We start from the raw sequence: 217,642 nt of genomic DNA, 5'->3' as shown, positions 1-217,642 counted from the left end.
CATGTGTTAAGCACGCCGCCAGCGTTCGTCCTGAGCCAGGATCAAACTCTCCGTGAATGTTTACCCGTAATCGGGTGACACCACGAGAGCGGAACGACCGGTCGGAATAAGACCAGTCGTCCACAGCGTCCTCGCTGTGTAATTGCCTTCCGCAAGCGGAAGGACTTTCAAAGGAACCTCATCCACCAAGGTGGACGGGGTATCAACATATTTGGCGTTGACTTTTGGCACGCTGTTGAGTTCTCAAGGAACGGACGCTTCCTTTGGTCCCTTTTCATCGGGCCCTCCGGGCGTTCCCTTCGGTCTTGCGTTTCCGACTCTATCAGACTCTTTCGTGTCCGATTCCCAGTCGAAGTGGGATTGGGTTTGCCTTCCAGATATCCGCTTTCGCGTTTCTCTTTCCGGCGGTTCCGACTTTATCAGATCTCTCCGGGTCGGAATTCCGCCTGCCTTTCGGTGAGGGTCACCCGGCACACAGGTGCTGCGGGTTCCCGTCAGGCGGAGCCGTAAACGTACTGGAGCGGGGCGCCCCGATGCAAATCGGGGGCCCCGCTCCGGTGACGATGCGTCAAACCTCAACGACGACAGGCAGGATCATCGGCCGCCGGCGGTAGTTGTCGGACACCCACTTGCCCACCGTGCGGCGGACGAGTTGTTGCAGCTGGTGGGGCTCGACGACGCCGTCCTGGGCCGACTTGTTCAGCGCCTCGTCGATCTTCGGCATCACACCGGTGAACGCCGAGTCGTCGATGCCGGAGCCGCGGGCGTGGATGTTCGGGCCGCCCAGGATCTTGCCGGTGCTGCTGTCCACGACCAGGAAGACCGAGATGATGCCCTCGTCCCCGAGGATGCGGCGGTCCTTGAGGTGGACCTCGGTGACGTCGCCGACCGAGAGGCCGTCCACATAGACGTAACCCGCCTGGACCTTGCCGACGATCTTGGCGACTCCGTCGACCAGGTCGACCACCACGCCGTCCTCGGCGATGACCACCCGGTCCTTCGGTACGCCGGTGAGGGCGCCCAGCTCTGCGTTGGCGCGCAGGTGGCGCCATTCGCCGTGGACCGGCATCAGGTTCTTCGGCTTGCAGATGTTGTAGAAGTACAGGAGCTCGCCGGCCGAGGCGTGGCCGGAGACGTGCACCTTGGCGTTGCCCTTGTGGACGACGTTCGCTCCCCATCGGGTCAGGCCGTTGATCACGCGGTAGACCGCGTTCTCGTTGCCCGGAATGAGGGACGAGGCGAGGATCACCGTGTCGCCCGGGACGATCCGGATCTGGTGGTCGCGGTTGGCCATACGGGACAGCGCGGCCATCGGCTCGCCCTGCGAGCCCGTACAGACCAGGACGACCTCGTGGTCGGGCAGGTCGTCGAGGGTCTTGACGTCCACGACCAGGCCGGCCGGGACCCTGAGGTAGCCCAGGTCTCGGGCGATGCCCATGTTGCGGACCATCGAGCGGCCGACGAAGGCGACCCGCCTGCCGTACTCGTGCGCCGCGTCCAGGATCTGCTGGATGCGGTGGACGTGGCTGGCGAAGCTGGCCACGATGATGCGCTTCTGGGCGTTGGCGAACACCGTGCGCAGGACGTTGGAGATGTCCCGCTCGGGCGGGACGAAGCCCGGGACCTCGGCGTTCGTCGAGTCGGAGAGCAGGATGTCGATGCCCTCCTCGCCCAGCTTGGCGAAGGTCGGCAGGTCCGTGAGGCGCCGGTCCAGCGGGAGCTGGTCCATCTTGAAGTCGCCGGTGTGGACCGCCATGCCGGCCGGTGTGCGGATCGCGACCGCCAGGGCGTCCGGGATCGAGTGGTTCACCGCGACGAATTCGCAGTCGAACGGGCCGATGCGCTCGCGGTGGCCCTCCGCCACCTCCAGGGTGTACGGGCGGATCCGGTGCTCCTGCAGCTTCGCCTCGATCAGGGCGAGCGTCAGCTTGGAGCCGATCAGCGGGATGTCCGGCTTCTCGCGGAGGAGGAAGGGGACACCACCGATGTGGTCCTCGTGGCCGTGCGTGAGCACGATGCCTTCGATGTCGCCGAGACGGTCCCTGATGGACGAGAAGTCCGGCAGGATCAGGTCGATTCCGGGCTGCTCCTCCTCCGGGAAGAGGACGCCGCAGTCGACGATGAGCAGCCGGCCGCCGTACTCGAAGACGGTCATGTTGCGGCCGATTTCGCCGAGACCACCGAGCGGGGTGATGCGGAGGCCGCCCTTGGGCAGCTTCGGCGGGGGGCCGAGTTCAGGATGCGGATGGCTCAAAAGACTCTCCTCACCACGCACGCCACGTACCCCTTCAGGCACGTGGCGCGCGTGACATTCGTGCACTTGCTGTTGTCTGTGTGGCGTACGTATTCAGTTGTGAAGTCTGTGGTTACAGCTCTACCCCACCGGCGGCCAGATCGACCTTGAGCTGCGCGGTCTCCTCGGCGGTGAGTTCCACCATCGGCAGCCGCAGCGGGCCGGCGGGGAGTCCCTGGAGGCCCAGCGCCGCCTTGGTCGTGATCACGCCCTGGGTGCGGAACATGCCGGTGAAGACGGGGAGCAGCTTCTGGTGGATCTCGATGGCCTTCTGGACGTCGCCGCTGAGATGCGCCTCCAGGAGGGCGCGCAGGTCGGGGGTGACGACATGGCCGACCACGGAGACGAAGCCGACCGCGCCGACCGAGAGCAGCGGAAGGTTGAGCATGTCGTCGCCGGAGTACCAGGCCAGGCCGCTGCGGGCGATGGCCCAGCTGGCGCGTCCCAGGTCGCCCTTGGCGTCCTTGTTGGCGACGATCCGCGGGTGCTCGGCGAGCCGGACGATGGTCTCGGTGTTGATCGGGACGCCGCTGCGGCCGGGGATGTCGTACAGCATGACCGGCAGTGCGGTGGCGTCTGCGATCGCCGTGAAGTGCCGGAGCAGGCCCTCCTGTGGCGGCTTGTTGTAGTACGGGGTCACGGCGAGGAGGCCGTGGGCGCCGGTCCGTTCGGCGGTACGGGCGAGTTCGACGCTGTGGCGGGTGTCGTTGGTGCCGATGCCGGCGACGACGTGCGCCCGGTCCCCGACGGCCTCCAGTACGGCTCGTACGAGGTCGTTTTTCTCCGCGTCGCTGGTGGTCGGGGACTCGCCGGTGGTGCCGTTGATGATCAGGCCGTCGTTGCCTGCGTCCACCAGATGGGCGGCGAGCCGCTGAGCGCCGTCGAGGTCGAGTGCGCCGTCCGCCGTGAAGGGCGTGACCATGGCGGTGAGGACCCGCCCGAAGGGGGTCTGCGGAGTGGAGATCGGAGCCATGGGTAACACGCTACTCGCTGCTCAGCGGGTGGTGTCCCCTCGGGGGACCCGAAGCGGTGGAACCCGGCACTGCCTGCTCGGGGGTTCAAGCAGTGCCGGGTCCGTTTGATCAGCCTAGATGAACTTCTCGAAACCTCGCAATACGGACACTTCGCCCTACTGGTCCGTACATCTGTGCCCTACGGGGCGACTCGGCCGTTGTTGTTGAACGCCGCGTAGGTGAGGGGCATGAGCTTGGCCCAGTGCTCTTCCATCTTCTCGCCGACCATCTCGATCTCCCGCTGCGGGAAGGACGGGACGGCCGCCTGGTCGTGCTGCGTACGCAGGCCGAGGAAGTGCATCAGCGAGCGGGCGTTGCACGTCGCGTACATCGACGAGAAGAGGCCGACGGGCAGGACGGCACGGGCCACCTCACGGGCCACGCCCGCGGCCAGCATCTCCTGGTACGCCTCGTACGCCTGCCGGTACGAGTCCTCCATCACCCGGGTGGTGAGCTGCTGCTGCTCCGGAGTGCCGTCGACGAAGACGTACTTGCCGGGGCGGCCCTCCTGGACCAGCTTGCGGTCCTCGCCCGGAACGTAGAAGACGGGCTGCAGTTCCCGGTAGCGACCGGACTCCTCGTTGTACGACCATCCGACGCGGTGGCGCATGAACTCGCGGAAGACGAAGATCGGGGCGCTGATGAAGAACGTCATCGAGTTGTGCTCGAAGGGGCTGCCGTGACGGTCCCGCATCAGGAAGTTGATGAGCCCTTTCGAGCGCTCCGGGTCCTTGGCCAGCTCCTCGAGAGACTGCTCGCCGGCCGTGGAGACGCGCGCGGCCCACAGCACGTCGGAGTCGCCGGCGGTGTGCTTCACCAGCTCGACGGTGACGTCACTGCGGAAGCTGGGCTTCGGGTCTGAGGCGGGGGTCTCGCTCACCGGCGGGGTCCTTCCAGTTGCATCGCTCGGGCGGCGCCCACTTTAGACCCATCGGTCCGGGCCCTCCGACGGGCACTGACTCGTCCGGCCCCCCTGGGGTGGCCGGTGTTCTGCGGGCTGGGTAGCCTCACCGGGCACAGCCCCGTCGAGCGTGCTTGTGAGGATCTGTCGTGCCCCTGCCCTTCCTGACGGCCGACCGCGCGTTCGGCGCGGACGTCGAGAGCCCGGACGACGCCGCGCTGCCGTTCGACGGCGACGACCACGACCACTGGCGGCGTCCCTACCGGCCCGGTCCCTGGCGGGTCGCGGGGGCGGCGCTGCTGCTTCTCCTGGCCTCGTTCATGCTGCTGGCCACGATGATCATCGCGTTCGCGGGGGCGCTGACCGGCGCCGCCGTGTGTCTGGCGGCTGCGGCCGGTGTCATCGGCTGCGCGGTGCGGCTGCTGCGCATCGGGGTGTGGGTGAGTCGCCACGGGCTGCGCCAGGTGGGCTTCTTCGCGACGACGACCGTGCCCTGGCATCAGGTCACGGGCGTACGGACGGTCCAGCAGCCGGTGCGGTGGCTCGGCCTGCCGCGCACCGTGCAGGGTCAGGCCCTTGTCGTCGTCCAGCACGGCGGTGAGCAGCTGCCCGCGCTGCTCACCGACCACAACGCGGACTTCCTCTCGCGCGCCGAGGCCTTCGACCGGGCGGCGGACACCGTGGAGGCGTGGGGCGCCGAGTACGGCCTCTGAGTCCCGCCGCCGCACCCGTCAGGCCCGTACCGGCCTGCCCTCGTGCAGCGCGATCGCGCGCTGCATCGCCTTACGGGCCCGTGGGGTGTCCCGCGCGTCGTGGTAGGCGATCGCGAGCCGGAACCAGGAGCGCCAGTCGTCGGGGGTGTCCTCCGTCTCCGCACGGCGCCGCGCGAACACGGCGTCGGCGGAGTCGCGGTCGATACGGCCGCCCGGGGTACGGACCAGCTCGTCCACCGGAAGTCCGCCTTCGGCCTCCAGCTCCCGCGCCAGGCGGTCCGCCTTGCGGGCGAACTGTGTGGTGTGCCAGAGGAACCAGCAGCCGATCAGCGGCAGGACCAGCACCGAAACACCGAAGGCGATGGTGAGGGCGGTGCCCTGCTGGATGAGCACGACGCCTCGGCTGCCGGCCAGGACGAAGTAGACGACCAGGACGGCAGCGAGGCCGAAGTACGTGATCTTCGCGCGCATCGGTGTCAACCGAGGTCGAGGAAGTGTTCGAGGCCGAAGGTGAGGCCGGGAGTGGTCACCACGCGGCGCGCGCCGAGCAGGATCCCCGGCATGAAGCTGCTGTGGTGCAGGGAGTCGTGGCGGATGGTGAGGGTCTCGCCCTCGCCGCCGAGCAGGACCTCCTGGTGGGCGAGCAGGCCGCGCAGCCGGACGGCGTGCACGGGGACGCCGTCGACGTCGGCGCCGCGGGCTCCGTCCAGGGCGGTGACCGTGGCGTCCGGCTGGGGGGCGCAGCCGGCCTCCGCGCGCGCCGCGGCGATGAGCTGCGCGGTGCGGGTGGCGGTGCCGGACGGGGCGTCGGCCTTGTTGGGGTGGTGCAGCTCGACGACCTCGACGGATTCGAAGTAGCGGGCCGCCTGCTGGGCGAACTTCATGGTGAGGACCGCGCCGATGGAGAAGTTGGGCGCGATGAGGACGCCGGTCTGCGGGGACGCGTCGAGCGAGGTGCGCAGGTGGGCCAGACGCTCGTCGGTCCAGCCGGTGGTGCCGACGACGGCGTGGATGCCGTGGCGTACGCAGAAGTCGAGGTTGCCCATCACCGAGGCCGGGGTGGTCAGCTCGACCACGACCTGGGCGCCGGCGTCGGCCAGCGTCTCCAGCTTGTCCCCGCGGCCGAGGGCTGCGACGAGCTCCATGTCCTCGGCGGCCTCGACGGCGCGTACCGCCTCGGACCCGATCCGGCCCTGCGCACCGAGGACCGCCACGCGCAGCTTGCTACTCATGCTCGTACTTCCTTCGTTCCAGTCGTCGTGGTGGCACGGCCGTCAGGCCGCGTCAGACCACCGCTTCGTGCAGGCGGTCCGCCTGCTTGTCCTTGAGCGGGCCGATGACCGACAGGGAGGGCCGTTGTCCCAGTACATCCTGGGCCACCGCGGTGACCTCGTCCGGGGTCACGGCAGCTATGCGGGAGAGCATGTCGTCGACCGACATCTGCTCTCCCCAGCACAGCTCGCTCTTGCCGATGCGGTTCATCAGCGCGCCGGTGTCCTCCAGGCCGAGGACCGTGGAGCCGGAGAGCTGGCCGACGGCGCGGGCCATCTCCTCGTCGGAGAGCCCGTCGGAGGCGACCCGGTCGAGCTCGTCCCGGCAGATCTTCAGGACGTCGTGGACCTGGCTGGGGCGGCAGCCGGCGTAGACGCCGAAGAGCCCGCAGTCGGCAAAGCCCGAGGTGTACGAGTAGACGCTGTACGCGAGCCCGCGCTTCTCCCGTACCTCCTGGAAGAGGCGGGAGCTCATACCACCGCCGAGGGCCGTGTTGAGCACGCCGAGCGCCCATCGGCGGTCGTCGGTGCGGGCCAGGCCGGGCATGCCGAGGACGACGTGGGCCTGCTCGGTCTTGCGGTTCAGCAGGTCGATCCGGCCGGCGGTGCGGATGGCGCGGGTGCCCTCACGCGGGGTGCGGGGCGCGGCGTCCGTACGGGCGAGGGCGCCGGCCTTCTCGAACGCGGCGCGGACCTGGCGTACCACCGTGGCGTGGTCGACGTTGCCGGCGGCCGCGACGACGAGGTGGGTCGGGTCGTAGTGCTTCTTGTAGAAGCGGCGGATGCGGTCCGCGCTCAGCGCGTTGACCGTGTCGACCGTGCCGAGGACCGGGCGGCCGAGGGGGGTGTCGCCGAGCATGGTCTGCGCGAACAGGTCGTGCACGCAGTCACCCGGGTCGTCCTCGGTCATGGCGATCTCTTCGAGGATGACGCCGCGCTCGGCGTCGACGTCCTCTTCGAGGATCAGCGAGCCGGTCAGCATGTCGCAGACCACGTCGATGGCGAGCGGCAGGTCGGTGTCCAGTACACGTGCGTAGTAGCACGTGTACTCCTTCGCGGTGAAGGCGTTCATCTCGCCGCCGACCGCGTCTATGGCGGCGGAGATGTCGAGGGCGCTGCGCTTCTTCGTGCCCTTGAAGAGCAGGTGCTCGAGGTAGTGCGTGGCGCCGTTGAGGGACGGCGTCTCGTCGCGCGAGCCGACGTGCGCCCAGATGCCGAAGGTCGCGGAGCGCACCGAGGGCAGGGTCTCGGTGACGATGCGCAGGCCGCCCGGGAGCGTCGTACGGCGGACCGTCCCGACGCCGTCGCGGCCCTTGAGGAGGGTTTGGGTACGGGCGACGGCCCGCACCTCCGAGGAGGTGCGGGCCGTCGTACGGGGACTACGCGTCACTTGGCGGAGTCGTCCTTCTGCTCGTCGTTCTCTTCACCCTCGACCACGGGGATGAGCGAGAGCTTGCCGCGCTGGTCGATCTCGGCGATCTCGACCTGCACCTTGGAGCCGACCGCGAGCACGTCCTCGACGTTCTCCACGCGCTTGCCACCGGCGAGCTTGCGGATCTGCGAGATGTGCAGCAGGCCGTCCTTGCCCGGGAGCAGGGACACGAACGCACCGAAGGTGGTGGTCTTGACGACCGTACCCAGGTAGCGCTCGCCGACCTCCGGCATGGTCGGGTTGGCGATGCCGTTGATCGTGGCGCGGGCGGCCTCGGCCTGCGAGCCCTGGGCGGCACCGATGTAGATGGTGCCGTCGTCCTCGATCGTGATGTCGGCGCCGGTGTCCTCCTGGATCTGGTTGATCATCTTGCCCTTGGGGCCGATGACCTCACCGATCTTGTCCACCGGGATCTTGACGGTGATGATCCGCGGGGCGTTGGGGGACATCTCGTCCGGGACGTCGATGGCCTCGTTCATCACATCGAGGATGTGGAGGCGGGCGTCGCGGGCCTGCTTCAGCGCGGCGGCCAGGACCGAGGCGGGGATGCCGTCGAGCTTGGTGTCGAGCTGGAGCGCGGTGACGAAGGTCTTGGTGCCGGCGACCTTGAAGTCCATGTCACCGAAGGCGTCCTCCGCACCGAGGATGTCGGTGAGGGCGACGTAGTGGGTCTTGCCGTCGATCTCCTCGGAGATCAGGCCCATGGCGATACCGGCGACGGGGGCCTTGAGCGGCACACCGGCGTTCAGCAGCGACATGGTGGAGGCGCAGACCGAGCCCATGGACGTGGAGCCGTTGGAGCCCAGCGCCTCGGAGACCTGGCGGATGGCGTACGGGAACTCCTCGCGCGTCGGCAGCACCGGCACGATGGCGCGCTCGGCGAGCGCGCCGTGGCCGATCTCGCGGCGCTTCGGCGAACCGACGCGGCCGGTCTCACCGACGGAGTAGGGCGGGAAGTTGTAGTTGTGCATGTAGCGCTTGCGGGTCACCGGGGAGAGGGTGTCCAGCTGCTGCTCCATGCGGAGCATGTTGAGGGTGGTGACGCCCAGGATCTGGGTCTCGCCACGCTCGAACAGCGCCGAGCCGTGCACGCGCGGGATCGCCTCGACCTCGGCGGCGAGCGTACGGATGTCCGTGACGCCACGGCCGTCGATGCGGACCTTGTCCTTGATGACTCGCTCACGGACCAGGGACTTGGTCAGCGAGCGGTACGCGGCGGAGATCTCCTTCTCGCGGCCCTCGAACTGCGGGAGCAGCTTCTCGGCGGCGAGCTCCTTGACGCGGTCCAGCTCGGCCTCGCGCTCCTGCTTGCCGGCGATGGTGAGCGCCTGCGAGAGCTCGGCCTTGACCGCGGCGGTGAGCGCCTCCAGGACGTCGTCCTGGTAGTCGAGGAAGACCGGGAACTCGCCGATCGGCTTGGCGGCCTTGGCGGCGAGGTCCGACTGGGCCTTGCAGAGCGCCTTGATGAAGGGCTTCGCGGCCTCGAGACCGGCGGCGACGATCTCCTCGGTGGGAGCCTCGGCGCCGTCCTTGACGAGCTGGATGGTCTTCTCGGTGGCCTCGGCCTCGACCATCATGATCGCGACGTCGCCGTCCTCCAGGACGCGACCGGCGACCACCATGTCGAAGACCGCGTTTTCGAGCTCGGTGTGCGTCGGGAAGCCGACCCACTGGCCCTTGATCAGGGCGACACGGGTGCCGCCGACCGGGCCGGAGAAGGGCAGGCCGGCCAGCTGCGTGGAGCAGGAGGCGGCGTTGATCGCGACCACGTCGTAGAGGTGGTCGGGGTTGAGCGCCATGATCGTCTCGACGATCTGGATCTCGTTGCGCAGGCCCTTCTTGAAGGACGGGCGCAGCGGGCGGTCGATCAGGCGGCAGGTGAGAATCGCGTCCTCGGAGGGCCGGCCCTCGCGACGGAAGAAGGAGCCGGGGATCTTGCCGGCGGCGTACTGCCGCTCCTCGACGTCCACCGTCAGGGGGAAGAAGTCGAGCTGGTCCTTGGGCTTCTTGGACGCGGTGGTGGCGGACAGCACCATGGTGTCGTCGTCCAGATAGGCGACGGCGGAGCCGGCAGCCTGGCGGGCCAGACGGCCCGTCTCGAAGCGGATCGTGCGGGTGCCGAAGGAACCGTTGTCGATAACGGCCTCGGCGTAGTGGGTCTCGTTCTCCACTAGCGTTTTCTCCTCGTCTTCGTCCCTGCCCGTGTGGCGGGGACGTCGCGGAGAAGCGCTCCTTGCGTGCGGGCCGGTCTTCGATCGAAGCACCCGGGAGAGGTCTTCCGGGGGCCACTACCGAGGACCGGCGGCGATGGAGGGCGCTCCTCCTCTTCGGTTGTGCGTATGTGACCAGACTACTGAGAGTCCGGTACGTCCCGCACGTACAGCAAAGGGAGCGGCCCCCTAGAAGTGGGAACCGCTCCCTTCACGGCGTCTTACTTGGCGCCCGCCGCGCCGCGGCGGATGCCGAGGCGCTCGACCAGCGCACGGAAGCGCTGGATGTCCTTCTTGGCCAGGTACTGCAGCAGACGGCGGCGCTGGCCGACCAGGATCAGCAGACCACGGCGGGAGTGGTGGTCGTGCTTGTGGGTCTTGAGGTGCTCGGTCAGGTCCGAGATGCGGCGGGAGAGCATCGCGACCTGGACCTCGGGGGAGCCGGTGTCGCCCTCCTTGGTGCCGAACTCGGTGATGATCTGCTTCTTCGTAGCGGCGTCGAGCGACACGCGTACTCCTCATGGTCTTCGTATGGCCACCGAGTGCCCCAGGTCGAATTCTCTGGGGATCTTCCGTTACTCGGGAGGCGGGGTCCGCTGGGCGCAGTTTCCAGATTCCTCGAAAAGGCTCCGGGAACGCGTACACAAACGGCCGTCACACAGCGTACCAGCCCGGCGGACCGCCCTGGACCGCGGGCCTGACCGGTCAGCCGCTGGTGAGCGAGCGGGCCGCGTTGAAGACGTCGAGGACAGCAAGGCAGAGCGGGACCAGGGAGAGCAGTACGGCACCCTCGGCGAGGTCGAGGAGCCGACCCCAGAAGGGCGAGAGGCCCTTCCGGGGAATGATCAGCCCGATCGCGGTGAGCAGCGCGGCTCCGGCGGCGACGGCCGCGGACAGCCAGATCGTACGGATGTCCAGGGCGCCGCGGTCGCCGAAGCGGACGAGCTCGAAGAGCAGGTCGGCCGGCGGGTTGAGGGACAGGCCGAGCACCAGCAGGCCGATCGCGGAGATGCCGGCCACCAGGACGCAGGTGACCTGCGAGGTGTAGCGGAAGAGACGGGCGCGCAGCAGCATGGCGAGGCCCGTGGCGAGAGCGAGGACCTGGCCCCAGATGTTGTCGGAGAAGCCGAGGACGGCCGCGCTGCCGACGACGACGGCCGCGCTGCCGCCGACCAGGCCGAGCAGCATCTCGTGGCCGCGGCGGGCCTGCGCCGCGATCCGGTCGGCGTCGACGGGCTGGGCCTCGGGGGTCTCGTTCGGGTCGGCGTCGAAGTCGTCACCGGCGGCGCTGCGCGGGGAGGCGTAGCCGATGGGCAGCCGGGCGAAGCGTGCGGAGAGGCCAGGGAGGAAGGCGACCAGGCCGATGGCGACGGGGGCGCAGACGGCGGCGGTCGCGGTGGCGGAGGCTTCGGTGAGGATGGCGACGAAGGTCGCGAGGACGCCGGCGGTCGCCAGGAAGGTCGCGGCGACGAACGGGGCATCGCCGCTGGGGGTGAGCGCGACGAGGGCCACCGAGGCGAGCAGGACGCAGACGCAGCCGAGCAGGAACTGCAGCCGTCCGGGGCCGTGGCCGGCGTCCGGGCCGATGATTCCGGAGCCCGCGATGAGCAGGTGGGGCAGAGCGCCGAGGCCGAGTGCGACGGCGGCGGACCGGTCGCCGTACACCCGGGCCCGTACGCCGGCGAAGGCGGTCAACAGGACACCGGCGGCCCCGGCGATGATGCCGGGCAGGCCGTGCATGTCGTGGCGGACCGGGTCGGCGAACCAGAGCACGAAGCCCATGAGGACGAGCAGCAGCACTCCGCCGACCAGGCCGGCGCCGCGCAGCAGGTCGTCGCTCCACAGGTGGCGGTCGCGGACGACGGCGGAGGCGACGGCGTCGGAGACGTCGTCGAAGACGGCGGGCGGCAGTGACTCGGCGAACGGGCGCAAGCTCAGCACCTCGCCGTCCAGGACCTGTTGGGCGGCGAGCGTGCGCGCTCCGTCGAGCACCGTGCCGTCCCGGCGCACCAGGTGGTATCCGGTGGGGGTGCCCGCGGCCTGGGTCTGGCCGGTCAGCCGCAGGATCTCGGGGTAGACGTCGGCGACGGCGATGTCCTCCGGGAGTGCGACGTCGATACGGCTGTCGGGCGCTACGACAGTGACCCTGCAGAAGCCGGTCGCTGCGGTCGTACTCACCTGATGGACCCCCTGATTCGCGGTTGCGCACGATGCGCGCGCCACCCTACCGGGAGGTGTGACGGGGGTCTGCAAGTAGGATCACCGTCGCGCGGAGGGAAGTCCGCCAGCAAAGCCGTCACGGGGGCGCCGGTGCAGCCGAGCCGTCCGCATTCGAGGGATTGATGCTCCGGTGAGCCAGATCGTCGTCAAACGCCCGCCGCGGTCCCTGCCGCCCGAAGTGCCTTCGGAAGAGCTGCAGCTCCAGGCTCCTCCCGAACTGCCGCGCGGTCAGCAGGAGGGCATGCTGATGCAGATCCTGCCGGTGCTCGGCATGGGTTCGTCGGTGGTCTTCTTCTTCTCGCCGCAGGCACCTCCGTTCATGCGCATCATGGGTGTGGTGATGCTGGTCTCGACCGTCGCGATGGTGGTCGCCCAGATCGTCAGATTCCGTCGGGGTACGCAGGGGCAAATGGCCGATGTCCGCCGCGACTACCTGAAATATCTGTCGCAGACGCGGCGTCAGGTACGCAGGACCGCGCGGGCGCAGCGCGACGCGCAGCTCTATCTGCACCCCTCCCCCGAACAGCTGTGGTCGGTCGTCGCCGAGGGAAGCCGGGTGTGGGAACGCCGGGTCGGCGACAAGGACTTCGGACAGGCCCGGCTCGGGCTCGGTGCCCAGCAGCTGGCGACCCCGCTGATCGCACCGGACACCGCTCCCGTCGACGAGCTGGAGCCGCTGAGCGCGGGCGCGATGCAGCAGTTCCTCGCGGTGCACGGTTCGCTGGACGGGCTGCCGGTGGCCGTCTCGATGCGCGCCTTCTACCACGTGACGGTGTCCGGTGAGCCGGAGTCCGCGCAGTCGGCGGCGCGGGCGCTGGTGGCCCAACTCGTCACGCTGCACTCCCCCGAGGACCTGATGGTCGCGGTGGTCGCGGCGCCGGGCGCGGTCGCGCGCTGGGACTGGACGAAGTGGCTGCCGCACACGCAGCTGCCGGGGCAGGTGGACGGCGCCGGGTCGAAGCGGCTGTTCGGCGACGACCTGGGCGAGTTGCAGCAGCTGCTGGGCAGCCGGCTGGACGGCCGGCCCCGGTTCAGCCGGGACGCGCAGGCGGTGCTGGACCAGCCGCATCTGATCGTGGTGCTGGACGGCGGAATGGTGCCGCCGGACTCGGCGTTCGCCGCGCCCGAGGGCCTGCAGGGCGTCACGATCGTCGAGGTGGTCTCCGGCGAGCTCGACGAGCCGCGCGGCGGTCTGTCCGTGGTGGTACGGCCGGGCCGGCTGTGGCTGGAGTCGGGCGCCGGGGTCGCGTACGAGGGCGTACCGGACGGGCTGTCGCTGCCGGCGGCCGAGGCGCTCGCCCGGCAGCTCGCGCCGCTGCGCACGGGCGGGGGCGACGACGACGAACCGCTGCTCGCCAACCTGGACTTCACCGATCTGCTGAACCTGGGCGACGCGGGTTCGGTCGACGTCTCCCGCACCTGGCGGCCGCGGTCGACGGGTGAGCGGCTGCGCGTGCCGATCGGTGTCGGTGAGGACGGCCAGCCGGTGATGCTGGACCTCAAGGAGGCCGCGCAGGAGGGCATGGGTCCGCACGGGCTGTGTGTCGGCGCGACCGGTTCCGGCAAGTCGGAGCTGCTGCGCACGCTGGTCCTGGGCCTCGCGGTGACCCATACGTCGGAGACGCTGAACTTCGTCCTCGCGGACTTCAAGGGCGGCGCGACGTTCACCGGCATGTCGCAGATGCCGCACGTCGCTGCGGTCATCACCAACCTGGCCGACGACCTCACGCTCGTGGACCGCATGGGCGACTCGATCCGCGGCGAGCTGCAGCGCCGCCAGGAGCTGCTGCGCTCGGCGGGCAACTACGCGAACATCCACGACTACGAGAAGGCGCGCGCCGCGGGCGCCCCGCTGGAGCCGCTGGCCTCACTGGTCCTGGTGATCGACGAGTTCAGCGAGCTGCTCACCGCGAAGCCCGACTTCATCGACATGTTCATCCAGATCGGGCGTATCGGCCGGTCGCTGGGTGTGCATCTGCTGCTCGCCTCGCAGCGCCTGGAGGAGGGCAAGCTGCGCGGCCTGGACACGTATCTCTCGTACCGGATCGGTCTGCGTACCTTCTCGGCCGCCGAGTCGCGTACGGCGATCGGGGTGCCGGACGCGTACCACCTGCCGTCGGTGCCGGGCTCCGGCTACCTGAAGTTCGGTACGGAGGAGATGACCCGCTTCAAGGCGGCGTACGTCTCCGGTACCTACCGGACGGGCGGCCCGGACCTCTCGGTCGGGCAGTTCCCGGTCGAGCGGCGGCCCGCGGTGTTCACGGCCACGCCGGTTCCGGTGGTGTACGCGGCGCCCGACCCGGCGCACCTCGTGGCCGCGAACCGGGCGGAGGACGACGCGCTCGCGGACACCGTGCTGGACGTGATCGTGCGGCGGCTGGAGGGGCAGGGCGTGCCGGCCCACCAGGTGTGGCTGCCGCCGCTGGACGAGGCGCCGACGCTGGACCAGCTGCTGCCGGCGCTGGTGCCGACCGCGGAGCGGGGGCTGCACGCGGACGGCTACACGCGTCCGGGCGGCCTGGTCGTACCGCTCGGCCTGATCGACAAGCCGTTCGAGCAGCGGCGCGAGGTGCTGTACCGGGACTTCTCGGGCGCGGCCGGCCACATGATGGTCATCGGCGGCCCGCAGTCCGGCAAGTCGACCCTGCTGCGGACGCTGATCTCGTCCTTCGCACTGACCCACACGCCGCACGAAGTGCAGTTCTACGGGCTGGACTTCGGCGGTGGCGGTCTGACGGCGGTGGCCGATCTCCCGCACGTCGGCGGGGTCGCCTCCCGCCTGGACCCCGAGCGGGTCCGCCGTACGGTCGCGGAGGTCGCGGGCGTACTCAACCGGCGCGAGGAGTTCTTCCGCGCGAACGGCATCGACTCCATCGCGACCTACCGGCGGCGCCGGGCTGCCGGCGAGCTTCCGGGCGAGGCCTGGGGGGACGTCTTCCTGGTCATCGACGGCTGGGGCGCGTTCAAGAACGACTACGACATCCTCGAAGGCGTCGTGTCGGACATCGCGAGCCGCGGTCTGGGGTACGGCATCCACGTGGTGCTCTCGGCCTCGCGCTACATGGAGGTCCGGGCCGCGCTGAAGGACCAGATGCTCGGCCGCCTCGAACTGCGCCTCGGTGACGTGATGGACTCCGAGTTCGACCGCCGGGTCGCGGCGAACGTACCGGCCGGTGTGCCGGGCCGCGGCCAGGTACCGGAGAAGCTGCACTTCATGGGTGCGCTGCCGCGTGTCGACTCGGTCAGCCGGGCGGAGGACCTGTCGGAGGGCACGGCGCAGTTCGTCCAGGCGGTCAGGGGCAGTTGGACGGGGCCCTCGGCGCCGACGGTGCGGCTGCTGCCGCGCAAGCTGCCGGCCGAGCAGCTGCCGAAGGGCTTCGAGTTCCCGCAGCACGGGATCGCGATCGGTATCGACGAGACGAATCTGGAGCCGGTCTTCGTCGACTTCGAGACCGACCCGTTCTTCCTGGTCTTCGGCGAGAGCGAGTCCGGCAAGACCTCGCTGCTGCGGCTGATTGCCAAGCAGATCACCGAGCGGTACACGCCGGACCAGGCACGGATCGTGGTCGGCGACTACCGGCGCACGATGCTGGAGGCGGTACCGCCGGAGCACCTGCTGGAGTACGCGCCGATGGCCTCGGCGATGCAGATGCACATGGACGCCATCAACACGGTGATGGGCAAGCGGGCGCCGAAGCCGGACATCACCCCGCAGCAGCTGCGGGACCGCAGCTGGTGGACCGGCCCGCAGCTCTTCGTGATCGTCGACGACTACGAGTTGGTGGCCACCAACTCCGGCAACCCGCTGGCGGTGCTGGTGGACAACCTGCCGTTCGCGCGGGACGTGGGCATCCGCTTCATCGTCGCGCGGAGCTCGGCCGGCGCGTCGCGCTCGATGTACGAGGCGTTCATGCAGCGGGTCAAGGAGCTGGGCGCGCAGGGCGTGGTCCTCTCCGGCGACCGCAACGAGGGCGACATCCTGGGCAGCGTACGAGCCCGCCCGATGCCGCCGGGCCGGGGCACGTTCGTCTCCCGCAAGCGCGGAACACCCCTGGTGCAGCTGGGCTGGCTGCCGGACCGGTGAACACGAGCCGTGGTCCTGCGGAGCCGGGGCGCGCTCTGACAAGCTGGCACCGGACATCTGAGAAAGGATCTTCAACCGATGGCTGATGCAAGCGAGAAGGACGAGCTGTACGCACTGGACATCTCGGGGGTCGAGTGGGTCAGCGCACCCGATGCTTCCGCGGACGAGGAGCGGGTGGAGATCGCCTATCTTCCGGGGGGCGCGGTGGCGATGCGGTCGTCCGTGGACCCGGAGACGGTCCTGCGGTACACGGAGGCCGAGTGGCACGCGTTCGTGCTCGGGGCGCGGGACGGCGAGTTCGACCTCAAGTAGGGGCGTGCCGACGGGGTACGCACGAAGGGTGGTTGCCCGTCCCGCGGGCAACCACCCTTCGCCGTGTCCGGCCGGGCCGGACTTCAGAGCATGCGGAACCGGGCCGCGTTGCCCTTGTCGGTGTCCTGGTAGCCGACGACCGACTGGTCGAGGAGCTGGGCGATCTGCAGGAGCTTGGCGTTCATCCCGGACATCTCGGTGGTCAGGTCCCGCTGGATCTCGATGTAGGCCAGCTTGGCCTCACCTTCCCAGTTCTCGGCGGTGGCCTTGACCCTGGCCATCAGGTCGTCGAGCCACTGGCTGAGCTGCTGGCCCGTCAGACGGACGTCCGAGGCGGCCTGGGTCACGGTGTCGTAGTTGACCGCGGTGGTCATGTTCTCTCCTTCTTCGTGGGGTTCAGGGGTGAGCCGGGCCGCTCAGGCCATGCCGAGGATCTTGCTCTCGCCGGCCCGGGTGTCGTCCAGTCGGCGCAGCTCGGCGATGCGCTGCTGCTCTTCCTCCGTGAACCCCTTGGAGCTCATCCGCATGGTCTCCTCGAGCTCGATGAGGCGGACCTGAATCTTGCGCGCGTGGTCGTTCACACCGCGCTGCAGGATGTCGTACTCCCTGCCCGCCGCGCCCTTCCAGCCGGCCTGAATGCGGTCGACCACCGAGTTGAGGGCGCGGATGCGGTCATCGAGCTTCTGCTGGAGGCTGTCGATCTCCCCGGCAAGGCCATCGTGGTCGGAGGTGGTTACGTTGAGGTTTGGAGTCGCCATCTTTCCTCCTGTGGTCGGTAGCGACCGGAACGGCCGGGCTCGCTACTGAAGTTGTCGAGGACTTGCCGGCGCAGAGCCTGTCCCCCGTGTTGCGGATCACTCACGTGATACTACGAGTCACTCTAGCCACTCGGAGTGACGGTTCCAACTGCAAAGCCCCGCACGAGACTTGCCTCACGAACGACCCCGGCGAGGGCGCGGTGAAGGCCGTGATCAGCGTGCTCCGAAGGCGATTGCGATGGGGATCTTGTGAAGATTCCCGCCGAAGTCGTCGGGGCCGAACACCTCGGGGGAGCCGAAGTAGAGCCTGCCGTGCTCGTACACGATCTCCATCGCGTGCGGGCGGCCCATGACCGGCTGCAGCTCCTCGAGCGCCGGGGCGGTCAGCAGGACCTGCTGCTTACCCGTCGCGGGGTCGATACTCACGACTTCCGCGGGAACCTCCCCCAACCCCTCCCGGTAGGCGAGCAGCTTCTTTCCGCTCATACGCAGGGGCTGCATGACCCGGTACGCCTTCGACGGGAATCTGGCCCTGGCCTTTCCCGTGCGGAGGTCGAACGCCACGATCTCGTTGCTCGCCGTGTCGGGCCCGTCGGTGAACTCGTTCTCTCTGCTGGGCAGAAACAGTGTGTCGCCGCTCACCACGGGCGTCTTGCAGGACTCCACCAGGCTGCGGCACTTCGTCTCGTACAGCCCGTCCTGCAGCGGAACCATGGCACGCATGGTGCCGCGTTCGTCGATCGAGATGAGATCCGTCTCCGTCGTGGCATCACTGCCACCCGCGGCGACGGCGATGACGACCGGGTCGGTGGAGACGACGAACACCGCCCCGACGCCCGCTGCCGCCTTGTAGGTCCACTTCGGCTCTCCGGTGAGCGGATCGACGCGCTGAACCCGCAACAGGGGATTCGCCGAATCTCCGCAGGCGACCACGGAGACAAGACCCCGGCCGCCGGCGAATCCGCGATCCCGGCATTCCGAGGCGGGATTGGACTTCCACAGAAGCTTTCCCGTATCGACGCTGAACCCCGCGGAACCGTTGATCCAGCCGGCGGCGACGACGCCGTGGCTGATGGCGACTCCCGCCGTGAAATAGGCGACGTCGTCGGCACCCGGGATGGCCTTCTGCCAGACCTTCTTTCCGCTGTCGACATCGAACACGGCCAACTGGTTACAGGGCTGGAGCTGCTTGTTCTGCCGCTGCCCCGGCTCGAACACGACCGCGGTCAGACCGTCGTCCGTGACATGGCGCGCGGCGGCACACACGACACCGGGGAGCGGGATTCTCCAGACCTGCTTGCCGCTGTCGGCCCGGTGGCCCACCACCTCCCGGTCCAGCGTCTTGGCGAACGTCCGCTCGGTCGCCCACGTTCCCGGCGACTGGGACACCTCACCTTTGCCCAGGCGCGGCGAGCCGATCTTGTACAGAAGTGCGCCCCGGGTATGGGCCGGCTGCTGCTCGACGGTCTCCCGCACTCCGCCCGTACCCGCTCCGGCCACGGGTTCGGCCTTGCCCGGCCGCGGGCCGCCGGCTTCCCCGTCCGGGCCCCACAGCAGCCAACCGCCGCCGCCCAGAGCCGCGATCAGGAGGACCGCGAGGCATGCGGCGAGGACGGTCCGGCGCCTGCCGCCGCGCTGCGGCGCCCGGGGCGGTGCCGGCATCGGGGTCTGCTCCGGCGGAGGCTGCTCCGCCGGGGGCTGCGGCTGGAATGCCGGGGGCGGGGGGCCGAAACTCAACTCGGGGCCTTTCAGTCGGTGGTGCGACGCCGGCGCCGGGTGTCGCGGATCACGGTGGCCGTGCCCGCGATCACCGCGACCAGGACGGCGGCGATGCCCAGCGCGTACGTCGCGTACCGCTCGTCGCGCTCATGGGCGGTCTCGGTCATGGCCAGATGGGCGGGCTCGGGGGCCGGCGGTCTGGCGGGGCCCGGGTCCGGGGTCGGGGACTCTCTGGGCGCCTCGTCCTCGGTCAGGGCGCGCACCGGGTCCACGACCCCCCAGCCGACGAAGTTGTCGTGGCCGTTGATGGAACGCTCCGCCGTCTGCTCGATCTGAGCGATGATCTGACGCGGAGTCCAGTCCGGGTGCTTGGCCTTGATGAGGGCCGCGACCCCGGAGACGTACGGGGCGGAGAAGCTGGTTCCGTTGTCGACGCACTGGCCGTTGCCGGGCACGGTCGAGACCATGTCGACACCGGGCGCGGCGACCCCGACGAAGGCGCCGGACTGGGAGAACTCCGCGCGCTCGTTGTTGCGGTCCGAGGACGCCACGGCCAGGACGCCGTCGAAAGCCGCCGGATAGGTGTTCTTCTGCTTGCCGTCGAGACCGCCGTTGCCGGCCGAGGCGACGACCAGGACGTCCTGCTCGATGGCCTTCCGCACCGCCAGCGCGAGCCTTGAGGTGGCGGCCAGCGGCTTGGTCGTGTCCTGCGAGATGTTGATGACGTCGGCGTTCTTGGCCAGCGCGTGCTCGATGGCCTCGGCCATCGTCTTGTCGTTGCCGCTGTTCTTCTCGTCGTTCTGCCGGATCGGGATGATCGTGGCCTCGGGGGCCAGGCCGACAAAGCCGGTGCCCGCGCGCGGGCGGGCCGCGATGATGCCCGCGACCTTGGTGCCGTGGCCGACCTCGTCGCCCGTGCCGTCGCCGCCCTTGGTGAGGAAGTCGCGGCCCGCCGAGGCGTCGACCGCGCCCCTCAGCTGGACGTTGACGTCGTCGACTCCGGTGTCGATGACCGCGACACGGACGCCCTTGCCCTTGGTGTCCTGCCAGAGTTCGTCGAGCAGTACGCGTTGCAGCGCCCAGGGGCGGCCCTCGATCTGCTTCTTCATCGGGAAGGTGCACTCCCCGCCGCCGTCGAGGCGGGGGCGCGCGGCGGTGTCCTGCGCGCTCGCCGCCGGCGCGGCCGCGAGCCCCGCCCCCGCCAGCGCGAGGCCTGTGGCGAGCAGGGCGGTCTTCTGGTTCAGCACGTGGGTCCTCTCCCCTGTGACACGGTGCGCTCTCCGGCGCGCTTACGAGCCCTGGGGCTGGCGGGCGCTGTTGGTGTCGAGGCGGGGACCCTTGGACAGGAACTCCGACCAGGTGATGGGGACGAGGGCGGGGAGCACCTTCTCGTATCCGAGCCGGATCTGCGCCTGGCTGGGCTCGGGGCGCCCGTCCTGCTGCTTCTCCTGGTCGCCCGCGCCGATGTCCGACGTGCCGGCGTCGCTGTCGCCGTTCGCCTGCACGGCGTACCTGAGTCCCGTGTCCGTCACCAGGAAGAGGGAGCCGTCGGGGCGGGTCTGGTTCCCCTGGACCTGCGTGTACAGCAGCCCGGTGCCGGGGGTCACATAGGTGCTGGTGCCGGTGGCGGTGATCTCGGCCGGGTACGTGGTACCGGCCCAGGTGCTCAGGGTCGTACGGCCCTTGTCGTCGACGTTGCGCAGCACGCTGCAGACCGTGTCCCGGCCTCCGCCGCCGCCCGCCGAGTTGACCTGTACGGCCCTGTGCTCGGGCCAGCTGAAGCCGCTCGCGAAGGTCTCGCCGTCGGGCCGGAAGTCCTGGAGGTCGACGTCGCGCGCCTTGCCCTCCATGTCCAGCTCCTTGGTGGCGGGAGAGGTGATGATCAGCCGCGCCGTGAACTCCGAGACCGGCTGGACCTTGCCGGGCAGCACGACGTAGTGCTGCGGCCCGGAACCGGTCTCGGTCCGCAGGACCATGCCGACCCTGTTCTCGTCCGCCGAGAGCTGGCCCTGGATACCGGCGTCCGACCCGACCGGGCCCGGGAGTTCGGGGAAGGCGACCGGGCTCCCGGTGTGCAGGGTGGCGAGCCAGTCGTCGGTGACGGACTGCGGCTCCCGGTCGCCGACGAGCGCGAGGGTCAGGGTCTCCCGCTCGGCCGGCGCACCGCCGATGGCGTACTTGGTGCCGGACGCGTCCACCAGGTAGCGCGCCCTGTCCTGCCCCTGGACGTAGAGGACCTGACCGCCCCGCAGCCGCTGGGTGCCGTCGACCCGGTCCGCCTCACGGTCGGCGAAGACGAAGGTGGCCTTCTGCACGGTCTTGCCCCGCCCGCCCGGCTGCTGGCAGACCGCCCAGCGCTTGGCCTTGCCGGCGTCCTTCTCCCCCGGCAGCCGGTCGGGGGCGTACGGGATGCCGAGGATCGGCCCGCGCGGTGGCTTGCCGGCGTCCAGGATGTCGTCGCTGACCTGGATGACCGCGAACTGCCTGGGATTGAGCAGCAGTCGGGCGGAGGCGAGGTTCAGTACGGGGTGGAGCAGGGTCTTCCTGTTCTTGCCCTTGCCCGTGCTGAGAACGACATAGCGGGTGGTCGAGTTCTTGCCGACGATCACTTTGGCGCCGGGTGCGGCCCAGTCCTTGGGCGCCTTGGGCTTGAACATGCCCCAGGCGCCGAAGCCGGCCACCACGAGCGTGGCGACGATCACGCCGGGGACGACGGCACGCAGTGCGCGCGGCGCTCCCTCTTCCGTGCCCGAGGGTGAGGGCTGTAGGAACGCGGCCACCGTGCGCTTCTTCGCAAAGGTGTACGCGTTGAGCTCATCCCGCCGTGATGCCATCAGTGTCTGTTTCTCCCCGCGCGGCCCCAATGGTGAGCACAGTCCCCGGGCCTTGGTGTCCGGACCGGCCCCTACTATGCCTGCTGACGGTCGGCGCGCGCGGGGCGGGTAGGGTGATCCCGCCGCCAAAGCCCTTGTCGTACGGGTTGATCGGGATGAATTCGGGCCTTGTGAACTATTGGGGCCTCTTGACTACGGGGGGTGCCTTCAGGGATGGCTACCGCGACGCGGACACGGACGCGGCCCACCGCACCGGCGACACCCCAGGGCCCCGCCGCGCCGCATCTGAAGGCGCGCCCCGGCCACTTCGGATCGTTCCGATTGCAACAGCTCGTCTTGATCGAGGCTGCCGCCGCGCTGCTTCTGGTGGCCTGGGTGCTCGATCCGTTGCTGTTGGTCCCGGCCGGTGTGCCGGCGGCCGTCCTCGTACTGCTGGCCGTCGTGCGGCGACACCAGCGCTCCCTGCCCGAATGGATCTCCACCGCCCTGGCGTTGCGCGCACGCCGCCGCCGGGCCGCCGGTTCGGGCGGGTCCGTCGTTCCCGCCGGTACGGAGCCGGGGCTCGCGCCGGTGGTGGAGTGCGACCCGGCGCTGCGTACGTACACCTTCAGCGACCGTGAGCGCAGGCCCGTCGGGATGATCGGCGACGGGACGTTCCTCACCGCCGTCGTGCAGGTGGAGACCGACGCGACCGCCCTGCGGCCGGACCGTGGCGCCCGGCCGTTGCCGGTCGGCCTGGTGCGGGACGTGCTGGAAGTCGACGGGATCGTGCTGGAGTCCGCCCAGATCGTCCAGCACACCCAGCCCGCGCCCGCGCCGCATCTGCCCGAGCAGTCGGTGGCCGCGCGCAACTACGCGCCGTTGCAGGCCCGGACGGGCTCGCCGGCGGTCCGGCTCACCTGGATCGCGCTCAAGCTCGACCCCGAGCTGTGCCCGGAGGCGGTGGCGGCGCGCGGCGGCGGTCTCGGCGGGGCGCAGCGCTGTGTGGTGCGTACGGCCGACCAGTTGGCGAGCCGGCTGACGGGCGCCGGGTTCCGGGCGACCGTACTGACCGAGCAGGAGCTGACCGCCGCGATCGCGACGTCCTCGTGCGCCAACCCGATGGCGATCACGCAGGCGGGCCGCACCGAGACGCAGGCCCGGCGGACCGAGGAGACCTCGCGTACGTGGCGGTGCGACGACCGCAGACATACGACGTACTGGGTGGCCCGCTGGCCGCAGTTGGGCAGCGGCGGTGCGCCGATGCCGCAGCTCGTCGCGCTGCTGACCTCGATTCCCGCGCTGGCCACGACCTTCAGCCTCACGCTGGGACGGGGTGACCGCCAGGAGGTGACGGTCACCGGGCATGTACGGATCACCGGCCGCAGCGACGAGGAGCTGGTGACCGCCCGCCACGAACTGGAGCGCACCGCGCGGGGCGTGAAGACGGGGCTGGTGCGGCTCGACCGCGAGCAGCTGCCCGCTGTGCTCGCCACACTGCCGCTCGGGGGTGCCCGCTGATGTCCGTACCGACACCGATCACGCCGGCGGGGAAGCCGCGCCTGGGGTTCGGGCTGATCGGCCCGCGCCGCGACCGGCACGCGGTCTCCGTCGACCAGCTGTCCGCCCTGGCGTTGCCCGTCGGCGACGACGGGGTGGTCATCGGCGTCGACGCGGAGGGCCGGCCGGGGGTGCTGGGCATCAACCGGCCGACGCCGTACGACATCACGCTGATCGGCGGGCTGTGGACCGCACAGGTGCTGGCGCTGCGCGCGGCGGCCACCGGTGCGCGGGTCGCCGTCGAGACGGGCCGCGCGCAGGCGTGGACCGGCCTCGCGCAGGCGGCGGGCGGCGGCCAGCCGTGCATCACGCTCCACGAGGTGGGCCGGGTGCCGCCCCAGGGCGCCTCGGCCGGCAGCCCGGTGCTCGTGGTGCGGGACTGCGGTATGCGGCCGCCGCGGGGGCGGGTGGTGGCCGGGCCCTGGCAGTCCGTCCTGACCTTGCTGCCGTATCTGAGCCCGGTGGCACCGCGGTTGCTGGAGCAGGCCGGTCTGGTCGGCATCCAGCGCGTCTCGCCCGACGAGGCCGCGCAGATCGGCCGCATCATGAGCCTGCCGCGGGTGGAGACCGACGCGCTGTCGACGCTGGCCGACGGGGTCACGCTGTGGTGCACGGCCCGTGACCGGCAGTTCGTGATGACGGAGGCGACCGATGCCGAGACCGGATTGTTGGGCGCCGCGCGCAGGATGGACTGAACAGCCCGCTTTCCGTAGGGAAATGTCGGAGAGTTGACCGTTTTGCCGCCCGATTCGCGCTGTTTGAGGGCGCCTTGAGAGCGCGTCGACGGTATGGAGTGACGCACGGGACAGCCGGTCTGGGTCCGCCGGGCCTGCCGGAGCGGTGCGGATGATGATTAGGCTGGGTCCGGGCGCCGCGTCAGAACCCGCGGGCGGGCAGCGGCGTCCCGAGGGGGAGAGCCGGGCGGATCGGACGCAGGATCGGTCGCCCCCACCCACGACGGCACAAGGGTGCTCGACCACACCAGGAGGCAAAGTGAACGGCGATCGGAACGAGATCCGTGGGGGTTGGAACACCCCCGCCGACGATCAGTCCGACGCGGATCCCGCCGAGATGACGGGTGAGTTCACCATCGACTACACCCCGCCGGCCTGGTACACGCAGAACGCCTCGGGCGGCGGGCAGGACGGTACGGGCGCGCACACGCCGCCCCCGCCGGCCGGCCGGCCGGTGGCGATCCCCGGCCTCCCGCCGGCGGGAGGCTTCCAGCCCGCCCCCGACCGGGCGCCCGAGGGCGACCTGGAGAGCGGCGCGACGATGCGGTTCTCGCCGGCGGCGCTGCGGCGGGAGGTAACCGAAGGCACGCAGCCGGCCCCGGCCGCGGAAGCGAGCCAGCCCTCGCCGACCGAGGCCGGGCCCGCTCCGACCGCTGAGCCTGCGTCTGCGCCTGCCCCTGCGGCCTTCCTCTTGCCGGAAGCCGCGCCCGCCTCGCAGGCCGAACAGGGAACAGCTCCGGCGGGCGGACCCGCACCGCTCCCGGCCGCGGAAGCGAGCCAGCCCTCGCCGGCCGAGGCCGGTCCGGCCCAGACCGCTGACAACGCGCCGGTGGACGCGCCCGGCGCGGCCTCGCCGGCCGAGCAGGGGTCAGCTCCGGTGGGCGGACCCACGCCACTCCCGGCCGCGGAAGCGAGCCAGACCTCGTCGGCCGAGGCCGGGACGGCTCCGACCGCTGAGAACGCGCCGGTGGACGCGCCCGGCGCGGCCTCACCGTCCGAGGCGGGGCCGGCTCCGACCGGGCACACTGCCTCCGCAGGAGCGGGCGCCCCTGCGTCCTTCCTCTTGCCGGAAGCCGCGCCTGACTCGCGGGCCGAGCAGGGGTCAGCTCAGCTGGGCGGACCCGCGCCGCTCCCGGCCGCGGAAGCGGGCCAGCCCTCGCCGACCGAGGCCGGAACGGCGCCGACCGCTGAGAACCCGCCGGTGGACGCGCCCGGCTCGGCCTCGCCGACCGAGTCGGCGGCTCCGTCCGCTGGGTCTGCCTCCGGGCCGGTGTCGGAGCACGGAGCCGCACCGGTGGCGGAGCGTGCTGCGGAGTCGGACACCGAGGCCGCCGATGGCGGCGACGAGGGCGTGCGCGTGGCCGCTGTCGCGCCGGATGCGGCGGACGACGGTGGCCGGGACGAGGACGAGGTACGGACGGCGGCAGAGCTCGGCGAATCCGCCGACGAGCCGTCCGACGCCGTCCCCGCCGACGAACCGCAGGACGCCATCCCGAGCGACGCCCGGCCCGCCACGGCACAGCCGTGGTCGCCGCCGGTCCAGCAGGGCGAACTCCCGCCGCTGCCGCCCGCCTTCCAGCCGGCAGGCAATCCGCAGCCCGCGGCACCCACGGACGCGCCGCAGTGGCCGGCGCCTGCGGCCGGGCAGCAGCCCCCGGCGGCACCCGCTGCCCAAGCACACGGCGGCTACGGGTTCCCGCCCGCTCCTCAGGACGGGTACGGATTCCCCCGGCCCGCCGCAGCCCCGGCGCCGCAGGACGGCAACACCTTCACCCCACAGGGCCAACCACAGCCCGCCCCGCCGCACCAGAGTCCAGCACCCACCCCCGCGCCCCAGGCCGGCTACGGCTTCCCACAGACCGGGCCCAACAACCCCGCCCCGCAGGACCAGGTGCCCTCCCCCGGCCCGCAGACCGGCCCCAACGCCCCGGCTCCGCAGGACGGGTACGGATTCCCCCAGCCCGCCGCGGCCCCGGCGCCGCAGGACGGCAACACCTTCACCCCACAGGGCCAACCGCAGCCCACCGCCCCGCCGCACCAGAGTCCAGCACCCACCCCCGCCCCGCAGGCCCAGCAGAGCCAGGCACCCATCCCCGCGCCGCGCGGCAGCTACGGCTTCCCGCCCGCCGGCGCCAACGCCCCGGCTCCGCAGGACCAGGTGCCCTCCCCCGGCCCGCAGGGCGGGTACGGGTTCCCGCAGGCCGGGGGCGGGGGCAACCCGTCCCAGCCGCAGGCCAACCCGCCCGCGCCCCAAGCGCAAGCGCAAGCGCACGGCGGTCCCGCGAGCCAGCCGCTGCCCGGCGCCGCGTCCGCGCCCCCGCCGGCCGCGCCCTGGCCCCAGCACCCCGGCCAGCAGGCGCCGGCGGCGCCGCCCGCCGGGCCCGCCGATCCGCGTTCCGGTGCCGCATGGCCGACTCCCGTCGCCCATGACCAGCGGCAGCGTTCCGTGCCGGGCGCCCCGCTCGGGTACACCGCCGCCGTGGAGCTGTCCTCGGACCGGCTGCTGCGCAACAAGCAGAAGCCCAAGAGCAGCCGGAACCCCTCCGGCGCCGCCGCCCGCTTCAAGCTCGGCGGCAAGAAGGAGGAGGCCGAGCGGCAGCGCAAGCTGGAGCTGATCCGTACGCCCGTGCTGTCCTGCTACCGGATCGCGGTCATCAGCCTCAAGGGCGGCGTCGGCAAGACCACGACGACCACCGCCCTCGGCGCGACCCTGGCCACCGAGCGGCAGGACAAGATCCTCGCCATCGACGCCAACCCGGACGCCGGTACCCTCGGCCGCCGCGTGCGCCGCGAGACCGGGGCCACCATCCGTGACCTGGTCCAGGCGATCCCGTACCTCAACAGCTACATGGACATCCGCCGGTTCACCTCGCAGGCGCCCTCCGGTCTGGAAATCATCGCCAACGACGTGGACCCGGCCGTCTCCACGACCTTCAACGACGAGGACTACCGGCGCGCGATCGACGTCCTGGGCAAGCAGTACCCGATCATCCTCACCGACTCCGGCACCGGTCTGCTCTACAGCGCCATGCGCGGCGTGCTGGACCTCGCCGACCAGCTGATCATCATTTCAACGCCCTCGGTGGACGGCGCGAGCAGCGCGAGCACCACCCTCGACTGGCTCTCCGCGCACGGCTACGCCGACCTCGTCTCGCGCTCTCTCACGGTCATCTCCGGTGTCCGCGAGACCGGCAAGATGATCAAGGTCGACGACATCGTGCAGCACTTCGAGACCCGCTGCCGCGGTGTGGTCGTCATCCCCTTCGACGAACACCTGTCGGCCGGCGCCGAGGTGGACCTCGACATGATGCGGCCGAAGACGCGGGAGGCGTACTTCAACCTCTCCGCGCTGGTCGCCGAGGACTTCGTTCGCGCCCAGCAGCAGCAGGGGCTGTGGACGGCCAACGGCAACCCGCCGCCGCACCTCGCCCCGCCGATGCCCGGCGCCGGCGGCCCGCAGGGCTACCCGGCCCCGCCGCAGCAGCAGCCGTACCCGCCCCAGCAGCAGCCCCAGCAGCCGTACGGCGGTCAGCAGCCCCCCGCCCAGCCGTACCCGCCGCAGCAGCAACCCCAGCCGCAGCCCGGCTGGCCGCAGCAGCCGCCCCAGCAGTAGCGGCGGCAGCCGGGGCCACCAGCCACCGGAGCCCAGCAGCAACGAGGGCTCGCACCGTACACACGGTGCGAGCCCTCAACTGCTGTCCGGCGGAAGCTACTTTGCGTCGTACGCCTCGATCAGCTCCCGCGAGCGCTTCACGTCGTCCGCGATCGCCTCCAGCAGCGACTCGATCGAGTCGAACTTCTCCTGGCCCCGCACATAGGCGAGGAAGTCCACGGCGACATGCAGCCCGTACAGGTCGAGACCGACCCGGTCGATCGCGTACGCCTCCACGGTCCGCTCCGTGCCGTCGAACTGCGGGTTCGTACCGACCGAGATCGCCGCCGGCATCCGCTCGCCCGCCGCCGTCAGCCAGCCCGCGTACACGCCGTCCGCCGGAATCGCGGTGTGCGGCAGCGTCTCGACATTGGCCGTGGGGTAGCCCAGTTCGCGGCCGCGCTGCGCGCCGCGCACCACGACGCCCTCGACGCGGTGCGGACGGCCCAGGATCTCGGCCGCGCCCGTGACATCGCCCTCGCCGACCAGCCGCCGCGTCAGCGTGGAGGAGAACGGCTCGCCGCCACCCGCCTCGCCGCGCACGTACAGGTCGACGACCTCGACCTCGTAGTCGTACGTCGCCCCGAGCTCGGACAGGAACGCCACATTGCCCGCGGCCCGGTGCCCGAAACGGAAGTTGGGGCCCTCGATGACCGCCCGCGCGTGCAGCTTGTCGACGAGGACCTTCGCGATGAAGTCGGCCGGCGACAGCTGCGAGAACTCGGCGGTGAAGGGGAGGATCAGCAACGCGTCCACCCCCAGCTCGGCCATCAGCTCCGCGCGCCGGTGGTGCGGTGCCAGCAGCGGCGGGTGGCTGCCGGGGCGTACGACCTCGCTCGGGTGCGGGTCGAACGTGACCACGACCGACGGCAGGCCGAGCTCGTGGGCACGGGCGACCGCCCGCCCGATGATCAGCTGGTGACCTCGGTGTACGCCGTCGTAGGAGCCGATGGTGACGACGCTGCGTCCCCAGTCCTGGGGGATGTCCTCCAAGCCACGCCAGCGCTGCACTGTGACCGCTCCTCGCCCGAACCCGTGTGGTGATTGCCCATTACGCAGGTCTAAGACTGCCATGCTCGCGGACGCCGGCCCGCATCGGGCCAGGGGTCCCGGAGACGAACGCGCCCCCTTGTGCACCCTTGGTTCACTCCGAGCGCCTGCCCGAAGGGGTGAATGCAGGGGGTGGAATGGACAGACATCCGGCGAGGGGGATCGTGGGGGGGGGGGGGGGGGGGGGGGGGGGGGGGGGAGAAAAACCAACAAAACGCAAAAACAAAAAAGACCAGTAAAACGCGGAAGGACACCAAACAAAAAAAAAAAGGGGGGGGGGAGGGGGGGGGGGGGGGGGAACACCCCTTGGGTGGGGGGGGTTGGGGGGGGGGGGTACGGAGAACCCCCCCGCCCCCCCGCTCCACGGAAGTCGCACCGGCCCGACGCGCTCAGGCCGGCGCGACGCACTCAGGCGAAGACCGCGAGGCTCTTCGCCTTGCCGCCCTTGTTCTCGACCAGGGCGAGCAGCCGCCCCTCGGCGCCGAAGACGGCGACGGGCCCGGCCGCGTACTCGTCGGGCATCTCCAGGCGCACGCCGTTCATCAGCAGCCTGGCCCGCTTCTCGTCCACGTCCCAGCGCGGGAAGGCGGCAGCGGCGGCCTCGGCGATCGGCATGACGGTCAGCTCCTGCTGGAGCTGGTCGAGCGTCCTGGCCCGGTCGATCTTGTACGGACCGACCCGGGTGCGCCGCAGCGCGGTCAGGTGCCCGCCGGTGCCCAGGTCCGCGCCGAGGTCGCGGGCGAGGGCGCGGATGTACGTACCGGAGGAGCAGACGACCGAGACGACGAGGTCGACGACGGGCGTCCCGTCCTCCGCGACCGCCTCACGCATGTCGTACACCTGGAACGAGGACACGGTCACCGGGCGGGCCGGGATCTCGAACTCCTCGCCCTCACGGGCGCGCTTGTAGGAACGCACGCCGTTGATCTTGATGGCGCTGACCTTTGACGGGACCTGCATGATGGTGCCGGTCAGCTTGGCGATGCCGGCGTCGACGGCGTCCCGGGTGACTCCGGAGGCGTCGGTGGAGCCGGTGATCTCGCCCTCGGCGTCGTCCGTGACGGTGGTCTGGCCGAGCCGGACCGTACCGAGGTACTCCTTCTCGGTCAGCGCGAGGTGACCGAGCAGCTTGGTGGCCTTCTCGACACCGAGGACGAGCACGCCCGTCGCCATCGGGTCGAGGGTGCCCGCGTGGCCGACGCGCCGGGTCCTGGCGATCCCGCGCATCTTGGCGACGACGTCGTGCGAAGTGAAACCGGACGGCTTGTCGACAATGACAAGGCCGTCCGGAGTCCGGTTCTGCTGGTTCTGCTGGCTCATTCCGCGGCTTCGTCCTCGCCCGGCTTGCGGTAGGGGTCGGCCTCGCCGGCGTACGCGGCGCCCGAGGACGCCTCACGCACCGCGGCGTCCGAGGCCCGCGCCTTGTCCAGCAGGTCCTCGATGGTCCGCGCGTTCTCCGGCAGCGCGTCCGCCACGAAGGCCAGGGTCGGCGTGAACTTCGTCCCCGCCGCCGCGCCGACCGCCGACCGGAGAATGCCCTTGGCGCTCTCCAGCCCCGCCGCCGCGCTCGCCCGCTCCTCGTCGTCACCGTAGACCGTGTAGAAGACCGTGGCCTCCCGCAGGTCGCCGGTGACCCGGGTGTCCGTGATCGTCACGTGCGTACCGAGCCGCGGATCCTTGATGCCGCGCTGCAGCTTCTCCGCGACCACCTCCCGGATGAGGTCCGCCAGCTTCTTCGCCCGCGCATTGTCGGCCACTGGTCCGTCTCCTTCTTTCCTTGCACATTCAGTCTTCGTCGCCGTGCAGCCGCCGTCGCACCGACAGCAGCTCCACTTCGGGCCGGGCGGCGACCATGCGCTCGCACCGGTCCAGTACTTCCGTCAGATGCCCCGTGTCCCCCGACACCACCGCCAGGCCGATCCTGGCCCTGCGGTGGAGGTCCTGGTCGCCGACCTCGGCCACGCTCACCGCGTACTTGCGCTGGAGCTCGGCGACGATCGGCCGGACGACGGAGCGTTTCTCCTTCAACGACCGTACGTCGCCGAGGAGCAGATCGAAGGACAGTGTCCCCACATACATGCAGATCCGGATGTCCCGCCGGTACGGGTTCGAGGGCCCTGCTCAGCCGTGGCAGGGACACCAGAACCGTACACGCAACGGCCGGGGCCGCTCGACGGAAATATGATCCGCCGACCGGCCCCGACTGACGCTGTACAGGTCTCGCTGCGCGGACTAGCCGCGCGGCTTCTCCCGCATCTCGTACGTCGCGATGACGTCGTCGACCTTGATGTCGTTGAAGTTGCCGAGGTTGATACCGCCCTCGAACCCTTCGCGGATCTCGGTGACGTCGTCCTTGAAGCGACGCAGACCCTGGATGTTGAGGTCCTCCGCGACAACCTTGCCGTCGCGGATGAGACGCGCCTTGGTGTTGCGCTTGACCTCGCCGGAGCGGATGAGAACACCCGCGATGTTGCCCAGCTTGGACGAGCGGAAGACCTCGCGGATCTCCGCCGTACCGAGCTCGACCTCTTCGTACTCCGGCTTGAGCATGCCCTTGAGGGCCGCCTCGATCTCCTCGATGGCCTGGTAGATCACCGAGTAGTACCGGACGTCGACACCCTCGCGCTCCGCCATCTGCGCGGCACGGCCGGCCGCACGGACGTTGAAGCCGATGACGATGGCGTCGGAGCCCATCGCCAGGTCGATGTCGGACTCGGTGACCGCACCCACACCGCGGTGCAGGACCCGGATCTCCACCTCTTCGCCGACGTCGAGCTGGAGCAGCGAGGACTCGAGAGCCTCCACCGAACCGGACGCGTCGCCCTTGATGATGATGTTGAGATCCTGGACCAGACCGGCCTTGAGCACCTTGTCGAGGTCCTCGAGGGACACCCGGCGGGTGCGCTTGGCGAAGGCGGCGTTGCGCTCACGCGCGGCGCGCTTCTCGGCGATCTGGCGGGCCGTACGGTCCTCGTCGACGACCAGGAAGTTGTCGCCGGCGCCGGGGACATTGGTGAGACCCAGGACCAGGACGGGGGTCGACGGACCCGCTTCCTCGAGGTGGTTGCCGTTGTCGTCGAGCATCGCCCGGACACGGCCGTACGCGTCACCGGCGACCATCGTGTCACCGACGCGGAGCGTTCCGCGCTGGACGAGCACGGTGGCGACGGCGCCGCGGCCGCGGTCGAGGTGGGCCTCGATCGCAATACCCTGCGCGTCCATCTCCGCGTTGGCGCGGAGGTCGAGCGAGGCGTCCGCGGTGAGGACCACGGCCTCCAGCAGGCTGTCGATGTGCAGACCCTGCTTGGCAGAGATGTCGACGAACATGGTGTCGCCGCCGTACTCCTCGGCCACCAGACCGAACTCGGTCAGCTGGCCGCGCACCTTCGTCGGGTCCGCGCCCTCGACGTCGATCTTGTTGACCGCGACGACGATCGGGACACCCGCGGCCTTGGCGTGGTTGAGCGCCTCGACCGTCTGCGGCATGACACCGTCGTTGGCCGCGACCACCAGGATCGCGATGTCGGTGGACTTGGCACCACGGGCACGCATGGCGGTGAACGCCTCGTGACCCGGGGTGTCGATGAAGGTGATCCTGCGGTCTTCACCGTTGACCTCGGTGCCGACCTGGTACGCACCGATGTGCTGCGTGATGCCGCCCGCCTCGCCCGCGATGACGTTCGTCTTGCGGATGGCGTCCAGCAGCCGGGTCTTACCGTGGTCGACGTGACCCATGACGGTCACGACCGGCGGACGGGAGACGAGCATCTCCTCGCCGCCCTCGTCCTCGCCGAACTCGATGTCGAAGGACTCGAGCAGCTCGCGGTCCTCCTCCTCCGGGCTGACGACCTCGACGACGTAGTTCATCTCGTCGGCCAGCAGCTGGAGGGTCTCGTCGGAGACGGACTGCGTGGCAGTGACCATCTCGCCGAGGTTCATCATCACGGCGACGAGCGACGCCGGGTTGGCGTTGATCTTCTCCGCGAAGTCGGTGAGGGACGCACCGCGCGACAGGCGGACGGTCTGTCCGTTGCCGCGAGGCAGCATCACGCCGCCGACGGACGGGGCCTGCATGGCCTCGTACTCCTGGCGCCTCTGCCGCTTCGACTTACGGCCACGACGGGCCGGACCGCCGGGACGGCCGAACGCACCCTGCGTGCCACCACGGCCACCGGGGCCGCCGGGACGGCCACCGAAACCGGGACGACCGCCGAAGCCGCCGCCACCACCGGGGGCGCCGCCACCGGGACGACCGCCGAAGCCGCCGCCACCACCAGGACGACCGCCGCCACCGGGACCGGCCGGACGGCCGGCGAAGCCGCCGCCCGCGGGACGGCCGGCGCCACCGGGACGGCCTGCGCCGCCGCCGGGACCACGGCCACCGCCGCCGGGACCGCCACCAGGACGGGGACCGGCAGCCGGGCGCTGCGGCATCATGCCCGGGTTCGGGCGGTTACCGGGGGCACCACCGGGGCCGCCGGGGCCCGGACGGGCACCCTGCGGACGGGGCATGCCACCGGGGGTGGGACGGGCGCCGCCCTGACCCTGGGGGCGCGGAGCGCCACCGGGACCACCCTGCGGACGCGGGCCGCCGGGACGGTCCTGACCGCCGCCGGGGCGGGGGGCACCGCCGGGACGGGGCGCCTGGGGGCGCGCCATGCCGGTGGAGCCACCCGAGGTGAACGGGTTGTTGCCGGGACGGGGACCCGCGGGACGGGCACCGCCCGGACGCGGGGCCTGAGCGCCACCGGGTCGTGCCGGACGCTCGCCACCGGGACGCGGGGCACCCGCGGGGCGGGCACCGCCCTGGCCGGGAGCGGACGGACGCGACGCGGCGGGACGCGGGGCGTCCTGACGCGGGCCGGGGGCGGCAGCGCCACCGGAACGCGGCGCGGCGGGAGCCGCCGGCGGCGCGGTGAACTCGGGGGCAGCCGGAGCCGGAGCCGCCGGAGCGGGCTTCGGGGCCGGAGCCTTGGGACCGGGACGCGGGCCGGGGGCGGCCGGAGTCACCGGGGTGCTGCTCGCGGGGGCCTCGGCGGCGGCCGGCTTGGGGGCCGGGGCGCCGGGCTTCGGGGCAGCAGGACGGGCCGCCGCGGCCGGGGAGGGCGCGGACGGCTTGGCAGGCGTCGCCTTACGAGGCGCGCCGGGCTTGGCAGCGGTCTTGCCGGCGTTGCCGCCGGGCCCCTGCAAAGCGTCAGTCAACTTGCGTACTACCGGCGCCTCGATCGTCGAGGATGCCGAACGGACGAATTCACCGAGTTCTTGGAGCTTGGCCATGACGACCTTGCTCTCCACCCCGAACTCCTTGGCGAGCTCGTATACCCGGACCTTAGCCACTTCGCTCCTTTTAGGTCCGGGTTACGCCGGACCGTCGCTACTTCATGGGCGTACTCATCGCGTACTCATCGAGTGCTCATCGCAATCTCGACCTACTTCCAACTCGCGAGGTACCTGACCGCACGGGGTTCCGTGCCGTACTTCTTCTTACGGTGTCGCCTTCTCTGCGACTGTCTGCTCGACTGCTCGGCGTACGTCCGCGGTATCGAGCGCCTCCCGGACCCTGAAGGCCCGGGTGAACGCCCGGCGGCGGACCGCCAGGTCGAGACAGACCAGGGCGGGGTGCAGATACGCACCCCGGCCGGGCAGCGTACCGCGAGGATCCAGGACGCATTCGCCCTCGACCGCCACGATGCGCAGCAGATCGCTCTTGGCCGCTCGCTCCCGGCATCCCACGCAGGTTCGCTCAGGGCATGCGCGGGCATGCGTCCGGCCAGACACGCTTAAGTCTACCTCCCCGCACCGACCTCACCCCTTGGGGGCAAAAATCGAACGGATGTTGTCGAAATCCCTTCGGAACCCCAGCGGGATCCCGGCCGGATTTATTCCCCGACCGGGCTCCGTGCCCGGTCGGGGCCCGTCAGTCCCGGTCCGGCGCCCGGTCGGCGGGCTGGTCCGCCGCCTGCTCGGTGTCCGGGCGGATGTCGATCCGCCAGCCGGTCAGCCGGGCGGCGAGGCGGGCGTTCTGCCCCTCCTTGCCGATGGCGAGCGACAGCTGGTAGTCGGGGACCGTCACCCGCGCGGAACGCGAGGCCATGTCCACGATCTCGACCTTGCTGACCCGGGCCGGGGACAGCGCGTGCGCGACCATCTCCGCCGGGTCGTCCGACCAGTCCACGATGTCGATCTTCTCGCCGTGCAGCTCGGCCATGACCGCGCGCACCCGGCCGCCCATCGGGCCGATGCAGGCGCCCTTCGGGTTGAGCCCCGACCGCGTGGAACGCACCGCGATCTTCGTACGGTGGCCGGCCTCGCGGGCGATCGCCTCGATGACCACGGAACCGTCCGCGATCTCCGGGACCTCCATCGCGAAGAGCTTCTTCACCAGGTTGGGGTGCGTCCGCGAGAGCGTGACGGACGGACCGCGGACCCCCTTGGCCACCCGGACGACATACGTACGCAGCCGCAGGCCGTGCTTGTACTCCTCGCCCGGAACCTGCTCCTGCACCGGAAGCATGGCTTCCATCTTGCCGATGTCGACCAGGACGTTCTTCGGGTCCTTGCCCTGCTGGACGACCCCGGTGACGACGTCGCCCTCACGGCCGGCGAACTCACCGAAAGTGATCTCGTCCTCCGCGTCACGCAGACGCTGGAGGATGACCTGCTTCGCGGTGGTCGCGGCGATCCGGCCGAAGCCGGTCGGGGTGTCGTCGAACTCCTGGGCCTCCTGGCCCTCTTCGAGGTCGGCCGGGTCCTCCTTCGCCCACACGACCACGTGGCCGTTGGTGCGGTCCAGCTCGACGCGGGCGCGGCGGTGGCTTCCCTCGGTGCGGTGGTACGCGATGAGGAGGGCCGACTCGATCGCCTCGACCAGCAGGTCGAAGGAAATCTCCTTCTCCCGGACCAGACCCCGCAGGGCACTCATGTCGATGTCCACGGCTACGCCTCCTCTTCCTTCTTGTCCTTGCGGCTGAACTCGATCTCGACACGCGCCTTGACGATCTCGGCGAAGGTGACGCGGCGGGCGGTGGGCTTGCGCCCCTTCACGCCCGGAACCTCAAGGTCGAGCCCCTCGTCGTCCACCTGGAGGATGCGTGCGACCAGCTCGCCGCCCTCGTGCAGGGTCAGCCTGGCCAGCCGGCCGGTGGCCCGTACGTAGTGGCGGTGCTCGGTCAGCGGGCGGTCCGCGCCCGGCGAGCTGACTTCGAGGACGTACTCGTCCTCGCCCATGGCGTCCGTCTCGTCCAGCTTCTCGGAGACGGCCCGGCTCAGCTCCGCACAGGCGTCCAGCTCCACGCCCTCGTCGGAATCCACGATGATCCGCAGCATCCGCCGCTTGCCCGCCCGCGACAGCTCGATGTCCTCGAGGTCCAGCTCCTTGGCGGCGACAAGCGGTTCCAGCAGTTCGCGCAGCCTCTCGCTTGGGGGGGTCGTACTCATCCGGGTGACTCCTCGGCCGCGTGTGCTGTTGTGGGATCGTCGCGTGTCAGGTCAAAGGGTATCCGGTCCCGGAGGGTGTTGCCGTCCGCCCTGTTCCCGGCGGCCACAGGTACGGTGATCAAGGGCTCACGGCCCCTGATCACCCCCCGCACACCCCCACGCACCTCACGAGGACGTCCACCGTGCCGTTCACCCTGCGCAGAAGCAGACGGAGCCTGCTGGCCGGTGCCGCCGGCGCGGCGGGCGCCGCGCTGCTCGCCGGCTGTTCCGACCGTGCCCCCAGCGACGACGGCGGCGCGTCCGAGCGCGCGCGGCTCTCCGCCGAACAACGACTGCGAGAGCGCGCCGCGCGGGACAGCACGCAGTTGCTCGCGCAGTACGACGCCACGGCCGCGGCGCACCCGGCCCTGGCGGCCCGGCTGGCCCCCCTGCGGGCGCAAGTGGCGGCCCACGCGGGGTCGTTCGGCGCGACACGGAAGGGGGCACAGCCCCCGACGGCCACGCCTGGCCCGGCAGCGGCGGGCCCAAGCACCGGCCCGCAGGTCACGAGTCCGGCCGCGCCGGCACCCGGCGCACCCGCGCCCCCCGCCGAGCCGGGGCAGGCGCTCGCCGCGCTCGCCGCGGCCGAGCGGCGGATCGCCGACGCGCGGGCCGCCGCGCTGCTCGGGGCGCCCGGCGAGCTCGCCCGGCTACTGGCCTCCGTCGCCGCCGCGGGAGCCGTACACGCCTACCTGCTCACGACAGGAGAGCCGAAGTGAGTGCAGAGCGAGAGGCCCTGGACGCCGTACAGGCCGCGCTGGCCGCCGAGCACGCAGCCGTCTACGGCTACGGGGTCGTCGGCGCCCGGGCAGCCGAAGCGCGCCGGCCCGAGGCCCGGGCGGCGTACGACGCGCACCGCGCCCGGCGCGACGCCCTGGCGCGCACCGCCCGCGACCTGGGCGGCAAGCCCGCGCCCTCGGCCGCCGCGTACGCCCTCCCGTTCGCGGTGGCCGACGCGGCCGCCGCCGTGCGGCTGGCCGCCGAGATCGAGGACCGGGTCGCCGGGGTCTACTCCGACCTCGTACGGGCCACCGATGGCCCGCTGCGCCGCCAGGCCGCCGACGCCCTGCGCGAGGCCGCGGTCCGGGCCGTGCGCTGGCGCGGCACTGGCGTAGCCTTCCCAGGGCTCGCCGAACGAGCGGAAGCACCAGAAACCACCTGAAGCAGCATGAAAGGGACCACGCACGCATGGCTTTCGAACCGCCGGAGCGGCTTGTACGGGCGCTCGGCGAGACGCTCGGGGACCCCGCCGGTGACTGGCTGGAGCACCTGCCCGGCCTCACCCAGGAGGCGTTGTCCCGGCGCGAGTTGAAGGCCCGGCGGGTGGCGCTTCCGGGCGGCCGGAGCAGCCTCGTCGTCCTGGTGCAGTACGCCGACGGCACCCCCGCGACGCTGAAGCTCGCCCCGCCCGCCGCCCGGCCGGATCTGGAGCTGGCAGCCCTCGCGCACTGGGGCGGATTCGGCGCCGTACGGGCACTGGACACCCGGGCCGACGACGGCGCGCTCCTGCTGGAGCGGCTGCAGCCCGACGTCTCGCTGCGGTCGCTGCCCGAGGCGAAGGCCCTGCTGGAGGCGGCGGGAACGATTCGGCGGCTCTGGGTCGAGCCGCCCCCCGCGCACCGGTTCGAGACGGTCGCCGAGCGCACGGCCCGCCAGGCCGCCGCCCTGAAGGACGCCCCCGCCGAGGCCCAGCCCCTCGCCTCCCAGGCGCTGGCCGCCCGCGAGGAACTCACCGCCCTGCCGCCGGAAGAACTACTGCTGCACGGCAACTTCCGGCAGGGCAAGGTGCTGGCCGGTGAACGCGCGCCCTGGCTGACGGTCGGCCCCGAGCCCCTGGTCGGCGAACGCGCGTACGACCTCGCACGGCTGGTCCGCGACCGCCTGGAGGACCTGGTCGCCACAGCGGGCGGCGCCTCGGCCGCCCGCCGCCGGATCAACAAGCTCGCCGACGCGCTGGACGTGGACCGCGAGCGGCTGCGCGGCTGGACGCTGTTCCGCGCGGTCGAGTCGGGCGTACGAGCGGGTGGCGCGGGCCGGCACCAGGACGCGGAGCTGCTGCTGGAGTTCGCGGGCTGGCTGTAGGTCCTGTCCGGAGGGTCGATCCGGCGCAAATACGGGCATACCGTAGGCGTAACACCCGGCTCGGACACCAGGGGGCCGTGATGATCGAAGATCTGTTGGCGGCAGGAGTGGCGGCGGGCTCGGCCGTCGTGCTGTACGCGGCCGCGGCGGCCAGGGTCGTCAAGCAGTACGAACGGGGCGTGGTGCTCCGCTTCGGCCGGCTGCGCAGCGGCATCCGGCAGCCGGGATTCACCATGATCGTGCCGTTTGTGGACCGGCTGCACAAAGTCAACATGCAGATCGTGACGATGCCCGTGCCCGCGCAGGACGGCATCACCCGCGACAACGTCACCGTCCGGGTCGACGCGGTGATCTACTTCAAGGTCGTCGACGCGGCCAACGCGCTCATCAGGGTCGAGGACTACCGCTTCGCCGTCTCCCAGATGGCCCAGACCTCGCTCCGCTCGATCATCGGCAAGAGCGACCTGGACGACCTCCTGTCCAACCGGGAGAAGCTCAACCAGGGCCTGGAGCTCATGATCGACAGCCCGGCCGTCGAGTGGGGCGTGACCATCGACCGCGTCGAGATCAAGGACGTCTCGCTCCCGGAGACCATGAAGCGCTCCATGGCCCGGCAGGCCGAGGCGGACCGGGAGCGCCGGGCGCGCGTCATCAACGCCGACGCCGAACTCCAGGCGTCCAAGAAGCTCGCGGAGGCGGCCGGGGTCATGGCGGAGCAGCCCGCCGCGCTGCAACTGCGGCTGCTCCAGACGGTGGTGGCCGTGGCCGCGGAGAAGAACTCCACCCTCGTACTGCCGTTCCCGGTCGAGCTGCTGCGCTTCCTGGAGCGGGCGGCGGCGCAGCAGCCCGGGGAAGCGAAGGTGCCGCCGGTCGAGCCGGCGAAAACGAAGCCGGCGCTGGACGGCCACCAGCCCCCGGGCGCGGAGGCTGCGCCCGAGCCGGACGCGTGGCGCCTCCCGGGCACGGATGCCGTCTGACCCGGGGCCGGGTGCGTTGTGGTGCCGGGGGCCGGGGCCTCCGGGAGCGGCGTCCGGGACTGTACGATTTACGGCGCGTTCAGCGGGGGTGAATCCGGTGCCCAGGGCCGCGCGCCACAAATCGCACTTCTACGTCCCGGACACCGCTCCCTCCGACCCCGACCCCCTCCCGCCGTCACCCCGCCGCCCACCGCCGCTGGTGGCTCCACGGGAGGGGGCGGGACGCGCAGGGGTGCTGTTCTGGACGTAGAAGTGCGATTTGTGGCGCGGACCCCCGCCCAACTTCTCGCCGCTGCCGAGGCGCCGTAAATCGTACAGTCCAGAACGGCACCCCGGAGCGGCCCGCCCCCGGCACACCGCCCCCGGGCGCGAGAAGGCAACCGGTACCCCGCGACAGCCAGGGCGCCCCGCACCCCGGAGCGGCCCGCCCCCGGCACCCCCGCCCCCGGGCGCGCAAAGGCACCGGCAAGCCGCAACCGCCAGAAAACCCCGCTACGCGGTGACGCGAGCAATCGCCTCCGCCACTGTCAGCTCCTCGCGCTCCCCCGTGCGGCGGTCCTTCAGCTCCACCACACCCTCGGCAGAGCGCCGCCCCGCGACCAGGATCTTCGGCACACCGATCAGCTCCGCATCGGTGAACTTCACGCCCGGCGAGACCCCGGCCCGGTCGTCGACCAGGACGCGCGCACCCGCGGCAGCCAGCTTCCCGGACACCTCCAGCGCCAGCTCGGTCTGCAGCGCCTTGCCCGCCGCCACCACATGCACATCCGCCGGGGCGACCTCCGCGGGCCAGCACAGGCCCTGCTCGTCCGCCGTCTGCTCGGCGAGGGCCGCCACCGCGCGGGAGACACCGATGCCGTACGAACCCATCGTCACCCGGACCGGCTTGCCCTGCTGGCCCAGCACGTCGAGCTCGAACGTGTCGGCGTACTTGCGGCCCAGCTGGAAGATGTGACCGATCTCGATCGCCCGGTCCAGCCTGAGGCCCGCGCCGCAGGACGGGCACGGGTCGCCCGCCTCCACGACGACCACGTCGAGGTAGTCGTCGACGTCGAAGTCCCGGCCGCAGACGACGTTCCTGGCGTGGGTGTCCGCCTTGTTGGCACCCGTGACCCAGGCCGTGCCCGGGGCGACGCGCGGGTCGGCGATGTAGCGCACCTTGGCCAGGCCCTGCGGGCCGACGTACCCGCGTACCAGGTCGGGCCGGCCCACGAAGTCCTCGGCGGTGACCAGCTCGACCACCGCGGGCGCGAGGTGCTCGCCCAGCTTGCCGAGGTCCACCTCGCGGTCACCGGGCACACCGACGGCCGTGATCTCGCCGTCGACCTTGACCAGCAGGTTCTTCAGGGTCGCCGAGGCCGGCACGCCCAGGAACTCGGCGAGCGACTCGATGGTCGGGGTGTCGGGGGTGTCCAGCTCCTCGACCGGGCCGTGCGCGGCGGCGTCCTGCGGCTCGGTCCTGAAGGTGACCGCCTCCGTGTTGGCCGCGTACTCGCAGCTCGGGCAGTCCACGAAGGTGTCCTCACCGGCCGCGGCCGGAGCCAGGAACTCCTCCGATGCCGAGCCGCCCATCGCGCCCGAGACCGCGGAGACGATGCGGTAGTCGAGGCCCAGGCGGGCGAAGATCTTCGTGTACGCCTCGCGGTGCAGCGCGTACGACTGCGCCAGACCCTCGTCCGTCGTGTCGAACGAGTAGGAGTCCTTCATCTGGAACTCACGGCCGCGGAGCACACCCGAGCGAGGACGCGCCTCGTCGCGGTACTTCGTCTGGATCTGGTACAGCATCACCGGCAGGTCCTTGTAGGACGTGCACTGATCCTTGACGACCTGCGTGAAGATCTCCTCGTGGGTCGGGCCCAGGAGGTAGTCGCCGCCCTTGCGGTCCTTGAGGCGGAAGAGCAGGTCGCCGTACTCCTCCCAGCGGCCACTCGCCTCGTACGGCTCCTTCGGCAGCAGCGCGGGGAGCAGCACCTCCTGGGCGCCGATCTCGTCCATCTCCTCGCGCACCACGCGCGAGATGTTGTCGAGCACCTTCTTGCCGAGCGGCAGCCAGGTCCAGATGCCCGCGGAATTGCGGCGCACATAGCCCGCGCGCACCAGCAGCTTGTGACTGAGCGTCTCGGCGTCCGCCGGGTCGTCGCGCAGTGTCTTGACCATCAGACGGGACATGCGCTGGACCTGGGCCATGGTGATACTCCTGCGTGCTGTCGGGTGATGCCAGGAGGTTAACCGGGGCCGACCGGCGGGCGGAAATCGGTTAGGTCGCAGGACCTACCGGCGGCGCAGCGGCAGCGGCGCTCCCATCACCGCGTACGGCTGCGGGGCACTCGGGAAGTGGACCTGCCGCGCGAGGTCGGTGTAGCCCAGCGCGCGGTAGAGGCCGCGGGCCGGGCTCTCGATGTCGATCGCGGACAGGATCGAGCGCGGCAGCTCGGCGGTGTCGGTGATGTCGGTGATCAGCTCCCGGCCGATGCCGCGGCCCTGGAAATCCGGATGCACATGCAGCTCGGTGATGACGAACGCGTCGTCCAGCCAGTCGTCCAGCCCCGCGTTGCGCAGATACGGCTCGACGACCGTGGACCACCAGTGCGTACGGTCGTTCGGCATCCCGTACACGAAACCCACCAGCCGCCCGTCGGCGGTCGTCGCGCCCCGTGCGCGGGCTCCCCGGCTGGTCAGATGCCGCAGCACGATGTGCCGGCGCACCCCCATCTCGTCCGCACTGAGACCGAAGGCGAGCGCCTGCACGGCCAGCGCCTCGTCCACACGCGTGGCGAGGTCGAGCGGAGCGACCACAACATCGTCGGGGATCCGGGCTTCCCCGGGAGAATCCAGCATGCCCGGGAGACTACCCCTCAGAACAGCACGCTCATGAAGGCCCCGACCTCACGAAAACCGACGCGGCGATAGGCCGCCCTCGCCACCGTGTTGAAGTCGTTCACGTACAGGCTGACCACGGGCGCCACATCCGCCAGCGCATAGCGCAGCACGGCGGCCATGCCCGTCTCCGACAGGCCCCGGCCCCGGAACTCCGGGTCCACCCAGACGCCCTGGATCTGACAGGCCTGCGTGGTGGCCGCCCCGATCTCGGCCTTGAAAAGGACCCTGCCGTCCTCGATACGGGCGAACGACCGCCCCGCGCCGACCAGTTCGGCCACCCGCGCCTGGTAGAGCAGACCGCCGTCGCCCGCGAGCGGCGAGACACCCACCTCCTCGGTGAACATCGCCACGCACGCCGGCATGATCACGTCCATCTCGTCCTTGCGGATCCGGCGGACGAGCGGATCCGGCACCACCTGGCTCGCCGGCTGCTCGGTGATCATCAGCGGCTGGTTGGGCCGCACGTCACGGGCCGGGCCCCAGGTCGGTTCGAGAAGCCTCCACAGCGCCTCGGTCGCCTCGACGGGGCCGACTATCGACGAGCAGCGGCGGCCGCTCCTGCGCGCCCGGTCGGCGAACGCCCGTACCGCTTCGGGGGTCGCGCAGATCGGCACCAGATTGGCCCCGGCATAGCAGAGCGAGCGCAGCTCCCCGTCCGCGTACCAGCCCCACATCTCGCCGCCGAGCCGCCACGGGTCGAGACCGGCGACCTGGACCCGGGAAGCGACGAACGCGTTGGCGACCGGCTCGCGGTCCAGTACCCCGAGCGCGGCGTCGAGATCACCCGGCTCGAGGACCCGGGTAGTGGTCTGCATCAACACGTTGCGGGGGCCTCACCATGCGGTTCTGCTGATCTCCGCACTGTACCCGGCGTCGCTTCGGACCGCCGCCCCCGGTCAGGAGCCCGTGCGGAAGACAGCGGACGGCCCCGCCCCCGCGCAGCTGCGGGAACGGGGCCGGCGAGCGTGGGCGGGGATCAGCTGACCGAGACCTCAGGCTCCCCTGACATGATCCCGTCCTTCTCCATCTGCTCGGCGATCTTCATCGCCTCTTCGATGAGCGTCTCGACGATCTTCGACTCGGGGACGGTCTTGATGACCTCGCCCTTCACGAAGATCTGGCCCTTGCCGTTGCCGGAGGCGACGCCGAGGTCGGCCTCGCGGGCCTCGCCGGGACCGTTGACGACGCAGCCCATGACGGCGACGCGCAGCGGTACCTCCATGCCCTCCAGGCCGGCGGAGACCTGGTCGGCGAGCTTGTAGACATCGACCTGGGCGCGGCCGCAGGACGGACAGGAAACGATCTCCAGCCGGCGCTGGCGCAGGTTCAGCGACTCCAGGATCTGGATGCCGACCTTGACCTCCTCCGCGGGCGGAGCGGACAGCGAGACGCGGATGGTGTCGCCGATGCCCTCGCTCAGCAGCGCGCCGAAGGCGACGGCCGACTTGATGGTGCCCTGGAAGGCGGGACCGGCCTCGGTCACGCCGAGGTGCAGCGGGTAGTCGCACTGGGCGGCGAGCTGCCGGTAGGCGTTGACCATCACGACCGGGTCGTTGTGCTTGACCGAGATCTTGATGTCGCGGAAGCCGTGCTCCTCGAAGAGCGAGGCCTCCCACAGCGCCGACTCCACCAGCGCCTCGGGCGTCGCCTTGCCGTACTTCTGCAGCAGCCGCGCGTCCAGCGAGCCCGCGTTGACGCCGATCCGGATCGGGGTGCCGGTCGCGGAGGCCGCCTTGGCGATCTCCTTGACCTTGTCGTCGAACTGCTTGATGTTGCCCGGGTTCACCCGGACCGCCGCGCAGCCCGCGTCGATCGCCGCGAAGACGTACTTCGGCTGGAAGTGGATGTCCGCGATCACCGGGATCTGGGACTTCCGGGCGATGGTGGCGAGCGCGTCCGCATCGTCCTGGGTCGGGCAGGCGACCCGTACGATCTGGCAGCCCGACGCCGTCAGCTCGGCGATCTGCTGGAGCGTGGCGCCGATGTCGGAGGTCCTGGTGGTGGTCATCGACTGCACCGACACGGGCGCGTCCCCGCCGACGGCCACGGTGCCGACCTGGATCTTACGGCTGACCCTTCGGTCGGCGAGCTTCGTCGGAACGGACGGCATTCCGAGAGAAATTGCAGTCATATCGCTGTGCAACTCCAACTATGGATCAAGGTCCCGGATCGGCGGGCTCCAGCCTCCGAGGTTACGGCACGGCGCACAGGCGCTGTGCACCCCGCCTTGAAAGTCCACCCACGTGTGGGCGGCCGGGCACGAAGGTGCCCGACCGAGGTGCAGGGCGGGCTGTCAGGAGATCCGCACGGGGTTGACGACATCAGCGATGAGGACCAGGAGGGTGAAGCAGACGAAGATTCCCGCCACCACATAGGCCACCGGCATCAGCTTCGCCACGTCGAACGGGCCCGGGTCCGGGCGTTTGAAGAGGCGGGCCAGGTTGCGGCGTACGGACTCCCACAGGGCTCCCGCGATGTGGCCGCCGTCCAGCGGGAGCAACGGGAGCATGTTGAAGAGGAACAGCGAGAGGTTGAAGCCCGCGACCAGGAACAGGAACATCGCGACCTGGTTCTCCGGCGGGATGTCCAGGTTGACGATGTCGCCGCTGACCCGGGCCGCGCCCACCACGCCCATCGGGGAGTCCTGCTTGCGCTCGCCGTCGCCGAAGGCCGCGTCCCACAGGTCGGGGACCTTGGACGGGAGCGCTATCAGTGACTCGACGCCGGTCTGCATCATGTCGCCCATGCGGTCCACGGACTGGCCGAAGGACTGCTCGACGATGCCGCTGGCCGGGCTGAAGCCGAGGAAGCCGGCGACGACGTACTCGCCGTCGACGTAGCCGCCCTCGCCGTCGGTCTTGCTGACCTGGTTCGGGATGAGGGTGGCCTTGAGCTCCAGCTGCTGCCCGCCGCGTTCGACGGTGATGGTGGCGGGGCCGACGGTGTCGCGGATGTGCTGCTGCAGCGTGCCCCAGTCCTGGGTGCGGTCTCCGTTGAACGCGACGATCTTGTCGCCCGCCTTGAGGCCGGCCGCCTTGGCGGGGGCGGGCTGGTCGGTCGGCTTGCAGGTGTCGCGGTTCTGGCTCTGCTGGATGACGCAGTCGGAGACCTTGCCGACGGTGGTGGTCTGGGTGTTGATGCCGAAGGTCATCATCACGCCGAGGAAGATGGCCACCGCGAGGACCAGGTTCATGAACGGGCCCGCGAACATGACGATCACGCGCTTCCACGGCTTGCGCGTGTAGAAGAGCCGGGTCTCGTCCCCGGGCCTCAGCTCTTCGAACGCGGCCGAGCGTGCGTCCTCGATCATCGAGCGCCAGGGCGAGGTCGAGCGGGCGGAGATCTTGCCGTCGTCGCCGGGCGGGAACATCCCGATCATGCGGATGTAGCCGCCCATCGGGATCGCCTTGATCCCGTACTCCGTCTCACCCTTGTGCCGCGACCAGAGGGTCGGCCCGAAGCCCACCATGTACTGCGGCACGCGGATGCCGAAGAGCTTGGCCGTCGACAGGTGTCCCAGCTCGTGCCATGCGATGGAGAAGAGCAGGCCGATGGCGAAGACGACTATGCCCAGCACCGTCATCAGAATCGTCATGCGCGAGCCTCCGCTGTTGCCTTCGCTGCCAGTTCACGGGCCCTGGCCCGTGCCCAGGTCTCTGCTTCCAGGACGTCCGCGACGGTGAGTGAAGTTCCCGTCCGGGGAGTGCCGTGGTCCGCGACCACTGCGGCGACCGTATCCACGATTCCGTTGAACGGCAGCCGCCCGGCGAGAAAAGCGTCCACGCATTCCTCGTTCGCCGCATTGAACACCGCGGGAGCGGTGCCACCCAGGCTACCCACGTGCCGGGCGAGTCCCACGGACGGGAAGGCTGCCTGGTCGAGCGGGAAGAACTCCCAGGTCGACGCCTTCGACCAGTCGAAGGCGGGGGCCGCGTCGGGGACCCTTTCCGGCCAGCCGAGGCCGATGGCGATCGGGCCGCGCATGTCGGGCGGGGTGGCCTGCGCGAGTGTCGAGCCGTCGGTGAACTCCACCATCGAGTGGACATACGACTGGGGGTGGACGACGACTTCGATTCGCTCGAACGGGATGTCGTAGAGGAGGTGCGCCTCGATGACCTCCAGCCCCTTGTTGACCAGGGTCGCCGAGTTGACCGTGATCACGGGGCCCATCGCCCAGGTGGGGTGCGCGAGGGCGTCGTCGGGGGTGACGTGTGCCAGTTCGGCCTTCGTACGGCCGCGGAAGGGGCCGCCGGAGGCGGTGACGACGAGCTTGCGTACGTCGGCGCGGGTGCCGGCGGCGAGGGCCTGGAAGAGCGCGGCGTGCTCGGAGTCGACGGGGATGATCTGGCCGGGCTTGGCGAGGGCCTTGACCAGCGGGCCGCCGACGATGAGCGACTCCTTGTTGGCGAGGGCGAGGGTGCGGCCGGCTTCGAGGGCGGCGAGGGTGGGGGCGAGGCCGATGGAGCCGGTGATGCCGTTCAGTACGGTGTGGCAGTCGCTCGCGGCGAGTGCGGTGGCGGCGTCCGGGCCGGCCAGGATCTCGGGTACGGGTTCGCTTCCGTACTGGGCCTTCAGCGCCTCCCGCAGCGCCGGGACGACGTCCTCGCGGGCGACCGCGACCGTGCGTACGCGCAGCTGCCGGGCCTGCTCGGCGAGCAGTCCGACCCGGCCGCCGGCGGCCGAGAGCCCGGTGACCCGGAAGCGGGCGGGGTTGCGCAGCACCAGGTCGATGGCCTGGGTGCCGATGGACCCGGTGGAGCCGAGGACGACGATGTCCCGGCGGCCTTCGGCGGCGTCGAAGGTGAGGTGCGGGTCGGCGAGGGGGGCTGGACTGTCGCTCATGCCCTCCATTGTGGCCGCACCTGTTCAAGGGGTGGACAGGGCGCCCCCTTCGGTGCGGCGGCGGGAGGGTGCGGCGAGGAGGTCGGGGAGGGTGCCGGGGAAGTGCGGCAGGGTGCGCGCCACCGCCCACCAGGCGTCGGGGTCGTCGCCGAGGGCGGCGCGGGTGAGGGTGGTGGCACGGGCGTGGGCGGCTGCGACGGCTTCGGCCGCGGGCAGTTCGAAGCGGTCGAGGTGATCGAACAGATACGTGGGGTCGAGCGCGTGGCGGGCAGGGGCGCCGTGCTGCACCAGGTCCTCTCCGGTGATCAGTCCGCTTGCCAGTGAGTCTCCGAGCCAGCGGATCTGCCGCCAGTAGCTGTTTCGGTGGGTATCGAGCGCGGAGAGCATCTTGAGTGCAGCGGCCCTGGCGCGCCGGTCCGGGGACGGGCGGACCTCCGGCTGGGCGTCCGGGCGGGCTGGAAAGACGTCGAGTATCGCGGCTTCCAGCCCTGCGACGCAGCCGCCGCGCGCGGTCGCGGGGGCTCCCGCGACCAGCTCGGGAAGGGTGCCGTCGAAGTCGTGGGCACGCCGGGCGAGTGCGGCCAAGTCCTCGGTGCGGTCGCGCAGAACGGGGTGCAGCAGGCGCCGGATCTCGGACCGTACGGCGGCGCGCTCGGCCACGTTCCAGCGGAAGCCCTTGCCCACCTCGACCGTGGGGAGCAGCAGGGTGCGGTGGGCGGGGGCGGTGTGCCGGACGAGCTCGGCGGGGGTGACCGTGCCGACGCGGAGGGCACGTTGGGCAGGGCGGTACCACCAGCGGCCGTACGTCCGCGTGCCCCGGGTGTCGAGGAGCGCGAGCACCACCTCGCGCGGGCAGTCGCCGCTGAGGACCAGCGCCTCGGCGGCGCCGGGCGGCAAGGGCTCGCGACGGTGTTCCTGGACCAGCAATTCGAGGTCGAGGGTGTGCGGCCGGTCCAGGATGTGCAGCGCGGCCCGCACCCGCTGATGGCCTCGGAGCAGGCCGATCAGCTCCCGCGGTCCGAGCGGCTGCTCGTGTGCGGCGGGGGCGAGCTCTCTGCGCATGGCGCCGGTCGTCCGGCGGTGCTTGAACACCTCTCGGTCGACCTCGTACTCCCCGCGGTCCATCAGCCGCCGCAGTACGGCGCGGTCCGTGGCGGGGTTGCTCGCGAGGGCGGTCCGGTCGGCGGGGGTCCCGTCGGCCAGTACGTACTCCACGACGTGCGGCAGCGGTGCCGACCGGCGCAGCAGTTCGTGGCGCTGGTGGTCGTCGAGGCGCGTGAGCAGGGTGGGGATGACGGGGCCCGGCGTATACCGCAGGAGCAGCGGGAGGGTGTTTTTCACGCCGTACCCGGGGTGCGACCGCTTCGCGTTCGCGCCGCTCTTCGCACGCGCGGGACCCAGTCGAGCAGACCGTGGGCCGCCGCCAGGACGGACATGCCCAGCGCGGCCAGCAGTCCGGCGAGCGGGAGTCCAGGCGGTCCCGGTTTCGGGCGACCGGAGAGGCGGATCCAGAGGCCGCCCGCGACGAGAGCGAGGGGGACCATGAACAACTGGCCGGCCAGCATGCCGATGAGCGCGGACAGTCGCAGATGCTCGGAGTTGTCGCCGCGCGGTTCGAAGAGCCAGGCGACGGGCGCGCCGGTCAGGAGGCCGATGGCGAGCAGGCGGCCGAAGATGATCACAGCCGCCTCACCCGAGCCGCTTGAGGCAGTACGACGTCGCCCCGTCCGCGCTGTACTCCAGGCGCATCAGGTAGTCGGTGGGGCCGCAATCCGTGTACTCGGTGACTTCGTAGCGCTCCCCCGACGCGTCGCAGCCGACGGGTTCGAGGTCCTGGTCGGGCCAGTCGGCGTCGTTGCGTACGCAGTCGCCCACCGTGAACCGTGCCGGCGCCGACGCGGCGCCCACCACGCCGAGCGTCAGCAGCGTGGTCACCGTGGCGGCGACCAGCGCCAGCGGGATGAGGAACAGCAGCCCCTGGGGGCGCAGCGGTACCGGCTTGCCGGGGTCGAGTGGCGGGCGCCAACCGCCTTGCGGCGGGGGGAGTTTACGGAAGGACGCGCGGGCGAAGAGGTTGGCCAGCAGGGTGAACGGGGTGATGACGGCGGACAGCGCGCCCCACCAGCCCTGGATCAGGGTGTCGGCGGTCATCCTGCGGTAGGTGGCGATGCCGCACGTCCGGCAGAACGGTCCTTCCGCCTTGAGGAAGCGCATGATGACGAGGAATCCCTGGTGCCCGCGCACGGACGCCGCGGACACCGGCAGCGCGCCGCAGATCCGGCAGACCGGGGCGGGGTGCGGGACTGCTCCCCAGGGCGAAGCCGGGTGCGGGCCGGGCGGGCCGTACGGCTGCGGCTGCGGCTGTACGTACGGGTGCGGCGGGCCGTACGGCTGCGCGGGCGGCTGGGCGGCGTAGGGGTACGGGTGCGGGTGCTGGCCCGGCGGCGGTGCGGCAGACATGGTGACTCCCCCTCGATGCGTGGCGGATGCACCCTAACTGCCGCCGGGGGAGCGCACGAAGCCCGTGGCCGCCGCCCCCGGGCGGGGACGGCGGCCACGGGCTCGGCACGGTTCAGCGGATGGGGCGGTGGACGTTGTCCCGCTTGGAGGGGCCGGGGGTCGCGTCCGCGATCCAGGGGCCGTCTCCCGACGGGTCGAGGACACCCTCCTCCAGCCAGGTGTACGTACCGGACAGGACGCCGTCGACGACCTTGCGGTCGAGGTCGTCGGTGTTGGTCCACAGGCGGGCGAAGAGTTCGTCGACACGGATCCGGGACTGGCGGCAGAAGGCGTCCGCGAGTTGGTAGGCCTCGCGGCCGTGGTCCCCGGTGCTGCGCAGGAGTTCGGCCCGTACGCAGGCCGCGCTCATCGCGAAGAGTTCCGCGCCGATGTCGACGATCCGGCCCAGGAAGCCCTGTTTGGTCTCCATCCGGCCCTGCCAGCGCGACATGGCGTAGAAGGTGGAGCGGGCCAGCTTGCGGGCGCCGCGCTCGACGAACCGGAGGTGGGTGGACAGGTCGGGGTGCTCGGTGGGGTGGAACTCGGCGTAGGTACGCGGGAGTTGGCCCGGCCCGGCGACCAGCTTCGGCAGCCACTTGGCGTAGAAGCCGGCCGCGTTCGCGCCCGCCTTCGCCTTGTCGGAGAGGGACTTGTCGGGGTCGATGAGGTCGCCGGCCACCGAGAGGTGGGCGTCCACGGCCTCGCGGGCGATGAGGAGGTGCATGATCTCCGTCGAGCCCTCGAAGATGCGGTTGATGCGCAGGTCGCGCAGGATCTGCTCGGCGGGGACGGCCCGTTCGCCGCGGGCCGCGAGCGATTCGGCGGTCTCGAAGCCGCGGCCGCCGCGGATCTGGACCAGTTCGTCGGCCATCAGGCAGCCCATCTCGCTGCCGTAGAGCTTGGCGAGGGCGGCCTCGATACGGATGTCGTTGCGGTCCTCGTCGGCCATCTGGGAGCACAGGTCAACGACCGCTTCCAGCGCGAACGTCGTCGCGGCGATGAAGGCGATCTTGGATCCGACGGCTTCGTGCTTGGCGACCGGCCTGCCCCACTGCTCGCGGGCGGACGACCATTCGCGGGCGATCTTCAGACACCACTTGCCCGAGCCGACGCACATCGCGGGCAGCGAGAGGCGGCCGGTGTTGAGCGTGGTCAGCGCGATCTTGAGGCCGGCGCCCTCGGGTCCGATGCGGTTGGCGGCGGGGACCCGGACCTGGTGGAAGCGGGTGACGCCGTTCTCCAGGCCGCGCAGGCCCATGAACGCGTTGCGGTTCTCGACGGTGATGCCAGGTGAGGCGGCCTCGACGACAAAGGCCGTGATGCCGCCCTTGTGGCCGTCGGACCTGGGGACGCGGGCCATGACCACCAGCAGGTCGGCGACGACGCCGTTCGTCGTCCACAGCTTCACGCCGTCGAGGATGTAGTCGTCCCCGTCCGGGACGGCACTGGTGGCGAGGCGCGCCGGGTCGGAGCCGACGTCCGGCTCGGTGAGCAGGAAGGCGCTGATGTCGGTCCGGGCGCAGCGCGGCAGGAACTGGTCCTTCTGCTCCTGGGTGCCGAACATCTTGAGCGGCTGCGGTACGCCGATGGACTGATGGGCCGAGAGGAGCGCGCCCAGGGCGGGGCTGACCGAGCCGACGAGGGCGAGGGCCTTGTTGTAGTACACCTGGGTGAGGCCGAGCCCGCCGTACTTGATGTCGATCTTCATGCCGAGCGCGCCGAGTTCCTTGATCCCGTTGATGGTCTCGTCGGGGATCCGGGCCTCGCGCTCGATCCTGGCGCCGTCGATCTTCGTCTCGCAGAAGTCGCGGAGCTTGGCGAGGAACTCCTCGCCGCGCCGCGCGTCCTCGCCGGCCGGCATCGGGTGGGGGTGGATGAGGTCCAGGCGGAAGCGGCCCAGGAAGAGTTCCTTGGCGAAGCTGGGTTTGCGCCAGTCCTGCTCGCGGGCGGCCTCGGCCACCTGCCGGGCTTCACGCTCGGTCACCTTGGGGCCGGAGGTTCCGGTGTGCCCGGCGGCTCCGCGTGCCGGGGGGGTCCCGGTGGTTCCCGGGGTCCCGGGCCTGGGGTCTTCCGGGGTTCCGGAGGTCTCGGATGTCTCGGATGGTGCGGACATGAGGGGCTCACCTCGCCGCTGAGTCGATGTCAGGAGCCGGCGCCGGAGATGGCTACCGGGCAGTGCTACCTGTGAGTCTCTACCCGATTCGCACAACTCGCACCAGACGTCGCGCGGGTACGGCGAACGGCCGGAGCCCCCGCACAGTGGGCTCCGGCCGTGTTCTTGGGCCGTACGGGTCCGTGGTGGCGGATCCGCCGTACGGATGTGCCGTACAGGTCAGAGGTCGAGTCCGGTGAGGACCAGCACCCTCTCGTACGTGTAGTCGTCCATCGCGAAGCGCACGCCCTCGCGGCCCACGCCGGACAGCTTGGCGCCGCCGTACGGCATCTGGTCCGCGCGGTACGAGGGGACGTCGCCGACGATCACGCCGCCGACCTCGAGCGCGCGGTGCGCGCGGAAGGCGGTCTGCACGTCGTGCGTGAACACGCCTGCCTGCAGGCCGTACTTGGAGTCGTTGACCGCGGCGAACGCCTCGGCCTCGCCGTTGACCTTCTTCAGCGTCAGGACCGGTCCGAAGACCTCCTCGCAGGAGATCGTGGCGTCGGCCGGGACGTCGGCCAGCACGGTGGGCGCGTAGGACGCGCCGTCGCGCTTGCCGCCGGTCAGCAGCTGGGCGCCGGCGTTCACGGCCTCGTCGACCCAGGACTCGACGCGCTTGGCGGCGTCCTCGCTGACCAGCGGGCCGACGTCGGTGGTGGCGTCGGACGGGTCACCGGTGACCTGGGCCTCGACGGCCGCGACGACCTTCGGGACGAGACGGTCGTAGACGGAGGCGTCGGCGATCACTCGCTGGACGGAGATGCAGGACTGGCCGCCCTGGTAGTTCGAGAAGGTGGCGATACGGGTCGCCGCCCAGTCGAGGTCGGCCTCGGAGGCGAAGTCGGCCAGGACGACGGCCGCGCCGTTGCCGCCGAGCTCCAGGGTGCAGTGCTTGCGCGGCACCGAGTCCATGATCGCGTAGCCGACCTTCTCGGAACCGGTGAACGAGATGACCGGCAGCCGCTCGTCCTTGACCAGGGCCGGCATCCGGTCGTTGGCGACGGGGAGCACGGACCAGGAGCCGGCCGGGAGGTCGGTCTCGGCGAGCAGGTCGCCGAGGATGAGACCGGAGAGGGGCGTGGCCGGGGCCGGCTTGAGGATGATCGGCGCGCCGACGGCGATGGCCGGGGCGACCTTGTGGGCGCACAGGTTCAGCGGGAAGTTGAACGGCGCGATGCCGAGGACGGGGCCCTTGGGGAAGCGGCGGGTCAGCGCGAGGCGGCCGACGCCGCCGGCGTCGGTGTCGAGGCGCTGGGCCTCGCCGCCGTTGAAGCGGCGGGCCTCTTCCGCGGCGAAGCGGAACACGGACACCGCGCGGCCGACCTCGCCGCGCGCCCACTTGATCGGCTTGCCGTTCTCGGCGGAGATCAGCTGGGCGATCTCCTCGGTGCGCTCGGTGAGCCGGCGCGACACGTGGTCCAGGGCGGCGGCGCGGACGTGGGCCGGGGTGGCGGCGAACTCGGCCGTGACGGCGTGCGCGGCGGCGACGGCCTCCTCGACCTGTGCCTCGGTCGGGACGCTGACCTTGCCGACGACTCGGCCGTCCCAGGGGGAGGTGACGTCGAAGCTGTCCTCGCCGGTGGCCTGGCGGCCGGCGAGCCAGAACGCGTGGGTGGAAGTCACTGTGATTCCCGGCCCTTCCGAAGATTGGGTGTGCCGTGTGGGTCCTGTCGCCACCACGGTAGGGGCGGACGCGCGGATTGGCGTTTGTCCGGGGTGGAGTGGTCTGCGCGGTGCGTCTGCCGGTTTGTCGGTGGCGGGCGCGGGGCGGTGCGCGGCGGCCGGGCGCGGGGTTGCCCCGGGGTCGGGGCGGTGCGCGGGTGCCGGGCGCGGGGTGGCCCGGGATCCGGGGCCGTGGTGACCGCCGGGCGCCGCGGCCTCCGGGAGGGGCGTCCGGGACTGCATGATTTACGGCGCGTTCGGCGGGGTCGCCAACCGTGCCCGGCGCCCTGCGCCACAAATCACGCTCTTACGTCCCGAACACCCCTCCCTCCAACCCCGTCACCCTCCCGCCGTCCGCGCAGGTGTTCCGGCCGGAGGGGCCGAACGCCCGTCCGCGCCGCGCAGCGGGCGCTTCCGGGGGGCCCGGGGGCTTGCCCCCGGTTTCGGGAAGGGGCGGGGAGGGGAAGCTTTCCCGCGCCGCGGAGCGGGCGCGTTTCGGGGGGGAGGGGGCGCTCGCCCACGGTTTCGAATCCGCGCCGCCCCGCAGGCGCGTTGCAGGGGCCCGGGGGCTTGGCCCCGGTTTCGGGGAAAGCTGTCCCGCGCCGCGGGGCGGGTTAGGCGGGGGTCGTGGCCTTCAGGGCCAGCCAGAGTTCCATCCGGACGTCCGGGTCGTCCAGGGAGCGGCCCAGGATCTCCTCCACCCGGCGCATCCGGTAGCGCAGCGTATGGCGATGGACGCCCAGGTCCGCCGCCGCCGCGTCCCACTGCCCGTGGCGCGAGAGCCACGCGCGGAGGGAGGCCACCAGGTCGCCGCGGCCGGTCGCGTCGTGCTCGTGCAGGGCCCTGAGCATCCCGTCGGCGAACGCCCGCACCGCGTCGTCGGCGAGCAGCGGCAGGACCGAGCCGGCCGCCACCTCCTCGTGCTCGACCAGCGTGCGGCCCCGGCGGCGGGCCACGGCCAGGGCCTGGTCCGCCTGCTTGTACGCGGCTGCCGCGGCGATCGGGCCGGCCGGGGCGGAGAGGCCGACCACGAGTTCGTCGGGTTCGGCCGGCTCGTGCGGCCGCGAGGCCGCCCCGCGGCGGGCCTCCACCGCGTCGGCGTGCTCGGCGCACGCCGTGACCGCCGCGCCGCCGTCGGCCGCCAGCACGATGAGCCGTGCGCCCTCAGGGACGAGCAGGAGGGATTCGCCGGCCCGGGCCGCAGCGGCCTCCAGCGCGTCGGCCAGCGTCGCCAGCGCGCCGGGGGCGGGTTCGGCCGGGGGTTCGTCGCCGGTGGCCACCGCTTCGGCGATGATCAGCCGGAAGGGGGCGTCGAGCAGCGCGCCGTACAGGTCGCCGGCGACGGCCCGCGCGTGGTCCGGTTCGCCGGCCAGCAGCATCTTCAGGACCGCCGCGCCGAGGCGGGTCTCCGCGTCCTGGAGCGAGCGGGAGCGTTCGGTGCCCAGGGTGAGTAGGGCGACCGCCGAGTGCACGGCGTAGCGCTCGGCGGTGCCGAGCGGGGCGCCCGTGCCGACGGCCAGTGCGCCGCGCGCCCGCCGTCCCGTGCCGAGCGACTGGAGCTCGACGCGGTCCTCGGAGCCGCCGACGACGGCGCTCGCGGGGGCGGGCCGCTCCCGGAGGCGTTCGACATCGGCGGTGAGCCGGGCGGCCCGGCGCGCGGCCCAGTCCGGTGCGGCCGCGACGACGGCGCCGGAGGCGTCGTACAGCGCGGCCCAGCCGTGGACGTGCGCGGCGAGCCGGGCGAGGAGTTCGGCGGGGCCGTCGGTGGAGAGCGCCGCCCGGGTGAGTTCGCGCTGGGCCTCGAAGCCGGCGGTGACGGCCCGGTACTGGTCGGCGGCGTTGGCGGCCGAGACGGCCTTGCTGATCGCGAGGAAGGGCGTGCGCTGCGGCACTTCGAGCAGCGGGAGGTCCGCCTCCCGGGCCGCGTCCACGAGTGCCTGCGGGATGTCCTCGTAGTACACCCCCACCGCGAAGCCGAGTCCGACGACGCCGGCGCCGACCAGCCGCCGTACATAGCGGTGCATCGCTTCCGGATTCTCGGCGTCCAGTTTCATCGCCGTGATCAGGAGCAGCTCGCCGCCCTCCATGTACGGGACGGGGTCGGCCAGTTCGCTGACATGGGCCCAGCGCACGGGCGTCTCCAGCCGGTCCTCACCCGCGCGCACGGTGAGTTTGAGCGCGGAGTGGTGGACGAGGGAGGCAAGCGTGGGGGGCATGGGGCCTTCGGCGATCTGCGGAGGATTTGGCCGTCCCGTATGAACGGTTACTGTCGATTCTGCCAGGGCGTATGGGTTCCGTGCACCAGGACCCAGGGGGTGTCCGGTCGATCAGGCCGGATCAGCGAGCGGCGTCTGGTGCACTGCACTCGCTTCGCTCGCTCCGTCTCGGCTCTTTGATTCATCCTCCGGATGCCGAGCGCAGCTGCAAGGCGGCCGGATTCGGCCATAGCGGAGCTATGGGTGGATTCGGCCAACGCGGCAGATGTGCGTGCCTGGGGGCACCTCCCAGCGGTAGCTGGGGGAGACGGGAGCCCGGCCTGATCGCCCGGACACCCCCTACCCGCGCAGGTCCACCAGCAGGGGCGCGGCGTGTTCTCCTCGTACCGTCGTCAGCGACAGCACCGCGTGTCCCACGGGTACGGCGTGGGCGAGGTCGGAGGCCGACCACCGCTCGCGCTCGACCCTGCGTACGGTGATCGCGTCCGTCGTCACGGCCTTTCCGGTGACCAGTTTCCGGAAGGCGTGGACGGCCCGGGTGAGCGGCTGGTCGGCGAAGACCGTGCGGCTGGTGACGTCCCGGGTCTCCACCCATTCCGTGCCCCACGCCTCGGCGAACCGCTTCCCGTCCCAGGTCGTCACCCCGGAGAACGCCATCCGGCAGCCGACCGCGCCCAGCACCTGGGCGCGCAGCCGTTCCGGAACGTCGTCCAGGGTACGGAGCGTGAGGACCGCTCCCGCGTTGGCCGAGCGGAGCCGCTGGATGCCGCGGACGGTCTCGGCGGTGAGGGTGTGCGAGGCGTCGTCGAGGACGAGGCAGGCGAACAGGGAGCGGTCGGCCCGCGCCGCCGCGCTCGCGGTGAACTGCGCGAGGACCAGCCGGGCCAGCATCCGCGACGCCTCGGCGTGCCCGCGCTCGGGCAGGTCGATCCGGACCCGGAGCGGGTGCTCCAGGGAGCGCAGCGAGAACGGCCGGCCGTCGGCTCCGGTGTCGAAGAACCCCGCGAAGGCGGGCCGGTCGAGGAGGGCGACCCGGTCGGCGAGCAGCACACCGGGGTCGCCGGGCGCCCCGGACTGGCGGGCGCGCGCGTCCAGCTCGCGCTGGAGGGAGGAGTGGCCGCCGGCGTCGAGCGCTTCGCGGAGGGCGGCGAGCGCGGCCGGCACGCCGTCGAGGAGTTCGCGCAGCTCCGGTACGGACGGGAAGCGGCCGTGCGCCGCGCGGTACGGGCCGAGCAGCTGGGCGAGGGCCGTCGCCGCGCGGCGGCTGTCGGTCTCCGGGAGGTCGCCGATGAAGGCTTCGGCGAGCACGGCCGCCGCCTCGTCCGGGTCGGTCGTGCCGCCGTACAGGTCGAGGTCGTACGCGGACGCGGGGTCGCCGAGCTTGACGACCACGTCGTACGCCTCGTCGGGCCCGAGCTGCGCGCCGACCGCGCCCACCGCGATGACGGCCGCCTGCCCGGCGATCGCCTGGAGGGCGAGGGACTCCACCACCGGCCGGACGAGGTGGCCGGTCTTCCCCGACCCGGGCGGGCCGACGGCCAGCAGCGAGGTGCCGAGGAGGGCCGGGTCGAGGGCGACGGCGGTGCCGCGCCGGGAGTAGGGGTTGCGTTCACCCCGGTCGGCCGCGCCGATCCGTACCTGGCGCACCAGGAGGTCATGGCGGGCGGCGCGGACGGGCAGGTCACGGGCCCCCGAGGGGTGGGTGCACGCGGCCGCGCCCTGCCGCAGCACGGCGCCGGTGAAGGCGTCGAGGCGGGACGGGTCGGCCTGGACGGACTGCCAGGCGCGGCGGAGTCGCACATGGTCGACGTCATTCATCCGGCCGGTCCGCACCTCGTCCGCGAGCCGGTCGGCCGCGGCGGCCTGGCCCGAGCCGCGCAGGTCGGGCCATTCGGCGGGGTCGGCGGCCGGGTGTGCGGCCGCGGTGGCCTGCGGCTCGGGGGCCGGGCGGCCACGGCGGAAGAGCGGCAGCACGAAGCGGCGGCCGAGCTCGGCCCAGCGGCCGACCCGGCCGAAGATCACCGCCAGCAGGCCGGCGAAGAGGACGTAGTAGAGGTTGGTCACGACCGCGTAGGCGACCGGCGGCTCGGTGACGTCGAGGTACCAGTCGTCGGGGATCACCCAGAACAGCGGGTCCATCCAGAAGCTGATGTAGCCGTTCCAGCACAGGGACCAGATCAGCAGGGCGGTGAGGAACGAGATCAGCGCGCCCGTGAGCAGCTGGCGGTCCGGGATCCGGTCCGGCTCCTCGGCCACGCGCGGCACGTACCCGTACCGCCAGACGCCCGGCTCGGCCTCCGGGCGCGGGGTGCGCAGCCACTCCGCCAGGGCCGGTCCGGTGGCCGGGGGCAGCGGAGGCATGGGCGGCGGTCCGGCCGGGCGCGGCACCTGACCGGCCCGGGTGCCGCGTGCGTCGTACGTGCCCTCGGTGTCCATGTGTGCTGCCCCTCGTCCCCTGACCAGCGGTATGCGTACGCAGGGAGTCAATCTAGTGGTCGGCCCTGGGCAGTTCACCGATCCGCGCCGCCGCCGCGCCCGCGCGCGCCCGGGAGGAGAGGAGTGCGGCTATGGCCGTCGCGGACAACGGCACGACGCCATTTCGCCCGTACGGAACATGCCGGACCCCCCGCGCCGCGCCTAGCCTGCGGAAGAAAAGCGTCCCGATTCGCCCCCAGCACTCCCCCAGGAGCCCCTCATGACCGCAATTCCGCAGGAGCGCCGCGTCGTCACCGCCATTCCCGGCCCGAAGTCGCAGGAGCTTCAGGCCCGACGTACGGCCACGGTGGCCGGTGGAGTGGGGTCCGTGCTGCCCGTGTTCACCGCGCGCGCCGGCGGCGGGATCATCGAGGACGTCGACGGCAACCGCCTCATCGACTTCGGCTCCGGTATCGCCGTGACCTCCGTGGGTGCGAGCGCCGAGGCCGTCGTGCGCCGCGCGTCCGCCCAGCTGGCCGACTTCACCCACACCTGTTTCATGGTCACGCCGTACGAGGGGTACGTCGAGGTCTGTGAGGCGCTCGCCGAGCTGACGCCGGGCGACCACGCGAAGAAGTCGGCCCTGTTCAACTCGGGCGCCGAGGCCGTCGAGAACGCCGTCAAGATCGCCCGCGCGTACACCAAGCGCCAGGCGGTCGTCGTGTTCGACCACGGCTACCACGGCCGGACGAACCTCACGATGGCGCTGACCGCCAAGAACATGCCGTACAAGCACGGCTTCGGCCCGTTCGCCCCCGAGGTCTACCGCGTCCCGGTCGCGTACGGCTACCGCTGGCCCACCGGCCCGGAGAACTGCGGCCCCGAGGCCGCCGCCCAGGCCATCGACCAGATCAGCAAGCAGGTCGGCGCGGAGAACGTCGCCGCGATCATCATCGAGCCGGTGCTGGGTGAGGGCGGCTTCATCGAGCCGGCCAAGGGCTTCCTGCCGGCGATCGTGAAGTTCGCCAACGACAACGGCATCGTCTTCGTCGCCGACGAGATCCAGTCCGGCTTCTGCCGCACCGGCCAGTGGTTCGCCTGCGAGGACGAGGGCATCGTCCCGGACCTGATCACCACCGCCAAGGGCATCGCGGGCGGTCTGCCGCTCGCCGCCGTGACCGGCCGCGCCGAGATCATGGACGCCCCGCACGCGGGCGGCCTGGGCGGCACGTACGGCGGTAACCCGGTGGCCTGCGCCGGCGCGCTCGGCTCCATCGAGACCATGCGCGAGCAGGACCTCAACGGCAAGGCCAAGCGCATCGAGGAGGTCATGAAGGGCCGCCTGACCGCGATGGCCGAGAAGTTCGACATCATCGGTGACATCCGTGGCCGCGGCGCGATGATCGCCATCGAGCTCGTGCAGGACCGGGCGACCAAGGAGCCGAACCCGGCTGCGGCCGCCGCGCTGGCGAAGGCCTGCCACGCCGAGGGGCTGCTCGTACTGACCTGCGGTACGTACGGCAACGTGCTGCGCTTCCTGCCGCCGCTCGTCATCGGCGAGGACCTGCTGAACGAGGGTCTGGACATCATCGAGACGGCGTTCGCCGGAGTGTGACCACGCGGTAACGGTCAGGCTCTGTGAAGAAGCTGTGGGGGGCCGATGGCGGGACGCCGATCCTGCTGTCGGTCCCCCTTTTCCTGCCGTACGGTTTCTGCAGATGAGAGAAACACCCCGCCCACAGGAGACTGTGGGCGATGCCGGGCCGGGGCTTCCCCAGCTTCGACCTGGCTGTGCCTTCGCGCACACAAACGGAGCCTCAGGCTTCGGATCTCCTCACCGATCGGATGGCCGCCCGCCCCAAACCCCCCGGGGCGCGCGGCACACCGGTCCAGACGGCCGCCCCGGAACCACCCCCCCTGTTCCGGGGCGGCCGACTTCTCCTCTCCTCCTTCTCGGCGCCCTCTGCTGCGCTCTCTTCGCCCTGGTCACCTGGCAGGTCGCGGCCGGCGGTCCGCTGCGCGCCGCCGACGAGCGGCTCGGCCGGGCCCTTTTCCTGCGCGGTCCGGCCCGGCCGGCCGAGTTCTTCGCCGACCTCGGCAACGTGGCCGTCGCCGGTCCGGTGCTGGCCGCGGCGATCGGGTACGTCTTCTGGCGCGGCCGGCAGCGGCGGCCGGCGCTCGTCGGCGTCCTCGCCCTGGCGGCCGTACCCGCGCTCGTCCTCCCGCTGAAGGCCTGGATCGCCCGCCCGGGACCGCTCGTGCCGGGCACCGGCTGGTATCCGTCCGGCCATACGGCGACCGCGACGGTGGCGTACGGCGCGGCCGCGCTGCTGCTCGCCCCGTACCTACGCCGAGGCCTCGTACGTCGCAGCCTGCTGCCCGCCGCGATCGTGCTCAGTACGGCGACGGGCCTCGGACTGGTGCTGCGCGGCTACCACTGGCCGCTGGACGTGGTCGGCAGCTGGTGCCTGAGCGTGCTGCTGCTGGTGGCGGTGTCCCTCGGCTGCCGCCGGATCCACCGCATTCACCCGCCGGGCAGGCTCTAGCTGTCGAAGCCGAGGCCGAGGCGGTCCATCGCCTTCAGCCACGTATTGCGCCGGCCGCCGTTGTCGTCGGCGCGTGCCAGCGACCACTTGGTCATCGCGATGCCGGTCCAGGCCAGTGGCTCGGGCGGGAACGGCATCGGCTTGCTGCGGACCATCTCCAGCTCGGTGCGTTCGGTGCGCTCGCCCGCGAGCAGGTCCAGCATCACGTCCGCGCCGAACCGGGTCGCCCCGACGCCCAGCCCGGTGTAACCGGCCGCGTAGGCGACCTTGGCGCCGTGGGCCGTGCCGAAGAAGGCCGAGAAGCGCGAGCAGGTGTCGATGGCGCCGCCCCATGCGTGGCTGAACTTCAGGCCCTCCAGCTGCGGGAAGCAGCGGAAGAAGTGTCCGGCGAGCTTGAGGTAGGTCTCCGGACGGTGGTCGAGGTCGGCGCTGAGCCGGCCGCCGTAGGGGTAGATCGCGTCGTAGCCGCCCCACAGGATGCGGTGGTCGGGGGTGATCCGGAAGTAGTGGAACTGGTTGGCGCTGTCGCCGAGCCCCTGGCGGTTCTTCCAGCCGACGGAGGCGAGCTGCTCCTCGCTGAGCGGTTCGGTCATCAGCGCGTAGTCGTAGACCGGGACGGTGTACGGGCGGACGCGCTTGACCAGCGACGGGAAGATGTTCGTGCCCAGGGCGACACGCCGCGCGAACACCCGGCCGTACGGGGTACGTACGGCCATCCCGGCGCCGGAGGCGGCCAGCTCCAGGCCGCGGGTGTGCTCGTAGACCCGTACGCCGAGGCCGAGGCACGCCGCCTTCAGACCCCAGGCGAGCCTGGCCGGGTGCAGCATGGCCACGCCGTCCCGGTCGTACAGGCCGCCGAGGAAGGTGGGCGAGTCGACCTCGGCCCGTACCGCGTCCCGGTCGAGGAACTCCAGACCGCCGAAACCGAGTTCCCCGGCCTCGCGCTGCATGTCCAGCAGTTCCTCGACCTGGTGCGGCTCGGTGGCGACGTCGATCTCGCCAGTGCGTTCGAAGTCGCAGTCGATGCCGTAGCGGGCCACCGCCGCCCCGATGGCGTCGAGGTTGCGGGCGCCGAGCTCCTCCAGCTTCGCCAACTCGCCGGGCCAGCGGGCCAGGCCGTTGGCGAAGCCGTGGGTGAGAGAGGCGGCGCAGAAGCCGCCGTTGCGGCCCGAGGCGGCCCAGCCCACCTCGTGGCCCTCGATCAGTACGACATCGCGCTGCGGGTCACGCTCCTTGGCGAGGAGCGCGGTCCACAGTCCGCTGTATCCGCCTCCGATGACGAGCAGATCGCAGTGCTCGTCGCCGGTGAGGGCGGGCTGCGGGGCGGGCTTGCCCGGGTCGTCCAGCCAGTAGGAGACGGGCCGGGCGTCGGACAGGGATGCGGCGGGGGTCATGGCAGCTGGGGCCATGGTTTCCACTCCTTCGGCAAATCGCTAGGGTGCGCTCTTCTTGCGCCGGCTGCTGATGAGCTGGCCGGCGACCACGATCAGTACGGCGACGAGGAACATGGCCGTACCAATGACGTTGATCTGGACGGGCGTCCCGCGCTGCGCCGATCCCCACACGAACATGGGGAAGGTGACGGTGTTGCCCGAGTTGAAGTTGGTGATGATGAAGTCGTCGAACGAGAGCGCGAACGCGAGCAGCGCACCGGCGGCGATGCCGGGGGCGGCGATCGGCAGCGTGACGCGTACGAACGTCTGCACCGGACCGGCGTAGAGATCACGCGCGGCCTCTTCGAGGCGGGGGTCCATCGACATCACACGCGCCTTGACCGCCACCACGACGAAGCTGAGGCAGAACATGGTGTGCGCGATGAGGATGGTCCAGAAGCCCAGCTCGGCGCCCATGTTGAGGAAGAGCGTGAGCAGTGAGGCGGCCATGACCACTTCGGGCATCGCCATCGGCAGGAAGATCAGCGAGTTGATCGCGCCGCGCGCCCGGAAGCGGTAGCGGACCAGCGCGAAGGCGATCATCGCGCCGAGGACGGTCGCTCCGAGGGTCGCCCAGAAGGCGATTTGGAGGGACAGCGTGAGCGAGCCGCACAGATCGGCGACGCCGCACGGGTCCCGCCAGGCGTCGGTGGAGAACTCCTGCCAGGAGTAGTTGAAGCGCCCGGCCGGCTTGTTGAAGGAGAACACCATGACGACGATGTTCGGCAGGATCAGGTACGCGAGCGTGAGCAGGCCGGCGATGACGACGAGGTTGCGCCGTATCCAGTCGGTGGAGTGTCGCAGCATCAGACGAGATCCTCCGTCCCGGCCCGGCGGATGTAGACAGTGACCATGATCAGCACGACCGCCATGAGAATGAAGGACAGCGCGGCCGCGGTCGGGTAGTCGAGCACCCGGAGGAACTGCGACTGGATGACGTTGCCGACCATCTTGGTGTCGGTGGAGCCGAGGAGTTCGGCGTTGACGTAGTCGCCGCTGGCCGGGATGAAGGTCAGCAGCGTGCCGGAGACGACGCCCGGCATCGACAGCGGGAACGTCACCTTGCGGAACGTGGTGGCCGGCTTCGCGTAGAGGTCGCCGGCCGCCTCGTGGAGCCGCGGGTCGATCCGCTCCAGCGAGGTGTACAGCGGCAGGATCATGAACGGCAGGAAGTTGTACGTGAGACCGCAGACCACCGCGAACGGCGTGGCCAGCAGCCGGTTGCCCTCGGTCATGCCCAGCCAGCTGGTGACGTCCAGGAAGCCGACGCTGCCCAGCACCTCGACCACCGGTCCGCCGTCCGCGAGGATCGTCTTCCAGGCGAGCGTGCGGATCAGGAAGCTGGTGAAGAACGGCGCGATGACCAGGACCAGCAGCAGATTCCGCCAGCGGCCCGCCTTGAAGGCGATCAGGTACGCCAGCGGATAGCCGAGCAGCAGACACAGGATCGTGGCCGTGCCGGCGTACAGCACCGAGCGCAGGAACTGCGGGTAGTACTCGGTCAGGGCGTCCCAGTAGGTCTGGAAGTGCCAGGTGACCTGGAAGCCTTCCTCCAGGGAGCCGGTCTGTACGGAGGTCGAGGCCTGGTAGACCATCGGCAGCGCGAAGAAGACGACGAGCCACAGCATGCCGGGCAGCAGCAGCCAGTAAGGGACGAGCTTGCGGCGGACGGACGGCTTGTGCAGGACCGGCTCGGTGGCGGGCGGCCTGGCCGCGGGTGGTGCTTCGGTGACGGTCATGCGCTCTCCTCGACCGTCTCCACACCGGCGTCGATGTCCTGGTCGGCGTCGAGCCCGAAGGTGTGCGCCGGGTTCCAGTGCAGGACGACCTCGGCGCCCGGGGTGAAGCGCGCGTCCCGCTCGATGTTCTGTACGTACACCTCCAGGTCCGGGCAGACCGGGCTGTCGACGACGTACTGCGTGGAGACGCCGATGAAGCTGGAGTCGGCGATCCGGCCGGCGACGCGGTTGCGGCCGTCGGCGATGCTGTCGGCGTCGTCCGCGTGGGCCAGGGATATCTTCTCGGGGCGCACTCCGACCAGCAGCTTTCCGCCGGTGCGGGGCTGGGTGGAACACCGGTCGGCGGGCAGCCGCAGCTTGGCGTCGGCGGCCGTGACCACGATGTCGCTGCCGGTGGTCTCGGCGACCTCGGCCTCGATGAGGTTGGAGGTGCCGAGGAAGTTGGCGACGAAGGTGGTCTGCGGGTTCTCGTACAGGTCGGCGGGCGCGCCCAACTGCTCCACCCGGCCGCCGTTCATCACCGCGACCGTGTCGGCCATGGTCATGGCCTCCTCCTGGTCGTGGGTGACATGGACGAAGGTGATGCCGACCTCGGTCTGGATCCGCTTGAGCTCCAGCTGCATCTGGCGGCGCAGCTTGAGGTCGAGGGCGCCGAGGGGCTCGTCGAGGAGGAGTACCTGCGGGTGGTTGATCAGTGCGCGGGCGACGGCAACGCGCTGCTGCTGGCCGCCGGAAAGCTGGTGCGGCTTGCGCTGCGCGAAGTCGCCGAGCTGGACGAGGTCCAGCATGTCGCCGACCTGCTTCTTCACCGACTTGACCCCGCGGCGGCGCAGGCCGAACGCGATGTTCTCGTAGATGTTGAGGTGGGGGAAGAGCGCGTAGCTCTGGAAGACGGTGTTGACCGGGCGCTTGTACGGCGCGAGGCCGGTGACGTCCTTGTCGCCGAGGAAGACGGTGCCGGTGGTCGGGTCCTCCAGCCCGGCGATCATCCGCAGCGTGGTGGTCTTGCCGCAGCCGGACGCGCCGAGCAGGGCGAAGAACGAGCCCTGCGGGACGGTCAGATCGAGCGGCTGTACGGCGGTGAAGGAGCCGTAGGTCTTGCTGATCCCGGTGAGGCGGACGTCGCCGCCCTCGGTCTTCGAAGCAGTCATGGGTCGCGGTCCCAGTGGTGTCGGGGGGAAGGGGAGGTCAGGCGCCGATGAGCTTGGCGAACTTCTCTTCGTACGCCGTCTCTTCCTCGTTGCTCAGCGAGCGGAACTCGCGTGACTTGGCGGCCATGGCCTTGTCCGGGAGGATCAGTGTGTTCGAGGCGAGTGCCGGATCGATCTTCGCGAGTTCGGTGGCGACGCCCTCCACCGGGCACACGTAGTTGATGTACGCGGCGAGCTGCGCGGCGACCGGAAGCTCGTAGTAGTAGTCGATGAGCCGCTCGGCGTTCTTCTTGTGCCGCGCCTTGGCCGGGACCAGGAGGTTGTCGCTGCCGGTGAGGTAACCGGCGGCCGGGATCGCGAACTTGATGGCCGGGTTGTCGACCTGGAGCTGGATGACGTCACCGGCCCAGGCGAGACAGGCGGCCAGGTCGCCCTTGGAGAGGTCGGACGTGTAGTCGTTGCCCGTGAAGCGCCGGATCTGCTTCTTGTCGACGCCCTTCTGGAGCCGGCCGATGGCGGCGTCGTAGTCGGCGTCGGTGAAATTCCCCGGGTCCTTGCCCATGTCGAGAAGGGTCATGCCGACCGAGTCGCGCATCTCGGTGAGGAAGCCGACACGGCCCTTGAGGGCCGGGTCGTCCAGCAGCTGAGTGACGGAGTCGACCTTGCGGCCGCCGGTCGCCTCGGAGTTGTAGGCGATGACCGTGGATATACCGGTCCAGGGGTACGAGTAGGCGCGGCCGGGGTCCCAGTCGGGGCTGCGGAACTGGGCGGACAGATTGGCGTACGCGTGCGGCAGGTTCGACGCATCGAGCTTCTGCGCCCAGCCGAGCCGGATCATCCGGGCGGCCAGCCAGTCGGTGACGTTGATCAGGTCGCGGCCGGTGTCCTGGCCGGCCGCGAGCTGGGGCCGGATCTTGCCGAAGAACTCGACGTTGTCGTTGATGTCCTCGGTGTACTTGACCTTGATCCCGGTGCGCTTGGTGAACGCCACCAGGGTGGGACGGCTCTTCTCGTCCTCGCTGATGTCCATGTACTCGGTCCAGTTGGAGAAGTTGACCTGCTTCTCCTTGTCCGAGTGGTCGTCGGAGACCCCTGCTTCGCCCTCCCGCTTGGCGGGCGGGATTCCGCAGCCGCTCAACAGGGCGGCCCCGCCGGCCGCGAGCGCTCCGACGCCCGACGCGCGCAGCAGCGAACGCCGGGAAAGGGCTCCCCGGCCGTTCGTCAGGCTGCGCCGCATGGCCGCCAGTTGGGCTGCGGAGAGGCGGTCGGGCTCGTACTGCTCCATGCGCTGTTCCCTCTCGGTGGGTGGGACCGCTCGGGCGGTGATGGCTATCGGTCCCCGAAGATCGTGCGGTGCCAGTCCTTCCTGATCACCGCCGTGTTGTCGTACATCACGTGCTTGACCTGCGTGTACTCCTCGAAGGAGTACGCCGACATGTCCTTGCCGAACCCGCTGGCCTTGTAGCCGCCGTGCGGCATCTCGCTGAGGATCGGGATGTGGTCGTTGACCCAGACGCAGCCCGCCTTGATCTCGCGGGTGGCGCGGCCGGCGCGGTAGACGTCGCGGCTCCAGGCGGAGGCGGCGAGGCCGTACGGGGTGTCGTTGGCGAGGCGGATGCCCTCGTCGTCGGAGTCGAAGGGCAGGACCACCAGGACCGGGCCGAAGATCTCGGACTGGACGACCTCGCTGTCCTGGGCCGCGCCCGCGATGAGGGTGGGGCGGTAGTACGCGCCGTCCTTCAGGTCCCCTCCCGGCGCTTCGCCGCCGGTGACGACGGTGGCGTACCCACGGGCCCGGTCGACGAAGCCGGCGACCCGGTCGCGCTGCGCGTGCGAGACGAGCGGGCCGAGGTCGGTGGCGGGGTCGAAGGGGTCGCCGAGGCGGACGGTCGCCATGAGGTCGGCGACCCCGCTGACGAAGGCGTCGTACAGCGGGCGCTGGACGTAGGCGCGGGTGGCGGCGGTGCAGTCCTGGCCGCTGTTGATCAGCGAGCCGGCGACCGCGCCGTGCACGGCGGCCTCCAGGTCGGCGTCGTCGAACACCACGAAGGGTGCCTTGCCGCCGAGTTCGAGGTGGACCCGCTTGACGGTGGAGGTGGCGATCTCGGCGACCCGCTTGCCGACCGGCGTCGAGCCGGTGAAGGAGGTCATGGCCACGTCCGGGTGGCCGACCAGGTGCTCGCCCGCGTCGCGGCCCGCGCCGGTGACGATGTTGACGACGCCGTCGGGGATACCGGCCTGCTGGGCCGCCTGCGCGAACATCAGCGAGGTCAGGGGCGTCAGCTCGGCGGGCTTGAGGACGACGGTGTTGCCCGCGGCGATGGCCGGAAGGACCTTCCACGCGGCCATCTGGAGCGGGTAGTTCCAGGGGGCGATGGAGCCGACGACGCCGATCGGCTCGCGGCGGACGTACGAGGTGTGGTCACCGCTGTACTCGCCCGCCGACTGGCCCTGGAGGTGCCGCGCGGCGCCCGCGAAGAAGGCGGTGTTGTCGACCGTGCCGGGCACGTCGAACTCCGTGGTCAGCTTGATCGGCTTGCCGCACTGGAGCGATTCGGTGTACGCGAAGTCCTCGGCCTGCTCGGCCAGGACGCCCGCGAAGCGGTGCAGCGCGTCGGACCGCTCACCCGGGGTGCTGCCCGCCCAGCCCGGGAAGGCCGCGCGGGCGGCGGCCACGGCCGCGTCCACCTCGGCGGTGCCGGCCAGTTCGTACGTCAGGACGTCCTCGCCCGTCGCCGGGTCGACGACGGTGTGCTCGTGCCCGGAGGTGCCGGCCCGGAGCTGACCGCCGATGTACTGCGCGCCGTCTGCGAAACGGTCCTTTACCTGGAAGCGGTTGTCCATCACGCTCTCCGTAGCTTCAGCTCGAATTGAGTGCCGATACTGACAGAGGGGTATCGGCCCAACAAGTGATTCCGTTGTTGCCTTTTGGTTACGCGACGGATTCGGTCGACCATGTGTCGACCGAACCCGCGAATCCCGTACGAAGTGTCAGTGGCGGCTGCCATGCTCGCGTGTATGACGAAGATCGACGACCTGATCGAGCAGGTCAGCGGGGGTTCACGGATCAAGTATCTGCACTTCTGGGGGCACGCGCCGAGGCGGGACGGGGCGATCGGCGCGAGCTGTCTGAGCCAGTGGTGGCCGTCGCCGTTCACGGTCGACGGCGTGGAGTACGCAACCGCGGAGCACTGGATGATGGCGGCCAAGGCGCGGCTCTTCGGGGACGCGGAGGCGGAGCGCGAGGCGGTGGCCGCGGGCGGTCCGGCCCAGGCGAAGAAGGCCGGGCGGCTGGTGCGCGGGTTCGACGAGAAGATATGGCGGCGCGAGCGGTACGCGATCGTGGTCGCCGGCAGTCTGCACAAGTTCGGAGCGCACGCGGACCTGCGGGAATTCCTGCTGGGCACCGGTGAGCGGGTGCTCGTCGAGGCCAGCCCGCTGGACCGGATCTGGGGCATCGGGCTGGCCGGGGACGACGAGCGTGCGCAGGATCCGGCTCGGTGGCGCGGGCTCAACCTGCTGGGTTTCGCGCTGATGGACGCGCGGGAGCGGCTGCGGGGTGGGGAGGGGGCAGGGGCCGGGCCTGCCTGAGGGCCGCTCGGGGCGGGGGCTGGGGCTACATGGTTGCCGGCGGCCAGGGGGTAGTCGGCCAGGGGGTGCGGTCGGCGGCGTTGTCGACGACCAGCGAGGTGGAGAAGGGGTCCTCCTCGTAGCTGTCCGAGTCCTCGTCGGTGAACGACCCGCCGGAGATCATCAGCGCGAACATGCCCGCGCCCAGGATGATGCCGACGACACCGAGGATGATCCCGGCCAGCGCCTGCCCGGCGTTGGTCGCCTGGCCCCGGCCGGCCCGGGTCCGGCCGATGACCCCGAAGACGACCGCCAGCACGCCGAAGACGACCGCGACGATCGAACTGCAGAAGATGCAGACCGAGATGATGCCGAGCACCAGCGCGGTGACGCCCATGCCGTTCTGCGGCTGCGGCATCATGCCCCAGCCGCCGTGGCCGTATCCGTATCCGGGGTAGCCCTGGTAGCCCGTGCCCGGGTAGTCGGGATAGCCCGGGTAGCCCTGGGGTCCCGGGGTGCCCCCGTACGGAGCGCCCGGACCGCCGGCGGCGGGGTGGCCGGGGTAGCCGTACGGTCCCGGGACGGCCTGCCCCGGCCCGTTCGGCCCCATCGGCGGCGGAGGAACAGCGCCCTGGCCGGTGCCGGTGCCGCCGGCCGGGCCGGCCGCGGGCATCGCGGTGACCGTCGGCTGGTCGTGCACCGGGGGTATCGGCGGCTGCGCACCCGCCGGCGGCTTGTCGAGCGGCACCTTCCGCTCCGGGGGCGCCCAGGGATCCAGCGGCTCGGGTTCCCCCGACGGCGGCCGGGTGTTGTCTGACATGTGCCTCCCCCATCTACGTTCCGTCATGCTAAGGCCTGGCACCGCACCCGACACCGGCCTGCCTACGATGATCCCCGACGACCGCACCGCTGGACCCGGAGGACCCCATGCCCGACCTGCACCCCTTCATCGCGGGACTGCCCAAGGCGGAGCTGCACGTGCACCACGTCGGGTCCGCGTCCCCGCGTATCGTTGCCGAGCTGGCCGCCCGGCACCCGGACTCGAAGGTCCCCACCGACCCGGAGGCGCTGGCGGACTACTTCACCTTCACCGACTTCGCGCACTTCATCGAGGTCTACCTCTCCGTGGTGGACCTCATCCGCACCCCCGAGGACGTCCGGCTGCTGACCTTCGAGGTCGCCCGTGACATGGCCCGGCAGAACATCCGCTATGCCGAGCTGACCATCACGCCGTACAGCTCGACCCGTCGCGGCATCGACGAGCAGGCCTTCATGGACGCCATCGAGGACGCCCGCAAGGCCGCCGAGGCCGAGCTAGGCGTCATCCTGCGCTGGTGCTTCGACATCCCGGGTGAGGCGGGTCTGGAAGCGGCCGAGGAGACGGCCCGGCTCGCGGTGGACCTGCGCCCGGACGGGCTGGTGTCGTTCGGGCTCGGCGGTCCCGAGATCGGCGTACCGCGCCCGCAGTTCAAGCCGTACTTCGACCGCGCGATCGCCGCCGGACTGCACAGCGTCCCGCACGCCGGCGAGACCACGGGGCCGCAGACCATCTGGGACGCCCTGATCGACCTGCGCGCCGAGCGGATCGGCCACGGCACCAGCGCGACGCAGGACCCGAAGCTGCTCGCGCACCTCGCCGAGCAGCGCATCGCGCTGGAGGTCTGCCCGACCTCGAATCTCGCGACCCGCGCGGTCACCGACATCGACGAGCACCCGGTCAAGGAGATGGTCCAGGCGGGCGTACTGGTCACCATCAACAGCGACGACCCGCCGATGTTCGGCTCCGACCTGAACAACGAGTACGCGGTCGCTGCCCGGCTGCTCGGCCTGGACGAGCGGGGACTGGCCCGACTGGCGAAGAACGCGGTCGAGGCCTCGTTCCTGGACCCCGCGGGCAAGGCGAAGCTGGCCGAGGAGATCGACACGTACACGGCCGCCTGGCTCGCGCGGTAGGGCGGCGGCGCATGCGCACCGTCATGGCGGTGGCCCACCGCGGCGACCCGTACCGCGTCCGGGAGAATACCCTGCCCTCGCTCAGTTCGGCGCTGGAGCGGGGCGCGGACGCGGTCGAGATCGACGTACGGGTGACCCGGGACGGCGTGCCGGTGCTGGTGCACGACGCCTCGCTCAAGCGCCTGTGGGGCCACGACCGGCTGCTCGCACACCTGCACGCACACGAGGTGCACGAGCTGTCGCTCGGCGAGATGCCGACGCTGCGGGAGGCGCTGGCCGCCACCACGACGGCCCGGGTCATGATCGACCTTCCGGGCGCCGACGAGGCCGCGGTCCGCACGGTGGTCGGGGTGGTGCGCGAGTGCGGGGCGCGGGACCGCGCGTACTACTGCGCGGGCGCGGCCACCATGCTCAAGGTCCGTGCCGCCGATCCGGGCGCGGAGATCGCCCTGACCTGGACGTCGCTGTGCCCGCCCCGGCCCGTCCTCGTCGACGCGGTCGCGCCGCGCTGGCTCAACTACCGCTTCGGCCTGGTGAGCCGGGAGCTGACGGACCGCGTCCACGCGGACGGCGTGCTGGTCTCCGCCTGGACCGCCGACACCAGGCGCACCATGCGCCGGCTCGTGGACCTGGGCGTCGACTCGATCACGACCAACCGCATCGACGCCCTGCGCGCCGTCCTCACGGGGTGACGCGAACGGGCTGACGCGCACGGGGCGGGCCGTGGACCAGGTGTCCACGGCCCGCCCCGCGGGCTGCATCAGTCGGCCGAGCCGTGTCAGCCGCCGAGCGAGGTCATCACGTGCTTGATGCGCGTGTAGTCCTCGAAGCCGTACGCCGAGAGGTCCTTGCCGTAGCCGGACTTCTTGTAGCCGCCGTGCGGCATCTCCGCGACCAGCGGGATGTGGGTGTTGATCCACACGCAGCCGAAGTCGAGGTTCTTCGACATGCGCATCGCGCGCCCGTGGTCCTTGGTCCACACCGAGGAGGCGAGGGCGTACTCGACGTCGTTCGCCCACTCCAGAGCCTGCGCCTCGTCCGTGAAGGACTGGACGGTGATGACCGGGCCGAAGACCTCGTTCTGGATGATCTCGTCGTCCTGCTTGAGGCCGGAGACGACGGTCGGGGCGTAGAAGTAGCCCTTCTCGCCGACCCGGTGGCCGCCCGACTCCACCTTGGCGTGCGCCGGCAGCCGCTCGATGAACCCGCTGACCTGCTTCAGCTGGTTGGCGTTGTTGAGCGGGCCGAACAGCACGTCCTCGTCATCCGGCTGTCCAGTCTTGGTGTCGGCGGCGGCCTTGGCCAGCGCCGCCACGAACTCGTCGTGGATGGACGCCTGGACGAGGACGCGCGTCGCGGCCGTACAGTCCTGGCCGGCGTTGAAGAAGCCCGCCACCGAGATGTCCTCGACGGCCTTGGCGATGTCGGTGTCCTCGAAGACGACGACCGGCGCCTTGCCGCCCAGCTCCAGGTGGACGCGCTTGACGTCCTTCGCCGCGCTCTCGGCGACCTGCATGCCGGCCCGTACGGAGCCGGTGATGGAGGCCATCGCGGGCACCTCGTGCTCGACCATCGCGCGGCCAGTCTCCCGGTCGCCGCACAGGACGTTGAAGACGCCCTTGGGCAGGATCGAGTCGATGATCTCGGCGATCAGGACGGTCGACGCCGGGGTGGTGTCGGACGGCTTGATCACCACGGTGTTGCCCGCGGCAAGCGCCGGGGCGAACTTCCAGACGGCCATCATCATCGGGTAGTTCCACGGCGCGACCTGCGCGCAGACACCGACCGGCTCGCGCCTGATGATGGACGTCATGCCCTCCATGTACTCGCCGGCCGAGCGGCCTTCGAGCATCCGGGCCGCACCCGCGAAGAAGCGGATCTGGTCCACCATGGGCGGGACCTCTTCGCTCGCGGTGAGGCCGAGCGGCTTGCCGGTGTTCTCCGATTCGGCGGCGACGAGCTCGTCCGCGCGCGCCTCGAAGGCGTCCGCGATCTTGAGCAGGGCCTTCTGCCGGTCGGCGGGCGTGGAGTCGCGCCAGGCCGGGAAGGCGGCCGCGGCCGCCTCCATGGCGGCGTCGACGTCTGCCTGCCCGGAGAGCGGCGACGTGGCGTACACCTCGCCGGTGGCCGGGTTGACCACGTCGATGGTCCGGCCGTCGGCGGCGTCCCGGAACTCCCCGTTGATGTAGTTGCGCAGACGGCGCAGCTCGGTGGTCACTGCCACCCCTCCTGTCAGATGTCCGATGGCTGAGACATCCCACCCTAATCGCTTCGGCGACGCTTTCGACATACCCAACGCCGACGAACTACGGATTCAGTGAGATCTGAACCCCACAACAACGAATTTCATCGGTTCGGGCTTGCGGAACAGACGAGTCCTCGTGCACAGTGAGGTCGTGGTCAGTCGAAGCGCAGATTCCAGGCACAGGTCCGGCTCCCCGTCGATCGATGCTGTCTCCCTGGCGATCATCGAGCAACTGCAGGAGGACGGACGCCGTCCTTACGCCGCGATCGGAAAGGCCGTCGGCCTCTCGGAGGCGGCGGTGCGCCAGCGCGTACAGAAGCTGCTCGACCAGGGCGTCATGCAGATCGTCGCCGTCACCGACCCGCTCACCGTGGGTTTCCGGCGGCAGGCGATGGTCGGCATCAACGTCGAGGGCGATCTGGACTCCGTGGCGGACGCGCTGACGGCCATGGCCGAATGTGAGTACGTGGTGATGACCGCGGGCTCCTTCGACCTCATGGTGGAGATCGTCTGCGAGGACGACGACCACCTGCTCGAAGTGATCAACAAACGGATCCGCTCGCTCCCCGGCGTGCGCTCCACCGAGAGCTTCGTCTACCTGAAGCTGAAGAAGCAGACCTATATGTGGGGAACCCGATAGCCGTGAGCAAGGACCTCTCCAAGACCGCGTACGACCACCTGTGGATGCACTTCACCCGCATGTCGTCATACGAGAACGCACCCGTGCCCACCATCGTGCGTGGCGAGGGCACCTACATCTACGACGACAAGGGCAAGCGCTACCTCGACGGCCTCTCCGGCCTGTTCGTGGTCAACGCCGGCCACGGCCGCCACGAGCTGGCCGAGACCGCCTACAAGCAGGCTCAGGAACTCGCCTTCTTCCCGGTGTGGTCGTACGCCCACCCGAAGGCCGTCGAACTGGCCGAGCGGCTCGCGCAGCACGCCCCGGGCGACCTGAACAAGGTCTTCTTCACCACCGGTGGTGGTGAAGCGGTGGAGACCGCCTGGAAGCTGGCCAAGCAGTACTTCAAGCTCCAGGGCAAGCCCACCAAGTACAAGGTCATCTCGCGCGCCGTCGCCTACCACGGCACCCCGCAGGGCGCCCTGTCGATCACCGGCCTGCCCGCCCTCAAGGCACCCTTCGAGCCGCTGGTCCCCGGCGCGCACAAGGTGCCGAACACCAACATCTACCGCGCGCCGATCCACGGCGACGACCCGGAGGCCTTCGGCCGCTGGGCCGCCGACCAGATCGAGCAGCAGATCCTCTTCGAGGGCCCCGAGACGGTCGCGGCCGTCTTCCTCGAGCCGGTGCAGAACGCCGGCGGCTGCTTCCCGCCGCCGCCCGGGTACTTCCAGCGGGTCCGTGAGATCTGCGACCAGTACGACGTGCTGCTCGTCTCGGACGAGGTCATCTGTGCCTTCGGCCGTCTCGGCACGATGTTCGCCTGCGACAAGTTCGGTTACGTACCGGACATGATCACCTGCGCCAAGGGCATGACCTCGGGCTACTCCCCGATCGGCGCGTGCATCATCTCCGACCGCCTCGCCGAGCCGTTCTACAAGGGCGACAACACCTTCCTGCACGGCTACACCTTCGGCGGCCACCCGGTGTCCGCGGCGGTGGGCCTGGCCAACCTCGACATCTTCGAGAAGGAAGGCCTCAACCAGCACGTCCTCGACAACGAAGGCGCGTTCCTCTCCACGCTGCAGAAGCTGCACGACCTGCCGATCGTCGGCGACGTCCGAGGCAACGGCTTCTTCTACGGCATCGAGCTGGTGAAGGACAAGGCCACCAAGGAGACCTTCACCGACGAGGAGACCGAGCGCGTGCTCTACGGCTTCCTCTCGAAGGCGTTGTACGACGCCGGTCTGTACTGCCGCGCCGACGACCGCGGTGACCCGGTCGTCCAGCTGGCCCCGCCGCTGATCTCCAACCAGGAGACCTTCGACGAGATCGAGGGCATCCTGCGCGGCGTCCTCACGGAGGCCTGGGCGAAGCTCTAGTTCTTCCGGGGTCCCATGCTCCAGTCCTCCCGGGGTCCCACGGAGGCCCCAGGAGGCCTGGCAAGACCCTGACCGGTCCTGTACCGGCCAGGACTCCGGCGGCAACCCTCACCGCCGTCGGACCACACGGCCCGGATGCGCCCGTTCGAGTGAGAACGAGCGCGTCCGGGCCGTGTGCTGTCCGGCCTCCGGAGGTTCGGATCCTTACGGTGCCTTCACGGCCCAGTGACCGACCGGCTTCGGCATCGTTCCCCCGTACGGGGGAACCGGGCGAACAGCCCGATCCGAAGTCTCATCCGAACCGAGGTGTACGCCATGGTGGCCCCGCCGGACAACGATGTGCTCTGGGCGCGCTCCCTGCACTGCTCCCACAGCGGCTCGCCCGCGCTGACCGGCGTCTCGCTCGGTGTCCGCGAGGGCGAGATCCTCGCGGTCCACGGCCCGCGCGGCTGCGGCAAGACCACCCTCCTGCGGTGCCTTTCCGGGCAGCTCGTGCCCCAGCAGGGCGAGGTGTGGTTCAACAGCACGCCCGTCCACACCATGGGCCCGGCGCTGCGGGAGCGGCTGCGCCGCGAGCGCTTCGGCTGGATCGGCCCCGAGCCCCGGCTCGTACCGGAACTCACCGTCTGGGAGAACGCGGCCCTCCCGCTGCTCCTGCGCGGCGCCACGCCGCGGACCGCCAGGACCGCGGCCACGGAATGGCTGGAACGCCTCGACATCGGGGCCATCGCCCGCAAACGCCCGCACGCCGTCCCGCAGGCCCAGCGACAGCGGGTCGCCGTCGTCCGCGCCCTGGTCACCATGCCGGCGGTGCTGTTCGCCGACGAGCCCACCGCGCCGCTGCACCGCGCCGACGCCGCGCAGGTGCTGCGCACCCTGACCACCGCGGCCCGCTCGCACGGCATCACCGTGCTCCTCGCCACGCACGACGCGGAGGTGGCGGCGCTCGCCGACCGGGCGGTGTCCCTGCTCGACGGCCGCCGCCTGGGCACCGGCCTGTCCGCCGAGCCGGAGGGCCGTACCGCGTGCTCGCTCTCCGCCTAGCCCGCGGCTCGCACCCGCTGGTCCAGCTCCGCCGGCTGATGGTGGCCGCCGCGTCGGCGGGGGTCGGATTCCTGCTGCTGTGCACCCTGGGCACCGCGATGGCCCAGCCGGCGGGCTCGCTGCTGCGACTGCTGTGGTGCGCGGTGCCGCTGGCCGCGACGGTGCACCTCGCCGTCGCCGTGGCCCGTACGGACCCCACTACCCGCCCCCGGGCCGGGCTCTCCGCGATCGGCCTCGGCCCGGCCCGCCTCAGCGCGGTGGCCGCGGCCTCGGCCGCCGTCTCCTGCACGCTCGGCAGCATGGTGGCGCTGCTCGTCTTCCTCCATCTGCGCGGCGACCTCAGCGGCCTCCCCTTCGACGGCGCGGCGGCCGAACTCCTGGCGGCGCACCACCCGCTGCCGCTGGCCGCGGCCCTCACCCTGCTGAGCCTGGCGCCGCTGTGCGCGGCGACGGCCAGTGCGCTCGCGCTCCGGCCGCGTCGCGTACGACCGACGGAACCGGAGGACCCCGAGGCCGGCCCCGCGCAGCCGGACGGCCTGCCCTGGGGCGTCGCACTGGTCGCGGCGGGGCTGGCGGTGGAGGCGTACGCAAGCCAGGGCGCCGGGCTCGACGGCGGCCCGGCGTGGGTCCTGGCCGGCTGGGCGCTCACGGCGGTCGGCCTGGCGCTGGCCGGCCCCGGCCTCACGTACCTCTGCGGCCGGCTGCTGCAGTCGGCCCGGCCGGGCGCGCTGCGGCTGCTGGCGGGCCGCGCCCTCCAGCAGGAGGCCGGCCGCATCGGCCGGCCGCTGGGGGTGCTGTGCGCGGTGGTGTCCGGCGTGATCGCGCTGACCACCCTGCACACCGCGGGCGCCGGCCCGGCCCTCTTCGGCCCGCTCACGGGCCTGGGCGCGGCCCTGGTCCTGGGCTGCGCCACGGCGACCCTGCTGACGTCGGCCCTGGAGGCGAGGCACGCGCGCGCGGAGACGACGGAGACGCTGCTGCGCCTGGGCACCCCGCCGAAACTCCTCCGCGGAGCGGCCACCCTCCGAGCGGCGGCCGTGCTGGCGCTGTTCACCCCGGTGACCTGGACGATCGCCCACCTGGCGGCCCTCCCCCTGACCCCCTGATCGCCTCGTACCGCCCCGCTCAAGCGCCAACCGCCAGCCGGCCCCCACGCAGCGTCCCCGCCCCCGGCACCCAACCCCCGGCCGCGGTACGGGGCCCACTACGCGCCGCTGGAGCGGGCGCTCCAGCCCCCAACCCCCGGCAGTCCGCACCGCGAAGCGCACGCGGCCACGGCGCCCAACCCCGGCCACGACACAAGCGGGCCCCACCACGCGCCGCTGAAGCGGGCGCGGCTCAGCGCCCAACCCCCGGCAGTTCGCGCCGCGAAGCGGGCGCGGCCACGGCGCCCAGCCCCCGGCCGCGATACAAGCGGGGCCCACCACGCGCCGCTCAGGGGGCGCGGCTCCAGCGCCTGAGCCCCGGCGGTCCGCGCCGCGAAGCGGGCGCGGCCCCGCGACAAGCCCCGCCCACTCTGTGCAGCGACCGCGGGGCGCGGCGCACACCGGGGCCCAATTCGCGCCGCGAAGCGGGCGCGCAGCGGGCGCCGCAGGCGCTCCGCTTCCGGGGGCCGGGGGCGGGCCCCCGGTTTCGGGAAGGGGCGGGGCTGGGGAACGCCCCCCGCGACCCGCCCGCCGGGCCGGGCGCCGTGCGCGGCTATCGTTGCCGCGTGGCCACCGAAGACTTCGAGATCGAGACCCTGGCCGAGTTCGACCAGGTCGCCGCCCGCGGCTCACTCGGCGGATACCGCGTCCAGTCCGTCGACCTGACCGGGCGCACCTTCGCCCTGCTCGCCGCCGACACCGCGAGCGCCGTCTTCCTCGGCTGCACCATGGAGCCCGACGCCGCCGCCAAGGTGCGCGCGGACGGGGCGCTGGTCTTCCCGCCCGTCCCGGACCTGCCGTTCAACCCGTACCGGGGCCTGCTCTACACCGCGGACGAGCTGTTCACCGGTCTCGCGACCGGCTACGAGGGCACGCCCGACGCCCACACGTACGCCTGGTTCCAGCGTGCCAAGTCCGACGGCGACGTCTTCTCCTCGATGCTCCGGGCCATCCACGACGACGCGATATCCGACGCGCTCGACGAACGGCTCGCCGGCACCCGCGTGGTGGGCGTGATGGGCGGGCACGCCATGGCCCGCGGCACCGACGAGTACGCCGGCGCCGCCCGCCTCGCCCGCGAGCTGGCCCGCGGCGGCCTGACGATCGCCACCGGCGGCGGCCCGGGCGCGATGGAGGCCGCCAACCTCGGCGCGTACACCGCGCCGTTCGAGGACGACGTCCTGACCGAGGCGCTGGAGCTGCTCGCCAAGGCGCCGTCCTTCGTCCCGTCCGTCACCGACTGGGCGCAGGCCGCCTTCGAGGTCCGCGCCCGCCGGCCGGGCGGCGGCGACTCCATCGGCATCCCCACCTGGTTCTACGGGCACGAGCCGCCGAACGCCTTCGCCGGTCACATCGCCAAGTACTTCGCGAACGCCACCCGCGAGGACGGCCTGCTCGCCCGCTGCAACGCCGGTGTGATTTTCCTCCCGGGCGCGGCCGGCACGCTCCAGGAGATCTTCGACAACGCCACGCCGAACTACTACGAGTCGCGCGGCGAGCCGACCCCGATGGTGCTGGTGAACCGCGCGCACTGGACCGAGCGGCTGCCCGCCTGGCCGCTGCTGCGGTCCCTGTCCCAGGGGCGGTCCATGGAGTCGCGGATCGCACTGGTCGACAGCGTCACGGAGGTCCCGGCCGCGCTCGCCGCCCTGTCCGGCTGAGCACTGTCCGGTTGAGCACTGTCGCACTGTCCGGTTGAGCACTGTCCGGCCGTAGAAGCAACGTCCGTGCCGAAACGCACGTCTGGCAGTCGGAGCGGTCCCCCCACCCGCCCGACCGACCACACGTGAACGGAGCTCCCGGTGCTCATCGGCCTTCTGACCGCTGTCGCGGCCTCGATCTGTTACGGCACGGGCTCCGTGCTGCAAGCCGTGGGTTCCCGGAAGTCCGCCCGCCGCGAGGCGGCGGCCGGCGGCCTCACGCAGCACGGCGGACCCAGCCTCTCCTCCACCGCCAAGGCGGCGATGACCTGGGAGTTCATCGTCGGCACGATTCTGGACTTCATCGGGTTCGGCCTCGGCGCACTGGCGGCCCGGCTGCTGCCCCTCTTCCTCTCCCAGACCGTCATCAGCGCCAACCTGGTGATCACGGCGGTGCTGAGCGTCAAACTGCTCGGCATCTCCCTGACCCGCAGGGAGTGGACGTCGATCGGTGTCGTCTGCTCCGCGCTGGTGCTGCTGGCCACCGCCGCCGGCCCGGAGGGCAGCGGCCACACCCCGCTCGCCACCCACTGGTGGCTGCTGGCGGTGTCGGTGCTGCTGATGGTGGGCGGCACGGTGGCCGTACGGCTCCTCGGCGGGCGCGCCGCGATCCTGGCCGGCCTCCTGTCCGGCCTGGGCTTCGGCGCGCTGGGCGTCGGGGTCCGCGTACTGAACGGCATCGATCCGTTCGACCCCGGCGCTCTGCTCGCCGACCCCGCCCTCTACGCGATCCTGGTGGCCGGCATCGGCGGCATGTACCTGCACACGGTCGCCCTGCAGATCGGCTCGGTGAACGGCGCCACCGCGGCACTGGTGGTCGGCGAGACCGTCCTGCCGGGCATGGTCGGCGTCTGGTGGCTGGGCGACGCCTCCCGCCCGGGATTCGCCTGGCTGGCGGTCACCGGGTTCGTCCTGGCCGTGGCGGGCGCGGTCGCGGTGGCCTGGTTCGGCGCGCCGGAGGGCGGCGACACCGTAACGGACACAGCGCCTGATCCCACCGAACCCCGCCCCGAGCCGCAGGAGTTGCTCACCCGCTGAGGCCGTCCCGCAGGACGACCACGTCCCCGGCGTCGAAGGCGACCCCCACCACCGCGCCCACCTCGGGCGCGTCCCGCAGCGAGCACTCCGCCTCGATGACGGGCGCGCCCTCCGGCCGCAGGAGTACGGCGACATGGCTGCCCCGGAAGGTCCGCGCCTCCACCTCGCAGCGCAGGCCGTCCGCCGCCGGGACCAGCCGGACCCCCGCCGGGCGGACCAGCAGCCGGCAGTCGCCCTCGGGCGATCCGTCCGGCACCGGGACCTTGCCCCAGGGGGTGTCGGCGGCCGCCCCGCTCACGGTCGCGCCGACGATGTTGTCGAAACCGAGGAAGCGGGCCACGAACTCGGTCGCGGGCCGCTGCCACACCTCCAGCGGCGCGCCCGCCTGGGCGATGCGGCCGTCCTGCATGACGACGACCCGGTCGGCGAGCGCGAAGGCCTCGCCCTGGTCGTGGGTGACGGCCAGCACGGTCGTACCCAACCGGCCGAAGAGCTGCCGCAGTTCGACGACGAGGCGTTCACGCAGGCCACGGTCGAGCTGCCCGAGCGGCTCGTCGAGCATCAGCAGCTTCGGCTGCGGCGCGAGGGCGCGCGCCAGCGCGACGCGCTGCTGCTCACCGCCGGACAGCGAGGCCACGGCCCGCCGCTGGGCGCCGGGCAGGCCGACGAGGTCGAGCAACTCGTCCACCCGGCGCGCCTGTCCGGCCCGGTTCTCGCCGTGCATGCGCAGCCCGAAGGCCACGTTGGAGCCGACGTCCCGCTGCGGGAACAGCTGATGGTCCTGGAACATCATCCCGACGCCCCGGCGGTGCACCGGCACCGACGTCTGGTCGGCGCCGGCCAGCAGCACCCGCCCGGACGCGTCCTGAAGCCCGGCGACGACCCGCAGCAGGGTGGACTTGCCGCTGCCGCTCGGCCCGAGCACGCACACGATCTCGTGCTCCGCGACCTCCAGGTCGACCGCGTCGAGCACCGCCCGCTCGCCGAACCGTACGGTCACCGAGTCCAGCCGCAGCAGCGCGCCGGCATCAGCCATCAGAACTCCCCCGAGCCTTGGGTGCGGATACGTTCCAGCGCCAGCAGCGCCGCGGCGCAGACCAGCATCAGAATCGTGCTGAGGGCCATCGCCTGCCCGTAGTTGAGCTCACCCGCCCGCCCCAGCAGCCGCGCCACCGCGACCGGCAGCGTCGGGTTGTCGGGCCGGGCGATGAAGACGGTCGCCCCGAACTCCCCCAGGGACACGGCGAAGGCGAACCCGGCGGCGATCAGCACCGCCCGGCGTACCAGCGGCAGATCGACCTCCCGCCAGACCCGGAGCGGGGAGGCCCCGAGGACCGCCGCCGCCTCGCGCAGCCGCTCGTCCACCGCGCGCAGTACGGGCAGCATCGTCCGTACGACGAAGGGCACACCGACCAGCGCCTGGGCCAGCGGCACCAGGATCCACGAGGTACGCAGGTCCAGCGGCGGCTCGTCGAGGGTGATCAGGAAGCCGAAGCCGACCGTCACCGCGGAGACGCCGAGCGGCAGCATCAGCAGCGCGTCGAAGCCGCGCACGAACCGCCCCGCGCGCCGGGTCAGCGCGGCGGCGGCGAGCCCCCCGACGACCAGGGCGATGACGGTGGCCACCAGGGCGTACCGCAGTGAGTTCCCGACCGCCGCCAGCGGGGGCACCAGGAAGGTGCCGCCGTCCGCCGACCGCAGGGCCCGGTAGAAGGCGAAGCCGTACCCGTCCGGCCCGGCGAGCGAGCGCTCGACCAGCACGCCGAGCGGCAGCAGGATCAGCAGCAGCACGGTGGCGAGGACGCCGCCGAGCAGCGCCCACTGGGCCGCGCCGCGCGGCCGGCGCGCGGTCTGCGCCGGGTCCACCAGCTTCAGCGCGCTCTCCCGCCGGCGGACGGTCCACGCGTGTACGGCGAGGATCGCGCCGACCGCGGCGAACTGCACCAGTGTCAGTACGGCGGCGGTGGACAGGTCGAGCAGCTGCGCGGTCTGCCGGTAGATCTCCACCTCCACGGTGGAGAACGCCGGGCCGCCCAGGATCTGGACGACACCGAAGGAGGTGAAGGTGAAGAGGAAGACCATGAGCGCGGCGGCGGCCACGGCGGGGCCGAGCGCGGGCAGCGTGACCCTGCGCCAGGCGGCGAACCGGCCGGCGCCGAGCACCCGGGCGGCCTCTTCCTGGCGCGGGTCGAGCTGCGACCAGAGCCCGCCGACCGTGCGGACCACCACGGCGTAGTTGAAGAAGACGTGCGCCAGCAGAATCGCCCACACCGTGGTGTCGAGCCGTACGCCCCACGTCGCGTCGAGCAGCCCGCCGCGCCCCAGCAGGGCGAGGAAGGCGGTCCCGACCACGACCGTCGGCAGGACGAACGGCACGGTGACCACCGCACGCAGCAGCTGTCTGCCGGGGAAGTCGAACCGTGCGAAGACGTACGCGCCGGGCAGCGCGATCAGCAGGGTCAGCGCGGTCGACGCGAGCGCCTGCCAGGCGGTGAACCACAGCACCTGGACGATGTCCGGCTCGCTCAGCACCTCGACGGTCCGCCCGAACCGCCAGACGCCGTCGGCCTTGAGGCCGCGGGCCACGATGGCGGTCACGGGGTAGGCGAAGAAGACCGCGAAGAACGCGACGGGCACGGCCATCAGGCCGAGCCGCGCCGCGCCCCCGCGACCGCGCCGGGCCTTCGCGGGCCCGGCCGGCTGCGTCTTCGTTACTTCAGGACGAGCGAGGACCATGACTTGACCCACTGCTCACGGTTCTCGGCGATCTTCTCCGGAGCGACGGTCTCGGGCTTGTCGATCACCACGCCGTGCTGGGTGAACAGCTCGGGCAGCTGCACGTCCTCGACCACGGGGTTCACGAACATGTTCAGCGGCATGTCCTCCTGGAACGTCTTGCTCAGCAGGAAGTCCAGCAGCGCCTTGCCGCCCGCCTCGTTCTTCGCGCCGTCCAGCAGGCCGGCGAACTCCGTCTGCCGGAAGCAGGTGCCGGTGGAGACGCCGGTCGGGGCTTCCTTCGGCTGCGGCTCGGAGTAGAGGACCTCGACCGGCGGGCTGGAGGCGTAGGAGACGACGAGCGGGCGGTCGCCCTTGGCCTTCTTGCCGCCGGCGGAGCCGGAGAAGCGCTCGTTGTACGCCTGCTCCCAGCCGTCGACGACCTCGACGCCGTTGGCCTTCAGCTTCTTCCAGTAGTCCTGCCAGCCCTCGTCCCCGTACTCGGCGGTGGTGGCGAGCAGGAATCCGAGGCCGGGCGAGGAGGTCGCGGCGTTCTCGGTGACGAGGAGGTTCTTGTACGCGGGCTTGATCAGGTCGTCGAAGGTCTGCGGGGGGCTGAGCTTCTTGTCGGCGAAGTACTTCTTGTCGTAGTTGACGCAGATGTCGCCGGTGTCGACGGGGGTGACGCGGTGCTTGTCCCGGTCGAGCTGGAGCTCGGGAGCGACCCGGTCCAGGCCCTTGGCCTCGTACGGGGTGAAGATGCCGTTGTCGAGGGCGCGCGAGAGCAGAGTGTTGTCGACGCCGAAGAAGACGTCGCCGCGCGGGGAGCCCTTGGTCAGGATCTCCTGGTTGAGGGCGGCGCCCGCGTCGCCGCTCTTCAGCACCTTGACCGTGTAGCCCGTCTGCTGGGTGAACTCCTTCATCACGTTCTTGGAAGCGAGGAAGGAGTCGTGGGTGACCAGGGTGACGGTCTTGGACTGCGAACCGCCGTCCGTGCCGGAGTCCTTCGACTCCCCGCAGGCGGCAAGCGTCGAGACGCCGACAGCGGCGGCTACGGCGGTGACCGCCAGCTTCTTGGTGGTGCTCACTGAGATTCCTCCTGGAGTGACCAGGAAGAGACGCGGCCCCGCTCACGAAGTGAGCAGGGCGCAACAGCTTGAGTGATGACCGAACTTCCTACCCAGAATGACCTGGGCAAGGTTCAGAGGGTCTGCGACCGCTGTGCCGTCTCCCGGCACGTTGTCGCACTCTCAGCGCTGTGGCGCTCCCCTGTCGGAATATGCGAATGTCCGAGCCCAGACTACCGCTCCGCCGCCGCGAGCTGTCCGCACGCTCCGTCGATCTCCTGGCCACGGGTGTCCCGTACGGTCACGGGCACCCCGTGGGCCGCGATGGCCTCGACGAACGCCTTCTCGTCCTCGGGACGGGACGCGGTCCACTTCGACCCGGGCGTCGGGTTCAGCGGGATGAGGTTCACATGGACCCGCTTGCCCTTGAGCAGCCGGCCGAGCAGGTCGCCCCGCCACGCCTGGTCGTTGATGTCGCGGATCAGGGCGTACTCGATGGAGATACGGCGCCCGGACTTCTCCGCGTACTCCCACGCGGCGTCGAGCACCTCTCGTACCTTCCACCGCGTGTTCACCGGCACCAGGGTGTCGCGCAGTTCGTCGTCCGGGGCGTGCAGCGAGACGGCGAGACGGCACTTGAAGCCCTCGTCGGCGAAGCGCAGCATCGCCGGCACCAGGCCCACGGTCGAGACGGTGATGCCGCGCTGCGACAGGCCCAGGCCGTCCGGCTCCGGGTCGGTCAGCCGGCGGACGGCACCCACGACCCGCTTGTAGTTGGCGAGCGGCTCGCCCATGCCCATGAAGACGATGTTGGACAGGCGCGCCGGGCCTCCCGGAACCTCGCCGTCACGCAGGGCGCGCATCCCGTCCACGATCTGGTGCACGATCTCGGCGGTGGACAGGTTGCGGTCCAGGCCCGCCTGTCCCGTGGCGCAGAACGGGCAGTTCATGCCGCAGCCGGCCTGCGAGGAGATGCACATCGTGACGCGGTCCGGGTAGCGCATCAGGACCGACTCGACGAGCGTGCCGTCGTGCAGCTTCCAGAGGGTCTTGCGGGTGGTGTCGTTGTCACAGCTGATGTGCCGCACCACGTTCATCAGGTCCGGCAGCAGCTCGCTCTGGAGCCTGCCCCGCGCGGCGGCGGGGATGTCGGTCCACTCGGCCGGGTCGTGCGCGTACCGCGCGAAGTAGTGCTGCGACAGCTGCTTGGCACGGAACGGCTTCTCGCCGATCGCGGCCACGGCTTCGCGGCGCTCGGCGGGCGTGAGGTCGGCGAGGTGCCGCGGGGGCTTCTTGGCCCCGCGCGGCGCGACGAAAGTCAGTTCTCCAGGTACAGGCATGGTTCACCCAGTGTCGCAGATGGGCGCGGCCCCGGATTCCAGTGACGGCGGTCACGCGCACCGCCGCGGGCGCCCCCCGTCGCGCCTCCCGGCCCCCGGGTCACGGAGAACGTGGGTCAGCCGGCCCCCACGAACGCCACCAGCAGCAGCCAGACCACCGGAGCCGTCGGCAGCAGCGAGTCCAGCCGGTCCATGATGCCGCCGTGGCCCGGCAGCAGGGTGCCCATGTCCTTGATGCCCAGGTCACGCTTGATCATCGACTCGCCCAGGTCGCCGAGGGTCGCGCTGACCGCGACGGCGAGGCCGAGCACCAGCCCCTGCCACCAGGTGCCGCCGTCGATCGAGAACTCCATGCACAGCGCGCCGGCCCCCATGGCGAAGGCCATCCCGCCGAAGAGCCCCTCACGGGTCTTGCCGGGGCTGATTCGCGGCGCCAGCTTGTGCCGGCCGAAGCGCCAGCCCACCGCGTACGCCCCGGTGTCGCTGGCCACCGTCAGCAGCAGGAAGGTGAACACCCGCCACGAGCCGTCCTCGGCGGTCAGCATCAGTGCGACGAAGGTGGCCAGGAACGGCACGTAGAACGCCGCGAAGACACCGGCCGTGACGTCCTTGAGGTAACCCTCGGGAGGTTCGGTCATCCGCCAGACCAGCACGGCGAGCGCCGTGAGCGCCATGGCGACCCAGGCTCCCTCCGCGCCGCGCACATAGCCGGCCACGACCATCGCCGCGCCGCCGACGGCCAGCGGCACGAGCGGGGCCTTGATGCCCCTCTTCTCGTCCAGCCGGGACGTCAGCTCCCACAGGCCGACGACCACCGCGGCCGCTATCACGCCCACGAAGACGGCCTTCACGATGAAGAGCGACGCGATGATCACCGCGGCGAGGCCGAGGCCCACCCCTATGGCGGCACGCAGGTCACGGCCCGCGCGCTTCCTCGGGGGTGGCTGCGGGGCCGGCGTCGGGCTGGGCATGGGCTCCTGCGGCATCTCTTCACCGAACAGGGGACCGCCCAGCTGGGCGGACCCCCGGTCGCGTACGTCGTGGTGGGCGGATTGTCTGCCTGCGTCGTTCCCCCCTGTGCCGGGCACGACTATGCCGGGCACGACGGGCATGGGCCGAGTCTGCTGGACCTCATGCGCATCGTATGCGGGACCCGCCGGGGCGGGCCCCTGGTCGGACGGCAGCCCCCCGCCGACGTAACCGGCGCTCGGCGGGGCCCCCCAGGAAGAGTCGTTCATCAGACCTCGAGCAGCTCGGCTTCCTTGTGCTTGAGCAGCTCGTCCACCTGCGCGACGTACTTCGCGGTGGTGTCGTCGAGCTCCTTCTCCGCACGGCGCACCTCGTCCTCGCCGGACTCCTTGTCCTTGACGAGCTTGTCGAGGGCTTCCTTCGCCTTGCGGCGGACGGAGCGGATCGAGATCTTCGCGTCCTCGGCCTTGTTCTTCGCGACCTTGATGTAGTCGCGGCGGCGCTCCTCGGTCAGCTCCGGGAAGTTGACCCGGATGATGCGCCCGTCGTTGCTCGGGTTGACGCCGAGGTCGGAGTCGCGGATCGCCTGCTCGATGTTGCGCAGCGCGCTCGCGTCGAAGGGGGTCACCACGGCCATGCGCGGCTCGGGGACCGCGAACGAGGCCAGCTGGTTGATCGGCGTCAGCGCACCGTAGTAGTCCGCCACGATCTTGTTGAACATCGCCGGGTGCGCACGCCCGGTGCGGATCGCGGCGAAGTCCTCCTTGGCGACCACGACGGCCTTCTCCATTTTCTCCTCGGCCTCGAGGAGGATTTCTTCGATCACCACTAGCTCCTGCATGTCTTGTGTGGGTGGGGAGGGTCTGGGATCAGGCCCGGGTGCCCTGGTCGCTCACGAGAGTGCCGATCTTCTCACCCTTGACGGCGCGCGCGATATTGCCCTCGGCGAGCAGCTCGAACACGAGGATCGGCAGCTTGTTGTCGCGGCAGAGGGTGATGGCGGTGGCGTCGGCGACCTTGAGGTCGCGGGCCAGCACCTCGCCGTACTCCAGCGCGTCGAACTTCACCGCGTCGGGGTTGGCCTTGGGGTCGGAGTCGTAGACCCCGTCCACGCCGTTCTTCCCCATGAGGAGCGCCTCGGCGTCGATCTCCAGGGCGCGCTGGGCGGCGGTGGTGTCGGTGGAGAAGTACGGCATGCCCATACCGGCGCCGAAGATGACGACGCGGCCCTTCTCCAGGTGCCGCACGGCGCGCAGCGGGATGTACGGCTCCGCGACCTGGCCCATGGTGATGGCGGTCTGTACGCGGGAGTCGATGCCCTCCTTCTCCAGGAAGTCCTGGAGGGCGAGGCAGTTCATGACCGTACCGAGCATGCCCATGTAGTCGGAGCGGGCCCGGTCCATGCCGCGCTGCTGGAGCTCGGCGCCGCGGAAGAAGTTGCCGCCGCCGATGACGATCGCGATCTCCGCGCCGTCCCGGACGACAGCGGCGATCTCGCGGGCCATGGCGTGGACGACGTCGGGGTCGACGCCCAGACCACCGCCGCCGGAGAAGGCCTCACCCGACAGCTTCAGCATGAAGCGGCGGGCCTTCGTGTGGTCGCTCTTGTGGTCGGAAGCCTTGTGGTGGTCCGCGCCCTGATTCATGGAGATCTCCTCGTGCACATACGAAGAAGGCCATTGCCGGTGGGTCCTTGCGTTCCCTCTGCGGCAATGGCCTCCTCGTCAGATCTGCGGTCGCCCTGCGCATGCGCGGCGACTGCTTCAGACCCTATCGGGGTCCTCGGTCGATCGCGTACGGACTCAGATGCCGACCTTGATGCGCGTGAAGCGCTTCAGGGAGACACCGGCCTCGTCCAGGACCTTCTGGACCGACTTCTTGTTGTCCTTGGCGAACGCCTGCTCCACCAGGACGACGTCCTTGAAGAAGCCGTTGACCCGGCCTTCGACGATCTTCGGCAGGGCGGCCTCGGGCTTGCCCTCTTCGCGCGAGGTGGCCTCGGCGACGCGACGCTCGTTCTCGACCGTCTCGGCCGGGACCTCGTCACGGGTGAGGAACTTCGGCGAGAACGCGGCGATGTGCTGCGCGACGTCCTTGGCGACCTCGGCGTTCTCCTTGTCCAGCTCGACCATGACGCCGATCTGCGGCGGCAGGTCGGGGTTGGTGCGGTGCATGTACGTGGCGACGTAGCCGCCGGAGAACTGCGCGAAGCGGTCCAGGACGATCTTCTCGCCGAGGTTGGCGTTGGCCTCGTCGACGTAGGCCTGGACGGTCTTGCCGGCCTCGATCTCGGAGGCGAGCAGCGCCTCGATGTCGGCCGGGGAGGTCGCGGCGACGTGCGCGGCGAGCTTGTTGGCGACGGCCTGGAACTTCTCGCCCTTGGCGACGAAGTCGGTCTCGCACTTCAGCTCGACCAGAACGCCAGAGGTCTTGTCGTCGGAGATGACGGAGACGACCGCGCCGTTCTCGGCAGAGCGGCCCTCGCGCTTGGCGACGCCCTTCTGACCCTTGACGCGGAGCAGCTCGACGGCCTTGTCGACGTTGCCCTCGGCCTCGTCCAGCGCCTTCTTGCAGTCCATCATGCCGGCGCCGGTGAGCTCACGGAGCTTCTTGACGTCAGCGGCGGTGTAGTTCGCCATGATCTGTGAATCTCTCTCAGAAGTCGTAGATCTACGGGTGGACGGCGGGGGCGGCGCTCATGGCACCGTCCCCGCCGTCGTCAGCCGTGCTGAGGTCGTCCGGGAAGCACACCCCCGGACGGCTCGCGCTGGGTCAGGCCTGCTCGGCGTCCGCGGCCGGGGCCTCGGCGGCGGGGGCCTCGGCGGGCTTGTCGGCAGCGGCCTCGGCCGGAGCCTCGGCGGCCTTGTCCGACGCGTCGTCGGCCTTCTCGTCGGCCTTCTCCTCGGCCTTCTCGTCAGCCTTCTTGTCGCCCTCGAGGAGGTCGCGCTCCCACTCGGCGAGCGGCTCGCCGGCGGCCTTCTCGCCCGGCTTCGAGTCGCCGGTGGCGACGCCGGAGCGGGCGATGAGGCCCTCGGCGACGGCGTCAGCGATCACGCGGGTGAGCAGGGTGACGGAGCGGATCGCGTCGTCGTTGCCCGGGATCTTGTAGTCGACCTCGTCGGGGTCGCAGTTGGTGTCGAGGATCGCGACGACCGGGATGTGGAGCTTGCGCGCCTCACCGACGGCGATGTGCTCCTTCTTGGTGTCGACGATCCAGACGGCGCTGGGCACCTTCTGCATCTCGCGGATACCACCGAGGGTCTTCTCCAGCTTGGCCTTCTCGCGCGAGAGCACGAGAAGCTCCTTCTTGGTCAGACCCGAGGCCGCGACGTCCTCGAAGTCAATCGCCTCGAGCTCCTTCAGACGCTGAAGGCGCTTGTAGACGGTGGAGAAGTTGGTGAGCATGCCACCCAGCCAGCGCTGGTTGACGTACGGCATGCCGACGCGCGTCGCCTGCTCGGCGATGGCCTCCTGGGCCTGCTTCTTGGTGCCGACGAACATGATGGAGCCGCCGTGCGCGACGGTCTCCTTGACGAACTCGTAGGCGCGGTCGATGTACGACAGCGACTGGAGCAGGTCGATGATGTAGATGCCGTTGCGCTCGGTGAAGATGAAGCGCTTCATCTTCGGGTTCCAACGGCGGGTCTGGTGACCGAAGTGGACGCCGCTTTCCAGCAGCTCCCGCATCGTGACGACGGCCATGGCCGTACTCCTTGAGGTGCTCGGTTGTCGCGCCCGCCGGACGGCGGTCGCGCCTGACGCCCCGACGCGCCGTGCCGCAAGGGACCGAGGAGCGCGGCCACCGGCTGTGAGGGCCAGGTGGCGGGGCGTGCGAAGTCGACCCGGTGACCCGGATCGCCACAAGAAGTGTACGGGACCCGGACGGTGCCGGGTGACGAGGCTGTCCACAACGAGTGAGTTGCCCACAGATACGGACCAAGATCCACACGGATCCGGGTCGCCGCCCAGTCTGGACGGCATGCGCATCCTGTCGATCGTGACGCTGTTGCTGCTCGGCCTCCTGCCGGCGACCGCGCCGGCCGCCGCGCCGGCCCCGCCGGTGCCGCGGGTCCCCCCGGTGCCGCTGGTGGTCGTACGCGGCTGGGACCCGCCCCCATCACCGTACGCGGCGGGCCACCGCGGGGTGGACCTGGCGGCCGCGCCGGGCACGGAGGTACGGGCCGTGGCGGCGGGCCGCGTCTCCTTCTCCGGCGTCGTGGCGGGCCGCGGCGTGGTGTCCATCGCCCTGACCGGTACGGGCGACCCGCCGCTGCGCACGACGTACGAACCGGTACGCCCCCTGGTTGCCCGGGGCGAGGAGGTGACGCCCGGCCAGGTGGTGGCGGTCCTGACCGCCGGCCCGTGGCACTGCCCCCAGGCCTGCCTCCACTGGGGCCTGCGCCGCGAGACGGAGTACCTCAACCCCCTGTCACTCCTCCACCAGGGCCACTCCCGCCTCCTCCCGATCTTCGACATCCCAGCCCCCGGCGCGTGACGTCCGGAGGCCGGAGGCCCCGGGAGGCGAGACGCGGACCGGGCGCACGTAGGGGGCCGCCCGGCCGACAGCGGGGCGGGAGGACCGACCCGCGCACCAGCCAGCGTGCCGAAGCGCCGGGCGCCGCGCAGAGAGCAGCGGACGGAAGCACCAAGCGCCGGCAGGGCAGCGGGCCGAAGGGCCGGGCGCAGCGCAGCCGGCCAAAGGACCCGGCCCCGCTCGGCGGGCCGAACGACGTGCAGGGGCCCGACGCCGCGCAGCGGACCGGACAACGGATAGGCGGCCGGACGCCGTGTGAGGGGCGGACGACGCCCAGCAAGCAGCGGACGGAAGGACCAAGCGCCAGCAGCAGGCAGCGGGCCGAAGGGCGGGCGGGCAGCGCAGCCGGCCGAAGGACCCGGCGCCGCGCAGCGGGCCGAAGCGCCGGGCGGCGCGCAGCGGGCGGCCGGCGCTGTGAGGCCGGCGGCGCGCAGCGGGTGGCTGGGCTGGGGGCTGGGGGCCTGCCCCCAGTTTCGGGAAGGGGCGGGTAGGGGAACGGGTCAGCCGCGGACGCCCCGGAGGGCCATCCGCACCGCCGCGTCGGTGATCTGCCCCGGATCCTCCGCCGCGCCGAGCTCGATCCGGCGGACCGCCGCGTCCACGACGCCCTGGAGCAGCATCGCCGCAAGCCGCGGCTGCTCATGCCCGAGCGCGCGCAACGCCTCGCCGATCATCGCGACCAGCCCCCCGTGCGCGGCACGGATCTTCTCCCGCGCGCCGGCGTCCAGCTCGCTCGCCGAGATCGCGACGACCGCCCGGTGCCGGCGGTCACCGACGAGCGCCAACTGCCGCCGCACATACGCCTCGATCTTGCCCTCGGGCGACTCCGCCGCCTCCATCGCGGCCTCGACCTCGGCCGCCCAGACGGGAAAGTCGACCGCGCACAGCTCCTCGACCACGGCCGCACGCGAGCGGAAGTACTCGTAGACCGAGGACCGGGCCAGCCCGGTGCGCTCGGCGAGGGCGGGGAACGTCAGCGCGTCCGTTCCGCCCTCGGACAGCAGGGAACGCGCGGCGTCCAGCAGGGCGCCGCGCTGCATCGTCCTGTGCTCGGCCACGGAGGCCGCTCGAATCCTGGGCACGCGTCCACTTTACGGAAGCACCGCCCCCACGACGACGCGGCAGGGACGATTCAGCGTCCGACATCCGCCAGCTTCGCCCGCAGCTGCAGCACCGACTTGGTGTGGATCTGGCTGACCCGGCTCTCCGTGACGCCGAGCACGTTGCCGATCTCGGCGAGGGTGAGGCCCTCGTAGTAGTAGAGCGTGACCACGGTCTTCTCCCGCTCGGGCAGCGTATTGATGGCCCGAGCGAGCAGCCGCCGCAGCTCGCGGTCCTCCGCGACCTCGACCGGATCGTCGGCCGCGGTGTCCTCGAGTGTGTCCATGATGCTGAGCCGGTCGCCGCCCTCTCCGCCGACGTGCAGCAGCTCTTCCAGGGCCACGACGTTCGCCAGCGACAACTGGCTGAAAACCGCGTGCAGTTCTTCGAGCCCGATTCCCATCTCGTCGGCGACTTCGCTCTCGCTGGGCGTGCGCCGCAGCTGCGCCTCCAGCGTGGCGTACGCCCGCTCGACCGCCCGCGCCTTCTGCCGGACCGAGCGCGGGATCCAGTCCAGGGCCCGGAGTTCGTCGATCATCGCGCCCCGGATCCGGGTGATCGCGTACGTCTCGAACTTGATGGACCGTTCGATGTCGAACTTCTCAATGGCGTCGATGAGCCCGAAGACGCCGGAGGACACGAAGTCCGCCTGCTCGACGTTGGCCGGCAGCCCGACACTCACGCGGCCCGCCACGTATTTCACCAACGGCGAGTAGTGCAGGATCAGCTGCTCGCGCAGCCGCTCGTCGCCCGTGGTCTTGTACGACCGCCACAACTCGTCGAGCGACGAGGGTGCGGGAGGCCGCACGCTGCCGCGGGCAGCGGGGGGCACTGCGGCGCGGTCAGACCCGGAGGTGTGCTGGGGCATGCGTTGCCTTGAGCCGTTCTGCTGTGATCCGAGTGGGGACTTGTGGCTGGGGCGGAATCCTCGTGAGCGTAGCGTGACTGGAAGGTCGCAGTGCGCGAAGGGTATGGGATCGTACCGGCAGGACGCGGCGCGCGGGCCGCACCCGCGCAGCGCGGCCGTGGCCATGTGCGCAGGCCCGCGAGGTGGCACCGAAAGGACCGGACATCTCATCGGGATCACCCTTTCACCGGATCGCCCCAGGTCAAGAACCGCCTCGCCGCTCGATCGGGGCGTGTATCGCCAGAGGCGTCAACTGCCAGTTGTCGCCGTGTCGTTCGACGAACCCCAGCGAGTGAAGTTCGTACAGCTTGCCGATGGTCTCGTCGGTGGTCGTTCCGGCGCCCAGGGCGGCTTCCCGCGCCCCGACGGGCCGCCCGCGTGGTAGCGCTTCGAGGACCCGGGCGGCGACGGGATCCAGCAGGTCCCGGGGCAGCACGGGTCCCCGGCGGGCCGGGGCGAGCTCGCCGATGTCGCCGACCAGTTCGATCACCTCGGCGGCATCGGTGACCAGGACGCCCTCTCCGCGCAGGAGTTCGTGCACACCGGCGGAGAGTCCGCTGGTGGCTGGCCCCGGCACGCCCATGGTGAAGCGGCCCAGCTGCTGCGCGCTGCGCGCGGTGACCAGCGAGCCGCTGCGGTACTCGGCCTCGACGACGACCGTGCCCCGGGTCAGCGCGGCGATCACGCGGTTGCGGAGGATGAACCGGCTCGGCGTCGGGTGCGCGCCCGGCGGCAACTCGCCGATGACCAGACCCTGTTCCGCGATCCGGCCGATCAACTCGGCGTGCCCGCGCGGATAGCCGACGTCCACCCCGCACGCCAGTACGGCGACCGTGGCCCCGTCCGCCGCCAGCACGCCCCGGTGCGCCGCGCCGTCCACCCCGAAGGCCGCCCCCGAGACCACCACCCAGCCCCGCTCGGCGAGCCCGGTGCCGAGCACCGCCGCCATGTGCGCCCCGTACGGCGTGCAGGCCCGCGCGCCCACGACGGCCACGGACCGCAGCGCCCAGGTCCGCAGGCCGGCCCGCCCCCGCACCCAGAGTCCGACCGGCCGGGCGTCGCCGAGGTCGTCGAGCTGCCCCGGCCACTCCAGGTCGCCCGGGCAGATGAAGCGGCCGCCGACGGCCTCCACGCTCAGCAGGTCCCGCTCGGGAACGGCCGCCGCCGCCCGTATCCGGTAGCCGCCGAGCCGCTGCTCCCCCACTCCCCCGAGCGGTCCCTCGGCTCTCTCGTGGGAGGTGAGCCTGCGCATCAGCTCCACCGGGCCGAGCTCCCGCAGCCAGCGCCCGCCGTGCTCGTCCCCCGGCTCCAGGACCCGGGTGAGCGCCGCCCGCGCCAGCCGCTCCGCATCAGCCACCCGGTCCCGGGTCATGCGTCTCCTCCCACCGGCAGCGGCACCCCGCGTGCGATCCCGGTGCGCAGTTCCAGCGCGGCGCCGACGTCGTACGCGTCGGGACGGGCCTTCCCGGCGAGGTCCGCCACGGTCCAGGCGACCCGCAGCACCCGGTCCAGGCCGCGCGCCGTGAGGAGTCCGCGCTCGAGGTCCCGCTCGGCCGCCATCAGCGCTCCGGGAGCGGTCTGCCAGCGGGTGCGCAGCTCGTGGCCCGGTACTTCGCTGTTCGTGGTCCACGGGGTGTCCGCCAGCCGTGCGGCCGCTCGCGCTCGGGCCTCCCGCACCCGGGCGGCGACCTCGGCCGTGGACTCGCCGCGCCCGCCCCGGCCCATCAGGTCCGAGCGGTTGACCGGCTCGACCTCGACCCGCAGGTCCACCCTGTCGAGCAGCGGGCCGGACAGCCGTGCCTGGTAGCGGCGGATCACGGAGGCGGGGCATTCGCATCCCGAGCCGTGCAGCGTGTGGCGGCCACAGGGGCACGGATTCGCCGCGAGGACCATGAGAAAGCGGGCGGGCAGCCGCACGACTCCGGCACTGCGGGCGACGACGACATGGCCCGACTCGAGCGGCTGGCGCAGCGCGTCCAGGGCCCGGCCGCTGAATTCCGGCGCCTCGTCGAGGAAGAGGATTCCCCGGTGTGCCAGCGAGACCGCTCCCGGCCGGGGCAGCCCGTTCCCTCCGCCGACGAGCGACTGCATGGTGGCGGAGTGGTGCGGGGCGCAGTAGGGCGGGGTACTGACCAGGGGCTCGCCGGGCGGCAGCATGCCCGCCACCGAATGGACGGCCGTCACCTCCAGGGACTCCTGCTTGGTGAGGGGCGGCAGGATGGCCGGCAGCCGCTCGGCAAGCATCGTCTTGCCGGCCCCTGGCGGACCCGACAGGAACAGGTGGTGCCCCCCGGCGGCGGCGACTTCCAGTGCCTGGCGGGCCGCCCGCTGCCCGGCGACGTCCGCGAGGTCCGGCCGGTGCCCGTCGCCTTCCTGCCGCGGCCCGGCCAGTCCCGTACCGACCCCGGCTCCGGGCACCATCAGCCCGGCGAGCATGGAGTCGGGCCGGCCCTCCTCCGGGGCGGCCGTCTCGTCCGGAACCGTGGAGCCGGTCAGTACGGCGATGAGCTGCCGCAGGCTCCGGACGCCCAGCACCGAGACCCCGGGCACCAGGGAGGCCTCCGCCGCGGTCTTCTCCGGCACGACCACGTGGCGGTACCCGGCGTCGGCCGCGGCGAGCACGGCGGGCAGGATGCCGCGCACCGGCCGGACCCGGCCGTCCAGGCCCAGCTCCCCGATCATGACGAGATCGGCGATCTCCTTCGGGTCGATCTTCTCCGCCGCCCCGAGGACCGCGCAGGCCACAGCAAGATCGAAACCCGACCCGCCCTTGGGTACGGAGGCCGGGCTCAGCCCCACGGTGAGCTTCTTCTGCGGCCACTCGGCGCCCGAGTTCACCACGGCCGCCCTGACCCGGTCCCGGCTCTCGACCAGGCTCTTGTCCGGCAGCCCCACCAGCGTGAAGGCGGCGACGCCCGGTTCCAGATCGGCCTGGACCTCCACCACCACGCCCTCGACGCCCACCAGCGCCACCGAGCACGCACGGGCGAACCCCATCAGGCCACCCCCCGGGCGTGTTCGACCACCGGCGCGCCGCGCCGCGGCAGCAGTACCCCCACGAGGTCGATCCGCACCCCGCCCGGCGGCGGGCCGCCGTGGTCCTGCAGCCAGCGCTCGGCCAGCCGTCTCAGCCGCGCCGCCTTCACCGGTGTGACGGCCGCCATCGGATGCTCGAACGGGCCGGCCCTGCGGGTCTTGACCTCGCAGACGACCAGCGCGTCGCCGTCCCGGGCCACGATGTCGATCTCTCCGGCCCGGCACCGCCAGTTGCGCTGGAGCACGGTCATCCCGGCCTCAGCCAGCAGCCGGGCTGCCAGGTCCTCGCCGTACCGTCCGAGCGCGCGCTGTGCGCTCTGTGCTCGCTGTGCGTCCATGTCGGCACCACCTCCGGCACCGACTCTGACGCACCCGCCGCCCACTAGTGGATCTTGGTGGACAACTCACCGGTTGTGGATAACTCACCCACTCGGAAGTTCGAGATCGCTCTTGTTGAGCTCCTCGATATTCACGTCCTTGAACGTGAGCACACGCACCTGCTTGACGAACCTGGCCGGCCGGTACATGTCCCAGACCCATGCGTCGGCCATCGAGACCTCGAAGAACACCTCACCCTGGACCGAGTGCACCTGCATCTCGTAGTCGTTCGTGAGGTAGAAACGCCGTTCGGTCTCGATCACGTATTTGAACAGCCCGACGACATCGCGGTACTCCCGGTAGAGCTTCAGCTCCATCTCGGTCTCGTACTTCTCGAGGTCCTCGGCGCTCATGGCATGTTCCCCTTCAGCCGTGCGTCCCCCTATTGTGCGCCAGCCCCGTGCGCCCCTAAACGATTTCAGGGGCCAGGACCACCGGCTCACCCGGAGGACCCTCGTCGAGCAGCGTGCGGAGCAGCTCGGCGAGTCTGGTCGGGTACACCGTCTCATGTGCGGCGGACAGTTCTTCGGAGGTCCACCACCTGAGGCCCTTGAGGCTGCGGCGCTCCAGCTCGGTGTGCCCGGCCGCCTCGAAAACCGTCGCGGTCAGCGTCTGCGAGGTCCGGGCCAGGAAGTACCACTCGTCCTGGTGCCAGCGCCGCCCGTCGAACGGAAAGGAGCAGATCCGGCGCCAGAGCACGGGCCCGAGGTCGACCTCGGTGATCCCGGTCTCCTCCGCCAGCTCGCGCAGCGCGGCCTCCGCACGGCTCTCGCCGGCCTCCAGCCCGCCCCCCGGGGTGAACCACCAGGTGTCCGACGGGTCGCCCGGCTCGTACCCGTGCAGGAGCAGAATGCGGTCCTCCGGGTCCAGCAGGACGACCCGCGCGACCTTCCTCGGCCCGGCCGGCTGCTCAGCGGGCACCGGCCCGCTCCCGCCGCCGGCGCCCCGCTCGCTTCGCCAGCGGCCCGTACGCCGCCCCGCCGAGGATCAGCACCGCGCCGGCCACGACCGAGGCCGTCACCAGCCGTACCGGCCCGGGCTGCGAGACTCCGCCGGGCAGCTCCGCGAAGGCCTGCGGGCGGTCGATCGTCTTGCCGAGCGGCCAGGCCGTGGCGTCGACCCGCGCACTGACCGCGCTGCGCGGTACGGATCCCTCCCCCGCCTCCTCCAGGTGCACCCGGGAGTCCAGCGAACCGCTGCGCTCGTCGCCCAGGAGGAACAGCTTGCCCTCGGGGACCTTGGCTTCGAAGGCGGTCGTCGAGGCCCGGACCTGGCCGCGCAGATACGGTTCCTCAAGCGCCTTGCCGTTGAGCGTCAGCTTGCCGTCGCTACCGCAGCACGCGACGGTGTCGCCGCCGATCCCGACGACCCGCTTCACCATCGGCATGTCACTCCACACCGAGTCGGTGAAGACCACGACGTCGCCGCGCCTGACCTCACTGCCGTCTATCCGCTCCGCGAGCACCCGGTCCCCGGCGTTCACGGTCGGCGTCATGGAATCGGTGGGCACGGTGTACGGCTGGTACACGATCGCTCCCCAGACGAACCCGCCGAGGAAGAGCACACAGCCGACGGCCACGGCCAGCCCCGACAGCACACTGCCGAGACGGCCCCGGCCGCCGCCCGTACGTCCTGTTCCGCTCATCCCAGCGCCCTCACATCCGGAGTCGACACTCGCTGATCCGAGTGGGAACCCTACCCGGCGGTACGCGCGCCGGTCAGCCTCCGCCGGCGCCACATCACCAGGGGCACCGCTCCGGCCACGCCCAGTGCGCCCGCCGGCGCCATCGAGGCGGCGGCGGCCAGCCCCGGCTGGTCGAAGGTGTCCGGGACCGGCAGCGTCGCCCAGCGGTTGACCGGCCAGGCCACCACGACGGCCCGTCCCACGACCTTGTCGACCGGGACGAAGCCCTCGTTGGCGTCCTCGGTGTGGTAGCGGGAGTCCAGCGAGTTCTGCCGGTGGTCACCCATCACCCAGATCTTGCCCTCGGGCACCTTGAGCGGTCCGAAGGGGCTGTCGTCGCAGGGGGTGTCGCCGGGGTAGATGTACGGCTCGTTCAGCGCCTTCCCGTTGACCTTGACCGGACCGCCCTTCTTGCACTCGACGGTGTCGCCGCCGATCGCGATGGTCCGCTTGATCAGGTCCTTCTCCTCGGCCGACGGCATCAGGCCGATGAAGCTCAGAAACTTCTGCACCACGTTCGGTTCCGGGGTGGGCTCGCCGTCCAGCCAGCCGCCCGGGTCGTGGAACACCACGACCTCGCCCCGCTCGGGCTCTCCGCCGAACCACGGCGTCAGCTTGTCGACCAGCACCCGGTCACCCCGCTGCAGCGTGTTCTGCATCGAGTCGGAGGGGATCGAGAAGGCCTGCACCAGGAAGGTCTTGATCAGCAGCGCCAGCAGCAGGGCGATACCGATGAGAAGGGGCAGCTCCTTCCAGAAGGAACGCTGCTTCTTCGCGTCACCGTCACGCCCGCCGGTCCCGGCCGGATCCCCGTCCGAACCGGCCGCCGCGCTCGCGGAGGAATCGCCGGGCTGATCGGGCTGATCGGGCTGATCGGGCCGTCCCTCGGGTTCGTCGCGTCCGGATCGTGCGCCGACCGCCAAATCCCCCACATCCACTCCTCAATCCGTGCCACCGCCCGCATCGGAGACGATGCAGGCCCACCACTCCCATAACGAGCGGGAGTTCCGCAGGGCTCGGGAGCCGGATCATCGAGTTCAGATCCTGAGAAGACACACTATTCGACGGGCCAGGCGCCGCCGTCACGCCGCTGCGCCCATCGGGCACCGACGCGTACGTCTGACGCTCCTCCAGCTGCCGCCAGTGACCGACCGGCCAGGCGATGACGACCGCTCTCCCGACCACCTCCTGCTCCGAGACCGTCCCCTGAAACGCCTCGTCGAGGTGGAACCGGGAGTCGGCCGAGTTGGCGCGATGGTCCCCCATGACAAAGAGCCGCCCGGGCGGCACCCGCACATCGAACCTGATCTCGGAGGGACGGTTTCCGGGGTTCACGTACGGCTCGGTGAGGGGCACGCCGTTGACGGTGACCCGACCGTCCTTGTCGCAGCACTTGACCTCGTCGCCCCCGACCGCGACGACCCGCTTGATCAGGTCCTGCTCGTCCTCCGACGGCAGCAGACCGATGAAGGTGAGGACCTGCTTGATCTGCTTGAGGCCCACCGGGTCGTCCTTCGGCTTCGTCTGCTCCTCCTCCAGCCAGCGGCCGGGGTCCTTGAAGACGACGACGTCCCCGCGCTGCGGTTTGGAGCCGAACCAGGGCGTCAGCTTGTCCACCAGGACCCGGTCGCCGATCCGGATGGTCTGCTCCATCGAGCCCGACGGGATCACGAACGCCTGCAGGAGGAACGTCTTGAGGACCAGTGCGATCATCAACGCCACGGTTATCAGGATCGGGATCTCTTTCACGGCCGACCTGCGCCGCCGCCGCTTGACCCGGCGTGCGAGCTTGCGCCGCTCGGCCCGTCCCGGCAGGACCGGTCCCGTCGTCGGCCGGTCGCCCGTCGGCAGCCGGGTGTCCGCGCTGTGGTGCGCGCGAGGCCGTCCGCGGTTACCCATGGGCTCCGCCCAGTGGTCGTACCCCGTCGAAGGCCGCAGGTCTGTCGAGCGACGCCCACCGGCTGAACGGCCAGCCGATGCAGTCAGCCCGCCCGATCACCTTGTCGACCGGAACCACGCCGCCGCCCGGCTCCCCGAGATGGTCCCGCGAGTCACGCGACTGGGCGCGGTGGTCGCCCATGACCCAGAGGGTCTCCAGGGGCACCACGATGTCGAACGGCACCCGGGACGGGACATCGCCCGGGAACAGGTATGCCTCGTCGACCGCCACTCCGTTCACGTGGACCCTCCCCTGCCTGTCGCAGCAGACCACCCGGTCGCCGCCCACGCCGACCACGCGCTTGACGAAGTCCGCGTCGGCCGGCTCTCCCTGGACGAAGGACCCTGCGCCGTCGAAGACCACGACATCGCCGCGCCGCGGCTCCGCACCGAAACGGTACGCCAGCTTGTTGACGAGTACCCGGTCCCCGACCTGAAGGGCGGGTTCCATCGAACGGCTGGGGATCAGGAAGGGCTGTACGACAAAGGTACTGATGAGCAGCAGGAGAGCCGTGCCCACAACTCCGCCCGCCAGCGCCCTGCGCCAGGACAGACGCGCGAAGCGCGACCCCTCCGCCGTCCCCTCGGGGCGGGCGGAGTGGTCGCGCTTCGTGAGTTCAGCTTCGGTGTCCATCGGGCCCAGAGCCTATCCGGCCCGTCCTGTGGACCCGGGCGCAAGCTCAGTTGTCGCGCTTCTCCTTGATCTTCGCGGCCTTGCCGCGCAGGTCACGGAGGAAGTACAGCTTGGCGCGGCGGACGTCACCGCGGGTGACGAGCTCGATCTTCTCGAAGATCGGGCTGTGCACCGGGAAGGTGCGCTCGACGCCGACGCTGAAGGAGACCTTGCGGACCGTGAAGGTCTCGCTGATGCCGGAGCCCTGGCGGCGGATGACGACGCCCTTGAACTGCTGGATACGGGAGCGGTTGCCCTCGATCACGCGGACGTGGACGTTGACGGTGTCACCGGCGCGGAAGGCCGGGAGGTCGCTGCGCAGCGAGGCGGCGTTGACGTCGTCGAGCAGGTGAGACATGTTCTTCGTCTGCTTTCTTCGCACGATGCCACAGGTCATCGGGCGGGAGTTCGTGTGAGATTCGGGTGCCGCTCCGCCGGGCGGGCGTCTTTCCCCCTGTGGCAGGGGCGCACGCCGGACGTACAGCAGCGGCCTATTCTTCCACGGCCTCCGGCCTGCGCCAAAATCGGCCGTCGGGGCTCGGCCGCCAGCCGAGGATGCTGAGCATCTCCCGGTCCTTCTTGTCGAAGGCGGACGCGTCGCACCGCTCGATCAGGTCCGGCCGGTTGAGGGTCGTACGGCGGAACGCCTCGTCCCGCCGCCAGCGCGCGATCTTCCCGTGGTGGCCGCTGAGCAGGACCTCGGGGATCGTACGGCCGCGCCACTGCGGGGGCTTGGTGTAGACGGGCCCCTCCAGCAGGTTGGCCATCTCGCCGGGCGCGAAGGAGTCGTCGCGGTGCGATTCGGCGTTGCCGAGGACACCGGGCAGCAGCCGGGCGACGGCCTCGGTGATCACCAGGACCGCGGCCTCTCCGCCGGCCAGCACGTAGTCGCCGATGGACACCTCGTACACCGGTGCCCGGGTCGCGTACTCGTCGATGACGCGCCGGTCGATGCCCTCGTACCGGGCGGGCGTGAAGACCAGCCAGGGCCGCTCCGACAGTTCGACCGCGAGTTCCTGGGTGAACGGGCGACCGCTGGGGGTGGGCACCACGAGGACCGGGCTGTGCGCCCCCGCCTCGTAGCCCGAGGCCAGGACGTCGTCGAGCGCCTCGCCCCACGGTTCGGTCTTCATGACCATGCCGGGGCCGCCGCCATAAGGGGTGTCGTCGACCGTGTTGTGCCGGTCGTACGTCCATTCCCGCAGGTCGTGCACGTGTACGTCGAGCCGGCCGCGGGCGCGCGCCTTGCCGACGAGCGAGACGTTCAGGGGCTCCAGGTACTCGGGGAAGATCGTGACGACATCGAGCCGCATCAGTCTTCGTCCCCGGACGAGTCGATCACCGCACGGTCGTCGATCAGCCCGGGCGGCGGGTCGATGACCGCCCGCTGGGCCTCCAGGTCGATCTCGGTCACGATCTCCTCCACGAAGGGGATCATCACCTCGCTGCCGTCCGCCCGCTCCACGATGAACAGGTCCTGGGACGGCAGATGCGCGATCTCGGTGATCCGGCCGACCTCGGTGCCGTCGGCGAGGACGACGTCCAGGTCCATGAGCTGGTGGTCGTAGTACTCGTCGGGGTCCTCCGGCATGTCCTGCGGGTCCACGTCTGCGATCAGCAGCGTGTTCCGGAGGGCCTCGGCGCCCGTACGGTCCTTGACGCCCTCGAAGCGCAGCAGCAGCCGGCCGCTGTGCACCCGGCCGGTCTCGATGGTCAGCGGCCCGACGGAGGCGGGTTCGGTGGCGAGCACGGCGCCCGGCCCGAGCCGCAGCTCCGGCTCGTCCGTACGTACCTCGACGGTGACCTCGCCCTTGATCCCGTGGGCACGGCCGATCCGCCCGACTACCAACTGCACTCTGGACCCCTCTTTGCGGCTGAACCGCCGCCGCTCTCGCGGAGTTGGTTGATCTCCGTCGTGGTTACTCAATTGATGGTTGCGGACGACTGATGGTCCGGGACGACAAAGGCCGGGGCGGACCCAAGGGCCCTCCCCGGCCCGTGCCGGTGTTCAACTTGTTCAGCGGACCTGGTCCACGTCGACGAGGTCGACGCGGATGCCACGGCCGCCGATGGCGCCCACGACGGTACGCAGAGCGCGTGCGGTGCGGCCGTTGCGGCCGATCACCTTGCCGAGGTCATCGGGGTGGACCCGGACCTCGAGCACACGCCCGCGGCGCAGGGTGCGCGAGGCGACCTGCACATCGTCCGGGTTGTCGACGATGCCCTTCACGAGGTGCTCGAGAGCCTCCTCGAGCATGCTCAGGCCTCGGTCGACTCGGTGGACTCGCCGGCCTCAGCCGCCTCGTCCGCCTTCTTGTCGGCCTTCTTCGCCTTCGGGGTGATGGCCTCACCCTTCGGCTCGCCGCCCTCGAGGCCCTTGGCGAACTCGTCGAACGCAGCGCGCTTGTCGGCCTTGGGCTCGGCGACCAGCAGCGGCGCCGGGGCCGGCAGGCCCTTGTGCTTCTGCCAGTCACCGGTGAGCTTGAGGATCGCGAGAACCGGCTCGGTCGGCTGCGCGCCGACGCCCAGCCAGTACTGCGCGCGCTCCGAGTCGACCTCGATGCGCGACGGGTTCTGCACCGGGTGGTACAGGCCGATCTCCTCGATGGCCCGGCCGTCACGGCGGGTACGGGAGTCGGCGACGACGATGCGGTAGTGAGGCGAACGGATCTTGCCCAGACGCTTCAGCTTGATCTTGACTGCCACGGAAGTGGTGTCTCCTGGTCTTGACGTGGTTGGGCACAACAAGATGCCACGTGGGGTTGCGGTACTCGGGTGCCCGATGGACGCGTCAGCCGGAGGCGAGAGGGTTCCTGTGCGGCTGTCGAGTACAGCTAGTCATTGTGCCACACACCTGCGGCGCGCCCCTACGCCGCGTCCCTGCCCCGCGCCGCTACCTCGCGGCCGCCACGGCGCCCACGGCTTCCGGGATGCGGAACGGCTTGCCGCAGCCGCCGCAGACAATCGGCGCCTGGGCGAGTACGGACGGGACGACCCGCACATTGCGCCCGCAGTCGCAGACCGCCTTCACCCGGACGCCGCCTCCGGACGAGCCGTGCCGGGCGGCTGGTCCGCGGAAGCTGCGCTTGGTGTCGGCGGCCGTCGCCGCGGTGTGCGCCTTGAGGGCCCGCTGCAGCCGTTCCATCGTCGGCCGGTAGCGCTTCTTGGCCTCGGGATTGAGCGTGACCAGCGAGAAGCCGCTACTGGGGTGCGGCTCCTCGGAGTGGTCGAGCCCCATCTCCTCGGCGATCGCCAGGAATCTGCGGTTGTGGTAGCGGCCGGCGCGCGAGGTGTCGCGGACCCCCCGGGCGGCGGCGATGCCATGGACTGCCTCGTGAAGCAGTCGTTCGAAGGAGAGCTCGGCGCCGCAGGCGGACGAGGACTCTCCGATCAGGGACTCGGGCGCGGCAAGGTCCGGCAGCTCGGGGTGGTACCGCTGAATATCGGCCCACGCCCCTGCCAGCTCTGCGGCGAGAACAGGTGGTGTCGTGCTCACGTCGTGACAACGAGCCGGGGGGCCCCGGTGTTCCGATTCCGGGCATCCCAAATAATTTGCACGTACCCGTCAGTTGCCGCTAGTGCGTCGTGACGAGGGCGGGTGCGCCGATCTGCGGAGAAGTCGCGCAGCTCGCACCAAGCCGGTGCGTACCGGCGCATACGCCCCGGCGCGTAGCGGAAGTGCGCACGCCGGGGCGGCAGTTGCTCCCGGTACGGCCGGGGCACGGCCACCTGGCCAGTAGCCGTCAGTAGGCGCGCGCCACAATGGCGACAGTACCCGGCGCGTCATCGGCCTCCGGCACCGACCCGTCCTCCGCGACGAGGCACCGTACGGACACGGCCTGCTCGGCGAGCTCGGCCTCGCCCTCCGGGCCGAGATCGGCCCACGGGATACGGGCCCAGCCGCCGGCGACCGCGGCCTCCGCGGCCTCCCCGATGGTGCGTACGTCGCTGGTGCGGGACTCGCGGCGCTCGCGCGACTCGCGGAGCAGCTGCGCCTGGTCCTCCTCCAGCATCTTGGGCAGCAGGTCGGCGAGCACGTCGAGCTGTACGGGCGTCTTTCCTCCCGGGATGCGGCGGGCCAGCATCGCGGTGCCCGCCTCCAGGTCGCGCGGGCCGACCTCGATCCGTACCGGAACGCCCTTGAGCTCCCAGTCCACCGCGCGCCGGCCGAAGGGGGTGTCGGTGCGGTCGTCGACCTGGACGCGCAGACCCGCGGCCTTCAGCCGGTCGCCGATCTCGCGCACCTTGGCGACCGCCTCGTCGCCCTTGATGGCCATCACGACGACCTGGACGGACGCGAGGCGCGGCGGGACGCGCAGCCCGTTGTCGTCGCCGTGAGACATGATCAGACCGCCGACCATACGGGTCGACGTGCCCCACGAGGTCTGCCAGGCCAGCTCCTGCTTTCCGTCCCTGGACAGGTACGTGGTGTTGAAGGCCTTGGAGAAGTTGGTGCCGAGTTCGTGGCTCGTACCCATCTGCAGCGCCTTGCCGTCGCCCATCATGCCTTCGAGGGTGAGGGTGTTGATGGCGCCGGCGAAACGCTCCCTGACGGTCTTGCGGCCGAGGACGACGTCGATGCCGAGGACGTTCACCATGAAGTCGGCGTAGACGTTGCGGTGGATGTGCGCCGCGTAGTCGCGGGCGTCCTCGTAGGTGGCGTGCGCGGTGTGGCCCTCCTGCCAGAGGAATTCGGTCGTTCGGAGGAAGACGCGCGGGCGCATCTCCCAACGGACCACGTTCGCCCACTGGTTGATGAGGAGCGGCAGGTCCCGGTAGGACTGCACCCACTTCGAGAAGTACTCGTTGATGATCGTCTCGGAAGTGGGCCGGACGACGACCGGCTCCTCCAGCTCCTTGCCGCCGCCGTGCGTGACGACGGCCAGTTCGGGCGCGAAGCCCTCGACGTGCTCGGCTTCCCTGGTCAGGTACGACTGCGGGATGAAGAGCGGGAAGTACGCGTTCTGGGCGCCGGCGTCCTTGATGCGGGCGTCCATCTCCTGCTGCATCCGCTCCCAGAGCCCGTAGCCGTACGGGCGGATGACCATCGTGCCGCGGACCGGGCCGTTGTCGGCCAGCTCGGCCTTGTTGATCAAGTCCTGGTACCAGCGGGGGAAGTCGTCCGCCCGGGGCGTGAGAACGGGAGCCTTTGCCATGGCGCGAATGGTACGGCTCCGGCGCCCGCGGGCGTGAATCGCTCCGCTCCACTGGACGCGGGCGCGAATGCGGAGTTCCCTGGCATACGGGGGGAGATTCGAGCGCACACATACAACGGGGGCCTGTCCATTTTCGGGGCACAGCTGACCTCTCGGCGGATTGGGGCGCTTTCTATGACACCTACGCTCGTCCGGCACCACCCGGTCGCGGCGGCGGCTTCCGGCAGGGAGTCGGCTGCGCGGGCCCGTGACTGGGCCGAGATCCAGGAGCGGATGCTGGTGCCGCTCTACGAAGCGGTGTACGAACGGCTGGAGGTCGGCCGTGACACCCGGCTGCTCGGCCTCGACTGCGGCTCCGGGCTCGCTCTGCTGATGGCCGCCTCCCGTGGCGTTCGGGTGACGGGCGTCGACGCGGACGGCGAACGCCTCGCGCTGGCGCGCGAGCGGCTTGCGCCGGAGCGCACCGGGGGCGCACCCGAGGAGTCCGCGCGCCTGGTGCAGGGGGGACCCGCCGACGCGGCGGATCCCGGCAGTGCCACGTACAACCTCGTGACCGCTTTTCAGCCGATCGGCTGCGCGGCCGGCGACACCGAAGGACTGATACCCGCGCTGGAGACCGCGGCCGGGCTGGCGGAGCGCGGCAGCACGGTGGTACTGGCCGGCTGGGGCCCGCCGGAACGCTGCGCCACCTCGGCGGTCCTGCGGGTGGCGACCCGGCTCTCCGACCGGGTGCGCACGCCCGGCGGGTGGCGGCCGGCGCTCCGGGACGACCTGGAGGACGTGGCCCAGCAGGCCGGACTGAAACCGGACGGCTCGGGCCGGGTGGCGTGCCCGTTCGGGTACGCGGACCTGGTGAGCGCGATACGGGGGCTGCTGTCGACCGGCCTGTTCGAGGCGGCCCGGCGGGCCACCGACCAGGCGCAGGTGGAGAAGGAGCTGACCGAGGCGCTGCATCCGCATGTGCGGCGCGACGGCACGGTGTGGATGCCGAATGTCTTCCGCTATCTGATCGCGCGTACGCGCTGATCCCGCGTACGCGCCGGGCAAGCGAAGGAGCCCACACCCCCGCGGGGGTGTGGGCTCCTTCGCGTTCGCGTTTGCGTGACCAGGGTCGCGGGTCTCAGCCCATGAACTTCTTGAACTCGTCGGGCAGTTCGAAGTCCTGAGCCTGCTGCCCGGCCGGGAGGCCGAACGCGCCGCCCGACTGCGCCGCCTCCTCGCGGCGCGCGGCCGCGGCCTGCTCCTCGGCCTTGCGCTTCATCGGGTTGCCGCTCTTGCGCTTGCCCTTGGCCTGCTTCTGCTGCTTCTTCTGCCGGCCGGGGCCGCCACCCATGCCCGGCATCCCGGGCATACCCGGCATTCCGCCGCCCTGAGCCATGCGCGACATCATCTTGCGTGCCTCGAAGAACCGCTCCACGAGGTTCTTCACCGCGCTGACGTCGACACCCGAGCCCTTGGCGATGCGGGCCCGGCGCGAGCCGTTGATGATCGTCGGCTCGTGGCGCTCGGCCGGTGTCATCGACTTGATGATCGCCGCGGTGCGGTCCACGTCCCGCTCGTCGAGGTTGTTGATCTGGTCCTTCATCTGCCCCATGCCGGGCAGCATCCCGAGCAGCTTCGAGATCGACCCCATCTTCCTGACCTGCTCCATCTGAGCCAGGAAGTCGTCGAGCGTGAACTCCTTGGGGCCCTTCGCCAGCTTGGCCGCCATCTTCTCGGCCTCGGCCTGGCTGAAGGTCTGCTCGGCCTTCTCGATCAGGCTGAGCATGTCGCCCATGCCGAGGATGCGGGACGCCATGCGGTCCGGGTGGAACGCGTCGAACTCGTCCAGCTTCTCGCCGTTGGAGGCGAACATGATCTGGCGGCCGGTGACGTGCGCGATCGAGAGGGCGGCGCCGCCACGCGCGTCGCCGTCCAGCTTGGCCAGCACCACGCCGTCGAAGCCGACGCCGTCGCGGAACGCCTCGGCCGTGTTGACCGCGTCCTGGCCGATCATCGCGTCGACGACGAAGAGCACTTCGTCGGGGCTGACGGCGTCGCGGATGTCCGCGGCCTGCTGCATCATCTCGACGTCGATGCCGAGGCGGCCGGCGGTGTCGACGACGACGACGTCGTACTGCTTGGAGCGGGCGTACTCGATGGAGTCCTTGGCGACCTGGACCGGGTCGCCGACACCGTTGCCGGGCTGCGGGGCGTACACGGCGACGCCGGCGCGCTCCGCGACCACGCTCAGCTGGTTGACGGCGTTGGGGCGCTGGAGGTCACACGCGACGAGCAGCGGGGCGTGGCCCTGGCTCTTCAGCCAGAGGCCGAGCTTTCCGGCAAGCGTCGTCTTACCGGCACCCTGCAGGCCCGCGAGCATGATCACGGTCGGAGCGGTCTTGGCGAACCGGAGCCGACGGGTCTCGCCACCGAGGATGCCGACGAGCTCCTCGTTGACGATCTTGATGACCTGCTGGGCGGGGTTCAGCGCCTGCGAGACCTCGGCACCGGCCGCCCGCTCCTTCACCTGCTTGATGAAGGCCCGGACCACGGGAAGCGCGACGTCCGCCTCGAGCAGGGCGATACGGATTTCCCGTGCCGTGGCGTCGATGTCCGCCTCGGACAGGCGGCCCTTGCCCCGGAGGCTCTTGAAAGTCGCTGCGAGGCGGTCGGAGAGAGTGTCGAACACGGCGGTCGCGAATCCTCGGGTCGGGGGGCAGTCTGACGAACGTCCCCCAGGGTATCTGCCCGTTCTGCGAACCGGAGTCCCTCCCGGTTTCCGGACGGCATCACGGGGGCGCCGGGGCGAGGTTTTCCCCTGACCCGCCCCTTCCCGAAACCGGGGGCAAGCCCCCGGCCCCCGGCTGCGCCCGCTCCGCGGCGCGGGTGCGCTCCGGGGCGTCGGGTGCCTCGGAGCGCACCGGACGGCCATCCGCCCCCCTGCGCGGCGCGGGGCGCCTGCGCCCGCGGGCTCCGCAGGCCGGGGCGGGCACAGCACGCCGGATGCCCCGCCGCGCCGGCAGGGCTCTCGGCGTGCTGCGCCCCCATAGCCAGGCGCCGCGGCACTGGCGGAGACTGCGCCCCCGTCGCAAGGGGCCGGAGGCCGTCAGGCGCGCAGGGCCTGTTCCACCGTGGCCGCTACTTCCGTTGCGGCCGGCTCCGGGAGGGGGGCGCCCTCCGGGTCCGTGACATAGAACGCATCCACCGCGTTCGCGCCCAGCGTGCTGACGTGCGCGCTGCGGACGCGTACCTGCGACGACTCCAGTGCCCGGCCGATCCGGTGCAGCAGTCCCGGCGCGTCCTGGGCCCGTACCTCGATCACCGTCGCCAGCTTCGACGCCGTCGGCGCGACCGTCACCCGGGGTGGCGGCGCCGCCACTCCGCGCCGCCGCGGGTAGGCCGCCTCGCGCTCCGCCAGCCGTGCGGGGATGTCCAGCGAGCCGTCCAGCGCCCGGACCAGGTCCGCCCGCAGGCGGGCCGGCTGCGGCAGCGAGCCGAACTCGGCGGCCACCCGCCAGGTCAGCAGCAGCACCCCACGCGTGCCCCCGCTGGCTCCCAGCTCCCCCGGCAGTTCGACGGACCGCAGGTCCGCCGCGCGTACGGTCAGCCGGTGCAGCGCGAGGACGCCCGCCGCGGCCGGCAGGACCCCCGGCTGGTCCGGTACGGCGATGAGCAGCTCCACGCCGACCGGTTCCGGTTCACCGCCCTGCGGGGCCTCCGACTGGGCGTGCAGCGCCAGGACGGCCTCCCCGGTGCGGTGCGCCTCGATCGCGAGGCGTTCCTGCTCCGCGCTCGGGGCCACCTCGTCGGGCTCGGGCGGCTCGTCACCGGCCAGCACCGCCGCGACCCGGGCGACCAGGTCGGCGACGAGCGACCCCCGCCAGGTGCTCCACGCCGCCGGCCCGGTGGCCAGCGCGTCAGCCTCGGTGAGGGCGTGCAGCAGTTCCAGCGTCCCGACCGACCCCACGGCCGAGGCCACCGCGCGTACCGTCGCCGGATCGTCGAGATCCCGCCGGGTGGCGGTCTCGACGAGCAGCAGGTGGTGCCGTACCAGCGCGGCGAGCACCGCCACGTCGTGCTGGTCGAAGCCGATCCGGGTGGCCACGTCGCGGGCGATGACCTCCCCGGCGACGGAGTGGTCCCCGGGCCATCCCTTGCCGATGTCGTGCAGCAGCGCCGCGACCAGCAGCAAGTCGGGGCGGCCGACCCGCCGGGTCAGCGAGGAGGCCCGTACCGCCGTCTCCACCAGGTGCCGGTCCACGGTCCAGGTGTGTACGGGATTGCGCTGCGGCCGGCACCGGACCCGCTCCCAGTCCGGCAGCAGCCGGGTGATCAGGCCCTCAGCCTCCAGCGCCTCCCACACGGCGACGGTCGGCTCACCCGCGCCCAGCAGGGTGACGAGCTGCTCGCGCGCCTCGGCCGGCCAGGGCACGGGCATCGGCCGTACGGTGGCGGCCGCGCTGAGCCGCCGGACCGCGTGCAGCGACATCGGCAGCCCGGACTGCGCGGCGGCCGCGGCGGCGCGCAGCGGCAGTACGGGGTCGCGTTCGGGCCGGGCGGCGAGGGCCAGTACGACCTCGCCGTCCTGCTCGACGACCCCCTCGGCGAGCGGTGCACGCTCCGCGGGAGCCTTCGGCCCGCCGCCGAGCAGGCTGCGCAGCCGGGGCCGGGCCGACCGGGCGCGCAGCACCCGTGTCACCTCGCGCCAGGTGACGTCACTGGCGTACGAGACGGTGCGCGCCGCCTCGTACACCTGGCGCAGCAGCGCGTCGCCGTCGAGCAGGCCGAGCGCGGCCGCGACCTGTTCCTGCTCCTGGAGGGCGAGCCGGTCGGTGGCCCGGCCGGTGGCGAGGTGCAGCGCGTCCCGGGTGTCCAGCAGCTGCCGGCGCGCCTCCGCCAGCCCCTCGCGCGGGGCGTCGGCGAGCCAGGACGCGGCGACGGCGCGCAGCGCGGTGGCGTCCCGCAGCCCGCCGCGGGCCTCCTTCAGGTCGGGCTCCAGCAGGAACTGCAGCTCGCCCTGGCGCTCGGCCCGGTCGAGGCACAGCTCGTGCAGCTGGGGCAGCCGCTTCGGTGCCTGGTTGCGCCAGTCGGCGAGTACGGCCGTCCGCAGCCCGGCGCTGAGCGCGTGGTCACCGGCGACCGGCCGGGCGTCCAGAAGCCCCAGCTGGACCTTCAGGTCCTCGCCGGCGGTCTTGCGCGCCTCCGCGGGCGTCCGTACGGAATGGTCGAGGTCGAGTCCCAGGTCCCAGACCGGGTACCAGATCCGGTCCGCCAGTGACGCGAGCGCGCCCGCGTCGGCACTGCCGTCGTGCAGCAGGAGCAGATCGAGGTCGCTGCGCGGGGACAGTTCGCCCCGCCCGTACCCGCCGACGGCGACCAGTGCCGCGCCGCGTACCCCCGTCTCCCGCACTGCGCCCGTGAACAGCGCGGACAGCCAGTCGTCGGTCAGCCCGGCCAGCCCGGAACGGCGCGGCGGCCCGGACCGCGACTCCTCCTGGAGGAGTCGCAGCCGGGCCGCCGCATAACCGCTGGGGGCCGAGTCTGCTTCGCTCTTGGTCTCTTCGAGGCTCGTCACCCAGTAGCTCCCGTTCCCCGTTCCGTCCTCGGACGTCCTCAGAGCGCGTCCGGGCCGCGCTCGCCGGTCCGGACCCGGACCGCCGTCTCGACCGGCACGCTCCACACCTTGCCGTCACCGATCTTGCCGGTACGGGCCGCCTTGACGACGACCTCGATGAGCTGTTCGGCGTCGTCGTCCTCGACCAGCACCTCGATGCGGATCTTCGGTACGAGGTCGACGGTGTACTCCGCACCCCGGTAGACCTCGGTGTGGCCGCGCTGCCGTCCGTAGCCGCTGGCCTCCGTGACCGTGAGCCCGTGGACGCCGAAGGCCTGCAGGGCCTCCTTGATCTCGTCCAGCCGGTGCGGCTTCACGACTGCGGTGATGAGCTTCATGCGTCCACCTTCTTGTTCTGCGGCACGGCAGCCGCGTCCTGGACCTGGGCGGTGGCGGCCGTGCTCCGCGAGGACGAGCCGCCGCCGGCTCCGCTGAAGTCGTACGCGGTCTCGGCGTGCTCGACCTGGTCGATGCCGGAGACCTCGTCGTCCTCGGTGACCCGCATCCCGATCGTCTTGTCGATCAGGAGGGCGAGGACCGCGGATGCGACCAGAGAGTAGGCGAGGACCGCGAAGACACCGATGGCCTGCTTGCCGAGCTGCTCGAGCCCGCCGCCGTAGAAGAGGCCCGCGACGTCGGACTGCACACCGCCGGTGGCGAAGAAGCCGACCAGGAGCGAGCCGGCGATGCCGCCGACGAGGTGGACGCCGACGACGTCGAGGGAGTCGTCGTATCCGAACTTGTACTTCAGGCCCACGGCCATGGCGCACAGGACACCGGCGATGGCGCCGACGGCGATCGCGCCGAGCGGGCTGACCGCGCCGCCGGACGGGGTGATCGCGACGAGTCCCGCGACCGCGCCGGACGCGGCGCCGAGCGTGGTGAAGGAGCCGTGGCGCAGCTTCTCGTAGGCGAGCCAGGCGAGCATCGCGGCGGCGGTGGCGACCTGCGTGTTGACGAACATCACGGCGCCGACGCCGTCGTCGTTGCCCAGCCAGGAGCCGGCGTTGAAGCCGAACCAGCCGAACCACAGCAGCGCGGCACCGAGCATCACCAGCGGGAGGCTGTGCGGGCGCATCGGGTCCTTCTTGAAGCCGATGCGCTTGCCGATGACGAGGATCACGCCGAGGGCGGCGGCACCGGCGTTGATGTGGACCGCCGTACCACCGGCGAAGTCGATGACGCCCATCTCGAAGAGCCAGCCGCCGCTGCCCCACACCCAGTGGGCGACGGGGAAGTACACGACCGTCGCCCAGAGCGCGACGAACAGCGCCCAGGCGGTGAACTTCACGCGGTCGGCGAGGGCGCCGCTGATGAGGGCGGGGGTGATGATGGCGAACATCAGCTGGAACACGGCGAACACGTAGATGGGGATGGTGTAGCCGTCCCACAGCTGGGTGATGCCGATGCCGCTGAGTCCGACGAAGTCGGAGGACCAGCCGATGAGGCCGGCCGAGTCGGTGCCGAAGGCGAGGCTGAATCCGTACAGCACCCACAGGATCGTGACGATCCCGAGGCTGATGAAGCTCATCATCAGCATGTTGAGGCTGCTCTTGACGCGGACCATGCCTCCGTAGAAGAAGGCCAGGCCCGGCGTCATCAGCATGACCAGGGCGGAGCAGATGAGCATGAACCCGGTGTTGGCGGCAGACAGCTCGGGGGCGTCTGCGGCAAGCGTCGTGATGCCTGGGGGCATCGGCGTCTCCTCGTCGTCGGTACGGCCGCGTGCGGGCGGAGCGTTTCGACCTGCGGCTGAAGGGGGGCGGGCCGGTTATGCGCCATGAGGTTGCAGCAGCGCGGTTTCCGTCGATGCCGCACGATGTTTCGCGCCAGTGACGAAGAGGTCCTGCGTGTTACGCGTGAATGAACTGCCCGGAGGAGCGACACCCTGGTCGTTATCGTGCCGCAACCTGGGCGACAGCCGACCGCGGCGGTGCCCGGTTGACCTGGCGTGGGGGTGCCGAGTCGGGCTTTACGGGGCTACCGCCGCGGCCGGGGCTGGAGTGGGCCTCAGACCGCTTCTGCCGCTTCGGGCAGCTGGGCGGCGATCTGGTCGGTGAGCCGGACGACCTCGGCCACGTGCCCGTAGTCGCGGGCCGCCGTGTCCACGGTCTTGCGCAGCCTGGTGTTGACCCGCTCGGAGCGGACCCGCTTGGCCACCTTCAGGGCCCGTTCCGCCAGGACCGTGCACTGTTCGGGTTCCCGCTGCATCAGGTGCACGGTCGCCATGCCGATCAGGTTGAGCGCGTACGAGCGCTGGTGCACCTCGTCCTTGCCGAACAGCTCGACGGCGCGCTCCATCACGGGCTCGGCGAGCGAGGCGTAGGTGGGGCTGCGGCCGGCCACATAGGCCAGGTCGCGGTAGGAGTGGGCGTTCTCGCCGTTGAGTTCGGCCTCGGAGAAGAAGCGGATCCAGTCCGGCTCGGGCTCGCCGCCCAGGGCGGAGTCGGCGAAGGTGTCCTCGGCCATCCGGACGGCCCGCTTGCACCGGCTGGGCTGGCCCATGTTGGCGTACGCCCGGGCCTCCATCGCATACAGCATCGCCTGGGTGCGCGGGGTGGCGCAGTCGCGGCTGCCGTACTGCGCGAGGTGGATGAGCTCCAGCGCGTCCTCGGGACGTCCGAGATGGATCATCTGGCGGCTCATGTTGGAGAGGATGTACGAGCCCAGCGGCTTGTCCTGCGCCTCCTTCGCGGCGTGCAGGGCGAGGACGAAGTACTTCTGGGCGGTGGGCTGGAGGCCGACGTCGTAGCTCATCCAGCCCGCCAGTTCGGCGAGTTCGGCGGCGACCTTGAACAGCCGCTTGGCGGTGTCCGCGGGCTGCGGCTCCTGGAGCAGGTCGGTCACCTCGTGCAGCTGGCCGACGACGGCCTTGCGGCGCAGGCCGCCGCCGCACTGCGCGTCCCACTGACGGAACATCACCGTGGTGGACTCCAGCAGGTCCAGCTCCGGCGTGGACAGCCGGGACGGCCGGCGGGAGGCCGCGAGCGTCTCCGGCCGGCCGAGGTCGGTGGCGGGGACGGGCACGAGCCAGCGCTGCATCGGCTCGATGAGGGCGGGGCCGGCGGAGAGGGCGAGCGACGTCCCGAGGAAGCCGCGCCGGGCGAGCATGAGGTCGCTGCGGGAGAACTCGCTGAGCAGCTGGACGGTCTGCGGGCCCGCCCAGGGCAGGTCGACGCCGGACACCGAGGGTGACTGGTGTGCGGTCCGCAGGCCGAGGTCCTCGATGGCGACGACGCTGCCGAAGCGCTCGGAGAACAGCTCGGAGAGGATGCGCGGAATCGGCTCGCGGGGCTGTTCGCCGTCGAGCCAGCGGCGTACGCGCGAGGTGTCCGTGCTGATGTGGTGCGCGCCCATCTGCCGGGCGCGGCGGTTCACTTGGCGGGCGAGTTCACCCTTCGACCAGCCGCTGCGTACGAACCACCCGGTGAGCTGCTCGTTGGCGCGCTTCTCAGCGTTCGAACCACTTCCGCCGTTGCCGCTCACTGGAACGCCCCCATCCTGCTGTGCCTCTTTGTGCGAACCCGTATCAGAATGCCGCGAGTTGTGGCCGCCTGTCCCGGAGACGTACCCACTCGAACAGGAAACCGAGTTGCCTCCGGCATACCCACATGCGCACACCACTCGAGGTTTGTGCACTGAAAGTAATCCTACGATCACCCCTTCGGCCATGGCGATTCCAGAAACGCCACCATTCGCCACCCCTTCGAATGAACTCGCCTGCCGCTGGGCGCGATTCACTTGACACACGACGATCAGGAGTTGGCGGAACGGTGTACGCCAGGGCGCGCGCCTCGGACCGCACTCCCCTTCGTACCGCAGTGCGCCGCCGCCGCGATCGGGCAGCGGGGGGCTACGGTGCGTCACGGGAAGGCTCCGGGTCGTAACCACCGGCGCGTTCGACCCGTTGGAGGGGACATGGGCTTCACGATCGGCAGCAGCCGGGGGATTCGCGAAATCCGGTCCGGCTCGCGCCGCCGCGGCCGCACCACGGAGTGCACAGCGGTGGCCGAGTACACCGGGCTGTGGGGCTGGGACGCGGTCCCGGGCGCGCGGGCGGCCGACGGCGTCTGCTCCTGCGGCGACCGGCGGTGCGGTTCGCCCGGCGCCCACCCGCTGACGTTCGCCGGTGAGGTGCACGCGGGGGCGACCCTCGACGAGGTCTCCAAGGCGTGGGGCGAGTTCCCCGGCGCGTCGGTCCTGTTGCCCGCCGGCCGCTCCTTCGACGTACTGGACGTGGCGGAGCCGGCCGGGCGCCGGGCGCTCGTCCGGCTGGAGCGGATGGGCCTGCCGCTCGGCCCGGTCACGGTGACCCCGGACGGCCGCGCGCAGTTCTTCGTCGCGCCCGGGGCCGCCGAGGAGCTCCCCCGGCTGCTGTACCGCATGGGCTGGGACGACGCGGATCTCGACCTGCGCGCGCTGGGCCGCGGCGCCCACATCACCGCCCCGCCGTCCGACCACGGCGGCCTGGGCCCGGTCGGCTGGCTGCGCCCGCCGGCTCTGGAGACGGCCGGCCGGCCCCCCGAGGCCCGTCTGCTGCTCGGCACGCTGGCGTACATCTGCCACCGTTCGGCGCTCTGATCCCCGTCCATCCCCGTCGATCCGTCCGGGGACGGATACGCCAAGGGCCCCGCCGCATCGCGCATGCGGCGGGGCCCTTCTGCGTACGGAGGGACGTACGCCCGTACGGCGCTAGTCGCCGACCAGCGCGTCCACGAACGCCTCCGGCTCGAACGGAGCCAGGTCGTCCGCGCCCTCGCCCAGACCCACCAGCTTCACCGGCACGCCCAGCTCGCGCTGCACCGCGACCACGATGCCGCCCTTGGCCGTGCCGTCCAGCTTGGTCAGCACGATGCCGGTGATGTCCACGACCTCGGCGAAGACCCGCGCCTGCACCAGGCCGTTCTGCCCGGTCGTGGCGTCCAGCACGAGCAGCACCTCGTCCAGCGGGCCGTGCTTCTCCACGACGCGCTTGACCTTGCCCAGCTCGTCCATCAGTCCGGTCTTGGTGTGCAGCCGGCCGGCGGTGTCGATGAGGACGACGTCCGCGCCCTCGGCGATGCCTTCCTTGACCGCGTCGTACGCGACCGAGGCGGGGTCGCCGCCCTCGGGGCCGCGTACCGTACGCGCGCCGACGCGCTCGCCCCAGGTCTGGAGCTGGTCGGCCGCCGCCGCCCGGAACGTGTCCGCCGCGCCGAGCACCACACTGCGGCCGTCGGCGACCAGGACGCGGGCGAGCTTGCCCGTGGTGGTGGTCTTGCCGGTGCCGTTGACGCCGACAACCATGACCACGCCGGGGGTCTCCAGACCGCTCTCGGTCTTCACCGCGCGGTCGGCCTCGGTGCCGATGAGCTGCAGCAGCTCCTCGCGCAGCAGGGCCCGCAGGTCCTCCGGCGTACGGGTGCCGAGCACCTTCACCCGCTCGCGCAGCCGCTCGACCAGCTCCTGGGTGGGCGCGACGCCGACATCGGCGGTGAGCAGCGTGTCCTCGATCTCCTCCCAGGTGTCCTCGTCGAGGTGCTCGCGGGAGAGCAGCGTGAGCAGGCCCTTGCCGAGCGAGTTCTGCGAGCGGGAGAGCCGGGCGCGCAGCCGTACGAGACGGCCTGCGGTGGGCTCGGGAATCTCGATCGCGGGCGCGGGCGGCGCGGCGACGACCGGGTCCTCGACGGCGGCCGGTTCCGCCACGGCCGTCGAGGCGTCGGGGAGGTCGACCTCCTCGATCGTCCGGCGTGGCTCTTCGACCGTCGGTGCGGCGTCCTCGCCGACCTGAGGTTCGGCGGGCGGGGCAGTGATGGTCGGCGTGCTCGACGGCGCCGAGGGCGGCAGCTGCTTCTTCTTGCGGCTGCCGACCACGAGCCCGCTGACCACGCCGACCGCGACCAGGGCGATGACTACAGCAAGGATGAGGATGTCCATAACGCACCCAGTATCGACCACGGTCGTGCCGGACCATGCGACCTGGAGCTTCCTCCAGGAATGAATGCCGCACTTTGTATCTTTTGGGGTGAACGTAGGATGCTGTGGTTTCCCCCCACCCCTCCCCCCACGGAGTGTGTATGTCTGCCGAGTCCGACGGCGCGATAGAGACCCGCGGCCTGGAGCCCGTTCCCGAGGACGAGCGCACGGGCCGCGTCCGTGAACTCTTTCCCACCTGGGTGGCGGCCAACATCAGCGTGCTGCTGCTCACCATGGGCGCCGGTCTGGTGGTGTTCAACGGGCTCAACATCTGGCAGATCCTGGTCGTGGCGCTGGCCGCGCCCGTCGTCTCGTACGGGCTCGTCGGCCTGATCTCGATCGCGGGCAAGCGCGGCGGCTCGCCGGGCATGGCCCTCTCCCGGGCGGTCTTCGGCCAGCGCGGCAACCTGTTCCCCGGCTCGCTGATCTGGGTCGCGCGCTGGGGCTGGGAGACGATCAACGCCGTCACCGGGGCGTACGCGCTGCTGACCGTGCTGGACCTGCTGTTCGGTATCAAGAGCAACACCGTGCTGATCGTGGTGACCCTGCTGCTCTTCGTCGGCTGCACGTTCCTCGTCTCGGGGCTCGGCATCAACGCGCTGCGCGTATGCAGCAAGTGGTCGACGTACCTCTTCGGCGGCTTCAGCGTGCTGGTGCTGGGCTATCTGGTCGCGAACACCGACTGGTCGGCGGTCTTCGACAAGCCGGCGGGCTCGACCGCGATGATGATCGCCGGTATCGGGACGATCGCCGCGGGCGGCATCAGCTGGGTGCCCTCCGGCCCCGACTTCACGCGCTATCTGCCGCGTACGGCGTCGTCGAAGGGCATGATCGGCGCCACCGTCGGCGGCGCGGGCGTCGTCGTCCTGCCCATGGTGCTGATGGGCGCGGTCATGGCCGTCGGGACGCCCGACCTGGCCTCGGCGTCCGACCCCGTCTCGTTCATCGGCGAGCTGCTCCCGGCCTGGATCTCCGTCCCGTACCTGCTGATCGCCCTGATCGGCATGCTGCTGATCAACTCGATGTCGATGTACTCGGCCGGCTTCACCGCGCAGACACTGGGCATCAGCGTCCCGCGCGCCTGGGCGGTCAGCGTGAACGCGGTGATCAGTCTGGTCTTCGGCTTCCTGCTGATGGTGGTCGCGACCAGCTTCTTCGGCTCGTTCATCTCCTTCCTGACGCTGCTCGCGGTGGCTTTCTCGGCGTGGATCGGCGTCTTCGGCGTGGACATGCTGCGCCGCCATACGTACGACGGCGAGGCGCTGATGGACACGACCCGCACCAGCGCGTACTGGTACCGGGGCGGATTCGCCTGGCAGGCGATGGCCGCGTGGGGCACCGCGCTGGTCGTGGGCCTGCTCTTCACCAAGGTCGACTGGTTCGCCGGCCCGCTGTCCGCCAGCTGGATCGGTGCGAACGGTCTGGGCTGGGCGGTCACCGTACTGGTCGCGGCGCTGCTGTACGCGGTGCTGCCGCGGACGACGGCCGTGGAGCCCGCGCCGGTGGTCGCACCCGAGCGCGAGCGTGCCGGGGCCCTGTCCATCTGACGTCACGTCAGCTAACGTCCCTCTTCGCGCGCCCACGCCCGGCGAAGGGGGACGTTCCGTATGGCCATCACCGTCGTCCGGTTCAATCTGGTCGATCCCGACGCGACCCCGGAATCGCTGTCGGCCCGCTACCGGGCCGCCGTGGAGATGGCCGCGTACGCCGACGACCGCGGCATCGCCACCCTCCAGACGGAGGAGCACCACGGCGCGGCCAACGGCTGGCTGCCGTCGCCGTTCGTCTTCGCGGGCGCGGTCTTCGGCGCCACCCGCCGGATCACCGTCACGGTCTCCGCGATCATCGGCCCGCTGTACGACCCGCTGCGGCTGGCGGAGGACATCGCCGTACTCGACCTGCTCAGCGGTGGCCGGCTGATCACGGTCGCGGGCATCGGCTACCGGCCCGAGGAGTACGAACAGCACGGCGTCGAGTGGGGCCGGCGCGGCCGACTCCAGGACGAGGTGCTGGACACGCTGCTGTGTGCGTGGACCGGCGAGCCGTTCCCGTACCGCGGCCGTACGGTCCGGGTCACCCCACGCCCGTACACCCGGCCGCATCCGCTGCTGCTGGTCGGCGGCAGTTCACAGGCCGCGGCCCGGCGCGCGGCCCGGCTCGGTCTGCCGTTCTTCCCCAGCGCGCACCTGCCCGAGCTGGCGGCGTACTACCACGCGCGCCTCGCGGAGTACGGCACCGAGGGCTGGACCATGATGCCCGCGGCCGAGACCCCGCTGCTGCACATCGCCGAGGACCCCGACCGGGCCTGGGCCGTATACGGACGGCACTTCCTGCACGAGGCCCGGACCTACTCCTCCTGGCAGTCGAAGGACATCCGCTCGGCGGTCCGCTCGGCCGCCACCACGGTGGAGGAACTGCGCGCGGAGGGCGTCTACCGGATCCTGACACCGGACGAGTGCGTCGCGTACGCCGAGGCGCGCGGCGAGACGGGCAGCCTGGTGCTGCATCCGCTGTGCGGCGGTATGCCGCTGGACGAGGGCTGGCGCAGCCTGCATCTGCTGGGCGAACGGGTACTGCCCCGGCTGGGCAGCCGCGAGGGCTGAGCCGGGGCAGTCTCCGTGCGCGAGGAGCCGGGCAGCGGGGATTAGCCCATCTCCTCCAACGCCTTGCCCTTGGTCTCCTTGACGTACTTGAGCACGAAGGGGATCGAGAGCACGGCGAAGACCGTGTAGATGATGTACGTGCCCGAGAGGTTCCAGTCGGACAGGCTCGGGAAGCTGGCGGTGATGACCCAGTTGGCGATCCACTGCGCGGCGGCGGCGACACCGAGCGCGGCGGCGCGGATCCGGTTGGGGAACATCTCACCGAGGAAGACCCAGACCACGACACCCCACGACAGTGCGAAGAAGAGCACGAACACGTGGGCCGCGATCAGCGCGACGATGCCCTGGGTGTGGGGGAGCTTGCCGCCGACGAGGTCCGCGGAGAAGGCCCAGGCCTCCAGCGCGAGGGCGATCGCCATACCGGCCGAGCCGATGAGCGCGAGCGGCTTGCGGCCGATGCGGTCGACGAGGAGCATCGCGATCACGGTGCCGATGATGTTGATGATCGACGTCGTGAACGACCAGAAGAAGGAGTCACTGGGGTCGATGCCGACCGACTGCCAGAGCGTGGCCGAGTAGTAGAAGGCGACGTTGATGCCGACGAGCTGCTGGAAGACGGAGAGCCCGATACCGACCCAGACGATCGGCAGGAAGTAGAAGCGTCCGCCGAGCAGGTCCTTGAAGACGGACTTGTGCTCGCGGTGCATGGCGAGCTCGATCTCGGCGACGCGGGCGTCGAGGTCGACGCCCTTGCCCTCGACGTCGGCCAGGATCTCCTTGGCCCGCTCGGTCTTGCCCACGGAGATCAGGAAGCGGGGGGACTCGGGGATGACGAAGGACAGTAGCCCGTAGAGCACGGCCGGGATGACCATCACACCGAGCATGACCTGCCAGGCCTCGATGCCGAGGAGCTTGTTGCGGTCGTCGCCGCCGGCCCAGTTGAGGATGCCCCAGTTGACCAGCTGGGAGACCGCGATACCGATGACGATGGCGGCCTGCTGGAAGGAGCCGAGCCGGCCGCGGTACGCGGGCGGGGCGACCTCGGCGATGTAGGCGGGGCCGATCACGGAGGCCATGCCGATCGCCATGCCGCCGAGCACGCGCCAGAACGCGAGGTCCCAGAGGGCGAACGGCAGTGCGGAGCCGACGGCGCTGATCGCGAAGAGCGCGGCGGCGATCTGCATCACGCGGATGCGGCCGATCCGGTCGGCGATGCGGCCGGCCGTCGCGGCGCCGACGGCGCAGCCGATCAGGGCGATCGCGATGACCTGGCCGAGCGTGCCCGCGCCGATGTCGTACTTCTCGCCGATGCCGCCCACCGCGCCGTTGATGACGGCGCTGTCGTAGCCGAACAGGAAGCCGCCCATGGCAGCCGCGGCGGTGATGAAGACGACGTGGCCCAGGTGCTCCGGATGGGCGGACGAGCCTCCGGGATTCGGCGCGTGAGCGGTGCTGGTCAACATGGTCTCCTCGTGCCCGGCGCGGGAACAGGGCAGGTGGGGGGCGAGCCCTTCCAGTGGCGCACGAGTTACCGCCAGCCACCACTTGAAGGTAAAAACAACGTTGCAGAGACTATGCGTTCAGTTTTCGAAGTCAATACCTGCGGCGATGCCAATGTGAGGTGACGGAGAGTCGAAAGTCCTTCAAGACTTGAAGATTCTGTGCCGACGGGGACGCGGAACGGGTCAGCGGAGCCGCTGGCTGATGACCTTGGACACGCCGTCGCCCTGCATGGACACGCCGTACAGCGCGTCGGCGACCTCCATCGTCCGCTTCTGGTGCGTGATCACGATCAGCTGGGAACTCTCCTGGAGTTCCTCCATGATCCGGATCAGCCGCTGGAGGTTGGTGTCGTCCAGCGCGGCCTCGACCTCGTCCATCACGTAGAACGGGCTGGGCCGGGCCTTGAAGATGGACACCAGCAGCGCCACGGCGGTCAGCGACCGCTCGCCGCCGGACAGCAGCGAGAGCCGCTTGACCTTCTTGCCCGGCGGGCGGGCCTCCACGTCGACGCCCGTGGCCAGCATGTTGTCGGGATCGGTCAGGATGAGCCGGCCCTCACCGCCCGGGAAGAGCCGGGAGAAGACGCCCTCGAACTCGCGCGCGGTGTCCCGGTACGCCTCGGTGAAGACCTGTTCGACGCGCTCGTCGACCTCCTTGACCACCTGGAGGAGGTCGGCCCGTGTCTTCTTCAGGTCTTCGAGCTGCTCGGTGAGGAACTTGTGCCGTTCCTCCAGCGCCGCGAACTCCTCCAGCGCCAGCGGGTTCACCTTGCCGAGCTGCTGGTACGCGCGCTCGGCTGCCTTCAGCCGCTTCTCCTGCTGCGCGCGGACGAACCGTACCGGCTGGTTCCGCGGATGATCCGGGTCGTCGGGGAGCTCCTCCCCCTCGGCGGGCGGGGAGGGCGGGACCGGCTGGTCGGGCCCGTACTCGGCCACCAGGCCGGCCGGCTCGACCCCGAGTTCCTCCAGCGCCCTGGTCTCCAGCTGCTCGATTCGCAGCCGCTTCTCGGCGCCCAGCACCTCACCGCGGTGCACGGAGTCCGTGAGTTTGTCGAGCTCGCCCTTGAGTTCGCGCCCCTGGTTGCGCTCGGCGGCGAGGTCCTGTTCGCGGGCGGCCTTGGCGCTCTCCGCTGCGGTCCGCTCGTCCCCGGCGCGTACGAGCGACACCTCCACGTGCGCGAGGAGCTGCCGGGCACCGGACGCGACCGCCGACGCCACCTCGGCCTCGTGCCGCAGCCGGGCGCGCCGCTGTTCCGCTCGCGCCCGCGCCTCGCGCTCGGCGCGCGCCCCGCGGTCGAGCGCGTCGGCCCGCCCCGCGAGCCCCTTCACGCGCTCCTCGTGCGTACGGACCTGGAGCCGGGCCTCCATCTCGGTCTGCCGGGCGTTGGCGCCGTCGGCGGCCAGCCGGTCCCGCGCGGAGGTGTCGGGCTCCTCCTCCACGGGCATCTCCTCGGCGACCAGCAGCCGCTCGGCCAGCTCCTCCGCCTCCGCGGTCGCCCGCTCCAGCGCCTCCTGGGCCTTGGCCGCCGCCGCGGTGCTCCGCTCGGCCTCGCCGGCGGCGCCGCGGGCCTGCCCGGCGAGCCGCCCGAGCTGCTGGGCGACCCCGGACTTCGCCCGCTCGGCGGTCCGCCGGCGTTCGCCCAAGTCGTCCACGAGCGCGGCGCATTCGGCCCGGCGCTCGGCGGCCCGGTGCTGGTTCTCGGCGAGCTCGTCGCACCGTACGGCCAGCTCGGCCAGCTCGGCGGCCGCCTCGTCGACGGACGCCTGGACCTCGAGCAGGCTCGGCGCCCCGGCCGACCCGCCCTGCGCGAAGTGCGCCCCGAGGACATCGCCCTCGGCGGTGACGGCGATGAGCCCGGGCTGCGCGGCGACGAGATCTTCGGCGTCCTCCAGTGTCCCGACGACGACGACGTCCCGCAGCAGCCACCGCAGGGCCCCCATGAGCGCGCCAGGAGCACGCACAAGCTCGGCGGCGAACGGCGGTCCGGAGCCACCCGCGGATACGAACCCGCGGGACACCGCGGTGGCGCCCATGGGGGCGCCACCACCGGCGCCTGGAGCGGTCGACTGACTGTCGGCGCCGACGGCAGCCGGCGAGGAGCCACGGCCGGAGGTCGCACCCGCGCCCCAGCCCTGGGCACGCAGGCCTTCGCCGCCGGGGACGGCCGGATCGGAGCCGCCGTCGGGCGCCGCGCCGAGGCCCTGGGCAACCAACCCGCCGTCGCGGGCCGGAGCGAAGCCGTCAGCAGGGGCGGCGCCGAAGGCCGCGGCCGGCTCGGGCACGGCGGCGCCGGCCGGGGCCGGGCCTGGGCCGGGCATGGTCGTGGCCTGGGCGGGTAGGCCGGCTTCGGCGGAGACCGTGTCCGGCGTGGACTGGGTCTGGGGAGACGCCAGCAGTATCGCTGCCCGGCCCGCGTCCTGTTTGCGGAGGAGGCGGATCGCATCCGCCGCTGTCGACGGGCCCGACACGGCGATCGCGTCCGCCGCCGCGCCCAGCGCCGCGGCCACCGGGACCTCGTAGCCCGGGGTGACGGTGAGCAGTTCGGCGGCCGGGCCGAGCAGGCCGGTGAGCCGGTCCCGCGCGTCGAGCAGCGCGCCCGTGCCGTCCTTGCGGCGCAGTCCCAGGGCCAGCGCGTCGTGGCGCGCGGAGGTGGCGGCCCGCCGCCGCTCGGCGGCGGTGGCCGCCTCGCGCGCGGCGGCCAGGTCCGCCTCCGCCCCGGCCAGCGCCGACTTGGCTGCGTCGTACTGCTCCGCCAGCGCCGAGTCGTCCGCGTCCAGCCCGTCGACCTCGGCCTTGAGCTGCTCGTACTCCTCCTGCGCGGCGACCGCGCGCTCCCGCGCCGCGTCCCGCGCCTCGGCCAGCCGGTCGATCTCGGCCTGGGCCGAACCGGCCCGGCTCCGGGCTGCGTTGACCTGACCGTGCAGCCGCGCCAGCCCCTCGCGCCGGTCGGCGATGGCCCGGGCCACGTCCTTGAGCCGGCGCTCCTCCATCGTCAGCTCGCGCTCCAGCTCGGAGCGGTGTGCGACGGTGTCCTCCAGGGCCCGCTGCGCCGCCTCGAGAGCGGCCTCCAGTTCCGCCTCTTGCTCGCGGATCCGCGCGGCCTCGCGCTCCATGTCCTCGGGGTCGCGGCCGCGCCGCTCCTCCGGCGGGGCCGCGGTGGCGCTCTTGACCCGGGCGTCGGCGAGGCTGATCGTGCCGCGCACCCGTTCGGCGAGCTGCGACAGCTCGTACCAGGTCTGCTGGGCCCGTTGCAGCCGCGGCGCCAGCCGCCGCACCTCGTCCTCCAGCGCGGCCTCCCGCTGGAGCGCCGTCCGCAGCTCGGCCTCGGCGGCCTCCTTGCGCGCCTTGAGCGCGGCCTCGTCGGCGACCTCGGCGTTCAGCGCCTCGCGCAGTGTCACCAGGTCGTCGGCGAGCAGCCGCAGCCGCGCGTCACGCAGATCGGCCTGGATGACGGCCGCGCGCCGCGCGACCGCGGCCTGCCGTCCCAGCGGCTTGAGCTGCCGCCGCAGCTCGTCGGTCAGGTCCTGTACGCGCGCCAGGTTGGCCTGCATCGCGTCGAGCTTCCGCAGCGCCTTCTCCTTGCGCTTGCGGTGCTTGAGTACGCCCGCCGCCTCCTCGATGAACGCCCGGCGCCCCATCGGATCGGCGTGCAGTACGGAGTCGAGCTGGCCCTGCCCGACGATGACGTGCATCTCGCGGCCGATACCGGAGTCGGAGAGCAGCTCCTGGATGTCCAGCAGCCGGCAGGTGTCGCCATTGATCTGGTATTCGCTGCCGCCGTTGCGGAACATGATCCGCGTAATGGTGACCTCGGCGTACTCGATGGGGAGCGCGCCGTCGGAATTGTCGATGGTGAGGGACACCTCGGCACGGCCGAGCGGAGGCCGCCCGGTGGTGCCGGCGAAGATCACGTCCTCCATCTTTCCGCCGCGCAGGGACTTCGCCCCCTGTTCACCCATGACCCAGGACAGCGCGTCCACCACATTGGACTTGCCGGAGCCATTGGGGCCGACGACGCAGGTGATGCCGGGCTCGAAACGCAGCGTCGTCGCGGAGGCGAAGGATTTGAACCCGCGGAGGGTCAGGGCCTTGAGGTGCACGCCGCCGGACTCTACCTTTCACGTTCGGTTTCACCCATGAAGGTGCAGGGCACATTCGACGGTAAAGAAAGCAGCACACCGAGCCGGCGCCCGGAAGCATCGCGCAGACGGAAGCAGCGCGCAGACAGCGCCGGAAAGACAGAAGGGACGCCGAAGCGTCCCTTGCACATCTTGCGTGTTGTAGGTGTCAGCGGCTGAATGGGCAAGCCCGACCGGCCTGGCGGTTGGGGGTCAGGTGAGCGCAGGCTCCGCCTGGGGTACGTCGATGTCGATGCTGTGCAGCAGCGAGTCTCCGTGCTGAGCGGCGGCGTTCAGCGCGTCATTCTCCGACTGGATCCGTACGAGCTCGGACTCCAGGTCCTGGACGCGCTGCTGAAGCCGTCGCATCTCGGCGAGGAGTCGCGGGTCGGAACCGCCGACGTAACCGAGAAGCGCCTTTGCCATGATGGATGGTCCTCCACAATGAGTGACCGACCGAAGCGGTGTGGGTCGTGAGGGAATCGCACCCGCGGTGCTCGGCAGTACTTGTCGTCGCTGCGGTTCTACTGCCAAACAGCTAAGGTGCGCGGGGCTTCCAGCGTCTCACCAAAAAGTTTGACGGTCAACACGATCACACCCCGTATCGACAGGCAGCCCTGCGGCCTGGGGCCGCGAGAACTGCGGCGCCGGCTCTCCGAGGGGCCCTGGGGGCGTGGAGATCATCCTTACTCCCGCAGCCTTCCACGAGAAGCCGTTCTTTGGCAACCACCTGCTGATTTCCATCGGAATCCGCTGGTCCGGGGGCGGCTCCGCCGACGCCGGCCGGGGCGGATTCGTCAGCGGATCACGAAGCCGTCGTAGCCGCCGCGCGGGACGTCCCAGATCTCCGTCACTCCGTCGACCTTGCCGGGTGTGTCGGGCGAGCGGAGCCATTCGAGCAAACGGTGGCAATTCTCACGTCTGCCCTCCGCCACGACCTGCACCCGTCCGTCGTCAAGATTGACGGCGAACCCGCTCAGCCCGCCGATCTCCAAAGCGTTTGCCCTGGTGAACCAGCGGAAGCCCACTCCTTGTACACGGCCGCGTACCCAGGCGGTGAGCCGCACATCTTCGTTCATGCGAGCACGCTAACCGGACGATTGCTTTCGGAGCACTTCCCACACGAGCCTCATGGCGTAAGGTCCCGGCTCAATGAGTCTCACTCGATTGGGTGAGTCAGGTTGATACCGGTTGATACCGATCGCTAGGAAGGCACAGCGCATGGGACGCCATCGACGCTCAGCCGCCGGGCCCGCCGCGGACGACCACGCGGCAGCCACGGCCGGCCGGCACCGGGGTGCCGCACGCCGCAAGAAGGCCACACCCGTGCGCACCGGACTGCTCGGCGCCTCCGCGGCGATGGCGCTCGGCGCCGTGGCCGTCGCCTCCGGACTGGTGCCGGTGGGTGACAACTACACCCTCGGCGGCAGCAGCGACTCCGGCCGCGTACGCGCCGGAAGCCCGAGCGACCTCGCCTCCCAGCAGGGCGGCGTCCGGGACCTCCCCTCCGAGCGCCCCTCGGCCGCCGCCGAGCCCAGCCGGACCCCCTCGGCCTCGGCGACGCCGAAGCCGACCCCGAGCAAGGCCTCGCCGAAGCCGAAGCCGACCCCGAGCAAGGCCTCCCCCGCACCGGCGAAGACGAAGCCGCAGGCCGACAAGCCCGCCGAGAAGCCCGCGGCGAAGCAGACGCCGACACCGGAGCGCACGACTCCGAAGGCCCCGTCCCCCTCCCGCAAGCCGGTCGCGCCGCCGGTCCGGGTGCCGGGCGAGAGCGCGGCGGAGGCGGCGGTCCTCACCCTGGTCAACCAGGAGCGCGCCCAGGCGGGCTGCCGTCCGCTGAAGGCCGACCCGGAGCTGGCCGGCCTGGCCGGCGACTTCAGCGAGGACATGGCCGAGCGCGGCTTCTTCGACCACACGGACCCGGACGGTGCGACCCCCTGGGACCGCGCCGCGAAGGCCGGCGTCACCGGCCTGGGCGCCGAGAACATCGCCCGCGGCCAGGCCGACGCCAAGGCCGTGATGGACGGCTGGATGAACAGCCCGGGCCACCGGGCGAACATTCTCAACTGCGACTACAAGACCCTGGGTGTCGGCGCCCACTTCGCGCCGGGCGGCCCCTGGTGGACGCAGGACTTCGGCTTCTGAACCGGCCGCGGGCCGCGGGTCGGCCCGGTCGGCCCGGTCAGCCCGCTACCGACGCGCGGCCCGCGGTGAAGATCCGGGCCGTCTCGGTGACGCGGCGGCCGAGGTGTTCCGCCGTCGCGATGTCCGCCTTGTGTACGCCCTCCGGGCCCTCGTCCGCGTTGGTCTGAGCCGCCGCGCCGGAGAAGAAGCCGAGGCGGTTCAAGTCGTGCTCGGAGCCGTCGGTGGTGTTCCAGCCCGGCTTCAGGCCGAGGTTCACCCAGTGCATGCCGTGCTGGGCGGCGAGCGTCTGGAAGAACTGCAGCGTGTGCAGCTTGTCGCCGCTCTTGGAGCCGGAGTTGGAGAAGCCGGCGGCCAGCTTGTCCTTCCAGGCGTCGGTGAACCAGCGCTTTGAGGTGTCCTCGGCGAAGCGGTGGAAGGCCCCGGAGGCCGTACCCATGTAGGTGGGCGAGCCGAAGATGATCGCGTCGGAGGCGTCGAGCAGCTCCCACTGGGCTTCGTCGATCTCGTCGACCTTGATCAGGTGGACGGTGGCACCGGCGTCGAGCGCCCCGGCGCGGACAGCCTCGGCGACGACGGCGGTGTGGCCGTAGCCGGAGTGGTAGGCGATCGAGACAACGGGCGTGGTCGTCATGGTGGGGCTCCTCGGAAGCGGTGCGCCGTAAGCGGGTGCCTCGGCGTCGGTGCATCCAGCGAAACACTAACTTTCAGAAAGCGCAATCTCAGGGTTAGCGCTGTGCCCAGGTATGGTGGCCTCATGGACCCCACCGACGGCGTCGCCTTCGACGTGTTCTCCAAGCTCTGTCCCTCCCGGGGGACGCTGGAGCACGTCACCGGGCGCTGGGGCAGCCTCACGCTGACCGCGCTGTACGACGGCACGCACCGCTTCAACGAACTGCGGCGCCGCGTCGACGGGGTGAGCGAGAAGATGCTGTCGCAGACCCTGCAGGCGCTGGAGCGCGACGGACTGGTGCACCGCGACGCCCGGCCGACCAACCCGCCGCACGTGGACTACGCACTCACCCCGCTGGGCCGCGAGGTGGCCGAACGGCTGCTCGGCCTCATCCACTTCGTCGAGGAACGGATGCCGGCCGTCCTGGAGGCACGCGAGAGTTACGACGAGGCGCGCGGGGGCCGCTGACAGCGCGGGCAGAAATAACTGGAGCGGTTCATCCACGGACGGCGGCGCATCGGAGTACCGCAGCGGCGGCACGGCTCGTCCTCGCGTCCATAGGCGTCGAGTGAACGGTCGAAGTACCCCGATTCGCCGTTCACGTTGACGTACAGGCTGTCGAAACTGGTCCCGCCGACCGCGAGGGCCGCGTTCATCACGTCCCGCACATGCCCGAGGAGTTCGGCGCTCCGGGGCCGGGTGAGGGACGCGGTCGGGCGTTCGTAGTGCAGCCTGGCGCGCCAGAGCGCCTCGTCCGCGTAGATGTTGCCGACCCCGCTGATCAGCGACTGGTCGAGCAGGGCACGCTTGATCGTCGTACGGCGCAGCCGCAGCGCGGTGTGGTACGCCGCCTCGTCGAACTCGGGGTCCAGCGGATCCCGCGCGATGTGCGCGATGACGTCCGGAAGCCCGTCAGGGGTGTTCTCGTGCAGGGACAGCCCGCCGAAGGTGCGCTGGTCCACGAAGCGCAGCTCGGTTCCCAGGGCGTCGGCGAAACGGAACCGGATCCGGAGGTGCTTCTCGTCGGCGGCGTCCTGCGGCTGGACCAGGAGCTGTCCGCTCATGCCGAGGTGGCCGAGTACGGAGAAGTCCCGGTCCTCCAGCGGCAGCCAGAGGTACTTGCCGCGGCGGCGCGCGACCCCGAACCGGTGGCCCTGGAGGCTGGCCGCGAAGTCCTCGGCACCCGCCGGATGCCGGCGTACGGCACGCGGGTGCAGCACCTGCACCTCGGCGACGGTACGCCCGGCGACCCAGCGTTCGAGGCCCCGTCGCACGACTTCGACCTCGGGCAGCTCGGGCACGTGCGGTCTCCTCCGGAGGGATGGCTATGGGGGTTATGAGCCGGTGAAAACCGAGCGGTCAGGCCCTGGCCGCGTCCGGAGCGGGGGACGCGATGTCCTCCTCCTCCGGGGTGGCCTCGGCGGCGATCTCCTCGGCCTTGGCCTCGGCGGCCAGCCGCTCGTCCGCTGCCGCGCGGATGGCGCGCCACGCGGACTCTGCCGCCTGCTGTTCCGCTTCCTTCTTGCTGCGGCCGGTGCCGGTGCCGTACGAGACACCACCGACGCGGGCGGCAGCAGTGAAGGTCTTCTCGTGGTCCGGGCCCGTCTCGGTGACCAGGTACTCGGGAACCCCGAGGCCCTCGCTCGCGGTGAGTTCCTGGAGGCTGGTCTTCCAGTCCAGTCCCGCACCGAGGTTCGAGGACTTCTCGATCAGCGGATCGAAGAGCCGGTGCACCAGCTCCGAGGCCGCGTCGAGGCCCTGGTCGAGATAGACCGCGCCGATCACCGCTTCAAGGGTGTCGGCGAGGATGGATGCCTTGTCCCGGCCGCCCGTGCCCTCTTCGCCCCGGCCGAGCCGGATGAAGGAGCCGAGTTCGAGGCCACGGCCGACCTCCGCCAGTGCACGCGAGTTGACCACCGCGGCCCGCAACTTGGCCAGCTGGCCTTCGGGCAGGTCGGGGTGGGTCCGGTACAGCGTGTCCGTGACCACCAGGCCGAGCACGGAGTCCCCGAGGAACTCCAGCCGCTCGTTGGTGGGCAGACCGCCGTTCTCGTACGCGTACGAACGGTGGGTCAGCGCACGCACCAGAAGGGCGGACTCGAGCTGATACCCGAGCCGCCCTTCCAGAAGCGTGTGGGACGAGGCTGCGTTGTTCGTGTCTGTCTGCTGCTTGTCGGCCAGTTCAGACATAGCGCCTCTCACCTGCCGCTCAGACCTCGAGGACCTGGCGCTTGTTGTAGGTGCCGCAGCTGGGGCACGCGATGTGCTGCTGCTTCGGCTCCTGGCAACGCTCACACGAAACCAGGGTGGGGACCGCAGCCTTCCACTGCGACCGGCGGTGGCGCGTGTTGCTGCGCGACATCTTCCGCTTCGGAACAGCCACGGCTACTTCTCCTGCTTCTCGGCGGCGCTCTGCACGTCAGATGCTGTGCCGCTCATGTTGTCCTTCTCGCCGTCCTGGATGGTCCCGGCGAGTCCCTGCAGTGCCGCCCAACGGATGTCGACGGCGTCGTGGTGGTGGTCCGGGTTGTCGTTCAGCCCGACTCCGCATTCGGAGCACAGACCGAGACAGTCCTCCCGGCACACCGGCTGCAGCGGCAGTGCGAGCACCACCGCGTCACGCAGCACAGGTTCGAGGTCGAACAAGCCGTCCTCGAGGAAGAGCCTGTCCTCGTCGTCCTCGGCGTCGACGTTGTCCTTGTCGGGGTGCGCTTTGGGGCGGCCCCGGTCGTCGGCGTCAGGGTACGAGAACATCTCCTGGAAGTCCGCTTCGAGCTCCTGCTCCAGCGGCTCCAGACACCTTACGCACTCCCCCTGGGCCGTCGCACGGGCGGTGCCTGTGACAAGCACCCCTTCCATGACCGACTCCAGGCGGAGGTCGAGCTCCACCGGCGCGCCTTCCGGCACTCCGATGACCCCGTCGAGACCGAAGTCCTTCGGGGCGGCGACCTCGCGGGACAGCCGCTGAAGAGCACCAGGACGCCGGCCCAGCTCGTGCGTGTCGAACACGAGGGGGTTGCGGTGGTCGAGGCGGGTGTTCAGGGTCGTTCCTGCTTTCGGATCGCTGTGGGGGTGGCCGCCGCGCGGTCCGATCACCAGACGGGCAGCCGAGATCGCGGACGTACTCGCGACCGAAGAGCCAGGATACTGGACGCGTCGCCCAGGGCCCAATCCGGGCGGTCGGCCCCTGGTCTAGCGCCCCTGCTCGTACTCGCGCAGCTGGTCGAGGTTGATCATGCTCGTGTCGAAGAGGCTGGTCTCGTCGAGCGACGCGGCCTGCTGCGGGGCCTGCGGGGCCTGCTGCGGCTGTTGCGCGTACCCGTGGTCGTACGCCTGCTGCTGATAGGCGGCATACGGATCGTGCTCGGACTGCTGGGGCTGCTGGTACCCGTAGGGGTCCTGCTGCGCGTACGCCGGCTGCTGCTGGTAGCCGTACGGGTCCTGCTGGGGCTGCTGGGGCTGATGCGGCTGCTGGTACCCGTACGCGTCCTGCTGCCGGGCGTATGCCGGCTGCTGCTGGACGGGGATCGCGGGCTGCGGCTCCGCCAGGTCCGCGAGGAAGTCCGCGTCGCTGCCGTGCTGCTGCGGGCCCGCGCCGTCCTGCGCGGCCATGTGCGCGCCGAGATCGTCGCTGGCCACCCGGCCGAGCAGTTTCAGCCGGCCGCGGCCGACCGCGGCGAGGGTCTTGGAGAGCACGGCCTCGAACGCGCCCAGCTTGGCGTCGACGTACTCGTCGGCCCGCTGCCGCAGCGTCTCGGGGTCCTGGCTGCGCTCGGGCGCCTCCGCGTAGTCCGGGTCCGCGTACCCGTCCTGGTCCAGGCCCGGCGCCCGGCCGAGGAGCTTCTCGCGGCCGCGGTCCACCGAGCCGATCGTCTTGGTGAGGACGACCTCGAAGTTCGCCAGCTTGCTGTCGACGTAGTCGTCGGCCTCGGCGCGGATCTCCTCGGCCTCCCGGCGGGCCTCGGACAGGATGCGGTCGGCCTCCTCCTGGGACTGCCGGGCTACCTCGGTGTCCGAGATCAGCGAACCGCGCTGGGCGTGGGCCGACTCGATGATCCGCTCGGCCTCCTGGCGGGCCTGCTCGACCAGCTGCTCCCGGCCGCCGATCAGTTCCTGGGCCTGGGCGAGGGAGCCGGGCAGGGCCTGGCGGACCTCTTCCAGCATGGCGAGCAGCTCGGCACGGTTGACCACGCACGACGCCGACATGGGCATGGACCGGGCACTGCCCACCGCCTCGACGATCTCGTCGAGCTTCTTCTGCACGTCCACCTGTGCTCGCCACTCTCTACCTGGATCGGAGACGGACGGGACGACTGTACGGCCAGTCGGCGCCAGTCCGACACCGGGTGACGGGCAGTCAGTACGTCACTTCCGGCCGAGCCGCTCCACCAGGGCCTCGTGCACCACCGGGGGCAGCAGGTGGGCGACGTCGCCGCCCCACGCGGCGACCTCCTTGACCAGGCTGGAGGAGAGGAAGCTGTAGGTCGGGTTGGTCGGGACGAACAGGGTCTCGACACCCGAGAGCCCGATGTTCATCTGGGCCATCTGCAGCTCGTAGTCGAAGTCGCTGACGGCCCGCAGGCCCTTGACGATGGCGGGGATGTCGCGCTGCTTGCAGAAGTCGACGAGAAGGCCGTGGAAGGCCTCCACCTCGACGTTGCCGTAGTCGGCGGTGACCTGGCGGATCAGCTCGATCCGCTCCTCGATGGTGAAGAGGCCCTGCTTCGACTGGTTGATCATCACGGCCACGTGTACGACGTCGTACAGCTTGGAGGCGCGGGAAATGATGTCGAGGTGTCCATTGGTGATGGGGTCGAACGACCCCGGACAGACGGCGCGGCGCAACTGAACTCCCTCGCTCTCCGGTCCGGTCATGGTGAGTCTTCGCACGTTGAGGCGGCGCGACCGTACCAAAACGTGCCCTCGCCGTAACGACGGGACCGCAACGGCTCGAAGCCCTCGGGCCAACGGAATTCGCCGCCTCTGGTGCTGCGCTCCACGGTGACGAGCGCATCGCCCGTGAGCCAGCCCTGCGAGCGGAGTGTGAGCAGTATCTCGCCAAGATCGTCGTCCGTGACGACGTACGGCGGATCGAGGAAAACCACGTCGTACGGGGCACTGGGCGCCGGACCCGACACAATCTGCTCCGCTTTGCCCGCCCTGACCTCGGCGCCGGGCAGGCCGACCGCGCGGACGTTGTCCCGGATGGTGCGCGCCGCCCGGCCGTCCGCCTCGACAAGCAGGGCGTGCTCGGCGCCCCGGGACAGCGCCTCCAGGCCGACGGCGCCCGATCCACCGTACAGATCGAGCACCCGTGCGCCGGCCAGCGAGCCGAGCAGGGACTCCCAGGTGGAGAACAGCCCCTCGCGCGCCCGGTCGGAGGTGGGGCGGGTGCCGTTGCCCGGCGGAACGGCGAGGCGGCGTCCACCGGCCGCGCCGGCGATCACGCGGGTCATCTGAGTCTGAAGTCCTTCGGGACGGGGGCGGTCATTGCCTGCTTGATTGCTTAAACGATAGGCCGTCGGCCTGCGCGCGACTCCCCGGCCGTCTCAGCCCTTCTCCAGGTACTGCTCGCGTTCGGTGTCCAGCAGGGCGTCCAAGGCGGTGCGCAGTTCCGGGAGCTTCTCCAGTCCGGGGTCGGCGGAGACGATCGCGACCGCTTCCTGACGGGCCTCGGCGATGATCTCCTCGTCCTCGATGACCGCGAGCATCCGCAGCGAGGACCGCACGCCCGACTGGGCCTGGCCCAGCACATCGCCCTCGCGGCGCTGTTCCAGGTCGATCCGGGACAGCTCGAAGCCGTCGAGCGTGGCGGCCACCGCGTTCAGCCGGGCCCTGGCCGGGCTCGCCTCCGGCATCTCGCTCACCAGCAGGCACAGGCCGGGGGCCGAGCCGCGGCCCACCCGGCCGCGCAGCTGGTGCAGCTGGGACACCCCGAAGCGGTCGGCGTCCATGATCACCATGACGGTGGCGTTGGGGACGTTCACCCCGACCTCGATGACGGTCGTGGCGACCAGGACATGCACCTCGCCGGCCGCGAAGCGGCGCATCACGTCGTCCTTGTCGTCGGGCTGCATCCGGCCGTGCAGGATCTCCACCCGCAGCCCCTTCAGGGGGCCCGAGGCGATCTGCTCGGCGATCTCCAGCACCGCGAGCGGCGGGCGCTTCTCGGCCTCGTCCTCCGGCGACGGGTCCTTCTTCCGGGGCTCGTCCTCGCCGTCCCCGATGCGCGGGCACACCACGTACGCCTGGTGGCCCTTCTCCACCTCCTCGCGCACCCGTTCCCAGGTGCGCGCGAGGAAGTGCGGCTTGTCCCTGGCCGGTACGACATGGCTGGCGATCGGCGAGCGGCCGGCCGGCAGCTGGTCCAGTACCGACGTCTCCAGGTCGCCGAAGACTGTCATCGCGACCGTGCGCGGGATGGGCGTCGCCGTCATGACCAGCAGGTGGGGCGGCTGCTTGCCCTTCGAGCGCAGGGCGTCGCGCTGTTCCACGCCGAAGCGGTGCTGCTCGTCGACCACGACCAGGCCGAGGTCGTGGAACTGGACCTTGTCCTCGATGAGGGCGTGGGTGCCGATGACGATCCCGGCTTCACCGGTGACCAGGTCGAGCAGGGCCCGGCGGCGCGCGGCTGCCCCCATCGATCCGGTGAGCAGTACCACCTTGGTGCCCTCCTCGGACCCGCCGAGCATTCCGCCCTCGGCCAGCTCCCCCATCATCTCGGTCACCGAGCGGTGGTGCTGCTGGGCGAGCACCTCGGTGGGCGCGAGCATCGCCGCCTGGCCGCCGGCGTCCACGACCGCGAGCATCGCGCGCAGCGCGACGAGGGTCTTGCCCGAGCCGACCTCGCCCTGGAGGAGGCGGTGCATGGGGTGCTCGGTGGCGAGGTCCGTGAAGATCTCGGCGGTGACCTGCCGCTGGCCCTCGGTGAGGGTGAACGGCAGCTTGGCGTCGAAGGCGTCGAGCAGCCCGCCCCGGACCGGTTTCCTTGCGACCGCGGGCAGTTGGGTGTCCGCGTACCGGCGCCGGGCCAGCGCGACCTGGAGGACGAACGCCTCGTCCCACTTGAGGCGGTCCCGCGCACCGGCGATGTCGGCCTTCGTCCGCGGCCGGTGGATCGCCTGCAACGCGTCGGGCAGCGTGGCCAGGCCGCGGCCGTCGCGCAGCGAGGGCGGCAGCGGGTCGACGGCCTCCCGGGCGCGGGGCAGCACCGCGTCCACGGCCTTGGAGATCTTCCACGACTCCAGCTGCTTGCAGGCCGGGTAGATCGGGATCAGCTGGTTGGCGAAGGCGTCCACCGCGTCCTCGGCGCTCGCGGTTCCCAGCGGCTCGTACGCGGGGTGGGCGAGCTGCAGCTTGCGGTTGAACATGGACACCTTGCCGGCGAACATGGCGCGGCTGCCGGGCAGCAGTTCCTTGTGGGGCTTGTGGATCCCCTTGCCGAAGAAGACCAGTTGCAGCCGGCCGCTGCCGTCGGTGATGGTCACTTCGAGCCGCTGCCCGCGGCCCTGGTTGAACTTCAGTACGCGGGCGTCCGCGACCTGCGCGACGACGGTGACGTGCTCGTCCAGAGGCAGCTCGGAGAGCGGCGTGAGCTCGCCCCGCTCGGCGTACCGCCGCGGGTAGTGGTGCAGGAGGTCGCCGACCGTGTGCAGGTCGAGGTGCTCGGCCATCACCTTGGCGGTGGCGGGGCCGAGCGTCTTCTTCAGAGGTTCGTCGAGCGCGGACACGCGATCCATTGCACACCATGCCACTGACACACGGAGCGGATGCCGTGCGGACCCGGCGCGGTCATTCCACGCCGATCAGCAGCGGGGCCGCGTGGCAGCCGCCCGGGTAGACCACCGTGTCCACCGCGAGGTGGCCGTCCCGTACGTACGCCTCCAGGTGGTCCGCGAAGGCTTCCGGTACGTCCGCGCCGACGACCAGGGTGACCAGTTCGCCGCCGGCCGCCAGCATGCGGTCCAGCACCGTTTCGGCCGTGGCGGTCAGGTCGGAGCCGATCACCGCCACGTCGCCGTCGATCAGGCCGAGCACGTCCCCGGCCTGGCAGACGCCCGCCATGGTCCACGACTGCCGTTCGGCGACGGCCAGTTCGGCGTAGCGGGTGGCGCCCGCGGCGGCCGTCATCGCCACCACGTCCTCGTCGAAGCGGCGGTCCGGTTCGTGGACGGCGAGGGCCGCGAGGCCCTGCACCGCGGAGCGCGTGGGGATGAGGGCGACACGTACCCCTTCGGTGCGGGCCTGCTCCGCGGCCGCCGCGGCGGTGTGGCGCAGTTCGGCGTCGTTCGGCAGGAGCACGACCTCGCGGGCGTGCGCGCGGCGGATCGCGTCGACCAGTTCGCCGCTGGCCGGCGGCTCCCCGGGGCGCGCGAGTACCGTCGTCGCGCCGGCCTCGGCGCACAGCCCGGCCAGGCCCTGGCCGGGGACGACCGAGACGACCGCACGCTGCACCTGCTCGGGCGGCGCGGGCTGGCGGTCGCCGAAGTGGGTGATCCGGATGCGGTACGGCCGGCCGGCCTCGACGCCGGCCTCCACGGCGGCGCCCGCGTCATCGACATGGACGTGTACGTTCCACAGCCCGTCGCCGCCGACGACGACGAGAGAGTCGCCCAGGGCGTCCAGCCGGGTGCGCAGCCGCGCGACGGCCGCGTCGTCCGCCTCAAGCAGGTAGATCACCTCGAACGCGGGCCCGTCGCCGAGGTGCTCCGGAGCGCCGTCGGGGGCGCAGTCGAGCGCCACCGGGTGCGCGTGCGGCGCGCGTTCCGCCGGAGCCTCCCCGCAGAGGACCTCGACCAGCGCCGCGAGCACGGCGAGCAGTCCGCGGCCGCCCGCGTCGACGACGCCCGCGCGCCCGAGCACCGCCAGCTGCCCGGGGGTCGCGTCCAGCGCGACGCACGCCCCGTCGTAGGCCGCGCGCGCCACCGCGGCGCAGTCCCCCGAGGCCCGCTCCGCCGCGTCGGCGGCGGCGGTGGCCACGGTGAGCACCGTGCCCTCGACGGGGTGGGCCACCGCGTCGTAGGCCGACTCGGCGGCCCGGCGCAGGGCGGGGGCGAGCCCGGCGTCCGTCAGTACCTCGGCCATGCCGCGCAGCAGCTGGGCCAGGATCGTGCCGGAGTTGCCCCGGGCGCCGATGAGCGCGCCGTGCGCCATCGCGCGTACGGCGTCGTTCAGTGAGGGGACCGAGCCGTCCGCGACGGCCTCGTGGGCGGCGAACACCGCCTCCACCGCCTGGGTCGCGGACTCGACGGTCATGTACAGGTTGGTGCCGGTGTCCCCGTCCGCGACCGGGTAGACGTTGATCGCGTCGATCTCCTCGCGGGCCCGGCCCAGTGCCGTCAACGCCCGTGAACTCCAGCTGCGCACCGCGTCGGCGTCGAGGGTGGGCGGCGTGTGCGGCACCTGGCGTCCTCCTATGGGCGGCGGGGATTGCACCGCAGGGTAACGACGGGGCGGGGGACCGTCCGGGGCGGGGGGCGTGGCAGCCATGGTAGTTTCGTTGAACGGGAGCAGGCGTTGTATGCTGCTCCGGTTGCCCGACGAGAGTCGGGCCATTCCCCCCGGCAAGCCACCGATCTTCAGATCCCGGCGCGCCGGGAATTCACTGTAAGTGCATCTGAAGTCTTTGGAGTGACCCGTGGCTGCCAACTGCGACGTTTGCGGCAAGGGGCCGAGCTTCGGCAACAACATTTCGCACTCGCACCGCCGTACGTCCCGTCGCTGGAACCCCAACATCCAGCGCGTGCGTGCCGTGGTCGGTCGGACGCCGAAGCGGCTCAACGTCTGCACCTCGTGCATCAAGGCCGGCAAGGTCTCGCGCTGACGGTCTCGTCGTAGCGCAGCCCTTCTGGTTGCCTGGAAAGCCGGTCCACCTCGGTGGACCGGCTTTTTGCCGTGCCTGGACCGGCATGACGCCGTACTCAGACGGCTCGGCGCAGGCGCCAGGCGTGGTCCACCGGACCGATGCCGCCGCCCAGCGGGAATCCCGCCGCGATGGCGCCCGTGACGTACTCCTTGGCCGCCGTGACCGCCTCCGGCACCCCCAGCCCCTTCGCCAGGCCCGACGCGACCGCGCTCGCCAGCGTGCAGCCGGTGCCGTGCGTGTGCCGGTTGTCGTGCCGGGGTGCGCGCAGCCAGTGCTCCTCGCTGCCGTCGGTGAGCAGGTCCACGGCGTCGCCGCTGAGATGGCCGCCCTTGATCAGCGCCCACCGCGGCCCGAAGTCCAGTACTGCGTCGGCGGCCCGGCGCATGTCTGCCTCCGACCCGACCCGCACGCCGGTCAACTGGGCGACCTCGTCCAGGTTGGGGGTGGCCACGGTGGCGTTCGGCAGGAGCTTGGTCCGTACGGAATCGAGCGCGGACGCCGCCAGCAGCGGATCGCCGTGCTTGGAGACGCCCACCGGGTCCACGACGACCGGGGCGTCGGTGCCCGCCAGCAGCCCGGCCACCGTCTCGACCAGCATGGCGGAGGACAGCATTCCGGTCTTGACCGCCTGTACGCCGATGTCGTCGACGACGGCGCGGTACTGGGCCTCGACCGCCTCGGCCGGCAGCTCCCACGCGCCCCGGACGCCGAGGGAGTTCTGCGCGGTCACCGCGGTGAGCACACTCATGCCGTGCACGCCGAGCGCCAGCATGGTCTTGAGGTCGGCCTGGATGCCCGCACCGCCGCCGGAGTCGGAGCCGGCGACGGTGAGGACACGGGGAGGCACGCGCGGAGGTATCGGCATGCCCCCGAATCTACTTGCCGTCCTCGATGTCCCCGAAGTGGTCCCAGCCGCCCTTGCTGGTCCAGGGAGCGCCGTCGACCGTCACCTGGGGCAGCGCCGAGGGGTTGAGGACCTCGCCGATCACCTTCCAGCGAGCCGGCAGCTTCACGTCGGGCGGGAACGTCGCCACGATCGCGTGGTCCTCTCCCCCGGTGAGCACCCACTGCAACGGGTCGACGCCGACGGCCTGGCCGATGTCGTTCATCTGCGTGGGGATGTCGATGGCGCCCGAGCGCAGGTCGATCCGGACCTTGCTGGCCTCGGCGATGTGCCCGAGGTCGGCCACGAGTCCGTCGCTGACGTCGGTCATGGCGGTGGCGCCGAGCCCGGCGGCGGCGGGGCCCGCGTGGTACGGCGGTTCCGGGCGCCGGTGGGCCTCGACGAACGCCCGCGGGGAGCGGAAGCCGCGCGAGAGCACCGCGTATCCGGCGGCCGACCAGCCCAGCCAGCCGGTCACGGCGACCACGTCGCCCGGCTGGGCCCCGGCACGGGTGACCGGTTCGTGATTGCGCAGGTCGCCAAGGGCGGTGATGGAGACGGTGATCGTCTCGCCGCGTACGACATCGCCGCCGACCACGGCCGCCCCGGCGACCTGGCACTCGTCCCGGATGCCGTCCATCAGCTCGGTGGGCCAGGTCACGGGGAGTTCCGCAGGCACGACGAGGCCGAGGAGCAGTGCGGTCGGCACCGCGCCCATGGCGGCGATGTCGGCCAGGTTCTGGGCGGCGGCCTTGCGGCCGACGTCGTACGCGGTGGACCAGTCGCGGCGGAAGTGCCGTCCTTCGAGCAGGATGTCCGTGCTCGCCACGACCCTGCGGTCCGGTGCGGCCACGACCGCGGCGTCGTCGCCGGGCCCCAGTCGTACCGCCGGGGTGGTCGTGAGCCGGGAGGTGAGCTCTCTGATGAGCCCGAACTCCCCCAGCTCCCCCACAGTTCCCTTCACCGAGTCCTACCTCTCATCGCTGTGCCGGACGCCCCCGGCATCCCTGCTTGTCCGGCCGGGGGTCCGGGGGTTGCCCCCGGGAAGACGCAGCATCGGTGTGCCTCTTCTGCCCCAGTGCGCTTGCGGTCGCGAGCCGTCACTGCTGTAGGTACCGTCAACGTGTACGTCAACTTGTGTTCTCCGGACGCCGCACTGCGTGCGTCCCTCGCCCCGCAGGTCTCCCCGCTGCCCTCGGCGACGCGATACGGTGGCGTCTCTTCTCCCCACATGATCCTCGTGGCCGCCCTGGAGGTTCCGTGGTACAGGCGTACATCCTTATTCAGACCGAGGTGGGCAAGGCGTCGACCGTCGCCGAGACCATCGGCAAGATCCCGGGGGTGATTCAGGCCGAGGACGTGACCGGTCCCTACGACGTCATCGTGCGCGCCCAGGCCGAGACCGTCGACGCGCTCGGTCGCATGGTGGTCGCCAAGGTCCAGCAAGTGGACGGCATCACCCGCACCCTGACCTGCCCGGTCGTACATCTCTAGCCCCCGTCTACTCTGGGCCGGTGACACCTTCACGCCACCGTCTCCCGCGCCGCCCCCACCGCTGTCTGCCCGCTGCCGTCGTGCTGTTGGCCGTCGCGGGCTGCTCCTCCACGGACGGCAGCGCGGTCCCGGCGGTTCCCAGCCCGGACGCGGAAGCCGCCAAGATCTGCCGTGCGCTGGACAAGGAGCTGCCGGAGACCGTCGCCGGTCTCGAGCGGAACGATCCCGGGCCCGGCTCCGAACTGACCGCCGCATGGGGAGACGGGGCGATCGTACTGCGCTGTGGGGTCCCCCGCCCCGAGAGGATGAGCGACCCCGGGGCGAAGGGGGTCGAGGCGAACGGCGTCAACTGGCTGCTGGAGGAGCGCCGGGGCGACGGGCCCCGGTTCACCACCACGTACCGCAAGGCGTATGTGGAGGTCTCGATGTCCGTGAAGTACGCCCATGACGCCACCCCGCTCACGGCCTTCGCGGGCCCCGTCGAGAAGACGGTGCCCGCGAGCCTCTGACGCCTCCGTGTACTCAGGCGCTGACCGGCCGTCTAGCGCAGGCCCGTCGGCCGGCGCATCGCCGCCTGGATCAGCCGGTCCACCAGCTCCGGGTAGCTCACGCCGGTCTCCTCCCACATCCGCGGGTACATGGAGATCGGGGTGAAGCCCGGCATGGTGTTGATCTCGTTGATCACGAACTCGCCGTTGTCCTGCAGGAAGAAGTCCGCGCGGACCAGGCCCTCGCACGAGGCGGCCTCGAACGCCGCGATCGCGAGCCGCTGCACCTCGGCGGTGGCCTCGTCGCCGATCGGCGCGGGCACGAGGCCGGACGCCGAGTCGATGTACTTGGCCTCGAAGTCGTAGAAGTCGTGGCTCGTGACCGGCGGGATCTCGGCCGGCACGCTGGCGCGCGGACCGTCCTCGAACTCCAGCACGCCGCACTCGATCTCACGCCCGCGCAGCAGCGACTCGACGAGGACCTTGGGGTCGTGGCGCTGTGCCTCCTCGATCGCCTCGTCGAGGCCGGACAGGTCGTCGACCTTGGTGATGCCCATCGAGGACCCGCCGCGCGCGGGCTTGATGAACAGCGGCCAGCCGTGCTCGCCCGCGAAGTCCACGATCTTCTTCCGGGCCGCGGCGGGGTCGTTCTGCCACTCGCGGGGGCGGATCACCTCGTACGGGCCGACCGGCAGCCCGAAGGAGATGAACACCCGCTTCATGTACTCCTTGTCCTGGCCGACGGCCGAGGCGAGCACACCGGAGCCGACGTACGGGACGCCGGAGAGTTCCAGCAGCCCCTGCAGGGTGCCGTCCTCCCCGTACGGGCCGTGCAGCATCGGGAAGACCACGTCGACCTCGCCCAGCGCCTTGGGCACGGAGCCCGGCTCGGCGTAGACGACCTCGCGGTTGGCCGGGTCGACGGGGAGCACCACGCCCCCCTCGGCGGATTCCGCGAGCTCCTCGACGTTCGGCAGCCGGCGGTCGGCGATGGCCATCCGCTCGGGCTCGTCGGCGGTCAGCGCCCAGCGGCCGTCCGTGGTGATGCCGATGGGCAGCACCTCGTACTTCGTCCGGTCGATGGCGCGCAGGACCGCGCCGGCCGTGACGACCGAGATGGCGTGTTCGGAGCTACGACCGCCGAACACGACGGCGACGCGTGGCTTGCGCGACTGCTCAGGGGTCTGGGGGGAGTTCTCGCTGCTCATATCGCGATGAGACTACCCGGTGGTCGCGGACAAGTCAGCGGCGCTCGGGCTTGGCGCTGCGTGCCATCATTTCCTTCAGCGCGACGATCGGCGGCTTGCCGTTGTGGACGATGTCCACGACCGTGTCCGTGATGGGCATGTCGACACCGTGGCGGCGGGCCAGATCGGCCACCGACTCACAGGATTTGACGCCCTCCGCGGTCTGTCTGGTGACCGCGATGGTCTCCGCGAGCGTCATGCCGCGGCCCAGGTTGGTGCCGAAAGTGTGGTTGCGCGAGAGCGGCGAGGAGCAGGTGGCGACCAGGTCGCCGAGACCCGCGAGGCCCGAGAAGGTGAGCGGGTCCGCGCCCATCGCCAGTCCGAGGCGGGTCGTTTCGGCCAGGCCGCGGGTGATGAGCGAGCCCTTGGCGTTGTCGCCCAGACCCATGCCGTCCGCGATGCCGACCGCCAGCCCGATGACGTTCTTGACCGCGCCGCCGAGCTCACAGCCGACGACGTCGGTGTTGGTGTACGGGCGGAAGTACGGGGTGTGGCAGACGGCCTGGAGCCGGTTGGCCACGGCCTCGTCGCGGCAAGCGACGACGGCCGCGGCGGGCATGCGGGCGGCGATCTCCTTGGCGAGGTTGGGTCCGGTGACGACGGCGATCCGGTCGGCCGGCGCCTTGGCGACCTCCTCGATCACCTCGCTCATCCGCTTGGCGGTGCCGAGTTCGATGCCCTTCATGAGGGAGACGAGCACGGTGTCGGCGGGCAGCAGCGGCGCCCAGTCGGCGAGGTTCGCGCGCAGCGTCTGCGAGGGCACGGCGAGGACGGTGAACTCGGCGCCCCGGGCGGCCTCGGCCGCGTCGGTGGTGGCCCGCAGGGTCGGGGGCAGCTCGATGCCGGGCAGATAGTCGGGGTTCGTACGGCCCTGGTTGATGGCGTCGGCGAGCTCGGGGCGGCGGCCCCAGAGGGTCACCTCGCAGCCCGCGTCCGCCAGGACCATGCCGAACGCAGTGCCCCAGGAGCCCGTTCCGTAGACGGCTGCCTTGACCGGGTGGCTCATGGGTTCGCGCCCTCTCCCGCGGCCTTGCGCCGCTGTTCTGCCCGTGCCCTGCGATGGTCGTGCGGCTCGGCGGGTGCGGGCACCCCGCGGAGCTCCACCAGCAGATCCGTGATCGCGGCCATGATGGCCTCGGTCGCTTCCCGCAGGACGTCCGGGGTGGGTTCGAGCCCGTAGAACCGGTCCAGGTCGACCGGCGGGCCGGCGAGCACCTGGAGCGTCTTGCGCGGGAAGAGCCGCAGCTTGTTCTCCCTGGCGTACGGCGGCATCGCCAGGTTGGCGCCCCACTGCGCGACCGGGATGACGGGTGCCTTGGTCATCAGCGCGACGCGTGCCGCACCGGTCTTGCCCGCCATCGGCCACATGTCGGGGTCGCGGGTGAGGGTGCCCTCGGGATAGAAGGCGACGCACTCACCGCGCTCGATGGCGTCCACGGCGGCGCGGAACGCGTCCAGGGCGTTGGTGGTCTCCCGGTACACGGGGATCTGGCCGGTGCCGTGCAGGATCCTGCCGACGAACGGCGCGTCGAAGAGCGCCGCCTTGGCCAGCAGCCGGGGAACGCGTCCGCTGTTGTACTGGAAGTGCCCGTAGGAGAGCGGGTCCAGATATGAGTTGTGATTGACCGCGGTGATGAATCCGCCGTCGGCCGGAATGTGTTCCATTCCCCGCCAGTCCCGCTTGAACAGAACCACCAGAGGTGGTTTGGCGATGACCGCCGCCAGGCGGTACCAGAAGCCGATTCTGCGGCGGGACACGCGGACACCTTCCTCTATGACCTGGTGGCGTCTTGAAGCACCCGGTCGGCCGGACAAGTGTCGCCCCAGGTCCGTGGTCTGTCGAGAACACGGTACGCCCCGGTGTACGGCCCCCGGCCCCCGGTTGCCATGACAGCAGGCGACAATGGGGCCGAGACACAGGGCCCGTGCCCACCCGTGCCCGAGGGAGGGACACGTCACGAACACCGGCTGGAGTCTGGTCGTACCACTGAAGCCCCTCGTCCTGGCCAAGAGCAGACTCGCCCCGGCCACGGGTGACGGCCTGCGGCCGGGGCTCGCCCTCGCCTTCGCGCAGGACACCGTGGCCGCGGCCCTGGCGTGCCCCGCGGTACGGGATGTGGTGGTCGTCACGGACGATGCCCTGGCGGCCGCGGAACTGGCCGCGCTGGGCGCCCGTACAGAGCCGGACGCACCGGCGGCCGGGCTCAACGCCGCACTGGCGCACGGGGCGCGTTCGGTGCGGGCGGCGCGGGCCGGTGCCCCGGTCGCCGCGCTGAACGCCGATCTGCCGGCGCTGCGGCCCGCCGAATTGCGACGGGTGCTCGATGCGGCCGCGGTATTTCCCCGTGCATTTCTGGCGGATGCGGCGGGAATCGGAACAACTCTGCTTTCCGCGGCACCGCACGTGGAATTGTCACCGTCGTTCGGCGGCCCGTCCCGGGCGCGGCATTCGGCCTCGGGAGCGGCGGAAATCCTGCTCGCCGACGTGGATTCCGTACGGCAGGACGTCGATACGCCGGCCGATCTGCGGGCGGCTGTGGCCCTGGGTGTGGGACCCCGTACGTCGGCCCGTTCGGCCGAGTTCATGGCGGGCCCGGGCCTGGCCTAGGCTTCGGGCATGCAGGCGACCGCGTACACGTACGATCCCGAGACCCGCAGCGGCAGTGTGCTGCTCGACGACGGCACCCCGGTGCCGTTCGACGCCCCGGCCTTCGACGCCGGCGGTCTGCGGCTGCTGCGGCCCGGCCAGCGGGTACGGATCGAGACGGACGGCGAGGGCGAGTCGCGCCGGATCACGCTGGTGACGCTGCAGACCTTCTGAGCCACGCAAAAACACCGCGGGCCGGGCTCCCTGAGGGGAGTCCGGCCCGGCGCGTGGGTAACCTCTGTCGGCTTTTACCTGGCAGTGGTCTTCTTGGCGGTGGTCTTGCGCGCCGTCGTCTTCTTGGCGGGCGCCTTCTTCGCGGTGGCCTTCTTGGCCGGCGCGGTCTTCTTGGCGGTGGCCTTCTTGGCGGCCGTCTTCGCCGGGGCCGCCTTCTTGGCCGCCGCGGTCTTCGTGGCCGCGGTCGTCTTCTTGGCGGTGGTCTTCTTGGCCGCGGTCTTCGCCGCGGTCGTCTTCTTCGCGGTGGTCTTCTTCGCCGTCGCCTTCTTCGCCGCGGCCTTCTTGGCCGCGGCCTTGGCGGTCGTACGCGTGGGAGCTCCTCCCGAAAGGCTGCCCTTGGGGGCCTTCTTGACGGAGACCTCGCCGCCCCTGGGCAGCTTCTTCGAGCCGCTCACCAGGTCCTTGAAACCCTGTCCCGCGCGGAATCGGGGGACGGAGGTCTTCTTGACCCGCACGCGCTCACCCGTCTGCGGGTTGCGCGCGTAGCGGGCCGGACGGTCGACCTTCTCGAACGAACCGAAGCCGGTGACCGAAACCCGGTCGCCACCGACCACGGCGCGGACGATCGCGTCGAGTACCGCGTCGACAGCGTCTGCGGCCTGCTGACGGCCGCCGACCTTGTCGGCAATCGCTTCTACGAGCTGCGCCTTGTTCACGTCTTCCCCTTCGGAGACATTGCCAGAACGAATGTGTTCAAGCTTTTTCGCACGTTAGGCAGATATATACCGCAAATCAAACACGAAACGGGCTAATCACCCTAGTGCCGCAACGAAGTAGGCCGTTGCGGAGTTACTTCGCATCAGTCGTCTTCGGGGAATCGACCCTCGTCGAGGTCCTTCATCAACCTGTCCAGACGCCTTGCCGCATCCGCGAGATCGTGCTTGGCCACGGCCGTCACGACCAGCAGCTTCCGGCTCAGCGCCACCCTTACGCCCTCCGGGACTTGCAGTCCGCGCACTCTTGCGTGTGCTTCTTTCAACCGGTCCGCGACGATCTCGTAGAGCTCGAGTTGACTGTCGCGTTCCATACACAGATTGTGCCATCTGGGGCGAGTTGTCGCCCCACAGGGCCTCAACGACAACTGCGCCCCCTGCCGTGGAGGCAGGGGGCGCAGTGGTGCGGCGGCGGATGGATACGTGCTGCTCAGGCCTGAATCGTGCGCGGCTTGAAGGCCGGCCGGGAGGCCTCGTACGCCGCGATGTCCGCTTCGTTCTGAAGGGTGAGGGAGATGTCGTCCAGCCCCTCCAGCAGCCGCCACCGGGCGTTCTCGTCGAGCTCGAACTCGGCGGTGATGGAGTCGGCTCGGACCTCGCGGGCCACCAGGTCCACGGTGATCTCGGCCGTCGGGTCCGCCTCGGTCAGCTGCCACAGCCGCTCGACGGTCTCCTGCGGCAGAACCACGGTCAGCAGGCCGTTCTTCAGCGAGTTGCCGCGGAAGATGTCGGCGAAGCGCGAGGAGATGACGGTCTTGAAGCCGTAGTTCTGCAGGGCCCAGACCGCGTGCTCACGCGAGGAGCCGGTGCCGAAGTCGGGGCCAGCGACCAGGACCGTGGCGCCCTTGCGCTCGGGGCGGTTGAGGACGAAGTCGTCGCTCTTGCGCCAGGCCTCGAAGAGCCCGTCCTCGAAACCGTCGCGGGTGACCTTCTTCAGCCAGTGGGCCGGGATGATCTGGTCGGTGTCGACATTGCTGCGGCGCAGCGGGACGGCCCGCCCGGTGTGCGTGGTGAAAGCTTCCATGGTTATCGCGCTCCAGCAGGCGTACGGGCGTCGGCGTCGGACAGGTCGGCGGGCGAGGCCAGATGGCCCAGCACCGCGGTGGCGGCGGCGACCTGCGGCGAGACCAGGTGGGTACGGCCGCCCTTGCCCTGCCTGCCCTCGAAGTTGCGGTTGGAGGTGGACGCGGAACGCTCTCCGGGAGCCAGTTGGTCGGGGTTCATGCCCAGGCACATGGAGCAGCCCGCGTGCCGCCATTCGGCGCCGGCCTCGGTGAAGACCTTGTTCAGGCCCTCCTCGACGGCCTGCAGGGCGACCCGTACCGAACCGGGAACGACCAACATCCGTACGCCTCTCGCGACCTTGCGGCCGTCCAGGATGGCGGCGGCGGCGCGCAGGTCCTCGATCCGGCCGTTGGTGCACGAGCCTACGAAGACGGTGTCCACGTTGATGTCGCGCAGCGCCTGCCCGGCGGTCAACCCCATGTACTCCAGGGCCTTTTCGGCCGCCAGCCGCTCCGAAGCGTCCTCGTAGGAGGCCGGGTCGGGGACGTTGGCCGACAGCGGCGCGCCCTGGCCGGGGTTGGTACCCCAGGTGACGAACGGTGACAGTTCGGAGGCGTTGATGAAGACCTCGGCGTCGAAGACGGCGTCGTCGTCGGTGCGCAGCGTCTGCCAGTACGCGACGGCGTCGTCCCAGTCCGCGCCCTGCGGGGCGTGGTCGCGGCCCTGCAGGTAGTCAAAGGTGGTCCGGTCCGGGGCGATCATGCCCGCCCGGGCGCCGGCCTCGATCGACATGTTGCAGATGGTCATCCGGGCTTCCATCGACAGCTTCTCGATGGCCGAGCCGCGGTACTCCAGGATGTAGCCCTGGCCGCCGCCGGTACCGATCTTCGCGATGATCGCCAGGATCAAGTCCTTGGCGGTGACGCCGTCGGGCAGCTCGCCCTCGACCGTGATCGCCATGGTCTTCGGGCGGGCCAGCGGCAGCGTCTGGGTGGCCAGGACGTGCTCGACCTGGCTGGTGCCGATACCGAACGCCAGGGCGCCGAAGGCGCCGTGCGTGGAGGTGTGGCTGTCGCCGCAGACCACGGTGGTGCCGGGCTGGGTCAGGCCCAGCTGCGGTCCCACCACGTGGACGACGCCCTGCTCGACATCGCCCAGCGGGTGCAGCCGTACGCCGAACTCGGCGCAGTTCTTGCGCAGCGTCTCCAGCTGGGCGCGGGAGACCGGGTCCGCGATCGGCTTGTCGATGTCGAGGGTGGGGGTGTTGTGGTCCTCGGTGGCGATGGTGAGGTCGAGGCGCCGCACGGGACGGGCGTTCTGCCGCAGGCCGTCGAAGGCCTGGGGGCTGGTCACCTCGTGCAGCAGGTGCAGATCGATGAAGAGGAGGTCGGGCTCGCCTTCGGCGCGCCGGACGACATGGTCGTCCCAGACCTTCTCCGCGAGTGTCCTACCCATCGCTTTCCCTCCGGCCGGCATCTTGTGCCGGCGCAACTAGAGATGTGGTGCGCCGGCGCCCGTACCCCACAAGCCGGACGTCGGCCGCGAACCCGTTGGTCTGCGGGCCCGCCACTCCAGACTGACGGGTTCCGGAGAAAATTGAACTTGCGTTTCACACTGTGAGACGTGAATATCGTTGCATGGACAACTCTAGCGGCGTCGGCGTTCTCGACAAGGCAGCTCTGGTATTGAGCGCTCTGGAGTCCGGTCCGGCCACCCTCGCCGGGCTGGTCGCGGCGACAGGGCTCGCACGACCCACGGCACATCGCCTTGCCGTGGCACTGGAACACCACCGGATGGTGGCGAGGGACATGCAGGGCCGGTTCATCCTCGGCCCGCGGCTGGCGGAGCTCGCCGCGGCGGCGGGCGAGGACCGGCTGCTGGCCACGGCAGGACCGGTACTCACGCATCTGCGGGACGTCACGGGCGAGAGCGCGCAGCTCTATCGCCGGCAGGGCGACATGCGGATCTGTGTGGCGGCGGCGGAACGGCTGTCCGGACTCCGGGACACGGTCCCGGTCGGCTCCACGCTGCCCATGAAGGCCGGTTCGGCGGCCCAGATCCTGATGGCCTGGGAGGAGCCCGAGCGGCTGCACCGCGGCCTGCAGGGGGCGCGCTTCACGGCGACGGCCCTGTCGGGCGTACGGCGCCGGGGCTGGGCCCAGTCGATCGGTGAGCGCGAGCCGGGCGTGGCCTCGGTCTCCGCGCCCGTACGCGGCCCCTCGAACCGCGTGGTGGCCGCAGTGTCGGTCTCGGGGCCGATCGAGCGGCTGACCCGCCACCCGGGCCGGATGCACGCCCAGGCGGTCATCGACGCTGCCGCACGCCTCTCGGAGGCACTGCGCCGCTCGGGCTGACCCCGCCGCGCCCCGGCCGCCGCTTCGACGCCGCAGCGGCCGGCCGGGGATGCCGGACAGGCCCTAACCCCTGGCGGCGAGCCGGTCGGCCGCGCGGTCGCCGCGCCTGCCCACCGGCACCACGGCCGTGGCCTTGCCGAGGCCGAACTCCGGCATGTTGACGTAGACGCTCTCGTACGCCCCGGCCGGGACGACGTACGTCTCGTGCCAGAACCCCACCGCGTTCCCGCCGCCGCGCATCCGGCGGTTGAAGGCCGCCCAGGCCGGGCGGTGCTCCTTGTCCGGAGCCGAGGCGTACGCCAGCAGCTTGTCCTTGGAGTCCCAGTACTGGACGACGTACAGCAGCCGCGGCCCGCCCAGCAGGAGCTGGAAGCCGGTCAGCCCGCTGCCCTTTTCGCCCGACAGTTCCCGGAGCATCCGCGGCATGGCCGTGAGCACCGGCCACCAGCTGCGCGGTGAGCGGAACCTGTTGATGCGCATCCCGATGAGGAAGACAGTCACCTCGCCCTCGGCGTCCGCGGTCATCCGTCCTTGAATCGGCTTGTTGCTCATGGCGGTCCCCCTGACCTCATTATTGGATAGCGCCGCTATCCATGATTGGATAGTGGCACTCTCCAAGAAGGGACGCAAGTGATGCGACTGGCGGAGCTGAGTGAACGCAGCGGGGTCTCCACCGCCACGATCAAGTACTACCTGCGCGAGCGGCTGCTCCGGCCGGGCCACCGCGTCAGCACCACGCAGGCGGAGTACGACGAGGGGCATCTGCGCCGGCTGCGGCTGGTCCGGGCGCTGATCCAGGTGGGCGGGATGCCGGTGGCCACGGCACGCGAGGTGATCGCGGCCGTCGAGGACGACTCCCTCGACCACCACATGCGGCTCGGAGCGGCCGTCTGGGCGCTGCCGCACGCCCCGGAGCCGGCCGGGACGGACGCCGTGGACGATGCGGCGCGACGGACGGCCGACGTCCTGCTGGAGCGGATCGGCTGGACGTACGGCCGCGAAGTGGGCGACCGCTCGCCCGCGTACCGGATGCTGGCCGACGCGATCGCCGGGCTCTCCAGAGCCGGGCACCCGTGCGATCCGGAGCAGCTGCTGCCGTACGCCCGCGCGGCGGCCCAACTCGCGGTCACGGACCTGGACATGGTCGAGGCGTACGAGACGCCGGAGGAGCAGGTGGAGGCGGCGGTGGCGCTGACCGTGCTGTACGAGCCGGTACTGCTCAGCCTGCGCCGGCTGGCGGAGGCCGAGGAGTCCAACAACCGGTTCGGTGACGGCGGTTGAAAGCGAGAAGGCCCTCCGCGATGCGGAGGGCCTTCTCGGTGTGTACCCCCGACCGGATTCGAACCGGCGCTACCGCCTTGAGAGGGCGGCGTGCTAGGCCGCTACACAACGGGGGCCTGCTTGGTGCACTCGAACGGATCGACTGCGCTGGGCTACCAGGACTCGAACCTAGACTAAATGAACCAGAATCACTCGTGCTGCCAATTACACCATAGCCCATGGTGGTTTAGACCAGTACCCCCGACCGGATTCGAACCGGCGCTACCGCCTTGAGAGGGCGGCGTGCTAGGCCGCTACACAACGGGGGCCCTAGCGATCCTGCATCGTGGTCAATGGGTGCGACCCTGGTGATCACGCGGGAAGGATCTGTACCCCCGACCGGATTCGAACCGGCGCTACTGCCTTGAGAGGGCAGCGTGCTAGGCCGCTACACAACGGGGGCGTGTACAGAAAATGTCCTGCGATGTTCTGCGCTGGGCTACCAGGACTCGAACCTAGACTAACTGAACCAGAATCAGTCGTGCTGCCAATTACACCATAGCCCACCAAAACTCAACCCCCTGAGGGGGTTTTGTTTGGTTTGCGCCTTCCGGCCAGGCCTCTCGGCCCGCTCGGGCGGCGCAGGAAGAACATTACCCGATGGGAGACGGCGCTCCAAAACGAGTAGAACCGCGCAGGAGCGCGGGAAGCTGCTCCAGGCCCGTGATCCGGTGCACCCCGGCGGGAACCTCGTCCGAGGTGCGGAAACGGTCCAGCCAGACGCCGGTCAGACCCGCGTCACGGGCCCCGCAGGCGTCGATGTCGATCTTGTCGCCGACGTAGGCGATGTCACAGGGCGGCAGGTCCAGCGCCCGGCAGGCGGCGAGAAAGGCCCCGGCGGCCGGCTTGCCGACCCCGAGGTCCTCGGCACAGAGCAGCACCTCGAAGCGGTCACGCAGCCCCAGGGTGCGCAGCTTGTGGTCCTGGTTCGCGGTGCTGGAGTTCGACAGCACGCCGTGCCGGTAGCCGGGCGTGAGCGTGTCGAGCACGGGCAGCACGTCGGGGAAGACCTTCCAGGCGGCCCGGTAGTGGGTGACGTAACGGTCGAACCAGGCGTCGGCCTCGTCGTCGCCGAGGGCCGCCAGGCCGAGGAAGTCCCGCACCCGGTCGCGCCGCTGCTCCTGAAACCCGACCCCGCCGGCGGCGAAGCGCGCCCAGTGCACCGCAGTGAGCTCCCGCCAGACGGCGAGGGCCTGGTCGACGGACTCGAATCCGTCGGCCAGGCCCTCGGCCATGAGATGGCGCTGCATACCGGTTGTGTCGGCGGTGGTGTAGTCGAAGAGCGTGTCATCGATGTCCCAGAGGACCGCGCGGATCGGCATACCCCCAGCCTAGGGTCTGTCCGGAAGATCTTGGTTGAGAGCCGCCAGGAGGCGTGGGACCAGGGGATTTGAGTCGTTCTTGCGCCAGGCGACGGCGACTCGTGTGCGAGCGGTGTTGGGCTCGATCTTGCGGAAGGCAACGCCTTTGAGGCGGATGCGGCGGATGCTCTCCGGGGCCAGTGACACGCCCAGGCCGGTTTCCACCAGGGCGCAGACGGTCTGCCATTCCACGGCGTGCTGAGCCACCTGGGGCGTGAAGCCTGCCGCGATGCACAGGCTGGTGATCTGGTCGTGTAGCTGTGGGCCGACGGTGCGGGGAAGGAGCAAGAAGGGGGAGTCCGCCAGCTGCTCGACGCGGACGGTTCGTTGGGCCGCGAGAGGGTGTGCGGACGGCAGTACTGCCACGAAGGGCTCGGTCAGAACGGTCTCGAAGCCGAGCTCCGCATCGTCGGTAGGTGGCTCGCGCAGCAGGCCGCTGTCGATGGTCCTGTCGTGCAGGGCGGCCAGTTGCGGCGCGGTGGTCATTTCCTGGATGTCCAGCTCCACGGCGGGAAACCGTTCCCGGAAGGTTCGCAGCAGGCCGGGTAGGACGGTCAGGGCGAGGGAGGCAGCGAAGCCGATCCGCAGGCGGCCGGTCTTGCCGCTGCCGACTTCTCGGGCTGCGGCCAGGCCGTCCGCGAGGCCGGTGAGGGCATGCCGGGCGGCGGGGAGGAGTTCCCGGCCTGCGGGGGTGAGGGTGATGCGCCCTGGTTCGCGACTGAACAGCGCGTGGCCGACCTTGTCCTCCAGGCGGCGGATCTGCTGACTCAGTGGCGGCTGGGCGATGCCCAGGCGTGTGGCGGCGTGGCCGAAGTGGAGTTCCTCGGCGAGCACGACGAAGGTGTGCAGCTGCCGGAGGGGAAGTTCAGGGCGCTCCATACGCTTAGAGATATCACCCCATGCCTGAAGCTGTATTAGACGTATCAGTGCTGGTCACTTAGCGTTCGGCGCATGACAGAGCGACGTTCAATCCTCAGCGGCTCGACGTTCGAGGAGCAGATCGGCTATGCCCGCGCCGTGGTCGACGGCGACTGGGTCCATGTGTCCGGGACGACCGGGTTCGACTACGCCACCATGACGATCTCCGAGGACGTGGTGGAGCAGGCCGAGCAGTGCCTGCGCAACATCGAGGCTGCGCTGGCCGAGGCCAAGTGCACCTTCGCCGATGTGGTGCGGGTGCGTTATCTGCTGCCCGACCGGGCCGACTTCGAGCCTTGCTGGCCGGTACTGCGTCGCGCCTTCGGTCAGGTCCGACCGGCCGCCACGATGCTCATGTGCGGCCTCGCCGATCCCCGCATGAAGATCGAGATCGAGGTGTACGCACGGCGGGCCACCACGTAACCGCCCGCGCAATCGGATCTGGGGGAACGGGGGCGTCGTGCCCGAGGGCGGGCGGGGCGATCTGACACTTGCCGAGTGGTCGCGGCTGAAACCACTGCTGCCCGGCGGCGGACGGCCGGGCGGTGACGCGATCATCGCACAGTGATCAACGGCATCCTCTTCCGCCTACGCACAGGCGCCCCATGGCGCGCCCTGGCCGTATCCCCCCTGAGGGGCGGAAGCCTGCCGCCTTCCGCCCCTCAGGACGTACCGGAAACGCCTACGCGGTCAGCTTCTCCAGGGCCGCGTCGATGCGGGACAGGGTGCGGTCGCGGCCCAGGACCTCCAGGGACTCGAAGAGCGGCAGGCCCACCGTGCGGCCGGTGACCGCGACGCGGACCGGGGCCTGGGCCTTGCCGAGCTTCAGGCCGTGCTCCTCGCCGGCCGCGAGGACCGCGTTCTTCAGGGCCTCGGCGTTCCAGTCCGCGTCCGCCAGCTTCGCGCGGGCCGTCGTGAGGAGGGGCGCGGGCTCGCCCTTCATCGCCTTGGCCCAGGAGGCCTCGTCCTCGGCCGGCTGGTCGAGGAAGAGGAAGTCCACGTTGGCCGTGATGTCGGAGAGGACCGTCAGGCGGGTCTGCGCGTGCGGGGCGATTTCCTCGAAGGCCGCCCGGTCGAAGGCCTCCGGCCGCCACGGCGCGTGCGGGGCCTTCAGCCACGGGCCGCAGGCCTCGATGAAGTCCTTGACGTCCAGCTCACGCAGGTGCGTCGCGTTGATGTGCTCGCACTTCTTGAGGTCGAAGCGCGCGGGGTTCGCGTTGACGCCGGTGATGTCGAAGGCGGCGACCATCTCCTCCATGGAGAAGATGTCGCGGTCCTCGGAGAGGGACCAGCCCAGCAGCGACAGGTAGTTGAGCAGGCCCTCGGGGAGGAAGCCGCGCTCCCGGTAGAGGTTCAGCGACGACTCCGGGTCGCGCTTGGACAGCTTCTTGTTGCCCTCGCCCATGACGTACGGCAGGTGGCCGAACCGGGGCACGCTCTTGGCGATGTCCAGCTCCATCAGCGCCTGGTAGAGCGCGATCTGCCGGGGGGTGGAGGACAGCAGGTCCTCGCCGCGCAGTACGTGCGTGATCTCCATCAGCGCGTCGTCGACCGGGTTGACGAGCGTGTACAGCGGGGCGCCGTTGGCGCGGACGATGCCGAAGTCCGGCACGTTGTCCTGGGTGAAGGTGAGCTCACCGCGGACCAGGTCGGTGAAGGTGATCGCCCCGTCGGGCATCCGGAACCGGACGATGGCCGGGCGGCCCTCGGCCTTGTACCGCGCGATGCGCTCGGCGCTGAGGTTGCGGCACGTGCCGTCGTACCCGGAGGGCTTGCCGGCGGCGCGGGCGGCGTCGCGGCGGGCCTCGAGCTCGACGGCGGTGCAGAAGCACTCGTACGCGTGGCCGGAGTCCTGGAGCTTCTTCGCGATGTCCGCGTAGATGTCCATGCGCTGCGACTGGCGGTACGGGGCGTGCGGGCCGCCGACCTCGGGGCCCTCGTCCCAGTCGAGGCCGAGCCAGCGCAGCGAGTCGAGCAGCTGGGTGTACGACTCCTCGGAGTCGCGCGCCGCGTCGGTGTCCTCGATACGGAAGACCAGGGTGCCGCCGTGGTGGCGGGCGAACGCCCAGTTGAACAGGGCGGTACGGACCAGGCCCACATGGGGGTTGCCGGTCGGTGAGGGACAGAAACGTACGCGGACGGGAGCGTTAGCCACGCTTGATCACCTTGTTGGTGAGAGTGCCGATGCCTTCGATGGTGACGGCGACCTCGTCGCCGACGTTGAGCGGGCCCACCCCTGCCGGGGTGCCCGTGAGGACGACGTCGCCGGGGAGCAGCGTCATGGCCTCGGTGATGTGGACGATCAGGTCCTCGACGGAGCGGACCATCTCGCTGGTGCGGCCGAGCTGGCGCTGTTCGCCGTTGACCGTGCACTGGATGGCGAGGTCGCCCGGGTCGAGGTCGGTCTCCACCCAGGGGCCGAGCGGGCAGGCGCTGTCGAAGCCCTTGGCCCTGGCCCACTGCTTCTCGCGCTTCTGGACGTCCCGCGCGGTGACGTCGTTGGCGCAGGTGTAGCCGAGGATGACGTCCTTGACGCGCTCGCGCGGCACCTCGCGGCACATGCGGCCGATGACGACGGCCAGCTCGGCCTCGTGCTGGAGGTCCGCGGTGAACGACGGGTACGCGATGGGGTCGCCGGGGCCGACCACCGAGGTGGACGGCTTGAAGAAGGCGACCGGGACATCGGGGACCTCGTTGCCGAGTTCGGCCGCGTGCTCGGCGTAGTTGCGGCCGATGGCCACCACCTTGCTGGGCAGCACCGGCGGCAGCAGCCGGACCCGCTCCTGGGACTGGGAGGCCAGCGGGACCTTCGTACCGGAGAGCTCGAAGTCCGCGAACGGGATGCCCTTGATGATGTTCAGGACGAGATCATCAGGGCCTTGGCCCTCGACCGCGCCGAAGGCCACATTGCCGTCGATGGAGAACCTGGCGATGCGCACGGGATGCTGTCGCCCCTCACTTGCTTGCTGACTGGAGACTGACACTCCAGGCTAGCGCGGGGGCGGTCACCGACCGTGCGCCATGCGTGCCGGGTCGGGCCGCCGGGTCAGGCGGTGGGCGCGTCCATCAGGATGGTGCGGCGGGGGTTCGCGGTCACGGCGGGGAGGTCGACGGCGTGCTCCGGCTGCTCGACCGCGGCCTGCAGCTCGGCGGCGTCCTCGAGGTGCGCCAGCGTCGTGCGCCGGGGGTTGGCTATGTTGCGGAACATCGTCGTCGTCTTCATGTGCCGTTCGAACCCTGTCAGTTGCGGGCGTCCCCGGGACGCCGGTTGTCGGATGAGCTGTCTCTGTAAAGCGTCAGGCTAAACATCCGATTCCCCGTCCACGTGGCCAACTGAGCCCGATCGGCATGTGAGTTTGCTCACGAGCGGACCGGCATTACGGGCATAACGGTCGGTCAACTCAACCCATCAAAACGGACATTGCGCCACTGAAGGCCGCATTCCGCTCCTGATCATCGCGACTGGGACACCCCACCCCCGTAAGCGATTGGTAGGCAGAAGTCCGAAATCTACGGAGTCACTGTCTACGTCTCGTAGCGCACTCATTACATGGTGTCACCCGTGTCACGGGCTGGTACTCGGACCTTGTTGGAGATCCTGCACTGTGCTGGAATTCCTCGGACCGCCGCGGGTCTCAGCCGGCGCGCAGGGGGCGCAACGCAGCGCCAGAGCGGCGGGAAGAAGGGGAGACGCGCCGGTCACCGACGACCACCATGGGGCCGTAGTGCCCCACGACTCGACACCGTCCCGCCGTGACGCGGAGGGACGCCTGGTCCAGAGGTTGCGACGCTAGTGCAGGGACGTTTCAAGAGGGATGCAAGCGCTGCGGCGGAGCAGGAGCCGCGCGGCGGGACCGACCGCGGCTCCTCCCCCCAGCACGCCCAGAACCAGGGGCCCGCGCCCGTCAGGGACGGCAGCGCGGGACCGCGCCCGGGTACCCAGGGCGGTGAACCGCCGGCCGCGCCCAAGGCGAAGGCCAGGGCGAAGACGCCGACCGGACCGGGCTCACGAATAGCCCTGCAGAACTGGCGCATCAGCACCCGCCTGGTCTCGCTGCTGGCGCTCCCGGTCATCGCGGCGACCTCGCTCGGTGGGCTCCGTATCAAGGAGTCGATGAACGACATCGACCAGCTGGAGCACATGCAGCTGCTCACCAACATGACCAAGCAGGCGACCGCGCTCGCCGCCGCGCTCCAGGAGGAGCGCGACAAGACCGCGGGCCCGCTGAGCGCGGCGCCCAACGCGCCGAACGGCACGGTCGACGGCGTCCGGGAGAAGACGGACAAGGCCGTCGTGGCCTTCAGCGGCGCGACCGCCGAGGTCAAGAACACCGAGAACGACGAGACGCTCGAAAGCATCCGCGGCAACGTCGTCCAGATCGCCCGCCAGCTCAGCGAACTCGAGACGATCCGCCAGGACGCCTACAGCGAGAGCTCCCAGCCGACGATCGCCGAGTACAGCCAGCTGATCACCTCGCTGCTCAGCCTGTCCCAGGACATGGCGCAGGCGACCAGCAACCCGGAGATGATCCAGCGCACGCGCGCCCTGGCGGCGTTCTCCTCCGCCAAGGAGTACGCGTCGATCCAGCGCGCGGTCATCGCGGCGGCGCTCCCGCGCAAGGGTGTCACCAAGCTCAAGGAGACCGACCGGCTCTACGGCCTGGACAACTTCCAGAACGAGGACCGGGCCACGCAGATCTTCGAAGTCGCCTACCAGGGCAAGGCCGATGAACTGACGGCCCCGCTGAACGACGGCAACACCGAGATCGCGGCCGCCAACAAGTACGCCAAGCGCGTCCTGAGCAATCCCGGCCAGATCGAGAAGGAGCAGTCGTACACGTCCTGGCTGGACTGGTACGACGCCGACGACAACAAGATCCAGGCCATGAAGACCATCGAGCTCACGCTGCTCGAGGACATGGAGCAGAAGGCCCGCGAGCTGCGGAACGAGTCCGAGCGCGAAGCCTTCATCAACGGTGCGCTGATCCTGCTCGTCCTCGGTGTGTCGCTCGTCGGCGCCTTCGTCGTGGCCCGCTCCATGATCCGGTCGCTGCGCCGGCTCCAGGACACCGCCACCAGCGTCGCGCAGGAACGCCTGCCCGAGCTGGTCCGGCAGCTCTCCGAGTCCGACCCGCAGGACGTCGACACCTCCGTCGAGTCCGTCGGTGTGCACTCCCGGGACGAGATCGGCCAGGTGGCCGCGGCCTTCGACGACGTGCACCGCGAGGCGGTCCGCCTCGCCGCCGAGCAGGCGCTGCTGCGAGGCAACGTCAACGCGATGTTCACCAACCTCTCGCGCCGCAGCCAGGGTCTGATCCAACGTCAGCTCTCGCTCATCTCCGAGCTGGAGTCGCGCGAGGCCGACCCGGACCAGCTGTCCTCGCTCTTCAAGCTCGACCACCTCGCGACCCGTATGCGCCGTAACGGCGAGAACCTCCTCGTCCTCGCGGGCGAGGAGCCGGGCCGCCGGTGGACCCGGCCCGTCCCGCTGGTCGACGTGCTCCGCGCCGCGGCCTCCGAGGTGGAGCAGTACGAGCGCATCGAGCTGGCGGCGGTCCCGGCGACCGAGGTCGCCGGCCGTGTCGTCAACGACCTCGTACACCTCCTCGCCGAGCTGCTCGAGAACGCGACCTCGTTCTCCTCACCGCAGACCAAGGTCAAGGTCACCGGTCACGCGCTGCCCGACGGCCGTGTGCTCATCGAGATCCACGACACGGGTATCGGCCTCTCCCCCGAGGACCTCGCCGCGATCAACGAGCGGCTCGCCTCCCCGCCCACCGTGGACGTCTCGGTCTCGCGCCGCATGGGTCTGTTCGTGGTCGGCCGGCTGTCCCTGCGACACGGCATCCGGATCCAGCTGCGCCCCTCCGACTCCGGTGGTACGACCGCTCTGGTCATGCTCCCCGTGGACGTCGCCCAGGGCGGCAAGAAGGCCCCGTCCAAGCAGGGCGGCCCGGGCGGCCAGCCGCCGCAGGGCGTCGGCGCGGCGCCCGCCGCGGGCGGACTCCTCGGTGCCGCTGCCGGCGCGGCCCCGCGTGGCCAGGTCGGTTCCGGTTCGCGGGCCGCGCTGCCGGGCCGGGACGGTACGCCGCGCCCGAACCAGGGCGCCGGACAGGGAACGGGCCAGGGCGCGAGCGCCTTCGGCGCCGGCAGCCCGATGGGCAGCCGCGGCAACGCGGGCAGCGGCAGCGCCCAGGGCCGCCCCGGCGCGGGCCGGCACCAGGGTCAGCAGCAGGGCCAGAGCCAGCACCAGGGTCAGAACCAGGGCCAGGGTCAGGGCCAGCAGCAGGGCCAGGGCGCCTTCCAGCAGCTCGGCTTCGAGCGCCCCAAGCCGGGCGGCCGGACGCCGGCCGGTGGCGACCAGCCGCAGAAGAGCCAGCCACAGCTGCCGCCGCGCAGCACCCCCCGGGCCGAACTGCCCGGCGGGAGCCCGCAGCAGGCCCAGCGCCCGGCGACCACCAGCTGGGGCGAGCAGAAGCCGGACACCCCGCGCGGCCACGACGACCGGCAGGGCCCCGGCGCCACCGCCGAGTTCGGCCGGCCGGACTACAACGCCGCACCGCCGCAGGGCGGCAGCAGCACGGGCCAGTACGAGCGCCCCGATGTGCGCGGTCCGGTGCCCCCGGTGAACGCGGGAGCCACGGGGCAGTTCGCCCGTCCGGACGCCCTCGGTCCCCAGGACCCGGCGGCCACCGCCCAGTTCGAGCGGCCCGACCTCCCGGCGCCGCGGCCGGCCGGAGCGTACGGGCAGCAGAACGACGGGCGCGGCGGCGGGAACAGCGGTCGGCAGGGCGGCCACCAGGCCGGTCCGGACCACCTGCGCCCGGCCAACGGCCACATCCCGCCCGCGGCTCCGCGCCGGCCCGCCGGCCGGCTGCCGCAGGCTCCCCAGCCGGAGGCACTGCCGCCGGCCGGTCCCGGGGACGGCCGTACACCGCTGTTCGACACGCTCGAGTCCAACTGGTTCCGCGGCCCGGAGGGCGAGCAGCCCGGCGCGCCGCAGGCACCTGCCGCACCCCAGCAGTCGCAGCAGCCTCCGGCCCAGCAGCCGGCGCCCGCTCCGCGACAGCCGGAGCGCGGCGACAACGCGAGTGGCGCCGGCTGGCGCACCTCGCCGAACGACGAACTCGTACGGCAGGCTGAGCGGGTCAGGCAGCCCGCGGCCGGCGGTGTCACCACCTCCGGTCTGCCGCGCCGGGTCCCGCGTGCGAACCTTGTAGCGGGCACGGCTCAGCAGCAGTCCGGCCAGACAGGTCCGCAGGTTTCGCGTGCGCCCGATGACGTGCGCGGCCGGCTGACCAATCTCCGTCGGGGCATCCAGCAGGGTCGGCAGGCCGGTAGCGGCCCGGCGACCGGCAGTTACCACATCGGCCCCACTCACCAGCAGGAGCGTTAGTTGAGTTCGATGAGCCAGGCGGCACAGAACCTGAACTGGTTGATCACCAACTTTGTGGACAACACCCCCGGGGTGTCCCACACGGTCGTGGTCTCCGCCGACGGACTTCTTCTGGCGATGTCCGAAGGATTTCCCCGTGACCGCGCCGATCAGCTCGCGGCGGTGGCTTCCGGCCTCACCTCACTGACGGCCGGCGCCTCCCGCATCTTCGAGGGCGGCGCGGTGGCCCAGACCGTGGTCGAGATGGAGCGCGGTTTCCTCTTCCTGATGTCCGTCTCGGACGGGTCGTCGCTGGCCGTGCTCGCCCACCCCGAGTGCGACATCGGCCTCGTCGGCTACGAGATGGCTCTCCTGGTCGACCGCGCCGGCACCGTCCTCACCCCGGACCTGCGCGCGGAACTCCAGGGGAGCCTGCTCCACTAGGCCGTCCACGGAGAACTTGCGCAGCCACACGCACACGGTTTTTGTCCGAGAAGACCACCGTCCGGCCGTTCACGTCCCCCCACCGGCCCCATCAGACGGCACGCTGACCACCTGCTGTCCCGCCCGGAGGATTCATGACCCCGCCCACCGCCTCTCACGATTCGTACGGCGCGCATCACGCGTCATACGACAGTGAAGGCGACCAGCCGCTGGTTCGTCCGTACGCGATGACCGGCGGCCGGACCCGGCCGCGCTACCAGCTCGCCATCGAGGCGCTGGTCAGCACCACGGCCGACCCGGTGCACCTCGCGGGGCTGCTCCCCGAGCACCAGCGGATATGCCATCTGTGCCGCGAAGTGAAGTCGGTGGCCGAGATCTCGGCGCTGCTGTCGATGCCGTTGGGAGTGGCCCGGATTCTGGTCGCCGACCTGGCGGAGGCCGGGATGGTGGCCATTCACCAGCCGGGCAACGGAGAGGCCGGCGGCACGCCGGATGTCACGCTGCTGGAAAGGGTGCTCAGTGGACTTCGCAAGCTCTAGCGGCGGAGCGGCCCGCTCCACCACCTCCGCGAAGATCGTGGTGGCAGGGGGCTTCGGCGTGGGCAAAACCACGTTCGTCGGCGCCGTCTCGGAGATCAACCCGCTGCGCACCGAAGCCGTCATGACCAGCGCCTCCGCCGGCATCGACGACCTCACCCACACCGGAGACAAGACCACCACCACCGTGGCCATGGACTTCGGCCGCATCACCCTCGACCAGGACCTCATCCTCTACCTCTTCGGCACCCCCGGACAGGACCGCTTCTGGTTCATGTGGGACGACCTCGTCCGCGGCGCCATCGGCGCCGTCGTCCTCGTCGACACCCGCCGCCTCGCCGACTGCTTCCCCGCCGTCGACTACTTCGAAAACAGCGGCCTCCCCTTCGTCATCGCCCTCAACGGCTTCGAGGGACACCAGCCGTACACCCCCGACGAGGTACGCGAAGCACTCCAGATCGGCCCCGACGCCCCCATCATCACCACCGACGCACGCCACCGCGCCGACGCCAAGAGCGCCCTCATCACGCTCGTCGAACACGCACTCATGGCACGCCTCAAGTGATCAGGGCAATACGGAAGTTGCCGTAGCCGCCAGGGGGGCGGACTGTGTCGTTTGACACTATCCGCCCCTCCGTTCATAACGTTTCGACAGAGAATTCATGGCCCTCGGCCACCCCGCGCGGTCGACTGGTACCGCTGCGCTCACATCTGCCCCGCCTTTTGCCGGGGCTCGTTCTTTATGACCGTTTTATCTAGGGCGTATGCCAGGCGGAATGGCCGATTCCCACTGTTTGGAACGCGGCGGTTGCACGTGCTGAAATCGGCGAACTCCCTAGTAGGTAGTACGGCCCAGAAGATAGACGGCACAGCGTAGGTGCCGACGCCGAGAGGTTGTTGGTCGAGTGAGGCGAAGCAACACGAGCTCCGCACAGCAGCAGGCGCGGGGTAACTTCACCCCCCCGCCGCGCACGGCGGCGTCGCCTGTGGACGAGCCTGTCGCGCCGTCCGCGGGCAGTGGCAGCACCAGCCGGTTCTCCCCGCGTAACTGGCGTGTGCCGACCCGGCTGAACGCGATCCTCCTCATACCCGTCCTCGTCGGACTGGTCATGGGCGGCTTCCAGGTCAAGGGCGCCATCGACACCTGGAACGAGGCCAAGGACGCGGAGAAGATCGCACTCATCGTGCGCTCCGCCTCCGAGTACAGCCAGGCGCTGCTGAACGAGCGTGACCTCACCGCTCCGGATCTGCTGCAGGGCAAGAAGGACAGCGACGTCGTGCGCCAGGCGTACGACGCGACCGACGCCGCCGCCGAGAAGTTCGACGAGGCGGTCAGGGACCTTCCCGACAAGGAGGGCCTCGACCGTCGGCTGAGCCTGTTCCGGGCGGAGGAGCCCAAGCTCGCGGCGCTGCGCCAGAGCGCGTACTCCGTGCAGGTCGAGACGGCCAAGAAGGACGTCGCCAACAAGCAGGGCGGCCCGGTCGCGACCGAAGAGGGCTATGTGCTGGTCCAGCACTACCTCATGCAGTTCACCAACGAGCTCGGTCTCGGCACCGGCAACATCACCAGCTACGGCCGCATGGTCTACGCCGTCGAGCTCGCCAAGGCCGCCCTGTCGCTGGAGCGGTCCATCGGTACGCACCTGCTGATCCGGCCGAGCGAGAAGGAATCCGTCCGGGCCGGCCAGAACATCGCCTTCTCCTCGTACGACTACCTCGAGGAAATCGCCATCGGCGAGTACGTCGCCGCCGGCACCGAAGAGGACACCGACAAGCTGAAGTCGGTCATGAAGGCCAAGGCCGAGGCCGGCGCCAAGAAGCTGGCCGCCGCCGCGGCACAGGCCCAGGCCGCCGGACAGGACTTCAAGGTTCCGCAGCCCGCGGCCAACGGCTCGGTCTTCGACGGGCTCGTGGAGCAGATCGCCACCGGCGACAGCCCAGAGGACCTCGCCAAGCGCGGTGTCACGCCCGAGATCTGGATGGCCGCCGCCACCGCCAAGTTCGACGGCTACACCGAGATCGAGAAGGAACTCGTCGACAAGGCGGTCGTGGAAGCCGGCCAGATCTCCGACGACGCCAAGAACGACGCCATCGTCAACGGCGCCATCGTGGTGATCGCGCTCCTGACCGCCTTCATCCTGGCCGGGATGATGGCCCGCCAGATGAGCCGTTCCATGCGCCAGCTGCGCACCGCCGCCTTCGGTATCGCCGAGCAGCGGCTGCCGATGCTGGTCGACCAGCTCTCGCGTACCGAGCCCGGCCGGGTCGACACCCGGGTCCAGCCCATCCCGATCGACTCCCAGGACGAGATCGGCGAGGTCGCCCGCGCCTTCGACCAGGTGCACCGCGAGGCCGTCCGGCTCGCCGCCGAGCAGGCGCTGCTGCGAGGGAACGTCAACGCGATCTTCACCAACCTCTCGCGCCGCAACCAGTCCCTCATCGAGGGCCAGCTGACGCTGATCACCGACCTCGAGAACAACGAGGCCGACCCGGACCAGCTGGAGAACCTCTTCCGCCTGGACCACCTGGCGACCCGTATGCGCCGCAACGGCGAGAACCTCCTCGTCCTCGCCGGCGAGGAGCCGGGCCGCCGCTGGAACCAGCCGGTCCCGCTCGTCGACGTGCTCCGCGCCGCCTCCTCCGAGGTGGAGTCGTACGAGCGCATCGAGCTCAGCGGTGTCCCGGAGACGGAGATCCACGGCCAGGCCGTGACCGACCTCGTCCACCTGCTGGCCGAGCTGCTGGAGAACGCCACCACGTTCTCCTCGCCGCAGACCAAGGTGCGCGTCACCGCGACCCGGCTGCCCGACGGCCGCGTGATGATCGAGATCCACGACAAGGGAATCGGCCTCACCGCCGAGGACTTCGCGGACATCAACCACAAGCTGGCCAACCCGCCGACCGTGGACGCCGCGATCTCGCAGCGCATGGGCCTGTTCGTGGTCGGCCGGCTGGCCGACCGGCACGGTGTACGGGTCCAGCTCCGCCCGTCGGGCGAGCAGGCCGGCACCACGTCGCTCGTCATGCTTCCCGACGCCATCACCCACGGTGGCGGTGGCGAGGCGTTGCCGGAGGACGACTTCCAGGTCTCCCAGATCATCCCGGAGCAGCAGGCGTACGCGGCCGCCCCGGTGCAGTCCGCCCCGATGCGCACCGCCGCGGAGCTCGGCTTCGACGACTCGCGCTACGACGTCCCCGAGGACGCGCGCGACCTCGACCCGGTCAACCGCTCGCTGATGCGCGAGGAGCGTCGTGCGGCACTGGAGACCCAGTCCGGCGACGATCGCTCGGCGTTCGGCGAGGAGAGCGGGCAGCCGGTCTACGACGACCAGCAGCAGTACGGCCAGGACGACCGGTACGACCAGCAGTACAGCCAGGACGACCAGTACGGCCAGGGTGACCGCTACGACCAGGGTGAGCAGTACGGCCAGAACGGCTACCCGGCCCAGAACGGCTACCCGGAACCGGCCTATACGGAAGCCGGATACCCGGAGCCGGAGGCTCCTGCCCAGCAGTACGACGGCTCGTACGACTCCCAGGCCCACCAGGGTGAGTGGACGGACCGGACGGCCTACCCGGCCGCCTACGAGCCCACGTACGGAACGCAATCGGAATCTGCGCCGGGCGCTCCCGCGAACGCCCCGGAGCGCGTAGGCTTCGACCGTCCGGGTCCCTCTCCCAGCAACGGTCACGAGCTGACCAACGCCGGCCTCCCGCGCCGCGGCAGTCAGCAGCAGTGGCAGCAGCCCGCGCAGCCCGAGACGGACCAGCAGCTCTTCACCCCGCAGCCGAAGCAGCAGTCCCAGCCGCCTCAGCCGCAGGTGAACGGGAGCGGCAACGGCGACGGCGACGACTGGCGCTCCCGGAACGACGAGCGCTGGCAGCGGGCCGAGAAGCTCCGGGAGCCGAAGGCCGGCGGGGTCACCCCGTCCGGTCTCCCCCGGCGGGTGCCCAAGGCCAACCTGGTCGAGGGTACGGCGGAACAGACCCCGCAGGGCGGCCCACAGGTCTCCCGCGCCCCCGAGGACGTACGGGGCAGGTTGAGCAACCTGCGGCGTGGTGTCCAGCAGGGACGCAACGCGGGATCAGAGCAGACCAGTAACAGCTATGACCAGGAGCGTTAGTGTGAGCCCGATGAGCCAGGCGGCGCAGAACCTGAACTGGTTGATCACCAACTTCGTGGACAACACCCCCGGGGTGTCCCACACCGTGGTGGTCTCCGCCGACGGACTCCTTCTGGCGATGTCCGAAGGGTTTCCCCGCGACCGCGCCGATCAGCTGGCGGCCGTGGCCTCCGGCCTGACCTCGCTGACGGCCGGTGCCTCCCGGATCTTCGAGGGCGGCGCCGTCAACCAGACCGTGGTGGAGATGGAGCGGGGCTTCCTCTTCATCATGTCGGTGTCCGACGGTTCGTCGCTGGCCGTGCTCGCCCACCCCGAGTGCGACATCGGCCTGGTCGGCTACGAGATGGCCCTTCTGGTCGACCGCGCGGGCTCGGTGCTCACCCCCGACCTGCGTGCCGAACTGCAAGGAAGTCTTCTCAACTAGCAGACAGGCAGTGCGTTTCACGCCACCGCGCCATAAGGTGCGGTGGCGCGGCACCACAGGGAACGTGGCGACCGGTAGTCGGAGGAGGAGAGCGTGACAACACCACCAGGAGGACATCCTTACGGCGGCGCACAGCAGCCGCAGGGTGGGCAGGACCCGAACCGCTTCAACTTCCCCTCCGCGCCGAGCAGACACGGTTCCCAGGAGCAGCAGCCGTACCAGCCGTACAACCAGCCACAGGGTCAGCGGATGCAGCCCATGCAGCAGCCCCGGCGGGCGCCGGAGCCGTCCGGGGGCAGGGCCGCGCACAACCCGCTGGTTCGTCCGTACGCGATGACCGGTGGCCGGACCCGGCCGCGCTACCAGCTCGCCATCGAGGCGCTGGTCAGCACCACGGCCGATCCCGCCCGGCTGCAAGGGCAGTTGCCCGAGCACCAGCGGATCTGCCACCTGTGCCGTGAGATCAAGTCCGTGGCCGAGATCTCGGCACTTCTCTCCATTCCCCTCGGCGTCGCCCGAATCCTCGTCGCCGACCTGGCGGAGGCCGGGCTTGTCGCCATTCACCAGCCCGGCGGCGACGAGTCCGCCGGCGGCCAGCCAGACGTGACACTGCTCGAAAGGGTGCTCAGTGGACTTCGCAAGCTCTAGCGGCGGAGCGGCCCGCTCCACTACCTCCGCGAAGATCGTGGTGGCAGGGGGCTTCGGCGTGGGCAAAACCACGTTCGTCGGCGCCGTCTCGGAGATCAACCCGCTGCGCACCGAAGCCGTCATGACCAGCGCCTCCGCCGGCATCGACGACCTCACCCACACCGGAGACAAGACCACCACCACCGTGGCCATGGACTTCGGCCGCATCACCCTCGACCAGGACCTCATCCTCTACCTCTTCGGCACCCCCGGACAGGACCGCTTCTGGTTCATGTGGGACGACCTCGTCCGCGGCGCCATCGGCGCCGTCGTCCTCGTCGACACCCGCCGCCTCGCCGACTGCTTCCCCGCCGTCGACTACTTCGAAAACAGCGGCCTCCCCTTCGTCATCGCCCTCAACGGCTTCGACGGTCACCAGCCGTACACGCCGGAAGAGGTCCGCGAAGCCCTCCAGATCGGCCCCGACGCCCCCATCATCACCACCGACGCACGCCACCGCGCCGACGCCAAGAGCGCCCTCATCACGCTCGTCGAACACGCACTCATGGCACGCCTGCGTTAGGGTCTGTCGCGCACGTTCCCGGGAAAGCCCCGTAACTCCTGCCGGAGTGCGGGGCTTTCCCATGGCCGTGGCAACCGGCCGTGCGCAACGCCGAAGGGCCCCGCGCTCCTTGCGGAGTGCGGGGCCCTTACGCGTGCGGTCGGGGTGTCAGCCCTGCCAGCTGTGCGGGGCCCGGAAGCCCGGGGTGCGCTCCAGGCGGCGCCAGCCGGCCGTGGAGCGGCGGTGGGCCTTACCCGTCGCCGGTCCGGACGTGGCGGCCGCGCGGGCGAGCAGGACCGCCGTGATGGCGGCCAGCTCCTCCGGGTCGGCGTGCCCCTTCTCGACGCGCAGGAGGGTATCGGCGGGAGTACTCATGGGTTCGGGTCTCCGTCTTCTGGCAGTCTTCGCAGGATTACTGCGGGGGGTTGCCGTGCTTGCGCGACGGCAGGTCTGCGTGCTTGGTGCGGAGCATGGCGAGGGAGCTGATGAGCACCTCGCGGGTCTCGGCGGGGTCGATGACGTCGTCGACCAGGCCGCGCTCCGCGGCGTAGTAGGGGTGCATGAGCTCGGCCTTGTACTCCTTGACCATGCGGGCCCGCATGGACTCGGGGTCCTCGGCGTCGGCGATCTGCTTGCGGAAGATGACGTTGGCGGCACCTTCGGCGCCCATCACCGCGATCTCGTTGGTCGGCCAGGCATAGGTGAGGTCCGCACCGATGGACTGGGAGTCCATGACGATGTAGGCACCGCCGTACGCCTTGCGCAGGATCAGCGAGATCCTCGGCACGGTCGCGTTGCAGTACGCGTACAGCAGCTTGGCGCCGTGCCGGATGATTCCACCGTGCTCCTGGTCGACGCCGGGCAGGAAGCCGGGTACGTCCAGAAGAGTGATGATCGGGATATTGAAGGCGTCGCACATCTGGACGAAGCGCGCGGCCTTCTCCGAGGCCTCGATGTCCAGCACACCCGCGAGGGACTGCGGCTGGTTGGCGACGATGCCGACGACCTGGCCGTCCATCCGGGCCAGGGCGCAGATGATGTTCCGGGCCCAGCGCTCGTGGACCTCCAGGTAGTCGCCGTCGTCGACGAGCTCCTCGATGACCTTGTGCATGTCGTACGGGCGGTTGCCGTCGGCGGGCACCAGGTCCAGCAGGGCGTCGCCGCGCCGGTCGGCCGGGTCCTCGCTGGGGTGGACCGGCGGGTTCTCCCGGTTGTTGGACGGCAGCATCGAGATCAGGTACCGCACCTCGGCGATGCAGGTCTCCTCGTCGTCGTACGCGAAGTGCGCGACGCCCGAGGTCTCGGCGTGCACGTCCGCGCCGCCGAGGCCGTTCTGGGTGATCTCCTCGCCGGTCACCGCGCGGACCACGTCCGGGCCGGTGATGAACATCTGCGAGGTCTCGCGGACCATGAACACGAAGTCCGTGAGCGCCGGGGAGTACGCCGCGCCACCCGCGCACGGGCCGAGCATCACGCTGATCTGCGGGATGACACCGGAGGCACGGGTGTTGCGCTGGAAGATGCCGCCGTAGCCGGCGAGCGCCGAGACGCCCTCCTGGATACGGGCACCCGCGCCGTCGTTCAGCGACACCAGCGGGGCACCGGCCGAGATGGCCATGTCCATGATCTTGTGGATCTTGGTGGCGTGGGCCTCGCCCAGCGCGCCGCCGAAGATCCGGAAGTCGTGCGCGTACACGAAGACCGTGCGGCCCTCGACCGTGCCCCAGCCGGTGATGACACCGTCGGTGTACGGCTTCTTGGCCTCCAGGCCGAACCCGGTCGCCCGGTGCCGGCGCAGCTGCTCGACCTCCTTGAACGAATCCGGGTCGAGCAGCAGCGCGATGCGCTCCCGGGCGGTCAGCTTGCCCTTGGCATGCTGGGCCTCGGTCGCGCGCTCGCTGGGCCCGCGCCGCGCCTCCTCGCGAAGGGAGTGCAGTTCGGCCACGCGCCCACGGGCGTCGGTCGGCCCGGCCACGGGCTCGTCACTCACGGGCTCGTGGCCCGTGATCTCGTCGCCCGCGATCTCATCACCCAGGGTCTCGTCCAAAACGGTCATGTACCGACCCTACGAAGTCAGCCAAGAAAAACCTGCCGTCGACTCCGTACAGTCTCGGGACCGTTCTCCTGTCACCCCTGGACAGAACCATTCCGCGGTGCAGCCCAAGTGCCAGCTCAGGGCGGTCGCGCTTTGTTGATGTCCAACAAGCACGTCAGCTGAGAGCCACCTCACACCGATGGCTCACACCGGCCGTGCCCGGGGTCACCCGAAGCCGCAGTGAACGGCCGGTTGCGAGCACTTCGACCCCCGGATCCCGGCGGGTGACGAGTCGCACCGGGTGTTCCCAGATGATCTCCAGCGGCTGTCCGGTGCGCACAGGTTCGCTGACACAGATCGTTGCCGTACGGCGTCCCGCTCGGACAATCACGCTCGACTGGGCCGTTGAGGTGAACCGGCCCACCGTACCCGGCCGCCAGAAGTTGACGCCGGTGAACCCCAGCGAGCGGATCGCCACGCTCTGCGCGGCGGCGGAGTTCGCCTCGACCGACAGCCACCCCCGGTCGGCGGCGCGCGCCGTGACGGTCCGCCGGGAGGCGCCGGGCATCAGCAGATACGTGTACGAGGCGCCGGTCGGGTCGGTGCCGTGGTCGAGCCAGAGCGTCTGGTAGCGGCGGGTCTGCCGCTCGGTGGTCCCGCCGCTGTTGATGTCCGACCAGGCGCCGGACCGGTCCTCCCGGAGGGTGCGCAGCTCGGTGCCGCCGGGGAAGACCCAGCCGCCGTGGCCGGCCAGGTGCGCCCAGTGCGGGCGGGAGCGGTCGTCGACGGTGAGCGTGTGCGTGCCTTCCGCGCCGAGGTTGCGGTTGTCGACGACCGTCTCGACCGGGACACCGTCGGTGGCGGTGATGCCTGCACCGAGGCAGACGACGGTGTCCGCGACGCAGAACCACGACTTACGGGCTTCGAGGGTGGAGCCGAGGCCCTTCAGGTGCTGGCCGACGGCCGCGAACTCGCCGTCGGTGGCGCCGCCGACCCACGTGACGGCGGGCTTGGGCAGCCCCCATTCGCCGCCCGCCCGGTCGGCCAGGCGCCGCGTGGACACGGTCGTGCCGGGCAGCCGGTACCAGTCGACGGTCGGCCAGAACCAGTCGGTGTATTGATCGGCCCGACCCCCCTGCCCAGGGCCCCACCAGTAGAGCATTCCGGCCCCGGTGTGCCAGCCGCGCGGATTCTCGCCGTTGCCGCACTCGTAGTACGAGATGCGCTCCGAGGCCATGGAGATGTTGGCGGCCCAGCCGGGCCGACGGTGCACGGCCCGGTCCATCGACGCGAACAGCCTGTGGCCCACCGGCTCCGGCGCGGCGGGCACCGGTGCCGCGGCGATCGCGTGCAGCCGGGAGAGGTCCGCGACGCCGAACTGACGGGCGGTGAGGATCGGCGTGGTGGTGTCCCGCTCGATCCAGCCCTTGATCATGCCGTGCCAGCGCTCGCGCTCGGCGGCACTCGCGCCGCCCGCGAGGACGGCGACGGCCGCGATAAGCCCCTGGCCGTGGAAGTGGTCGCTGCGCATCACCTTGCGGTCGTCCGCCTTGAGGTAACCCCGGCTGATCGCCCGGCCGTTGACGCTGTCCATCATCAGTCCGTCGTGGATCAGCGGCGCGTACGCGCGCTCGACGCTGTCCAGGATGATCTGGCGGTTCGGGTCGGTGACCGCCCAGGTGGAGCCGGCGAGCAGGGTGAAGAGCCGGCCGAGGCCGTCCAGCATGACCTGCCCGTACGTACCGGAATAGGCGACCCAGGTGTGCTGGACGAAGGATCCGTCGGCGTACAGCCCGTCGCCCTTGGTGACGTACGGGAAGACCGGCGACAGCGCGTCGCGGGCCAGCGCGATCTTGGCCGGGGCGCGGCCGAGGACGCCGCGCAGCGCGACGGAACGGCAGAGGTCGACGCGGTTGGCGCCGGTGGAGGTGCCGGTGTAGCTGCCGAGCGCCGAGTCCGGGATGAAGTGGTCGACGGCGGCGAACGCGGCCTGGCGCTGTGCGTCGGTGAGGTGCCCGTACAGCGCGGCGACGATGTCGAGCAGCAGCCGGGGGCTGCCGATCTGCCACTCCCACCAGTTGCCGTACCGGGTGGTCGAGGGGTGGTAGATCCGCGCGGAGAGGTGGTCGAGGCCCTTGACCGTGTCGGCCAGCAGGCCGGCGTCCCCGGTGAGGCCGGTGCCCGGCTGCACGTACGCCTGGGCCATGGTCCACAGGCGGCTGTAGCTCTGGGTGATGCCGGCGGGCGGGTTGAAGGGGTGGTCCGGCCAGAGGGAGGTGTCCGCGGGCGCCATGGAAGCCCGGAAGCCGGCGGCGAGCCGGCCGGTCTCGGTCAGGCGGGAGGCGTACGGCTCGGTGGCCGGGTCGTAGCCGGTGCCGAGAGAGAGGGCGAGCCAGCGCTGCCGGAGCGTGTCGAACTCGTCGTCCGCGGCGGCGGCCCGGGCGGGGGCGGGGACGGTGAGCAGGGCCGCTCCGGCTCCGGTCGCGGCGAGGAAGGTGCGGCGGGACGGTTCAGACATGTGCATGCCATCTCCCCAGTCGAGTAAGCGCTTTCTACCATGAGTTCGGGGACCGCAGAAGACTCCGCGCACCGGCCCCCAGGTGAACGGGCCGGTGCGCGGAGTCCATTCAACGCCGTCGGTCAGCCTCCGCAGTGGAAGCGCGCGCTGCCCCAGTCGGCGTGGTCGTTGCCGTTGCCGTCACCGCCGTCGCCCGCCACCAGGTCGACGTACTTCGCGCCGGTGACGTCGGCGGTCAGCGTCCACGCCGGGTCCGCGGCCTTCAGCACCGGGGACGTGACCTTCTCCGTACCGTCGGCGAGGACGCTGAACCGCACGCTGCCCCGCGTGGCCTGGACGTCGTCGATGCCGACCTCGGCGGTGAACGAGGTGCACCTGCCGCCCAGGTAGTAGCGGACGGTGGCCGGGGCGTGGGTGCCCAGGCCCTTGGCGTACGCCACTCCGCCGATCTTCATCGGCCTGCCGTCGCCCTGCCCCTGCTCGCCGTTGGACTGGTCGCGCTCGACCGGCCCCCAGCCGTTCGCGGCCGAGGTCCAGTCGAGGTCACTGGCCCAGCTGTCGGTGGCGGGCGGCGGCGGCAGCGTACGGACGGAGGCGGCGGCCTCCAGCTTCCGCGAGGCGCCGCCGGCCGTGTACGCGGCCTGCGCACTCAGGCTGTACGTCCGGTAGTCGGCGTCCACCGGCGGGGTGACCTGCCAGCTGCCGGTGACCTTGGCACCCGGCGCGACCGAGTCGAACGTCACCGCGCCCGTCGGCTCCGCCTGCCAGCCCTCGGGCAGCCCGAGGGTGAGGTTCACCCCGGTCGCCGGAGCCGCCTCGTAGTTGGTGAAGGTGGCCCTGACCGGGTTGGCCCGGCCGGGTTCCAGGGTCGCGGCCGCCGGCTCGACGGTGAGGGTGCCGCACGCGGCCCGCTCGGGCGCCGGGCCCAGATCGGTGACGGTGAAGCCGTCGAGGACGAAGTCGGCGCCGTCGGGGCCGCCGTTCTTCTTGCGCAGCCCGGTCCAGGTGTCGCCGCAGCCGGCGGTGACGGTCTCGCTGAAGCGGGTCGTGCCGTGCTGCTTCCCGATCGGCGTACGACGGGTCTCCACCGAAGCGGGCGTGCCGTCGGCGGCGATCCGGTCGTAGCCGGTCACCCACTCGTAGGCGCCGGCGTGGCTCGACTGGTAGTCGAACTCGACCTTGTACGCGTGCCCGTCGGCCATCGGGACGGTCCAGGGGGCCGTGCGGTAGACGAGCCCGGTGTTCTCCTCGTGCGCCTTGAGGGACTCGGCGCCGCCGAGGACGTCGTCGACGAGCTTCCCGTTCCAGCCCGCCTGCGTGTACGGGGCGTTCTTCTGCGCTATGTGCGTCCGGGGGTCGGTGGAGCCGCCCGCGTCGCCCTTGAGGAACGGGCCCCAGCCCTGGTCGACGGCTTCGAAGTCCTCGTGCACGAGCGTGCCCGCCCTGGCCGCGGGCGCGTTGGCCACCACGCGTACGTCGTCGAGCCGGACGGTCGCCGGGCTGCCCTGCGCGGCCTCGATCCGGAGGGACGCTCTCCCGCTCGCGGGCGCGGTGAAGTTCACCTTGGCGCGCTGGAAGTACGTACCGTGCCAGTCGGCGGCGGCGACGTGGTTCTTCGCGGTGGACCGTTCGACCACGACCTCGCGGCCGCCGACGGAGAGCGTCGTACGGCGCTCCTTGCCCGGCTCGACCTCCACCCACACGGAGGCGGTGTAGCGCTCGCCCGCCCGGAGTCCGCCGATCCGCTGCTCGACGGCGGCGGTGCCGGCCCCGGAGAGGGCGGCGCTGCGGCGGCCCCGGCTGTCGATGTCGTTCTCGACCGTGCCGGTCTTGCGCCAGGCGGCGAGGCCGTCGTCGTTGAAGCCGGGGTCCTCGACCGCGGTGCCCTCGCCCCAGGCGGGGCCGGCCTGCTTCGGGGCGCGGTCCGGGTAGAGGACGTACGCCTGGCCCGCGGCCGCCGTGAGAGTGACGTGGCCGTCGGCGGGGCTGACGGTGCCGGTCTTCACCCGGCCGTTGTCGGTGAGCTGGTAGACCGTGTAGGGCGTGTCACCGGGTACGGCCCAACTGGTCGTCCCGCCCGCCTTGTTGTAGTGGTACAGCTTCTTGCCGCCGTCCCAGGGCAGCAGATAGGCGGTGCCGTCGAGCACCTTGCGGCCGTGGTCGTAGAAGGTCCGCTTTCCGTCCTCGACCGTGCCGCGCAGTCCGCCGGTGAAGGTGATGTCGTTGCCGTCCCAGCGGGTGATCCGCTCCTGCTGGAGGAACTTGGCGGGCAGGTTCTTCTGCCAGATGTTGGCGGTGAAGGCGTTCCAGTCGGTCTCGCCCGTCCAGCCCTCGAACTCCTCGATGGCGGTCTGGCCGAGGACCGGGTGGTTGTTCCAGACGTCCTTCTCGCCGTTGCGGATGAACCGGATGATCTGCGAGTTGAGGCCCTTGTTGGTGACGCCGCCGTAGTTCAGGTCGTTGGCCCAGTGGGACCAGAGCGAGGCCCGCTCGAACTTGTCGGACCATTCGGTACCGACGGTCCAGCCCTGTTTCTGTACGGCCTGGAGGGTCTTGTCGGCGATCCAGCCGTGCGAGTAGTAGACGTCGATGTAGAGGAAGGAGAGGTTGCGGTCGGTCTCGTCGCGCAACTGCTGGAAGCGTTTGGCGAGGTCGCCGCTGTTGATGTCCCGGCGCTGGTCGATGTAGTAGCTCTGGTTCAGCCAGTTCCAGCCGGGGGCGTTCTTGTCGACGAGGGTCTCGCTGAAGTTCCTCGCCTCGGGGTACGACTCGGTGGCGTTGACGTGCACGCCGAAGGTCGCGCCCCACTTCTTGCCGCTCTTCAGCAGCTTGTTGAGGTCGGTGAGGCCGCCGGCGCGCTTGTTGTAATTGCCGCCGTAGTCGGGGTGCGCGGAGTCGTGGCCCTCGGAGCCGTACCCCTTGAGGACCGCGAGCTGCCCGAGGCCGTCCGTCGCGAGCGAGACCCGCTTGACGTCGTCGAGGGTGCGCAGGAAGGGGTGGGAGGCCTGGCTGGCGAAGTTGAACGGGATGTGGGTGACCACCCGGTCCGCGGTCCCGTCCGCGCCCGGCGCCCTGGTCCCGATCGTACGGAAGGCCAGCGCGCCGTCCTGCCAGTCGACCTTCTGGTCGGCGTTGGCGTCGGGAGTCACGACGACCTTGGCCCAGGGCAGGCCCGCGCCGCTCTCCGGCCGCGGCGCGCCGGTCCCCCGGTACGTCCACTGTCCGGACCAGACCCCGACGCGCACCGAGCCGTCGGCGGCCTTGCGGGCCTGGTGCCACAGGCGGGCGTCGTCGCCGTTGGTGGGGCCGCTGGGCTTGTCGTACGTGGAGTTGGACTCGACGGCGGCGGCGAGGACGCCGGTGTTGACGATGGCGTACGTGGCGCCGACGGGCGACGCGTCCGCGGGGGTCGCGGCGGTCACCTTGCCGAGGACGTCCGCGGTCCGGGTCGAGTCGACGTCCAGTCTGGTGAACGCGGTCGCGGCGCCCGGGTCCGTACTGCCGACGGACACCAGGTCGTGTCCGGGGATGTCGATGGTTCCCACCCGGAAGGCATCGGTGTCCCGGACGGCGGTGACCTTGAAGGTGGTCGTGCGGCCCGTCACGGAGAGCGTCGCGTCCAGCTCGACGCCGCCGAGCTCGGGGAAGGCGAGGGTGTAGCGGGCGCTCGACCCGCCGATGGCCGGTTCGCCCTTCACCTGGACGCCGTACGCCTTTCCGTTCAGCACGACGGCGGTGACCGGCGCGGTGCTGCCGGCGAGCCGCGACCCGCTCGCCCGGTCGGTGTATGTGAGGACGCGCGGGAAGTCCTTGGCGACGGTGACGGCGAGCTGCGGGGAGCCGATGACGGCGGAGGCGGCGTCGGCGGGGGCGGCGACGCCGGCCCGGGGCTGGGCGGCGACCGGCGACGCCGGTACCGCCAGGGCGAATACGGCTGAGGAGGCGGCGACGAGAGCGCACGCTGCTCGGCTGCTCATTCCCGGGGGACGCCCCCCGGACCCCCGGCCGGAAAAGAGTGATAGCGACATGGGGCCTGAGTAAGCCTGCCTGTCGTGGCACCGTCAACGAAGTGGAGCGCTCCGGGCAGCGGCAGTCCAACAACCGCTGCCCGGAAGTCCAAGTGGCCGGACAGGACCCGGCGTCAGAGCCGGACCGTCCAGGTGAGCGTCGAGCCCAGCGTCTTCGCGATGCGGGGGTCGCGGACCGAGGGGGTCCGGTCGGTGACGGTGACGGACAGCCGGTGCTTCTTGAGGTCGAGCAGTCGCAGCCCCAGTTCGGGGACGGCGACCTCGGTCCGGCCCGCGAGGCGCTTGATCTCCTGGCCGTCCAGCGACCAGCGGACCGTGGGCTGCCTCGTGTCCGCTCCCGCGAGCCGGGGCACGGCGACGTTCGCGGTGTGGCGCGCGCGCAGGGTGCGGTCGGTGGGGGTGACGGCGGACGCGATGGCGGCGTGGCGGTAGAAGCCGGCGATCATCGCCTCGACACCGGGAAGGTTGAAGGGCTTGCCGAGGACGCGCATCAGCGAGTTGTCGGTCGGCCGGTGGAGGCCCCTCACGAAGTAGCCGCCGCCCTCGTACGCGCCCACCGTGCCGCCGTCGGGCGACTCCTCGCCGAGCCAGCGGTGCCATTTGGCGCGCTCGGCGGCCATCCGGCCGGCGGTCAGCGTGGAGATGTTGACGTCGGCCGGTTCGGGGCCCGTGTACTGCTCGTAGCCCGGGTAGCCGGGATAGAAGTACTCGTCGGCGAGCTTGCCCAGCGAGTGGCCGGTCTCGTGGATGGCGACCTGTCCGGACCGCTCGTTGCCGGCGGACGCGGTGGCGATGCCTTCGTAACCGAGGGTCTGGCTGGGCTCGTTGTAGCCCGCGCCGCCGTACTTGGTGCTGTTGGCGAGGACGATCACGAGGTCCGCCTCGGGGGCCCTGGCCACGTACGAGTCGACCTTGGGCTGGTCGACGCAGAGCAGCCGCTCGATGTCGTCGCACCAGAAGTACGAGCCGAGGGCGGTGTCCCGCACGGTGGCCCGGTCGGGGTCGCCGGAGACGCCGGAGTCGCGGGAGACGGCGTCGACCGTCCAGACGTTGAAGAGGCCCTGGTACGTCGTGTACGGCTCGACGGCCGCGATCTCGGCCCACTTCTCCTTGGCGTCGGTGTGGAACCGCGCCAGCTCGGCGGCGGTGTAGCCGTCACCGACGACGACCACGTCCAGCCGGTCGGCGGTGGAGCCGTTGTCGATCACCTTGGTGACCTCGCCGTCGGCCGCCGCCTCGTCGGCGGAGAGCCGGGGCGCGGGCCGGTCCCGGCCCTCGGCCGGGACGCGGGTGTGGCCGGATCCGGCGGTTCCGCCGTACTCCGGCCCCGGTATCTCGACCTCGGCTGTCTCGGCCCCGGCGGTTCTCGGCCCGGCCGGCGGAACAGGGCCGGCAGCCGCGGTGCCCGGTCCGGCGGCCAGCGTGGCGGTGACGGCCGCCGCGACACCGGCCGCGGCCATGGCTCTGCGCAGGGTTGAGCGCACGGGATCCTCCCCTGGACGGAAGTGCGGAAGTTAAGTGCGTGGATAAGCGTGATGAACGAGTTGCTTAAATTAGGGGCGTGCACGGGACGTGCGCAATGGCCATTCGGCCCTGAATACTGGGGAGTTGAGTGACCAGGGGGTTTCCATGGACGAACCGGCCGAGATCGGCCGCCGGGTTCAGCGGCTGCGTACCGAACGCGGCCTCACCCAGCGGCAGTTGGCGGAGCCCTCGTACACCTCCGCCTATGTCTCGACGCTGGAGTCCGGCAAGGTGCGGCCCTCCGAGACCGCGCTGCGCTTCCTGGCCGAGCGCCTCGGCACGTCGTACGAGGAACTGGCCACCGGACGCCCCGCCCACCTGGCCACCGAACTACGGCTCGCCCTCACCGACGCCCAGCAGATGCTGGCCACCGGCGCCGCCGACGACGCGGCGGTCCGCTACCGCCGGCTGCTCACCGACGCCGAACATCTCGACCTCGCCGCCGAGCGGGCCGAGGCGCTGCTCGGGCTGGGCGACTGCGCCCTGGAGAGCGGTGAACTCGCCGACGCGCAGCGCCACTTCGCGTCGGCCGAGCGCCTGCTGTCCGGCGAACCGCTCCCCCGCCGGGCCCGCGCGATCCGCGGCCGCGCCATCGCGCACCTGCTCGCCGGGGAGCTGCGGTACGCCTGCTACCTGCTCGAATCCACCATCGACGAGCTCGGCGCGAGCGGGCTGGCCGACCCGGAGGCGCTGGTCCTGCTGTACGCCGCCGTCATCGGCCCGTACATCGACATGGGCGCCCACGCCCGCGCGGCGCACGCCGCCGAGCTTGCCCTCGCCCTCGCGCCGCGGGTCAGTGACCCCGCGCTGGTCGCGGGCATGCACCGGCAGGTGGCCCGTACCTTCCTCGCGGAGGGGCGGACGGCCGACGCCGACGCGTCCCTGGCCAAGGCCCAGGTGATCTACCGGCAGCTGCGCCTGAACACCGACCTGGCGCACTGCCACTGGATGCGCGGGTACGTCCAGGCGCAGAACGGCGAACTCGACTCCGCCGAGCACGAGTTGCGCACCGCCCGGGACATGCTGGCGGCCAAGCACGCCGCGCTCTACACCGCCCAGGTGGAGGTCGAGCTCGCGGACGTCCTGCGACGGCTCGGCCGGTACGACGAGGCGGCCGGGCTCCTCTCGGCGCTGCTGGAACTCGGCGACCGGCACGGGGCCGTGCACGCGGGCGGCGCGCACCGGCTGCTCGGCCTGATCGCGGAGGAGAAGGGCGAGACCGAGTCCGCCGAGGAGCACTACGTGCTGGCCCTCGGCCTGCTGGAACGCAGCGGGGCGTCGGGCGACCTGGCCGACCTGTGCCGGCTGCTGGGCGATCTGCTGCGGCGTACGGGCCGGATCGAGGCGGCGCTCGACGCGTACCGCACGGGACTGGGCCACCGCGCGGCCCCCGGCACGACGACCCTCGGCCCGGCGCCGGCCACCCCGCCGTTCTGAGCCCCCGCTCTGACCCCGTTCCGGAAGATACTTGAAATCCGAACTACATCGGTCTACTGTCAATCTAGTTGAAGGTTAAACAACCTTTGCCCGACATCGCCCCGAGGAGGAGCCATGGCTCTGTTCAACCGCAAGACCAGCACCGCCGCACCGGCCACGACGGCCACCCTCGACGTGGACCCGGCGCTGGCCGCTCTGACCGGCGACTACGCGATCGATCCGGCCCACTCCAGCATCGGCTTCACCGTGCGTCACGCGATGGTCACGAACGTGCGCGGCAGCTTCGGCGACTTCCAGGGCACGCTGAACCTGGACGGCTCCGACCCGTCCCGCTCGGCGGCCTCCATCGAGGTCGGAATCGCCAGCATCGACACGGGCATCGCGGACCGCGACGGCCACCTGCGCAGCGGCGACTTCTTCGACGCCGAGCAGTTCCCGGTGATGGCGTTCCGGTCCGACGCGGCCGAGCAGCTGGGCGGCGACCGCTACCGGATCAGTGGCGACCTCACCATCAAGGACGTGACGCGTCCCCTCTCCATCGACCTGGAGTTCAACGGCTCGGCGACGGACGTCTACGGCAACGAGCGCGTCGGCTTCGAGGGCAGCACCGAGATCCTGCGCTCGGACTGGGGCCTGACGTGGAACGCGGCCCTGGAGACGGGTGGCGTGATGGTCAGCGACAAGGTCAAGCTGACGTTCGACATCTCGGCCATCAAGGCGACCGCGCCGCAGGCGTGACGCACGGCCGGGCCCGGGGGGCGGCAGCGCGACCGCCCATCCGGGACGGGTGTCCGGACGGGCGGTCGGCAGATCGGCGGACGGACGCGCGGTCAGAGTCCGCCGGCGTAGAGGAGGCTGTTCGGCGAACCCCGGTCGACGCCGGTCATCACGTCCTTGGTGGCCAGGCTCCCCAGCCAGTCCGCGACCGCCATCGGGCCGGCCGCCGGGTGGGCCGCCTTGTACAGCAGGGCGGTCCCCGCCACATGCGGGGCGGCCATGGACGTGCCGTCGTGCGCCACGCTGCCCCCACCGAGCTTGGCCGAGACGACGGCGGTGCCGGGCGCGAAGAGCGTCAGGCAGCCGCCGTAGTTCGAGAAGCCGCTCGGCCGGTCCTGATCGTCGCTCGCACCGACCGTGACCGCGCGCAGCGCCGACGCCGGTGACACGTCGCAGGCGTTCACCGATTCGTTGCCCGCCGCGACGACGGGCAGGACGCCCCGGTCCGCAACCGCGTTGGCGGCGTTGTTCATGGCCTCGGAGCGCGGGCCGCCGAGAGAAGCGTTGAGCACGGAGGGCTGCACGGCGTGGGTGGCCACCCAGTCGAATCCGGCGATGACCCCCGACCACGTGCCCTCGCCCAGGCAGTCCAGGACGCGGACGCTCACCAGCCTGGCCTCGCGCGCCACCCCGTAGATCGCACCGCCGACCGTGCCCGCGACATGCGTGCCGTGGCCCTGGCAGTCCTGCCCGCGCCGCCCGTCCCCGACCACGTCGTAGCCGGGCACGGCACGCCCGCCGAACTCGGCGTGGGCGTAGTCGATGCCGGTGTCGATGATGTACGCGGTGGCGCCCCGGCCGGTGCTGTTCACGTTGAACTGGCTGTCGAGCGGCAGGGCGCGCTGGTCGATCCGGTCCAGGCCCCAGGTGGCGGCCGGTGCGAGGCCGCGGCCAACGCCGGACTCCAGCGAGGTGACCTTGGCGTCCTCCTCGACGGCCACCACTCCCGGGGTGTATCTCATCGCCTGCAGCTGGGCGGGGCTGAGCGCGGCGGCGAAGCCGCGCACCACCGACGTGTAGGTGAACTGCGACTTCACCCCGAGCCGGCCCAGCATCTCGTCCGGGTCGGCGGTCGCGCTGACGCTCACGATGTAGCGGCCGGGCAGGGCGTTGGCCGAGCGGTACAGCGGCGCGGGCTCAAAGGAACGGGTCGGCGGGGGGACGGGAGCGGACTGGGCGGAAGCGGACAGCGGACCGGCCGTCAGCAGGGCAGCGGCGACGGCCGTCGCGAGGGCGAAGATCCTCATCGGGTTGGGCATGCGCAGGAGACAAACACACCGCGAGATGACCTACGGTGACAACGCGCCCACTTTCAGCAGCGAGCCGCACCCCACTCCCCCATTCGCCCCGGACCGGCCACCCTCAGGCCGCCGACCCTGGAACCCTAGAAGCCGCCGCCCCCGTCGAACCCGCCACCGCCACCGAAGCCGCCGCCGCCGAAGTCCGACGAGTTGAAGTCGCCGCCGGAGTAGTCGCCGCCCTCGTAGCCGCCGTGGTCGGCCGCGTACGCCGGGCTCGCCATCATCGACCCCAGCATCGTGCCCACCAGCAGACCCGGCAGGATGCCGCCGCCGAAATAGCCGCCGGCCCAGGGGCCGTACACCGGGCCCGCCTCCCAGTACGGGCGGCGGCCGTCAGCCGTCTCGACCGTCCGGGTCATCGGGTCGTGGCCCTCCCGCAGCCGGACCGCGTCCGCCGCACAGACCGGGACCGTCCGGGCCGTACCACCGTCCGGGGCCCACGTCGCGTCCTCCGCCGACGGGCCGTGCCGCGGGTCGAAGAAGCAGGGGGCCCGGCGCTCGGGGAGGGGAGCGTTCTCGCGGCGGGCCGCGAGGACGGCCAGCGAGAAGCGGCCGTCCTCCAGCGCTTCGGTCACGCCCCGTACGTCGTCGGGGCGCTGGGCCGACGCCATCAGGGACTTCGCCTTCTCGTACGAGTCGAGGGAGTGCTCGTAGTCCCCGCGCATCGTGTCGTCGGCGCCGGGCTCGCCGGGGTGGAAGTCGAGCCGGTCGAGCTCCTCACCGAAGGCGGTGATGTCCTCGTCGACCACCACCCGCAGCTTTTCGAGGGCCGCACGCTCCTGCTCGGCCTTCTTCGCCCGGTTGCGGCGGACGAGGGTGTACGCGCCCGCGCCGCCCGCCGCCACGATCACGCCAGCGGTGATCAGCGCGGTGGGCGAGGCGCCGTCCTGCGAGGCGGTGTCCCACGAGGCGGGTGCGGAGCCGCGGGTCTGCGGCAGCACCTGGTCGACGAAGTTGTTCAGCTGGGTCTCGGCGTCGACCGGGCCGGTCGCCTTCACGGCGTCGGTGACGTTGTCGACGGCCCGGCCGGACATCGCGACGGGGTCGGCCCCGGCGTTGAAGCCGTCGCCGAGCCGCACGGCGTACACCCCGGTGATGCCGGTCTCGGTGCGCAGGGTGTTCAGCACGCTGCCTGCCGGGAATTCGGCGCTCTCGGGCAGTACGGCGACAAAGACCGGCTTGTCCGCCCGCTCGATCTTCTTCGCCAGGGCATCGGCGCCGGCCTGGGACAACTGCCCCGAGGCGCGCGGGTCGACGTAGACCGGACCGTCCTTGAGGGCCTCGGCCACTGTCTCGGGACCGGTGGCGGCCTGCGCGCCCGGCGCCGCCACGAGGGCGGCCGCCGAGAACGCAAGCAGCAGACCGGACAGTGCGGAAAACACCCTGCTCTTCATACTTCGACGCTACCGGAAAGGATTCCTTTTCGGACATGGCCGGTATTACGGAACAGATATGACGAAACAGAGTGGCCGGGGTAATTACTCCGCGGGCTCGACTCCGGCCCGGAGCAGGCCGTACGTGTACGCGTCCTCCAGCGCCTGCCACGACGCCGCGATGACGTTGTCCGCGACACCGACCGTCGACCACTCGACCCGGCCGTCGCTCGTGGCGATCAGGACCCGGGTCGTGGACTGGGTTCCGTGCTTGCCCTCCAGGATGCGGACCTTGTAGTCGACCAGCTCGAACTTGGCCAGCTGCGGATAGAACGGCTCCAGGCCGACGCGCAGCGCCCGGTCCAGTGCGTTGACCGGGCCGTTTCCCTCAGCGGTGGCAACGATGCGCTCGCCCTTGGCCCACAGCTTCACCGTGGCCTCGTTGGCGTGCGAACCGTCGGGCCGGTCCTCGGTGATCGCGCGCCAGGACTCGGTACGGAAGTAGCGGCGGGCCCGGCCCTCGGCCTCCTCGCGCAGCAGCAGCTCGAAGGAGGCGTCGGCCGCCTCGTACGTGTAGCCCTTGAGCTCGCGCTCCTTGACCCGCTCGACGACCCGGCCGACCAGCTCGCGGTCGTCGCCGAGGTCGACGCCGAGTTCCTTGCCCTTGAGTTCGATGGAGGCGCGGCCGGCCATGTCGGAGACGAGCATCCGCATGGTGTTGCCGACACGCTCGGGGTCGATGTGCTGGTAGAGGTCGGGGTCGACCTTGATCGCGGAGGCGTGCAGGCCCGCCTTGTGGGCGAAGGCGGAGACGCCCACGTACGGCTGGTGGGTCGAGGGCGTGAGGTTGACGACCTCGGCGATGGCGTGCGAGATGCGGGTCATCTCGGCGAGCGCGCCCTCGGGCAGCACCCGCTTGCCGTACTTGATCTCCAGCGCGGCGACGACGGGGAAGAGGTTCGCGTTGCCGACCCGCTCGCCGTATCCGTTGGCCGTGCACTGCACATGGGTCGCGCCCGCGTCCACGGCGGCGAGGGTGTTGGCGACGGCGCAGCCGGTGTCGTCCTGGGCGTGGATGCCCAGCCGGGCGCCGGTGTCGGCGAGGACGGTGGCGACGACGGCCTGCACCTGGGCGGGCAGCATCCCGCCGTTGGTGTCGCAGAGGATGACGACGTCGGCGCCGGCCTCGGAAGCGGTGCGGACGACGGCCTTGGCGTACTCGGGGTTGGCGCGGTAGCCGTCGAAGAAGTGCTCGCAGTCGACGAAGACCCGGCGCCCCTGCTCGCACAGGTACGCGACGGTGTCGCGGACCATCTCCAGGTTCTCGTCGAGGGTGGTACGGAGCGCGAGTTCGACGTGGCGGTCGTGGGACTTGGCGACCAGCGTGATCACCGGAGCGCCGGACTCCAGGAGTGCTCGGACCTGGGGGTCCTCGGCGGCGTTGCCACCGGCGCGGCGGGTGGCGCCGAAGGCGACGAGCTGGGCGTGCTTGAAGTCGATCTCGGCCTGCGCGCGGGCGAAGAACTCGGTGTCGCGCGGGTTGGCGCCGGGCCAGCCGCCCTCGATGAAGCCCACGCCGAAGTCGTCCAGGTGCCGTGCGATCGTCAGCTTGTCCGCGACGGTCAGGTTGATGCCCTCACGCTGGGCGCCGTCGCGCAGCGTGGTGTCGAAGACATGGAACCCGTCGTCGGTCGCGGTGGCCTCTGTCGTCGTCATGCTGATCTGACTCCTGTCGGATGAGTGGCTCCGTCAATAGCTGGCACCACTTGCCCCCATCATCGCGCGCTTGCCGCCTCCGGCCGGGATGAGGTCCGGAAAACGAAAAAACCTCTCGCGGGTGCGAGAGGTCTGCGCGCGGGTCTGGGGCACGATGTCCGCTGCCGCGGGGGTCTTCCACGGTTCAGCGGTCACTGCGGACCGGCGCGCTGCTTCCCATAATCATGGCGAACGCAAGCACGCGGGCAGTCTGCCACATCGCCTGCGGCGGGCGGGGCGCGGTCTCACCATGCGGTCACGGGTGGACAGGCCCCAGCGAGTCGTCGAGGAACTCGCGGACGTGCGCGAGGATCTCGTCGCGGTCCAGACCCGGCAGGCCGATCGCCACATGGATGCTGAAGCCGTCGAGCAGTGCCCGCATCCGTGCCGCGAAACGCTCGGCGTCCACGCCGCGGATCTCCCGGCGCGAGACGCCTTCGGCGAGCAGCGCCACCAGGTCGCGGTGCCAGGCACCCTCGATCGCGGCCTGGCGGGCGCGCCCGTCGGCGTCGGCGTTCTGCGAGCGGTTCCAGACCTCCAGCCAGAGCGTCCAGTGCGGATCGCGGTGGCCGTCGGGCACGTAGAGATCGACATACGCATCGAGCCGCTCGCGGACCGTGCCCGGCCGGGACAGCAGGGCCCGCCGCTCCGCGCCGAGCTGGGCCTCGCTCCACTCCAGGGTCTGCAGGAGCAGCTCGTCCTTGGAGTGGAAGTAGTAGAGCAGGTGGCCACTGCTCATCCCCACCGCGCGGCCCAGACCGGCCATGGTGAGCCCGTCCAGGCCGCGTTCGGCGATGGTGGCCATGGCGGCGGCCAGCAGTTCCTCGCGCGGCGGCGCGTTCCTCCGCGCGCGGGCCGGACCCGCCGTCATGTCTGCTCCTTCGGTCACATCCGTGGTCACACCTTCGGCTGCTGCTGGGTGATGCAGTGGATGCCGCCACCCCCGGCAAAGATCGTACGGGCGTCAACCAGCGTCACGGTCCGCTCGGGGAACAGACGTCGGAATATACCGGCGGCGATCTCGTCCCGAAGGTCGTCGAAGGCGCAGAGCACCACGCCGCCGTTGCACAGGTAGTGGTTGATGTAGGAGTAGTCGACCCAGTGGCCGTCCTCGTCCTGGAGGACGGTCGGGGCGGGTACCTCCACGACCTCCAGCAGGCGGCCCTTGGCGTCGGTCGCGGTGCGCAGCAGGGCCGCGTACTCCTTGGACCGCTCGTAGTCGGGGTGGGCCGGGTCCTGCTGGCTGTGCACGACCACGACGCCGGGCCTGGCGAACGCCGCGACGATGTCGACGTGCCCCTGGGTGCCGTACATCCCGTAGTCGCCGGACAGACCGTGCGGCAGCCAGATCGCCTTCTCGGTACCCAGGTGGGCGTGGATCTCGGCCTCGACCTGCTCGCGCGTCCACTCCGGGTTGCGGCCCGCGCCGAGCTGGACGGTGTCCGTCAGAAGGACCGTGCCCTCGCCGTCGGTGTGGATGGCGCCACCCTCGTTGACCAGGGGCGTGCTGTACGTACGGGTGCCGGCCAGGTCGGAGACGTACCGGGCGATCTTGGAGTCGTGCTCCCAGCGGGCCCACTCCTGGGCGCCCCAGCCGTTGAACGTCCAGTCGACGGCGGCCAGCCGGCCGTTTCCATCGGTGACGAAGGTCGGGCCGATGTCCCGCATCCACGCGTCGTCGAGCTCCCGCTCGACCAGCTCGATGTCCGGGCCGAGGAGCTCGCGGGCGCCCTCGCTCTGGCCGGGGCCGACGACGACGGTGACCGGCTCGAAGCGCCGCACGGCTCGGGCGACGGCCGCCCAGGCGCTGCGGGCCTCGGCGAGTTCCTCGTCGTTGGTGAAGGTCGGGTTGGGGCCGGGCCAGGCCATCCAGGTGCGCTCGTGCGGAGCCCACTCGGGGGGCATACGGAAGCCGTCGGCGGCGGGAGTGGTCATGGATTCGTCCTTCGCGGTCACAGCAACGGTCACAGGAAGTAGAGGCGGTTGAGGGAGACGGAGTCGGCCGGTTCGGAGCGGACCGGATCACCGTCGAGGGTGACCAGTCCGCTGCGCCCGTCCACGCCCACCGCCCCGAGCCGGGAGTTGAGTACGAGGTCGGCCGGGCCGATGCCGCGGGTGCCGCGTACGGCCACGCGCCGCCTGCGCGTGGGCATCAGGTCGGATTCGAGGGCGGCGGCCGCGGCCGAGACGAACGCGACGGAGATGTCCGCGGCGGTCGCGCCGTACGAGCCGAACTGCGGTCCCAGGACCAGCGGTTCGCAGGTGTCGGTGGCCGCGTTGGGGTCGCCGGTCACGCCGTACGCAGGGAAGCCCGACTTCAGTACGAGCTGCGGCTTGGCGCCGAAGAACTGCGGCCGCCACAGCACGATGTCGGCGAGCTTGCCCACCTCGATGGAGCCGATCTCGTGCGCGAGGCCGTGGGCGATCGCCGGGTTGATGGTGAGCTTGGCCATGTAGCGCAGCACACGCCCGTTGTCGTCGGCCGGCCCGTCGCCCTCCATCGGGCCCAGCTCGGCCTTCATCTTCCCGGCCATGGCGAAGGTCCGGCGTACGGTCTCGCCCGCGCGCCCCATGCCCTGCGCGTCGGAGGACGTGATGCCGATCGCGCCCAGGTCGTGCAGGACGTCCTCGGCGCCCATCGTGCCGGCCCGGATCCGGTCGCGGGCCATGGCGGCGTCACCGGGCAGGTCGGGCTTGAGGTCGTGGACCGAGACGATCATGCCGTAGTGCTCGGCGACCGCGTCCCGGCCGAAGGGCAGGGTGGGGTTGGTGGAGGAGCCGATGACGTTCGGGACGCCGGCCATCTTCAGGACGTTGGGGACGTGCCCGCCGCCGCAGCCCTCGATGTGGAAGGCGTGGATCGTGCGGCCCTCCAGGACCCTGAGGGTGTCCTCGACGGAGAGGCACTCGTTCAGGCCGTCGCTGTGCAGCGCGACCTGGACGTCGTGCTCCTCGGCGACCCGCAGCGCGGTGTCCAGGGCGCGGGTGTGCGCGCCCATGTCCTCGTGCACCTTGAAGCCGGACGCGCCGCCCTCGGCCAGCGCCTCGACCAGCGGAGCGGCGTCCGAGGACGAACCGCGCGCCAGGAAGCCGATGTTGACCGGCCAGGCGTCGAAGGCGTTGAAGGCGTGGCGCAGGGCCCACGGCGAGTTGACGCCGACGCCCCAGACCGGGCCGAACTCCTGGCCGATGATGGTGGTGACGCCGGAGGCGAGCGACGCCTCCATGATCCGCGGCGACAGCAGGTGGACATGGGTGTCGACGGCCCCGGCGGTCGCGATCAGGCCCTCGCCGGAGACGATGCTCGTGCCGGTGCCGACCACGACGTCCACGCCGTCGAGGGTGTCCGGGTTGCCGGCCCGGCCGATGGCGTGGATCCGGCCCTCGCGGATGCCGATCGAGACCTTGCGGATGCCCTGTACGGCGTCGATGACCAGCACGTTGCTGATGACGACGTCGCAGGTGTCCCGGACGGCCGCGGCCTTCAGGTGCAGTCCGTCGCGGGCGGTCTTGCCGAAGCCGGCCAGGAACTCGTCACCGGGCTTCTGGGCGTCGGACTCGACGCGGACGGTCAGCCCGGAGTCGCCGAGCTTGACCCGGTCACCGGCGCGGGGGCCGTGCACGGCGGCGTACTCGTACGGATCGATGCTCCCGCCGGGGTGCTCCGCGTGATGGCTGTGGTTGCTCGGCTTGCTCATCGGTTCGCTCCCAGGTATCCGCAGGCCACGGCCCTGCGCAGGGCTTCTTCCTTCGCGCCCGGCGCGTCCAGCTCTCCGTCCACCAGGCCCGCGAAACCGATCGCGATCCGGGCGCCGCCGATCGGCACCAGGCCGACCTCGGCCTCGCCGCCCGGGTCGAAGCGGAAAGAGGCACCGGCGGGCACGTTCAGCCGCATGCCGTAGGCCGCGGAGCGGTCGAAGTCGAGGCGCGGATTGGCCTCGAAGAAGTGGAAGTGCGAGGTCACGCTGACCGGCACGGCCGCGGTGTTCCGTACGGTCAGGCGCACCGCCGGCTGCGGCTCGGGCGTCGCGGGGGCGGGCAGCACCGCGCCGGGCGCGTCCTCGCCGAGCCCGCCACCGCGGATGGGCGCCGAGACGACCGCGAGCCGCGAGCCGTCGTCGAAGACGGCCTCCACGTGCACCTCGGTGACGACGTCCGCGACGCCCGGCAGGACATCGTCGGGGCCGAGGACATTGCGCGCCGCCTCGATCGCCTCCGCCAGGCGCCGCCCGTCGCGGGCCGCCTCGCAGACGGTGTCGGCGATCAGCGCAGTGGCCTCCGGCACATTGAGCCTCAGCCCGCGGGCCCGGCGCGCCCGCGCCAGTTCCGCGGCTCCGAACAGCAGAAGCCGGTCGCGTTCCGTAGGGGTCAGCCGCACGCCGTTCCACCTCCCTGGTGTTTAGAACAACACTCTAACCTTTTGATTAATGCCAGCGAAAGATTGACCTGCCACCTTGCCATAGGTCACATTGAACGTCACTCAAACAGACGCCGGCCGAAGCAGGGAGCCCCGCATGCCGATCGAACAGCGCGGAGTCGACACCATCCCCGACGAGGAGCGGACCAGCGGTCCGCGCGACCTCGTCTCGATCCTGCTGGGCTCGAACCTGTGCCTCGGCGTGATCATCTTCGGCTGGCTGCCGGTCTCCTTCGGGCTGGGCCTGTGGCCCGCCCTGACCTCGGTCGTCGCGGGCACGGTCGTCGGCACCCTGCTGACCGCCCCGCTGGCGCTGGTCTCGCTGCGTACCGGCACCAACCTCTCCACCTCCAGCGGCGCGCAGTTCGGCGTACGCGGCCGGCTCATCGGGTCGGTCGTCGGCCTGCTGCTCTCGCTCGGGTACACCGCGCTGACGCTGTGGATCGGCGGCGACGTCATCGTCGGCACGCTCGCCCGCCTCTTCGGCACCTCCACCGACGCGCCCGCCGTCGTGGCCGTCTACACGCTGCTGGCCGCGTGTACGGTCTTCGCCGCGGTGTACGGCTACCGCCTGCTGCTCAGGCTCAGCCGGGTGCTCGCCGTCGCCATGACCGTCCTGCTGCTCCTCGGCGTACTCGCCTACTCCGGCGACTTCACCACCGCCCCGCCCGCCGACACGCCGTACCTGCTCGGCGGTTTCTGGCCGACCTGGCTGCTGTCCGCCGTCGCCGCCGGGCTCAGCGGCCCGATCGCCTTCATCACGCTCCTCGGCGACTACACCCGCTACATCTCGCCGCACCGCCACAGCTCCCGCGCGGTGCTGCGCGCCACCTGCCTCGGCCTGTTCCTCGGCCTGCTGATCCCCCAGCTCTTCGGCACCTTCACCGCCCTCGCGGCCGGCGCAGCCACCGACTACGCGGGCCCGCTGGTCGACGCCGCCCCCGCCTGGTACCTCCTGCCGCTGGTGCTGGCCGCCTCGGCCGGCTCGGTCGGCAACGCGGGCCTGATGCTGTACTCCATGGGCCTGGACCTGGACGCGATCCTGCCGCGTGCCACCCGGGCCCGGGCGACGCTGGTCGTCGCGGTGGTCGCGACGGCGTTCGTCTTCCTCGGCCACTTCCTGTGGGACGCACAGTCCGCGATGACGTCGTTCGTCCTGCTGCTGACCGCGATCGGCACGCCGTGGGCGGTGATCACGCTGATCGGTTACGTCCGCTGCGGCGGCACGTACGACGCGGAGGCGCTCCAGGTGTACAACCGCCGCGCGAAGGGCGGCGTCTACTGGTTCCGCGCGGGCTGGAACCCGAGCGCCACGGTGTCCTGGACGCTGGGCGCGGCGGTCGGCCTGGCCGCCGTCTCGACCCCGCTGTACGAAGGCCCCCTGCTGGCCCTCACCGGCGGCGTGGACTGCAGCTTCATCCTCTCGGGCGCGGCCGGCGGCCTGGCGTACGCGGCCCTGACCCTCCGCGGGGCCACGGCCCCCGCCCAGCCGGCCGCGGCCGAGGTCTAGCCAACGCGAAGGCCCGCGCCCCGGCCGGGGCGCGGGCCTCACGTATGCATGCGGCCAGGATCAGCCGAGCTTGTGCATCCAGCCGTGGGTGTCCTCGGCCGCGCCCGTCTGGAGGTCGAGCAGCGCCTTGCGGAGTTCCATCGTGACCTTGCCGGGCTGTCCGTCCGCCTGGGTCCAGTTCGCGCGGGCCGACTTCACCGAGCCGACCGGCGTGATGACCGCGGCGGTGCCGCAGGCGAAGACCTCGGTCAGGGTGCCGTTCTCGTTGTCGCGCTTCCAGTCCTCGGTGGAGATCCGGCCCTCGGCCGCCTCGTACCCGAGGTCCTTGGCGATCTTCAGGAGAGAGTCACGGGTGATGCCGGGGAGGAGGGAGCCCGTCAGCTCCGGAGTGACGATCTTGTCCCCGTACACGAAGTACAGGTTCATGCCGCCCATCTCCTCGATCCAGCGGTGCTCGACGGCGTCCAGCCACACCACCTGGTCGCAGCCGTGCTCCGCCGCCTGCGCCTGCGCGACCAGCGAGGCCGCGTAGTTGCCGCCGGTCTTGGCTGCGCCCGTACCGCCCTTGACCGCGCGGACGTACTCCTCGGAGAGCCACACGGAGACCGGCTTCACGCCGCCCGGGAAGTACGCGCCGGCGGGCGAGGCGATCACGATGAAGAGGTACTCGTTGGCCGGCTTCACGCCGAGCCCGACCTCGCTCGCGAACATGAACGGCCGAAGGTACAGCGAGGCCTCACCCGAACTGGGGACCCACGCCTTGTCCTGGTTGACGAGCGCGTCACACGCCTCGATGAAGAGCTCCACGGGAAGCTCGGGCATCGCGAGGCGGCGGGCCGACCGCTGGAAGCGCTCGGCGTTCGCGTCGGGCCGGAAGGTGGCCACGGTGCCGTCGGGCTGGCGGTAGGCCTTCAGGCCCTCGAAGATCGTCTGCGCGTAGTGCAGCGTCATGTTCGCCGGGTCGATGGAGAGCGGCGCGTACGGGACGAGCTGGGCGTCGTGCCACCCCCGGCCCTCGGTCCACTTGACCGTGACCATGTGGTCGGTGAAGTGGCGGCCGAATCCGGGGCTGACCAGGATCGCCTCGCGCTCCGCGTCGGACAGCGGGTGCGAGGAGGGCTTGAGCTCGATCGTGGGCGTCGTCATGAGTGCTTTGTCCTTCACCGGTTGTGTGTGACGGACCGCGCTCACGCCTACTAGGACGTCCGAGCTTTCTCCCGCATGTCGCGGCCCACGTTCGATTATCGCGCCTGTGGGGCCGGGGGATGCCCCCGGATGGAGTCCGGGGGGAGAAACGGCGAATCCGCGGCCCGAGGATGATGGTGGCACCCGGCGGCCGCAAAACACAGCCGCCGGGTTCGATGACCCGGCGGCTGAGGGAGTGCGCGCGGGTCAGCTCGCTACGCGTACCGCGAGCGCGTCGCCGATCTCGTCGGTCGTACGGGAGCCCTGGCGCTCGGCGAGGTCCGCGGCGACCGCGGCCTCGATCCGGGCGGCCTCGGCCTCGTACCCGACGTGGCGCAGCAGGAGCGCGACGGACAGCACGGTCGCGGTGGGGTCGGCCTTGCCCTGGCCCGCGATGTCGGGCGCGGAGCCGTGGACGGGCTCGAACATCGACGGGAAGGCGCCCGTCGGGTTGATGTTGCCGGAGGCCGCGAGCCCGATGCCACCGGTGACGGCGGCGGCGAGGTCGGTGAGGATGTCGCCGAAGAGGTTGTCGGTGACGATGACGTCGAAACGCTCGGGCTGGGTGACGAAGAAGATCGTCGCGGCGTCGACGTGCAGGTAGTCGGTGGTGACCTCGGGGTACTCCTGGCCGACCCGGTCGAAGATGCTCTTCCACAGGTGGCCCGCGTACACGAGCACGTTGTTCTTGTGGACGAGCGTCAGCTTCTTGCGGGGGCGCGCGTTGGCCCGTTCGTACGCGTCGCGCACCACTCGCTCCACGCCGTACGCGGTGTTGACACTGACCTCGGTGGCGACCTCGGCGGGCGTGCCGGTGCGCAGCGAGCCGCCGTTGCCCGTGTACGGACCCTCGGTGCCCTCGCGGACGACGACGAAGTCGATGTCGGGGCGGCCGGCCAGCGGGGTGGCCGTGCTGGGGAACAGCTTCGACGGGCGCAGGTTGATGAAGTGGTCGAAGGCGAAGCGCAGCTTCAGCAGCAGCCCGCGCTCGAGGACACCGGACGGGACCGACGGGTCGCCGATCGCGCCGAGCAGGATCGCGTCGTGCTGCTTGAGGGCGGCGAGCTCCGCGTCCGGGAGGGTCTCTCCGGTGCGGTGCCAGCGCTGGGCGCCGAGGTCGTACTCCTTGGTCTCCAGCTTCACATCCTGCGGGAGCACCGCGGCCAGGACCTTCAGGCCCTGAGCCACGACCTCCTGGCCGATGCCGTCACCGGGGATCACTGCGAGATTGAGGCTGCGAGACATGTCGGCACCCTACTCCCGCGTCCCATTGCATGACATGCGCAGTCCGCCATTCGGACACGGGATTCCCCTGGGATTTTTTGGATTTCGTTCATCCCGCGTATGGCGCCGAGTTGGAAGTTACTGGCAAGTTCGGTCGCCATGACCGATACCCCACGCGTTGGCATCCCCGAACAGCTCGCCGGCCGGATGAGCATGCCGGAGCAGCACGAGTACCTGCGGACGAAGCTCTCCCGCCGGCGCGTGCTGGCCGGCGCCGCGGCCGGCACGGCAGCGAGCGGCGGCCTGCTGCTCGACGGCGCACCGACCGCCCGCGCCGCGACGCCCACCCTGCTGACGGCCGCCGCGACCGCCGGCGTCGACGGCTCGCTCGTCGCGCCCTTCGGCCGCCATCTCGCCTTCGGCGCCGACCCGCGGACCCAGATGCGGATCTCCTGGCAGGTACCGCTGGCGGTGCGGCGGCCGTACGTACGGGTGGGCCTGAAGCCCTGGGAGCTGAGCCGGAAGATCGAGGCCGAGGTGCGGACGCTGCACACGCCCTCGCTGTCGCGGAAGCTGCCCGCGGTCGACCAGTACTACCTGCATGTCGCGCTCGACGGACTACGGCCGGGCACGACGTACTACTACGGCGTCGGCCACGACGGCTTCGACCCGGCGGACGCCTCGCGCCTCGGCACCGTCGGCTCGTTCCGCACCGCGCCCGCGCGCCCGGAGACGTTCGTCTTCACGGCCTTCGGCGACCAGGGCGTCAGCTACCACGCCCTCGCCAACGACCAGTTGATCCTGGGGCAGAACCCGTCCTTCCATCTGCACGCGGGCGACATCTGCTACGCGGACAGCAGCGGGCTGGGCAGGGAGTCGGACACGTACGACGCGCGGGTGTGGGACCAGTTCCTGGCGCAGACGGAGAGCGTGGCGTCGCGGGTGCCGTGGATGGTGACCACCGGCAACCACGACATGGAGGCGTGGTACTCGCCGAACGGCTACGGCGGCCAGTCCGCACGCTGGTCGCTCCCGGAGAACGGCCCGGACGCGCGGCAGGCGCCGGGCGTGTACTCGTTCGTGTACGGCAACGTGGGCGTCGTCGCGCTGGACGCGAACGACGTGTCGTACGAGATCCCGGCCAACCGGGGCTTCACCGGCGGCGCGCAGACCGCCTGCCTCGACCGGCGGCTGGGCGAGCTGCGCCGGCAGCCCGGGGTGGACTTCGTGGTGGTCTTCTTCCACCACTGCATGTACTCGACGTCCACGCACGCCTCGGACGGCGGAGTGCGCGACGCCTGGCTGCCGCTGTTCACGAAACATCAGGTCGATCTGGTGATCAACGGCCACAACCATGTGTACGAGCGGACCGACGCCATCAGGAACGGCGAGGTAGGCAGGCCCGTCCCGGTGGGCGGCTCCACCGACCCGACGCGCGACGGCATCGTGTACGTCACGGCGGGCGGGGCCGGGAAGGATCTGTACAGCTTCGGGCCCGGAGTGAGGGACAGCTACGAGGGCCACGTCCATGATCACGACCACATCGTGACGTTCCACTGGACGAAGGCTCGACTGCCCGACCCGGACGTCGTCGAATGGTCGCGCGTCCGGTACACCGGCTTCTCGTTCCTCGCGGTGGAGGCGGAGGCCGGCGCGGCACCGAAGCTGAAGGTGTCCGCGCTCGCCGAGAATGGCGAGCGCATCGACTACTTCGAGGTGGAGCGGGGGCAGCGGGGGCAGTAGGCCGGCTCAGTGACCGGTGGAACCGCCGTTGTCCCTGCGGTCGAGGGCTCGCTGCAGGGCGGCGGCGGCGTTCTTGCGCTCGGTCTCGCTGATGCGGGGGGTGTGACGGACGCGGCGGCGGACGGTCGTCTCGGGCATGGTGATCGACTCCTGGAGATCACGAAGATGATTTCGAGGTGCCGGAAGGGGCGGGGAGCGTGCCGCAGGGGTTGCCTGCTCGCGGGCACGGGCTCACGACCGCCATTCGCTGGATCGAGCGAGACGTTCGGCTTCTTCCAAGCTAAGCCAGTCCCGGCTGTCTGTCTCCACAATTACTCGGACTTCCTACTATCTGAGACGGGGGGCATGGAGTCCACATCGCCAGCTAGGTTGCATTCCTATCTAGGTGGTGCTGGAATACACGCATGGCCGCAGACCGCAGATCCAGCTGGCTCAAGGGCGTCCTTGACCTCCTCGTCCTCTCCTGCCTCACCGGAGGCGAGAGCTACGGCTACGAGATCTCCAAGGCGCTGGCCGCCGCCGGCCTCGGCGACATCAAGGGCGGGACGCTCTATCCCGTGCTCAACCGGCTCGAAGAGGCGGGGCTGGTCGTCGGGGAGTTCCGGGCCGCCGAGCGCGGCCCCGGGCGCCGCTACTACCGGCTGACCGACGAAGGGCACCGGGCACTGTCCGAACAGGGGGCGGCGTGGCTGGACTTCCACACGGCCGTCACGTCCATGCTGACCACAGGGGGAACGTCATGACCGAGACCACCGACTACTTCGACGCACTCGCCGGCGCGCTGCGGCGGGCCGGTATGGAGGGGCCGGCGGTGGCGGCCACCATCGCCGAGCTCAGCGGGTATCTCGCCGAGACCGGGGCGGACGCGCGGGAGGAGTTCGGTCCGGCCGAGGAGTTCGCGGCACAGCTGACCGGCGCCGCGCCGGCCGAAGAGCCGGCCGCCGGGGCGGAGACCTGGAAGTGGGCCGCCGACATCCATGCCGACCGCGACGCCCTCGGCGTGTACGGGGACCAGGGCTGGGAGGTCGAACGCATCGACCGTCTCGGCCGCTTCGTGTGCCGTCGCGAGCCGGGGGCCGCCATGCGCTGGGAGTACCGCCGCGAGGTGACGAAGGTCAAGGACCGCGACGTGGTCGCGACGGGCCTCGCACCGGAGGGCTGGGAAGTCTGCGGCCAGTGGCTGTACTTCCAGTACTTCAAGCGCCCGAAGGCGGCGAGCGCGGGCCCCGCCGCGGCGATCGGGACTCCGCCCGCCGCGCCCGGCCGGTGGCTCTTCCTGAGCGGCGCCTACCGCAGGCAGCTGACGGCGATGCTGGTGACCGTCCTGGTGTGCGCCGCGGTCACGGCCTACGCCGTGCACCGGGGCGCGAACGTCACCGCGATCCTGGCCGGCGCCGCGATCGCCGCCCCGATCGGCGGCCTGCTGGGCTGGTACGCGGTGAAGCGGGGCATCGCCGAGGACGCGCGGCGGGCCTGACGCGCGTGCCGGACGCGCGGCGGGGTGCTCAGAGCAGGTCACCGTCCCGCCAGTCGAAGACCAGCTGAGAGTCGGGGGCCGGCAGGGCGCCGCCCGCTGCCGGACGCAGGTACGTGGAGTCCTCCTCGTCCGGCAGCGGCACGACGCCGTCCGGTCCCAGCGCCGCGATGCGGCCGGGCCACAACTGCCAGCCCCGGGCGGTGTAGAGCGCGGCCCCGTCGTCGGACGCGGACAGCGCTCCCAGCGCGTACGCGCCGTCGATCACCCGCTCCAGCGCGTCCATGACCCGCCCGCCCAGCCCCTCCCGGCGCCGGTCGGCACGCACCGCGACCGCTTCGACGTACCCGACGCGGTACGACCGGCCCCCGTGCAGCACCCGGCGCTGGATCACACTGCCGTGCGCGGCGAGCCCGCGCCCGTCCCGTATCCACGCGTGGACGCCGCCCAGCCCGTGGTCCCAGTCCTGGTCACTGAAGTCGCCCTCGAAGGCGGCAACCAGCAGAGCGTGGATCTCCTGACGGGTCGTCGGTGCGAGCTCGAAGGTGTGCGCGGTCCGCAACGGCTCGTCAGTACCTCGGTCATCCGTTGCTTTGATCATCAAGTGATCCCAGCACTCCCGGCGTTTCCGCTGGAATGGTCCGTAACGGTCTCACCAGAGCGCGAGTTGCGCCGCCGGTGTCCTGTTGACGGTCTCCCGTTTCCTTCCCTGCCCGGGGGCTGGGGATTGTGCCACCTGCCCGCCCCGTCCCGGCCTTGCGGCGCGGGCGGGTGGTGCGGGTCTTCCGGTCGGCTCCACGGGGCTTCGACTCCGCCTTGACGGCGGGGTCCAGGTCTCCGGCCACTCCGGTACCTGTCGTGCGGGCCGCGAGGGCGACCAGGTTGTGTCCGGCGTTGGCGTCCCTGCCGAGGACGAAGCCGCAGTTGTCGCACTCGAAGACACGCACGCTGAGGGGCAGCTTGGCTTTCACCACACCGCAGCGGGAGCAGGTCTTCGAGGAGGGGAACCAGCGGTCGGCGACGACGAGTCGCGTGCCGCGCCGACGGGTCTTGTAGGTGAGCTGGCGTCGGATCTCGCCGAAGGCGGCATCCGCGACGCGGCGGGACAGGCGCCGGTTGCGGCCCATGCCGGCGGCGTTGAGGTCTTCCACAACGATCGTGCCGTACTCGGAGGCGAGACGGGTCGTCATCTTGTGGAGGGTGTCCTCGCGAAGGTTCGCGACCCGGTGATGGATCTTGTTCCGCACCTGGTTGGCCTTCTCCCAGCGGCGGGAGGGCCGTTGCCCGGTGCGCCGGTCGGGGCCCTGGCGGCGGGAGACGATCCGGCTGGCGCGGCGCAGCTGCTTCTGCGCGCGGTCGAGGTGGCGTGGGCTGGGTTCCTCGCCGAGAACACCGTCGCTGTCCGCGAGGACCGCGAGGGTCTTGATGCCGAGGTCGATACCGACCGCCGCGTCCGGGCGGGCCACTTTCACCAGCTGGTGCTTCTGCTCGACCTGGAACGACACGAACCAGCGGCCCCGGTCCAGGCAGGCGGTCGCGGACAGAATCCGCATGTTCCCCGCGTCGATGAGGGCTCGCAGGTCAGCTCGGTTCTCGTGGAGGCGGACGGTGCCGATCCTGGGCAGGGTGACGTGTCTGCCGTCAGGCTCGATGCGGATCGTGCCGGTGGTGAACCGGCAGGTCAGGCGCGCTTTGTGTTTCGACTTGAAGCGGGGGATGCCCATCTTTAGGCCCTTGCGCTTGCCGCTCTTGGACTTCGCGTAGTTGTCGAACGCCGCGGACGCGCCTGCCAGTCCGGTGTTGTATGCCTCCTTGGAGTTCTCCTCCCACCAGTCGGCGAAGCGCGGGTTGGTGCGCTTGTCCTCGTTGAACGCCTTCCGCAGCGAGGGCAGCGACCACGACCGCCACGGAGTCAGCTCGTCCTCGGGGATGCCGTACGACTGCTCGGCCCTGCGCTGCCACCACACGGCGGTGATGTACGCGACCGCCCAGTTGTACGCGGCCCGCGCGGCACCTGCGTGCGAGTGCAAGTGGCGGTCGGCCGTGGCGTTCGGGTCCAGCGCGAGCTTGTGCGCGAGGACGGTGAAACCCGGCTGTGGCTTGAACTTCTTCATCCGGCCACCTCCGGGCCGGTGGCGACGGCGACGGCCCGGGCGGCGCGATTCTTCGCGGAGCGCCGGCCGTACAGGCGTGCGCACATCAAGGTCAGGGCCTCGGTGATATCCCGTACGAGGTCGTCGGCCGTCTCCGCCGGGTCAAGGACGAGCAGGCGCCGCCCCGAGGCCGAGAGGGCCGCTTCCAGGTGCTCGACGCCGAACCGGGCGAGGCTGTCGCGGTGCTCGACCACGATCGTCCCCACACCCGGGTCGGCGAGCAGCCGGTGCAGCTTGCGCCGGCGCCCGTTCAAGCCGGAGCCGACCTCCGTCACCACGTCAGCGACCGCGAGACCCCGGGACGTTGCGCCCTGAACGGTCCGGGCGACCTGGCGCTCCAGGTCCTCTCTCTGGTCACCGGACGAGACACGGCAGTACGCCACGACCCGCCCCGCAGCCTGCGAGACGGACTCGGTCACGAGCCATGTACCCGACGGCGTCTGGACGACCGGGACCGGCATACGGCCCTCTTTCGCCCAGGTCCACGCGGTCTGGTAGTGCACGCCGTTGCGCGCCGCCCACTCGGAAAGCTTCACGACGTCACGCTATTCACTGAGAATACTGGATATCCACTGAAAGAAACGGGAACTGTTGTTCACCCCCACCATCCCACTCCCATCCGCGCCCGGACCCCGGCCAGATCAGCCATGGCGACCCCGGCCGAACACAGGTACGCCTCCGCGTCCAGCCATGCGGCCGCCTCCAGCGCGAGGTCGTACACGGTGGTGTCGCGCCCCGCGACATACGCCTCGATCGCCGGCTGATCGTCCTCCATGCCGCGAGCCGCGTACATCGCCTTCATCCGGGGCGCGCTGAGGCCGTGGTCGGCGGCCACGTCCGGAGCCGCCACGCCCATGAGCCGGAGCAGCACCAGCGAGATGAGCCCACGGCCGCCACCCGGTCGGGGAAGCGTTCCATGAACGGCCGGAAGTACAGCGGCGTACCGAAGTCCGGGGTCCCCCACCACTCGTCCCAGAAGTCCCGGTGCTCGATGCCGTCGAGCGGCAGCCGGACCGTCGTGATCCCGGCCGGTCGGGGCGCGGTGTCGTCGCCCCGTTCGTCGTCGTTCCGGAGGTCGATGACGGTGCGTATGCCGTACGCGTGGACGGCTGCCCAGCCCCGGGCGGTGAGCGACTCCATCCGGTCGGCCCGGACCACCGCGCCCGGCTTCACGCTCCCCAGCCCGCCCAGGTCGCGGACGTTGAAGCAGCCGTCCCAGTCGAGGTGGCGTTCGGTACCAGCAGCAGTCATGCCGATCACGACGTCGCGCCGGCCGGTTCCGGTTCCGGGGTGGAAATCCGGGTGCCGGGCGCGGGGTGCGGTTGCGACAATCCCCGTATGTCCAAGACCCCCGAGGAGAGCGCCCGGAAGACGGCCGCCAGACTCGCCCGCGCCGTCGGCGCGCCACGCCTGGTCCGTGTCCACCGCTCGATCCGTGGCGCGGACCGCCTCGACGGTCTCGTCCTGGGGACATCCCCCGCCTGGACCCTCCTCGCCGTCTGCGAGGACCTGCGCCCGGACGGCTTCACCGCCGTACGGACACCAGACATCACCCGGGTCCGGCGCCTGGGTGACGAGGACTCCCTGACCTTGCGGGTGCTGCGCCGCAGGGGTCAGTGGCCGGTTCATCCCGCGCTCGACCTGAGCACGTCCCCGGGTCTCGTCCGGGACGCGGCGGCCCACCACCCCCTCCTCGCCTTCCACGAGGAGACGCGCGACCCCGACGTCTGCTGGGTCGGCCGTCCGGTCGGCTACCGCGCGAAGTCCTGCGGCGTGCTGGAAGTCGACCCGGAGGCCCGCTGGTCGCCCACCCCGTCGACATACCGCTTCAAGCACCTCACCCGTATCGACTTCGGCGGACACTACCTACGCACGCTGGCCGAGTTCGCCGCGGCCTGACGGGGCACACGGCCCCTATGACCACACTCACGGCCCGGCGGGCCGCCAACAGTTCGGCCATGGAAGCCGCCGCCCGGTGGGGCTTTGTCGCCCGCGGGCTGATCTATCTGCTCATCGGACTGCTCGCCCTGCAGATCGCCTTCGGGCAGGGCGGGAACGAGGCCGACCGGGGCGGTGCGCTCACCGAGCTGTCCGGGAAGCCGATGGGGGCGGTCGCCCTGTGGGCGGTGGGGATCGGACTCGTCGGGATGGCGCTGTGGCGGCTCTCCGAGGCCCTCTTCGGCGCGGCCGGCCCGGACGGCCACAAGCCGGGCAAACGGCTGCTGTCGGCGGGGCGCTTCCTCTTCTACGCCGTGGTGTCCTACTCCGTGCTCGCCTTCGCCGCGGGCGACCAGGGCAGCGGATCGAGCGACCAGCAGTCGCAGGACGCGACGTCCAAGGTGCTCGAAATGCCCGCCGGCCAGTGGCTGGTGGGCCTCGCCGGGCTGGGCATCGCGATCGCCGGGATCTGGATCGGCATACGCGCGGCGCTGCGCAAGTACCACAAGCACCTGAAGCTCGGCGAGATGTCTCGGCGGGCCCGGCAGGCCGTGGACGTCACCGGTGTCGCGGGCGGGGTCGCCCGCGGCCTCGTCTTCGCGGCGCTGGGCGCGTTCGCGGTCCGGGCAGCGGTCGACTACGAGCCGGACAAGGCCAAGGGCCTCGACGACACCCTCCGCTCCTTCGCCGACACCCCGGCCGGCCCCTGGCTGCTGGTCGCAGTAGCGGTGGGCCTGGCGCTGTTCGGCGCCTTCTCGTTCGCGATGGCCCGCTGGCGCAAGGTCTGACGAACCCAGGGCCTGTCCGGGCCCCGACGTGAGCCGCCCCCGGTCCGGCACGGGGGTGGCCGGAGCGGGGGCGGAGTCACAGGTGGGCCGGTCAGCCCATGTGCGGGTAGTGGTAGTCGGTCGGCGGGACCAGGGTCTCCTTGATGGAGCGGGTCGAGGTCCAGCGCATCAGGTTCGACGCGGAGCCGGCCTTGTCGTTGGTGCCCGAGGCGCGGCCGCCGCCGAACGGCTGCTGGCCGACCACGGCACCGGTCGACTTGTCGTTGATGTAGAAGTTGCCCGCGGCGAAGCGGAGCTTGTTCATCGCGTCGGCGGCCGCCGCCCGGTCCTGGGCGATGACGGCGCCGGTCAGGGCGTACGCCGAGACCGCCTCCATCTGGGCCAGCATCGCGTCGAACCGGTCGTCCTCGTAGACGTGCACGGCGAGGATCGGGCCGAAGTACTCGGTCGTGAAGACCTCGTTCTCCGGGTCCGTGCACTCGATGACGGTCGGGCGTACGAAGTAGCCGACCGAGTCGTCGTACGTGCCGCCCGCGACGATCGTGCAGGTCGGGTCCTCGGCCGCACGGTCGATCGCGGCCTTGTTCTTCGCGAACGAGCGCTCGTCGATGACGGCGCCCATGAAGTGCGTCAGGTCGGTGACGTCACCCATGGTGATGCCGTCGACCTCGGCCGCGAACTCCTCCTTGAAACCGGAGTTCCAGATGGAGGCGGGGATGTACGCCCGCGAGGACGCCGAGCACTTCTGGCCCTGGAACTCGAACGAGCCGCGGGTCAGGGCGGTCTTCAGGATCCCGCGGTCCGCGGACGGGTGCGCGACGACGAAGTCCTTGCCGCCCGTCTCGCCGACGAGGCGCGGGTAGCCCTTGTACTTCTCGATGTTGTTGCCGACGGTCTTCCACAGGTACTGGAAGGTCTTCGTCGAGCCGGTGAAGTGGATACCGGCGAGTTCCGGGTGCTCCAGGGCCACCTCGGAGACGGCCAGGCCGTCACCCGTGACGAGGTTGATCACGCCCTTGGGCAGGCCGGCCTCTTCGAGGAGCTGCATGAGCAGGACCGCGGCGTGCGTCTGGGTCGGGGACGGCTTCCAGACCACCACGTTGCCCATCAGGGCGGGGGCGGTGGGCAGGTTGCCGGCGATCGCCGTGAAGTTGAAGGGCGTGATCGCGTAGACGAAGCCCTCCAGCGGCCGGTGGTCGCTGCGGTTCCACACACCGGTGGAGTTGGCGACCGGCTGCTCGGCGAGGATCTGGCGCGCGAAGTGCACGTTGAAACGCCAGAAGTCGATGAGCTCGCAGGGGGTGTCGATCTCGGCCTGCTGGGCGGTCTTCGACTGGCCGAGCATGGTGGACGCGGCCAGCGTCTCGCGCCAGGTGGTCGACAGCAGCTCGGCGGCGCGCAGGATGATCGCGGCGCGGTCGTCGAAGGCCATCGCACGCCAGGCCGGCGCGGCGGCGAGCGCGGCGTCGATCGCGTCCTGGGCGTCCTGGGTGGTGGCGTTGCCGTACGTACCGAGGACGGCCTTGTGGTCGTGCGGCTGTACGACGTCGAAACGCTCGCCGCCGCCCATCCGCCGGACGCCGCCGATGGTCATCGGGAGGTCGATGGGGTTCTCGGCCAGCTCCTTGAGCTTGGTCTCGAGGCGGATGCGCTCGGCGGAACCGGGCGCGTAGCTGTGCACCGGCTCGTTGACCGGCGCGGGGACCTGGGTCACAGCGTCCATGAGTGCCGAATCTCCTTAAGTGATAGCGGGGTTCAGCCGCGGCTGACGAGCGAGCGGATGAAGAAGGCGAGGTTGGCCGGGCGCTCCGCGAGGCGGCGCATGAAGTATCCGTACCAGTCGGTTCCGTAGGCGATGTACACGCGCATCCGGTGGCCCTCCGCGGCGAGGCGGTCGTGCTCGTCCTGCCGGATGCCGTACAGCATCTGGAACTCGTACTCGTCGAGCTTGCGGCCGGCCTTGCGTGCGAGCTCCTGGGTGATGGCGATGATCCGCGGGTCGTGGGACCCGATCATCGGGTACCCCTCGCCCTCCATCAGAATCTTCAGGCAGCGGATGTATGCCTTGTCGACCTCGGCCTTGTCCTGGAACGCGACCGAGGCGGGCTCCTTGTACGCGCCCTTGACCAGCCGCACCCGGGAGCCGGCCGCGGCGAGCGCCCGGCAGTCGTCCTCGGTTCGGAACAGGTACGACTGGACGACGGCGCCGGTCTGCGGGAAGCGCTCACGCAGCTCGGCGTGGATCGCGAGCGTGGAGTCGACCGTGGTGTGGTCCTCCATGTCGAGGGTGACCGTGGTGCCGATCTCGGCGGCGGCCTCGACGACCGCGGTGACGTTCTTCAGCGCCAGGTCGTGGCCGCCGGCGAGCGCCTGCCCGAAGGAGGAGAGCTTGACCGACATCTCCGCGCGGGCGCCGAGGCCGAGCGGGGCCAGCGATTCGACCAGCTCCAGGTACGCGTCACGGGCGCGCATCGCCTCGGCCGGGTCGGTGATGTCCTCGCCGAGGACGTCCAGCGTGACCTCCAGGCCGCGGTCGGCCATGGCCTGGACGACCGGGACCGTCTCCTCGACCGTCTCGCCGGCGATGAACCGGTTCACCACGGGCTTGGTGACCGGAGCGGCCGAGACGATGCGGCGCATCTTGTCGCTGCGCGACGCGGCGAGGATCACGGGACCCAGCACGGGGACCTCCACGGAGAGTACAGAGAAGGCCGCATTCGGAACGGATCACAACAGAACCGGTACGGCACGGATAACCACCGTGAAACCTAAGGATCGCTCCGATCGTCTGCCATCGACAGCTGTCACGCATCCATGACCGGGATCTCAGACATATGTCTGAAGGGGGTGCGAGAATGGCCGCGTGCAGGGTGACTACCAGGAACTGGTCGACGAGATCTCAGCGCTGCTCGGGGCTCCCGCGACCTTGGAGAACCGGGACTTCCGGCTGATCGCCTTCGGCGCGCACGACAGCGAGGACGACCTCGCCATGGACCCGGTGCGGACCCGCTCGATCCTCACCCGGCAGTCGACGGCGGCGGTGCGGGCCTGGTTCGAAGGCTTCGGGATCGCCCGCGCGACCGGCCCGGTACGGATCCCGGCGGCGCCGGACGCCGGGGTGTTCCGGGGCCGGATCTGCCTGCCCGTACGCCACCGGGGGATCGTCCACGGTTACGTATGGCTGCTGGACGCCGACCCGGGACCGACCCCGGACCGGCTCGCCGCGGCCATGGACGTCGCGGCCCGTATCGGGGCGCTGCTGGCCGACGAGGCGAAGGCGGGCGCGGATCTGTCCCGGGAGTTCCGGGCCGTGCTGACCGCGGGGCGCGGCTGGCAGCGCGACATGGCGGTGGCGTCCCTGCGGGCGGCCCTGGGCCCGAACGCGGACGGGCTGCACGCGGTGATGTGCGTGGCCCCGTGGCGGGGCGAGGATCCGCAGGGCGTGGGCGGGGTACCGGGTGCGGCGGCGGTGTGCGTGGCGCCGTGGAGCGTGCCCGGCCAGGGCGGCGGCTCCGCTGCCGGCGCGGGCGATAGCGCGGGTGGCGCGGGCGACATCGCGGGTACGGACGCGCCCGGGGCGGCCCGGGCGCTGGCCGTACTGGTGCGCCTGCGCTCGGCGGACGTGCCGGCCCCGGCGCACACGGCCGCGACCCGCCTGCTCGGCACCGCGGGCGGGCCGGCCACCGCCGGGGTCGCCGATCCCCGGCGCGGGCTCACCGACCTGGGCGCCGCCTGGCAGGAGGCAACGGCCGCCGCCCGCGCGGCGGCGGCGCAGCCACGGCTGGGCCCGGTCGCGGAGTGGGGGGCGATCGGCCCGTACCGGATGCTGACGGCACTCCCCCGCAACCCCGCGCACGACCGCGCCGTACGCACCCTGCTGCTCCCGGCCCATGCCGAACTGGCACGCACCGCCGAGGTGTTCCTGGACCACGCGGGCCAGGCGGGCCGCGCGGCGGCGGCGCTGGGCATCCACCGGCAGACGCTGTACTACCGGCTCTCGCGGGTGGAACAGGTGACGGACCTGGACCTGGACGAGGGCGAGGACCGGCTGCTGCTGCACATGGCCCTGAAGGCGGCCCGGCTGTAGTCCGCCGAGCATGCGCACGCGCACGCAGCATGCGCGCCCGGCCCGCCGTCCACCCGTTCGGCGCAACGCGGTGGGGTGCCGAGTCGCACGTCGTCCGTCCGGAGGGGTGAATGTCGGTGTGGAGTTCCTGACGCCACGATCCCGGATCACCGAGAGGGGCGAGTGCGATGGCGGCCGTTGACGCCCCTGATGCGCCGGCGGACATCCACACCGGCGACCCGTACCCCGTCTACGAACGGCTGCGCCGGAGCGAGCCCGCGTACCGGACCCGGAGCGGGGCCTATCTGCTGACCCGGTACCCCGACTGCCTGCGCGTGCTGACCGCACGCGCGTCCTTCCCGGCCGCGGGGCCGGCCCGCGCCGAGAACGCCGGCAGCGCCGAGAACGCACAGGATCCACGCCGGCACGCGCGCATGCGAACCGCGGTGGCCCGGCGGTTCCGCCGGCATGTGCGCCGTCAGGAGCCGTGGATCGCCGCCCGCTGCGACCAGCTGCTCGACCCTGTGGTGGAGTCCCTGCGCAGCGGTGGCGTCGTCGACATCACCGGCCTCGCCGAGGCCTTCCCCCGAGACGCACTCATGCATCTGCTCGGGCTGCCCCGCGGCGACCGGGATCTCGTGTCGGCGCTCATCGCCGCGATCTTCCCCGCCTCGGGACCGATGCCCGGGCAGGAATCCGGCGGCGCCGCGGCGATGCGACAGCTGACCGACTACCTGCGGGCCGAGGTGGCTCGCCGGCGTCACACGCCCGGCGATGATCTGATGTCGGAACTCGTCCAGGCGCACACCCACCGTCCGGAGGTCCTGCCGCACGACGAACTCATCAGCATGCTCACGGGGTTCATGGTCGCCGGGTATCCGCAGGTCACCGCTGGTATCGAGACGGGTGTGGTGCTGATGGTCCGGCACCCGCACCAGACGGTCTATCTGAACTGCCCCGCCACCGCCCGGATGTTCGTGGACGAGGTACTCCGCTACGACGCTCCCGTCCAGTTTCCCCCCGTCCCCCGCATCTCCACGCGTGCGGTGCTCCTCGGCGGCGTGCCGGTACCGGCGGGGGCTCAGGTGTGGCCGCTGCTGGGCGCCGCCAACCGGGATCCCGGCACCTTCTCCCAGCCGGACGAGTTCTCTCCCGGCCGCGAGGCGGCGCGTCATCTGAGCTTCGGCGCGGACGCACACCACAGCCTCGGCGCGGAACTGGTGTACGCGGAGATGTCGATGGTGCTGTGCCGGCTCCGGCGGCGCGTTCCGGGTCTGGAACTGGCGGCGCCCCCGGTTCACCGTCTCGGGGGGCTGCGCGGCTTCACTTCTGTTCCCGTGAGGTGTCCGGAGCGCTGATCCACTGTGAGTACGCCGAAAGGGCCCGGTCTCCCGGGCCCTTTCGGCGTACGTACGGCGGGACGCGCAGGTCAGTCGGTGAGGTTGACCGTCCGGGCCGAGGTCGCGCCGATCTCCTCGGCGATCTCCGCCAGCACGTTCGGCGGCACGGTGTCGTCGACGGTGAGCACGACGAGCGCCTCGCCGCCCTCCTCCGCGCGCGAGACCTGCATGCCGGCGATGTTCAGACCGGCCTCGCCGAGGATCCGGCCTACGGTGCCGACCACGCCCGGGCGGTCGCTGTAGCGCAGGACCACCATGTGGTCGGCGAGCGCCAGGTCCACGTCGTAGTCGCCGACCGCGACGATCTTCTGCAGGTGCTTGGGACCGGCCAGCGTGCCGGAGACCGCGACCTCCTCGCCGCCGGACAGGGTGCCGCGGACGGTGACCACGTTGCGGTGGTCCGGGGACTCCGAGCTGGTGGTGAGGCGGACCTCCACGCCGCGCTCCTGCGCGAAGAGCGGAGCGTTGACGTACGACACGGTCTCGTCGACGACGTCCTCGAAGACGCCCTTGAGCGCGGAGAGCTCCAGCACCTTGACGTCGTGCTGGGTGATCTCGCCGTACACCTCGACATCGAGGCGGACCGCGACCTCGCCCGCGAGTGCGGTGAAGATCCGGCCGAGCTTCTCGGCGAGCGGCAGGCCCGGGCGTACGTCCTCGGCGATGACCCCGCCCTGGACGTTGACCGCGTCGGGCACGAGCTCGCCGGCAAGCGCCAGGCGCACGGAACGGGCGACCGAGATGCCCGCCTTCTCCTGGGCCTCGTCGGTGGACGCGCCGAGGTGCGGGGTGCAGACGACCTGGTCGAACTCGAAGAGCGGGGAGTCGGTGCACGGCTCCTTCGCGTACACGTCGAGGCCCGCGCCGGCGACCCGGCCCTCCTTGAGCGCGCTGGCCAGCGCCTCCTCGTCGACGATCCCGCCACGCGCGGCGTTGACGATGCGGACCGACGGCTTGACCTTGTGCAGCGCCTCGTGGCCGATCAGTCCGAGCGTCTCGGGCGTCTTCGGCAGGTGGACGGTGATGAAGTCGGAGACCTCGAGCAGCTCGTCGAGCGCGAGCAGCTTGACGCCCATCTGGGCGGCGCGCGCCGGCTGTACGTAGGGGTCGTACGCGACGATCTTCATCCCGAAGGCCGACATGCGCTGCGCGACCAGGACACCGATCCGGCCGAGGCCGACGACGCCGAGGGTCTTCTCGCTCAGCTCGACACCGGTGTACTTCGAGCGCTTCCACTCGCCGTTCTTGAGGGCGGTGTTGGCCTGCGGGATGTTGCGCGCGGTGGCGACCAGCAGACCGCAGGCCAGCTCGGCGGCGGTGACGATGTTGGAGGTCGGGGCGTTCACGACCATCACGCCGGCCTTGGTGGCGGCGGAGACGTCGACGTTGTCCAGGCCGACACCCGCGCGGGCGACGACCCGCAGCTTCTTCGCGGCGGCGATGGCCTCCGCGTCGACCTTGGTGGCGCTGCGTACGAGAATCGCGTCGACATCGACGATGGCGGGCAGCAGCTCCGCACGGTCGGCGCCGTTGCAGTGCCGGATCTCGAAGTCCGGGCCCAGGGCGTCGACGGTGGCGGGCGACAGCTCTTCAGCGATGAGTACGACAGGTTTCGAGCTCACGTGAGTCCTCACAAGTCCAGTGCGGACGGCCGTCCCGACGGCCGCAGGCGGTGGAGGGGCTAGCCGCGTGGAAGACGCACGACACTGTGGGCCTGACGCGTATGGGTAGCAGTCTAGTGGCGGTACGGTCCATGTTTTCCGCCCTCGCGGAAGGATCACCCGTCCGTGGTTGGCCGGTGTGGACAAGGGGCCGCGGCTTCAGTGCCGCGGCCCCCCGTCCGTACTACTTACGCGTCGTCGTTGTCGACCCAGCTCATGAGCTTGCGGAGCTCCTTGCCGGTGGTCTCCAGCAGGTGGTCGCTGTCCGCCTTCTTGTACTCGTTGTACTTGGGCAGACCGTTGTGGTACTCGGCCATCCAGTTCTTGGCGAAGGTGCCGTCCTGGATCTCGGCGAGGACCTTCTTCATCTCGGCCTTGGTCTGGTCCGTGATGACGCGGGGACCGGTGACGTAGTCGCCCCACTCGGCGGTCTCGGAGACCGACCAGCGCATCTTCTCCAGGCCGCCCTCGTACATGAGGTCCACGATCAGCTTCAGCTCGTGGAGGCACTCGAAGTACGCGATCTCGGGCTGGTAGCCGGCCTCGACGAGGGTCTCGAAGCCCGCCTTCACGAGCGCCGAGGCGCCACCGCAGAGGACGGCCTGCTCACCGAAGAGGTCGGTCTCGGTCTCCTCGGTGAAGGTCGTCTTGATGACGCCCGCCCGGGTGCCGCCGATGGCCTTGGCGTACGAGAGCGCGAGCGGGAAGGCGTTGCCGGTCGCGTCCTGCTCGACGGCGGCGATCGCGGGAACTCCGCGGCCTTCCTCGTACTGGCGGCGGACCAGGTGGCCCGGGCCCTTGGGGGCGACCAGCGCGACGTCGACGCCGGCCGGGGGCTTGATGAAGCCGAAGCGGATGTTGAAGCCGTGGGCGAAGAACAGCGCGTCGCCGTCCTTGAGGTTGTCCTTGATGGACTCCTCGTAGACCTTGGCCTGGATCGGGTCCGGGATGAGGACCATGATGACGTCGGCCTCGGCGGCCGCCTCGGCCGGAGTCACCACACGCAGGCCCTGCTCCTCGGCCTTGGCCTTGGACTTGGAGCCCTCGTGCAGACCGACGCGCACATCGACACCCGAGTCACGGAGCGACAGCGCGTGGGCGTGGCCCTGACTGCCGTAGCCGATGACCGCGACCTTGCGGCCCTGGATGATGGACAGGTCGGCGTCGGCGTCGTAGAACAGCTCGGCCACTGGTTCTTCTCCTTGGTGTGCACTTGGTGAAAGTGATGCAGCTTGCTTTCCACCGTACGGCGGGGATGGGTGAGGAAGCTTTCCGGTCTCGCTATGCGAGCACGTGTCTCAGCGCTGCGCGAGCAGCGTGTCAGGCGGACCGGTCGAGCGCCCGGAGGCTGCGGTCCGTGATGGAGCGGCCGCCCCGCCCTATGGCGATCGTGCCGGACTGGACGAGCTCCTTGATCCCGTACGGCTCCAGCATCTTGAGCATGGCCTCGAGCTTGTCGGCCCCGCCCGTGGCCTCGATGGTGACGGCATCCGGGGAGACGTCCACGGTCTTGGCGCGGAAGAGCTGGACGATCTCGACGATCTGGGAGCGCGTTTCGTTGTCGGCGCGCACCTTCACCAGAACGAGCTCGCGCTGGATCGCAGCGCCCGGCTCGAGTTCGACGATCTTCAGGACGTTGACCAGCTTGTTGAGCTGCTTGGTCACCTGCTCCAGCGGCAGGTCCTCGACATTGACCACGATGGTGATGCGGGAGATGTCGGGGTGCTCGGTGACGCCGACGGCGAGCGAGTCGATGTTGAAGCCGCGGCGGGAGAACAGGGCGGCGATCCTCGCCAGGATGCCCGGTGTGTTCTCGACCAGGACGGAGAGCGTGTGCTTGGACATGGTGTCGGTCTCTCTCGGTCTTCTCTCTCGGACTTCTCAGTCGTCTTCGTTGTCGCCGAAGTCGGGGCGGACGCCCCGGGCCGCCATGACCTCGTCGTTCGAGGTGCCGGCGGCGACCATCGGCCACACCATGGCGTCCTCGTGGACGATGAAGTCGATCACGACCGGCCGGTCGTTGATCGCGTTGGCCTCGGCGATGACCTTGTCCAGGTCCGCCGGGTCCTCACAGCGCATCGCGACGCAGCCCATGGCCTCGGACAGCTTGACGAAGTCCGGGACGCGGGTGCCGGCGCTGGGCTCCCGGCCGCTCGCCTCCGGGCCGGAGTGCAGCACGGTGTTGGAGTAGCGCTGGTTGTAGAAGAGGGTCTGCCACTGGCGGACCATCCCGAGGGCGCCGTTGTTGATGATCGCGACCTTGATCGGGATGTTGTTCAGCGCGCAGGTGACCAGTTCCTGGTTGGTCATCTGGAAGCAGCCGTCGCCGTCGATCGCCCAGACCGTGCGGTCCGGCATGCCGGCCTTGGCGCCCATGGCGGCCGGCACCGCGTAGCCCATCGTTCCGGCGCCGCCGGAGTTCAGCCAGGTGGCGGGCTGCTCGTACTGGATGAAGTGCGAGGCCCACATCTGGTGCTGGCCGACGCCGGCCGCGTAGATGGTGCCCTCGGGGGCGAGCTTGCCGATGCGCTCGATGACCTGCTGCGGGGAGAGGCTGCCGTCGTCCGGCAGGTCGTAGCCCAGCGGGTAGGTGTCGCGCCAGCGGTTGAGGTCCTTCCACCAGGCGGTGTAGTCGCCGGCGTTGCCCTCGGTGTGCTCGGCCTGGACGGCCTGGACCAGGTCGGCGATGACCTCGCGGGCGTCGCCGACGATCGGGACGTCGACCGCGCGGTTCTTACCGATCTCGGCCGGGTCGATGTCAGCGTGGATGATCTTCGCGAAGGGCGCGAAGCTGTCCAGCTTGCCGGTGACCCGGTCGTCGAAGCGGGTACCGAGGGCGATCAGCAGGTCGGACTTCTGCAGCGCGGTGACGGCTGTGACCGCACCGTGCATGCCGGGCATTCCCACGTGCAGCGGGTGGCTGTCGGGGAAGGAGCCGAGCGCCATCAGGGTGGTGGTGACGGGCGCTCCGGTGAGCTCGGCCAGCACCTTCAGCTCGGCGGTGGCGCCGGCCTTCATGACGCCGCCGCCGACGTACAGCACGGGCCGCTTGGCCTGGACGATCAGCTTGGCGGCCTCGCGGATCTGCTTGGCGTGCGGCTTGGTGACCGGCCGGTAGCCAGGCAGGTCCTGGGACGGCGGCCAGCTGAAGGTCGTCTGCGCCTGGAGGGCGTCCTTGGCGATGTCGACGAGGACCGGGCCGGGACGGCCGGTCGAGGCGATGTGGAACGCCTCGGCGATGGTCCGCGGGATGTCCTCGGCCTTGGTGACCAGGAAGTTGTGCTTGGTGATCGGCATGGTGATGCCGACGATGTCCGCCTCCTGGAAGGCGTCCGTGCCGATCGCCTTGGAGGAGACCTGGCCGGTGATCGCGACCAGCGGGACGGAGTCCATGTGGGCGTCGGCGATCGGGGTGACCAGGTTGGTCGCGCCGGGGCCGGAGGTGGCCATGCAGACGCCGACCTTGCCGGTGGCCTGGGCGTAGCCGGTGGCGGCGTGCCCGGCGCCCTGCTCGTGGCGGACGAGGATGTGCCGGACCCGCTTGGAGTCCATCATCGGGTCGTAGGCCGGGAGGATCGCGCCACCCGGAATGCCGAAGACGGTGTCGCACCCCACTTCCTCGAGAGAGCGGATGAGGGACTGCGCGCCCGTGACGTGCTCAACTGCAGCGATCTGGTGTCCGCCGGTACGGGCCCGCGGCTGCGGATGGTGGGCCCCGGTGGCCTGCTCGGTCATCGGCATTCTCTTCTCGAAGCTGAGGGTTTTTGCGAGGAGTTCTATCGGTTTGGCAGTAGTACCAGTGCAACAAAAAACCCCTCGTGCCGTGAGGCAAGCGAGGGGAGCGCGTCGGGAGGGGTCCGCAGGGTTTTCATGTGGCCCTGCTCAGCCGACGCGCTTTCCAAGTACGAGAATTCGGGTGCGCATGGCACTGACCTTCCCCCCGGCGCGCGGGGGATGTCAAGTGGGTGGGACGCGCGTCTCATTATTTGAGCCATGGCGTACGGGCAGGGAGCCGCCGGCCAGCGCCGGCAGAGCGGCCACGCCGGGCACCGGAAACTCGGCCCGGACCAGGGCGCGTCGTAGCCGGTACTCGTCGAGCGGCCCGGAGAAGGCCATCCCCTGGCCGTGCGTGCAGCCCATCCCGCGCAGCACGAGGACCTGCTCCGGCACGTCGACGCCGTCGGCCACGGACTGCATGCCCAGATCGTTCGCGATGCGCAGGAGACCCGAGGTGATCTTGTGAAGTCTGGCTGATTCCACCACCCCCTCGACCAGCCCGCGGTCCAGTTTCAGGACGTCGACGGGGAGCCTGCGCAGGGCGCTGATGGCCGCGTAGCCGCTGCCGAAGCCGTCCAGCGCGATCCGTACGCCCAGTCTGCGCAGGGCGACCAGACGCCGCTCCAGCTCGTCGAACGGCACGCGCGGGTCGCTGTCCGCCAGCTCGATCACCAGAGCACCGGAGGGCAGGCCGTGCCGGGTGAGGAGGGCTTCGACGGAGCCATAGGGCGTGGCCCGGTCCAGCAGCCGCTGGGCGGACATCCGGACGTACACGGGAGCCTCGTGACCGGCGCGGTGGCGCTCGGCGGCCTGCTCCACGGCCTCCTCCAGCAGCCGGCGGCCCAGCTGGGCGGTGCGGGAGCCCTCGGCGGCCTCCGTGCTGTCGGCGACCCGCAGGATTTCGGCCGGGGTGAGCAGAATGCCCTGGGCGGATCTCCAGCGCGCCTGGGCGGCGACCGCGGCGATCCGGCCGTCCGCCAGGGAGACCACGGGCTGGTGGAGGAGCGCGAACTCGCCCTCGTGCAGCGCGGTGCGCAGCCGGGTGGCCAGTTCGGCCCGCCGTACGACATCGGCCTGCATCTGCGGCGCGTACAGCTCGACCCGGTCCTTGCCGCCCGCCTTGGCCCGGTACATCGCCAGGTCGGCGTTGCGCATCAGATCGGTCGGGGTGATGCCCTCGTCCGCGAAGGCGACGCCGATGCTGGCCGCGACCCGGACGTCCCTGCCCTCGATCCGGTAAGGCTTGGAGAGCGTGGTGCGTAGCCGGTCGGCGATCTCCTGCACCTGGTACTCCCGGGCGCTGCGGTCGCCGCCGCCGTCGCCGAGGATGAGCGCCGCGAACTCGTCACCGCCGAGCCGGGCCGCGGTGTCCCCCGCCCGAACCGAGTCCTGGAGGCGGCGGGCTGCCTGGATCAGCAGCTCGTCGCCGGCTTGGTGGCCGATGCTGTCGTTCACCGCCTTGAAGCCGTCGAGATCGATGAAGAGGACGGCGGTGCCGGGGTCGGTGGCTCTGCGGCCGGACAGGGCCTGGCGGACCCGCTGGGTGAACAGGGCGCGGTTGGGCAGGTCGGTGAGCGGGTCGTGTTCGGCGTTGTGCTGCAACTGGGCCTGGAGACGGACCCGTTCGGTGACGTCGCGGCTGTTGAGGATCAGGCCGCCCTGGTGGCGGTTGACCGTGGACTCGACATTGAGCCATTCCCCGGTGCCGGACTTGAAGCGGCACTCGATGCGCGTGGTGGGCTCCTGCGCGGGTGGGGCGGCCAGAAACCGCCGGACCTCGTGGACGACCCGGCCCAGGTCCTCGGGGTGGATGAGCATCGAGAGCTCGGAGCCGACCAGTTCCTCCGCCTCGCGCCCGTACACCCCGGTGGCGGCCGGGCTGACGTACCGCAGCATGCCGGTGGGCGCGGCGATCATGATCACGTCGCTGGAGCCCTGGACGAGCGAGCGGAAGTGGTTCTCCTTCTGGGCCAGCTCCTGGGTAAGGGCGATGTTGTCGACCAGCATGATGCCCTGACGGACCACGAGGGCCAGGACGACCGTGCAGGCGGTGAAGACCACCACCCGGTCCACCCGGCGGCCGTCGATGACGTTGTAGAGAATGCCCAGCGTGCACACGGCGGCCGCGAGGTACGGCGTGAGGGCGGGCAGTGAGCCGGTGATCGGACGGCTGTGCGGGCGGGTGCCGCGGACGTTGTATCCGGCGCCGTCCCCTCCGTGCCGCGCACGGCGGGCGCCCCACGGGGCGTACGCGAGGAGCAGCGAGCCGGCGAACCAGCCCGCGTCGAGGAGCTGGCCCGAGCGGTAGTTCTCGCGGAGCAGCGGCGAGGTGAACAGCGCGTCGCAGAGCACGGTGAGGGCGAGTGCGGCGATGGCGGTGTTGATCGCCGAACGGTTGGCGTTCGACCTGCGGAAGTGCAGGGCGAGGACCATCGACACCAGCACGATGTCCAGCAGCGGATACGCGAGCGAGAGCGCGGTGTGCGCGACGCTCTCGCCCCCCTCGGACTGCGCGGTGTGCGCGAGGGCGAGGCTCCAGGAGAGGGTCAGCAGCGAGCCGCCGATGAGCCAGGAGTCGAGCGCGAGACAGACCCAGCCGGCCCTGGTGACGGGCCGCTTGGCGAGCACCAGCAGTCCGACGATGGCCGGCGGCGCGAAACAGAGGAAGAAGAGATCGGCCGGCGAGGGGCTGGGCATCTCGCGCCCGAGCACCACCTCGTACCATCCCCAGACAGCGTTGCCGGCGGCCGCCATCATGGAGGAGAACGCGAACAGCAGCCAGGCGGGCCGGAAGCGGCTCTCGTTGGTCCGCGCGTAGAGATAGCAGGAGACGGCGGCGAGCAGCGCGGCGGCGCTCAGTCCGAAGTCCCCCATGACCAGCGCGAGTTGCGGAGAACCCCAGCCGAGCGCGGCCCCGGCGGCATAGCCGCCGCACACCAGCGCGAGCAGGAGCTGGGCGAGGAGACTCTTCCCGCCGCCGGAGACCGGACGCCGGCTCAGCAGCGCCCCGGGGGCGCTCACCGGGCCGCCCCGACGGGCACCGCCGGGGGCTTGTGCCTGTGGGTCGGCGCACGCCGGCGTCGGCGGCCCTGCCGCGTCGGATCGTTCGTCCATTGGCCGTGCATCGCCCGTCGCCCCCCTTGCAGTCCGATCAACACCCCAGCGCCGTACAAACCGTGGCGCAGCCCCTTGCTCGGGACGATACACCACTTTCGTCACTCAGGGACATAGTTTCTCTACTCTGCGTGACCAATGCGGGAGTTGGGGACACGCGGTGCGAACGGGTGGCTGCGGAGCGTGGCTGCCGCCGCCCACTACTCAGTCGCGCTCCTCAGTCCCGCTACTCAGTGACGAGTACGACGTTCTCCACCGGCTCCCCCGCCGCGAACCGCGTCAGCTGAGCGGCGAGCAGACGCTTCGCCCGCGGCATGAACGCCGAAGTGCTGCCGCCGACGTGGGGACTGATGAGGACATTCGGAGCGTGCCAGAGCGGATGGCCCGCCGGAAGCGGTTCCGGGTCGGTCACGTCGAGGGCGGCCCGCAGCCGGCCCGACTCCAGTTCGGCCAGCAGCGCCTTGGTGTCCGCCACGGGGCCGCGGGCGACGTTCACCAGCAGGGCGCCGTCCTTCATCCGGGCCAGGAAGTCGGCTCCCGCCAGGCCTTTCGTCTGCTCGGTGAGCGGGGTGGAAAGGATCACCACGTCGGCTTCGGGAAGCAGCGCGGGGAGTTCGGAGAGGGCATGCACCGGGCCGCGCTCTGTGGTGCGGGCAGAGCGCGCGACGCGCGCCACCCGCGCGCACTCGAACGGTGCGAGCCGGTCCTCGATGGCGGCGCCGATGGATCCGTAGCCGACGATCAGCACGGACTTGTCGGCGAGCGCGGGATAGAAGCCGGCCCGCCACTCCTCCCTGTCCTGGCCGTGTACGAAGCCGGGGATGCCCCGCAGCGAGGCGAGGACCAGGGCAAGGGTGAGCTCGGCCGTGCTGGCCTCGTGAACGCCGCGGGCGTTGCACAGGCGTACCCCCGCGGCGAGTTCGGGAAGCCCGGGCTCCACATGGTCTATTCCGGCCGAGAGCGTCTGCACTACACGTACGGACGCCATCCCGGCCATCGGACGGACCGCGATCTCGGGCCCCTTCATGTACGGCACCACGTAGAACACGCAGTCCGCGGGATCGGCGGGGAAGTCCGCGCCGCCGTCCCAGAAACGGTAGTCGAAGCCCTCGGGGAGCCCCTCGATCTCATCGGCGGGAATCGGCAGCCACACATCAGAAGTCATGGTCAGGAGGCTATGCGAAGCGGCCAGGACCTCAGAGGTTAGTTTTGGGGGCGGCAGAGGGAGGGGTACGGGCAGGTGGAGCGCAGGACGATCGGGGCGGCAGCGCTCGAAGTGGGCGCCGTCGGGCTCGGCTGCATGCCGATGAACTGGGCCTACACCGCCTCTCAGCAGCACGGCGAGCGTGCGTTGCGCACCGTGCACGCCGCGCTCGACCGGGGTTCGACACTGCTCGATACGGCGGACATGTACGGCCCCTTCACCAATGAACTGCTGCTCGGCCACGTGCTCAGGGAGCGGCGGTCCGAGGCATTCGTGTCCACCAAGTGCGGGCTGCTGGTGGGTGACCAGCACATCGTGGCCAACGGCCGCCCGGGCTATGTGAAGCGGGCCTGCGACGCCTCGCTGCGCCGGCTGCAGACCGATGTCATCGACCTCTACCAACTCCACCGCGCCGATCCCGAGGTGCCGGTCGAGGAGACCTGGGGTGCGATGGCGGAGCTGGTGACCGCCGGGAAGGTACGGGCGCTCGGGGTGTGCGCGGTCGGGGCGCGGGCTTCCCGGCGCCCCGGGGCGCGGATGCATGACGGAACGATCCGGCAGCTGGAGCGGGTGCAGCAGGTCTTCCCGGTGAGCGCGGTGGAGGCGGAGCTGTCGGTGTGGTCGCCGGAGGCGCTGGACGCGCTGCTGCCGTGGTGCGAGGCGCGGGGGGTGGGCTTCCTGGCCGCGATGCCGCTGGGCAACGGGTTTCTGACCGGGACGCTGACGCCCGGGCAGGGGTTCGAGCCGGAGGACGTACGGGCCAGGCATCCCCGGTTCACCGCCGAGATGATGGCGGCGAACCAGCCGGTGGTGGCCGGGCTGCGGCGGATCGCCGAGCGGCACGGCTCCGGCACGACCCCGGCGCAGGTCGCGCTGGCGTGGGTCCTGGGGCAGGGCCGGCACGTGGTGCCGATCCCCGGCGCCAAGCGGGAGCGGTGGGCGGTGGAGAACGCCGGCGCGGACTCGGTGCGGCTGACGGCGGCGGATCTCGCGGAGATATCCGGCCTGCCGTCGGCCATGGGGTCCTGGGACTGAACAACGACGGGAACCTCCGGGGCACGAGCGGTGTACTTGTACGTGTGATGTGCTGAAGGCAGGCGGACGAGAGGGACTGACCGTGCGACGTTCTGCTGTGACGGCCATGATGGCCACGACCGTGCTGCTGCTCTCTGTGGGCTGCTCCGGGCCGCAGGGCAGCCCGGAGAAACCGACGACCTCGGCGGCCCAGCCGCCACCTGCCACCGGCGGAGCGCGTGGCTCCGCGTCCCTGCCCCCGGCGAAGGGCTCGGTGACCGTGGCCCGCGAGGTCGCCACCGGTCTCGCCTCACCGTGGGGCCTGGCACCGCTGCCGGACGGCGATCTGCTGACCTCCTCGCGCGACGAGGGGACGATCACCCGGGTGGACGCGCAGACCGGAAAGAAGACCGTGATCGGCTCGGTGTCCGGGGTGGCGCCCGCCGGCGAGGGCGGCCTGATGGGCCTGGCGCTCTCTCCGTCGTACGCCTCGGACCGCATGGTCTACGCGTATTTCACCACCGAGTCCGACAACCGCATCGCGCGCATGCTGTACGACGAGCGGAAGCCCGCCGGACAGCAACTGGGCGCTCCAGACACGGTGTTCAAGGGCATCCCCAAGGGCTTCATCCACAACGGCGGCCGGATCGCGTTCGGCCCGGACAAGATGCTGTACGCGGGCACGGGCGAGACGGGCGACACCGGGCTGGCCCAGGACAAGAAGTCGCTGGGCGGCAAGATCCTGCGGATGACCCCGGACGGCGAACCGGCCCACGGCAATCCGGAACCGGACTCGGTGGTCTATTCGTACGGGCACCGCAATGTGCAGGGGCTGGCCTGGGACGCGGAGAAGCGGCTGTGGGCGGCCGAGTTCGGGCAGAACACCTACGACGAGCTCAATCTGATCCGGCCGGGCAAGAACTACGGCTGGCCGGAGGCCGAGGGCAAGGCGGGCAAGGCGGGGTTCGTCGACCCCGTGGCGCAGTGGACGACGGAGGAGGCGTCCCCCAGCGGGATCGCCTGGGCGGAGGGCTCCATCTGGATGGCGGGCCTGAGAGGCCAGCGCCTGTGGCGCATCCCCCTGGACGGCGAGAAGGCTCTGGCCGACCCCCAGCCGTTCCTCGAAGGGGACTATGGCCGGCTGCGCACGGTGGAAGCCGCCGGCGACAACAAGCTCTGGCTGGTGACGAGCGAGACGGACGGCCGCGGATCCCCGACCGAGACGGACGACCGAATCCTGGACCTGCGCGTGAAGTAACAAGGGCCGCGCGGGCGCGTGCGCTCACCAGGAGCGAGAGGTGGACGGGAAACCCGGGGCCGCCCGCTTGCTGAGTATGGCGGGCCGGACCGGACCCTCAAGGGCGCTCCTACGTCGCGTCGCTGCGCGATGGCCTCCGGCCCCCCTTGACCGTCCGTCCCGTCCCGCTGGTGCAGATGAGTGTCGGGCGGCCCCGGGGAGCGGGGCCCCACCTGAGCCGGGACGCTGGCTGCGCTCTCGTCGGTGACCTCAGCCCGGTAGGCGGGGCAAGACACGCGGCCACTTCGAGGGCTGCGCGGCTCGGCTAAGCGACCGTCGGCCGTCTGTTGCACCGGGACAACGCCCAATCCGAGGTGAGGCGACATGAGGCGGCCGAGGGGGCCCGCAGGCAGGCCATAAACCCCGGCAAACCGGACAGGATTGAGGTCCTGCGGACCCCTCACGCGGACTGATGTAGCCACACCTCGACCAGACCGGCCTGACAGCCGAATAGCCGGGCCCAGGTCCATCCCGGCCTGCCGCACGCGGCAATCACCCACCGGCCTGCGGCCGCTGAGCCGGAGCCACCGCGAGGGGATGGCGCCCTGCCCACCGGCCTGCGGCCGGGGGCGGACCGCAAGCGGGGCACCAGCAGCCCCGGGACCCCGCTCCGGGGGCCGCCCCCTCAACAAGCAATAGCGGTGGAGGGACGGGAGTCCAGGGTGGCCGAAGGCCATCGCGCAGCGACGCGACCGCAGGGAGCGCCCTTGACA

At 71.0% G+C, this 217,642-nt stretch carries 188 protein-coding genes, 5 tRNA genes and 2 pseudogenes; 57 read left to right on the top strand and 138 right to left on the bottom strand.

What is annotated here, in order from left to right; all coding sequences use genetic code 11:
• Positions 1-568: 568 nt before the first annotated feature.
• The 3 genes from ACWV17_RS09815 to thyX all read right to left on the bottom strand — a co-directional run bounded on the left by ACWV17_RS09815 (position 569) and on the right by thyX (position 4,186).
• Entirely contained in the window at positions 569-2,254 is a 1,686-nt protein-coding gene (locus tag ACWV17_RS09815; RefSeq protein ID WP_455357316.1) for a ribonuclease J, read from the bottom strand.
• Between the two features lie 112 nt (positions 2,255-2,366).
• Positions 2,367-3,266, bottom strand: coding sequence for a 4-hydroxy-tetrahydrodipicolinate synthase (gene dapA, locus ACWV17_RS09810; RefSeq protein ID WP_455357315.1), 900 nt, complete (start codon positions 3,264-3,266; stop codon positions 2,367-2,369).
• Between the two features lie 179 nt (positions 3,267-3,445).
• The gene (thyX, locus tag ACWV17_RS09805) at positions 3,446-4,186 is read right to left on the bottom strand and encodes an FAD-dependent thymidylate synthase (RefSeq protein ID WP_455357314.1); all 741 of its coding nucleotides are present in this window, start codon (positions 4,184-4,186) and stop codon (positions 3,446-3,448) included.
• A gap of 170 nt (positions 4,187-4,356) precedes the next feature.
• Between thyX and ACWV17_RS09800 the strand changes: the two genes are divergently transcribed.
• Complete coding sequence (locus ACWV17_RS09800; protein ID WP_455357313.1) at positions 4,357-4,920, top strand: hypothetical protein; 564 nt, start codon at positions 4,357-4,359, stop codon at positions 4,918-4,920.
• An 18-nt stretch (positions 4,921-4,938) separates the two neighbouring features.
• On the opposite strand, the gene ACWV17_RS09795 is transcribed toward ACWV17_RS09800, so the two are convergent.
• The 6 genes from ACWV17_RS09795 to eccD form a co-directional block, all read right to left on the bottom strand.
• Positions 4,939-5,391 (bottom strand): hypothetical protein, encoded by a 453-nt coding sequence (locus tag ACWV17_RS09795; protein WP_455357312.1) that lies wholly within the window; start codon positions 5,389-5,391, stop codon positions 4,939-4,941.
• Between the two features lie 5 nt (positions 5,392-5,396).
• Positions 5,397-6,152: a 4-hydroxy-tetrahydrodipicolinate reductase gene (dapB, locus tag ACWV17_RS09790; RefSeq protein WP_455357311.1), complete on the bottom strand. Its 756-nt coding sequence runs from the start codon at positions 6,150-6,152 to the stop codon at positions 5,397-5,399.
• Positions 6,153-6,204: 52 nt separating this feature from the next.
• Positions 6,205-7,581, bottom strand: a complete 1,377-nt coding sequence (locus tag ACWV17_RS09785; RefSeq protein ID WP_455359323.1) for a M16 family metallopeptidase — start codon at positions 7,579-7,581, stop codon at positions 6,205-6,207.
• Positions 7,578-9,794 (bottom strand): polyribonucleotide nucleotidyltransferase, encoded by a 2,217-nt coding sequence (locus tag ACWV17_RS09780; protein WP_455359322.1) that lies wholly within the window; start codon positions 9,792-9,794, stop codon positions 7,578-7,580. Before ACWV17_RS09780 ends, ACWV17_RS09785 begins: the two co-directional genes overlap by 4 nt.
• Positions 9,795-10,054: 260 nt before the next feature.
• Entirely contained in the window at positions 10,055-10,342 is a 288-nt protein-coding gene (gene rpsO / locus ACWV17_RS09775; RefSeq protein ID WP_455357308.1) for a 30S ribosomal protein S15, read from the bottom strand.
• Positions 10,343-10,538: 196 nt separating this feature from the next.
• On the bottom strand, positions 10,539-12,011 hold the full coding sequence (gene eccD, locus ACWV17_RS09770; protein WP_455359321.1) for a type VII secretion integral membrane protein EccD: 1,473 nt from the start codon (positions 12,009-12,011) through the stop codon (positions 10,539-10,541).
• 172 nt (positions 12,012-12,183) lie between these two features.
• Here eccD and eccCa point away from each other — a divergent pair, with 172 nt between their 5' ends.
• Together eccCa and ACWV17_RS09760 are read left to right on the top strand one after the other, a co-directional pair.
• Positions 12,184-16,137 carry a type VII secretion protein EccCa gene (gene eccCa / locus ACWV17_RS09765; RefSeq protein ID WP_455359320.1) on the top strand — a complete coding sequence of 1,318 codons (3,954 nt, stop codon included), beginning with the start codon at positions 12,184-12,186 and terminating at the stop codon, positions 16,135-16,137.
• A 78-nt stretch (positions 16,138-16,215) separates the two neighbouring features.
• Positions 16,216-16,449 (top strand): DUF397 domain-containing protein, encoded by a 234-nt coding sequence (locus ACWV17_RS09760; RefSeq protein WP_455359319.1) that lies wholly within the window; start codon positions 16,216-16,218, stop codon positions 16,447-16,449.
• Positions 16,450-16,532: 83 nt separating this feature from the next.
• Here ACWV17_RS09760 and ACWV17_RS09755 read toward each other — a convergent pair whose 3' ends face one another.
• The 5 genes from ACWV17_RS09755 to eccB all read right to left on the bottom strand — a co-directional run bounded on the left by ACWV17_RS09755 (position 16,533) and on the right by eccB (position 21,760).
• Positions 16,533-16,823 carry a WXG100 family type VII secretion target gene (locus ACWV17_RS09755; protein WP_455357304.1) on the bottom strand — a complete coding sequence of 97 codons (291 nt, stop codon included), beginning with the start codon at positions 16,821-16,823 and terminating at the stop codon, positions 16,533-16,535.
• Between the two features lie 42 nt (positions 16,824-16,865).
• On the bottom strand, positions 16,866-17,207 hold the full coding sequence (locus ACWV17_RS09750; protein ID WP_455357303.1) for a WXG100 family type VII secretion target: 342 nt from the start codon (positions 17,205-17,207) through the stop codon (positions 16,866-16,868).
• A 213-nt stretch (positions 17,208-17,420) separates the two neighbouring features.
• Complete coding sequence (locus tag ACWV17_RS09745; RefSeq protein WP_455359318.1) at positions 17,421-18,869, bottom strand: outer membrane protein assembly factor BamB family protein; 1,449 nt, start codon at positions 18,867-18,869, stop codon at positions 17,421-17,423.
• Between the two features lie 86 nt (positions 18,870-18,955).
• Positions 18,956-20,173: a type VII secretion-associated serine protease mycosin gene (mycP, locus tag ACWV17_RS09740; RefSeq protein WP_455359317.1), complete on the bottom strand. Its 1,218-nt coding sequence runs from the start codon at positions 20,171-20,173 to the stop codon at positions 18,956-18,958.
• Positions 20,174-20,215: 42 nt separating this feature from the next.
• Entirely contained in the window at positions 20,216-21,760 is a 1,545-nt protein-coding gene (eccB, locus tag ACWV17_RS09735) for a type VII secretion protein EccB (protein ID WP_455359316.1), read from the bottom strand.
• A gap of 213 nt (positions 21,761-21,973) precedes the next feature.
• On the opposite strand from eccB, the gene eccE reads away from it, so the two are divergent.
• From eccE to ACWV17_RS09720, 3 genes are all read left to right on the top strand, one after another.
• Positions 21,974-23,260: a type VII secretion protein EccE gene (gene eccE / locus ACWV17_RS09730; protein ID WP_455359315.1), complete on the top strand. Its 1,287-nt coding sequence runs from the start codon at positions 21,974-21,976 to the stop codon at positions 23,258-23,260.
• Positions 23,260-23,994, top strand: coding sequence for a hypothetical protein (locus ACWV17_RS09725; RefSeq protein WP_455359314.1), 735 nt, complete (start codon positions 23,260-23,262; stop codon positions 23,992-23,994). Before eccE ends, ACWV17_RS09725 begins: the two co-directional genes overlap by 1 nt.
• A gap of 298 nt (positions 23,995-24,292) precedes the next feature.
• Positions 24,293-27,646: an SCO5717 family growth-regulating ATPase gene (locus ACWV17_RS09720; RefSeq protein WP_455359313.1), complete on the top strand. Its 3,354-nt coding sequence runs from the start codon at positions 24,293-24,295 to the stop codon at positions 27,644-27,646.
• A gap of 96 nt (positions 27,647-27,742) precedes the next feature.
• Here ACWV17_RS09720 and ACWV17_RS09715 read toward each other — a convergent pair whose 3' ends face one another.
• From ACWV17_RS09715 to rimP, 8 genes are all read right to left on the bottom strand, one after another.
• Positions 27,743-28,696, bottom strand: coding sequence for a bifunctional riboflavin kinase/FAD synthetase (locus ACWV17_RS09715; RefSeq protein ID WP_455359312.1), 954 nt, complete (start codon positions 28,694-28,696; stop codon positions 27,743-27,745).
• A gap of 447 nt (positions 28,697-29,143) precedes the next feature.
• Positions 29,144-30,055 carry a tRNA pseudouridine(55) synthase TruB gene (gene truB / locus ACWV17_RS09710; protein WP_455359311.1) on the bottom strand — a complete coding sequence of 304 codons (912 nt, stop codon included), beginning with the start codon at positions 30,053-30,055 and terminating at the stop codon, positions 29,144-29,146.
• Positions 30,052-30,492 (bottom strand): 30S ribosome-binding factor RbfA, encoded by a 441-nt coding sequence (rbfA, locus tag ACWV17_RS09705; RefSeq protein WP_455357488.1) that lies wholly within the window; start codon positions 30,490-30,492, stop codon positions 30,052-30,054. Before rbfA ends, truB begins: the two co-directional genes overlap by 4 nt.
• Before the next feature lie 28 nt (positions 30,493-30,520).
• Positions 30,521-30,814, bottom strand: coding sequence for a DUF503 domain-containing protein (locus tag ACWV17_RS09700; RefSeq protein WP_455357489.1), 294 nt, complete (start codon positions 30,812-30,814; stop codon positions 30,521-30,523).
• A gap of 153 nt (positions 30,815-30,967) precedes the next feature.
• Positions 30,968-34,072 carry a translation initiation factor IF-2 gene (gene infB, locus ACWV17_RS09695; RefSeq protein WP_455359310.1) on the bottom strand — a complete coding sequence of 1,035 codons (3,105 nt, stop codon included), beginning with the start codon at positions 34,070-34,072 and terminating at the stop codon, positions 30,968-30,970.
• Between the two features lie 147 nt (positions 34,073-34,219).
• Positions 34,220-34,513, bottom strand: a complete 294-nt coding sequence (locus ACWV17_RS09690) for a YlxR family protein (RefSeq protein WP_455357491.1) — start codon at positions 34,511-34,513, stop codon at positions 34,220-34,222.
• A 139-nt stretch (positions 34,514-34,652) separates the two neighbouring features.
• Positions 34,653-35,669 carry a transcription termination factor NusA gene (nusA, locus tag ACWV17_RS09685; RefSeq protein WP_455357492.1) on the bottom strand — a complete coding sequence of 339 codons (1,017 nt, stop codon included), beginning with the start codon at positions 35,667-35,669 and terminating at the stop codon, positions 34,653-34,655.
• A 2-nt stretch (positions 35,670-35,671) separates the two neighbouring features.
• Positions 35,672-36,172 carry a ribosome maturation factor RimP gene (gene rimP, locus ACWV17_RS09680; RefSeq protein WP_455357493.1) on the bottom strand — a complete coding sequence of 167 codons (501 nt, stop codon included), beginning with the start codon at positions 36,170-36,172 and terminating at the stop codon, positions 35,672-35,674.
• Positions 36,173-36,354: 182 nt separating this feature from the next.
• Here rimP and ACWV17_RS09675 point away from each other — a divergent pair, with 182 nt between their 5' ends.
• The 4 genes from ACWV17_RS09675 (at position 36,355) to ACWV17_RS09660 (ending at position 39,270) form a co-directional block, all read left to right on the top strand.
• Positions 36,355-36,930 (top strand): hypothetical protein, encoded by a 576-nt coding sequence (locus ACWV17_RS09675; protein ID WP_455359309.1) that lies wholly within the window; start codon positions 36,355-36,357, stop codon positions 36,928-36,930.
• Complete coding sequence (locus tag ACWV17_RS09670; protein ID WP_455359308.1) at positions 36,927-37,373, top strand: ferritin-like domain-containing protein; 447 nt, start codon at positions 36,927-36,929, stop codon at positions 37,371-37,373. Before ACWV17_RS09675 ends, ACWV17_RS09670 begins: the two co-directional genes overlap by 4 nt.
• A 26-nt stretch (positions 37,374-37,399) precedes the next feature.
• A complete protein-coding gene (locus ACWV17_RS09665) occupies positions 37,400-38,293 on the top strand; it encodes an aminoglycoside phosphotransferase family protein (protein WP_455359307.1) in 894 nt (297 codons plus the stop codon).
• An 80-nt stretch (positions 38,294-38,373) separates the two neighbouring features.
• On the top strand, positions 38,374-39,270 hold the full coding sequence (locus ACWV17_RS09660) for a slipin family protein (protein WP_455359306.1): 897 nt from the start codon (positions 38,374-38,376) through the stop codon (positions 39,268-39,270).
• Between the two features lie 492 nt (positions 39,271-39,762).
• On the opposite strand, the gene ACWV17_RS09655 is transcribed toward ACWV17_RS09660, so the two are convergent.
• The 13 genes from ACWV17_RS09655 to ACWV17_RS09595 form a co-directional block, all read right to left on the bottom strand.
• Entirely contained in the window at positions 39,763-41,457 is a 1,695-nt protein-coding gene (locus ACWV17_RS09655) for a proline--tRNA ligase (protein ID WP_455359305.1), read from the bottom strand.
• A gap of 84 nt (positions 41,458-41,541) precedes the next feature.
• The gene (locus ACWV17_RS09650) at positions 41,542-42,108 is read right to left on the bottom strand and encodes a GNAT family N-acetyltransferase (RefSeq protein WP_455359304.1); all 567 of its coding nucleotides are present in this window, start codon (positions 42,106-42,108) and stop codon (positions 41,542-41,544) included.
• Between the two features lie 17 nt (positions 42,109-42,125).
• On the bottom strand, positions 42,126-42,965 hold the full coding sequence (locus ACWV17_RS09645; protein ID WP_455355665.1) for a GNAT family N-acetyltransferase: 840 nt from the start codon (positions 42,963-42,965) through the stop codon (positions 42,126-42,128).
• 161 nt (positions 42,966-43,126) lie between these two features.
• Positions 43,127-44,281 (bottom strand): flavodoxin-dependent (E)-4-hydroxy-3-methylbut-2-enyl-diphosphate synthase, encoded by a 1,155-nt coding sequence (gene ispG / locus ACWV17_RS09640; RefSeq protein WP_455355664.1) that lies wholly within the window; start codon positions 44,279-44,281, stop codon positions 43,127-43,129.
• 162 nt (positions 44,282-44,443) lie between these two features.
• A complete protein-coding gene (locus ACWV17_RS09635; RefSeq protein WP_455355663.1) occupies positions 44,444-45,745 on the bottom strand; it encodes a M50 family metallopeptidase in 1,302 nt (433 codons plus the stop codon).
• Positions 45,742-46,992, bottom strand: a complete 1,251-nt coding sequence (gene dxr / locus ACWV17_RS09630; RefSeq protein ID WP_455359303.1) for a 1-deoxy-D-xylulose-5-phosphate reductoisomerase — start codon at positions 46,990-46,992, stop codon at positions 45,742-45,744. Before dxr ends, ACWV17_RS09635 begins: the two co-directional genes overlap by 4 nt.
• Before the next feature lie 24 nt (positions 46,993-47,016).
• Complete coding sequence (locus ACWV17_RS09625; protein WP_455359302.1) at positions 47,017-48,333, bottom strand: hypothetical protein; 1,317 nt, start codon at positions 48,331-48,333, stop codon at positions 47,017-47,019.
• Positions 48,330-48,674 (bottom strand): hypothetical protein, encoded by a 345-nt coding sequence (locus ACWV17_RS09620; RefSeq protein WP_455359301.1) that lies wholly within the window; start codon positions 48,672-48,674, stop codon positions 48,330-48,332. The genes ACWV17_RS09625 and ACWV17_RS09620 overlap by 4 nt, the downstream gene beginning before the upstream one ends.
• Before the next feature lie 7 nt (positions 48,675-48,681).
• Complete coding sequence (locus ACWV17_RS09615) at positions 48,682-49,452, bottom strand: LppU/SCO3897 family protein (protein WP_455359300.1); 771 nt, start codon at positions 49,450-49,452, stop codon at positions 48,682-48,684.
• 112 nt (positions 49,453-49,564) lie between these two features.
• Positions 49,565-51,475 carry an acyl-CoA dehydrogenase family protein gene (locus tag ACWV17_RS09610; RefSeq protein ID WP_455359299.1) on the bottom strand — a complete coding sequence of 637 codons (1,911 nt, stop codon included), beginning with the start codon at positions 51,473-51,475 and terminating at the stop codon, positions 49,565-49,567.
• 348 nt (positions 51,476-51,823) lie between these two features.
• On the bottom strand, positions 51,824-53,269 hold the full coding sequence (locus tag ACWV17_RS09605) for an aldehyde dehydrogenase family protein (protein ID WP_455359298.1): 1,446 nt from the start codon (positions 53,267-53,269) through the stop codon (positions 51,824-51,826).
• 653 nt (positions 53,270-53,922) lie between these two features.
• Positions 53,923-55,524 (bottom strand): PucR family transcriptional regulator, encoded by a 1,602-nt coding sequence (locus ACWV17_RS09600; protein WP_455359297.1) that lies wholly within the window; start codon positions 55,522-55,524, stop codon positions 53,923-53,925.
• 339 nt (positions 55,525-55,863) lie between these two features.
• Positions 55,864-57,960, bottom strand: coding sequence for an ATP-binding protein (locus ACWV17_RS09595; RefSeq protein ID WP_455359296.1), 2,097 nt, complete (start codon positions 57,958-57,960; stop codon positions 55,864-55,866).
• A 259-nt stretch (positions 57,961-58,219) separates the two neighbouring features.
• Between ACWV17_RS09595 and gabT the strand changes: the two genes are divergently transcribed.
• Entirely contained in the window at positions 58,220-59,554 is a 1,335-nt protein-coding gene (gene gabT / locus ACWV17_RS09590; RefSeq protein WP_455359295.1) for a 4-aminobutyrate--2-oxoglutarate transaminase, read from the top strand.
• Positions 59,555-59,657: 103 nt separating this feature from the next.
• Entirely contained in the window at positions 59,658-60,485 is an 828-nt protein-coding gene (locus tag ACWV17_RS09585; RefSeq protein ID WP_455359294.1) for a phosphatase PAP2 family protein, read from the top strand.
• Here the strand turns inward: ACWV17_RS09585 and ACWV17_RS09580 are convergent.
• From ACWV17_RS09580 to ACWV17_RS09555, 6 genes are read right to left on the bottom strand one after another with little or no spacing between them, the layout of a single operon-like run.
• Positions 60,482-61,894, bottom strand: coding sequence for an NAD(P)/FAD-dependent oxidoreductase (locus ACWV17_RS09580; RefSeq protein ID WP_455359293.1), 1,413 nt, complete (start codon positions 61,892-61,894; stop codon positions 60,482-60,484). The genes ACWV17_RS09585 and ACWV17_RS09580 overlap by 4 nt on opposite strands.
• Positions 61,895-61,918: 24 nt before the next feature.
• The gene (locus tag ACWV17_RS09575; RefSeq protein WP_455359292.1) at positions 61,919-62,725 is read right to left on the bottom strand and encodes an ABC transporter permease; all 807 of its coding nucleotides are present in this window, start codon (positions 62,723-62,725) and stop codon (positions 61,919-61,921) included.
• Entirely contained in the window at positions 62,725-63,657 is a 933-nt protein-coding gene (locus ACWV17_RS09570; RefSeq protein ID WP_455355650.1) for an ABC transporter permease, read from the bottom strand. Before ACWV17_RS09570 ends, ACWV17_RS09575 begins: the two co-directional genes overlap by 1 nt.
• Positions 63,654-64,808 carry an ABC transporter ATP-binding protein gene (locus tag ACWV17_RS09565; RefSeq protein WP_455359291.1) on the bottom strand — a complete coding sequence of 385 codons (1,155 nt, stop codon included), beginning with the start codon at positions 64,806-64,808 and terminating at the stop codon, positions 63,654-63,656. The genes ACWV17_RS09570 and ACWV17_RS09565 overlap by 4 nt, the downstream gene beginning before the upstream one ends.
• Positions 64,809-64,845: 37 nt before the next feature.
• On the bottom strand, positions 64,846-66,093 hold the full coding sequence (locus tag ACWV17_RS09560) for a polyamine ABC transporter substrate-binding protein (RefSeq protein ID WP_455359290.1): 1,248 nt from the start codon (positions 66,091-66,093) through the stop codon (positions 64,846-64,848).
• Positions 66,094-66,137: 44 nt separating this feature from the next.
• On the bottom strand, positions 66,138-67,652 hold the full coding sequence (locus tag ACWV17_RS09555) for a gamma-aminobutyraldehyde dehydrogenase (RefSeq protein ID WP_455359289.1): 1,515 nt from the start codon (positions 67,650-67,652) through the stop codon (positions 66,138-66,140).
• Between the two features lie 174 nt (positions 67,653-67,826).
• On the opposite strand from ACWV17_RS09555, the gene ACWV17_RS09550 reads away from it, so the two are divergent.
• The gene (locus ACWV17_RS09550) at positions 67,827-68,399 is read left to right on the top strand and encodes an NADAR family protein (RefSeq protein WP_455355646.1); all 573 of its coding nucleotides are present in this window, start codon (positions 67,827-67,829) and stop codon (positions 68,397-68,399) included.
• A 25-nt stretch (positions 68,400-68,424) separates the two neighbouring features.
• Here ACWV17_RS09550 and ACWV17_RS09545 read toward each other — a convergent pair whose 3' ends face one another.
• Positions 68,425-69,198 (bottom strand): DUF4190 domain-containing protein, encoded by a 774-nt coding sequence (locus ACWV17_RS09545; protein WP_455359288.1) that lies wholly within the window; start codon positions 69,196-69,198, stop codon positions 68,425-68,427.
• A gap of 107 nt (positions 69,199-69,305) precedes the next feature.
• On the opposite strand from ACWV17_RS09545, the gene ACWV17_RS09540 reads away from it, so the two are divergent.
• Entirely contained in the window at positions 69,306-70,331 is a 1,026-nt protein-coding gene (locus tag ACWV17_RS09540) for an adenosine deaminase (RefSeq protein ID WP_455359287.1), read from the top strand.
• A gap of 11 nt (positions 70,332-70,342) precedes the next feature.
• Positions 70,343-71,023: a glycerophosphodiester phosphodiesterase gene (locus ACWV17_RS09535; RefSeq protein ID WP_455355643.1), complete on the top strand. Its 681-nt coding sequence runs from the start codon at positions 70,343-70,345 to the stop codon at positions 71,021-71,023.
• Positions 71,024-71,109: 86 nt separating this feature from the next.
• Here ACWV17_RS09535 and ACWV17_RS09530 read toward each other — a convergent pair whose 3' ends face one another.
• Positions 71,110-72,549 carry a gamma-aminobutyraldehyde dehydrogenase gene (locus ACWV17_RS09530; protein WP_455359286.1) on the bottom strand — a complete coding sequence of 480 codons (1,440 nt, stop codon included), beginning with the start codon at positions 72,547-72,549 and terminating at the stop codon, positions 71,110-71,112.
• Between the two features lie 163 nt (positions 72,550-72,712).
• On the opposite strand from ACWV17_RS09530, the gene ACWV17_RS09525 reads away from it, so the two are divergent.
• The 6 genes from ACWV17_RS09525 (at position 72,713) to ACWV17_RS09500 (ending at position 79,507) form a co-directional block, all read left to right on the top strand.
• Positions 72,713-73,216 carry an Lrp/AsnC family transcriptional regulator gene (locus ACWV17_RS09525; RefSeq protein ID WP_455355641.1) on the top strand — a complete coding sequence of 168 codons (504 nt, stop codon included), beginning with the start codon at positions 72,713-72,715 and terminating at the stop codon, positions 73,214-73,216.
• Positions 73,201-74,580 (top strand): aspartate aminotransferase family protein, encoded by a 1,380-nt coding sequence (locus ACWV17_RS09520; RefSeq protein ID WP_455355640.1) that lies wholly within the window; start codon positions 73,201-73,203, stop codon positions 74,578-74,580. Before ACWV17_RS09525 ends, ACWV17_RS09520 begins: the two co-directional genes overlap by 16 nt.
• Before the next feature lie 315 nt (positions 74,581-74,895).
• Positions 74,896-75,624, top strand: coding sequence for an ABC transporter ATP-binding protein (locus ACWV17_RS09515; RefSeq protein WP_455355639.1), 729 nt, complete (start codon positions 74,896-74,898; stop codon positions 75,622-75,624).
• Positions 75,606-76,730 carry a hypothetical protein gene (locus ACWV17_RS09510; RefSeq protein WP_455359285.1) on the top strand — a complete coding sequence of 375 codons (1,125 nt, stop codon included), beginning with the start codon at positions 75,606-75,608 and terminating at the stop codon, positions 76,728-76,730. Before ACWV17_RS09515 ends, ACWV17_RS09510 begins: the two co-directional genes overlap by 19 nt.
• Positions 76,731-77,335: 605 nt before the next feature.
• A complete protein-coding gene (locus ACWV17_RS09505) occupies positions 77,336-78,430 on the top strand; it encodes an LOG family protein (RefSeq protein WP_455359284.1) in 1,095 nt (364 codons plus the stop codon).
• A 141-nt stretch (positions 78,431-78,571) separates the two neighbouring features.
• A complete protein-coding gene (locus tag ACWV17_RS09500; protein WP_455359283.1) occupies positions 78,572-79,507 on the top strand; it encodes a hypothetical protein in 936 nt (311 codons plus the stop codon).
• On the opposite strand, the gene ACWV17_RS09495 is transcribed toward ACWV17_RS09500, so the two are convergent.
• The 9 genes from ACWV17_RS09495 to rpsB form a co-directional block, all read right to left on the bottom strand.
• Positions 79,497-80,543, bottom strand: a complete 1,047-nt coding sequence (locus tag ACWV17_RS09495; RefSeq protein ID WP_455359282.1) for an ABC transporter ATP-binding protein — start codon at positions 80,541-80,543, stop codon at positions 79,497-79,499. The genes ACWV17_RS09500 and ACWV17_RS09495 overlap by 11 nt on opposite strands.
• Positions 80,543-82,150: an ABC transporter permease gene (locus tag ACWV17_RS09490; protein WP_455359281.1), complete on the bottom strand. Its 1,608-nt coding sequence runs from the start codon at positions 82,148-82,150 to the stop codon at positions 80,543-80,545. The genes ACWV17_RS09495 and ACWV17_RS09490 overlap by 1 nt, the downstream gene beginning before the upstream one ends.
• 68 nt (positions 82,151-82,218) lie before the next feature.
• A complete protein-coding gene (locus tag ACWV17_RS09485; RefSeq protein WP_455359280.1) occupies positions 82,219-83,310 on the bottom strand; it encodes a thiamine ABC transporter substrate-binding protein in 1,092 nt (363 codons plus the stop codon).
• Between the two features lie 212 nt (positions 83,311-83,522).
• Positions 83,523-84,629 carry a 23S rRNA (adenine(2503)-C(2))-methyltransferase RlmN gene (gene rlmN / locus ACWV17_RS09480; protein ID WP_455355633.1) on the bottom strand — a complete coding sequence of 369 codons (1,107 nt, stop codon included), beginning with the start codon at positions 84,627-84,629 and terminating at the stop codon, positions 83,523-83,525.
• A 116-nt stretch (positions 84,630-84,745) separates the two neighbouring features.
• Positions 84,746-85,867, bottom strand: a complete 1,122-nt coding sequence (locus ACWV17_RS09475; protein WP_455355632.1) for a phosphatidate cytidylyltransferase — start codon at positions 85,865-85,867, stop codon at positions 84,746-84,748.
• Positions 85,867-86,424 carry a ribosome recycling factor gene (gene frr / locus ACWV17_RS09470; protein WP_455355631.1) on the bottom strand — a complete coding sequence of 186 codons (558 nt, stop codon included), beginning with the start codon at positions 86,422-86,424 and terminating at the stop codon, positions 85,867-85,869. Before frr ends, ACWV17_RS09475 begins: the two co-directional genes overlap by 1 nt.
• A gap of 43 nt (positions 86,425-86,467) precedes the next feature.
• On the bottom strand, positions 86,468-87,244 hold the full coding sequence (gene pyrH / locus ACWV17_RS09465) for a UMP kinase (RefSeq protein WP_455355630.1): 777 nt from the start codon (positions 87,242-87,244) through the stop codon (positions 86,468-86,470).
• Between the two features lie 156 nt (positions 87,245-87,400).
• A complete protein-coding gene (gene tsf, locus ACWV17_RS09460; RefSeq protein ID WP_455355629.1) occupies positions 87,401-88,237 on the bottom strand; it encodes a translation elongation factor Ts in 837 nt (278 codons plus the stop codon).
• Positions 88,238-88,370: 133 nt separating this feature from the next.
• Entirely contained in the window at positions 88,371-89,300 is a 930-nt protein-coding gene (rpsB, locus tag ACWV17_RS09455) for a 30S ribosomal protein S2 (protein ID WP_455359279.1), read from the bottom strand.
• A 277-nt stretch (positions 89,301-89,577) separates the two neighbouring features.
• Here rpsB and ACWV17_RS09450 point away from each other — a divergent pair, with 277 nt between their 5' ends.
• The gene (locus ACWV17_RS09450) at positions 89,578-90,093 is read left to right on the top strand and encodes a peptidoglycan DD-metalloendopeptidase family protein (RefSeq protein WP_455359278.1); all 516 of its coding nucleotides are present in this window, start codon (positions 89,578-89,580) and stop codon (positions 90,091-90,093) included.
• A 539-nt stretch (positions 90,094-90,632) separates the two neighbouring features.
• On the opposite strand, the gene ACWV17_RS09445 is transcribed toward ACWV17_RS09450, so the two are convergent.
• From ACWV17_RS09445 to proS, 18 genes and pseudogenes are all read right to left on the bottom strand, one after another.
• Entirely contained in the window at positions 90,633-91,190 is a 558-nt protein-coding gene (locus ACWV17_RS09445) for a TetR/AcrR family transcriptional regulator (protein ID WP_455359327.1), read from the bottom strand.
• 74 nt (positions 91,191-91,264) lie between these two features.
• On the bottom strand, positions 91,265-92,101 hold the full coding sequence (gene whiG, locus ACWV17_RS09440) for an RNA polymerase sigma factor WhiG (RefSeq protein ID WP_455355626.1): 837 nt from the start codon (positions 92,099-92,101) through the stop codon (positions 91,265-91,267).
• A gap of 241 nt (positions 92,102-92,342) precedes the next feature.
• Complete coding sequence (gene dprA, locus ACWV17_RS09435; RefSeq protein WP_455359277.1) at positions 92,343-93,512, bottom strand: DNA-processing protein DprA; 1,170 nt, start codon at positions 93,510-93,512, stop codon at positions 92,343-92,345.
• Positions 93,509-95,137, bottom strand: a complete 1,629-nt coding sequence (locus ACWV17_RS09430; RefSeq protein WP_455359276.1) for a YifB family Mg chelatase-like AAA ATPase — start codon at positions 95,135-95,137, stop codon at positions 93,509-93,511. Before ACWV17_RS09430 ends, dprA begins: the two co-directional genes overlap by 4 nt.
• Positions 95,137-95,514 carry a YraN family protein gene (locus ACWV17_RS09425; RefSeq protein WP_455355623.1) on the bottom strand — a complete coding sequence of 126 codons (378 nt, stop codon included), beginning with the start codon at positions 95,512-95,514 and terminating at the stop codon, positions 95,137-95,139. The genes ACWV17_RS09430 and ACWV17_RS09425 overlap by 1 nt, the downstream gene beginning before the upstream one ends.
• An 84-nt stretch (positions 95,515-95,598) precedes the next feature.
• Positions 95,599-95,907, bottom strand: a complete 309-nt coding sequence (locus tag ACWV17_RS09420) for a DUF2469 domain-containing protein (RefSeq protein WP_003993268.1) — start codon at positions 95,905-95,907, stop codon at positions 95,599-95,601.
• 55 nt (positions 95,908-95,962) lie between these two features.
• Positions 95,963-96,475 (bottom strand): NUDIX hydrolase, encoded by a 513-nt coding sequence (locus tag ACWV17_RS09415; protein ID WP_455359275.1) that lies wholly within the window; start codon positions 96,473-96,475, stop codon positions 95,963-95,965.
• On the bottom strand, positions 96,465-97,199 hold the full coding sequence (gene lepB, locus ACWV17_RS09410; protein ID WP_455359274.1) for a signal peptidase I: 735 nt from the start codon (positions 97,197-97,199) through the stop codon (positions 96,465-96,467). Before lepB (ACWV17_RS09410) ends, ACWV17_RS09415 begins: the two co-directional genes overlap by 11 nt.
• A gap of 50 nt (positions 97,200-97,249) precedes the next feature.
• Positions 97,250-98,161, bottom strand: coding sequence for a signal peptidase I (lepB, locus tag ACWV17_RS09405; protein WP_455359326.1), 912 nt, complete (start codon positions 98,159-98,161; stop codon positions 97,250-97,252).
• A 286-nt stretch (positions 98,162-98,447) separates the two neighbouring features.
• Positions 98,448-98,951: pseudogene (gene lepB / locus ACWV17_RS09400) on the bottom strand (signal peptidase I); the annotation flags it as partial.
• A 178-nt stretch (positions 98,952-99,129) separates the two neighbouring features.
• Positions 99,130-99,810: a signal peptidase I gene (lepB, locus tag ACWV17_RS09395; protein ID WP_455359273.1), complete on the bottom strand. Its 681-nt coding sequence runs from the start codon at positions 99,808-99,810 to the stop codon at positions 99,130-99,132.
• 46 nt (positions 99,811-99,856) lie between these two features.
• The gene (gene rplS, locus ACWV17_RS09390; protein WP_455355619.1) at positions 99,857-100,207 is read right to left on the bottom strand and encodes a 50S ribosomal protein L19; all 351 of its coding nucleotides are present in this window, start codon (positions 100,205-100,207) and stop codon (positions 99,857-99,859) included.
• Positions 100,208-100,340: 133 nt separating this feature from the next.
• Positions 100,341-101,162, bottom strand: coding sequence for a tRNA (guanosine(37)-N1)-methyltransferase TrmD (gene trmD / locus ACWV17_RS09385; RefSeq protein WP_455355618.1), 822 nt, complete (start codon positions 101,160-101,162; stop codon positions 100,341-100,343).
• On the bottom strand, positions 101,162-101,704 hold the full coding sequence (gene rimM, locus ACWV17_RS09380; RefSeq protein ID WP_455355617.1) for a ribosome maturation factor RimM: 543 nt from the start codon (positions 101,702-101,704) through the stop codon (positions 101,162-101,164). The genes trmD and rimM overlap by 1 nt, the downstream gene beginning before the upstream one ends.
• Before the next feature lie 162 nt (positions 101,705-101,866).
• Positions 101,867-102,106, bottom strand: a complete 240-nt coding sequence (locus ACWV17_RS09375; protein WP_003980229.1) for an RNA-binding protein — start codon at positions 102,104-102,106, stop codon at positions 101,867-101,869.
• Between the two features lie 2 nt (positions 102,107-102,108).
• Complete coding sequence (rpsP, locus tag ACWV17_RS09370; RefSeq protein ID WP_455355616.1) at positions 102,109-102,555, bottom strand: 30S ribosomal protein S16; 447 nt, start codon at positions 102,553-102,555, stop codon at positions 102,109-102,111.
• A gap of 187 nt (positions 102,556-102,742) precedes the next feature.
• Positions 102,743-103,345, bottom strand: coding sequence for a hypothetical protein (locus ACWV17_RS09365; protein WP_455355615.1), 603 nt, complete (start codon positions 103,343-103,345; stop codon positions 102,743-102,745).
• Between the two features lie 247 nt (positions 103,346-103,592).
• Positions 103,593-105,005, bottom strand: coding sequence for a proline--tRNA ligase (gene proS / locus ACWV17_RS09360; RefSeq protein WP_455359272.1), 1,413 nt, complete (start codon positions 105,003-105,005; stop codon positions 103,593-103,595).
• 174 nt (positions 105,006-105,179) lie between these two features.
• On the opposite strand from proS, the gene ACWV17_RS09355 reads away from it, so the two are divergent.
• Positions 105,180-106,031, top strand: a complete 852-nt coding sequence (locus ACWV17_RS09355) for a class I SAM-dependent methyltransferase (protein ID WP_455359271.1) — start codon at positions 105,180-105,182, stop codon at positions 106,029-106,031.
• Positions 106,032-106,125: 94 nt separating this feature from the next.
• On the opposite strand, the gene ffh is transcribed toward ACWV17_RS09355, so the two are convergent.
• From ffh to nsdA, 5 genes are all read right to left on the bottom strand, one after another.
• The gene (gene ffh, locus ACWV17_RS09350; RefSeq protein WP_455355612.1) at positions 106,126-107,676 is read right to left on the bottom strand and encodes a signal recognition particle protein; all 1,551 of its coding nucleotides are present in this window, start codon (positions 107,674-107,676) and stop codon (positions 106,126-106,128) included.
• Between the two features lie 417 nt (positions 107,677-108,093).
• Positions 108,094-110,562, bottom strand: coding sequence for a [protein-PII] uridylyltransferase (locus ACWV17_RS09345; protein WP_455359270.1), 2,469 nt, complete (start codon positions 110,560-110,562; stop codon positions 108,094-108,096).
• Positions 110,563-110,600: 38 nt separating this feature from the next.
• Positions 110,601-110,939 carry a P-II family nitrogen regulator gene (locus ACWV17_RS09340; RefSeq protein ID WP_128977495.1) on the bottom strand — a complete coding sequence of 113 codons (339 nt, stop codon included), beginning with the start codon at positions 110,937-110,939 and terminating at the stop codon, positions 110,601-110,603.
• On the bottom strand, positions 110,936-112,297 hold the full coding sequence (locus ACWV17_RS09335) for an ammonium transporter (RefSeq protein WP_455355610.1): 1,362 nt from the start codon (positions 112,295-112,297) through the stop codon (positions 110,936-110,938). Before ACWV17_RS09335 ends, ACWV17_RS09340 begins: the two co-directional genes overlap by 4 nt.
• Positions 112,298-112,611: 314 nt before the next feature.
• On the bottom strand, positions 112,612-114,087 hold the full coding sequence (gene nsdA, locus ACWV17_RS09330) for a transcriptional repressor NsdA (RefSeq protein ID WP_455355609.1): 1,476 nt from the start codon (positions 114,085-114,087) through the stop codon (positions 112,612-112,614).
• 432 nt (positions 114,088-114,519) lie between these two features.
• Here nsdA and ACWV17_RS09325 point away from each other — a divergent pair, with 432 nt between their 5' ends.
• The gene (locus ACWV17_RS09325; RefSeq protein WP_455359269.1) at positions 114,520-115,182 is read left to right on the top strand and encodes a bifunctional DNA primase/polymerase; all 663 of its coding nucleotides are present in this window, start codon (positions 114,520-114,522) and stop codon (positions 115,180-115,182) included.
• Between the two features lie 111 nt (positions 115,183-115,293).
• Here ACWV17_RS09325 and ftsY read toward each other — a convergent pair whose 3' ends face one another.
• On the bottom strand, positions 115,294-116,517 hold the full coding sequence (gene ftsY, locus ACWV17_RS09320) for a signal recognition particle-docking protein FtsY (protein ID WP_455355607.1): 1,224 nt from the start codon (positions 116,515-116,517) through the stop codon (positions 115,294-115,296).
• A 140-nt stretch (positions 116,518-116,657) separates the two neighbouring features.
• Here ftsY and ACWV17_RS09315 point away from each other — a divergent pair, with 140 nt between their 5' ends.
• Both ACWV17_RS09315 and ACWV17_RS09310 read left to right on the top strand, forming a co-directional pair.
• Positions 116,658-118,103 (top strand): cytosine permease, encoded by a 1,446-nt coding sequence (locus tag ACWV17_RS09315; protein ID WP_455359268.1) that lies wholly within the window; start codon positions 116,658-116,660, stop codon positions 118,101-118,103.
• Positions 118,104-118,163: 60 nt separating this feature from the next.
• Complete coding sequence (locus tag ACWV17_RS09310; protein ID WP_455359267.1) at positions 118,164-119,159, top strand: LLM class flavin-dependent oxidoreductase; 996 nt, start codon at positions 118,164-118,166, stop codon at positions 119,157-119,159.
• Positions 119,160-119,200: 41 nt separating this feature from the next.
• Here the strand turns inward: ACWV17_RS09310 and ACWV17_RS09305 are convergent, their stop codons facing one another.
• From ACWV17_RS09305 to ACWV17_RS09290, 4 genes are all read right to left on the bottom strand, one after another.
• Complete coding sequence (locus ACWV17_RS09305) at positions 119,201-120,619, bottom strand: sugar porter family MFS transporter (RefSeq protein WP_455359266.1); 1,419 nt, start codon at positions 120,617-120,619, stop codon at positions 119,201-119,203.
• A gap of 225 nt (positions 120,620-120,844) precedes the next feature.
• Entirely contained in the window at positions 120,845-124,762 is a 3,918-nt protein-coding gene (locus tag ACWV17_RS09300; RefSeq protein ID WP_455359265.1) for an AAA family ATPase, read from the bottom strand.
• A gap of 231 nt (positions 124,763-124,993) precedes the next feature.
• Entirely contained in the window at positions 124,994-125,206 is a 213-nt protein-coding gene (locus ACWV17_RS09295) for a hypothetical protein (protein WP_455355602.1), read from the bottom strand.
• A gap of 371 nt (positions 125,207-125,577) precedes the next feature.
• A complete protein-coding gene (locus tag ACWV17_RS09290) occupies positions 125,578-125,859 on the bottom strand; it encodes an acylphosphatase (protein WP_455355601.1) in 282 nt (93 codons plus the stop codon).
• Positions 125,860-126,001: 142 nt separating this feature from the next.
• On the opposite strand from ACWV17_RS09290, the gene ACWV17_RS09285 reads away from it, so the two are divergent.
• The gene (locus ACWV17_RS09285) at positions 126,002-126,925 is read left to right on the top strand and encodes a CAP domain-containing protein (protein ID WP_455359264.1); all 924 of its coding nucleotides are present in this window, start codon (positions 126,002-126,004) and stop codon (positions 126,923-126,925) included.
• 37 nt (positions 126,926-126,962) lie between these two features.
• Here the strand turns inward: ACWV17_RS09285 and ACWV17_RS09280 are convergent, their stop codons facing one another.
• Positions 126,963-127,556: a flavodoxin family protein gene (locus ACWV17_RS09280; protein WP_455359263.1), complete on the bottom strand. Its 594-nt coding sequence runs from the start codon at positions 127,554-127,556 to the stop codon at positions 126,963-126,965.
• Between the two features lie 123 nt (positions 127,557-127,679).
• Between ACWV17_RS09280 and ACWV17_RS09275 the strand changes: the two genes are divergently transcribed.
• On the top strand, positions 127,680-128,063 hold the full coding sequence (locus tag ACWV17_RS09275; protein WP_455359262.1) for a winged helix-turn-helix transcriptional regulator: 384 nt from the start codon (positions 127,680-127,682) through the stop codon (positions 128,061-128,063).
• Here ACWV17_RS09275 and mutM read toward each other — a convergent pair.
• From mutM to ACWV17_RS09230, 9 genes are all read right to left on the bottom strand, one after another.
• Positions 128,036-128,896, bottom strand: a complete 861-nt coding sequence (gene mutM / locus ACWV17_RS09270; protein ID WP_455359261.1) for a bifunctional DNA-formamidopyrimidine glycosylase/DNA-(apurinic or apyrimidinic site) lyase — start codon at positions 128,894-128,896, stop codon at positions 128,036-128,038. The two genes, ACWV17_RS09275 and mutM, sit on opposite strands and share 28 nt — an antisense overlap.
• Before the next feature lie 58 nt (positions 128,897-128,954).
• The gene (gene rnc / locus ACWV17_RS09265) at positions 128,955-129,785 is read right to left on the bottom strand and encodes a ribonuclease III (protein ID WP_455355596.1); all 831 of its coding nucleotides are present in this window, start codon (positions 129,783-129,785) and stop codon (positions 128,955-128,957) included.
• Between the two features lie 19 nt (positions 129,786-129,804).
• The gene (gene rpmF / locus ACWV17_RS09260) at positions 129,805-129,978 is read right to left on the bottom strand and encodes a 50S ribosomal protein L32 (protein WP_026165248.1); all 174 of its coding nucleotides are present in this window, start codon (positions 129,976-129,978) and stop codon (positions 129,805-129,807) included.
• Between the two features lie 2 nt (positions 129,979-129,980).
• The gene (locus ACWV17_RS09255; protein WP_455355670.1) at positions 129,981-130,637 is read right to left on the bottom strand and encodes a YceD family protein; all 657 of its coding nucleotides are present in this window, start codon (positions 130,635-130,637) and stop codon (positions 129,981-129,983) included.
• 150 nt (positions 130,638-130,787) lie between these two features.
• The gene (locus tag ACWV17_RS09250; RefSeq protein ID WP_455359260.1) at positions 130,788-131,864 is read right to left on the bottom strand and encodes an ATP synthase F0 subunit B; all 1,077 of its coding nucleotides are present in this window, start codon (positions 131,862-131,864) and stop codon (positions 130,788-130,790) included.
• A gap of 96 nt (positions 131,865-131,960) precedes the next feature.
• On the bottom strand, positions 131,961-132,440 hold the full coding sequence (coaD, locus tag ACWV17_RS09245) for a pantetheine-phosphate adenylyltransferase (protein ID WP_455355669.1): 480 nt from the start codon (positions 132,438-132,440) through the stop codon (positions 131,961-131,963).
• 26 nt (positions 132,441-132,466) lie between these two features.
• Positions 132,467-133,051: a 16S rRNA (guanine(966)-N(2))-methyltransferase RsmD gene (rsmD, locus tag ACWV17_RS09240; RefSeq protein WP_455355594.1), complete on the bottom strand. Its 585-nt coding sequence runs from the start codon at positions 133,049-133,051 to the stop codon at positions 132,467-132,469.
• Positions 133,052-133,144: 93 nt separating this feature from the next.
• Positions 133,145-135,334, bottom strand: a complete 2,190-nt coding sequence (gene recG / locus ACWV17_RS09235; protein ID WP_455359259.1) for an ATP-dependent DNA helicase RecG — start codon at positions 135,332-135,334, stop codon at positions 133,145-133,147.
• A 52-nt stretch (positions 135,335-135,386) separates the two neighbouring features.
• The gene (locus ACWV17_RS09230) at positions 135,387-137,084 is read right to left on the bottom strand and encodes a DAK2 domain-containing protein (protein WP_455359258.1); all 1,698 of its coding nucleotides are present in this window, start codon (positions 137,082-137,084) and stop codon (positions 135,387-135,389) included.
• A 148-nt stretch (positions 137,085-137,232) separates the two neighbouring features.
• Between ACWV17_RS09230 and rpmB the strand changes: the two genes are divergently transcribed.
• Entirely contained in the window at positions 137,233-137,418 is a 186-nt protein-coding gene (gene rpmB, locus ACWV17_RS09225) for a 50S ribosomal protein L28 (RefSeq protein ID WP_003951095.1), read from the top strand.
• 97 nt (positions 137,419-137,515) lie between these two features.
• On the opposite strand, the gene thiD is transcribed toward rpmB, so the two are convergent.
• Positions 137,516-138,325: a bifunctional hydroxymethylpyrimidine kinase/phosphomethylpyrimidine kinase gene (gene thiD, locus ACWV17_RS09220; protein WP_455359257.1), complete on the bottom strand. Its 810-nt coding sequence runs from the start codon at positions 138,323-138,325 to the stop codon at positions 137,516-137,518.
• A 10-nt stretch (positions 138,326-138,335) separates the two neighbouring features.
• On the bottom strand, positions 138,336-139,307 hold the full coding sequence (locus ACWV17_RS09215; protein WP_455355591.1) for a thiamine-phosphate kinase: 972 nt from the start codon (positions 139,305-139,307) through the stop codon (positions 138,336-138,338).
• A 296-nt stretch (positions 139,308-139,603) separates the two neighbouring features.
• Here ACWV17_RS09215 and ACWV17_RS09210 point away from each other — a divergent pair, with 296 nt between their 5' ends.
• On the top strand, positions 139,604-139,837 hold the full coding sequence (locus ACWV17_RS09210) for an Lrp/AsnC family transcriptional regulator (protein WP_254369568.1): 234 nt from the start codon (positions 139,604-139,606) through the stop codon (positions 139,835-139,837).
• Positions 139,838-139,857: 20 nt separating this feature from the next.
• A complete protein-coding gene (locus ACWV17_RS09205; protein ID WP_455355590.1) occupies positions 139,858-140,346 on the top strand; it encodes a DUF3515 domain-containing protein in 489 nt (162 codons plus the stop codon).
• Positions 140,347-140,378: 32 nt separating this feature from the next.
• On the opposite strand, the gene ACWV17_RS09200 is transcribed toward ACWV17_RS09205, so the two are convergent.
• The 3 genes from ACWV17_RS09200 to ACWV17_RS09190 are packed head-to-tail and all read right to left on the bottom strand — an operon-like array spanning position 140,379 to position 143,330.
• Entirely contained in the window at positions 140,379-141,533 is a 1,155-nt protein-coding gene (locus tag ACWV17_RS09200) for a D-alanine--D-alanine ligase family protein (protein ID WP_455359256.1), read from the bottom strand.
• A 34-nt stretch (positions 141,534-141,567) separates the two neighbouring features.
• A complete protein-coding gene (locus tag ACWV17_RS09195; RefSeq protein WP_455355588.1) occupies positions 141,568-142,578 on the bottom strand; it encodes an NAD(P)H-dependent glycerol-3-phosphate dehydrogenase in 1,011 nt (336 codons plus the stop codon).
• Positions 142,575-143,330, bottom strand: coding sequence for a lysophospholipid acyltransferase family protein (locus tag ACWV17_RS09190; RefSeq protein WP_455355587.1), 756 nt, complete (start codon positions 143,328-143,330; stop codon positions 142,575-142,577). The genes ACWV17_RS09195 and ACWV17_RS09190 overlap by 4 nt, the downstream gene beginning before the upstream one ends.
• Before the next feature lie 145 nt (positions 143,331-143,475).
• Here ACWV17_RS09190 and cofC point away from each other — a divergent pair, with 145 nt between their 5' ends.
• Both cofC and ACWV17_RS09180 read left to right on the top strand, forming a co-directional pair.
• Positions 143,476-144,180, top strand: a complete 705-nt coding sequence (gene cofC / locus ACWV17_RS09185) for a 2-phospho-L-lactate guanylyltransferase (protein WP_455359255.1) — start codon at positions 143,476-143,478, stop codon at positions 144,178-144,180.
• Between the two features lie 9 nt (positions 144,181-144,189).
• Positions 144,190-144,393, top strand: a complete 204-nt coding sequence (locus ACWV17_RS09180; protein ID WP_455355585.1) for a hypothetical protein — start codon at positions 144,190-144,192, stop codon at positions 144,391-144,393.
• A gap of 74 nt (positions 144,394-144,467) precedes the next feature.
• On the opposite strand, the gene ACWV17_RS09175 is transcribed toward ACWV17_RS09180, so the two are convergent.
• From ACWV17_RS09175 to leuC, 4 genes are all read right to left on the bottom strand, one after another.
• Positions 144,468-145,109 carry an HU family DNA-binding protein gene (locus ACWV17_RS09175; protein WP_455355584.1) on the bottom strand — a complete coding sequence of 214 codons (642 nt, stop codon included), beginning with the start codon at positions 145,107-145,109 and terminating at the stop codon, positions 144,468-144,470.
• Positions 145,110-145,252: 143 nt separating this feature from the next.
• The gene (locus tag ACWV17_RS09170) at positions 145,253-145,480 is read right to left on the bottom strand and encodes an SCO5555 family protein (protein WP_455355583.1); all 228 of its coding nucleotides are present in this window, start codon (positions 145,478-145,480) and stop codon (positions 145,253-145,255) included.
• A 116-nt stretch (positions 145,481-145,596) separates the two neighbouring features.
• Positions 145,597-146,190: a 3-isopropylmalate dehydratase small subunit gene (leuD, locus tag ACWV17_RS09165; RefSeq protein WP_455359254.1), complete on the bottom strand. Its 594-nt coding sequence runs from the start codon at positions 146,188-146,190 to the stop codon at positions 145,597-145,599.
• A gap of 2 nt (positions 146,191-146,192) precedes the next feature.
• A complete protein-coding gene (gene leuC / locus ACWV17_RS09160) occupies positions 146,193-147,626 on the bottom strand; it encodes a 3-isopropylmalate dehydratase large subunit (RefSeq protein ID WP_455359253.1) in 1,434 nt (477 codons plus the stop codon).
• Between the two features lie 182 nt (positions 147,627-147,808).
• Between leuC and ndgR the strand changes: the two genes are divergently transcribed.
• On the top strand, positions 147,809-148,525 hold the full coding sequence (ndgR, locus tag ACWV17_RS09155; RefSeq protein WP_037837458.1) for an IclR family transcriptional regulator NdgR: 717 nt from the start codon (positions 147,809-147,811) through the stop codon (positions 148,523-148,525).
• Between the two features lie 63 nt (positions 148,526-148,588).
• Here the strand turns inward: ndgR and ACWV17_RS09150 are convergent, their stop codons facing one another.
• Positions 148,589-149,077, bottom strand: a complete 489-nt coding sequence (locus ACWV17_RS09150; protein ID WP_455355579.1) for a DUF4188 domain-containing protein — start codon at positions 149,075-149,077, stop codon at positions 148,589-148,591.
• 81 nt (positions 149,078-149,158) lie between these two features.
• Here ACWV17_RS09150 and ACWV17_RS09145 point away from each other — a divergent pair, with 81 nt between their 5' ends.
• Entirely contained in the window at positions 149,159-149,806 is a 648-nt protein-coding gene (locus ACWV17_RS09145; protein ID WP_455359252.1) for a MerR family transcriptional regulator, read from the top strand.
• Positions 149,807-149,849: 43 nt separating this feature from the next.
• Here the strand turns inward: ACWV17_RS09145 and ACWV17_RS09140 are convergent.
• From ACWV17_RS09140 to ACWV17_RS09110, 7 genes are all read right to left on the bottom strand, one after another.
• A tRNA-Glu gene (locus ACWV17_RS09140) sits at positions 149,850-149,922 on the bottom strand.
• Positions 149,923-149,953: 31 nt separating this feature from the next.
• Positions 149,954-150,025, bottom strand: a tRNA-Gln gene (locus ACWV17_RS09135).
• A 16-nt stretch (positions 150,026-150,041) separates the two neighbouring features.
• Positions 150,042-150,114: transfer RNA gene (locus ACWV17_RS09130), tRNA-Glu, on the bottom strand.
• Between the two features lie 61 nt (positions 150,115-150,175).
• Positions 150,176-150,248 (bottom strand) — tRNA-Glu (locus ACWV17_RS09125).
• A 31-nt stretch (positions 150,249-150,279) separates the two neighbouring features.
• Positions 150,280-150,351 (bottom strand) — tRNA-Gln (locus ACWV17_RS09120).
• A gap of 87 nt (positions 150,352-150,438) precedes the next feature.
• Positions 150,439-151,167, bottom strand: coding sequence for an HAD family hydrolase (locus ACWV17_RS09115; protein ID WP_455355577.1), 729 nt, complete (start codon positions 151,165-151,167; stop codon positions 150,439-150,441).
• 9 nt (positions 151,168-151,176) lie between these two features.
• Positions 151,177-152,085, bottom strand: coding sequence for a LysR family transcriptional regulator (locus tag ACWV17_RS09110; protein WP_455359251.1), 909 nt, complete (start codon positions 152,083-152,085; stop codon positions 151,177-151,179).
• Positions 152,086-152,157: 72 nt separating this feature from the next.
• On the opposite strand from ACWV17_RS09110, the gene ACWV17_RS09105 reads away from it, so the two are divergent.
• Together ACWV17_RS09105 and ACWV17_RS09100 are read left to right on the top strand one after the other, a co-directional pair.
• On the top strand, positions 152,158-152,547 hold the full coding sequence (locus ACWV17_RS09105; protein WP_455359250.1) for a RidA family protein: 390 nt from the start codon (positions 152,158-152,160) through the stop codon (positions 152,545-152,547).
• Between the two features lie 37 nt (positions 152,548-152,584).
• Positions 152,585-152,742, top strand: a pseudogene (locus ACWV17_RS09100) (transposase); the annotation flags it as partial.
• A gap of 64 nt (positions 152,743-152,806) precedes the next feature.
• Here ACWV17_RS09100 and gltX read toward each other — a convergent pair.
• The 3 genes from gltX to ACWV17_RS09085 all read right to left on the bottom strand — a co-directional run bounded on the left by gltX (position 152,807) and on the right by ACWV17_RS09085 (position 155,347).
• Positions 152,807-154,279, bottom strand: a complete 1,473-nt coding sequence (gltX, locus tag ACWV17_RS09095) for a glutamate--tRNA ligase (protein WP_455359249.1) — start codon at positions 154,277-154,279, stop codon at positions 152,807-152,809.
• On the bottom strand, positions 154,272-155,063 hold the full coding sequence (locus tag ACWV17_RS09090) for a fumarylacetoacetate hydrolase family protein (protein ID WP_455355573.1): 792 nt from the start codon (positions 155,061-155,063) through the stop codon (positions 154,272-154,274). The genes gltX and ACWV17_RS09090 overlap by 8 nt, the downstream gene beginning before the upstream one ends.
• 107 nt (positions 155,064-155,170) lie before the next feature.
• Positions 155,171-155,347, bottom strand: a complete 177-nt coding sequence (locus tag ACWV17_RS09085; RefSeq protein ID WP_455359248.1) for a hypothetical protein — start codon at positions 155,345-155,347, stop codon at positions 155,171-155,173.
• A gap of 570 nt (positions 155,348-155,917) precedes the next feature.
• Here ACWV17_RS09085 and ACWV17_RS09080 point away from each other — a divergent pair.
• The 8 genes from ACWV17_RS09080 to ACWV17_RS09045 all read left to right on the top strand — a co-directional run bounded on the left by ACWV17_RS09080 (position 155,918) and on the right by ACWV17_RS09045 (position 166,237).
• Complete coding sequence (locus ACWV17_RS09080) at positions 155,918-159,520, top strand: nitrate- and nitrite sensing domain-containing protein (protein ID WP_455359247.1); 3,603 nt, start codon at positions 155,918-155,920, stop codon at positions 159,518-159,520.
• A 9-nt stretch (positions 159,521-159,529) separates the two neighbouring features.
• Positions 159,530-159,943, top strand: a complete 414-nt coding sequence (locus ACWV17_RS09075; protein ID WP_366075757.1) for a roadblock/LC7 domain-containing protein — start codon at positions 159,530-159,532, stop codon at positions 159,941-159,943.
• A gap of 134 nt (positions 159,944-160,077) precedes the next feature.
• Positions 160,078-160,482, top strand: a complete 405-nt coding sequence (locus ACWV17_RS09070) for a DUF742 domain-containing protein (protein ID WP_455355571.1) — start codon at positions 160,078-160,080, stop codon at positions 160,480-160,482.
• Positions 160,463-161,044, top strand: a complete 582-nt coding sequence (locus ACWV17_RS09065; RefSeq protein ID WP_455359246.1) for a GTP-binding protein — start codon at positions 160,463-160,465, stop codon at positions 161,042-161,044. The genes ACWV17_RS09070 and ACWV17_RS09065 overlap by 20 nt, the downstream gene beginning before the upstream one ends.
• Before the next feature lie 340 nt (positions 161,045-161,384).
• Positions 161,385-164,603 carry a nitrate- and nitrite sensing domain-containing protein gene (locus tag ACWV17_RS09060; protein ID WP_455359245.1) on the top strand — a complete coding sequence of 1,073 codons (3,219 nt, stop codon included), beginning with the start codon at positions 161,385-161,387 and terminating at the stop codon, positions 164,601-164,603.
• A 1-nt stretch (position 164,604) separates the two neighbouring features.
• On the top strand, positions 164,605-165,027 hold the full coding sequence (locus ACWV17_RS09055) for a roadblock/LC7 domain-containing protein (protein WP_319693805.1): 423 nt from the start codon (positions 164,605-164,607) through the stop codon (positions 165,025-165,027).
• A gap of 93 nt (positions 165,028-165,120) precedes the next feature.
• Complete coding sequence (locus ACWV17_RS09050; protein WP_455359244.1) at positions 165,121-165,675, top strand: DUF742 domain-containing protein; 555 nt, start codon at positions 165,121-165,123, stop codon at positions 165,673-165,675.
• Positions 165,656-166,237 carry a GTP-binding protein gene (locus ACWV17_RS09045; RefSeq protein WP_093653508.1) on the top strand — a complete coding sequence of 194 codons (582 nt, stop codon included), beginning with the start codon at positions 165,656-165,658 and terminating at the stop codon, positions 166,235-166,237. Before ACWV17_RS09050 ends, ACWV17_RS09045 begins: the two co-directional genes overlap by 20 nt.
• Positions 166,238-166,384: 147 nt before the next feature.
• Here ACWV17_RS09045 and ACWV17_RS09040 read toward each other — a convergent pair whose 3' ends face one another.
• From ACWV17_RS09040 to ACWV17_RS09020, 5 genes are all read right to left on the bottom strand, one after another.
• Positions 166,385-166,591 (bottom strand): acyl-CoA carboxylase subunit epsilon, encoded by a 207-nt coding sequence (locus ACWV17_RS09040; protein WP_455356744.1) that lies wholly within the window; start codon positions 166,589-166,591, stop codon positions 166,385-166,387.
• A 37-nt stretch (positions 166,592-166,628) separates the two neighbouring features.
• Positions 166,629-168,272 carry an acyl-CoA carboxylase subunit beta gene (locus tag ACWV17_RS09035; protein WP_455356743.1) on the bottom strand — a complete coding sequence of 548 codons (1,644 nt, stop codon included), beginning with the start codon at positions 168,270-168,272 and terminating at the stop codon, positions 166,629-166,631.
• Positions 168,273-168,426: 154 nt separating this feature from the next.
• Entirely contained in the window at positions 168,427-170,775 is a 2,349-nt protein-coding gene (locus ACWV17_RS09030) for a polysaccharide lyase 8 family protein (protein WP_455359243.1), read from the bottom strand.
• A 116-nt stretch (positions 170,776-170,891) separates the two neighbouring features.
• The gene (locus ACWV17_RS09025; protein ID WP_455359242.1) at positions 170,892-174,746 is read right to left on the bottom strand and encodes an endo-alpha-N-acetylgalactosaminidase family protein; all 3,855 of its coding nucleotides are present in this window, start codon (positions 174,744-174,746) and stop codon (positions 170,892-170,894) included.
• 164 nt (positions 174,747-174,910) lie between these two features.
• On the bottom strand, positions 174,911-176,257 hold the full coding sequence (locus ACWV17_RS09020) for a M64 family metallopeptidase (protein WP_455359325.1): 1,347 nt from the start codon (positions 176,255-176,257) through the stop codon (positions 174,911-174,913).
• Positions 176,258-176,426: 169 nt separating this feature from the next.
• On the opposite strand from ACWV17_RS09020, the gene ACWV17_RS09015 reads away from it, so the two are divergent.
• Both ACWV17_RS09015 and ACWV17_RS09010 read left to right on the top strand, forming a co-directional pair.
• On the top strand, positions 176,427-177,758 hold the full coding sequence (locus ACWV17_RS09015) for a helix-turn-helix domain-containing protein (protein WP_455359241.1): 1,332 nt from the start codon (positions 176,427-176,429) through the stop codon (positions 177,756-177,758).
• A 114-nt stretch (positions 177,759-177,872) separates the two neighbouring features.
• Positions 177,873-178,496 carry a YceI family protein gene (locus ACWV17_RS09010; protein ID WP_455359240.1) on the top strand — a complete coding sequence of 208 codons (624 nt, stop codon included), beginning with the start codon at positions 177,873-177,875 and terminating at the stop codon, positions 178,494-178,496.
• 92 nt (positions 178,497-178,588) lie between these two features.
• On the opposite strand, the gene ACWV17_RS09005 is transcribed toward ACWV17_RS09010, so the two are convergent.
• From ACWV17_RS09005 to ureA, 7 genes are all read right to left on the bottom strand, one after another.
• Positions 178,589-179,794 carry a S8 family peptidase gene (locus ACWV17_RS09005; RefSeq protein WP_455359239.1) on the bottom strand — a complete coding sequence of 402 codons (1,206 nt, stop codon included), beginning with the start codon at positions 179,792-179,794 and terminating at the stop codon, positions 178,589-178,591.
• A gap of 125 nt (positions 179,795-179,919) precedes the next feature.
• A complete protein-coding gene (locus ACWV17_RS09000; RefSeq protein ID WP_455359238.1) occupies positions 179,920-181,230 on the bottom strand; it encodes a hypothetical protein in 1,311 nt (436 codons plus the stop codon).
• A gap of 84 nt (positions 181,231-181,314) precedes the next feature.
• Positions 181,315-182,925, bottom strand: a complete 1,611-nt coding sequence (gene cimA, locus ACWV17_RS08995; protein WP_455356736.1) for a citramalate synthase — start codon at positions 182,923-182,925, stop codon at positions 181,315-181,317.
• A gap of 295 nt (positions 182,926-183,220) precedes the next feature.
• The gene (locus ACWV17_RS08990) at positions 183,221-183,835 is read right to left on the bottom strand and encodes a TetR/AcrR family transcriptional regulator (protein WP_455356735.1); all 615 of its coding nucleotides are present in this window, start codon (positions 183,833-183,835) and stop codon (positions 183,221-183,223) included.
• Between the two features lie 26 nt (positions 183,836-183,861).
• The gene (locus ACWV17_RS08985) at positions 183,862-184,899 is read right to left on the bottom strand and encodes an agmatine deiminase family protein (protein WP_455359237.1); all 1,038 of its coding nucleotides are present in this window, start codon (positions 184,897-184,899) and stop codon (positions 183,862-183,864) included.
• A gap of 29 nt (positions 184,900-184,928) precedes the next feature.
• Positions 184,929-186,662, bottom strand: a complete 1,734-nt coding sequence (locus tag ACWV17_RS08980) for an urease subunit alpha (RefSeq protein ID WP_455359236.1) — start codon at positions 186,660-186,662, stop codon at positions 184,929-184,931.
• On the bottom strand, positions 186,659-187,342 hold the full coding sequence (ureA, locus tag ACWV17_RS08975) for an urease subunit gamma (RefSeq protein ID WP_455359235.1): 684 nt from the start codon (positions 187,340-187,342) through the stop codon (positions 186,659-186,661). Before ureA ends, ACWV17_RS08980 begins: the two co-directional genes overlap by 4 nt.
• Positions 187,343-187,478: 136 nt before the next feature.
• On the opposite strand from ureA, the gene ACWV17_RS08970 reads away from it, so the two are divergent.
• A complete protein-coding gene (locus ACWV17_RS08970) occupies positions 187,479-188,891 on the top strand; it encodes a cytosine permease (RefSeq protein WP_455359234.1) in 1,413 nt (470 codons plus the stop codon).
• Between the two features lie 60 nt (positions 188,892-188,951).
• Here the strand turns inward: ACWV17_RS08970 and ACWV17_RS08965 are convergent, their stop codons facing one another.
• Both ACWV17_RS08965 and ACWV17_RS08960 read right to left on the bottom strand, forming a co-directional pair.
• Entirely contained in the window at positions 188,952-190,037 is a 1,086-nt protein-coding gene (locus ACWV17_RS08965) for a branched-chain amino acid aminotransferase (protein WP_455356730.1), read from the bottom strand.
• 246 nt (positions 190,038-190,283) lie between these two features.
• Entirely contained in the window at positions 190,284-191,321 is a 1,038-nt protein-coding gene (locus ACWV17_RS08960; protein WP_455359233.1) for a 3-isopropylmalate dehydrogenase, read from the bottom strand.
• Between the two features lie 138 nt (positions 191,322-191,459).
• On the opposite strand from ACWV17_RS08960, the gene ACWV17_RS08955 reads away from it, so the two are divergent.
• A complete protein-coding gene (locus ACWV17_RS08955) occupies positions 191,460-193,043 on the top strand; it encodes a purple acid phosphatase family protein (protein ID WP_455359232.1) in 1,584 nt (527 codons plus the stop codon).
• Between the two features lie 6 nt (positions 193,044-193,049).
• On the opposite strand, the gene ACWV17_RS08950 is transcribed toward ACWV17_RS08955, so the two are convergent.
• Positions 193,050-193,181 carry a hypothetical protein gene (locus ACWV17_RS08950; protein ID WP_455356727.1) on the bottom strand — a complete coding sequence of 44 codons (132 nt, stop codon included), beginning with the start codon at positions 193,179-193,181 and terminating at the stop codon, positions 193,050-193,052.
• 266 nt (positions 193,182-193,447) lie between these two features.
• Between ACWV17_RS08950 and ACWV17_RS08945 the strand changes: the two genes are divergently transcribed.
• Positions 193,448-193,786, top strand: a complete 339-nt coding sequence (locus ACWV17_RS08945; RefSeq protein WP_455356726.1) for a PadR family transcriptional regulator — start codon at positions 193,448-193,450, stop codon at positions 193,784-193,786.
• Positions 193,783-194,520 (top strand): hypothetical protein, encoded by a 738-nt coding sequence (locus ACWV17_RS08940; protein WP_455359231.1) that lies wholly within the window; start codon positions 193,783-193,785, stop codon positions 194,518-194,520. Before ACWV17_RS08945 ends, ACWV17_RS08940 begins: the two co-directional genes overlap by 4 nt.
• A gap of 28 nt (positions 194,521-194,548) precedes the next feature.
• Here the strand turns inward: ACWV17_RS08940 and ACWV17_RS08935 are convergent, their stop codons facing one another.
• The 5 genes from ACWV17_RS08935 to ACWV17_RS08915 are packed head-to-tail and all read right to left on the bottom strand — an operon-like array spanning position 194,549 to position 197,921.
• Positions 194,549-195,118 (bottom strand): GNAT family N-acetyltransferase, encoded by a 570-nt coding sequence (locus ACWV17_RS08935; RefSeq protein WP_455359230.1) that lies wholly within the window; start codon positions 195,116-195,118, stop codon positions 194,549-194,551.
• Positions 195,099-196,631 carry an IS607 family element RNA-guided endonuclease TnpB gene (gene tnpB / locus ACWV17_RS08930; RefSeq protein WP_455359229.1) on the bottom strand — a complete coding sequence of 511 codons (1,533 nt, stop codon included), beginning with the start codon at positions 196,629-196,631 and terminating at the stop codon, positions 195,099-195,101. Before tnpB ends, ACWV17_RS08935 begins: the two co-directional genes overlap by 20 nt.
• On the bottom strand, positions 196,628-197,206 hold the full coding sequence (locus ACWV17_RS08925; RefSeq protein ID WP_455359228.1) for an IS607 family transposase: 579 nt from the start codon (positions 197,204-197,206) through the stop codon (positions 196,628-196,630). The genes tnpB and ACWV17_RS08925 overlap by 4 nt, the downstream gene beginning before the upstream one ends.
• A 59-nt stretch (positions 197,207-197,265) precedes the next feature.
• Complete coding sequence (locus ACWV17_RS08920; RefSeq protein ID WP_455359227.1) at positions 197,266-197,505, bottom strand: hypothetical protein; 240 nt, start codon at positions 197,503-197,505, stop codon at positions 197,266-197,268.
• A complete protein-coding gene (locus tag ACWV17_RS08915) occupies positions 197,469-197,921 on the bottom strand; it encodes a tyrosine-protein phosphatase (protein ID WP_455359226.1) in 453 nt (150 codons plus the stop codon). Before ACWV17_RS08915 ends, ACWV17_RS08920 begins: the two co-directional genes overlap by 37 nt.
• An 87-nt stretch (positions 197,922-198,008) precedes the next feature.
• Here ACWV17_RS08915 and ACWV17_RS08910 point away from each other — a divergent pair, with 87 nt between their 5' ends.
• Both ACWV17_RS08910 and ACWV17_RS08905 read left to right on the top strand, forming a co-directional pair.
• Positions 198,009-198,569, top strand: a complete 561-nt coding sequence (locus ACWV17_RS08910) for a hypothetical protein (protein ID WP_455359225.1) — start codon at positions 198,009-198,011, stop codon at positions 198,567-198,569.
• A gap of 17 nt (positions 198,570-198,586) precedes the next feature.
• Positions 198,587-199,396, top strand: a complete 810-nt coding sequence (locus ACWV17_RS08905) for a DUF1206 domain-containing protein (protein ID WP_455359224.1) — start codon at positions 198,587-198,589, stop codon at positions 199,394-199,396.
• Between the two features lie 91 nt (positions 199,397-199,487).
• Here the strand turns inward: ACWV17_RS08905 and pruA are convergent, their stop codons facing one another.
• Together pruA and ACWV17_RS08895 are read right to left on the bottom strand one after the other, a co-directional pair.
• Positions 199,488-201,119, bottom strand: a complete 1,632-nt coding sequence (gene pruA / locus ACWV17_RS08900) for an L-glutamate gamma-semialdehyde dehydrogenase (RefSeq protein ID WP_455359223.1) — start codon at positions 201,117-201,119, stop codon at positions 199,488-199,490.
• A 32-nt stretch (positions 201,120-201,151) separates the two neighbouring features.
• The gene (locus ACWV17_RS08895) at positions 201,152-202,078 is read right to left on the bottom strand and encodes a proline dehydrogenase family protein (RefSeq protein ID WP_455359222.1); all 927 of its coding nucleotides are present in this window, start codon (positions 202,076-202,078) and stop codon (positions 201,152-201,154) included.
• 181 nt (positions 202,079-202,259) lie between these two features.
• On the opposite strand from ACWV17_RS08895, the gene ACWV17_RS08890 reads away from it, so the two are divergent.
• The gene (locus ACWV17_RS08890) at positions 202,260-203,483 is read left to right on the top strand and encodes a PucR family transcriptional regulator (protein WP_455359221.1); all 1,224 of its coding nucleotides are present in this window, start codon (positions 202,260-202,262) and stop codon (positions 203,481-203,483) included.
• A 167-nt stretch (positions 203,484-203,650) separates the two neighbouring features.
• Positions 203,651-204,820: a cytochrome P450 gene (locus ACWV17_RS08885; RefSeq protein ID WP_455359220.1), complete on the top strand. Its 1,170-nt coding sequence runs from the start codon at positions 203,651-203,653 to the stop codon at positions 204,818-204,820.
• A gap of 71 nt (positions 204,821-204,891) precedes the next feature.
• On the opposite strand, the gene serA is transcribed toward ACWV17_RS08885, so the two are convergent.
• The 6 genes from serA to ACWV17_RS08855 form a co-directional block, all read right to left on the bottom strand.
• Positions 204,892-206,484 (bottom strand): phosphoglycerate dehydrogenase, encoded by a 1,593-nt coding sequence (gene serA / locus ACWV17_RS08880; RefSeq protein WP_455356715.1) that lies wholly within the window; start codon positions 206,482-206,484, stop codon positions 204,892-204,894.
• A 227-nt stretch (positions 206,485-206,711) separates the two neighbouring features.
• On the bottom strand, positions 206,712-207,713 hold the full coding sequence (gene ilvC, locus ACWV17_RS08875; RefSeq protein ID WP_455356714.1) for a ketol-acid reductoisomerase: 1,002 nt from the start codon (positions 207,711-207,713) through the stop codon (positions 206,712-206,714).
• Positions 207,714-207,843: 130 nt separating this feature from the next.
• Positions 207,844-208,368 (bottom strand): acetolactate synthase small subunit, encoded by a 525-nt coding sequence (gene ilvN / locus ACWV17_RS08870; protein ID WP_455356713.1) that lies wholly within the window; start codon positions 208,366-208,368, stop codon positions 207,844-207,846.
• A gap of 36 nt (positions 208,369-208,404) precedes the next feature.
• On the bottom strand, positions 208,405-210,264 hold the full coding sequence (locus tag ACWV17_RS08865) for an acetolactate synthase large subunit (RefSeq protein ID WP_455356712.1): 1,860 nt from the start codon (positions 210,262-210,264) through the stop codon (positions 208,405-208,407).
• A 216-nt stretch (positions 210,265-210,480) separates the two neighbouring features.
• Positions 210,481-213,321 carry a putative bifunctional diguanylate cyclase/phosphodiesterase gene (locus ACWV17_RS08860; RefSeq protein WP_455359219.1) on the bottom strand — a complete coding sequence of 947 codons (2,841 nt, stop codon included), beginning with the start codon at positions 213,319-213,321 and terminating at the stop codon, positions 210,481-210,483.
• A 319-nt stretch (positions 213,322-213,640) separates the two neighbouring features.
• Entirely contained in the window at positions 213,641-214,579 is a 939-nt protein-coding gene (locus ACWV17_RS08855) for a 2-hydroxyacid dehydrogenase (protein WP_455356710.1), read from the bottom strand.
• Between the two features lie 75 nt (positions 214,580-214,654).
• Between ACWV17_RS08855 and ACWV17_RS08850 the strand changes: the two genes are divergently transcribed.
• Together ACWV17_RS08850 and ACWV17_RS08845 are read left to right on the top strand one after the other, a co-directional pair.
• Positions 214,655-215,653 (top strand): aldo/keto reductase, encoded by a 999-nt coding sequence (locus tag ACWV17_RS08850; protein ID WP_455359218.1) that lies wholly within the window; start codon positions 214,655-214,657, stop codon positions 215,651-215,653.
• 97 nt (positions 215,654-215,750) lie between these two features.
• On the top strand, positions 215,751-216,890 hold the full coding sequence (locus tag ACWV17_RS08845; RefSeq protein WP_455359324.1) for a PQQ-dependent sugar dehydrogenase: 1,140 nt from the start codon (positions 215,751-215,753) through the stop codon (positions 216,888-216,890).
• Positions 216,891-217,642 lie beyond the last annotated feature (752 nt).

The sequence above is a fragment of the Streptomyces mabaensis genome, assembly GCF_053763515.1.
This window is presented reverse-complemented; position numbering and strand designations above follow the sequence as displayed.

Coding starts and splice junctions, on each gene's coding strand:
- dapA (WP_455357315.1), bottom strand. CDS start 3,266: ATGGCTCCGATCTCCACTCCGCAGACCCCCTTCGGGCGGGTCCTCACC.
- ACWV17_RS09795 (WP_455357312.1), bottom strand. CDS start 5,391: ATGCGCGCGAAGATCACGTACTTCGGCCTCGCTGCCGTCCTGGTCGTC.
- dapB (WP_455357311.1), bottom strand. CDS start 6,152: ATGAGTAGCAAGCTGCGCGTGGCGGTCCTCGGTGCGCAGGGCCGGATC.
- ACWV17_RS09760 (WP_455359319.1), top strand. CDS start 16,216: ATGGCTGATGCAAGCGAGAAGGACGAGCTGTACGCACTGGACATCTCG.
- ACWV17_RS09755 (WP_455357304.1), bottom strand. CDS start 16,823: ATGACCACCGCGGTCAACTACGACACCGTGACCCAGGCCGCCTCGGAC.
- ACWV17_RS09750 (WP_455357303.1), bottom strand. CDS start 17,207: ATGGCGACTCCAAACCTCAACGTAACCACCTCCGACCACGATGGCCTT.
- ACWV17_RS09745 (WP_455359318.1), bottom strand. CDS start 18,869: ATGCCGGCACCGCCCCGGGCGCCGCAGCGCGGCGGCAGGCGCCGGACC.
- eccB (WP_455359316.1), bottom strand. CDS start 21,760: ATGGCATCACGGCGGGATGAGCTCAACGCGTACACCTTTGCGAAGAAG.
- eccE (WP_455359315.1), top strand. CDS start 21,974: ATGGCTACCGCGACGCGGACACGGACGCGGCCCACCGCACCGGCGACA.
- ACWV17_RS09725 (WP_455359314.1), top strand. CDS start 23,260: ATGTCCGTACCGACACCGATCACGCCGGCGGGGAAGCCGCGCCTGGGG.
- truB (WP_455359311.1), bottom strand. CDS start 30,055: ATGAGCCAGCAGAACCAGCAGAACCGGACTCCGGACGGCCTTGTCATT.
- ACWV17_RS09700 (WP_455357489.1), bottom strand. CDS start 30,814: ATGTATGTGGGGACACTGTCCTTCGATCTGCTCCTCGGCGACGTACGG.
- rimP (WP_455357493.1), bottom strand. CDS start 36,172: ATGAGTACGACCCCCCCAAGCGAGAGGCTGCGCGAACTGCTGGAACCG.
- ACWV17_RS09665 (WP_455359307.1), top strand. CDS start 37,400: ATGGCTTTCGAACCGCCGGAGCGGCTTGTACGGGCGCTCGGCGAGACG.
- ACWV17_RS09660 (WP_455359306.1), top strand. CDS start 38,374: ATGATCGAAGATCTGTTGGCGGCAGGAGTGGCGGCGGGCTCGGCCGTC.
- ACWV17_RS09655 (WP_455359305.1), bottom strand. CDS start 41,457: ATGGCCCAGGTCCAGCGCATGTCCCGTCTGATGGTCAAGACACTGCGC.
- ACWV17_RS09650 (WP_455359304.1), bottom strand. CDS start 42,108: ATGCTGGATTCTCCCGGGGAAGCCCGGATCCCCGACGATGTTGTGGTC.
- ACWV17_RS09645 (WP_455355665.1), bottom strand. CDS start 42,965: ATGCAGACCACTACCCGGGTCCTCGAGCCGGGTGATCTCGACGCCGCG.
- ispG (WP_455355664.1), bottom strand. CDS start 44,281: ATGACTGCAATTTCTCTCGGAATGCCGTCCGTTCCGACGAAGCTCGCC.
- ACWV17_RS09635 (WP_455355663.1), bottom strand. CDS start 45,745: ATGACGATTCTGATGACGGTGCTGGGCATAGTCGTCTTCGCCATCGGC.
- dxr (WP_455359303.1), bottom strand. CDS start 46,992: ATGAGCGACAGTCCAGCCCCCCTCGCCGACCCGCACCTCACCTTCGAC.
- ACWV17_RS09615 (WP_455359300.1), bottom strand. CDS start 49,452: ATGTCTGCCGCACCGCCGCCGGGCCAGCACCCGCACCCGTACCCCTAC.
- ACWV17_RS09600 (WP_455359297.1), bottom strand. CDS start 55,524: ATGCCCCCCACGCTTGCCTCCCTCGTCCACCACTCCGCGCTCAAACTC.
- ACWV17_RS09595 (WP_455359296.1), bottom strand. CDS start 57,960: ATGGACACCGAGGGCACGTACGACGCACGCGGCACCCGGGCCGGTCAG.
- gabT (WP_455359295.1), top strand. CDS start 58,220: ATGACCGCAATTCCGCAGGAGCGCCGCGTCGTCACCGCCATTCCCGGC.
- ACWV17_RS09585 (WP_455359294.1), top strand. CDS start 59,658: ATGAGAGAAACACCCCGCCCACAGGAGACTGTGGGCGATGCCGGGCCG.
- ACWV17_RS09580 (WP_455359293.1), bottom strand. CDS start 61,894: ATGGCCCCAGCTGCCATGACCCCCGCCGCATCCCTGTCCGACGCCCGG.
- ACWV17_RS09575 (WP_455359292.1), bottom strand. CDS start 62,725: ATGCTGCGACACTCCACCGACTGGATACGGCGCAACCTCGTCGTCATC.
- ACWV17_RS09570 (WP_455355650.1), bottom strand. CDS start 63,657: ATGACCGTCACCGAAGCACCACCCGCGGCCAGGCCGCCCGCCACCGAG.
- ACWV17_RS09565 (WP_455359291.1), bottom strand. CDS start 64,808: ATGACTGCTTCGAAGACCGAGGGCGGCGACGTCCGCCTCACCGGGATC.
- ACWV17_RS09560 (WP_455359290.1), bottom strand. CDS start 66,093: ATGGAGCAGTACGAGCCCGACCGCCTCTCCGCAGCCCAACTGGCGGCC.
- ACWV17_RS09555 (WP_455359289.1), bottom strand. CDS start 67,652: ATGGACAACCGCTTCCAGGTAAAGGACCGTTTCGCAGACGGCGCGCAG.
- ACWV17_RS09550 (WP_455355646.1), top strand. CDS start 67,827: ATGACGAAGATCGACGACCTGATCGAGCAGGTCAGCGGGGGTTCACGG.
- ACWV17_RS09545 (WP_455359288.1), bottom strand. CDS start 69,198: ATGTCAGACAACACCCGGCCGCCGTCGGGGGAACCCGAGCCGCTGGAT.
- ACWV17_RS09540 (WP_455359287.1), top strand. CDS start 69,306: ATGCCCGACCTGCACCCCTTCATCGCGGGACTGCCCAAGGCGGAGCTG.
- ACWV17_RS09535 (WP_455355643.1), top strand. CDS start 70,343: ATGCGCACCGTCATGGCGGTGGCCCACCGCGGCGACCCGTACCGCGTC.
- ACWV17_RS09515 (WP_455355639.1), top strand. CDS start 74,896: ATGGTGGCCCCGCCGGACAACGATGTGCTCTGGGCGCGCTCCCTGCAC.
- ACWV17_RS09495 (WP_455359282.1), bottom strand. CDS start 80,543: ATGGCTGATGCCGGCGCGCTGCTGCGGCTGGACTCGGTGACCGTACGG.
- ACWV17_RS09490 (WP_455359281.1), bottom strand. CDS start 82,150: ATGGCCGTGCCCGTCGCGTTCTTCGCGGTCTTCTTCGCCTACCCCGTG.
- rlmN (WP_455355633.1), bottom strand. CDS start 84,629: ATGCCTGTACCTGGAGAACTGACTTTCGTCGCGCCGCGCGGGGCCAAG.
- ACWV17_RS09475 (WP_455355632.1), bottom strand. CDS start 85,867: ATGAACGACTCTTCCTGGGGGGCCCCGCCGAGCGCCGGTTACGTCGGC.
- pyrH (WP_455355630.1), bottom strand. CDS start 87,244: ATGAATCAGGGCGCGGACCACCACAAGGCTTCCGACCACAAGAGCGAC.
- tsf (WP_455355629.1), bottom strand. CDS start 88,237: ATGGCGAACTACACCGCCGCTGACGTCAAGAAGCTCCGTGAGCTCACC.
- rpsB (WP_455359279.1), bottom strand. CDS start 89,300: ATGGCCGTCGTCACGATGCGGGAGCTGCTGGAAAGCGGCGTCCACTTC.
- ACWV17_RS09450 (WP_455359278.1), top strand. CDS start 89,578: ATGCGCATCCTGTCGATCGTGACGCTGTTGCTGCTCGGCCTCCTGCCG.
- whiG (WP_455355626.1), bottom strand. CDS start 92,101: ATGCCCCAGCACACCTCCGGGTCTGACCGCGCCGCAGTGCCCCCCGCT.
- dprA (WP_455359277.1), bottom strand. CDS start 93,512: ATGACCCGGGACCGGGTGGCTGATGCGGAGCGGCTGGCGCGGGCGGCG.
- ACWV17_RS09430 (WP_455359276.1), bottom strand. CDS start 95,137: ATGGGGTTCGCCCGTGCGTGCTCGGTGGCGCTGGTGGGCGTCGAGGGC.
- ACWV17_RS09425 (WP_455355623.1), bottom strand. CDS start 95,514: ATGGACGCACAGCGAGCACAGAGCGCACAGCGCGCGCTCGGACGGTAC.
- ACWV17_RS09420 (WP_003993268.1), bottom strand. CDS start 95,907: ATGAGCGCCGAGGACCTCGAGAAGTACGAGACCGAGATGGAGCTGAAG.
- lepB (WP_455359274.1), bottom strand. CDS start 97,199: ATGAGCGGAACAGGACGTACGGGCGGCGGCCGGGGCCGTCTCGGCAGT.
- lepB (WP_455359273.1), bottom strand. CDS start 99,810: ATGGACACCGAAGCTGAACTCACGAAGCGCGACCACTCCGCCCGCCCC.
- rplS (WP_455355619.1), bottom strand. CDS start 100,207: ATGTCTCACCTGCTCGACGACGTCAACGCCGCCTCGCTGCGCAGCGAC.
- trmD (WP_455355618.1), bottom strand. CDS start 101,162: ATGCGGCTCGATGTCGTCACGATCTTCCCCGAGTACCTGGAGCCCCTG.
- ACWV17_RS09375 (WP_003980229.1), bottom strand. CDS start 102,106: ATGCTCGAGGAGGCTCTCGAGCACCTCGTGAAGGGCATCGTCGACAAC.
- proS (WP_455359272.1), bottom strand. CDS start 105,005: ATGGCAAAGGCTCCCGTTCTCACGCCCCGGGCGGACGACTTCCCCCGC.
- ACWV17_RS09355 (WP_455359271.1), top strand. CDS start 105,180: ATGACACCTACGCTCGTCCGGCACCACCCGGTCGCGGCGGCGGCTTCC.
- ACWV17_RS09340 (WP_128977495.1), bottom strand. CDS start 110,939: ATGAAGCTCATCACCGCAGTCGTGAAGCCGCACCGGCTGGACGAGATC.
- ACWV17_RS09335 (WP_455355610.1), bottom strand. CDS start 112,297: ATGCCCCCAGGCATCACGACGCTTGCCGCAGACGCCCCCGAGCTGTCT.
- ACWV17_RS09325 (WP_455359269.1), top strand. CDS start 114,520: ATGGGCTTCACGATCGGCAGCAGCCGGGGGATTCGCGAAATCCGGTCC.
- ftsY (WP_455355607.1), bottom strand. CDS start 116,517: ATGGACATCCTCATCCTTGCTGTAGTCATCGCCCTGGTCGCGGTCGGC.
- ACWV17_RS09315 (WP_455359268.1), top strand. CDS start 116,658: ATGTCTGCCGAGTCCGACGGCGCGATAGAGACCCGCGGCCTGGAGCCC.
- ACWV17_RS09310 (WP_455359267.1), top strand. CDS start 118,164: ATGGCCATCACCGTCGTCCGGTTCAATCTGGTCGATCCCGACGCGACC.
- ACWV17_RS09295 (WP_455355602.1), bottom strand. CDS start 125,206: ATGGCAAAGGCGCTTCTCGGTTACGTCGGCGGTTCCGACCCGCGACTC.
- ACWV17_RS09290 (WP_455355601.1), bottom strand. CDS start 125,859: ATGAACGAAGATGTGCGGCTCACCGCCTGGGTACGCGGCCGTGTACAA.
- ACWV17_RS09285 (WP_455359264.1), top strand. CDS start 126,002: ATGGGACGCCATCGACGCTCAGCCGCCGGGCCCGCCGCGGACGACCAC.
- ACWV17_RS09280 (WP_455359263.1), bottom strand. CDS start 127,556: ATGACGACCACGCCCGTTGTCTCGATCGCCTACCACTCCGGCTACGGC.
- ACWV17_RS09275 (WP_455359262.1), top strand. CDS start 127,680: ATGGACCCCACCGACGGCGTCGCCTTCGACGTGTTCTCCAAGCTCTGT.
- rnc (WP_455355596.1), bottom strand. CDS start 129,785: ATGTCTGAACTGGCCGACAAGCAGCAGACAGACACGAACAACGCAGCC.
- rsmD (WP_455355594.1), bottom strand. CDS start 133,051: ATGACCCGCGTGATCGCCGGCGCGGCCGGTGGACGCCGCCTCGCCGTT.
- recG (WP_455359259.1), bottom strand. CDS start 135,334: ATGGATCGCGTGTCCGCGCTCGACGAACCTCTGAAGAAGACGCTCGGC.
- ACWV17_RS09230 (WP_455359258.1), bottom strand. CDS start 137,084: ATGGCTGCCACGCCCCCCGCCCCGGACGGTCCCCCGCCCCGTCGTTAC.
- thiD (WP_455359257.1), bottom strand. CDS start 138,325: ATGCCGATACCTCCGCGCGTGCCTCCCCGTGTCCTCACCGTCGCCGGC.
- ACWV17_RS09200 (WP_455359256.1), bottom strand. CDS start 141,533: ATGAGCAGCGAGAACTCCCCCCAGACCCCTGAGCAGTCGCGCAAGCCA.
- ACWV17_RS09195 (WP_455355588.1), bottom strand. CDS start 142,578: ATGAGCCACCCGGTCAAGGCAGCCGTCTACGGAACGGGCTCCTGGGGC.
- cofC (WP_455359255.1), top strand. CDS start 143,476: ATGGGGCCGAGACACAGGGCCCGTGCCCACCCGTGCCCGAGGGAGGGA.
- ACWV17_RS09180 (WP_455355585.1), top strand. CDS start 144,190: ATGCAGGCGACCGCGTACACGTACGATCCCGAGACCCGCAGCGGCAGT.
- ACWV17_RS09170 (WP_455355583.1), bottom strand. CDS start 145,480: ATGGAACGCGACAGTCAACTCGAGCTCTACGAGATCGTCGCGGACCGG.
- leuD (WP_455359254.1), bottom strand. CDS start 146,190: ATGGAAGCTTTCACCACGCACACCGGGCGGGCCGTCCCGCTGCGCCGC.
- leuC (WP_455359253.1), bottom strand. CDS start 147,626: ATGGGTAGGACACTCGCGGAGAAGGTCTGGGACGACCATGTCGTCCGG.
- ndgR (WP_037837458.1), top strand. CDS start 147,809: ATGGACAACTCTAGCGGCGTCGGCGTTCTCGACAAGGCAGCTCTGGTA.
- ACWV17_RS09150 (WP_455355579.1), bottom strand. CDS start 149,077: ATGAGCAACAAGCCGATTCAAGGACGGATGACCGCGGACGCCGAGGGC.
- ACWV17_RS09145 (WP_455359252.1), top strand. CDS start 149,159: ATGCGACTGGCGGAGCTGAGTGAACGCAGCGGGGTCTCCACCGCCACG.
- ACWV17_RS09115 (WP_455355577.1), bottom strand. CDS start 151,167: ATGCCGATCCGCGCGGTCCTCTGGGACATCGATGACACGCTCTTCGAC.
- ACWV17_RS09110 (WP_455359251.1), bottom strand. CDS start 152,085: ATGGAGCGCCCTGAACTTCCCCTCCGGCAGCTGCACACCTTCGTCGTG.
- ACWV17_RS09105 (WP_455359250.1), top strand. CDS start 152,158: ATGACAGAGCGACGTTCAATCCTCAGCGGCTCGACGTTCGAGGAGCAG.
- ACWV17_RS09085 (WP_455359248.1), bottom strand. CDS start 155,347: ATGAAGACGACGACGATGTTCCGCAACATAGCCAACCCCCGGCGCACG.
- ACWV17_RS09075 (WP_366075757.1), top strand. CDS start 159,530: ATGAGCCAGGCGGCACAGAACCTGAACTGGTTGATCACCAACTTTGTG.
- ACWV17_RS09070 (WP_455355571.1), top strand. CDS start 160,078: ATGACCCCGCCCACCGCCTCTCACGATTCGTACGGCGCGCATCACGCG.
- ACWV17_RS09040 (WP_455356744.1), bottom strand. CDS start 166,591: ATGAGTACTCCCGCCGATACCCTCCTGCGCGTCGAGAAGGGGCACGCC.
- ACWV17_RS09035 (WP_455356743.1), bottom strand. CDS start 168,272: ATGACCGTTTTGGACGAGACCCTGGGTGATGAGATCGCGGGCGACGAG.
- ACWV17_RS09030 (WP_455359243.1), bottom strand. CDS start 170,775: ATGCACATGTCTGAACCGTCCCGCCGCACCTTCCTCGCCGCGACCGGA.
- ACWV17_RS09025 (WP_455359242.1), bottom strand. CDS start 174,746: ATGAGCAGCCGAGCAGCGTGCGCTCTCGTCGCCGCCTCCTCAGCCGTA.
- ACWV17_RS09020 (WP_455359325.1), bottom strand. CDS start 176,257: ATGGCCGCGGCCGGTGTCGCGGCGGCCGTCACCGCCACGCTGGCCGCC.
- ACWV17_RS09015 (WP_455359241.1), top strand. CDS start 176,427: ATGGACGAACCGGCCGAGATCGGCCGCCGGGTTCAGCGGCTGCGTACC.
- ACWV17_RS09010 (WP_455359240.1), top strand. CDS start 177,873: ATGGCTCTGTTCAACCGCAAGACCAGCACCGCCGCACCGGCCACGACG.
- ACWV17_RS09005 (WP_455359239.1), bottom strand. CDS start 179,794: ATGCCCAACCCGATGAGGATCTTCGCCCTCGCGACGGCCGTCGCCGCT.
- ACWV17_RS09000 (WP_455359238.1), bottom strand. CDS start 181,230: ATGAAGAGCAGGGTGTTTTCCGCACTGTCCGGTCTGCTGCTTGCGTTC.
- cimA (WP_455356736.1), bottom strand. CDS start 182,925: ATGACGACGACAGAGGCCACCGCGACCGACGACGGGTTCCATGTCTTC.
- ACWV17_RS08990 (WP_455356735.1), bottom strand. CDS start 183,835: ATGACGGCGGGTCCGGCCCGCGCGCGGAGGAACGCGCCGCCGCGCGAG.
- ACWV17_RS08985 (WP_455359237.1), bottom strand. CDS start 184,899: ATGACCACTCCCGCCGCCGACGGCTTCCGTATGCCCCCCGAGTGGGCT.
- ACWV17_RS08980 (WP_455359236.1), bottom strand. CDS start 186,662: ATGAGCAAGCCGAGCAACCACAGCCATCACGCGGAGCACCCCGGCGGG.
- ACWV17_RS08970 (WP_455359234.1), top strand. CDS start 187,479: ATGCCGATCGAACAGCGCGGAGTCGACACCATCCCCGACGAGGAGCGG.
- ACWV17_RS08965 (WP_455356730.1), bottom strand. CDS start 190,037: ATGACGACGCCCACGATCGAGCTCAAGCCCTCCTCGCACCCGCTGTCC.
- ACWV17_RS08960 (WP_455359233.1), bottom strand. CDS start 191,321: ATGTCTCGCAGCCTCAATCTCGCAGTGATCCCCGGTGACGGCATCGGC.
- ACWV17_RS08955 (WP_455359232.1), top strand. CDS start 191,460: ATGACCGATACCCCACGCGTTGGCATCCCCGAACAGCTCGCCGGCCGG.
- ACWV17_RS08950 (WP_455356727.1), bottom strand. CDS start 193,181: ATGCCCGAGACGACCGTCCGCCGCCGCGTCCGTCACACCCCCCGCATC.
- ACWV17_RS08945 (WP_455356726.1), top strand. CDS start 193,448: ATGGCCGCAGACCGCAGATCCAGCTGGCTCAAGGGCGTCCTTGACCTC.
- ACWV17_RS08940 (WP_455359231.1), top strand. CDS start 193,783: ATGACCGAGACCACCGACTACTTCGACGCACTCGCCGGCGCGCTGCGG.
- ACWV17_RS08935 (WP_455359230.1), bottom strand. CDS start 195,118: ATGATCAAAGCAACGGATGACCGAGGTACTGACGAGCCGTTGCGGACC.
- tnpB (WP_455359229.1), bottom strand. CDS start 196,631: ATGAAGAAGTTCAAGCCACAGCCGGGTTTCACCGTCCTCGCGCACAAG.
- ACWV17_RS08915 (WP_455359226.1), bottom strand. CDS start 197,921: ATGACTGCTGCTGGTACCGAACGCCACCTCGACTGGGACGGCTGCTTC.
- ACWV17_RS08910 (WP_455359225.1), top strand. CDS start 198,009: ATGTCCAAGACCCCCGAGGAGAGCGCCCGGAAGACGGCCGCCAGACTC.
- ACWV17_RS08905 (WP_455359224.1), top strand. CDS start 198,587: ATGACCACACTCACGGCCCGGCGGGCCGCCAACAGTTCGGCCATGGAA.
- pruA (WP_455359223.1), bottom strand. CDS start 201,119: ATGGACGCTGTGACCCAGGTCCCCGCGCCGGTCAACGAGCCGGTGCAC.
- ACWV17_RS08885 (WP_455359220.1), top strand. CDS start 203,651: ATGGCGGCCGTTGACGCCCCTGATGCGCCGGCGGACATCCACACCGGC.
- ilvN (WP_455356713.1), bottom strand. CDS start 208,368: ATGTCCAAGCACACGCTCTCCGTCCTGGTCGAGAACACACCGGGCATC.
- ACWV17_RS08865 (WP_455356712.1), bottom strand. CDS start 210,264: ATGCCGATGACCGAGCAGGCCACCGGGGCCCACCATCCGCAGCCGCGG.
- ACWV17_RS08855 (WP_455356710.1), bottom strand. CDS start 214,579: ATGACTTCTGATGTGTGGCTGCCGATTCCCGCCGATGAGATCGAGGGG.